General features: G+C 45.5%; 197 protein-coding genes, 2 pseudogenes, 1 riboswitch and 1 other annotated feature (1 of these 201 cut by a window edge). Of the genes and pseudogenes, 40 read left to right on the top strand and 159 right to left on the bottom strand.

Translation table 11 applies throughout. From position 1 onward, the window contains the following. Positions 1–46 precede the first annotated feature (46 nt). The 5 genes from QFZ78_RS37200 to rsgA form a co-directional block, all read right to left on the bottom strand. Positions 47–490: a GatB/YqeY domain-containing protein gene (locus tag QFZ78_RS37200; protein ID WP_307555036.1), complete on the bottom strand. Its 444-nt coding sequence runs from the start codon at positions 488–490 to the stop codon at positions 47–49. An 8-nt stretch (positions 491–498) separates the two neighbouring features. Further along, a complete protein-coding gene (rpsU, locus tag QFZ78_RS37195) occupies positions 499–672 on the bottom strand; it encodes a 30S ribosomal protein S21 (RefSeq protein ID WP_029195880.1) in 174 nt (57 codons plus the stop codon). A 114-nt stretch (positions 673–786) separates the two neighbouring features. Further along, on the bottom strand, positions 787–1,137 hold the full coding sequence (locus QFZ78_RS37190; protein WP_307555034.1) for a histidine triad nucleotide-binding protein: 351 nt from the start codon (positions 1,135–1,137) through the stop codon (positions 787–789). 162 nt (positions 1,138–1,299) lie between these two features. Further along, positions 1,300–1,623: a hypothetical protein gene (locus tag QFZ78_RS37185; protein WP_307555032.1), complete on the bottom strand. Its 324-nt coding sequence runs from the start codon at positions 1,621–1,623 to the stop codon at positions 1,300–1,302. Positions 1,624–1,709: 86 nt separating this feature from the next. Continuing rightward, a complete protein-coding gene (gene rsgA / locus QFZ78_RS37180) occupies positions 1,710–2,771 on the bottom strand; it encodes a ribosome small subunit-dependent GTPase A (protein ID WP_307555030.1) in 1,062 nt (353 codons plus the stop codon). 191 nt (positions 2,772–2,962) lie between these two features. Here rsgA and QFZ78_RS37175 point away from each other — a divergent pair, with 191 nt between their 5' ends. Further along, entirely contained in the window at positions 2,963–4,885 is a 1,923-nt protein-coding gene (locus QFZ78_RS37175) for an FAD-dependent oxidoreductase (protein WP_307555029.1), read from the top strand. A gap of 75 nt (positions 4,886–4,960) precedes the next feature. Here the strand turns inward: QFZ78_RS37175 and QFZ78_RS37170 are convergent, their stop codons facing one another. The 21 genes and pseudogenes from QFZ78_RS37170 to QFZ78_RS37070 all read right to left on the bottom strand — a co-directional run bounded on the left by QFZ78_RS37170 (position 4,961) and on the right by QFZ78_RS37070 (position 43,611). Beyond that, a complete protein-coding gene (locus tag QFZ78_RS37170) occupies positions 4,961–8,818 on the bottom strand; it encodes a TIM-barrel domain-containing protein (RefSeq protein ID WP_307555026.1) in 3,858 nt (1,285 codons plus the stop codon). A 51-nt stretch (positions 8,819–8,869) separates the two neighbouring features. Continuing rightward, entirely contained in the window at positions 8,870–12,151 is a 3,282-nt protein-coding gene (locus QFZ78_RS37165) for a TIM-barrel domain-containing protein (protein WP_307555024.1), read from the bottom strand. Between the two features lie 159 nt (positions 12,152–12,310). Then, the gene (locus QFZ78_RS37160; RefSeq protein WP_307555022.1) at positions 12,311–12,937 is read right to left on the bottom strand and encodes a thioesterase II family protein; all 627 of its coding nucleotides are present in this window, start codon (positions 12,935–12,937) and stop codon (positions 12,311–12,313) included. Further along, complete coding sequence (locus tag QFZ78_RS37155) at positions 12,934–16,647, bottom strand: glycoside hydrolase family 31 protein (RefSeq protein ID WP_307555020.1); 3,714 nt, start codon at positions 16,645–16,647, stop codon at positions 12,934–12,936. Before QFZ78_RS37155 ends, QFZ78_RS37160 begins: the two co-directional genes overlap by 4 nt. A gap of 91 nt (positions 16,648–16,738) precedes the next feature. Further along, a complete protein-coding gene (locus QFZ78_RS37150; protein ID WP_307555018.1) occupies positions 16,739–18,088 on the bottom strand; it encodes an ABC transporter substrate-binding protein in 1,350 nt (449 codons plus the stop codon). A 100-nt stretch (positions 18,089–18,188) separates the two neighbouring features. Continuing rightward, entirely contained in the window at positions 18,189–19,019 is an 831-nt protein-coding gene (locus tag QFZ78_RS37145) for a carbohydrate ABC transporter permease (protein ID WP_307555017.1), read from the bottom strand. Beyond that, positions 19,009–19,893 (bottom strand): carbohydrate ABC transporter permease, encoded by an 885-nt coding sequence (locus QFZ78_RS37140; protein ID WP_307555015.1) that lies wholly within the window; start codon positions 19,891–19,893, stop codon positions 19,009–19,011. Before QFZ78_RS37140 ends, QFZ78_RS37145 begins: the two co-directional genes overlap by 11 nt. A 32-nt stretch (positions 19,894–19,925) precedes the next feature. Further along, positions 19,926–20,951: a LacI family DNA-binding transcriptional regulator gene (locus QFZ78_RS37135; RefSeq protein WP_307555013.1), complete on the bottom strand. Its 1,026-nt coding sequence runs from the start codon at positions 20,949–20,951 to the stop codon at positions 19,926–19,928. Between the two features lie 291 nt (positions 20,952–21,242). Beyond that, positions 21,243–23,189 carry a stalk domain-containing protein gene (locus QFZ78_RS37130; RefSeq protein WP_307555011.1) on the bottom strand — a complete coding sequence of 649 codons (1,947 nt, stop codon included), beginning with the start codon at positions 23,187–23,189 and terminating at the stop codon, positions 21,243–21,245. Positions 23,190–23,341: 152 nt separating this feature from the next. Further along, positions 23,342–24,436: a chymotrypsin family serine protease gene (locus QFZ78_RS37125; RefSeq protein ID WP_307555009.1), complete on the bottom strand. Its 1,095-nt coding sequence runs from the start codon at positions 24,434–24,436 to the stop codon at positions 23,342–23,344. Positions 24,437–24,780: 344 nt separating this feature from the next. Further along, positions 24,781–28,266, bottom strand: a complete 3,486-nt coding sequence (locus QFZ78_RS37120) for an SbcC/MukB-like Walker B domain-containing protein (protein WP_307555007.1) — start codon at positions 28,264–28,266, stop codon at positions 24,781–24,783. Between the two features lie 137 nt (positions 28,267–28,403). Beyond that, entirely contained in the window at positions 28,404–29,582 is a 1,179-nt protein-coding gene (locus QFZ78_RS37115; RefSeq protein ID WP_307555005.1) for an exonuclease SbcCD subunit D, read from the bottom strand. 42 nt (positions 29,583–29,624) lie between these two features. Then, positions 29,625–33,578, bottom strand: coding sequence for a helicase-exonuclease AddAB subunit AddA (gene addA / locus QFZ78_RS37110; RefSeq protein ID WP_307555003.1), 3,954 nt, complete (start codon positions 33,576–33,578; stop codon positions 29,625–29,627). 22 nt (positions 33,579–33,600) lie between these two features. After that, on the bottom strand, positions 33,601–37,131 hold the full coding sequence (gene addB, locus QFZ78_RS37105) for a helicase-exonuclease AddAB subunit AddB (RefSeq protein WP_307555001.1): 3,531 nt from the start codon (positions 37,129–37,131) through the stop codon (positions 33,601–33,603). Between the two features lie 195 nt (positions 37,132–37,326). Beyond that, entirely contained in the window at positions 37,327–37,809 is a 483-nt protein-coding gene (locus tag QFZ78_RS37100) for an SRPBCC family protein (RefSeq protein WP_307554999.1), read from the bottom strand. Positions 37,810–37,840: 31 nt separating this feature from the next. Then, positions 37,841–38,956 carry a citrate synthase/methylcitrate synthase gene (locus tag QFZ78_RS37095; protein WP_307554997.1) on the bottom strand — a complete coding sequence of 372 codons (1,116 nt, stop codon included), beginning with the start codon at positions 38,954–38,956 and terminating at the stop codon, positions 37,841–37,843. A 167-nt stretch (positions 38,957–39,123) separates the two neighbouring features. Continuing rightward, positions 39,124–39,623, bottom strand: a pseudogene (locus QFZ78_RS37090) (SDR family oxidoreductase). Between the two features lie 95 nt (positions 39,624–39,718). Beyond that, entirely contained in the window at positions 39,719–40,702 is a 984-nt protein-coding gene (locus tag QFZ78_RS37085) for an aldo/keto reductase (protein WP_307554995.1), read from the bottom strand. A gap of 54 nt (positions 40,703–40,756) precedes the next feature. Beyond that, positions 40,757–41,644, bottom strand: coding sequence for a TolB family protein (locus QFZ78_RS37080; protein WP_307554993.1), 888 nt, complete (start codon positions 41,642–41,644; stop codon positions 40,757–40,759). A 456-nt stretch (positions 41,645–42,100) separates the two neighbouring features. Then, positions 42,101–43,471: a class I SAM-dependent rRNA methyltransferase gene (locus QFZ78_RS37075; RefSeq protein ID WP_307554991.1), complete on the bottom strand. Its 1,371-nt coding sequence runs from the start codon at positions 43,469–43,471 to the stop codon at positions 42,101–42,103. Continuing rightward, positions 43,471–43,611 carry a hypothetical protein gene (locus tag QFZ78_RS37070; RefSeq protein WP_307554989.1) on the bottom strand — a complete coding sequence of 47 codons (141 nt, stop codon included), beginning with the start codon at positions 43,609–43,611 and terminating at the stop codon, positions 43,471–43,473. The genes QFZ78_RS37075 and QFZ78_RS37070 overlap by 1 nt, the downstream gene beginning before the upstream one ends. Between QFZ78_RS37070 and QFZ78_RS37065 the strand changes: the two genes are divergently transcribed. Continuing rightward, the gene (locus QFZ78_RS37065) at positions 43,598–44,629 is read left to right on the top strand and encodes a Na/Pi cotransporter family protein (RefSeq protein ID WP_307554986.1); all 1,032 of its coding nucleotides are present in this window, start codon (positions 43,598–43,600) and stop codon (positions 44,627–44,629) included. The two genes, QFZ78_RS37070 and QFZ78_RS37065, sit on opposite strands and share 14 nt — an antisense overlap. Here QFZ78_RS37065 and deoC read toward each other — a convergent pair. From deoC to prmA, 5 genes are all read right to left on the bottom strand, one after another. Continuing rightward, entirely contained in the window at positions 44,592–45,275 is a 684-nt protein-coding gene (deoC, locus tag QFZ78_RS37060; RefSeq protein WP_307554984.1) for a deoxyribose-phosphate aldolase, read from the bottom strand. The genes QFZ78_RS37065 and deoC overlap by 38 nt on opposite strands. A 132-nt stretch (positions 45,276–45,407) precedes the next feature. Beyond that, on the bottom strand, positions 45,408–46,748 hold the full coding sequence (mtaB, locus tag QFZ78_RS37055) for a tRNA (N(6)-L-threonylcarbamoyladenosine(37)-C(2))-methylthiotransferase MtaB (RefSeq protein WP_307554982.1): 1,341 nt from the start codon (positions 46,746–46,748) through the stop codon (positions 45,408–45,410). A 5-nt stretch (positions 46,749–46,753) separates the two neighbouring features. After that, the gene (locus QFZ78_RS37050; RefSeq protein ID WP_307554980.1) at positions 46,754–47,521 is read right to left on the bottom strand and encodes a 16S rRNA (uracil(1498)-N(3))-methyltransferase; all 768 of its coding nucleotides are present in this window, start codon (positions 47,519–47,521) and stop codon (positions 46,754–46,756) included. Between the two features lie 108 nt (positions 47,522–47,629). After that, on the bottom strand, positions 47,630–48,301 hold the full coding sequence (locus QFZ78_RS37045; RefSeq protein WP_307554978.1) for a site-2 protease family protein: 672 nt from the start codon (positions 48,299–48,301) through the stop codon (positions 47,630–47,632). 10 nt (positions 48,302–48,311) lie between these two features. Then, entirely contained in the window at positions 48,312–49,286 is a 975-nt protein-coding gene (gene prmA, locus QFZ78_RS37040) for a 50S ribosomal protein L11 methyltransferase (RefSeq protein ID WP_307554976.1), read from the bottom strand. Between the two features lie 247 nt (positions 49,287–49,533). On the opposite strand from prmA, the gene QFZ78_RS37035 reads away from it, so the two are divergent. After that, positions 49,534–50,340, top strand: a complete 807-nt coding sequence (locus tag QFZ78_RS37035; RefSeq protein WP_307554974.1) for a glycerophosphodiester phosphodiesterase — start codon at positions 49,534–49,536, stop codon at positions 50,338–50,340. Positions 50,341–50,410: 70 nt separating this feature from the next. On the opposite strand, the gene QFZ78_RS37030 is transcribed toward QFZ78_RS37035, so the two are convergent. From QFZ78_RS37030 to gpr, 19 genes are all read right to left on the bottom strand, one after another. Continuing rightward, positions 50,411–50,782, bottom strand: coding sequence for a hypothetical protein (locus QFZ78_RS37030; protein ID WP_307554972.1), 372 nt, complete (start codon positions 50,780–50,782; stop codon positions 50,411–50,413). Next, the gene (locus QFZ78_RS37025) at positions 50,782–50,931 is read right to left on the bottom strand and encodes a YfhD family protein (RefSeq protein WP_307554970.1); all 150 of its coding nucleotides are present in this window, start codon (positions 50,929–50,931) and stop codon (positions 50,782–50,784) included. Before QFZ78_RS37025 ends, QFZ78_RS37030 begins: the two co-directional genes overlap by 1 nt. Positions 50,932–51,066: 135 nt before the next feature. Continuing rightward, the gene (gene tatC / locus QFZ78_RS37020; RefSeq protein ID WP_373460126.1) at positions 51,067–51,789 is read right to left on the bottom strand and encodes a twin-arginine translocase subunit TatC; all 723 of its coding nucleotides are present in this window, start codon (positions 51,787–51,789) and stop codon (positions 51,067–51,069) included. A gap of 3 nt (positions 51,790–51,792) precedes the next feature. Then, positions 51,793–52,017 (bottom strand): twin-arginine translocase TatA/TatE family subunit, encoded by a 225-nt coding sequence (gene tatA, locus QFZ78_RS37015; RefSeq protein WP_307554966.1) that lies wholly within the window; start codon positions 52,015–52,017, stop codon positions 51,793–51,795. 105 nt (positions 52,018–52,122) lie between these two features. Next, positions 52,123–53,796: a PhoX family protein gene (locus QFZ78_RS37010; RefSeq protein WP_307554964.1), complete on the bottom strand. Its 1,674-nt coding sequence runs from the start codon at positions 53,794–53,796 to the stop codon at positions 52,123–52,125. A gap of 192 nt (positions 53,797–53,988) precedes the next feature. Continuing rightward, complete coding sequence (gene dnaJ / locus QFZ78_RS37005; protein WP_307554962.1) at positions 53,989–55,104, bottom strand: molecular chaperone DnaJ; 1,116 nt, start codon at positions 55,102–55,104, stop codon at positions 53,989–53,991. A gap of 152 nt (positions 55,105–55,256) precedes the next feature. Next, on the bottom strand, positions 55,257–57,095 hold the full coding sequence (gene dnaK / locus QFZ78_RS37000) for a molecular chaperone DnaK (RefSeq protein ID WP_307554958.1): 1,839 nt from the start codon (positions 57,093–57,095) through the stop codon (positions 55,257–55,259). 68 nt (positions 57,096–57,163) lie between these two features. Further along, positions 57,164–57,748, bottom strand: coding sequence for a nucleotide exchange factor GrpE (gene grpE / locus QFZ78_RS36995; protein ID WP_171643710.1), 585 nt, complete (start codon positions 57,746–57,748; stop codon positions 57,164–57,166). 60 nt (positions 57,749–57,808) lie between these two features. Beyond that, the gene (locus tag QFZ78_RS36990; protein WP_307554955.1) at positions 57,809–59,350 is read right to left on the bottom strand and encodes a TCP-1/cpn60 chaperonin family protein; all 1,542 of its coding nucleotides are present in this window, start codon (positions 59,348–59,350) and stop codon (positions 57,809–57,811) included. Continuing rightward, positions 59,347–60,375 (bottom strand): heat-inducible transcriptional repressor HrcA, encoded by a 1,029-nt coding sequence (gene hrcA / locus QFZ78_RS36985; protein ID WP_307554953.1) that lies wholly within the window; start codon positions 60,373–60,375, stop codon positions 59,347–59,349. The genes QFZ78_RS36990 and hrcA overlap by 4 nt, the downstream gene beginning before the upstream one ends. A 111-nt stretch (positions 60,376–60,486) precedes the next feature. Further along, complete coding sequence (locus QFZ78_RS36980; RefSeq protein WP_235551025.1) at positions 60,487–60,960, bottom strand: N-acetyltransferase; 474 nt, start codon at positions 60,958–60,960, stop codon at positions 60,487–60,489. A gap of 158 nt (positions 60,961–61,118) precedes the next feature. Then, positions 61,119–62,270 carry a radical SAM family heme chaperone HemW gene (gene hemW, locus QFZ78_RS36975; RefSeq protein WP_307554950.1) on the bottom strand — a complete coding sequence of 384 codons (1,152 nt, stop codon included), beginning with the start codon at positions 62,268–62,270 and terminating at the stop codon, positions 61,119–61,121. Positions 62,271–62,347: 77 nt separating this feature from the next. Further along, the gene (lepA, locus tag QFZ78_RS36970; protein ID WP_307554948.1) at positions 62,348–64,162 is read right to left on the bottom strand and encodes a translation elongation factor 4; all 1,815 of its coding nucleotides are present in this window, start codon (positions 64,160–64,162) and stop codon (positions 62,348–62,350) included. A 74-nt stretch (positions 64,163–64,236) separates the two neighbouring features. Then, a complete protein-coding gene (locus tag QFZ78_RS36965) occupies positions 64,237–64,632 on the bottom strand; it encodes a DUF3679 domain-containing protein (RefSeq protein ID WP_307554946.1) in 396 nt (131 codons plus the stop codon). 123 nt (positions 64,633–64,755) lie between these two features. Next, the gene (gene spoIIP, locus QFZ78_RS36960; protein WP_307554943.1) at positions 64,756–65,988 is read right to left on the bottom strand and encodes a stage II sporulation protein P; all 1,233 of its coding nucleotides are present in this window, start codon (positions 65,986–65,988) and stop codon (positions 64,756–64,758) included. 249 nt (positions 65,989–66,237) lie between these two features. Continuing rightward, on the bottom strand, positions 66,238–66,405 hold the full coding sequence (locus tag QFZ78_RS36955; RefSeq protein ID WP_307444445.1) for a hypothetical protein: 168 nt from the start codon (positions 66,403–66,405) through the stop codon (positions 66,238–66,240). Then, positions 66,377–67,354, bottom strand: coding sequence for a TIR domain-containing protein (locus QFZ78_RS36950; protein WP_307554941.1), 978 nt, complete (start codon positions 67,352–67,354; stop codon positions 66,377–66,379). The genes QFZ78_RS36955 and QFZ78_RS36950 overlap by 29 nt, the downstream gene beginning before the upstream one ends. Continuing rightward, on the bottom strand, positions 67,351–67,824 hold the full coding sequence (locus tag QFZ78_RS36945; RefSeq protein WP_052228179.1) for a nucleotide-binding protein: 474 nt from the start codon (positions 67,822–67,824) through the stop codon (positions 67,351–67,353). The genes QFZ78_RS36950 and QFZ78_RS36945 overlap by 4 nt, the downstream gene beginning before the upstream one ends. 133 nt (positions 67,825–67,957) lie before the next feature. Continuing rightward, on the bottom strand, positions 67,958–68,956 hold the full coding sequence (gpr, locus tag QFZ78_RS36940; protein ID WP_307554939.1) for a GPR endopeptidase: 999 nt from the start codon (positions 68,954–68,956) through the stop codon (positions 67,958–67,960). Between the two features lie 195 nt (positions 68,957–69,151). Between gpr and rpsT the strand changes: the two genes are divergently transcribed. After that, positions 69,152–69,403 (top strand): 30S ribosomal protein S20, encoded by a 252-nt coding sequence (gene rpsT / locus QFZ78_RS36935; RefSeq protein WP_307554937.1) that lies wholly within the window; start codon positions 69,152–69,154, stop codon positions 69,401–69,403. A 75-nt stretch (positions 69,404–69,478) separates the two neighbouring features. Here rpsT and holA read toward each other — a convergent pair whose 3' ends face one another. The 3 genes from holA to QFZ78_RS36920 form a co-directional block, all read right to left on the bottom strand. Continuing rightward, complete coding sequence (holA, locus tag QFZ78_RS36930; RefSeq protein WP_307554935.1) at positions 69,479–70,498, bottom strand: DNA polymerase III subunit delta; 1,020 nt, start codon at positions 70,496–70,498, stop codon at positions 69,479–69,481. Positions 70,499–70,712: 214 nt separating this feature from the next. After that, positions 70,713–71,924 carry a zf-HC2 domain-containing protein gene (locus tag QFZ78_RS36925; protein WP_307554934.1) on the bottom strand — a complete coding sequence of 404 codons (1,212 nt, stop codon included), beginning with the start codon at positions 71,922–71,924 and terminating at the stop codon, positions 70,713–70,715. Further along, on the bottom strand, positions 71,921–72,469 hold the full coding sequence (locus QFZ78_RS36920; RefSeq protein WP_056838612.1) for an RNA polymerase sigma factor: 549 nt from the start codon (positions 72,467–72,469) through the stop codon (positions 71,921–71,923). Before QFZ78_RS36920 ends, QFZ78_RS36925 begins: the two co-directional genes overlap by 4 nt. A gap of 348 nt (positions 72,470–72,817) precedes the next feature. On the opposite strand from QFZ78_RS36920, the gene QFZ78_RS36915 reads away from it, so the two are divergent. From QFZ78_RS36915 to QFZ78_RS36905, 3 genes are read left to right on the top strand one after another with little or no spacing between them, the layout of a single operon-like run. Next, positions 72,818–74,386, top strand: a complete 1,569-nt coding sequence (locus tag QFZ78_RS36915; RefSeq protein WP_307554932.1) for a spore germination protein — start codon at positions 72,818–72,820, stop codon at positions 74,384–74,386. Next, complete coding sequence (locus tag QFZ78_RS36910) at positions 74,383–75,492, top strand: GerAB/ArcD/ProY family transporter (protein WP_307554929.1); 1,110 nt, start codon at positions 74,383–74,385, stop codon at positions 75,490–75,492. Before QFZ78_RS36915 ends, QFZ78_RS36910 begins: the two co-directional genes overlap by 4 nt. Continuing rightward, complete coding sequence (locus QFZ78_RS36905) at positions 75,482–76,663, top strand: Ger(x)C family spore germination protein (protein ID WP_307554927.1); 1,182 nt, start codon at positions 75,482–75,484, stop codon at positions 76,661–76,663. Before QFZ78_RS36910 ends, QFZ78_RS36905 begins: the two co-directional genes overlap by 11 nt. Before the next feature lie 196 nt (positions 76,664–76,859). Here QFZ78_RS36905 and QFZ78_RS36900 read toward each other — a convergent pair whose 3' ends face one another. The 3 genes from QFZ78_RS36900 to QFZ78_RS36890 form a co-directional block, all read right to left on the bottom strand. After that, entirely contained in the window at positions 76,860–79,442 is a 2,583-nt protein-coding gene (locus tag QFZ78_RS36900) for a DNA internalization-related competence protein ComEC/Rec2 (RefSeq protein ID WP_307554926.1), read from the bottom strand. Positions 79,443–79,835: 393 nt separating this feature from the next. Next, positions 79,836–80,348, bottom strand: a complete 513-nt coding sequence (locus tag QFZ78_RS36895; RefSeq protein WP_307554924.1) for a deoxycytidylate deaminase — start codon at positions 80,346–80,348, stop codon at positions 79,836–79,838. 109 nt (positions 80,349–80,457) lie between these two features. Then, a complete protein-coding gene (locus QFZ78_RS36890) occupies positions 80,458–81,081 on the bottom strand; it encodes a ComEA family DNA-binding protein (RefSeq protein ID WP_307554921.1) in 624 nt (207 codons plus the stop codon). Between the two features lie 215 nt (positions 81,082–81,296). On the opposite strand from QFZ78_RS36890, the gene comER reads away from it, so the two are divergent. Next, the gene (gene comER / locus QFZ78_RS36885; RefSeq protein WP_307554919.1) at positions 81,297–82,124 is read left to right on the top strand and encodes a late competence protein ComER; all 828 of its coding nucleotides are present in this window, start codon (positions 81,297–81,299) and stop codon (positions 82,122–82,124) included. 26 nt (positions 82,125–82,150) lie between these two features. On the opposite strand, the gene leuS is transcribed toward comER, so the two are convergent. From leuS to QFZ78_RS36790, 19 genes are all read right to left on the bottom strand, one after another. Continuing rightward, a complete protein-coding gene (gene leuS / locus QFZ78_RS36880; RefSeq protein ID WP_307554916.1) occupies positions 82,151–84,619 on the bottom strand; it encodes a leucine--tRNA ligase in 2,469 nt (822 codons plus the stop codon). Between the two features lie 88 nt (positions 84,620–84,707). Next, positions 84,708–85,019 (bottom strand) — a binding site (T-box leader). A 68-nt stretch (positions 85,020–85,087) separates the two neighbouring features. Continuing rightward, positions 85,088–85,846, bottom strand: a complete 759-nt coding sequence (locus QFZ78_RS36875; protein WP_307554914.1) for a class I SAM-dependent DNA methyltransferase — start codon at positions 85,844–85,846, stop codon at positions 85,088–85,090. Between the two features lies 1 nt (position 85,847). Beyond that, entirely contained in the window at positions 85,848–86,741 is an 894-nt protein-coding gene (locus QFZ78_RS36870; RefSeq protein WP_307554911.1) for a CvfB family protein, read from the bottom strand. Further along, on the bottom strand, positions 86,738–87,085 hold the full coding sequence (gene rsfS / locus QFZ78_RS36865) for a ribosome silencing factor (RefSeq protein ID WP_060645306.1): 348 nt from the start codon (positions 87,083–87,085) through the stop codon (positions 86,738–86,740). Before rsfS ends, QFZ78_RS36870 begins: the two co-directional genes overlap by 4 nt. A 17-nt stretch (positions 87,086–87,102) precedes the next feature. Beyond that, on the bottom strand, positions 87,103–87,669 hold the full coding sequence (gene yqeK, locus QFZ78_RS36860) for a bis(5'-nucleosyl)-tetraphosphatase (symmetrical) YqeK (RefSeq protein ID WP_307554909.1): 567 nt from the start codon (positions 87,667–87,669) through the stop codon (positions 87,103–87,105). Then, complete coding sequence (locus QFZ78_RS36855; protein ID WP_307554907.1) at positions 87,659–88,246, bottom strand: nicotinate-nucleotide adenylyltransferase; 588 nt, start codon at positions 88,244–88,246, stop codon at positions 87,659–87,661. Before QFZ78_RS36855 ends, yqeK begins: the two co-directional genes overlap by 11 nt. A 12-nt stretch (positions 88,247–88,258) precedes the next feature. Further along, positions 88,259–88,552, bottom strand: coding sequence for a ribosome assembly RNA-binding protein YhbY (yhbY, locus tag QFZ78_RS36850; protein ID WP_029193567.1), 294 nt, complete (start codon positions 88,550–88,552; stop codon positions 88,259–88,261). Between the two features lie 20 nt (positions 88,553–88,572). After that, positions 88,573–89,433 (bottom strand): shikimate dehydrogenase, encoded by an 861-nt coding sequence (aroE, locus tag QFZ78_RS36845; RefSeq protein WP_307554905.1) that lies wholly within the window; start codon positions 89,431–89,433, stop codon positions 88,573–88,575. 18 nt (positions 89,434–89,451) lie between these two features. Next, positions 89,452–90,567, bottom strand: a complete 1,116-nt coding sequence (gene yqeH / locus QFZ78_RS36840; RefSeq protein WP_307554902.1) for a ribosome biogenesis GTPase YqeH — start codon at positions 90,565–90,567, stop codon at positions 89,452–89,454. 8 nt (positions 90,568–90,575) lie between these two features. Further along, entirely contained in the window at positions 90,576–91,070 is a 495-nt protein-coding gene (locus QFZ78_RS36835; protein ID WP_307554900.1) for a YqeG family HAD IIIA-type phosphatase, read from the bottom strand. 202 nt (positions 91,071–91,272) lie between these two features. Beyond that, complete coding sequence (locus QFZ78_RS36830) at positions 91,273–92,049, bottom strand: alpha/beta hydrolase (protein ID WP_307554898.1); 777 nt, start codon at positions 92,047–92,049, stop codon at positions 91,273–91,275. 60 nt (positions 92,050–92,109) lie between these two features. Beyond that, positions 92,110–94,344, bottom strand: coding sequence for a transglutaminase TgpA family protein (locus tag QFZ78_RS36825; protein WP_307554896.1), 2,235 nt, complete (start codon positions 94,342–94,344; stop codon positions 92,110–92,112). Beyond that, complete coding sequence (locus tag QFZ78_RS36820; protein WP_307554894.1) at positions 94,337–95,623, bottom strand: DUF58 domain-containing protein; 1,287 nt, start codon at positions 95,621–95,623, stop codon at positions 94,337–94,339. The genes QFZ78_RS36825 and QFZ78_RS36820 overlap by 8 nt, the downstream gene beginning before the upstream one ends. 4 nt (positions 95,624–95,627) lie before the next feature. After that, positions 95,628–96,587, bottom strand: a complete 960-nt coding sequence (locus QFZ78_RS36815) for an AAA family ATPase (RefSeq protein WP_307554892.1) — start codon at positions 96,585–96,587, stop codon at positions 95,628–95,630. 379 nt (positions 96,588–96,966) lie between these two features. Then, a complete protein-coding gene (locus tag QFZ78_RS36810; protein ID WP_307554890.1) occupies positions 96,967–97,077 on the bottom strand; it encodes a YjcZ family sporulation protein in 111 nt (36 codons plus the stop codon). A gap of 269 nt (positions 97,078–97,346) precedes the next feature. Then, positions 97,347–97,697 carry a stage V sporulation protein AE gene (gene spoVAE, locus QFZ78_RS36805; RefSeq protein ID WP_307554888.1) on the bottom strand — a complete coding sequence of 117 codons (351 nt, stop codon included), beginning with the start codon at positions 97,695–97,697 and terminating at the stop codon, positions 97,347–97,349. Then, positions 97,694–98,713 (bottom strand): stage V sporulation protein AD, encoded by a 1,020-nt coding sequence (gene spoVAD / locus QFZ78_RS36800; protein WP_307554886.1) that lies wholly within the window; start codon positions 98,711–98,713, stop codon positions 97,694–97,696. Before spoVAD ends, spoVAE begins: the two co-directional genes overlap by 4 nt. Before the next feature lie 4 nt (positions 98,714–98,717). After that, positions 98,718–99,191 (bottom strand): stage V sporulation protein AC, encoded by a 474-nt coding sequence (spoVAC, locus tag QFZ78_RS36795; RefSeq protein WP_307554884.1) that lies wholly within the window; start codon positions 99,189–99,191, stop codon positions 98,718–98,720. 27 nt (positions 99,192–99,218) lie between these two features. Then, positions 99,219–100,067, bottom strand: coding sequence for a DUF421 domain-containing protein (locus QFZ78_RS36790; protein WP_307556094.1), 849 nt, complete (start codon positions 100,065–100,067; stop codon positions 99,219–99,221). A gap of 253 nt (positions 100,068–100,320) precedes the next feature. On the opposite strand from QFZ78_RS36790, the gene QFZ78_RS36785 reads away from it, so the two are divergent. The 3 genes from QFZ78_RS36785 (at position 100,321) to QFZ78_RS36775 (ending at position 102,583) form a co-directional block, all read left to right on the top strand. Beyond that, positions 100,321–101,154, top strand: a complete 834-nt coding sequence (locus QFZ78_RS36785) for a phytanoyl-CoA dioxygenase family protein (protein WP_307554882.1) — start codon at positions 100,321–100,323, stop codon at positions 101,152–101,154. 51 nt (positions 101,155–101,205) lie between these two features. Further along, positions 101,206–102,219 carry a LacI family DNA-binding transcriptional regulator gene (locus QFZ78_RS36780; protein WP_307554880.1) on the top strand — a complete coding sequence of 338 codons (1,014 nt, stop codon included), beginning with the start codon at positions 101,206–101,208 and terminating at the stop codon, positions 102,217–102,219. A gap of 157 nt (positions 102,220–102,376) precedes the next feature. Further along, on the top strand, positions 102,377–102,583 hold the full coding sequence (locus QFZ78_RS36775) for a DUF1657 domain-containing protein (RefSeq protein WP_307554878.1): 207 nt from the start codon (positions 102,377–102,379) through the stop codon (positions 102,581–102,583). A 165-nt stretch (positions 102,584–102,748) separates the two neighbouring features. On the opposite strand, the gene QFZ78_RS36770 is transcribed toward QFZ78_RS36775, so the two are convergent. From QFZ78_RS36770 to galU, 4 genes are all read right to left on the bottom strand, one after another. After that, positions 102,749–102,889 carry an N-acetylmuramoyl-L-alanine amidase gene (locus QFZ78_RS36770; RefSeq protein ID WP_307554876.1) on the bottom strand — a complete coding sequence of 47 codons (141 nt, stop codon included), beginning with the start codon at positions 102,887–102,889 and terminating at the stop codon, positions 102,749–102,751. A gap of 26 nt (positions 102,890–102,915) precedes the next feature. Then, the gene (locus tag QFZ78_RS36765; protein WP_307554874.1) at positions 102,916–103,674 is read right to left on the bottom strand and encodes a C1 family peptidase; all 759 of its coding nucleotides are present in this window, start codon (positions 103,672–103,674) and stop codon (positions 102,916–102,918) included. Between the two features lie 111 nt (positions 103,675–103,785). Beyond that, a complete protein-coding gene (locus tag QFZ78_RS36760; protein WP_307554873.1) occupies positions 103,786–104,754 on the bottom strand; it encodes a glycosyltransferase in 969 nt (322 codons plus the stop codon). A gap of 6 nt (positions 104,755–104,760) precedes the next feature. Beyond that, positions 104,761–105,633: a UTP--glucose-1-phosphate uridylyltransferase GalU gene (gene galU / locus QFZ78_RS36755; RefSeq protein ID WP_307554871.1), complete on the bottom strand. Its 873-nt coding sequence runs from the start codon at positions 105,631–105,633 to the stop codon at positions 104,761–104,763. A 190-nt stretch (positions 105,634–105,823) separates the two neighbouring features. Between galU and QFZ78_RS36750 the strand changes: the two genes are divergently transcribed. Further along, the gene (locus tag QFZ78_RS36750) at positions 105,824–108,085 is read left to right on the top strand and encodes a carbohydrate-binding protein (RefSeq protein ID WP_307554868.1); all 2,262 of its coding nucleotides are present in this window, start codon (positions 105,824–105,826) and stop codon (positions 108,083–108,085) included. A gap of 248 nt (positions 108,086–108,333) precedes the next feature. Here QFZ78_RS36750 and QFZ78_RS36745 read toward each other — a convergent pair whose 3' ends face one another. The 12 genes from QFZ78_RS36745 to QFZ78_RS36690 all read right to left on the bottom strand — a co-directional run bounded on the left by QFZ78_RS36745 (position 108,334) and on the right by QFZ78_RS36690 (position 124,380). Next, positions 108,334–109,452, bottom strand: coding sequence for a rhamnogalacturonan acetylesterase (locus QFZ78_RS36745; RefSeq protein WP_307554866.1), 1,119 nt, complete (start codon positions 109,450–109,452; stop codon positions 108,334–108,336). A gap of 12 nt (positions 109,453–109,464) precedes the next feature. Then, the gene (locus tag QFZ78_RS36740; protein WP_307554863.1) at positions 109,465–110,490 is read right to left on the bottom strand and encodes a glycoside hydrolase family 88/105 protein; all 1,026 of its coding nucleotides are present in this window, start codon (positions 110,488–110,490) and stop codon (positions 109,465–109,467) included. 54 nt (positions 110,491–110,544) lie between these two features. Then, on the bottom strand, positions 110,545–111,390 hold the full coding sequence (locus QFZ78_RS36735) for a carbohydrate ABC transporter permease (RefSeq protein WP_307554860.1): 846 nt from the start codon (positions 111,388–111,390) through the stop codon (positions 110,545–110,547). A gap of 12 nt (positions 111,391–111,402) precedes the next feature. Next, a complete protein-coding gene (locus QFZ78_RS36730) occupies positions 111,403–112,290 on the bottom strand; it encodes a carbohydrate ABC transporter permease (RefSeq protein WP_307554857.1) in 888 nt (295 codons plus the stop codon). A gap of 98 nt (positions 112,291–112,388) precedes the next feature. Beyond that, positions 112,389–113,717: an ABC transporter substrate-binding protein gene (locus QFZ78_RS36725; protein WP_307554855.1), complete on the bottom strand. Its 1,329-nt coding sequence runs from the start codon at positions 113,715–113,717 to the stop codon at positions 112,389–112,391. Positions 113,718–113,832: 115 nt separating this feature from the next. Then, on the bottom strand, positions 113,833–115,386 hold the full coding sequence (locus QFZ78_RS36720) for a response regulator (RefSeq protein WP_307554853.1): 1,554 nt from the start codon (positions 115,384–115,386) through the stop codon (positions 113,833–113,835). 6 nt (positions 115,387–115,392) lie between these two features. After that, on the bottom strand, positions 115,393–117,162 hold the full coding sequence (locus QFZ78_RS36715; protein ID WP_307554851.1) for a cache domain-containing sensor histidine kinase: 1,770 nt from the start codon (positions 117,160–117,162) through the stop codon (positions 115,393–115,395). A 157-nt stretch (positions 117,163–117,319) separates the two neighbouring features. Next, the gene (locus QFZ78_RS36710) at positions 117,320–119,356 is read right to left on the bottom strand and encodes a beta-galactosidase (RefSeq protein ID WP_307556092.1); all 2,037 of its coding nucleotides are present in this window, start codon (positions 119,354–119,356) and stop codon (positions 117,320–117,322) included. A gap of 581 nt (positions 119,357–119,937) precedes the next feature. Next, on the bottom strand, positions 119,938–120,783 hold the full coding sequence (locus QFZ78_RS36705; protein ID WP_307554849.1) for a copper amine oxidase N-terminal domain-containing protein: 846 nt from the start codon (positions 120,781–120,783) through the stop codon (positions 119,938–119,940). Positions 120,784–120,914: 131 nt separating this feature from the next. Further along, complete coding sequence (locus QFZ78_RS36700; RefSeq protein WP_307554847.1) at positions 120,915–122,474, bottom strand: ABC transporter substrate-binding protein; 1,560 nt, start codon at positions 122,472–122,474, stop codon at positions 120,915–120,917. A gap of 61 nt (positions 122,475–122,535) precedes the next feature. Further along, the gene (locus QFZ78_RS36695) at positions 122,536–123,435 is read right to left on the bottom strand and encodes a carbohydrate ABC transporter permease (RefSeq protein WP_307554845.1); all 900 of its coding nucleotides are present in this window, start codon (positions 123,433–123,435) and stop codon (positions 122,536–122,538) included. A 27-nt stretch (positions 123,436–123,462) separates the two neighbouring features. Next, a complete protein-coding gene (locus QFZ78_RS36690) occupies positions 123,463–124,380 on the bottom strand; it encodes an ABC transporter permease (protein ID WP_307554843.1) in 918 nt (305 codons plus the stop codon). Between the two features lie 318 nt (positions 124,381–124,698). Here QFZ78_RS36690 and QFZ78_RS36685 point away from each other — a divergent pair, with 318 nt between their 5' ends. Continuing rightward, a complete protein-coding gene (locus QFZ78_RS36685; protein ID WP_307554841.1) occupies positions 124,699–126,273 on the top strand; it encodes a response regulator in 1,575 nt (524 codons plus the stop codon). Next, entirely contained in the window at positions 126,270–128,054 is a 1,785-nt protein-coding gene (locus QFZ78_RS36680) for a cache domain-containing sensor histidine kinase (RefSeq protein ID WP_307554838.1), read from the top strand. Before QFZ78_RS36685 ends, QFZ78_RS36680 begins: the two co-directional genes overlap by 4 nt. 51 nt (positions 128,055–128,105) lie before the next feature. On the opposite strand, the gene QFZ78_RS36675 is transcribed toward QFZ78_RS36680, so the two are convergent. The 4 genes from QFZ78_RS36675 to QFZ78_RS36660 form a co-directional block, all read right to left on the bottom strand. Continuing rightward, positions 128,106–128,432, bottom strand: coding sequence for an L-rhamnose mutarotase (locus tag QFZ78_RS36675; protein WP_307554836.1), 327 nt, complete (start codon positions 128,430–128,432; stop codon positions 128,106–128,108). A gap of 141 nt (positions 128,433–128,573) precedes the next feature. Then, positions 128,574–129,752 carry an MFS transporter gene (locus QFZ78_RS36670; RefSeq protein ID WP_307554834.1) on the bottom strand — a complete coding sequence of 393 codons (1,179 nt, stop codon included), beginning with the start codon at positions 129,750–129,752 and terminating at the stop codon, positions 128,574–128,576. Between the two features lie 186 nt (positions 129,753–129,938). Beyond that, positions 129,939–130,511 (bottom strand): DUF2238 domain-containing protein, encoded by a 573-nt coding sequence (locus QFZ78_RS36665; RefSeq protein WP_483874845.1) that lies wholly within the window; start codon positions 130,509–130,511, stop codon positions 129,939–129,941. A 188-nt stretch (positions 130,512–130,699) separates the two neighbouring features. Then, positions 130,700–130,858, bottom strand: a complete 159-nt coding sequence (locus QFZ78_RS36660; RefSeq protein WP_162257231.1) for a hypothetical protein — start codon at positions 130,856–130,858, stop codon at positions 130,700–130,702. 134 nt (positions 130,859–130,992) lie between these two features. Here QFZ78_RS36660 and QFZ78_RS36655 point away from each other — a divergent pair, with 134 nt between their 5' ends. Then, positions 130,993–131,760 carry a cysteine hydrolase family protein gene (locus QFZ78_RS36655; protein WP_307554829.1) on the top strand — a complete coding sequence of 256 codons (768 nt, stop codon included), beginning with the start codon at positions 130,993–130,995 and terminating at the stop codon, positions 131,758–131,760. 154 nt (positions 131,761–131,914) lie between these two features. Here the strand turns inward: QFZ78_RS36655 and QFZ78_RS36650 are convergent, their stop codons facing one another. The 3 genes from QFZ78_RS36650 to QFZ78_RS36640 form a co-directional block, all read right to left on the bottom strand. Further along, a complete protein-coding gene (locus QFZ78_RS36650) occupies positions 131,915–132,748 on the bottom strand; it encodes a nucleotidyltransferase domain-containing protein (protein WP_307554827.1) in 834 nt (277 codons plus the stop codon). A gap of 71 nt (positions 132,749–132,819) precedes the next feature. Beyond that, entirely contained in the window at positions 132,820–135,447 is a 2,628-nt protein-coding gene (locus QFZ78_RS36645) for a GH116 family glycosyl-hydrolase (RefSeq protein ID WP_307554825.1), read from the bottom strand. A gap of 49 nt (positions 135,448–135,496) precedes the next feature. Next, positions 135,497–136,072 carry a carbohydrate ABC transporter permease gene (locus QFZ78_RS36640; RefSeq protein WP_307554823.1) on the bottom strand — a complete coding sequence of 192 codons (576 nt, stop codon included), beginning with the start codon at positions 136,070–136,072 and terminating at the stop codon, positions 135,497–135,499. Between the two features lie 309 nt (positions 136,073–136,381). On the opposite strand from QFZ78_RS36640, the gene QFZ78_RS36635 reads away from it, so the two are divergent. After that, positions 136,382–137,386: a LacI family DNA-binding transcriptional regulator gene (locus tag QFZ78_RS36635; RefSeq protein ID WP_307554819.1), complete on the top strand. Its 1,005-nt coding sequence runs from the start codon at positions 136,382–136,384 to the stop codon at positions 137,384–137,386. 46 nt (positions 137,387–137,432) lie between these two features. Here the strand turns inward: QFZ78_RS36635 and QFZ78_RS36630 are convergent, their stop codons facing one another. The 5 genes from QFZ78_RS36630 to QFZ78_RS36610 form a co-directional block, all read right to left on the bottom strand. Next, positions 137,433–137,678 carry a helix-hairpin-helix domain-containing protein gene (locus QFZ78_RS36630; protein ID WP_307554817.1) on the bottom strand — a complete coding sequence of 82 codons (246 nt, stop codon included), beginning with the start codon at positions 137,676–137,678 and terminating at the stop codon, positions 137,433–137,435. Between the two features lie 25 nt (positions 137,679–137,703). Next, complete coding sequence (locus QFZ78_RS36625; RefSeq protein ID WP_307554816.1) at positions 137,704–138,609, bottom strand: DUF3221 domain-containing protein; 906 nt, start codon at positions 138,607–138,609, stop codon at positions 137,704–137,706. 194 nt (positions 138,610–138,803) lie between these two features. Further along, on the bottom strand, positions 138,804–139,565 hold the full coding sequence (locus tag QFZ78_RS36620; RefSeq protein WP_307554814.1) for an endonuclease/exonuclease/phosphatase family protein: 762 nt from the start codon (positions 139,563–139,565) through the stop codon (positions 138,804–138,806). A 2-nt stretch (positions 139,566–139,567) separates the two neighbouring features. Continuing rightward, entirely contained in the window at positions 139,568–139,876 is a 309-nt protein-coding gene (locus QFZ78_RS36615) for a hypothetical protein (RefSeq protein ID WP_307554811.1), read from the bottom strand. A gap of 72 nt (positions 139,877–139,948) precedes the next feature. Further along, positions 139,949–141,304: a TrkH family potassium uptake protein gene (locus tag QFZ78_RS36610; protein WP_307554809.1), complete on the bottom strand. Its 1,356-nt coding sequence runs from the start codon at positions 141,302–141,304 to the stop codon at positions 139,949–139,951. A gap of 175 nt (positions 141,305–141,479) precedes the next feature. Between QFZ78_RS36610 and uraA the strand changes: the two genes are divergently transcribed. Next, positions 141,480–142,751, top strand: a complete 1,272-nt coding sequence (gene uraA, locus QFZ78_RS36605) for a uracil permease (protein ID WP_307554807.1) — start codon at positions 141,480–141,482, stop codon at positions 142,749–142,751. Positions 142,752–142,849: 98 nt separating this feature from the next. On the opposite strand, the gene QFZ78_RS36600 is transcribed toward uraA, so the two are convergent. After that, entirely contained in the window at positions 142,850–143,755 is a 906-nt protein-coding gene (locus QFZ78_RS36600) for an aminoglycoside phosphotransferase family protein (RefSeq protein WP_307554804.1), read from the bottom strand. A 174-nt stretch (positions 143,756–143,929) separates the two neighbouring features. On the opposite strand from QFZ78_RS36600, the gene QFZ78_RS36595 reads away from it, so the two are divergent. Next, positions 143,930–144,274 carry a DUF1904 family protein gene (locus QFZ78_RS36595; RefSeq protein WP_307554803.1) on the top strand — a complete coding sequence of 115 codons (345 nt, stop codon included), beginning with the start codon at positions 143,930–143,932 and terminating at the stop codon, positions 144,272–144,274. A gap of 547 nt (positions 144,275–144,821) precedes the next feature. Here the strand turns inward: QFZ78_RS36595 and fosM are convergent. Both fosM and QFZ78_RS36585 read right to left on the bottom strand, forming a co-directional pair. Next, entirely contained in the window at positions 144,822–145,247 is a 426-nt protein-coding gene (gene fosM / locus QFZ78_RS36590) for a FosM family fosfomycin resistance protein (protein ID WP_307554801.1), read from the bottom strand. Positions 145,248–145,263: 16 nt separating this feature from the next. Then, on the bottom strand, positions 145,264–146,721 hold the full coding sequence (locus QFZ78_RS36585; RefSeq protein WP_307554799.1) for an aminotransferase-like domain-containing protein: 1,458 nt from the start codon (positions 146,719–146,721) through the stop codon (positions 145,264–145,266). Positions 146,722–146,851: 130 nt separating this feature from the next. On the opposite strand from QFZ78_RS36585, the gene QFZ78_RS36580 reads away from it, so the two are divergent. The 4 genes from QFZ78_RS36580 (at position 146,852) to QFZ78_RS36565 (ending at position 150,627) form a co-directional block, all read left to right on the top strand. Then, positions 146,852–147,457, top strand: a complete 606-nt coding sequence (locus QFZ78_RS36580; protein WP_307554797.1) for a LysE/ArgO family amino acid transporter — start codon at positions 146,852–146,854, stop codon at positions 147,455–147,457. Positions 147,458–147,723: 266 nt separating this feature from the next. Further along, complete coding sequence (locus QFZ78_RS36575; RefSeq protein WP_307554795.1) at positions 147,724–148,227, top strand: TRAP transporter small permease; 504 nt, start codon at positions 147,724–147,726, stop codon at positions 148,225–148,227. Then, on the top strand, positions 148,227–149,519 hold the full coding sequence (locus tag QFZ78_RS36570) for a TRAP transporter large permease (RefSeq protein ID WP_307554793.1): 1,293 nt from the start codon (positions 148,227–148,229) through the stop codon (positions 149,517–149,519). The genes QFZ78_RS36575 and QFZ78_RS36570 overlap by 1 nt, the downstream gene beginning before the upstream one ends. A 43-nt stretch (positions 149,520–149,562) precedes the next feature. Beyond that, positions 149,563–150,627, top strand: a complete 1,065-nt coding sequence (locus QFZ78_RS36565; protein ID WP_307554791.1) for a TRAP transporter substrate-binding protein — start codon at positions 149,563–149,565, stop codon at positions 150,625–150,627. Between the two features lie 75 nt (positions 150,628–150,702). On the opposite strand, the gene QFZ78_RS36560 is transcribed toward QFZ78_RS36565, so the two are convergent. The 7 genes from QFZ78_RS36560 to QFZ78_RS36530 all read right to left on the bottom strand — a co-directional run bounded on the left by QFZ78_RS36560 (position 150,703) and on the right by QFZ78_RS36530 (position 157,634). After that, positions 150,703–151,455: a response regulator transcription factor gene (locus QFZ78_RS36560; RefSeq protein WP_307554789.1), complete on the bottom strand. Its 753-nt coding sequence runs from the start codon at positions 151,453–151,455 to the stop codon at positions 150,703–150,705. Between the two features lie 6 nt (positions 151,456–151,461). Further along, the gene (locus QFZ78_RS36555) at positions 151,462–153,306 is read right to left on the bottom strand and encodes a sensor histidine kinase (protein WP_307554787.1); all 1,845 of its coding nucleotides are present in this window, start codon (positions 153,304–153,306) and stop codon (positions 151,462–151,464) included. A gap of 77 nt (positions 153,307–153,383) precedes the next feature. Continuing rightward, positions 153,384–153,701, bottom strand: a complete 318-nt coding sequence (locus QFZ78_RS36550) for a cupin domain-containing protein (RefSeq protein ID WP_307554785.1) — start codon at positions 153,699–153,701, stop codon at positions 153,384–153,386. Positions 153,702–153,825: 124 nt separating this feature from the next. Next, the gene (melA, locus tag QFZ78_RS36545; protein WP_307554783.1) at positions 153,826–155,331 is read right to left on the bottom strand and encodes an alpha-glucosidase/alpha-galactosidase; all 1,506 of its coding nucleotides are present in this window, start codon (positions 155,329–155,331) and stop codon (positions 153,826–153,828) included. Between the two features lie 107 nt (positions 155,332–155,438). After that, the gene (locus tag QFZ78_RS36540; protein WP_307554782.1) at positions 155,439–156,350 is read right to left on the bottom strand and encodes an AraC family transcriptional regulator; all 912 of its coding nucleotides are present in this window, start codon (positions 156,348–156,350) and stop codon (positions 155,439–155,441) included. Further along, on the bottom strand, positions 156,314–156,697 hold the full coding sequence (locus tag QFZ78_RS36535; protein ID WP_307554780.1) for an AraC family ligand binding domain-containing protein: 384 nt from the start codon (positions 156,695–156,697) through the stop codon (positions 156,314–156,316). Before QFZ78_RS36535 ends, QFZ78_RS36540 begins: the two co-directional genes overlap by 37 nt. Positions 156,698–156,797: 100 nt before the next feature. Further along, positions 156,798–157,634 (bottom strand): phytanoyl-CoA dioxygenase family protein, encoded by an 837-nt coding sequence (locus tag QFZ78_RS36530; RefSeq protein ID WP_307554778.1) that lies wholly within the window; start codon positions 157,632–157,634, stop codon positions 156,798–156,800. Positions 157,635–157,768: 134 nt separating this feature from the next. Here QFZ78_RS36530 and QFZ78_RS36525 point away from each other — a divergent pair, with 134 nt between their 5' ends. Further along, positions 157,769–158,650, top strand: coding sequence for a helix-turn-helix transcriptional regulator (locus tag QFZ78_RS36525; RefSeq protein WP_307554776.1), 882 nt, complete (start codon positions 157,769–157,771; stop codon positions 158,648–158,650). Between the two features lie 370 nt (positions 158,651–159,020). On the opposite strand, the gene QFZ78_RS36520 is transcribed toward QFZ78_RS36525, so the two are convergent. Further along, a complete protein-coding gene (locus QFZ78_RS36520; RefSeq protein WP_307554774.1) occupies positions 159,021–159,185 on the bottom strand; it encodes a hypothetical protein in 165 nt (54 codons plus the stop codon). Positions 159,186–159,377: 192 nt separating this feature from the next. Here QFZ78_RS36520 and kduI point away from each other — a divergent pair, with 192 nt between their 5' ends. The 4 genes from kduI to QFZ78_RS36500 are packed head-to-tail and all read left to right on the top strand — an operon-like array spanning position 159,378 to position 162,603. Next, positions 159,378–160,211, top strand: coding sequence for a 5-dehydro-4-deoxy-D-glucuronate isomerase (gene kduI / locus QFZ78_RS36515; protein WP_307554772.1), 834 nt, complete (start codon positions 159,378–159,380; stop codon positions 160,209–160,211). Between the two features lie 34 nt (positions 160,212–160,245). After that, positions 160,246–161,001 (top strand): DeoR/GlpR family DNA-binding transcription regulator, encoded by a 756-nt coding sequence (locus tag QFZ78_RS36510; RefSeq protein ID WP_307554770.1) that lies wholly within the window; start codon positions 160,246–160,248, stop codon positions 160,999–161,001. Between the two features lie 18 nt (positions 161,002–161,019). Continuing rightward, positions 161,020–161,772, top strand: coding sequence for a 2-dehydro-3-deoxy-D-gluconate 5-dehydrogenase KduD (gene kduD, locus QFZ78_RS36505; protein ID WP_307554768.1), 753 nt, complete (start codon positions 161,020–161,022; stop codon positions 161,770–161,772). After that, entirely contained in the window at positions 161,773–162,603 is an 831-nt protein-coding gene (locus QFZ78_RS36500) for a sugar phosphate isomerase/epimerase family protein (protein ID WP_307554766.1), read from the top strand. Positions 162,604–162,665: 62 nt separating this feature from the next. On the opposite strand, the gene QFZ78_RS36495 is transcribed toward QFZ78_RS36500, so the two are convergent. Beyond that, positions 162,666–163,139: a GlcG/HbpS family heme-binding protein gene (locus QFZ78_RS36495; RefSeq protein WP_307554765.1), complete on the bottom strand. Its 474-nt coding sequence runs from the start codon at positions 163,137–163,139 to the stop codon at positions 162,666–162,668. A gap of 150 nt (positions 163,140–163,289) precedes the next feature. Further along, a riboswitch (ZMP/ZTP riboswitch) is annotated at positions 163,290–163,368 on the top strand. A 62-nt stretch (positions 163,369–163,430) separates the two neighbouring features. Between QFZ78_RS36495 and QFZ78_RS36490 the strand changes: the two genes are divergently transcribed. Continuing rightward, the gene (locus QFZ78_RS36490) at positions 163,431–164,024 is read left to right on the top strand and encodes a DJ-1/PfpI family protein (RefSeq protein ID WP_307554763.1); all 594 of its coding nucleotides are present in this window, start codon (positions 163,431–163,433) and stop codon (positions 164,022–164,024) included. A gap of 176 nt (positions 164,025–164,200) precedes the next feature. Here the strand turns inward: QFZ78_RS36490 and QFZ78_RS36485 are convergent, their stop codons facing one another. The 8 genes from QFZ78_RS36485 to QFZ78_RS36450 form a co-directional block, all read right to left on the bottom strand. Next, positions 164,201–164,422, bottom strand: a complete 222-nt coding sequence (locus QFZ78_RS36485; RefSeq protein WP_307554761.1) for a hypothetical protein — start codon at positions 164,420–164,422, stop codon at positions 164,201–164,203. Positions 164,423–164,536: 114 nt separating this feature from the next. After that, complete coding sequence (locus tag QFZ78_RS36480) at positions 164,537–165,661, bottom strand: Ger(x)C family spore germination protein (protein WP_307554759.1); 1,125 nt, start codon at positions 165,659–165,661, stop codon at positions 164,537–164,539. Next, positions 165,658–166,758, bottom strand: a complete 1,101-nt coding sequence (locus QFZ78_RS36475; RefSeq protein WP_307554757.1) for a GerAB/ArcD/ProY family transporter — start codon at positions 166,756–166,758, stop codon at positions 165,658–165,660. Before QFZ78_RS36475 ends, QFZ78_RS36480 begins: the two co-directional genes overlap by 4 nt. 55 nt (positions 166,759–166,813) lie before the next feature. Continuing rightward, on the bottom strand, positions 166,814–167,935 hold the full coding sequence (locus QFZ78_RS36470) for a Ger(x)C family spore germination protein (protein ID WP_307554755.1): 1,122 nt from the start codon (positions 167,933–167,935) through the stop codon (positions 166,814–166,816). Next, entirely contained in the window at positions 167,932–169,032 is a 1,101-nt protein-coding gene (locus QFZ78_RS36465) for a GerAB/ArcD/ProY family transporter (RefSeq protein ID WP_307554753.1), read from the bottom strand. The genes QFZ78_RS36470 and QFZ78_RS36465 overlap by 4 nt, the downstream gene beginning before the upstream one ends. Then, positions 169,029–170,567 carry a spore germination protein gene (locus QFZ78_RS36460; protein WP_373460128.1) on the bottom strand — a complete coding sequence of 513 codons (1,539 nt, stop codon included), beginning with the start codon at positions 170,565–170,567 and terminating at the stop codon, positions 169,029–169,031. The genes QFZ78_RS36465 and QFZ78_RS36460 overlap by 4 nt, the downstream gene beginning before the upstream one ends. Positions 170,568–170,761: 194 nt before the next feature. After that, positions 170,762–171,769, bottom strand: a complete 1,008-nt coding sequence (locus QFZ78_RS36455) for an LLM class flavin-dependent oxidoreductase (RefSeq protein WP_307554751.1) — start codon at positions 171,767–171,769, stop codon at positions 170,762–170,764. Positions 171,770–171,937: 168 nt separating this feature from the next. Next, a complete protein-coding gene (locus QFZ78_RS36450; protein WP_307554749.1) occupies positions 171,938–172,231 on the bottom strand; it encodes an HPr family phosphocarrier protein in 294 nt (97 codons plus the stop codon). A gap of 415 nt (positions 172,232–172,646) precedes the next feature. Here QFZ78_RS36450 and QFZ78_RS36445 point away from each other — a divergent pair, with 415 nt between their 5' ends. Continuing rightward, on the top strand, positions 172,647–172,841 hold the full coding sequence (locus QFZ78_RS36445; RefSeq protein WP_307554747.1) for a hypothetical protein: 195 nt from the start codon (positions 172,647–172,649) through the stop codon (positions 172,839–172,841). A gap of 831 nt (positions 172,842–173,672) precedes the next feature. Here QFZ78_RS36445 and QFZ78_RS36440 read toward each other — a convergent pair. Beyond that, positions 173,673–175,175 (bottom strand): L-fucose/L-arabinose isomerase family protein, encoded by a 1,503-nt coding sequence (locus tag QFZ78_RS36440; RefSeq protein ID WP_307554745.1) that lies wholly within the window; start codon positions 175,173–175,175, stop codon positions 173,673–173,675. Positions 175,176–175,302: 127 nt separating this feature from the next. On the opposite strand from QFZ78_RS36440, the gene QFZ78_RS36435 reads away from it, so the two are divergent. Further along, positions 175,303–176,178, top strand: a complete 876-nt coding sequence (locus QFZ78_RS36435) for an AraC family transcriptional regulator (RefSeq protein WP_307554743.1) — start codon at positions 175,303–175,305, stop codon at positions 176,176–176,178. Positions 176,179–176,314: 136 nt separating this feature from the next. Here QFZ78_RS36435 and QFZ78_RS36430 read toward each other — a convergent pair whose 3' ends face one another. The 4 genes from QFZ78_RS36430 to fucU form a co-directional block, all read right to left on the bottom strand. Continuing rightward, on the bottom strand, positions 176,315–176,974 hold the full coding sequence (locus QFZ78_RS36430) for a class II aldolase/adducin family protein (protein WP_307554741.1): 660 nt from the start codon (positions 176,972–176,974) through the stop codon (positions 176,315–176,317). 7 nt (positions 176,975–176,981) lie between these two features. Further along, the gene (locus QFZ78_RS36425; protein WP_307556088.1) at positions 176,982–178,460 is read right to left on the bottom strand and encodes a rhamnulokinase; all 1,479 of its coding nucleotides are present in this window, start codon (positions 178,458–178,460) and stop codon (positions 176,982–176,984) included. A 47-nt stretch (positions 178,461–178,507) separates the two neighbouring features. Next, complete coding sequence (locus QFZ78_RS36420; RefSeq protein WP_307554739.1) at positions 178,508–180,298, bottom strand: L-fucose isomerase; 1,791 nt, start codon at positions 180,296–180,298, stop codon at positions 178,508–178,510. Between the two features lie 87 nt (positions 180,299–180,385). Next, a complete protein-coding gene (gene fucU / locus QFZ78_RS36415; protein WP_307554738.1) occupies positions 180,386–180,811 on the bottom strand; it encodes an L-fucose mutarotase in 426 nt (141 codons plus the stop codon). A 123-nt stretch (positions 180,812–180,934) separates the two neighbouring features. Between fucU and QFZ78_RS36410 the strand changes: the two genes are divergently transcribed. Further along, the gene (locus QFZ78_RS36410; RefSeq protein ID WP_307554735.1) at positions 180,935–181,942 is read left to right on the top strand and encodes a LacI family DNA-binding transcriptional regulator; all 1,008 of its coding nucleotides are present in this window, start codon (positions 180,935–180,937) and stop codon (positions 181,940–181,942) included. 136 nt (positions 181,943–182,078) lie between these two features. Next, entirely contained in the window at positions 182,079–182,390 is a 312-nt protein-coding gene (locus QFZ78_RS36405; RefSeq protein WP_307554733.1) for a hypothetical protein, read from the top strand. 128 nt (positions 182,391–182,518) lie between these two features. On the opposite strand, the gene QFZ78_RS36400 is transcribed toward QFZ78_RS36405, so the two are convergent. From QFZ78_RS36400 to QFZ78_RS36380, 5 genes are all read right to left on the bottom strand, one after another. Then, positions 182,519–183,028 carry a hypothetical protein gene (locus QFZ78_RS36400; RefSeq protein WP_307554731.1) on the bottom strand — a complete coding sequence of 170 codons (510 nt, stop codon included), beginning with the start codon at positions 183,026–183,028 and terminating at the stop codon, positions 182,519–182,521. 47 nt (positions 183,029–183,075) lie between these two features. Continuing rightward, a complete protein-coding gene (locus QFZ78_RS36395) occupies positions 183,076–183,918 on the bottom strand; it encodes an SDR family oxidoreductase (RefSeq protein WP_307554729.1) in 843 nt (280 codons plus the stop codon). A 467-nt stretch (positions 183,919–184,385) separates the two neighbouring features. Then, positions 184,386–184,598: a twin-arginine translocase TatA/TatE family subunit gene (gene tatA, locus QFZ78_RS36390; RefSeq protein WP_047672154.1), complete on the bottom strand. Its 213-nt coding sequence runs from the start codon at positions 184,596–184,598 to the stop codon at positions 184,386–184,388. Between the two features lie 21 nt (positions 184,599–184,619). Next, the gene (locus QFZ78_RS36385) at positions 184,620–185,180 is read right to left on the bottom strand and encodes a RidA family protein (RefSeq protein ID WP_307554726.1); all 561 of its coding nucleotides are present in this window, start codon (positions 185,178–185,180) and stop codon (positions 184,620–184,622) included. A 21-nt stretch (positions 185,181–185,201) separates the two neighbouring features. Continuing rightward, positions 185,202–186,809, bottom strand: a complete 1,608-nt coding sequence (locus tag QFZ78_RS36380; protein WP_307554724.1) for a flavin monoamine oxidase family protein — start codon at positions 186,807–186,809, stop codon at positions 185,202–185,204. Between the two features lie 218 nt (positions 186,810–187,027). Here QFZ78_RS36380 and QFZ78_RS36375 point away from each other — a divergent pair, with 218 nt between their 5' ends. From QFZ78_RS36375 to QFZ78_RS36365, 3 genes are all read left to right on the top strand, one after another. Beyond that, positions 187,028–187,261, top strand: a complete 234-nt coding sequence (locus QFZ78_RS36375; protein WP_029193642.1) for a MerR family transcriptional regulator — start codon at positions 187,028–187,030, stop codon at positions 187,259–187,261. A gap of 38 nt (positions 187,262–187,299) precedes the next feature. Continuing rightward, positions 187,300–188,058, top strand: coding sequence for a twin-arginine translocase subunit TatC (gene tatC, locus QFZ78_RS36370; RefSeq protein WP_307554722.1), 759 nt, complete (start codon positions 187,300–187,302; stop codon positions 188,056–188,058). 82 nt (positions 188,059–188,140) lie between these two features. Beyond that, the gene (locus QFZ78_RS36365; RefSeq protein ID WP_307554719.1) at positions 188,141–189,028 is read left to right on the top strand and encodes a LysR family transcriptional regulator; all 888 of its coding nucleotides are present in this window, start codon (positions 188,141–188,143) and stop codon (positions 189,026–189,028) included. Here the strand turns inward: QFZ78_RS36365 and QFZ78_RS36360 are convergent. Next, positions 189,012–190,430, bottom strand: coding sequence for an APC family permease (locus tag QFZ78_RS36360; RefSeq protein ID WP_307554717.1), 1,419 nt, complete (start codon positions 190,428–190,430; stop codon positions 189,012–189,014). The two genes, QFZ78_RS36365 and QFZ78_RS36360, sit on opposite strands and share 17 nt — an antisense overlap. 278 nt (positions 190,431–190,708) lie before the next feature. On the opposite strand from QFZ78_RS36360, the gene QFZ78_RS36355 reads away from it, so the two are divergent. Continuing rightward, on the top strand, positions 190,709–191,083 hold the full coding sequence (locus QFZ78_RS36355) for a hypothetical protein (RefSeq protein WP_307554715.1): 375 nt from the start codon (positions 190,709–190,711) through the stop codon (positions 191,081–191,083). A 144-nt stretch (positions 191,084–191,227) separates the two neighbouring features. After that, on the top strand, positions 191,228–192,652 hold the full coding sequence (locus QFZ78_RS36350; RefSeq protein ID WP_307554714.1) for a discoidin domain-containing protein: 1,425 nt from the start codon (positions 191,228–191,230) through the stop codon (positions 192,650–192,652). A gap of 65 nt (positions 192,653–192,717) precedes the next feature. On the opposite strand, the gene QFZ78_RS36345 is transcribed toward QFZ78_RS36350, so the two are convergent. From QFZ78_RS36345 to QFZ78_RS36330, 4 genes are all read right to left on the bottom strand, one after another. After that, a complete protein-coding gene (locus QFZ78_RS36345) occupies positions 192,718–193,530 on the bottom strand; it encodes a sporulation protein (RefSeq protein ID WP_307554712.1) in 813 nt (270 codons plus the stop codon). Between the two features lie 114 nt (positions 193,531–193,644). Next, positions 193,645–194,220, bottom strand: a complete 576-nt coding sequence (locus tag QFZ78_RS36340) for a uridine kinase family protein (RefSeq protein ID WP_307554710.1) — start codon at positions 194,218–194,220, stop codon at positions 193,645–193,647. A gap of 217 nt (positions 194,221–194,437) precedes the next feature. Beyond that, a complete protein-coding gene (locus QFZ78_RS36335; RefSeq protein WP_307554708.1) occupies positions 194,438–195,901 on the bottom strand; it encodes an RICIN domain-containing protein in 1,464 nt (487 codons plus the stop codon). Between the two features lie 264 nt (positions 195,902–196,165). Further along, positions 196,166–197,335, bottom strand: coding sequence for an iron-containing alcohol dehydrogenase (locus QFZ78_RS36330; RefSeq protein ID WP_307554706.1), 1,170 nt, complete (start codon positions 197,333–197,335; stop codon positions 196,166–196,168). Positions 197,336–197,440: 105 nt separating this feature from the next. Here QFZ78_RS36330 and QFZ78_RS36325 point away from each other — a divergent pair, with 105 nt between their 5' ends. After that, positions 197,441–197,779 carry a L,D-transpeptidase gene (locus QFZ78_RS36325; protein ID WP_307554704.1) on the top strand — a complete coding sequence of 113 codons (339 nt, stop codon included), beginning with the start codon at positions 197,441–197,443 and terminating at the stop codon, positions 197,777–197,779. Positions 197,780–197,834: 55 nt separating this feature from the next. Here the strand turns inward: QFZ78_RS36325 and QFZ78_RS38750 are convergent, their stop codons facing one another. The 5 genes and pseudogenes from QFZ78_RS38750 to QFZ78_RS36305 form a co-directional block, all read right to left on the bottom strand. After that, the gene (locus tag QFZ78_RS38750; protein ID WP_373461159.1) at positions 197,835–198,338 is read right to left on the bottom strand and encodes a sensor histidine kinase; all 504 of its coding nucleotides are present in this window, start codon (positions 198,336–198,338) and stop codon (positions 197,835–197,837) included. Positions 198,339–198,341: 3 nt separating this feature from the next. Further along, a pseudogene (locus QFZ78_RS36320) lies at positions 198,342–203,030 on the bottom strand (AAA family ATPase); the annotation flags it as partial. 35 nt (positions 203,031–203,065) lie between these two features. Continuing rightward, complete coding sequence (locus QFZ78_RS36315; RefSeq protein ID WP_307554699.1) at positions 203,066–204,712, bottom strand: hydroxysqualene dehydroxylase; 1,647 nt, start codon at positions 204,710–204,712, stop codon at positions 203,066–203,068. Between the two features lie 127 nt (positions 204,713–204,839). Next, positions 204,840–205,082: a hypothetical protein gene (locus tag QFZ78_RS36310; protein WP_307554697.1), complete on the bottom strand. Its 243-nt coding sequence runs from the start codon at positions 205,080–205,082 to the stop codon at positions 204,840–204,842. A 12-nt stretch (positions 205,083–205,094) separates the two neighbouring features. After that, the gene (locus QFZ78_RS36305; RefSeq protein WP_307554695.1) at positions 205,095–205,529 is read right to left on the bottom strand and encodes a hypothetical protein; all 435 of its coding nucleotides are present in this window, start codon (positions 205,527–205,529) and stop codon (positions 205,095–205,097) included. Positions 205,530–205,766: 237 nt separating this feature from the next. Between QFZ78_RS36305 and QFZ78_RS36300 the strand changes: the two genes are divergently transcribed. Beyond that, positions 205,767–206,999 (top strand): PASTA domain-containing protein, encoded by a 1,233-nt coding sequence (locus QFZ78_RS36300; RefSeq protein ID WP_307554693.1) that lies wholly within the window; start codon positions 205,767–205,769, stop codon positions 206,997–206,999. 809 nt (positions 207,000–207,808) lie between these two features. Here the strand turns inward: QFZ78_RS36300 and QFZ78_RS36295 are convergent. From QFZ78_RS36295 to QFZ78_RS36230, 14 genes are all read right to left on the bottom strand, one after another. Then, positions 207,809–208,651 carry a carbohydrate ABC transporter permease gene (locus QFZ78_RS36295; protein ID WP_307554690.1) on the bottom strand — a complete coding sequence of 281 codons (843 nt, stop codon included), beginning with the start codon at positions 208,649–208,651 and terminating at the stop codon, positions 207,809–207,811. Between the two features lie 12 nt (positions 208,652–208,663). Beyond that, a complete protein-coding gene (locus tag QFZ78_RS36290; RefSeq protein WP_307554688.1) occupies positions 208,664–209,542 on the bottom strand; it encodes a carbohydrate ABC transporter permease in 879 nt (292 codons plus the stop codon). A gap of 82 nt (positions 209,543–209,624) precedes the next feature. Beyond that, positions 209,625–210,959: an ABC transporter substrate-binding protein gene (locus QFZ78_RS36285; protein WP_307554686.1), complete on the bottom strand. Its 1,335-nt coding sequence runs from the start codon at positions 210,957–210,959 to the stop codon at positions 209,625–209,627. 125 nt (positions 210,960–211,084) lie between these two features. Further along, positions 211,085–212,674 (bottom strand): response regulator, encoded by a 1,590-nt coding sequence (locus tag QFZ78_RS36280; protein WP_307554684.1) that lies wholly within the window; start codon positions 212,672–212,674, stop codon positions 211,085–211,087. 3 nt (positions 212,675–212,677) lie between these two features. Further along, entirely contained in the window at positions 212,678–214,480 is a 1,803-nt protein-coding gene (locus tag QFZ78_RS36275; protein WP_307554682.1) for a sensor histidine kinase, read from the bottom strand. A gap of 114 nt (positions 214,481–214,594) precedes the next feature. Then, the gene (locus QFZ78_RS36270; protein WP_307554680.1) at positions 214,595–215,608 is read right to left on the bottom strand and encodes a LacI family DNA-binding transcriptional regulator; all 1,014 of its coding nucleotides are present in this window, start codon (positions 215,606–215,608) and stop codon (positions 214,595–214,597) included. A 74-nt stretch (positions 215,609–215,682) separates the two neighbouring features. Beyond that, on the bottom strand, positions 215,683–217,290 hold the full coding sequence (locus tag QFZ78_RS36265) for an ABC transporter substrate-binding protein (protein ID WP_307554678.1): 1,608 nt from the start codon (positions 217,288–217,290) through the stop codon (positions 215,683–215,685). Between the two features lie 42 nt (positions 217,291–217,332). Beyond that, entirely contained in the window at positions 217,333–218,229 is an 897-nt protein-coding gene (locus QFZ78_RS36260; RefSeq protein WP_373460420.1) for a carbohydrate ABC transporter permease, read from the bottom strand. A gap of 60 nt (positions 218,230–218,289) precedes the next feature. Then, complete coding sequence (locus QFZ78_RS36255; protein ID WP_307556086.1) at positions 218,290–219,159, bottom strand: ABC transporter permease; 870 nt, start codon at positions 219,157–219,159, stop codon at positions 218,290–218,292. 123 nt (positions 219,160–219,282) lie between these two features. Then, positions 219,283–222,066, bottom strand: a complete 2,784-nt coding sequence (locus QFZ78_RS36250) for a beta-galactosidase (RefSeq protein ID WP_307554675.1) — start codon at positions 222,064–222,066, stop codon at positions 219,283–219,285. Between the two features lie 273 nt (positions 222,067–222,339). Continuing rightward, positions 222,340–223,878, bottom strand: coding sequence for a response regulator (locus tag QFZ78_RS36245; RefSeq protein WP_307554673.1), 1,539 nt, complete (start codon positions 223,876–223,878; stop codon positions 222,340–222,342). Further along, on the bottom strand, positions 223,856–225,691 hold the full coding sequence (locus tag QFZ78_RS36240) for a sensor histidine kinase (RefSeq protein ID WP_307554671.1): 1,836 nt from the start codon (positions 225,689–225,691) through the stop codon (positions 223,856–223,858). The genes QFZ78_RS36245 and QFZ78_RS36240 overlap by 23 nt, the downstream gene beginning before the upstream one ends. Positions 225,692–225,709: 18 nt before the next feature. Beyond that, positions 225,710–227,005, bottom strand: a complete 1,296-nt coding sequence (locus QFZ78_RS36235) for an ABC transporter substrate-binding protein (protein WP_307554669.1) — start codon at positions 227,003–227,005, stop codon at positions 225,710–225,712. Positions 227,006–227,151: 146 nt separating this feature from the next. Next, positions 227,152–227,322 (bottom strand): hypothetical protein, encoded by a 171-nt coding sequence (locus tag QFZ78_RS36230; RefSeq protein WP_307554667.1) that lies wholly within the window; start codon positions 227,320–227,322, stop codon positions 227,152–227,154. 281 nt (positions 227,323–227,603) lie between these two features. On the opposite strand from QFZ78_RS36230, the gene QFZ78_RS36225 reads away from it, so the two are divergent. Continuing rightward, positions 227,604–228,254 (top strand): response regulator transcription factor, encoded by a 651-nt coding sequence (locus QFZ78_RS36225; protein ID WP_307554665.1) that lies wholly within the window; start codon positions 227,604–227,606, stop codon positions 228,252–228,254. Positions 228,255–228,333: 79 nt separating this feature from the next. On the opposite strand, the gene QFZ78_RS36220 is transcribed toward QFZ78_RS36225, so the two are convergent. Together QFZ78_RS36220 and QFZ78_RS36215 are read right to left on the bottom strand one after the other, a co-directional pair. After that, positions 228,334–228,615, bottom strand: a complete 282-nt coding sequence (locus tag QFZ78_RS36220) for a late competence development ComFB family protein (RefSeq protein WP_056838398.1) — start codon at positions 228,613–228,615, stop codon at positions 228,334–228,336. A gap of 108 nt (positions 228,616–228,723) precedes the next feature. After that, positions 228,724–230,686: the 3' portion of a family 78 glycoside hydrolase catalytic domain gene (locus QFZ78_RS36215; protein ID WP_307554662.1), read on the bottom strand. The gene runs 713 nt beyond the window's last position; the window shows 1,963 of its 2,676 coding nt (coding positions 714–2,676); its start codon lies off the right edge, out of view; it ends in the stop codon at positions 228,724–228,726.

The following is a 230,686-nucleotide window of genomic DNA, read 5'->3' as shown; positions in this document are numbered from 1 at the left end:
ACCGAGAGGACTTGGGTCCACTCGGTCTTGTCTAACATATTTAGTATTAACCTAATAATTGTTGAACTAACTGATTGATAAGTTTACCATCAGCGCGTCCTTTAACCTGAGGCATCAATGCCGTCATCACTTTGCCCATATCCGCTTTGGAAGAAGCACCAATTTGCTGGATGGTCTGCTGTACAATGGCTTTCACTTCTTCCTCAGAAAGCTGTTGCGGCATGTACTCAGCTAAAATAACAAGTTCTGCCTTCAGGCCTTCGGCAAGGTCATTTCTGCCCGCCTTTTCAAATTCTTGGAGGGAATCCTTACGCTGTTTGATTTCACGAGTTAGTACGTCAAGCACTTCATTGTCATCTAAGGATCTTTTCAGATCAATCTCAGAATTCTTAATCGTAGATCGTACCATTCGAATTACAGAGAGTTTGAACTTGTCCTGACTCTTCATCGCTTGCTTCATATCTTCGTTCAATCGATCGCTTAAGCTCATGTTGCCTCCTAGAACTTTCTCTTCCGAGCAGCCTCAGATTTAAGCTTACGCTTAACGCTAGGCTTGTCATAATGTTTACGTTTTTTAACTTCTGCAAGAATGCCATCCTTAGCGATGGAACGCTTAAAGCGACGAAGTGCAGCATCTATAGTTTCGTTCTTACGAACTCGAGTTTCTGACAACAGTTTTCCCTCCCTCCGAACAGACCATCTAAGACAAAACGGTTCATCAAATCTCATTATAGGTCATAGTAATTAGGGTGTCAATCGCAAACCTTTCGTTTCGTGAAAGGAAGCTTAATTGTGCACGCCTAAAGGCGATAAACGTGCCCCAGCCATCAGATGATAATGAAGATGGTGAACAATTTGCCCCGCGTTAGCTCCAATATTCGTGATAACCCGATAACCTGATTCTTCTACTTCTAGTTCTCTAGCAATTTGCGCAGCCGCACGCTGAATTTGCCCAATCAAGTTCCAATCCTTTTCTCCCGCATCGGCTAGTGAAGCAATATGTTTCTTAGGAATGATAAGGACATGAATGGGAGAAGCTGGCTGAATATCATGGAAAGCAACAATCTGCTTGTCCTCATACACTTTCTTAGAGGGAAGTTCCCCCGTAATAATTTTACAGAAAATACAATCGCTCATTCTTCGGCTTGTCCCCCTCTTTCGTGAAACTCCTACTTTTAATTTTATCGGAAATGAGCAAAAAAATCCAATCCAATCCACCATTAATGATGGAATAACTGCAAAAAAAAAGAAACATCCCACTTACTGTAAGATGTTTCTAGATTAAATGAACTTATATTATTAATAATAAGGTAGAAGCGATAACGCTAATAAACTAGCTAACGGAAGTATTTGTCTGGCAAAGCGGCGCCTTGGAAAACCGTAGCCCGGAAATCCATAACCTGGAAATCCGTAGGGGTAGCCATAACCATAACCCGGATAGGAATAAGGTAAGAAAGCTCTCATTTGTTCCTGATCCATTCCACCAATCGGAACGGCTAGGTACAGATGATCATCATCCACATTTTCCACAATTCCGTCATAAACCGCACCAGTATTCATCGTGACACTCACATAACGATACATATGCCTTTTACAAATCTCATGTGCTTCCTGATGTTTCATAAGCTCACGCTCCTTTTTACCAACAGCATATTCAGCTCTAGGCAAAAGGCTACTCAAAAACAATAGTTGAACATGTGAAAATTAATCTATCGGTTATGTTGGGATTTCAGAGACTGATGAATTTTTTTCCACTTCGCTTTCTCGGCCGCTTGAAGACCTTTATCTTCTTTTCGCGCTAAATAAGCAAGTTCCTTTTGCAATTTCACATAGCTTTGAAATCGTTCAACTGGCAAGGTCCCCTCATCAAGAGCCTCTTTTACCGCGCATTTGGGCTCATTCTCATGCTTACAATCCTGAAAGAAGCACCTCTCCGCAAGCTCTTCGATATCTTGAAATGACGTGCTTAATCCCTCCGAGGCATCCCATAACTGAAGCTCACGCATACCTGGCGTATCAATCAATATGCCTCCTCCAGGCAGTGTGATGAGCTCGCGGTGAGTCGTCGTATGCTTACCTTTATCATCCCCCGAACGGATATCCCCTGTTTCCAGAATATCCTTCCCATAGATGCGGTTCACCAAGGTTGATTTGCCCACACCTGACGATCCAAGGAGCGCGACTGTTTGGCCTGGAGAAATATAAGCAGCAAGCTCATCTAGTCCGCGATTTTCTGCTGAGCTAATGATATGAATGGGAACGCCAACCGCAACAGCCGCGACCTCTGCAGCCAGCGCTTCCGGGTCCTCACATAAATCCGCTTTACTTAGAACAATAACCGGATTTGCCCCGCTCTCCCAAGCTAACACCAAATAGCGCTCAATACGGCGTACATTAAAATCCAGATTAAGCGCTGTGAACAGAAACACGGTATCTACATTCGTAGCAACAATTTGTTCTTCCGTGACTTGACCCGCTACTTTACGGGAAAACTTACTTTTACGTGGCAGTACAGCATGGATCGTTGCTCGCTGTTCTTCTTCCCTTATGGAAAGTACGACCCAATCACCTACAGCGGGGTAGTCTTCGCGACGTAAAGCAATATGCCGCATTTTTCCCGACACCTCGGCTAGTGCCTCTCCAACTTCTGTCTGAACGCGATACATATGTTTATGTTCCAAGGACACCCGTCCAACTTGGTATCCCTCATTTAGGTAAGGTTCGAATGCTTTTTCAAAAAAGGAATTCCATCCTAAATCTTCATTTTTCAAGTGTATATTTCATCCTCTCATGTGGTTCTATTCTGAAGTATAGACCGCTGTTAACCACATCACACGGGAAACAATTGTTTAGATTGTTTTTTCCCGCTTCAAACTTTAGACACAGGTCAATTAAAATGTAGACTGAAAGTCTATTTTTGCATATAATAGGAGTAAATCGAAGGTTGGAATGGAGTGAGCGAATGAGCCAATTCATGAGAGCCTCTACCCGCAAAAAGCGTGATGTGATGATGGAAGTCGCCTTAACCATGTTTATGGAAAAAGGGTATGAGAATGTATCCGTAGACGATATCATCGCAGCGACGGGATCATCAAAGGGAACGTTTTATCATTATTTTAAAAGCAAAGATGCCATTATTTCAGCGCTTTACACGAAACAAATTCATTTGATTCAAGAATGGGTGAAGCAGCCTCCTTCCAAGGTCCAATCCCTTGAAGGACACATTAATCGCTTATTCTTAGACTTATCGTCCAACATTCAATCTTCACCCCGATTAGTCCGAAGTTTACAGGCTTTATCCTTGCAGAATGAAGCAATAAAAACGGAAGAACAACAGCAATTAAACGTACTATCTGAAAGTTTATTACATTGGCTTCCTGAACCTAGAAAAATTGAACTGCTCGTTTGCATGTATGCGGGAACGATCCGTACATGGTGCAATCAAGATGAAGCCGATTTACTTTCCATGATGAAAAACAACTTAGCCTGGCTTTGGGTAGGCATACGCTCCGAGGAGCCCTACGCATCCCTACAGGTAGAACCAGTCCCCAAGGAGGAAAACAAAATGAAAGTAGCTATTATTGGCGGAGGCTTGGCAGGATTAACAGCGGCCGCTTATTTATCGGAGAATCCGCATGTTGAAGGCATCCTTTTCGAGCGCAGCCCACAGCTTGGAGGACGGGCTTTTACTTACGAAAAAGCAGGATTTACACTCAACTATGGCGCACATGCCATCTATGGGATTGATCGACATACGTTAACAAACATGGAACGTGAACTGGGACTATCTTTTTCTTCTAAGCAAGTAGATAAACGCAAAGTTTTTTATGCGAAACATAATCAGCTTACCCCAGCACCCCTCGACGCGATAAACCTCTTAAAAACTGATTTGCTCAGCACGATGCAAAAAGTAAGATTCGTCGGTGAAATTACAGCCATTATCGCGAATATTCACAACTTAAAAAACTACGCAACTCTTGCCGATTATTTGGCAGAGTCCAATGCGGACGAAGATGTTAAAGAGTTATGGGAGCATCTGGTTTGCTCCAACTTCTTCATTACACCTGAGGATGCACGCAACGTATCCGGAGCGGTAATCAGTGAGTACTATCACAACTTGTTCCTTTCCTCGAAGCCTGTCAATTATGTTTTGGGAAGCTGGGCCGTTATTACGAATCAGCTTAAGCAGAAGCTGACAACGTCCGGCAAATGGGAAATTGCCCTTCAAGAAGGCGTGGAGAGCCTTCGTTACGCAGATCGTAAATTTGTACTGCAAACCAAAAACCGAGAAGTCGCCTTTGATAAAGTGATTTTCGCTATGCCCGTTCAGCAAGTCGTCAAGCTTCTGAAGGGCACAGCATGGGAGCCGTTCCTAGCTCCTTATGAATCCAATACCGCAACCGAAGTTATGGTGTATGACGTTGGGTTAAGCCGTGTTGTCGCCAGACCTTTCAGCTACATCAGCGACATGGATAACAAGCTTTTCATCAGCGATGTTTCCGCGACTGATCACACACTGGTACCAGAAGGCGGACAGCTGCTGCAGGGTATTGCATACTTAAGCGACCGCTTTGAGAAGGAGGAGCAGCGCAAAGCGTATCTAGAAGAAAAGAACCTCCAAATGGAAGCTCTATTCGATAAACATTATCCAGGCTGGCGCGATGTTACAGCCGTGAAACGGGTTTCGAAGAAAGCGATGGTATCCAGCGTGAAAAACATTGCTTCCAATAATCTATTGCCGATACGCGTGGAAAACGTGCCATTCTACTTCTGCGGAGACGGCTGTATAGGTAAGGGCGAGCTTGCAGAACGCGCATTCTCTAGTGCCCGCACCGCGGCGTTATCCATTGTGCAAGAAGTTCAGCAAGCACTTCAAAATGCTTAATTATCTTTACACGAATTGCCTATCCTAACGAACAAACAAACAGTCCCCCATTCACGGGAGAGCTGGTTGTTTTGTTTATTGTCGGGTCACGCGCACATCATCAAAGTGAAGCGTAGTTCCGCCAGGTGAATCCACGTAAAATCCAACATCGATCTGACCATTGGTCACCAGAATATCACTTACACTGATGTATTTCCAACCACCATCGTTAGTGATGTTCGCATAAATGGCAGATCCGCCATAGTTTTGAATTTCGGCTCTGGCCGTCGTCGGCGTCGTGTTTTTCATGCGAACCCAGGCTTCGAATTTGTACTTCACATTATTAACAGGAACACTGACTGTTTGATGAATGCTTTGTTGATAAGCACCTGCTGCAAAGAAGTATGCCCGCTTATCACCCGTCCATGGGGATTCCGGCGGATTGGTTGTTGAGCCGCTATCAACGCCGTAAGCTACAGCTTGCGTGCTTGGATGCCACTGGGCCCAATTATGACTTTGACTCGTATCACGCTCGAAACCAGGATTGTCTAGCAGATTCTGCTCAGAGACAGGCGTTCCTGCTGCCGAAGTTGAAATAAGCAGGCGATCTAAGTTGATATTCCCACTGTCAGCGGCGTCGTATTTAAACGCAATCGTATTTGCCCCTGCGTTCAAAGTCACCGTTTGCGCATGATCCTGCCAGACATTCCAATTGGTTCCAGGACTTGTGAAACCGGTTTGTCCTAGCTTGGATCCATTGATGTAAGTACTCAACGTTTTCGTTGCTGCACTGCCATTAGCATATCGCAGCGCTACCTGATAGCTCCCAGCGCTAGGGACATTCACGTTGTATTTCACCTGCGCGCCTGCTGCGTTCAATCCGTCAACAAAAGCTGTACCACTATAGTACCAATGGTTCGTGTTGCATGCACTGCCACCAGAAAGCTCAGCGCTCTCTGCTTCATATTTGCCGACGATTGGCGCAAAGGGTACCGTGATGTTGTCGATGTTGGCATTGCCCGTATCGCCCGCTTCATTGTAGTACTTATAGGTCACAACATTCACACCGGCCGTCAGCGGCAGTGTCTCGGCTTGCGTAGCCCAAGTATCCCAATTCGCGAGATTAGCGAGTGAGGTGGACTTCACTCTTTTTCCATTAACAAAAATACTGACTGACTTCGCTGCGCCTGATGCGTTCGCATAACGGAGAGAGACATTATAGTCGCCTCCTGTTTTCACCTTCGGATAGAAAGTGACACCCGCGCCTGCATGGCCCAATCCATCAACAAATCCAGTTCCGGTAAATCCTGTGTGATTGGTGTTAATGGAAGCCTTTGTAGCAACCGTATTGCCAGAAAGCGATGCATCCTCAGCTTCGAATTGCACCGAAGTTGCGCTCACTGCAGTAACACCTGTAACAGCAATAGCTTTAGAAGAAGCTGTACCTGCCGTTACTTTCACATAAGTCACATCCCCATAGATGTCCTTCCCAGTTGCCCAGCCTTCCCCAGCGGCAGCTTTTAATGCTTGCAAACTTGCATAGGAAGTCATAGCCGCGCTGTTATTCGTTACGGAAGTCCCCGCTGAACCGTGCAGCTTAACGATATAGGATTGGAGCGCTGGCGTATAACTGCCACTCTTTGCCCCTAATGTAAAACTTAGCGAGCCCGCACCATTATCCTGAGCAGTCATACTTTGTTTAAAATAAGTACCGCCTTCGTAGTTATAACTCGAGCCATCATCATCGTAGTACGTGAAACTCGACTGTGTTGTATCCGGAAACACATCCACATCAACGGAAGTGACGGAAGCCTGCCCAACGTAATCCTGCACTTTCTGTGTTGGAATAATGGCACCTTTTTTAATAAAGAGTGGAATGTCTGTCAACGTGTCCGGATTAACCGAATATTGGATGGTTTGACCGCCAGTTATCACATTACCTCGCGCATAGTCAATCCATGAGCCAGACGGCAAATAGATATCTTTACTAGTCTGCTGTTTATTTACCACAGGCGCAGCTAGCAGCCAGTCACCGAACATCCACGCATCCGTGTAATTTTTAACAGCAGCATCCGTCGGATATACCTGCATCAAGGGTCGAACGAGCCCATTCCCATTCTCGTAAGCACTTCTCTCATAGGCATACATATAAGGGATCAAGGAGTAACGCAGGTGAATAGCCTCTTTGGAAGCCTCTTCCGCCGTCGATCCGAAGTACCATGGCTGGCGCTGCTGATGGTTGTTCCCATGTACACGGAAAACAGGTGTTAAAGCGCTGAACTGCATCCATCGTGCATATAAATCGGGATTCGGATTGTTCGTCGTGCCATCCTGCTGATTGAATCCACCGGTATCCATGCCCCATTTCACCTGACCATTGTTCACTGAGGAAAGCATAACTGCTCTTTGCTCCTGCATCCCAGCAGCCCAGTTGATCCGTTCACCTTTATTGTATTGAATGCCAATATCACCAGACCAAAGCGTAGTCGCATACCGCTGGGCACCTGGGTAGAAAGTTCTCGCCGTTTGCCATACACGCTGGGCTCCACCTGTGTAAGCCCGTTGACCTTCGTACATGGTCTGAGACATGTGGCCTGTTGTAAAATTGCCAAACCAATACGATGCTCCGCCCGAAGATACTTTATCCGTCTCGTCATTCCACCAACCAACGATCCCTTTATTAAGAGCATCTATGGAATGATTCCAGAACCAGGAACGTTCACTAGCATTATAAGGGTCGATACTGCGTACAGTTACGGGTATAAAATAATCCTGATACTCGTTATGACCCGGATAATAATAACCACCGTTTGTCGCATCCGTTCCCTGAGTCGTTACATTAGCAGAAGCATCCTTCGTAACGATTCGGGGTTTCGTAATTCCGATCATTTTGATGCCTTTAGCATCCATTGTTGTCTTTAGAGAAGTTGAGGAAGCAGAAGGGAAATTAGTCGTATTCCACGCGAATTCACCATAGTTGGTTTCCCCATACTTTTTCCAGTCATAATCAAAGGCGTAGGCATCTATTGGGATATTTTTGGCACGATACGTATCCACATTATTCGTAAATTCCGTTTGATTCGTATCCCACTCAAAGTTCATGAATCCAAGCGACCACTTAGGAAGCATTGGTGGTTTCCCCGTGATTTCCCCTACACTGGTCATGATTTCCTTCGGGGTTCCGAGCATAATATAATACTCCACGTTTTGTTTCGCATAACGACGTCCCTCAGGAGGGGTACCGCCATAATAAAACTCCATCTTGCTCGTTGCGCCATCCGTATAGGGGTAGCCACCATCACTGTCAACTAACACCCCGTAGCCAGCTGTACTCCAAATAAGCGGACCTCCGGAGTCTCCCTGTTCACCTGCATGAGCAGTTTCACTTGATGTATTCCGCAGCAAATCACCCCCACTATCAAAGGCATTGAAACTCCGGATGCCATACATATTGTCTCCGGTGGCATGAACGAAGCGCACACCATCTGAGAATACCCCTCCGCCGGAGGGTTCCCAGAATAGCGTAGTGCCGTCAGCCTTTTTGACCGTCATTCGAACTGGGTTCTTGGTAATCTCAATCTTCATAGTGGAGGTCGTGATGGTCATTGGATTGGCGGCCGTGTTAATCGTAGCTCCTACAGCTGACCAAGTTTTGTTTGGATCCAGCATCGGCGTCTTCGCGCTTGGCGCTATGCTATTCGGACGATAATCCACCTTCAAGATACCGTTTTGCACCGCTTGTACAACCAAGAGGTCATCACTCGGCTCCGCACCATTATCAACAGTAAGCGTCAAGGTATCTCCGGTTACACTCGAAGTGATGAGATTGCCTAGGCTGCTGGCATAGGCATGAGCAGGAGAAGCAGGAAGCCAGGTCAGGGTTGAACCAAACAACGTAAATGCTGTAAATAAAGCAAGGATACGTGGAACTTCTTTGTTTGGTAGACTCATCATAGATACTCCCTTTCGATTAGAAAATAAGGGAGGGACATGCCCTCCCTGCTTTTATTGCTCTACCACCGCGATGTTATCAAGATTAATACCGAGTGAACTGGTACCATCATAGCTGACTTTCACCGTGTTGAGTCCTGCACCGAGGGAGACGTTGACCGCAGCCGTGCCCCACGTATCCCAGTTCGTTGTTTGCGGTAAGGCAAGGTCCGTCACTTTGGTGTTATTCACATAAATGGCTCTTGAGCCATTGCCTGCACCGGATGAATACCGAACCTTCATCGTATAGGTACCTGCGGCTTTGACAGAAACGTGGAAGGTGACATTGTCTCCCAGAGTCTCAAAGCCGTCTACAAACCCTGTACCTGTATAACCCGTATGGTTCGTGTTCGTAGTTACGCTGCTTTGCGTGCCGAATTCAGCTTCATATTCCACCTTGTTGACGCCATTTAGCACTACAGATTGAGCAGATGCACTTGAGCCAAGCTTGACGTAAGTGAATTTCTGTACCGTGTCGTAGAACCAGCCTGTGGATGCTCCGGTTAGAGCGGTTAATGTACTGTACTCTGTCATCGCAGAACCACCCACCGTTACAGAGGAAGGCTTAGTCGTATACACTTGCAATGTCTTCGTAGAATTAATCGCTGGAACAGTGACGGTTTCTTTATTCAACCCATATTGCTCTGTAGATGTAATGGTTTTCACCGAACCGCCAATATCATCATTCCAGTCATACGTTGTTGTCCCAAGTGGATAAATGCGGAATGTGAGATTGGTGTAGCTCGTCAAGCTGTTGCCAATGGTCCCACCCACCTGATATTGCGCATTCAAATTCAACGGAAGAATACTGCCGGACTTCACAAAAACCGGTAGATCATCTATGCCGGCATTGTAGCTGATTGTTCGACCGCCAGGACGCTGAGCACCGAACCAGAAATCGATCCAATCCCCCTGCGGAAGATAAATACTTTTGTTTGTTTCTCCCTGATTCATGACAGGAGCAACGAGTAAATTACCCCCGAACATATACTGCTGCGTCAAACCGTACGTGTTCGTGTCCGCCCCATATTCAAGCGCCATGGCTCGCATCATCGGAACACCGGTATCACTTGCTTTCTTTGCCTCGCTATAAATATAAGGAAGTAAATTCATGCGTGTATTCGTATATTTGGCAAAATGACTAATGATCGTATTATCGCCCGTACGCGCTTGTGCGTTCCATGGCGAACGTTCCTCATTAACACCGGAGCTGCCGTTAGACTCGGAATGAAACTGCATAACCGGTGCAAATGCGGCCATTTCGGTAGCACGTTTGTACAACTCAGCCGTCGGATAAGCGCCTGTGAAGCCTGCCAGATCCCAGCTCCAATAAGGAACGCCAGACATACTAGCCGTGAGCCCTGCATGCACAGCCTGCTGGAAGGCACCAAACGTCGACTCTTGGTCACCGGACCAGAAAATCTGATTCGCCTGTGCACCTTGTGTGCCAGAACGACTGAAGGAGACCGCATCGGCTTTCTTGGAGCGTGCGTACTCGTTATACGCCTTCACGTATTCATTTGGGTATTGATTGCGCATTTCATCGCCCTTCTTACCGTTCGAGAAGGTATTCGAGCGACCCCATACCATTTCACCGCCATCTGTTTTGAAGCCGTCAATACCTACACCATCAAACAGATAAGCGCGTTTAGACATCCACCAGTTTTTCGCCGTGGTATTTGTAAAATCAAGCAGCAAACTGTTCTCGAACCATTGTCCTGTTGGTATCCGGTACTGGCCTCCACTGCCGTTGCCCACGGCATAATTCTGAGCCGTCATATAGGCTTCGTCATTATCTTTCTGGGTATAAGGCGTCGAAGTCCATTTCTGAATAGGGACCTGCCAGAGCACCAGCTTCATCCCATTGCTATGTACATTGTCTGCCATAGCTTTTGGATTCGTCCATTTCCCTGTAGTCGGGAAAGTAAAATCGGTATAGGCATGCGCAGCGCTGCCCGTTTTAGGGGTATAGGTGGCATCATTGAAAATGTAAAACGTATTCTCATCACTCCACTGTTCAAGTACAACTGCCGTTGCCGGAATATTGTTGGTATTCGCGTTATTAATGGCTGTAGACACCTTGGATTGACGATCCCACTCGTTAGCTGACATCCATAACCCGAAAGCCCACTTCGGCAGAGCTGTTGGCTTACCGGTGATGTTCGTGTAGTTACTCACAACATTCTTCAAATCATTTCCGTAAATGAAATAATAATCCAGTGTCGAGGCAGCACTACCCCCCGTATCAGCCGTAAAGCTGAACATATCGGTGCGTTCGGTTGCCAATCGGAATTTAGAATAATACGTTGAATTTACGAAGATGCCATATCCGCTGCTGTTAAGCATAAAAGGAATTGCCATGTAGGTGCGGTCATTTTGATTCTTATACTGATTAAACACGTAGGTGTCCACATCATTTCCGCGTTTACGGAAGTTGTTGTAACGCTCGCCAAAGCCAAAAAACTCCTCTGAAGCCGGCGAATAAAAATGATCCTCTACCTTGTTGATGATGGTACTTCCATTGGTTAACCAGGCTAAGTTACGATTCGTAGTGCTGTCATATTGACGGGCAATCAACGTCGTTCCATCAGGCTTATACACACTAAGTTTAAAAGGATTCTTATCCACCTTCACCTTCAGCTTGGAGGTTGTAAGCCAAGTGGTTGATGCGGTATCGGATACCGTGTAATTACTAAGTCCACTGCTTAACGTTCCTGTTCCCGTTGGAGAAACCTGTACACGGAGTACATCATCCGCCGCAAAGGAAAGGTTGATCTTCGGTGTCAAAGTGCCTGTATTCGGCACTGCATTCAGCACAACACGGTTCGTATTATTCGTGATGGAGCTGACACTGCTAACGGATTCCCATCCAGTTACTGTAAAAGTAAAAGGTCCGCTAGTCTTCTCATTCGCACCATCTTTATTGCCACGAACGGTATAACTGATCACATCCCCTTTAGCAAAAGTGCCAAGGTTCGCTTCCCAGTAAGTGTTGTTGCCGCTGTTGTATTTGTACGCTGCTCCGACAGCAGCTTGATTAACACCATTTTTCGTCCAGGTCACCCAAGCCGTTTGTCCAGATTCAATGGGCCATGTTGTTATTTTGATATAAACAGTGTCACCAGCAACGGGATCCCTTGGGCTCCGTTCAGTTGCCTGAATCTCGTATAGATCATCGATTCCATATGGACCATGGTGCACACCATCAATGGCATAAATAGGGGGGACGGAGAGAAAAAAACAGAGTAAAAAAGAGAAAGTAAATCGGAATGGTGCTGGTAATTGCTTTACGTGCATAAACATTTCCCCTTCCGTACCGAAATTTGTTTTCTAAACACGAATGACTAAGAGGCTCCAAGAAACGTTATTCCTCGCCATGTATGTGCTTCTCCAAGCATCCCCCCTTTCATTTGTTAGGCGATCGCGAAATCCTAACCAATCGCGACCGCCGTTTGATTACAACAGATATTCCCTTTCTACAATCGTCTGTGCAAGCTGCAGCCATTTGTTTGAATCCGATTGCCAGTAGTGATGATCGCCTTCACAAACGTGCACATCGCATATTTTCGCCGTATAACGGCTCCACTCCGACAAATGATCAACAAGCGCATGTTCATCCTTCTTACCTGTAAACACACTGAACCTTGCACGAAGTGGCTCACGATTCACCTGAGCACGATATTCCTCCACTGGCTGGCAGCCCATCTCGAATGCATCCCCCTGCATGCCAGTCGTTACACCGCGAGGTCGAAGAAGATGCGGGGCACTGCAGCCAGAAAGAAATAGGTGCCGTGGCTCAGCAATGCCTTCCGCTTTCAAGCGATGACTGGCTTCAAAGGCAAGCAAGCTGCCCCAGCAGTGACCAATAAACACGTATTCTTCACCAGGCATCACCTGCTGCTTGACGTATTGGCAGGACTCGTGCAGAGCTTGCTCCCACAGATCAGAGGCAACCTCGCGCATGGATAATCGGGCTTGACTCAGTTCAACACGTTGGAACCTAACACGAGCGGGTAATCCTCTGCTCCAAGTAAGGTACGACTTTGAGTGATCTCCACAGTGAGGGAACCCGAACAAAATCACTGCGCTATCACCAGACTTCCTGCCGATTCCGGGACAGTAATGAGCAGATTCTTTTGGCTAATCAAATAATGACCCGGGAGCAGTTGTTCCACATGATCGACTGGTGACAGTTCCGTTTCTGAAGACCAAACGTTGGATACTCCACTTGGTTGATGTAAAACGAAGGTTATTGGTTGATTAACGCTAAGACTACCTGACCAGTCTAGATGGATCTGACCACTGACTCTTTTTGCTGAAATGGTCACACGATTGCCTAGGTCATCCTCAAACTCTGCCTTCAGCTCGTTTACAACATAAACTCGGAAACACAAATGCTCATAGCCGTTTACTCGATTGCCCACATGATCGCCAAGTGAATAATTCTCAGCCAGATTGAGCGCAATGACACTATCCTGTTTCTGATAAACAGGGATAGCTTCTAAAGGTGCAGCAACTTTCAAAAGGCACGGACCTTGGATCTCTTCCTGATCGAACAATGATAACCATGACCCTTCCGGAAAATAAATTTCCTTAGCACCCTGCCCCTCCTCCGTAACGGGAGCGACAAGCAAGCTTTCTCCGAACATGTACTCACTAATCATTTCTGTGCAATGAGGATCAGTAGGGAATTGAAGGGACATTGCACGCATCATAGGCAGCCCCGTTCGGCTGGTACGAATCGCTTGATCATAAATGTAAGGCAATAAGTTCATCCGGATATCCGAGTACCTTTTGTATAAATCGATAACAAGCGGTTGATTTGTTCGTTCAGCAATGTTCCACGGCGTGCGGTCTTGATTGAACTCGCCTTTCGTTTCGGCATGATACTGCATCACCGGGCAAAAAGCGGCCATTTGGGTGGATCTTATAAACAGCTCCGCCGTCGGAATGTCACCATGAAAGCCGCCCAGATCCCAACCCCAGAAAGGGATGCCCGACATACTGCTGGATAACCCGGCAATCATCGAAGAGCGGAAGGCCTGGAAGGTCGAACGCTCGTCGCCCGCCCAATGCATCGGGTACCGCTGAGCTCCCGTGTAGCCCGCACGACTAAAGGTAATGCCTCCAGATTTGGCAAACTGCTGGATGAAATCGTAATAGCTGCCCACATATAAATTCGGATACAAATTGCGCATTTCGCGGCCTGTAGAGCCATCATAGAACTGCAGATCGTGACCGAAGACGAATTCGCCGCCATCTGTTTTAAAGCCATCTACGCCGATTTCATCTGCGAGGTATTGGCGCTTGTTAAACCACCACTTCACCGCTTCTGGGTTCGTAAAGTCAATAATATGACAATCCTTAAACCAGTTATAAGGCAATGTGTACGGCTCCCCACCCGCTGTTTTCACACAGTAACCTTGCTCTAGCAGTGTAATTTCATCCTGATCACGCTGACCGTGAGTAACGCCATACATATGTTTATGAATGGGAATTTGCCATAACAGCACCTTCAAGCCCTGCTCATGCAGCTCTTCGACCATCCCCTTCGGATTCGGCCAACGGCCCCATTCCGGGAACTGAAACTCATCATAGCGAAACGATTGATTACCCTCTTTGACATTGTACTGCGCATCATTAAAAATATAGAACGTCGCCTCGTCACTCCATTGCTCAATAACTAGCACGGTGGACGGGATCTGATACTTCGCCGTTAGCTCGGCCTGTTTCAAAACTTCTGCCTGAGAATCCCAGTTATTGCTGGACATCCATGGTCCAAACGACCATTTCGGGGGCAATACAGGTTTGCCCGACAGATGGGTGAACTGTCCGACCATCGTGAGCGGCTCCTCTGCAAATAAATAGGCAACCAGCTGTTGACTTGACGGAGATACGTCCGCTTCCACTTCAACAAGATCAGATAAGCGCGTATGAAAGCGGAAAGTCGAATAAAGCGCCGTATCCACGAAGATCGCATACCCGCCGGAGGATATGGCGAAGGGAACCGGCATGTAAGTCTTCAGGCCTTGATCCCGGTACTGATTGTACACGTATTGATCGACTTCATGACCCGAATATTCATAATGGGAAAAGCGTTCCCCCATGCCGAACCAGCGATGCTCCGGCCTCGTTTTCAAGTTCAAGCGAAGCTTATGCAGGCATCCCGAGCCATCGGTTAAAGCCTCGATAAGCGGCTTCCCTTCGGCGGCGAAGCCCTCCATCAGCACGCCCTCCGTGCTGCGCAGCGCGAGCGCAAGCTTGCCCCCGCGTACCTCGGCCTCCAGCCGTGCGCGTCCAACGGCCAACGCCGCCTGCTGCGCCGGCGCGCCCTGCAAGCGTTCGCCCTCTGCGGCGAACGTCAGCTTGATCGCGCCGCTCTCGTCGGCGCGGAAAGACAGCTGTGCGGTGCGGATGCCCTCCGCACCGTAAGCCAATTCGACGACGAAGCCACCCGTCGTCTCATACAGCGCATGGACGCGCTCCAGCGCCGTCCATGCCCGCACTTTAAAGCTGTAAGTCGCTGAACTCGGTGACTTACTTCCGCTCTGAAGCGCAAAAGCATAGCTGACCTCGTCACCTGCGAGGTAAGGGCCAAGCTGCGCTTCCCAGACCTTTTCCCCGCCGTCCGTCACTTTCATAACGGCGGTCACGGCTTCGGCCTCCGGAATGCCATTGACGACAGCCCGCACTGTTACTACCTGACTCGCCTGAAAAGGCTGAGTCAAGAGGCGTACAAGCACCGAATCCCCCGCTTCAGGATAACGGGGAAACCGCTCGTAAGGCAGGATGACGTAAGGGTCATCGTAACCCGTCGGTTGATGTAACAAAGCAACGCTCTCTAAGCTGTCACTACGGACTTCGCCTGAAACAACCGCTGCCTGTGCAAGCTCCAATAGTACGCCCCCCCATGTACTGACGGGTGGTTCCCCTGCATGTTCACGCCAATACGTAAGCAATAAAGGCTCCTTGGCTGTAGAAGTGTCTACCTCATACAGCTTCGCACCTTCCTTCTGAAGCGACTCCACATGAGCGAGCAGTTCTTTCGCCCGAACCGCGTCCCCTTTTTTAGCGTAGTACCACGCCAACAGGCAGGTAAGATCAGATCGCTCACAACCTCCATAGAAGGTGTCGCCAGTTTTAAATCTTACACCTTTACTAACAAGTGTTTCTTCCAGTTTATACAGCGCTTCGATCAGAATACGGTCTTCAATACCCAGCATACCAAAAGGAATTGCCGCTGTGATGAAATCCCCATGAATAGCTGTATCGCCCAATTCGCTAACAACTCGGCCCTCTTTAATGAAGCTGGCAAAGACAAGTTCTCGGATCGCCTTCTGTAAACGTACACCCCGCTCGCCAGCTCCGTTCTGAATATTGGCTTGTATGGCAGCGAAGTACATGGCCAAATGACTCAAATAAATCCCTTCGTTTCCGCGCTGCAGCCAGTGAGGCTGCGGCTTCTGCCAATGGGCATCTAGAAGCAAAGTGCTTTCCTCAATTATCCCTTCTATATCCAACCTAAAATCCTGATCTTCCGTTACCTTCAGATATTCGCCGAAAGCCCATATCCGAAGCGCCACATCTGTCAGCGCCAACTGTCCCTTAAATTGATCGCTGCTCATTAAACGCAGCACTGGCAATGCACGCTCCGCTTCACCTCGCTGGATAAGCGCATAGCTCAAAAAAGCAACATCTCTAAAAGTGGCAAGCTGCCCTGAGATCGTAATCTGACCTGTGTGTTCATCTAATAAGTAATTAACATTCTGATTTGAATCTAGTGTTTGCACCATAATCCTCCTACTCCATCCCATGTGTATGAATGAGAAAGGGGCCGTTGCCGCAACAATGCCCCTTCCCTGCCGACTCTATGTCCGCACTACGCTATTTAGTTACTAGCTTTTCAATCTTAGCTTGTGCTTCATTTAGTGCTTTTTCCGCTGTATAATCGGATTTCAATTTCGCTTTATCAAGCTCGTCGCCGATCGCTTTAGTCAAGTCGTTCCATTTGTCAGGAATTGGACCTACTGGCGTCAGTACGAGGGAATTCAACGCTTCAAGTACGATTTTCTTCGAAGCTGGTGGCGTTTGTTTGAAATAAGCTTCCATGACTTTTTCATCAGAAACAGCTGGCACACTCCAGCCCTTCTCAATCCGTTTGCTGACAACAGAAGGATCGGAGGACATGAATTTGATAAACTTCCAGGACGCTTCAGCATTTTTCGTTTTTTCAGAAACAACAAGGCCATCCGCAAAGAAATGATGTGCTTTCTTCGTATTACCAGGCTCCAGTGCAATGTCCCATTTGAACGGAGCATCCGCAAAGCGGCCAAAGTTCCAAATCCCGCCACGCAGCATAGCAAGCTTACCTGCTTTAAATGCGTTTAAGTCAGCATCTGGCTGGTTAAAGGTATCGTCATTGAGCGCTGGAGAAACTTTATACTTTTTCGCTTTATCCAGCATCCAGTTCAATGCTTCAATATTTTCTTTACTGTTTACAGTAGGTTTGCCATCTGCACTCCAGATACCTCCGCCGTTCTGAGCAATGGTTTTGTAAAACTCATAGAATTGAATTGGCGAGTAGGTTCCCCATACGCCGCTTTTGGCGTCGGTTAGCTTTTGAGCCGCTTCCAGCTCTTGCTTCCACGTCCAATCCGCCTTCGGATACTCAACTTGCTTTTTGTCAAACAAGTCCTTATTATAGAAAAGAACTACGTCTGAAAACGACTCTACGACTCCGTATTGCTTACCGTTATACTTGAAAGAGTCATAGGCAAGACCTTTGTAGATTTCCGGCTTGAACGTCGTGTCCTTCGCAATGATCGGCGTCAAGTCTTTTAGAGTATTTTTGGCTGCATAAGAGACGAAGTTTTCGTAACCGACCTCAAATACGTCAGGCGCATCCCCCGATGCGAGCTGTGTATTGAGCTTCGTGTAGTAGTTGTTGTAATCGACGATATCCACTTTGACCTTCACGTCAGGATTGGCCGACTCGAACGCTTTCACCATATCGCTGAGTGTTTGCTCTTGAGAACCACTAGCGGTATACTGCATGAACTTGAGTGTAACCGGTTCTTTCTTTGTCTCCGGTGTTGCCGCTGCTGTTGCAGCTGCCGTCGGCTCTTGTTTTGGCGTTGACGCAGTTTCTTTTTTCGTATCTGCTCCACACCCCGTAGCTGCAAGAGAAACAACCACACCTAACGCTACGACCCAACCTGTTTTTTTAGTAACCATCTTTAAACCCTCTCTTCTTATGGATTTTCTTCAGTTAACTCACCATTGTCATGTTCATATTCCTCACTTACGTCTCAAACGACTTCCATCACCCCTCTCATTATCCTTTAACGCCACTCATGGTCATTCCCTTAATAAAGTATTTCGATGCGAATAAAAACACAATGAAAATCGGGATAAAGCTGATCACATTCCCTGCCATCAAAATGTTCCACTCCGTCGCCCATCTGCCTTGCAGCTTGCTTAATCCAATAGGAAGTGTCATCAACTCCTTATCGCTCGTAATAATAAGCGGCCATAAAAAATTGTTCCACGAAGCCATAAAAGCAAAAATGGCTAGCGTTGCAAGAGCAGGTTTGCTAAGCGGAAGAATGATACTCACAAACACCCTCAAATAAGAAGCTCCGTCCATTCTCGCCGCCTCAATCAACGGATCAGGAATTGTCATGATGTGTTGTCGAAGAAGAAAAGTCCCGTAAGCACTGAAGATTCCTGGCAAAATGAGACCGAGATATGTATTCGTCAGGTGCAGTTTTTGAAATACGATAAAGAGTGGAGTCATCGTCACCTGCATGGGAATCATCATCGTGATCAAATAGAGAACGAATAAAGTTTCCCTGCCTCGGAACGGTATTTTAGCAAAAACAAATGCAGCCATCGCACACACGACAATCTGTGCTGCCGTCGTCACTATAGACACACCTACACTGTTGCCCAAAAAGCGATAGATCGGAAAGTATTTCGTAATCTCGACGTAGTTGCTGAATTTAAATGTATCGGGTATTAAATTCGGCGGCATTCTGACTACTTCTAAGTTATCCTTAAAGGAACCCGACAGCATCCAGACGAAAGGAAACATGAGAACGACAGCCGCCACAATCAAAATGAGATGTGAAAGCAGGTTCCGATACGGCATATATTTATCTGTCATAGGTAACCCACCTTTTCTGAAGCTGCTGCTGAACGATGGTGACGGCGAAAATAATAACGAATAAGATCCAAGACTGCGCAGAGGCAAAGCCCATTTTATAGCTTTGAAAAGCATTCCCATAAATTTGCTGCACTAGCGTGCTCGTTTGTCCAGCCGGACCGCCACCTGTCATCACTAGCACCTGATCAAAGAGTTGAAAGCCATTGATGAGGGATATGACAAGTACGAAAAAAATACTAGGCGTGAGAAGCGGTAGCGTTACACGGAAAAACTGCCCAAACCCACCTGCGCCATCAATCTTCGCTGCTTCGTAATAATCCTCCGAAATATCCTGCAGCCCCGCAAGAAGTATGACGGTCACATAGCCGATATCCTTCCATACACTTACTGCGATTATGGAGGGCATTGCCCATACAAAGTCCTGCAGCCATACAGGTCCTTGAATTCCAATTAGCGACAGCAGGTAGTTAACAAGTCCGCTCTGTCCATTCAGCAGCCAACGCCATACGATGGAAACAGCTACCCACGAGGTGATGACGGGTACAAAGATGAAAATGCGATAAAGCTTAATTCCTACTAGCTTCCTATTCAGTAAAACGGCGAACAATAAACCAAAAGCAAGAACAGATGGCAAGTAACCAAGTATGTACTGAAGAATGTTCATCAGTGATGTAAGCGTTTTCTCATCCTGCAAAGCTTCGGTGTAATTATCCACCCCAACGAACTTCGCCGGGGTTAACAAGTCCCAATTCGTAAAGGAGATGATAGCAGATGAAAGCATCGGGATGAGTTGAAACAGAAACAAACCCGCTAAACTTGGCAATAAAAATCCGATAATGACAACTGCTTTGGAAAATCTCTTTTGTCCGACCATGACGTTCTCCTTTTCCGGTTCCAGATACTAATTTATTCCTTGGCTCTAACCGTTGCTCTCTCCACAATCGTTAGCGGCAGCATAATTTCATTCGCCTCTTGCTCCACGCCACCTTGAATCATGTTGATGAGATGTTCGGCCGCAATAGCGCCTTTTTCAGTTATATTTTGCCGGATTGTTGTGAGTGGCGGGATAAACATCTTCGACATCGTGATATCATCAAAGCCAATGACTGAGATGTCTTCCGGGACTTTTTTACCCATGTCCATCAAGCTCCGAATCGCTCCGAATGCAACCATGTCCCCCGTAGCAAATACAGCGGTGATCTCGGGAAACTTGTTTGCGATGAACTGTCCTGCAGCAACACCATGCTCATAACTCATGGATTCTTCAAACACATAGTCCGGATTATAAAAGAAATTCGCTTCACGAATCGCACGTTTGTAGCCAAGGAAACGCTTCTCGACAACACCGTCTTTACGAATCGCTCCGGTCACGAGTCCAATGTTGGAGTGACCCTTATCGATCAGATACTTCGTCGCCAAATATCCGCCGTATTCATCATCAATGCCGATTCGTTTGAAATAACTGTCGTTAATGTAACTGTCAATCAGAACAATCGGAATATTGATCTTCTTAAAGCCGTCATAAAACTGTTCCGGATAAATCCCCATCATGATGGCACCATCCAGATTACGCTGAATGGATAAATCCAGATAACTTTCCCCTTGGTTAACGCCAGATAACAAGAGGTGGTACCCATACTCGCGAAGCTTGCCTTCTATTCCACTTATCATTTCACTGTAGAAAGGGTTTTCAAGTATAAGCTGCTTGTGGGATTCTGTCTGTGGAATCACGATGCCAATCAACTTGGATTGATTTTTGACTAAACTTCTCGCTGAGAAATCAGGTATGTAGTTTAAGGTTTCAATAATCTTCTTAATGCGTTCAATCGTCTCATTGGAGACTTTATCCGTTCTGCCATTTAATGCATAGGACACTGCGGCTGCTGAAACACCTGCGACTTTTGCCACATCTTTAATTGTTGGTTTTTTCATTTCTCAACCCTCTTTAGTTACACGTTTAACTAGATTATAAGACACAGTTGTTGATAATACAATATGATAGCGCTATCTTTTTACCATTAAATTGATTTATCAGTTACGCGTTTAACTAAATTATTTTTAATGTCTATTTGAAATGGGCGAATTCGTTGCAACTTCATACAGCGCTGGTTGGATAATCAATAGTGAATGAACATCAAGTTGGAAGGAGCTAAATAAGACAAAAAGCTGCTCCAGCTCTGACAATAGATCAGATGTTGGAGCAGCTTTTTCGTAGGTTAAATTCTATTTGGTTGTAATTGTAACTGTTCTGCTAGTGCCATCCCAAGCAACTTTGCCGCCAAATGTTTCACCAACAAATCGAGCAGGCGCAAGTGTGTAACCGTTCACCAGCTGAGCTGGCTCATCTAACTGTACAGCTTGGCCGTTCACATACACTGTTTTCTGATCAAGAGTTAGGCGTAACGTTGTACTTCCTTTTTTGGCTGTAACTGTTCTAGTTGCTGCCTCATAATCCACCGTTGCACCCATCGCTTCGAAAATCGCACGCAGCGGCGTTAATGTGGATCCTTTTACAATGACAGGTGCTTGCTCAAATTTCTGTTCTTTCCCATCAATTTCAACAGATACTTGTGAAGATAAACCGAAGGTACGTAAAGCTATTTGTTTACCGGATTTATTATAAACCTTGATCTGAACGACGGAACCCTCCGGAACATCCCCTGCTCGCAGCTCCAGACCATAAGGCAGATCTGTTTGAGACGCAATCACTCGTCCGTTTAAGATGTACTCTACTTTGCCAATGTAAACGTCAGGAATTTTAACAAAAGGAATTAACTTGGTTTGTTTCGTAAAAGCCTGATGATTCGCATCTACTGGTACATAACCCATACGATCAATAGGTTTAGCTGCGTCTGTTACCTTGGATAGCAAATAAGGATTAGCAATTAACTTGCTGTAGTAATTTTGGATCTCAGACGAAGTGAAAAGTGAATAGTCATTTTTCGCGTTGTCCATCTTTTGATCGACATTAAAATAAGTGATAGCCTTCAATCTTGGATACTTATAAGGCATTACTTCATATAAACGCTGCAAATTAAGCTTAGACCACTCTGTGAAATCTTCACCTGCCGAATGCGCGTAATGCGGGACTCCCGTTTCACTTAACATTAACGGTTTGCGGTCCGAATAGGTGTTGTAAAGCCTCGTTAACCTCTCAACATTACTCGTAGAAATCATGGAAGGTAGAGACGGATCCCCGTTTTCATAAGGCTCAATATATAAGCTAACCCCAACCCAGTCTACATAAGCATCTCCCGGATAATAAGGGTCAATATCATTCGCTGGTACATCACCAGGACTCCAAACCATCGCGACATTCGGAGCCTCTGCTGCGAATACATCATGAAGCATACGGAATTTCGCAATATATTGGGCAGGGTTGCCATGCCATTTGACCCAAGCGCCATTCATCTCCCCCGCAAAACGCAAGAAGATCGGGATTCCTGCCGCCTTGGCATCTTGTGCCCATTTGCGCAAATAGGTGCCATCTGTAACCGGATCTAAGCCATCGTCAGGTTCCCACGCAATTTGTAAAGCGCCACCTGCATCTTTAGCTCTCTTCGCATACGTAGCAGGAAATCCTTGTCCCCAGTGGGCATAAGCCAAATAAATCGCGTGTTTTTTACCGTAAACAGCTTCCATCTTCGTAAAAATATTACCTACCTTTGGGTCCTGTTCAGAGTACATCCCAAGATAAGTACCATATGTAGGTTCAAACTTGGCCAATTGACTGTTCTTAGGCAAAGCTAATTGTTGAACCGCTGTCTCATTACGTTCCAGTCTATACAACTCAACCGTTGTCCGAATTTGATCGGCACGCTGCAGCTTAACAGCCCCCCAATCCTTCCCTGCTTTCACCCAATATTCGTTTTCAGACTCGTAATAGCTAATTGCTTGATCGTAATCACCGATTGTATCGTAATAGGCGGCCAAGTTTCCATAAAATAAAGCTGCATTTTCCCATTCTCCAATGCTCGCATAGTGATTAGCCAGGAATTTCCAATGCGGCGCAGCCTCATCTTTATTCCCACTTGCACGAAGTGACTCTGCTTTCTGCCAGTGATCCCAAACGATGTCTGCTCGAGCCGGCGCTGGAGCACTTGCAAGGCTAGCAGCGATAATTCCTACAGCCAACGTCATAATTCCAATTCTCTTTTTAGTGATTTTCAAGTTAAAATGACTCCCTTCAACCCTGTTGTAAGTTTTTATGTCCATAACTAATACGTTTTGGATGGAATAAAGTAGCATTTTGTCGCAAAATAATTAAAAAGCAAAAAAACCAATGTGAGTAAACTCATTGGTTTTGGATGTAATGACAGTATTTACTTCGAGGACTTAACTAGCACAGCGCGAGTGCGTTTACGTTGTTCTTTTGTTAATTGCTGAACATAGGCATAGTTGCCTCGTGGAGCAATCCCTTTAATCGCGCCGGCTTTGAAAGTTCCACCTGCGGCCGGAATGGCAATGCGTAACCCGTACGTGGACATAACTGTACCAATTGGATTACTAATCGAACGACGGCCATCCGCTGTACCTGCGAAATTGAGAGCCGTTGCAAAGCGATCTGATGTGCGAAGCCATACGGAACCGGAATCACCAGGGAGAGAAACTGCACCTGTATTCCCACGAATTACCGATTGATTTCGGAACAATAATGTCCCTAAAGTTCCTCCATAAGAAACACGTACATCCACATTATTTGCTTCTACAGTTCCTCTGACAAACCCGGTTGTACGACCCGATTTAAACACTTGAAGACCGACAGGGTAGCTTAACAAGTGACCAGGAACTGTTACCAGCTGCCCCGATGCACATAAGTATCTTGGATTTAATAAGCTATTTGAAAACGGCAGTGCAATCGCAGAATCTTGGAAATTGACTTCACCCGGGCGCAATCTGACGAATTGAAAGGCTCTCCCTATGGTATTACCGGCTAGTGCTGCATCTGCTGGTCCTGGTTGCACGGTTGCTGAGAAGGCTGAGGAGTTGTTTTTAATGAGAACATGGTTGTTGCTCAGAATATAAAGCTGGTTGTTTCTAATCACTATGACGCCTGCCGTTCCCGTGGAGAATGGATCCGGTTTACCAATACTTACTCCCCCGGGAACGGGATGAATTCTATTGCGAAACAATGTTGGCCGGATGGCTTTTGGTTTAGAAGATGAGCCACTCGTTTTAAACATCCCAGTAGGCACAAAACGAACGGGAACAGCTGTGCCTGCTTTGGAAACCACTCCTTTGAGGCTGTTCAGACTGGAGGGTACGGTTTTTTGATGCGTGTAAACAATAACGCCTGCGCCGAGTGCCGGTTTACTCGGATCCAAATAGCCAACACCAACAGCCATGACCTCCGCTCTTTTTAGTAAAACGGGGGAAATTCTATTCTTATGTTTAAGTGCCTCATTAAATGTAGCCATTCACATTCTCCTCTTCCTTAAAGATGTAGCAGTGTATGCCAACTTGTACGATTCGGCTTAATGACTTCACCTAAAGTTAATTTGGAGGATGTAAAAAAAGGCTAACAACGGTTGGACCGTCATTAGCCTTGGATAGGGGTATTAATTTGTGAATAAATGGCTAGTATCTCTGTGGCTTATGATTCATTTGTCACTTCATGCTTTATCATCTCAGAAGTCAATAGGACATGAATATCTCTTTTGATAAATTCGGGGTACACCTCAATTTGATTTAATTCATCAAATGAGAACCACCTAAAAATCAATCTTCCGCAAGTAAATTCTGAGCAGTATACAAGAAGAAGCTATAGTTCCTCAACTACAATGCGGCTCCCGCGCCCAGACGGCTCTGCTGGGAGAACGATTAATTTACGAGCTAAACGAGCACGGAGCTCTGGAACGTGGGAAATGACGCCCACGGCTAGACTGTCCATATGAAGCTTCTCAAGCGCACCGATGACCATGTCCAGCAGCTCTTGGTCGAGCGTACCGAAGCCCTCATCGAGGAAGAAGAATTCTAGCGGATATTCCCCCTTCAGCTGAATCTGTGCCGAAAGCGCGAGCGCTAACGCCAGCGAGGTAAGGAACGTTTCACCGCCCGACAGCGTACTTACGGGGCGCTTTACTCCGCCGTTGGCATCATCACGAATGACGAAGCCTCCTCCAGAGTCGACCTCAATCGCATAGCGTCGACGCGTTAATTCACTTAGCCGCTCCGAAGCTGCGCGGCTAACTTGCATGAGCTGTTCTTCGGCGAGATATTCGACGAAGGCATTGGCCTTAAGCACGGCTTGCAGCTTGCCAAGCCGTTCCAGCTGCGTCGCCTGTTCGGCACGACGCGCCTCAAGCTCGCACCACCGCGCATGCCGAGTAGCGAGCTCGCTCGCGCCCTGCGTCGCCTTGGCCCGCGTCTCGAGCGCGGCCTCGGCGGCCGCTTTCGCGGCGCTCAGCTGCGCCTGCGACTGCGCCCACTCGTCCGCGCTCAGACCGCGGCCCTGCAGCTTCGCTGCCAGCTGCGCAAGCTGGGCGCGCAGCGCCTGTTCGCGCTCGCGGTGCTCAGCCGCGAGCTGCGCCCATTGGCGGCGCTGCTCGGGCGCCAGCGCCGCGGCTTCTGCGGCTTCGCGCGACGCGAAGCCGTTATCCGTGAGCGCGCCGTGCAGCGCGCGCTCGGTCTGCGCCAGCTGCCGCGCGGCGGCGGCAGCGGCTTCGGCGGCGGCGCTGTAACGCTGCGCCGCCAAGAGCTGCTCGCGCTGCGCAGCAGCGTGCGCGAGCTTGGTCTGCTGCGCGAGCTGCCGCAGCTGCTCTAGCGCGGAGGTCGCCTCCGCGATGAGCTGCGGCACAGCCGCGCCGGGCGCGCGCAAAGCGAGCTGCCGCGATTTATCGGCGGCGAGCAGCGCCAAGCCCTGCAGCCGTTCATGCAGCTGCAGGGCAGTACGATCCTGCTCCAGTGCGGCGCGCTGGAGCTCGTCGATCTTCCCGTTTAGCTCGTCAAGAAACGGGATGCTCTTCTCAATTCGGCCGCGGAGCTCCTCAGCTAATCGCTCATTGGCAAGTAGCTGTTCAAGCTGCTGGTCCACATCTACCCAAGAAAGCTCCGCATAACGCTCTTGCCAACCTTTTAACTGCGCACCTAGTGTTGTAGTAATTGAAGTTAACCTGCTATCCGTTTCCGATAACAAGCTCGCAGCCGCTTGCATCTGAGCACCTGCTTGCACGAATTGTTGTGCAAGAAGTGCATGCTCTTTCTGCAGACTTTGGAAAGAATGTTCAAGTTCTTCAGACTGGGAAATACAGGTAGATAGGCTTGCTTCCATAACTTTCCATTCCTCACGGAAAGCCTCAAAACTACTATCTTCCTGTAGTGCCCCCAAAATGGCATAAGCCCCTACTTCTTTCCCGGCAGCAGCCTCACCCCATAACATTAGGGACTGTTCACTGCTTACTTCACTTTGTCCCAGTCCGGTTGAAGTCGGAATAGCGAAATCAACCGCTTGCTGATAGACGATTCCCAATCTACGCAGCAACTGCTGCCCCGTGAATTGACGCTCTTTTGCAAGCTGAAGCAGCTCTTCTACCTGTCCAAGCAGTTCTTCATTTGCCTCTAGATCATTTGCAGTTTCAGCTGAGACTTCGCTATGCTGCTTTGACGGATGCTCTGTCGCACCACATACAGGACAGTGATCCCCATCCATTAGTTCATTGGCAAGAATCGCCGCCAAAGCATGACGTTCTTGCCTTTTCCAGCTCTGCTTTTGTCTCTCTTTGTAAGCTTGTAAAGCAGGAACGAACTTGGTGAACGCTGCAAGTTGCAAGTTAACCTCTTTACCAGTTTCCTGCAACTCCTTCAGCCATTCTGACAATGTAACCTGAAAGGCTTGCTGCTTGGCAGCTAATTGCAATTGACTTTGTTCCACTGCCGAGTAAGCGCCAGCTTTTTCTTCTCTGGCCTTCTTAGCTTCAAGCTCTTGGGCTTGGAGTTGTTCAATTGCCTTCTTTTCTTGAGACGCAGATTGTAATAGCTGTCTGGATACAGCTGTCGATTCCACCAACTTCAACTGATCTTTAAGCTCGGTTTGTTTAAGGATTGCTTTTTGTTTTGTTTCGATGTTTTTGCTCACTTCAGCCTGCAAATGCGTAAAAGTCGCCTTGACTTCTGCTTCTTGAAGCTGAGCAGTTTCGATTTGACTTTGAACTTGTTCAAGCTCCTGCTGAATGACAAGAGCTTGCTGCAGCTGGTCCAACCGTAATAAAAGCGGTCCTTCCTGTAAAGCCAACTCTTGCTGCGCATGCTCAAATTGGTGAACAGCCTGGTGATAGGTTGTTTCCGCTGTTAGTTGGGAAGCAGCTGCAATCTTAAGCTGCGTTTCCCCTGTCAGCACATCTTTGGCTGCCAAAGCATGCTGCTCCAGATAGGGTCTCACCTTTTCGGCCTGCTCTGCTTTTTGAAGAAGCAGCTCCTTCTCGAGGATTAACGCCTCTTGTTCCTGCTGCTTTTGCGTTTCTTGTTCCAACGCTTCTTTCTCATTCTGCCACTGAAACACCTGTTTATGGTCGTCATAGGACTTCTCCTGCTGTTCCAAATGAAGACGGCTCCGAACCGCTTCTTGTTCAGCTTCCAGAAGTCTGGCATTGGCCTCTTCTAATGCTCTCTCTGAAGCATCACCAAGCCCCTGCTGCTCTGCAGCGAGCTGCTTGACTGTGCTGTCCGTTTCTTTCACTTTGGAACTAACCTTCGCGCTCAAATGGTCGCCATACTGTTCTAGGTGAAATAGCCTCTGCAACATTTGCCTACGATCTTTGCCAGTCAACGTCAGAAATTCTGCAAATTTCCCTTGCGGGAGCACGACAGCTCTCGTAAAGTCCTGCATAGACAGACCCAGAATATGCTGTACCTGCTGATTCACCTCACCCGCTTTATCCGCAAGTACGATGGTCTCGGTCCCTTTGATATGTAAAAGCCGAGTAATTGTCCCGTTTATGGACATCTCCGCTCCGCGCTTGAATTGCCGCTCGACACGATAACGCTCAGTGCCAGCCCCATTCGTCAGCTCAAACGTAAAAGAAACGAACAGCGTCTGCTCCGCATGATTCATAATCGCTTGTGTGCCTCCGCTAGCTCTTTCAACCTTGCCATATAACGATAGCGTGATCGCATCTAGAATGGATGATTTCCCACTGCCCGTTGGCCCAAATATGCCAAACACGCCCGCATCCACTAATTGGCTAAAATCGATCGTCTGCAATTCCCGATAACTCTGAAGTCCGGACATTTGCAACTGAATTGGACGCATACCTTGTCCTCCTTTCATAAAACGCTAGAATCACTTCTTATATGTTCCATCTGTTATTTCTTCGTTAACCTAAAAATCAACTTAGGTTTTGTTTAGTTATCCACAAGCACTTATTGGGCAGAGTTTGCCACCCAAACCTACTCCCCAGAAGCATCCGCCAAATCCTTCTCCTGCAGCAGCTCCAAAAACAACCGAACCAATTCAGGTTCAGGCAGCGCGCCGCCTGTTTGACGAGAGTAGAACCGCGTGAAGTGCTCTTCCATCGACAAATCTGCTCTCGATACAGTGGCTCGGACAGCCTCCATCTCCGGATAAATTGGCCTAATATGTATGAAGCCTTCGTATGCTTTGCGCAGCGATTGAATCTGTTCGATAGACATGGCTTCTGTCATTGTGACTTCCAAATCGATCCAAGCCGAAGCATCGCGTTGCTCATCCAGCCATTGGTGCACCTGTCCAATTCCTTCTTTGGCTTTCCAACTAACAAGAGGGCGGCCCGAAGTCAGAAATATCTCCTTAGGCTCGGCTGCTTGTCCCGGAGCTAATTCGAGCACTGTGACCGATTTTGCTTGGCCGGCTTCCGAGAAGCTGTAGGCGATAGGAGAACCACAATAACGGATGGGAGACGCTGCTTTGACATTTTGCGGTCTATGCAAATGGCCAAGCGCAACATACTGCGCTCCTGCCGTTAGAGCATTTGTATCTACCGTATAGGCGCCCCCTACTTGAATAGGGCGTTCCGATTCCGTTTCATGACCGCCAAGTACGTACAAATGGCTCATGATTAGATTCACCGTACCGGCTTCAAAAGAAGCCGCTTGTTTATGAATAAGTGCACCCACACGTTCGGAATATTTGCTGCGCAGTACTTCCTCTTCGGCTACATCCGATAGCAGCTCCTTGAGTCGCGATTCCGACGGGTACGGCAGCGTAATCAGACGTGTTAACTCACCTGTTCTAGCAATACCAATCGACTGAATGTCAGGGACCGGTAAGCCAATAATCGTGATCCCTTGTTTAGCCGCAAGCGGACCTGATGCTGCGAGCCGATCCGGATGATCATGGTTGCCGGAGATAATAGCCACTTGGCGCTTACCGCCGTCAGCCAACCTGGCAATGCCTTCATAGAAAAGCTGTTCAGCAGCAGCGGGAGGATTTACACTATCATAGATATCCCCTGCGATCAAAACTAAATCGATGGCTTGATCTTGTACAATCTGCACAAGCTCATCCATGAAAGCCGTCTGTTCTTCTAATCGGCTGCGACCTTCGAGTGTTCGACCGAAGTGCCAATCAGCTGTGTGTAAAATTCGCATAGCTCATCTCCTTCCTAAGCATTCGTTACTCTCTATCCCCTTTTACATCTCCAACAATTTCGGCCCTTCAAAGAAATACAAGAACTTCCCATTTACAGGACGCTTCCAAATATGTTCCACGGCCCGGGTATACAGTGATATTTGCTTCTCATAACGCACCTTCAGTTCCGCATCACTGCTTCCCTTTACCGCATCCGTTTTATAATCGACCAACACGAGTCCTAGTTCATCTTCGAATAAACAATCGATAACCCCTTGAATTAACACAGTCTCCCCTATCGTGGAGCGGTCTGTTCCCATGTAGACCTCATCCGCAGGCAGTCCGTAGCTAAATGGTACCTCACGCTGCACGTTCGCAGCTTGTACCATCCGTTTGCCAACTTCTGTTTCGAAAAACTTCAAAACAACCGGAATATCTACAACATCACACTGCTCCTGCGTAAGCGTTTGTTTGTTAAGCATCTCCTCAAGAGTTGCCTGTATGCTTGATTCCGTCGGCGATTCCTGCAAAGAAAGATTTTGCATGACAGCATGGACAACGGTCCCCTTTTCAGCTGCAGTCAGCTTTTTCTCTTCCATGAATCTAGGTCTGCGCCATACCGCAATCTTTGGCTTCACCTGAGACTCATCCCAAACAGCAGTCTCTGTTCCAGATGGAAATTCCATTTCTCCCGCTAGGCGATTGAGTTCAGACAAACGCTTCATTTCCGACACAGTAGTCTTAGCAAAATGCTTAGGCGCATCCGGGTATTCGTATGTCCAAGAAAGCCGATCCTCCAACCAATCCTTCCATCTTCCCACTGTAGGGACAGAATGACTATGATGAACGGCTGACATTCGGTCAGCGTCGGGTAACACACTCTCGGCTTCCAATGTTTCTTCCATATGTAAGCTCTCAGGCTGGATAACCGTCAACTTCCACTGTGAAGGATCTTGAAGAAGACGCACGCCAGAGGATGACTCACTAATGCCGAGGCGCTCTCTCCAGAGAGCCGCATCTGGATGACGAAGCAGGGCAGGTCCGACCCAATCAAGATAGCTCCTCGCTTTCGCCAGTTCAAAGTCCGGCAAATACCATTCCGTCCTAGACAGATGACGCCCCCAACCGCGCAGCAGCTTATCGAGTGATTTCACTGTACCAAGTAAATACAGCTTTTCTCTTGCCCTTGTGAGAGCAACATACAAGACGCGCATTTCCTCTGCAAGCAGTTCTAGCTTCATTCTTCTTTTGATGGCTAAGGAAGGCAGTGTTGGATAGCTTACGCGCAAAGCCGTATCCACAAAACGAGGTCCAAAGCCGAGCTCTTTATGCAGTAAAAAAGCATCATTCAAATCCCGTTGATTGAACATTTTGGCCATACCTGCCACGAATACAACTGGGAACTCAAGCCCTTTACTTTTATGAATGGACATAATGCGAACCACATCTTCTTGTTCACCGAGCGCACGCGCTGTGCCTAAATCTCCGCCACTCTCTTTCATTCCTTCGATAAAACGCAGAAAGCGGAATAATCCACGTAGGGATGTGCTTTCGTATTGTCTTGCACGATCGTATAATGCTCTTAAATTAGCTTGTCGTTGCAAGCCACCCGGCAATCCGCCGGCGAAATCGTAATAGCCCGTTTGTCTATAGATGCTCCAAATTAAATCAGCAAGAGAGCCTTGTCTGGCGTCATTTCGCCACTTTTCCAGAAGCCCTAGAAAATGGTTCAGCTTTTGTAAAAGAGCTTCGTTATCATCTGACTCTGCACTTTTAACTACCTGTAAGACAGACTCGTAAAAAGGCACTGATTTGTCCGCGACCCTGATTTGTGCTAAATCCTCAGCGGTAAGCTGCACAACCGGAGAACGCAGTACGGCCGCCAATGGTACATCCTGATACGGATTGTCGATGACTTTCAGCAAGGCAAGCATCACTTCTACTTCCGTTGCAGAAAAATATCCGGTGCTCAGTTCCGCATAGGCAGGTATGCCCTGTTTTTTGAGTTCTTCAATGATGACAGGAGACCACGCCTGCGTCGCCCGCAGCAAAATCACGATATCACGATAAGTCGCAGGACGATCCCCGCCTGTTCTTTTATCAAAAACCTGAAAAGCTTCCTGTCCCCCTGCACCTAGCAATCCTCGAATTTGGCGAGCAATCGTGCGCGCTTCCAACTGCGCTGTTTCCAGTTCTTGCGCTTCTATTACAGGATCAGAGGCCCCCTCAGCCCCCTCTCCAAAAGCTTCTGAGTCTTGATCATCGGCATCATCAGTGAACGATTCACTTTTGTCTGGCACTTCCGTCCCACGATCGACAATCAGCATTTCTACTGAACAATCTGAAGCAGATGGCGGATAACCCGCTCCGTAAACAAGCTCAGCGCGCTCATCATAGGCAATTTCACCAACGGTTTCATTCATCATTTGTTTAAAAAGAAAATTGACCGCATCGACAACCTGAATGCGACTGCGGAAATTACGCGCCAAATCGATTCTTCCACCTTCGGAAGACGTTTCTGGCGATTCATCCTTATTGGAACGATACGCCTTATACTTCTCCAGGAAGAGACCTGGCTCAGCAAGACGGAACCGATATATACTCTGTTTCACGTCGCCTACCATAAACCGATTGCCAGGCTTCGTATGCGAGATTAGTTCAACAATAGCTTCCTGTACGCGGTTCGTATCCTGATATTCATCCAGAAGCACTTCCACGAATTGTCTGCGATAAGCTTGGGCAGCCTCGGATGGAATCAGTTCCCCGGGGATAGAGCCCTCTGCGCTAAGAATTTGTAAACAATAGTGCTCCAAATCGGCAAAATCGATCAAGCCCTTGGCTTGCTTGGCCTCTTGATACCGCTGTCCGAAATCAACAACCAGATCCACAAGCGTATGAAGCAGAGGAGCCATATCGGCAATTTCCTGATGAAATTGTTCAGGTGTACGTCCGAACAGTTCTTCTTTCATTTTGTTAATTTGCTCTTTGGCTTTATTTCGCAGCTCTTTAACTTCTTCCTGCAGCTCTTTGTCATAGTCATCGCCCTTGCATGATTTGAGCTTCCCGAACTCGACCGTCTGGAAACCAAGATACAAGACGGACCACGGATAGGTGGTCGTTTCACGCAAATTGTCTACGAGCAGCAAATCTTCTCGCAGATTATCCAAATAAGGGGCCGGACCGCCAGGCGATTCAGCGATTTGCTGCGCTTGCCGCAGTAGATCAGCGGCTCCTTCGAGCTCTATAGACAGGTCGCGAATGAGACTCTGCTCCCAGATCGAATAGTCCGCTGGCGCAGTCGCAGCGGCAACGTAAGGCAGCGCCTCCTGCATAACGGAGGCTGCCTCATCCGGCACGTCTTGCGGTATCTGTGGCGCCGGTGGTCCAAACATCGAAGCCGTCGCCCTGAGCCAGTACTCCGGCCATGGATGACTGCGCGACACATCATACAGCTTCTGAATAAGCTGCATGATCGCGTCGTCGTTGCGCTCGCCGCTGAACGAATCGACCAGCCGCCAGAAGGCGCTGTTCTCTCCGCTTACGGCGTAGTACTGCTCAAGCATTTCGCCTAACAGGTCTTGGCGAAGCAGGTCAGCCTCCGTCTCGTTGGCGATTCGGAAGCCCGGGTCTAACCGAATAAGGCTGAAGTAACGTTGAACGACTTCCAGACAGAAGGAATGCAGCGTAGTAATCGATGCGCGTCCCATCAGTGCGAGCTGCTTGCGCAAATGCTGCGAATGCGGCTGCTTCATCAGCTCTTTTTCCAGTGCTTCACGTATGCGATGCTTCATCTCGGATGCCGCTGCCTTGGTAAACGTCGCAACCAGCAAGCGGTCAACATCAATCGGCTCCCACTCATTGGATATCCGGCGTATAATCCGCTCGACGAGTACGGCGGTTTTGCCTGAACCAGCAGCAGCGGCAACCAGCATATTTTGACCCTTGAGTGTAATTGCATCCCATTGATCATCCGTCCATGTACTGCCAGGAGGCTTAGGCTGTTGTTGTTTATTCACGTATGTACGCTCCTTTCTGCCTTTAGGATTGGTTCACGTTTTGCTCTAGATCGGACCAAAGCTGATCTTTGCCCCGTTGTTTGAGCTGGTGAACCTCATTGCCTTCAAATAATGGATCAAATTGACAAATCGATTTATACGAGCAATGCAGACAGGCTGTTTTTTTACCCAAACGGTACGGAGCAATATCCACAGTTCCATCTGTGATACTCGTTCCGATCTGTTTAACCTGTTTCCGCACATATTTACGAAGTGTATCCCACTGTTCATCCGTTGCTACCGAAGAGGTTGAGTAGAAGCTTCCGTCCTTCTTCAAGGCAACTGGGATAAGCTGGGAGTGACCGGCACTCTTCACCAGCTCATCGTCCATCATAACGGCTACTTCCGCATCAGCGGTGATTAAGCCTTTCATTTTATAACGTTTGCGAAGCTCCTTCTCCACTTCTGCGGGATCGAGCGCATTTTTTTGCTGGAGCATCGGATTGTGCACATGGAAATAAAGCACGCCTGCCGGCTTCGCTGCAATGCCCAGCCACTGCTCCGCATGAGTAATAATGACGTCCAAATACGTCAGCATTTGAAGGGAAAGACCGTAATACACCTCAGATAACTGCAAGGAGGTTTGACTTGATTTATAGTCAATAACGCGCAAAAGAACGCCTTGCTCGCCATCCGCTCGATCCACTCGGTCAATCCGACCGATAATTTCCATGGTGCAGCCATTATCTAACTCGAAGGTCAGTGACGGCAATTCTTTGCCAGGTCCAAAATCAATCTCCAGCCCCAGTGGCTGGAACTGCCCATGCTTGGCATGCTCACCGAGCACAACTGCTGCTCTGCCTACAACCTGCTTTAGTTTTCTTGCTATGTAAGCATAACGGCTTGAACTTAACAGAATTTCTCCTTGTAGCCTTGGCGCGAGCTCGTCCACGACCTGTGCGGAACGCTCCATGCATTGCTCAGCTGTGAGCGAACCCCAGTCAAGTTGATCCTGCTGGAGCTTTTGGACAAACTGATTTAGCGCTGCGTGGAACAATTGTCCAATGTCCGGAGCATCTAATCGATAAACCCGTCTTTCCTGCAGTCTTAAGCCATGGGACACAAAATGCGAGAAAGGACAAGCCACATACTTCTCCATTCTCGATACACTCGCACGTAAATTTTGCCCATATAGAAGCTTGCTTGTCTTCAAACTGAGGCCATTCTCTTTATTCGTATATTGCAGCGCCTGAACTAACGATTGCAGCTTCATCTGCCACACCGGCTGCTCGGCATACCAATTGTACGTTTCCCACCAAAGGTCAGCCATTCGTCCACCTAACATCCAATGCTTCATGCGGACAGCCAAATAGGAGATAGCTTGAATGGGATGCGAAATATATGCCGCCTGCTCGCCTTCAGGCGATTCAGCTGCTGGTTCAGCAAGTAAAAGCGGGGCTTCTGTCCCCGGAAAAAGCTGACGCATCTGCTTGATTAGCTCTGATGGCAGAAGTGATTTCCCTTCTTCATCGGCAAGCGGGTAGCTCATCCAAAGCCTTTTGCCTGGTACGGTTAGCGATGTATACACAATAAACTGCTCGTCCAGCAGCTTGCGGCGACTGCCATCTGCCATTGGCAAGCCTGACTCTGTCAGTACACTTCTTTCCGCTTCCGTAAGGACGCCTTTTTCATCCATTTGAGCAGGGATCACCCCATCGTTGACGCCTAAAATGTAAGCATATCGAATCCCGCTGGAACGTGTACGGTCCATGCTTCCGATCAATAGCTGATCCATCGAAGGCGGCACTAAGCCTAGCTTCATACTCTCCATACCGGTCTCAATAAGTCCGTTAAAAAGCTCCAGACTCAGGTCGTCTTCCCCCATCGTCTCTACCAATTGATCCAGCATATCCATGATACTATCCCACATTTGACCATGCTCTCGCGCTTTTTCTGGCTTCCCATCTTGGATCGCTTGCCCACTCCAAGACTCTAATTTCTCAGGAGCCTGTACAGTGACCAGGAGCTCATATAGCGCTTCAACCTGCTCTTTAACGGAGCTTGCTTGCTGTAAACGTTTCGAAAAGGCAAGGAGCGGTCTTACAACCCACGCTTTGCTCGTGTTTAAGGATTGCAGCTCTGCCGTTTGCTCCTGTACACCATCGTCCGCTTGCTCCAGATTAGCTCGAAATTTAAAGGTCCATGGCTTGCCATCCGTCCATCTGTACCCTTGAATGCCGAACGCAAGTACATAATTCTCTAATTTATCCAGCTCCGTCCGCTGGGAAGCTGCTTCCATTGGCAGCAGCAGATCCGTTTTGACACACCGAAATACGGCATCGTAATGCCAATTATGCTGCACAACTTCCAAGGCCGAGCGAATGAATTCAACGAGTGGATGATGGAGGACTGACCGCTTTTGGTCAAAAAAGTGAGGAATGTCATAATCGGTCAAAACCGCTTTTAACAAATCCTGATAGCCATCCATGTTCCGTACCATGACAGCAATTTCCCGCCATCGAACTCCTTGTTCACGAACCAGCATCAGCATATCCCGCACAGCACCCTCAACCTCAGCACGGCGATGAACAGCCTCCCTAATAACAAGCTGGTCGCTTAATTTCTCGTTTGGCGCAGGCTTATATAGCCCAGCACCGCCACCAATACGTCGATCAAACTTCCGCTCTAAATAGCCTAAAGCCGGACTATCTTCATAGCGCGGCGAAGTTTCAGGAGCCATGAGATGAACTTCAGCTGCAGGTAAACCAAGCTTCCATATGAGTTCTTGCATGCGCACCATCGTCGTCGCTGTAGGGTGAAACAAATCCAGCTCATCGGGCGTATCCCCAGCCTGCAGCTCACGATCAAGACAAAGTGTCACCGTCACCTGTTTGCACGCAGCAAAAAGCGCGCCAAGCACCGCAAACTCTTGCGGCGTGAAGCCGTGAAAACCATCAATCCATACCGATGCCGACCGCAAATAAGCGGAATTCGGTATTTGCTCCGCCAAAAGCGTTAAATAATCCTCTCCGTCCAAATACTGACGGGAAAGCTCAGATTCAAATTGCCGATAAACCAGCTGAATGTCATGCATTTTATCACGCAGCAAGCCGCTCTCTCCGAGCGTAATGACACGTCTATTCTCGTGTTCTTCCAGCTGCTTAGCGGTTACACAATACCGTTTCATTTCTGTGAAAAGCTGATTCAGCCGATCGACAAACCCCATTTGCTCCGCCGAATGACCGAATAGGTGAAGCTCGTCTTTATATTTATGTAAAATGCTGGTTAACAGCAATTTCTTGCCTGTATCATCAATGGGCAGCCTCGCTGTGCCGCCTTCTTCTTGCATGACACGCCACGCCAAACGGTGAAAACTTAACACCTGAGCGCGGATCATACCACGAATACTAGGATCAGAGACAAGCGCATGCTCCGCCTGGAACGTTGCTTGCTCAGGAACGAGTAAAATAAGCGGATGACCTTCCGGCTCTGCCGCCAAATGCTGCTTCATCTCTGTGAGGCAGCGTTCGCTTTTGCCACTTCCGGCTCTGCCGATTACGAATCGAATGGACATATACAGGGCCTCCTTAAAGTTTTCCTTAGAAAGCTTGCTTCGTAAGCATATACTTTGTTCTCATATCTCTCCTATTCTATCATACTTTTGGTAGAAAAGAGGTGTGGGAGATGATGGGCTTTCGCTAGAACAAATAAGCTGTTCCCTCGTCATTAGGACCGAGAGATCAGCTTACATGTCTCATATGATTTTTTTCTAATCTATCCTGCTGACTGCTATTTTGTATTTTTCATACCACTTTTCCCATTCGCCTTTTGGAAAGTCCATGAAGTGTCCATCCAATAAAGCGTACATCATATCGAGGCAAATGTGCCATCCAGATAAATCTTTGGGTGTATGATCGGTTAATGCGCTAATAAACTCTTTTAATACGAGTAAACAGCCTTCCGGCTTTGGATATAATTCGAAGCGAACACGATCATCACCCCACTCGAATTCGAGGACGGAGTATGGCTGGAAATCTGCAATTTTCATATCGATAAATGTCCCTGATTCGTCCTTCATATCGAATTTGATATTTCCCCCGATGCGAAGATCCTCAACTTGGAGATTAGACATCCATCTGACAAGCTTATCATTCTCCGTTAAAGCAGCCCAGACTTTCTCAATGGAATGATTCAATGGACGATCGAAGCGAGCGATATAGCCACCCTCAACTTTTTGTATGGAAGCTAACATATTCTTTATTCCTCCTCATCTAAAACTGTTTTTATGTCTGTTGGAGGGTAGTTGGCATCTCACCGATATAGACCGATTGCGGCCGAAAAATACGATTACAGCTTGCTTGTTCTAGTAGATGAGCCGTCCATCCGACCATACGGCATGCTGTAAAGCTAGGTGTAAATAAAGATTTCGGTAAGGCGATAGCCCGCATAACAGCTGCTGCATAAAACTCCACATTCACATACAATTTCCGTCCAGGTTTATAGACAGCCAACAAATCGACGGCCAGCTTTTCAACGTGAATAGCAAGTTCGAACCATGGATCCTCTGAGGCTAATTCTGTCATGATGTGCCTTAGTGCTTCCGCTCGAGGATCGCTCGTTTTATAAATTCGATGCCCAAAACCCATCAGCCGATTGCCCGATTTCAGCTGTTCAATCAACCAAGCTTCCGCACGATCTTTGGTTCTTATTTCATCCAGCATATGAAGGACTTCAGATGGTGCTCCGCCATGAAGAGGCCCTTTCATCGCGCCAATCGATGCGCAGAGAGCTGAAGCAATATCAGATTGTGTAGACAGCACTACACGTCCTGCAAACGTAGAAGCATTCATCCCATGTTCCATTGCTAATATGAAATAAGCTTTTAACACCTTCACATGTACAGGCTGTGGTACTGTTCCAGTCAGCATGTACAAATAATTGGCGACATGATCGAGCTCCAGATTAGGTTCTATGGGCTGAAGTCCCAATGACTGCCGATATTTATAAGCAATAATGGTTGGCAGCAAAGCTGTATATGCCAAGATGGATTCATATCGGGGAGGCCAAGCAGCTTCCTTCACGGACTCTGTTCCTAGAAACGAGATCGCGGTACGCAACACACTCATCATATCGCATTCCAATGGCAGCAAATTTAAGGCCGATTTCAAAGTTTCAGGCAAACGCCGTTGCGCCGACCATTGGGCTCTGAAATTGACAAGTATCTCCTCTGTAGGCAGCTCACCATGCCAGAGTAAATAAGCCACTTCCTCGAAACTCTTATCCATAGCTAACTTCTTAGCCTCGTGCCCGCGATATACGAGATATCCTTTCTCCCCATCCACCAAAGACAATTCGGTTTCTGCCGCAATAATGCCTTCTAAACCAGTTACGGATGCCATACTGTCATCTTCCTTTCAATAAGAAGTCAAATCGTTCTCCCCTTATCTTAGTCGGTAATGACAGTTTCATCCAATTGGAGTTTTCTTTCAAATCGATAAATAAAATTCAATAAATTATATGTATCAATCATATAAATTTATCGATATGACATCATTTATAAATCGTACTATTCTTCTTCGTAAATCATTTTAACGCTCATCCCGCCATCAATCGTTAGATTCTGACCGGTGATGAATCCAGCCTTTTCACTGGATAAGTACAGACAAGCAGCCGCGATATCCTCCGGTTTCCCGACCCTGCCTGCTGGGTGCTGCTTTCGATCTGTTTCCGAATGAACAACGATTTCCTTCCGAGAAGAGAGCTGCGATTCTCTTACCTCAATCCAGCCTGGAGATATCGAATTTACACGTATACCATAGCCTCCTAAGCTGACGGCCATCGCGTGCGTTAATGAGCAATTCCACCTTTGGAAGCGGAATATGCCTCCGTATTCGGTTCTGACATGAACGCCCTCGTAGATGCCATGTTAATGATAGCCCCCCCCTTACCGTTCTGTTTCATGATTCGGGCTGCGATTTGCGAACAGAGAAATGCCCCTCCTAGATTAACGGAAATCACTCGTTGAAACTGCTCTATCGTAAGCTCTAATACATCAGCATTATGCATAATTCCTGCATTATTAACTAGCACATCAAGTCCGCCTAAATCGGATGCATTATTACCCAGCCATCTTTTTGAGGACTAAGACATTATAATGCATCTTAATAAGGCCCCCGAATATGATCTTTCACTTTATCTTGATAAAAGCTTTGGGTACGTTCTAGCTCCTCTGTCGTGAACGATGGAACATGAACCGTACCGAGGTTGTCCTCTACCTGACGTTCGTTTTTAAACCCTGGAATTACACAAGTAATGTTCGGATTGTCCAGAATCCAGCGCATGGAAGCTCGGGCCATATTTCCACGGCCTTCCGCAATCCAAGCCAGTTCTCTCGCCAGCTCAACTCCCTTATTGAATGGCAGTCCCGCAAACGTTTCACCTACGTTGAACTGTGCACCGTCTGCATTGAAGCTCCGATGGTCATCCGCAGCAAATGTGCTGGTTTCTGTGAATTTTCCGGTCAGTAATCCGCTTGCTAACGGTAATCTTACGAGGATCCCTACGCCCGCAGCTTTCGCCTGCGGAAATAATGCTTCGGCAGGTTTTTGGCGGAACAGGTTGTAAATGACTTGAAGCGCCTTAACACCAGGAATACCCATAGAGAACAAACCTTCCTCAACCGTCTCTACGCTCACCCCATAATGGCGGATTTTGCCTTCTGTCTTTAGCTTCTCAAGTACCTCGAACACATGACCATCCTTCAAGATGGAAAGCGGCGGACAGTGAATCTGATACAGATCGATTCTTTCCCGATTCAATCTTTTCAAGCTGCTCTCACAAAATTGACGCACTGACTCCTCAGAATACGTACTAAGATCGTGAATATCGCCGGCGCGGCAAAACTTTGTTGCAACATAAATGTCATCTTCTTTTCCTTTGGTGGCCTTAGCTAAAAGCTCTTCCGCATGGCCCGAGCCATAAACATCAGCCGTATCAAAAAAGTTTACTCCCGCATCCATAGCCTGATGTAAACCTTTCAGCGCTTCATCATCATTTGCGTGCCCCCATCCGCCACCAATTGCCCATGTACCGAAGCTAACTTCACTAACTTGAAGCTCTGTGTTTCCTAATTGACGATATCTCATACGCCTCTCCTCCTTCGTGTTAATTCACAATTGTGTGATGATAATTCGGCTTATCTAATCTATATTCTTTAGCTGATAGCTGACAAATGCCAGCTGCTTGCTATCGGGCGACCAAGAATTGACGTTGATTGTACCCTGGCCTCCAAACAGCTTAACTAGTGTGCGAAATTCTCCTCCAGCACTAGACATCAGTCGAAGTTCTACATGCTTATTCGCAGGATGGTCTCCAGGGGCGACATCATCCTTGTAGTAAGAAATAAAGGCTACGGATTCTCCATTGGGAGAGACATGCGGGAACCAGCTGTTGCTTTCATCAAATGTCATTTGCGTCTGTTCACTGCCGTCGGCATTCATTCGCCATACCTGCATAAGGCCAGTACGGACTGAGTTGAACCAAATGTGCTTTCCATCCGGCGAGTATTCGGGACCGTCGTCAAGACTAGGAGAATCAGTCAGCTGCGTTTCAACACCGCCGGTTACAGGAATGGTGTAGATATCATACTGGCCGTTCCTCTCGGCACAGTATGCTAATGTGCTGCCATCTGGTGACCAGCCATGCAGATAGCTGGGTGCCATTGGTGTGATGAGAACTGGATTGCCGCCCTTTAAGGGCAATACATAAATGCGCGAATGACCATCCTCCTGTGTATGATGACTTACCGCGATTTGAGTATTGTCAGGTGAGAGTACATGGTCATTGTTACATTGCGTGGCATATCTCGTATCGATAATCGTACTTTCTAGTATGCTAATGTCGAAGGAATAGAGGCGACCTAAGCTGTTATAAATGAGCCGTTTACCATCAATGGTCCAATTTGGCGCTTCAATAAGCTCGTCGAATTGGGCCAATGCCTTTCGTTCTCCAGTCTGAATATCCACGGTTTCAAGGGTACTAATCACATTTCGACCTAAGATTTTATTAGGTTGCTTTAACGTATTCATTTGCAGTTTTCTCCATTTCCATATCTTTGTTTGAAGTGGGATCGCACTCTAAGGAGATCAAAAATTACATTGGGTATGTATGTATTCAAGTGTTTCGTTTGTTTTACCTTCTTTCCATCCTTGGTTATAGACAAAAAGGCCTTAACCTGAAAGGGTTAGGCACTTTTGCTGCAATGATGTATTTCATCGTTAGATTCAAGTTGAGGTAGTATTGCGATTCCTGCATCGATGTTTTACATCGTTAGGAGGAGATTGGGCGAATACCTGTTCATAAAAGATTGATGGAACGATGTTTTACATTGTTGCAAGGGAGCTCAACCATCGTTTTAATGCTGTAACGATACTTTTCATCATTGCGTCACAGGTCGGCAAACTCTGCGTGTACGGCCTATCTCTCAGATATCCTCGACTACTTTTTGGACAGCCACCACTTAATAAAGGGGCTGTCCTTTTTTTCTACTTACTCCGTACCTCAAAGATAGCAAACTTCAAGTAATGTCCCTCATCTACACCGAGGATGCGAGGATGATCCATACCTGCTTCACGGAACTCTATTAAACGCAGAATTTTACCTGCATCCGTCGCCGCCGCGTGAATGGTTTCTAGGAACAACTCAGGGTGCATGTGATAGGAACAACTCGCTGTTACCAAGTAGCCACCTTCGTTCACAAGCTTCATGCCGTGCAAATTAATATCCTTGTAGCCGCGGCAGGCACCTTCAACGGCGCTCTTCGTTTTTGCGAAAGCGGGAGGATCCAGAATGACCACATCCCAAGTCCGTCCACCTTCTGCAACCGGCTTCGACGTATCCACTTTAGCTTTACCGCTGCCAGCATGGGCACGAACCTTACGCTCATCCAAGCCTCTGACTTGTGTACGCAAGTATTCAAAAGCATCTGCGACAACAAACTCTACGCGTTCTTCAAAACCGTTTAGCGCAACGTTCGTACGCGCACTTTCAATCGCATGCTCCGAAATATCGAGGCAGGTTACTTTTTTCGCACCGAATTTACAGGCATTTAGCGTAAAGCTGCCTGTATGGGAGAAACATTCCAGCACCGACGCGCCGTCCCAATATGGAAAGGAAACCACTTTGCCATTCGCATTTACAGGGAGTGTCTGGCTCACGCCATCCTCCTCAACCTCTTTCAGTTCAATTCCGCTGCGATGGCCCCATCCTGTCATTAGGGGAGCGATGGCTGCACGATTCTCTCTTTGGTCAAAGAAGTAGCCAGTTTTCTGACCTTCTTCAATGTCAACGCGAATGCGTAGACCATTTTCCAAAATGTCAACATGCTTGGGACACTCGCCGTACAGCAAGCCCTTCGTCTGTTTCAAGCCTTCCAACTCACGAATCGAAACATCACTGCGTTCAAATATACCAGTCGGCTTCATGACTTGAACCAAAGCCGCTACGATTTGCTCTCTACAGCGATCCATTCCCATGGTAAGAAGCTGAACAACCAGCGTATCCTCAAATTTATCCACAATGAGTCCCGGCAAAAAGTCGGCTTCACCATAAACCAAGCGATAAGATTGTGCATCTTTTACAAAGCGCTTGCGATGCTGAAAACAGCGCGTAAACCGCTCAACAAAAAATTCCGTTGTCATCGCTTCAAGCGGTTTAAAGGATACGATTCGGACTGTAATTTGGGAAGCCTCGTTATAATAACCCGTTGCTAGGTATTGACCAAGATGTGTTTGAACAGGCACTAGTTGTCCTGGTTCGATCTCACCATCTACACGCTCGATTTCACTTCTGTACACCCATGGGTGTCCTTGCTCCAAACGAGCTTTGCGTTTCTTATGTAAAAATACTGCTGCCATTATGCTTTTAGCCGTCCTTTTGTGTGATACCGTTCACTCTCATCAGCTTGCTTGTCATGCTTGTCTGTACGGTCACATATATTGGTTGAAAAATGATTAGCAAGCTCGCGAAGGAGATCTGCTGCAATGATAACTGCCATCGTACTCCCTGTATTAACAGGATTAGCTCTATTTCTGTTCGGTATGAAGCTGATGGAAACCGCACTTCAGCAGTGGGCAGGCCCCCGCCTCCAGTTGTGGCTGGAGCGGTTTACCCGCACGCCGGTACGCGGCCTCGCCACCGGCACTGTACTCACGGCGGCGCTCCAAAGCAGCACCGCCATTACCGTTATCGCCATCGGACTCGTCGGCGCTGGCGTACTAACCTTCCCGAGAACGCTCGGCGTCATTCTCGGGACGAACATCGGCACGTGTCTCACCACCGAGCTGATCGGGCTCAGCCTCGGTGGCATCGGCGTGCCGATGCTGCTCGCGAGCGCCGGCATCTGGCTCGCGAGCTGGTTTGCCGGGCCGCTGCCGCAGGGCAGGGCCCCTGCTGCTTCCACCGCGAAGCCACTCGCGGTCACAACCGGCTCGCCCGCCACCATCGGCGGGCGCAGCTGGCTGCGCAGCGTCCGCTACGGGTCGCTTGCGGTCAGCGGCTTCGCTCTCGTGCTGCTCGGCATCGAGATTATGCAAACCATCGGGCCTGCCTTGCAATCCCGAGGTCTGTTCGCCTGGTTCGTGCTCCAGGCGCAGCACAGCCTGCTGTGGGGCGTCATCGCCGGCGCCGCGGTCACCGCGCTTGTACACAGCAGCGCAGCCGTCATTGCGATGGCGATGGGCCTCGCAGCCGTTCAAGGCATTCCCGTCGAGCTTGGCGTAGCGATAACGATCGGTGCCAATGTCGGCACCTGTGTGACCGCACTAATCGCCGGGATGAGCAGTTCCCGCGCCGGGCGATACGTCGCCTGGTCACATATCCTCCTTAATGTCGGAGGCGCGGTCCTATTCTACCCCTTCATCGATCAGCTCGTGAGCCTTTCAGCTCTACTTGCTAATGATGCATCCGAGCAAATCGCCCGTTCCCAAACGATATTCAATATCGTATGTTCCTTGCTCGCCTTACCGTTATGTTATCTTAGTATGTGGAAGCGTCTTGAGTTCCGCTCACAATAGCAACACCAGAGCTTGTCCCTAATCTTGTTGCCCCTGCTTCAATCATAGCAATCGCAGTTTGCAAGTCTCTAACACCACCCGATGCTTTCACACCAATCGTATCGGATACGTTTTGGCGCATTAAACGAACGTCTTCCACAGTAGCCCCGCCAGGACCAAAGCCAGTAGATGTTTTAACGAAATGAGCGCCTGCTTCTTCGGAAAGTCGGCAAGCTGCTGCTTTTTGCTCATCATTTAGGAAACCCGTTTCCATAATGACTTTAACAATCGCTTTGCCTTTTACAGCGTCCACAACTTGTTTAATGTCAGAACGAACAGCGTCATACTGCCCTTCAAGCAATAAGCCAATCGGCAGGACAGTGTCAATTTCAGCAGCCCCATTCTCTACAGCCTTAGCTGCTTCAAATGCTTTCACTTCGCTCAAGCTTGCGCCAAGCGGGAAGCCAACAACAGCAGCAACCTTGACACCCGTTCCTTCTAATGCTTTACTTGCCGTTCCAACAAACTGAGAATTTACACACACACTAAAAAACTGGTGCTGTGCAGCTTCCTCACACAGTTTGTGGATCGCGGCTGTGCTCGCATCTTGTTTTAATAACGTATGGTCAATGTATTTAGCAATTTCCTTCGCGCTCAAAGTACTCATTTGATGCACCTCATCTTTTTATTATTGAAACCATTCCCTATTTAAACCCTTTAATGAGAAAACCTCTAGCGTAGCCATTCAAGATGAGCGACTACGTTTAGAGGTATGTTTTATAGCCTTAAAAGAAACGCATTACAAATTCACGACACTAGCCGCTTCCAAAACACGAACCAGCTGTCCCTTGCTTTCATTAACACCGGCTTCCGTTACCTTAACGCGGCAAACTTGGCCGATCATGTCTTCGGAGCCTTGGAATACAAGCTGCACATAATTATCGGAGTAACCCATGTACAGTCCGCTGTCAGGAGCACCTTTATAAGTACGTTCCGGAATGACTTCTAGGACTTCACCTACAAATTTTTGTGCATAAGCAAGCTGCATTTTCTCGGAAAGATCGATGAGTTCGTGTACGCGGGCATTTTTGATTTCCTCATCCACTTGATCTTCCATCCGCGCAGCAGGAGTACCTGTCCGTTTGGAGTAAGGGAATACGTGCATTTCGGAGAATTTCATTTGCTCCATAAACTTGTAACCGTCCCGGAACATTTCCTCGGTTTCACCTGGGAAACCAACAATGACATCCGTCGTAATCGCGACATCCGGCATGATTTCATGAAGACGTTCGATCTTGCGAGCGAATTCCGCTGTTGTATATTTTCTGCGCATCCGTGCAAGAACTTGGTCATCGCCAGCTTGCAGCGGGATATGCAGATGACGGCACATTTTGTCCGAGGACTTCAGAACTTCAATGACTTCATCTGTAATTTGACTAGCTTCGATCGAGGAGATACGAATCCGTTTCAAGCCTTCGACTTTGTCCAGATCCCAAAGAAGCTTGGCCAAGCTGTAATCTTCAATATCTTCGCCATAACCGCCCGTGTGAATACCCGTCAGTACGATTTCTTGATATCCGGCAGCCACCAGCTGCTCTGCTTGCGCAATAACGCTTTGCGGATCACGACTGCGCATCAGACCGCGTGACCATGGAATAATGCAGAAGGTGCAGAAGTTATTGCAGCCTTCTTGAATTTTAAGAAAAGCTCTTGTGCGATCAGCAAAATCAGGCACGTCCAATTCCTCGAACTGACGTGTTTTCATGATGTTGCGCACGGCATTGATCGGCTGACGATCCTGCTCAAATTGTTTCACAAGCGGGATAATTTTCTCCCGATCCTGTGTCCCGATCACCATATCCACGCCTGGAATTGCCATAATTTCTGCTGGCGACGTCTGCGCGTAACAACCAGTTACGGCAACAATCGCTTCAGGATTACGACGAATCGCACGACGAATCATTTGGCGGCTCTTCTTATCCCCTGTATTCGTAACGGTACATGTATTAATGACATACACATCTGCCGTATGCTCGAAATCAACCTGCTCATAACCCTCATTTTTGAATAGCTGCCAAATGGCCTCTGTATCATAGAAATTTACTTTACAACCTAATGTATGAAACGCTACCGTTGCCATAACGCTTATCCTCCCATCTCTCCGGTTTCATAGAAAAGACATGTAAGACCTACCATTGCGGCAGTCTCCGTGCGTAAAATGCGTGCACCCAGCGACACGGAAGCGAAGCCAGCCTCTTCAGCCTGCTTAATTTCCTGTTCCGTAAAACCACCTTCAGGGCCAACCGCAATCAGTACTTGTTTCCCTGGTCCCAATTTACCTTCAGCTTGCGCTTCCTGAATAGCAGGCTTTAATTGCTGACCATCTTCCTTCTCATAACAAATCCAAGCGACATCCGCTTCCTTCGCACGCTGCAGCAGCTGCTTCCAAGAATAAACAGAATCTACTTGCGGCACACGATTTCGGTGTGCTTGCTCCGCCGCTTCCTTGGCAATCTTCTGCCAACGTTCGGTGCGTTTTGCTTCTTTCTTTGTATCGTACTGCACAATCGTACGTTCTGATAAAAAAGGAAGAAACCGGGCCGCCCCGATCTCGGTCCCTTTTTGAATAATGAGTTCCATCTTATCGCCTTTGGGCAAGCTCTGTGCAATCCACACCCGAACAGCCGCTTCAGCATCCATAGGCAGCTCTTCCACGATTTCCGCGGTCACACGTCCTTTATCCAGTTCCGAAATACGAGCGAGCACTTCACGGTCTACGCCATTACTGCAAATAATTTTGTCTCCAATATCTGCTCGCATGACTCGAATCAGATGATGTGCGTCGTCTCCCTCTATGGTGACTGTCTGTGTAGCCTCGTGAAACTGCTCAAGCGGGAGAAAATAACGCTGCATAGTCAAAGCCTCTCTATCTTCGTTCATTTCGATATTGATATGAAACTTCCACTCACCATCATACCTTTTTTGATCATGGAAATCTACAATGGGTTGAATTTGGAATCGTTACATCCCCAAGATCCAAGCAATGGGTTTCGAGAAAAAGCTAATGATGTCAGACCCCAAGCTTAAGTAAGGATCCAGCGTTACTTGACGTAATGGCCTTACGAATACAACAAGCAGGAAAATAACGGATGCCCATTGTTCAAACTTTTGCAGCGATTCCGTGTATCTCAGATCCACTAGATCTTGAATAATTCGATAACCATCTAATGGCGGAATCGGAATTAAATTGAACAGGAACAAGGTTATATTAATGCTCAACATCAATTGTAAAAAAAGAACAATTGCGTCTTTACTACCTTTGGAAACTCCTTCCAACCAACCATATTTCTGGAATAAAAGAGCAACAAATATCGTGATAATGGCCAGAATCAAGTTACTCAGCGGCCCCGCTGCGGTCACAATAATCCCCATCAAGCGTGGTCTTTTGAAATTGCCACGATTCACAGGTACAGGCTTCGCCCAACCAAAACCAGCAATCAAGAGCATAATTGTACCGAACAAGTCCAGATGGACCATCGGGTTTAAGGAAACTCTGCCGAACTGATAAGCCGTAGAATCTCCCAATTTATAGGCGCTATACGCATGAGCAAATTCATGAATGGTAAAAGAAAGAACGAGGACTAGAATAACAAACGGCAATGTACTCCAGTCATAAAACAGTAATCCTCCCATGTATGGACACCTACAGCTTTCTAGCTACAATCACGACCCAATTCGAATCATAGTTTTTCTCTACGATCGTAAATTTGGCTGCAATTAGTGCTTTTTCTACATCTGCTTCTTTGTTTGTAATAATCCCCGAGGTGATATAGTAACCACCTTGCTGCAAGACTTCATACACTTCATCAACGAAGAGAACAATGACTTCTGCCAAAATATTCGCGACAACTAGCTGTACAGGAATCGAAACACCCAGCTGCGCAGCGTCTTCGGTCTCGCTTTCTTTCAGTACTCCGAGTAAATCACTAAGTTTGACAGTAATCTTATCTTCGAGCTGATTTTGTTTTGTATTATCAAGCGCACTCGTTACAGCTACTGGATCCAAGTCAACAGCGAGCACATGCTTCGCGCCTAGCTTCGCAGCTGCAATCGAAAGAATACCAGATCCAGTTCCCACATCAATGACGTCGTCACCTGGCTGGAGTACCTTCTCCAATGTTTTCAAACAAAGAGACGTTGTCGCATGCGTACCTGTTCCGAAAGCCATCCCAGGGTCAAGCTCCAAGATTAATTCATCAGGCGAAGCTGTATACTCTTCCCATGTTGGTTTAATCGTCAAACGGTCAGACACACGAATAGGTTTAAAATACTGCTTCCAGGCATGCGCCCAATCCTCATCGTCTACTTCTATTAATTCAAATGTAGGATTTCCAGTATCGATATCGAACTCTTTAAGCTGCTCAACAGATTCTTTCAGGTTAGCCATGATGGGCTCCATATCTGTGCCATGGTAGAAGTAGCCTTTAATGACGGCTCTTCCCTCTGGGATATCGTTAAAAGGTGTTTCGTACAATTGACCAAACGAGGTGTCTCTCTCTTTGTTTAAGGTTCCTGATTCTTCAATGGAAACGCCACCGGCGCCCAGTTCATGAACAAAGTTCGTAATCATTTCTATTGCTTCTTCTGTCGTATGTACAGTTAATTCCTGCCAAAGCATCGGTATTGCTCCTCCTGTCGGTTATCACTTACAAATAAACCAAGCCCTAAAACGGTTATTTGGGCTATTTTCACACTGATTATTGTACTACACTTCGCTTCTTGGGTAAAATGGCGCATAATTTGTAAGCGCTTTAAAAATATTTTGCATCCTAACAACTTCCTAATACCTTCATGTTACATTGAAAAAGTGAGCAATGCTTAATCGTCTCTCTTGCTATTATTCATCATTAGAATGGAGTCATCACATGTACAAAACACTATTCATCTCACTTGTTTTCGTTGGTGTAGCGATGTCAGCACCTTTCACGACACCAACCATGCTTGCGGATAACTATAGCCAAGTTACGGCTCATCGCGGCAGTTCCGCTGTCACACCCGAGAATACGCTCTCTTCCTTTCGTCAAGCCATCATCGATCGAGCAGGCATTGCTGAGCTGGATGTCCAAGAGACAGCCGACGGAGTCGTCATGGTTATGCACGATAATAAGGCCATCCGCACAACAGGAATTAATAAAAACATGTGGGAAATCACCTCCTCGGAGCTAAAAGAGGCAAGCGCAGGCAGCTGGTTTAGCCCGAAATTTCAAAATGAGCTTGTGCCCACGCTGGATGAAGTCATAGGATTAGCCAAAGGTCATATAAAGCTGAATATAGAAATGAAAAATAACGGGCACGGTATGCTGCTCGCTGAAAAAACAGTAGACCTTATCCAAGCACACAGCTTTGAGAAGGAATGCACGGTGACATCATTTGATGCCAAGTTGCTTTATACTGTGAAAAAGCTTAATCCCCAGATCAAGACCGGCCTTATTGTGGGGCAAAAAACGGAAAACATTGTCGCCATCATGCAGAGTTCTGATTTCGATGTTATTTCTGCAGCCTATCCCCTCGTAACTGAATCATTCATGAAGCTTGCCGAGGCACATCAGAAGGAAGTCTATGTATGGACGGTCAATCAACCGACAATCATGAAGCAAATGCTTGCACTCGGTGTATCCAGTATTATTACGGACCATCCAGACCAACTTGTTCAAGTCATGAGTGGGCAGTAAGCACTTTCTTATATAATAAAAGCATCTGATCAATCAGGCTTTTGCCTTTTGATCAGATGCTTTTTTGAGATTACATAGTTCCGCCTGCGCTTTCAATAACACGTACTGCCTGATCATACACGGCATCGTCGATGACGGCAGCCAGTATAATGTCAATTCCCGTTACACCGCCACCCCCTCCGTCGCTTAAACCGCTTGCTGCTGGGTCTGCCGCAATCAGGATCCCTTCATCAGGTGTAGAAACATCTGCAGCCTGAGTTAACGTACCCAAGCTTCCGAAGTCCCCCGCATAGGGATTCATCGCGGATTGCAAACCACTGCCTGCATATCTGCCAAATCGATCTACCTGAACGTCAATAGCACGCAGTGCTTTCAGCTTAGAAGCTGCTCCCTCTGCTTGCTCCGGCGAATGAAAATAGGCGAGAATACTTTTCTCTGCCATTACTGTTCTTCCTGTCTGTAATCAGCTGCTTGCGCTCTCTCAGCCGCCTCGAAATCATCGGCATCAGCAACCTCAGCGGCGAATTCGACATCCTCATTTTTGGTTACAGGTAATTTATTCTGCTCTTCCTGATTATGTTTCTGACTCATCTTTGAACCTCCTAGAAACCGTTAAATTAACATCCATTTTTTATTGTGCCAAAGGATGGTTTTTTTATGCCACAAAAAGAAGATGACCGTCTCTCTCGCAGACGGTCATCTTCTTTACACAAACGGACATCTCATTTAATTTTGTTGCCTTTTATAAATCAGTTTGGAGAGAGTCACGCTGATTTCATACAACAAGAATAAGGGAATGATGACTAGGATGTCCGAGATGATATCAGGTGGCGTTATGGTTACAGCGGTTACCGCCAGCAGAAAATAAGCAAGTTTGCGCATTTTAGCCATTCTTTTCGGAGAAAGCACACCTATTTGTGTTAGGAACATGACAACTACCGGCATTTCAAATAAAACACCAAAAGGTACTGTCATATTCACCATGAATGTAAAATATTTCTCCGCCGTATACATCGTATCGAAGTTTCCTGCCATCCCTTCCAAAAAGGAATAAACCATCGGATAGATGATAAAATAACCGAAACTAACCCCGATTATAAATAGCAAAGCCAAAGCTGGTATAAAAGCTAGAGTCGCCTTATATTCGTGAGCTCGAAGTGCAGGCTTTACAAAGAGCCAAGCTTGCCAAGCCAAAATTGGCATCGTAACAGCTATAGCCAAAACACCGCTAAGCATGAAATATACCCAGATGACATCAGACGGAGCGAGTATCGTAAGCTTACCTTCCACATCACGTACTAGCCAACGATATACGTCTTGAACAAAAACAAAAGCGACGCAAAACGAAATAAAAAAGGCGATAAGTGTAATAATAATTCTTTTGCGCATTTCCTCTAAATGTAGGACAACGGATTCTTGCTTTTTGGAAGTGGTCACCGCGATTGACATTGTTTAATTTTTGTCAGCAGCTACATGCGGCTTCAAATCTTCTACTTTCTTCGGTTCTTCATTTTCATCCTTATCCCCGTTTAACAGCTCGCGAGTACCGTTCTTAAATTCACTTAGTGTACGACCGAAAGCACGTCCTAGTTCAGGTAATTTGGAAGGTCCAAAAACAATAAGAGCAATAACCAGAATAATAATTAGTCCGCCTACACCGATATTTCCGAATGGCATTTGAAGTATCCCCTTTGAATGAAATAAGTTCTGATTAGATGAAGATCCCCACTATGCAGTGGGGAATTTACAATTTCGTTAATGGACTGCTTACCGAAGCAGGTATTAGCCTAGCTTGAATCCGCTGATTGCAACTACGCCGCAACGAGGAATCGTGTCACCTTTACGGTGCGGCCACATGCCTGTAGGCTTTGCCAAATCAGTAGTCAATTCACCTGGATGCTGAATGGAAAGGAACAGCGTTTGTTCATTCGGCGTAAAGAATGGGCCTGTTAATTCACTTTCCTTAGGCGCTGAGGCAAACTGCATGGCAACACCTTTGCCTTGACCTATGGTTGGAATTACGAATAATCCATTATTCATAAATGATTTGTAAACACCTTTGTTATGGCTGCTAGTGGAAATGTCTGTCACAACCCATAAATTCCCGTTTGAATCAAATGCTAGATTGTCAGGGGAACTGAATCCGGATTGACGACCTCCAGCAGCGAAGATTTCGAAATCAAACTCAGTTGCGCCAAGGTCATTATCCAATTCGAAAATGCGAGTGATATGACCATGGATATTACCGTGGGTATCATTGTTTGTATGGCAGATAAATACCGTGTTATCGAAAGGTGAGATCTCGATATCTTCCGGACGGTCTGTTGGTGTACCTCCAAGAATAAGAGCAGCCTCATGACAGTAAGTAACAATATCACCTTGCGTTTGGAATTTCTTTTGCAGCTCTTCTCTTTTGCCGCTCACACCAGCTGGATTTTTGAACTTTTCATTGTCTAATGCTTTCGTAACAGCCTCGATCGTCACTGGAACCCATTTACCTGATTTCAGGTTAGCCACATATAAGGTACCTTCGGATAACAAAGCGGAGTTACCGCGACCCAATGATGGCTCATACTTATGTTTAGAAACGAACTTGTACACACAAGCGTCTTTCTTGTCATCTCCCATGTACACAACCACACGTCCGTCTTTGGCTATTCCCATAGCGGTGTTTTCATGGTTGAATCTACCTAACGCTGTATGTTTCTTCAAGAACGTACCGTCGAAAGGATCCACTTCGATAACCCAACCATAGTGAGTTTGCGGCAAACCAGCGGATTCAGCAGTTTCAGAGAAGTTTTCTTCACAAGATAAAACCGTATTCCACAAAGTCACTCCACCGGAACAGTTAGCAAATGTCCCTTGAACTGTCGTCGCGCCATTTAATGCGGTAATCCCTTTAGCAGGGCCTGTAAGCTCAAATTTTGTAAAACCGTTGATTCGACGAGCATATTTTGATGTCGTATCCATCTTCCAAGTTCCTGTTTCATCTAAGAACACTTCAATGACAGACATCCCTTGATAATAAAGATCTTTTTCAATTTGTTCTTTCGTTAATTTGCCGTCTTTCACTGGTCCTATGGAGAAAATTAATGAGTATTCATGATTTGTAGCCAACAATCCGCGTGTGTTGGATCCATTGATTGGGAAAAAGGCATTATAATCAGCTGCTTGGCCAAATTTTTCACCTGCGCTGTTAATCACATCATCAAAAGCTGCAACAACGTCGTATTTGAAACCTCTAGGTAAAATAAGTTCATCTTCTTTGGAAGCCTCGATCGGTTCAAAATAACCGCTTACTTTGTTGGTCCCGAAACCGAACAAGTGGTCTGCAGTTGGCGACATAGCGGATGCTTTGCCTTCGAGTGTGCCTAGTCCTGCGGATGCTGCGGCTAATGCGGCAGCTCCGGTACCTATGTAAGATAAGAACGTACGGCGGTCAATATTTTTTTCCATTGATATGTACAACTCCCTTAGAAAGTTATTAGACTTCTAAGACAAGCTTAACTTGTGAACATCAACACAGTGTTTTGCTCATTTAAATGTTTTGTAAATGAAAGAATAAATAAAAAAACACCCCATATGAAACCTTCAACAGATTAATCTCTGTGAAAGCTCCGTGGGATGTTTCATTCTTCTCGAAGGGTATTAATCGCCTAAGAAGGCTCTCTTCATACGTTCAAATATCGATTGATTTTGCTCGGAAGTATTTTCGCCGCTTTGTTTACCAAATTGACGGAGCAAATCCTTTTGTTCTTCACTCAAATTCGTTGGCGTCATCACAATCACTTTCACATGTTGATCACCTTGACCGAAGCCGCGAAGGTGAGGAACCCCTTTACCTTTTAAGCGGAAATACGTATCGGTTTGCGTACCAGCAGGAATTTTGAGCTTAACTTTCTCAGTGAGTGTTGGAATCTCGATCTCATCACCTAACGCTGCCTGCATGAAGGTTAATGGAACTTCACAATAGACATCATTGCCTTCACGTTCGAAGAATTCATGTGTTTTCACACGAATAACGACGTAAAGGTCGCCTGCAGGGCCCCCGCGAGTTCCGCCTTCACCTTCGCCGGATACACGAAGCTGCGCGCCATCATCAACACCAGCAGGAATCTTGATGTGGATGGTACGCTGTTTTTTTACCTTACCAGCGCCATGACACGTTCCGCATTTATCTTTGATGATCTTCCCTTGGCCATTACAAACCGTACATACACGACGGTTAACAATACGTCCAAAAGCTGTATTCTGTACGACTTCCTGCTGCCCGCTGCCATGACAACCGCCGCAAGTTTCCGGCTTCGTACCTGGCTTAGCACCGGATCCGTTACACGTATCACAATTTTCAGTTCGAGGAATATGGATATCGGTTTCTTTCCCGAAAATCGCTTCTTTGAACTCAATCGTCATCGTGTATTGCAAATCATTCCCGCGTTGTGGAGCATTGGGGTTACGACGGTTTCCACCGCCGCCACCACCGAAGAACATATCAAAAATATCCCCGAAGCCGCCACTGAAGTCTTGGCCGCCCATACCTTGGTTAGGATCTACATGACCAAAGCGATCATATTGGGCTTTTTTCTGATCATCGCTCAAAACATCATAAGCGTCTTTCGCTTCTTTGAATTTATCTTCCGCATCTGCGGCTTTGTTCACGTCAGGGTGATACTGACGAGCCATTTTACGGTAAGCCTTCTTGATATCATCTTGCGATGCATCTTTGCCTAGCCCAAGCACCTCATAATAATCACGTTTACTCATTGTTCCACTCCCATGTTCAAGACTACAAACGGAAAGTCAAAGCCACGGAGAGACTCCTGTTGGCTTTGACTCATACGTTTTCATTCAAATAAGTGTTTAAAAAATGGCTTTCAAAGTCAACTTTTTAAACTTCATCTTTAGTTAGGATATGATTATTTTTTGGGTTCGTCAACAACTTCGTAATCTGCGTCGACAACATTCTCTCTGCCTTTAGGGGCTTCGCCAGCACCAGCTTCGCCTTCAGCACCTTGTGACTGAGCAGCTTGCTCATACAGCTTCACGGAAAGTTGTTGAATGACTTCTGTCAACTCTTCTGTTGCTTTTTTGATCGCTTCGAGTTCGTTACCAGCTAGAGCAGCTGTCACTTTCTCTTTTGCAGCGTTCGCTTTGTCGATCTCGCCTTGGTCTACTTTATCTCCAAGATCTTTGATCGTTTTGTCAACGGAATATACGAGTTGATCCGCTTCGTTACGAGCTTCTACAAGCTCTTTACGGATACGGTCTTCCTCAGCATGAGCTTCCGCATCTTTCACCATTTGTTCAACTTCTGCATCGCTTAAGCCGCTGGAAGAAGTGATCGTGATTTTTTGGCTTTTGCCAGTTCCTTTGTCAAGTGCAGACACGTTAACGATACCGTTCGCATCGATATCGAAGCTAACTTCGATTTGCGGAACGCCACGTGGAGCTGGAGGAATATCACCAAGCATGAAACGGCCTAGTGTTTTGTTCCCGCTAGCCATCGAACGCTCACCTTGAAGCACGTGAATCTCAACGCTAGTTTGGTTATCTGCATAAGTGGAGTACACTTGTGATTTCGTTGTAGGGATTGTTGTGTTGCGGTCGATCATTTTCGTGAACACACCGCCAGCTGTTTCGATACCAAGGGAAAGTGGTGTTACGTCAAGAAGAACGACGTCTTTCACTTCACCTGTCAATACACCAGCTTGAACAGCTGCACCAAGGGCAACAACTTCATCTGGGTTAACGCCTTTGTGAGGCTCTTTACCAGTTAATTTCTTGATCGCTTCAACAACCGCTGGGATACGTGTGGATCCACCAACAAGAACAACTTTATCGATTTGGCTTGTGGACAAACCGGAATCCTGCAGTGCTTGACGAGTTGGTCCAAGTGTTCTTTCAACAAGACTAGCGGAAAGCTCTTCGAACTTCGCACGAGTTAGGTTCAACTCCAAATGCTGAGGAACCCCGTCAGCTACTGTAATGAACGGCAAGGAAACGGTTGTTGTCAGTACGCCGGAAAGCTCTTTTTTCGCTTTTTCAGCTGCATCTTTCAAACGTTGTACCGCTGCTTTATCTTTGGAAAGATCTATGCCTTGCTCTTTTTTGAATTCAGCTACGAGATAATCGATGATGACTTGGTCGAAGTCGTCGCCGCCAAGCTTGTTGTCTCCACTTGTTGCTTTAACTTCAAAGAAACCATCGCCTAATTCAAGGATGGATACGTCAAATGTACCACCACCAAGGTCATAAACGAGAATCGTTTGATCTTCTGTTTTTTCCAAACCGTAAGCTAGTGCTGCTGCAGTTGGTTCATTTACGATACGAAGAACTTCAAGACCAGCAATTTTACCAGCATCTTTTGTTGCTTGACGTTGGCTGTCATTGAAATAAGCAGGAACCGTAATAACAGCTTGCGTTACGGTTTGACCAAGGTAAGCTTCAGCATCAGCTTTCAGCTTTTGCAGAATAATAGCTGAGATTTCTTGTGGTGTGTAATCTTTGCCATCGATGTTTTCTTTGTGGTTAGTACCGATGTGACGCTTGATGGAGCTAATTGTTTTGTCTGGGTTTGTGATTGCTTGACGCTTTGCTGTTTCACCAACTACACGCTCGCCATCTTTCTTGAAACCAACAACGGAAGGGGTTGTACGGTTACCCTCCGGGTTAGGAATTACGACGGCTTCGCCGCCTTCCATTACGGCAACGCAAGAATTTGTTGTACCTAAGTCAATACCAATTACTTTACTCATGTAAAGCTGCCTCCTTTTGCTCCTATGGAACATTTCGTTTATTTGAATGTTGAGAAAAATAAGATCTCTTACACGCTAACTTTGACCATGGCAGGTCGGATGACTTTATCTTTGAGGATATAGCCTTTTTGCAGTTCTTCTACCACGATACCTTCTTCGTGTTCTTCGGATTCAACCTGCATAACCGCTTGGTGGAATTCCGGATTGAACGGTTGACCTACGGAATCGATCGGTTTAAGCCCTTCTGCGGTTAGCAGTTGATCGATGCCGCGGTACGTCATATCCAAGCCTTTCACCAATGCGTCGAAATCCTTCGTCTCCTTGCTTGAAGACAGCGCGCGATCAAAGTTATCTACAATCGGTAAAAGCTGTTCAATCAATTTTAGCGAAGCGTATTTCGCGAAATCTTCCTTCTCCGCTCTAGCGCGGCGGCGGAAGTTGTCGAAGTCCGCTTGAACGCGTAATAAACGCTGATAGTTTTCTTCTGCTTGCACACGCGCCGTTTCCAACTCGCTAACTTCTTTGGTTTCCTCAGAAACCTCCGCTTGCGAATCTTGGCCTACCGCTTCTTGTTGTTCAGCGGCTTGCTCGCCTTCGGCTGCGTATGTAGTGTTCACGTCTTGCTCGGCTGTTTTGTTATCTCCAGTACTCAATTGTCCTTCACCTCCTAAACATAATACATCATAATCTCTCTGACGTCAGTTTGCCCATCTTTAAGCCTCTTCAAAAGGCTGCTTCATCTTAATAACCGTATGAATACGCAGCACAGCGGCAGCAACTTCTCCAGCCGCTTGCAGAGCGTGAATTTTCACATCAGCTGGATCCACAATGCCTGCTTTTAAGAAGTCAGTTACTTGTCCCGTATCGCAATCGATACCGAGACTGTCGGTTTCCAGCGCAATCTGCGCGGCTTTCAGCTCTTCAACCTTCTCGAGCGGATTGTAGCCCGCATTGACGACAATCTGGGCCACCGGCTTGCGAAGTGCCCCTGCGACAGCGGCAACACCGAAGCCTTCCATGCCCTTCATCGTCTCGCGGACGCGCTCGAGATCATGGGCGACCGCCATCTCCGCGGCGCCGCCTCCGGGCAAGTACCCGCCGCGTACGGCGGCTTGAACGGCTGAGGCAGCGTCCTTCGCGATGCGCGAGCGCTCGTGCGCCGCTTCGCGTGTCGCGGCGCCGACGATCACGGTCACGTGCTGCTCGCCGTGACCGCGCGCTACGCGCACGCGCTCTAGCCGCTCATCGTACGCGGCATAACCCGCGTGCCCGAGGGCGGCACCAAGCTCCGGCGCGCTCTTGCGCAGCGCTGTGCGCCGCACCGGCCTAGCGCCGGTGTGCTCGCTCAGCAGCTGCATGTCCCTGCGGGACAGCCGCTGCAGCACGATAATGCCATGGTCGGAGCAGAACTGCTCCGCCTCGGGGTCGACCCCGCGGTCTGATGCGATCAGACCGACGCCAAGCTCCAGCAGCGAGCCTAGGCTGCTGCGGAACTGCTCCCGCAGCTGCATGTAGCGCTGGAAGCCTGCCTCGGTGACCAGCGCTTCTTCGCTGACCGCCTCAGGCTCCAGAGCATCATGCAGCACGAGAATTCGAGCATCGCGCAGCTCATGCTCCAGATGCAGGTTCATCGGCTTCTGGTTCAGCAAAATGCCGGTCCATACCTCACTGCTCGCCTCTTCATGGGCGAGCACGCTGTCTGCGAAGCGGTAGCCGTCTTCGCGAAGCTTCGCCTCACCGACCGCTTCGGCGGCTTGAACGATGAGCTTTGCGATGTCCGCCTGCTCCCTACCGGCCGTGATAGCAATGCGTTTCAGCGCGCTATCACCTAAGCCGGCAATCGCGCGGCTTCGGCTTTGTAAGCTTTTTACCGCCAGCTCGATGCCTTGCAGCATGCCGCTAACGACCTTAGCGACCGGTACGCCGCGCGTCACCTGAGCGACACCTTCTTGCACCAAAGCTCCGGCAAGAACCGTTGCCGTCGTTGTACCGTCGCCGATTTGTCGCTGCTGGCTGCGTGCGACCTGAATCATCAACCTAGCCGCAGGATGAGTGACGTCCATTTTTTCCAAAATAGTTACACCATCATTGGTAATGATGACTTCACCCTGCCCACCAACTAACATGGTATCGAGACCTTTGGGTCCGAGTGTCCCCTCGACCGCAGAACAAATCGCTCTTACGGCTGCAGCATTGTTGACCAGCGTAGAGTAACGTTCCTCTCCCTCGCTATGAACTGTTTTCATTCCGCTCATTTGCCATACCAACGCCCGAGAACGACTTCAAGATGTTTCGACAAATGCTCCATTAAGCTAATGACCCTGCCATATTCCATACGGGTAGGACCTAGAATTCCTATCGTTCCAAGAGGCTTATCGCCAATCGAATAGGAAGCCGTTATTAAGCTGCAATTATTGATAGCTTCAATACTATTTTCAGCACCAATTTTAATCTCAATGCCTTCATTTGACGATGTAAACAGTTTGATGAGGGTAGGTGCTTCTTCTAATAGATCAAAAATGCTCTTAACCTTGTCAACATCCTTGAACTCGGGTTGGGTCAACATATTCGTCATACCGCTTAGGAAGACGCGATCCTTCTCATTGCTTTGAAGCACGCTTTCCACAACCGCAAGAAGCTCTTGATACCCGTTCACATACTTGCTTAACTCGCTCGAAATTTCATTATAAAGCCTGGATTTAAATTCGATCAACGGTACGTTTTTAAGCTTTGCATTCAGAATATTAACAACCTTCTCAATATCAGACATCCGTATGCCTTCAGGAATGGAAACTGTTTTATTCTCCACATGCCCCGTATTCATAACAATAATGGCAACGGCTGTCGTTTCTGAAAGCGGGATAATCTGTAAGTGTTTCAGCGTTGTACTGAATACCTCAGGGCCAAGCACGATCGATGTATAATTCGTAAGACTGGAGAGCATCCCCGCAACATGCTGGATCACACCTTCCATCTCTTGAATACGTTCGGCAAAAGCACCCTTCATGGAGTTCAAATCGTTATTATGCAAGGTACCATGCCCAAGCAAATGATCGACATAATAGCGATAACCTTTGTGCGAGGGTATACGACCTGCGGACGTATGGGGCTGCTCCAAATAACCCATTTCTTCGAGATCAGACATCTCGTTACGGATCGTCGCCGGACTGAATCCGACATTGCCCCGCTTCGAAATACTTCGCGAACCAATTGGCTCTGCTGAACGAACATAATCATCAATGATTGCACTTAAAATCATGCGCTGACGCTCCGTCAACATAAGGTACCCCTCCTCTTCACAAATCACTATTTGCCACTTTCGTTAGCACTCGTATTTAGTGAGTGCTAAATCCTAATACAAAAATAACAGACCCTAAGGTCTGTTGTCAAGTCAATCCAAACGTTTAAGTACGGCGATTTCGTCGCAGCAATACTGTTTTTTGCAATGCATACAATCTTTCCAAACCTTCTCCGGGAAAATCTCTTTTGGCACGAGGGTAAAGCCGTTTTTTTGAAAAAAAGCTACTTCATACGTGAGCGCCATCACTTTAATTATGCCTTGGCTCCTTGCCTCTTCAACTAAGAAGTTCACAAGTTTCCCGCCAATTCCTTGCCCCTTGTAGCCTTGGGTCATCCCGAGTGAGCGAATCTCAACAAGATCAGGCCCAAGCCGTGTGAGGGATCCGCAGCCTATCAGCAAGCCATCCGATTCAGCGACAACGAAAGTGTCGATCTGTTCCTCCAGCATCTCTTTGCTCCGCGGCAGCATAATTCCCTGCTTGGCATAGCCTTGTATAATATCATGCAGCTTCTCAATATCACTTATCGAAGCTTTTCTAACGGACACTGTAGTTGATAGATTCACTGTCATCCCACCAATCGCAACAAAATGCATAAAACCCACGCTAGCGCCACTACGGCTTTGCCGCTGATTCGCTTGTGGATTCATGTATAAATATACATTAAACCGTATATTTGCACAAGAGTTTTTTGCATCAAAACAGGTCTCTCGCTGTTACTCGCCTAGGCAAGGAATGAAGCAAAGACTTCGTTGCCAAGCAGGATGCCATGTTTGGACAATCGATACCCATCCGGCGTTTGTTCAAGCAGCTGTTTTCGCAGCCAGCCATTCAAGGTTTCCCCGAATTGGGATTCGATGGTGGTTCCGAATTGTTCGATAAAATCCGCATTGCGTACACCTTCCAGCAATCGCAATCCAACCATCATGAAGTCTTCCATAGCTTCCTGACGCGTTACCTCAAATTGTTCCATGATCGGCAGGCCTACCTTGGCAGCATCGATATAAGGTTGAATTCCCTTCACGTTCACATGACGCTGGCCATTCATATACCCATGAGCCCCTGCGCCAAGTCCATAGTAGGAACGATTACGCCAGTACATTGAGTTGTGTCTGCTCTCTCGACCAGGTTTAGCGAAGTTGCTGATTTCATATTGCTTATAACCCGCTGTCTCTAACCTCTTCATGATGAGTTCGTACATATCGACTTCTTCATCTTCACTTGGAAGAGGCAGTTGATTCTTGTTGAACAATGTGTGAAACAACGTATTCTCTTCTACTTTTAGGCTATAGATGGAGTAATGCTGCAAATCCAGAGATAAAGCCTCATCTAAGGTAGCCTGCATGATATCTACAGTTTGTTTGGGAAGACCGAACATCAAGTCAATGGAGAGGTTATCGAAACCTAGCTTTTTGGCATTCGCGATGCTTCTATGCACATCATCTGTATTATGAATGCGCCCAATCGCGGCAAGCAAATCATTATTGAAAGATTGCACACCGAAACTAATCCGATTGACGCCGCCTTCTTTCATCACGGCCAGCTTATCTTCGTCCGTCGTTCCTGGGTTTGCTTCCATGGAAAACTCGACTTCCCTACTTTCTGCCGGGAAATACGTACGAACCATGCCCAGAAACCGTTCCATCTGATCAGGAAGAAGTACCGTTGGCGTTCCTCCGCCTACGAAAATCGTTTCAACCTTGATCGGCGGATTATTCCTAACCGTAAGTTCCATCTCGCGCTCAAGCGCGTCCAGATATTCCATAACGGGCTGACCTTTGAGGACATAAGAGTTGAAGTCGCAATAATGGCATTTGTTTGTGCAAAACGGGATATGAATATACACAGCGGTTGGGGCCGTATAGGTTACTAACATAGGGGTATTTCCTTTCTATTGAGAAAAAGCCAAGGGGCAGAGTTACTCTGCCACCCCAGCTTCTCATTCATTTCAAACTATTCGTCGATTTTAAGAACAGCCATGAACGCTTCTTGCGGCACTTCTACGCTGCCGACTTGCTTCATGCGTTTCTTACCTTCTTTTTGCTTATCAAGGAGCTTACGTTTCCTTGAGATGTCACCGCCGTAACATTTGGCGAGTACGTTTTTACGCATCGCTTTAACCGTCTCACGTGCTACGATCTTCTGTCCAATCGCCGCTTGAATCGGCACTTCAAACATTTGCCGCGGAATCAGTTCCTTCAGCTTATCACAAATGATTTTGCCACGATGATACGCGGTATCACGGTGAACGATGAAGGATAGCGCATCCACTTGCTCGGCATTCAAAAGAATGTCCATTTTCACGAGATTCGATTTCTTGTAGCCAGACACTTCATAGTCAAATGAAGCATAGCCCTTTGTTCTTGACTTCAACATATCGAAGAAATCATATACGATCTCGGATAACGGAATTTCGTACGTTAATGTCACACGATTGGTATCCAGGTATTCCATGTTCATATATTCACCGCGTTTGCCTTGGCACAGCTCCATAATTGTTCCTACGTAATCATTCGGAACAATAACCGATGCTTTGACATAAGGCTCTTCAACGAAGTCAATTCGCTGTGGATCTGGATAGTTCGATGGATTATCGATTTCCATCACATCGCCATTCGTTAATGTAATGCGGTATATAACGCTTGGCGCCGTCGTTATCAGCGGAATATTAAACTCGCGTTCAATCCGCTCCTGAATAATTTCCATGTGCAGCAGACCCAAGAAACCGCAGCGGAAGCCAAAACCTAAAGCTGTAGATGTTTCTGGTTCAAAACGTAGAGAAGCATCATTCAGCTCCAGCTTCTGCAAAGCTTCACGCAGATCGTTATAATCCGTTGTTTCGATCGGATACAGTCCGCAGAACACCATCGGGTTGATTCGGCGATAGCCTGGCAGCGCTTCTGGCGCCGGGCGATCCGCTTCTGTAACCGTGTCCCCGACTCGTGTATCCCCTACATTTTTGATACCGGCTACAACGAATCCTACATCTCCAACCTCAAGAGAAGGAACGGATGCCATTCTCGGTTTGAAAGCCCCGACTTCAATGACTTCAAACACCTTGTTCGTCGCCATCATTTTGATTTTGGAGCCCGCTTTGATAGAACCATCGACAACGCGCACATAAACAATAACACCTTTGTAGCTATCGTAATGGGAATCGAAGATCAATGCTTTCAGCGGATTGTCCGGATTTCCTTGCGGAGCCGGGACTTTCTCACAAATTTGTTCGATAATCTCTTTAATCCCAATACCGGCTTTTGCGGAAGCATGAACAGCCTCGCTGGCATCTAGTCCGATAACGTCCTCGATTTCCTGTTTCACTTTATCAGGATCAGCACTAGGTAGATCGATTTTATTGATGACAGGTAAAATTTCTAAATTATTTTCTAATGCCAGGTACACGTTGGCAAGTGTTTGCGCTTCGATACCTTGTGCAGCGTCTACAACCAGCAGAGCGCCTTCACAAGCAGCAAGGCTTCGGGAAACCTCGTATGTAAAGTCTACATGTCCCGGTGTATCAATTAAATTTAGAATATAATCGACGCCATTGTCAGCACGATAAGCCAATCTAACCGCCTGAAGTTTAATCGTAATTCCACGTTCCCGCTCCAAATCCATCTGGTCCAGCACTTGCTCCTGCATCTCACGCGACGATAACGCGCCCGTATATTCCAGAATGCGGTCTGCAAGCGTTGACTTGCCATGATCGATATGAGCGATAATTGAAAAGTTGCGAATTCTTTGTTGTCTTTCTCGAATGTCCGTCATGCTAAAGACTAACCCCCACTACATGCAAATAATTTTCATTATAGCAGTTGTGGGAAGTTGCAGCAATGTACCCCTTAACCTTTCCCTAAGACGGCATCAAATAAGGACACGAATAACTTAATGCCGTGATGCGAAGCAATCTGTAAAAAGTCCCCTAATTTATTGCCGACATGATTCAACGAATTGTCGTGATCAGCAATCGGTTCCGACTTCTTTTCAGCCTCTGGTTTCGCCGCAGTCTTAGCTTTCGCTGCTGCATCTCCTTTGGCCGCCCCAGTTGGTGACGCTTTAACCGTGGTCACTTTCCCAGGTGGCGTTTTGACAGCAGCCTCCTGTGCGGCTTTAGAGGAAGGCTGAGGCCCCTGTATGCGTTCCATCCCGCTCGACGCCAAGCTGACTCCGAATAAAATACAGAACAACAGCAAGAGTCCAAACATGCCTACTTTGATATAAAAGTGCCTCAGCCTCATTTTGAATCCTCCTTAGAGTTTTGCTTTAGCAAAACTAGCTTCGAAAGCGTATCCTTAGAGTTTTGCTTTAGCAAAACTGGCTTCGAAAGCATATGCTTAGTGTTTTCGTTTGAAAATTAGCTTCTACGATTGCTTAGGGGTAACAGCCGGTGCATCAACCTTCTTCGCGTTCAAAATCACCTCTGAAATAGCCTCTGCCAACCAATCTGTTGTTCGATAGCACTCTTCGAGGGAATTGTACGGACCGCCGACTTCAATCAATATATTATTAGGCGAAAAGCTCTGATTATATAAACCGTTGCCTTCACTGGCTTCTTTCGCGTGAATTCCTTTGGATATGCCGGGATGCTTGGCCTCTAACACTTGATGAATCTTGTTGGCGAATTCCTCATTCTTTTTCCAATTCGGATTTTTACCGCCGATGATGAAGTATACCTGAGCATAATCTTTCCCATCAAAGGTTGCGGTCGTTTTATTGCGTGCAGCGGAATCCCGATGAATATCGAAATAATATTGCAAATCCGGATGTGCAACAGCTGCTTCCTGCAAAGTTTTCAAGGAATATTTGTAGGAATATGGATATTCGAAATTTTTGACAGTACTCGGGTAGACCGTCTTGGAATGTACGGCACCAATGCCGTCCTTCTCCAAATTTTGAGCTAATCTTTGACCTACGGAAATGATATTCACCTTATCGCTATAAGCCTTGTCAGGATCCGTAACACCTTTTAACTCCGGCAAAAAAGACTCATTACTATGCGTTTGATAAATGAAAGCTATATTATCCCCCGCAGTTCTTGGCGGTTGCCCCGTTGCGTTTGTAATCGGGGCGGCACCACCCACAGGCGAGGGTTCTGGTGATGGAGATGGCTGAGGATTCTTCGCCTCTGCCTCCAAATCAAGGGAGCTTGGGGGGCCGTAATCAATAGGATCACTGGGATTTGATGCACTCCCTCTTACCAATACCGTCGTCTTATTGGCATCCATCCCTGGCACTTCACTGGCGACAAGACTTTTAGGGTCGTTCGGATTGATATCCGTCAAGAACTGGAAGGCAAATTGAAACACATTATGCTGAGAAAATGTAAATTTCTTCTGATCTTTATGTAGATGAGGCACTTCCATGCCCAGCATATCGATAAAAAATTGATTTGTGACGGAAGCAGCTAAGCTCTTCATAGATGATACAGGCGAAGTAGTCATGACTCTATTCTGCAAGAAGCCTCCTACGCCAATAAGAACAAATAAAGCTAAGGTGCCGAAGCTGAGTATAAAAAATGTTTTTCCGACGGAACTTGCGCTCTGAAACGTTTTCCGAACATGGCTGAGATTCAATGTAGCTGATGTCCATTTCATAGTTTGATTCCTCCTAATCTATCTTACTTCAATCTATGAAACGAGCTCCTTCGATAGAACCTGAAACACTAGAATTTTTCTGATAGAGAGAAACAGAAGCGCAAATAAACCTGAGACACAGCTCAGGTTCTTCTGTCGATTCAAACATGGGAACTGCAGTTAAGGCTTGTTTTCTTCAAAATCACCTGCAGCCTCATGAGTACGCAAAAAAGAACCCCTTACGGGGTTCTTTGGTTTATCTTATTACTACTAAGCGAGGGATTCGAAATCAAATGACCCTTTGGCCACAATCGTTACCCCACTTGTTTTATTCAGAACAGTAGGTCCGTTATATAATTTGAGCAGCGTCTTGTCACTCGGTTTATGTTTATTGTCTGTGGTTGGTCGGTTACGAACTTTCTTCATGTGCTTCAGCATAAATAATCCTTCCTTTCACAATGGATTTGAGTGAAGACACGAGCTTCGCATTTCTTTCCGATAACTCCATCATGACTTGATGATGATTGCGCGCGGGAATATCCGTCCTTGTCTTGAAATGTATGGATGAAACAATGGTCGGATGCAGCTTAATGCAGTAAATGTATTCAAACTCGCCATCTTCTTTATCCTTGGCTTGCCCCAGGTAGATGTTCGTATCCTTGCCCCGGTAGCATTCAGCTAGATAGCTAGTAGGGTCGTTCACGTTGAAGCTGTGGTTGTTGCTAACCTGACCGGCACGGCCAAATTGCTGCAAGGTGACACCATCTTCGAGAAGCTCAAAGAGCGTTGCCGCTGTCACTTCTTGAAGCTCAATTATACCACAATTGGTATCAAATGTCTTATGGAATTTATCCAATACGCGGTCATAATCTACACTGGACACACTCAGCGAATCCAAAGCGTCGAACAAAAAACTGCGTATAGCATCGTTCTTCTTCATATCGGATAGCTTAAACCGATTCTTATGAACACCGATACTATGTTTAATCGGGTAGAGGTGAGGACCTGCTAGCTCCGCGATTCCCGAAATGGCCTGCTGATCATCGATTCGCAGTGGGTTGTAACCCTCCAGATACTCAGGCAGTTCACAGTTCTTAGACATCACAATGAACGTGCGGCTGTGGCCTAATTCTCCGATACAAAGTCCTATCAATACGAGTATATTCCCGTAAACCAAGGGATCATGACAATCCGCATGCGTGATAATCAGAAGGGCAAAGTCCGTCTCTTCGATATGCTTTTTTAGCATTTTCAATTTATGATTGGACGCCGTAAGCACACCCTGATTAATCACCGTAACCTCGGATGAAGATGACAACTGCGCTTGAAAAAATTCAGCCCACAGCGAACTTGCGGGGGAGCAGCCTATAAATATCTTTGGTTTCATTTCTCTCTCAGCCCTAACTCTTTGAGCATTTGCTTCACAACGAAAGTTGCCGGTCCTAGGCCGGCCATTAGCCCAGAGGAATGATTCGCATCATAGGTAAGTGGTGTTAGGCCGATTAAATCGGAGGCTATATGTAATTTTTCTTTTTCCGGAATAAGAAAGTAGGTTCGCTCTAGACCTATTTGTCCAATAAATAAACCCAGTTCCAAAATAACATTGTCACGTACTGTGCTAACCAATGAATCTCTCAAAAGTGTTAAATCGTTAGGTTGGAAGACAAAGATAGCAAAATCACTAGACTTCGCCTGCTTAATAAGTGGAGCCAAGGTTGTATGTGAAGGAGGGAATAGCAATTGACTCCAAACCGTTACATCAAATGAAAAATGGAGATTAGACTGCAAAGCCTCTGCGACTTCAACACTTTCAGCAGATGACCCTATGAATAGCTTCGCTTTATGTGCGCTGCTCAACAGAACCACGTCCTCATTTAGGTTGATCGTCCCTTATTCGACGCTCCCCTCCTTATTCCTTCCAAATTACGTGAAAATGGACAAAAAGAAAGAACTGTATCCCTCCATCTAGGGGACCCAGTTCTTAAAATATTTAGTGTGTATAGGCCGCTACATTATCAACACTCACGGCATCGTGTAAGGCAGCATTTAAGCCGCTAGCAATAATATTGGCGATGTCTTCAATAAACTGGTCGATCTCCTTCGGTGTAACAAGCAAATCGTGTCCTACGGGGTTCAGGACCTCTTTGACAAGCATTAGGCGCTCTTCCTCCTGCATCCCGTCCAGAAGTCCTAGAATCTGTCCTGTATTGCGCGTCTGCTCGCTAAAGTGCCTTTGCATCAGGTCGAAAGCGTTATTGACTATCGTTGAGGCATAGACAACAGTCGGGACTCCAATCGCAACCACGGGAATGCCAAGGTTTTCTTTGGTCAACCCTTTGCGTTTATTTCCGATGCCTGAACCGGGATGAATGCCTGTATCCGCGATTTGAATGGTCGTATTGACCCGGTCTAGGGACCTGGAAGCTAGCGCATCAATAGCAATAATGAAATCAGGTTTGGACATATCGACAATCCCCTGAACGATGTCACTGCTCTCAATCCCCGTTGTCCCGAGCACCCCTGGCGCTACCGCGCTAACCGCCCGATACCCTGGACTAACGTCCTCTGGAACTAGTTCAAAGTAATGACGTGTGACCATCACGTTATTCACAACTAGAGGGCCGAGAGCATCGGGTGTCACATTAGAGTTGCCTAGACCGATAATCAGCGCTTTTGCGTTCTTGGGGATGCCGATTTCTCGCAAAAACTGTTCAAACTCTTGAGCTAATTTCGTGGCGACGCGGTCCTGTAATTGGCTGTCTTTCTCCCGAAGAGCTGGCACTTCTATCGTTATATAATGACCGAGAAGCTTACCAAGCGCTTTGGAGCCTTCTTCGTTCAGAACATTGATCTTGGTAACCCGTATCCCGTTTTCACGTGTCGACTCCTGTTCAATGCCAGGTATCGGTTGCCCCTGATTGGCTGCATGAGCCATATCCCTTGCATCTAGCGCAAGATCCGTATGTGTTGTAAAAGAGCCTAAGTCCATTGAAGTTCCCCTTTCTCAGGTGCATTGCATCCCTTATTGTGCTACGATTTACAACCGCTTATGCAAAAAAGGAGACCACTGAAAACCTATTGACAGCTCTTGCATTTTCAATTAGTGCATGGTAGAATACTTAAAGTTGTCAGCAAACATACAAATGTAACGTTGAACGTGTTTTGTAAGTAGGAGGTGAATTTCATGCCAAACATTAAATCCGCTATTAAACGAGTAAAAGTTAGCGAAAAGCGCCGTCTTCGTAACGCTTCCCAAAAGTCCGCTCTGCGTACTGCTGTGAAAGCTTTCGAAACAGCTGTAAGCCCAGAAGCTCTTATTATCGCTTCTAAGAAATTAGACAAAGCAGCTTCTAAAGGTTTAATCCATAAAAATGCCGCTAACCGCAAGAAGTCCCGTCTGGCTAAAAGGCTGAACGCTCTTACGGCCCAAGCGTAATAAAACAGACATAAAGCAAAAGTCCAGTTCTCTTCACAGAGAGCTGGACTTTTTACTATTCGAAAGGCCGTCCTCCTAGGCAGCAAGCCTAAGAAGAAACAACTCCAAACCCAATACTTTATCGATTTTCCCTGTTTTCATTTGGAAATCGAGATCCGCAAGCTGCGACATGATCCTGCTTAGCTTCTCAATATCGTATTTGCGCGCTTGTCCTTCAGCCACCTTCACGGCGAAAGGATGCAAACCGATCTGTGAAGCCATTTGCTGTTGGGAATAGCCCTGTTTACTTAGCTCTTTCACCTGCAGCATGATACGGAACTGTCTTGCAATGAGCGCCGCGATTTTGATCGGCTCCTCACGCTGCTTCAGCAGCTCCTCGAGAATAACGAAGGCGCGTTCCAGCCTTACATTTACAATGTCCTCTATAAGAATGAAGACGTTCTGTTCTGTACTGCGGGCCACCAATTGATCGATAACATCAACCGATGCTTCCGCACCGACTCCAACATATAAAGAAATCTTCTCAATTTCTGCGGATAAGGATTGCAAATTCCCGCCGGTGTATAAGATCAGTTGGTCGGCAGCTTCCCCCGTGAACGTAAAACCCAGCTGCTGGGCTTGTTTGGCCACCCATTGCTGCAATTCATCTGGACTCAGGGATAGGAAGGGAACTGCCGCTTCAAGGTCCTTGAGGGCTTTCACAATCTTCTTACGCTCGTCCAATTTATCTGCATCTACCGTAAACACCACGACCGTATGTTCCGCTGGAGATTTCAAATAATCCGTCAAACGATCCAAGTGATGTTCAATCTTTGAACTTTCCTTCGCCCCAGTGAAAAATAGCGCATTCTTCGCGATGACCAGCTTCTTCGGAACCATAAAGGGAAGGGTCTCCGCATCCTCCAGCACCGCCGAGAGACTAATCTCACTTAAATCAAATTTACTGACTGCAAACTCTTTGTGCTCGGGCTCAATGAGTAAATCCGTTAATACCTGAATAAACTCCCTCATCTTATATTTCTCAGGACCGTAGCACAAATAAACCGGTGCAGGGCGCCCTGCTTGTATATCTTTCAATGCTCTCTTTGCGTCCATAGCTAATGTTCACTCCTTGCTTACATTTTACCAACAACAAAGGGATTACGTCAAAGCCCGAAGACCTTGAAGTAATCCCTTTGTTTGTCTATTTAAACACCGGTTCAAGGCTCTAGAAACCTTATACCGTGTGGACAAACCACCAAAGCATTGCCGCTTCCTTATCCTACAGCATACGCCAGAACCGTCACATTGGTGCATTCGTATCACAAATTTACTTAGCTACTTCCTCTTTCTCATTTAAATCAATGAGAAACGTGTGAAGCGAGCCTTCGCTTTGAACTTGATAAAATAATTTGTCGTCCTTAGACCATTCTACTAGCGTGATAAGATCACCAGACTTCCAAACTTGCTTGGACGCAAAAACAACTTCTTTGGTAGAGCTGTTTCGGATCACGACATGCTGCTCTTCAACTACAGCTTCAAGAACGCCCGTTGTTGATTTCAACGGATTCGTACTAGGTGCTGTCAAAGAATATATGCCTCCGACATCACTCGTTTCTCCACCCTGCTTAGCAGCTGGCGTAGGTGTTGGTTCCGTAGTTTTCAATACCTTCTGATCTTCAGGCAGCTTATTTGAAGTTTCACTGCCTGCTGGCGGATTCGTCGATTCAGGGTCCGATTCCTTCTTCTCATTCGTCCCAGCGGAACCTTGGACTTTCAGACGTTCAGGCTCTGAAGTAGAAGGTGCCTGGCGCAAACCATCCGTACCTTTCGTGGTCCCAGATGAACTCAGTGTTTGTGGCTTCTCCAGCTTCGCATCTGTTGTAGCTTGCGGCCCCAATAGCCCATTTCCCGTTGTTGATTCCGGCACTACTTTCTCTTGCCCGAATGACTCAGCGGCCGGAGCATTAGGTGCCACCTGCTTCGCGTCTGCACCGTCTGCAGCTTTCTTCTTGACAGCATCTTGTGCGGCGGTTGAATCGGAGGCGGCTGTGCTTTGCATTTGTCCGGCACTCCGCTTCTCAGATACAGCCTTTGGCTGCAGCAAACCATCTGCTTGATCCAGTATTGGATACTTCAAGTTGAATGCGAAGAAACCAAGGATGAGACCTGCGGCAACGACACCACCTGCGAATTTCCAGGAGAACTGTGATCCTAAACGGCGTGTCCAAGGGAGTTTGGGAGGCTGCACAGAAGCTGTCTGGCTAGCATTGGTGCCGAAAGCAGCCACCTTGTCGGTAATGGACGCCGCGGCATGTCTATCTATATCAGCTAGCTGCGGCATGATAGCATCGACTAAACTGTATGGAGGAATGACCTTTGGTAACTGGGTCAGTTCATCGGACAATCTTTGTAAACGTTCAAACATCTGTGCACAGTCCAAACAATGCATCAGGTGAGCATGAAGCTCATCTTCCTCTTTTGCATCTAAATCCCCATCCAGCTGTCTTTGCATAAATTCCATCACCTCTTGACAATTCATCCCCGAACACCTCCTTTCTGATATTCTTGGAGCAGCGACTGTAATTGCTGTCTAGCTCGAAATAAGTAAGACTTTACCGTGTTTAACGGTAGGTTGAGAGATTCTGCAATTTCATGATACGAAAAGTCCTGCAAATAACGGAGAACAACAACAGATCGATGGTGTTCGGGAAGCTTTTCGATTGCTTCTCTAATATCTTTGGCTAAATAGCCAATTAACATTTCCTGTTCAACATTATGCTCTGCTGTAAAGGTCATATCGTGCTCATCAATCGAAACCGTTGGTTTCGCTTTGCGAAATTTATCGATGCAGATGTTCGTTACAATCCGCTGTACCCACGTCTTGAAGAGCGCTTTTTCTTCATAGGAATTAATTTTTGTATAAATCCGAAGGAGTGCCTCCTGTGAAGCATCGAGGGCATCCTGTTCATTATTCAAAATATAATAAGCGGTTCGATAAACGTGAGACTCAATTTCTCGCAATAGGGTAATGAGAGCATCACGATCACCGGCTTGTGCAGATCTTACCAGTTCGGGTGCTACCACTGGGATCCCTCCCTCTTGCAATCTTACAGACGCAGCAGCGTCTCATAAGGTTGCACCTCTTTTAGAATAAAAAAATGAAGGCAGTCTTGCAACTACCAGAATATCAAACTTCCTGAAATAAATATACTTGTTATTTGACGTATACCAGACCGATTAGTTTCAACTCCGCCTCACAAACCGCTCTCCCCTCTCTCTCATCATTCAAATTACTCTCCATTGTAAGCTTTTTTATAAGAAGGGATAGTACTATGTTTGGATAGTACCGCCTAAGAAATTACCATAACCGATTAATTCTAACCGAAGTGGTAAATATTACAGATGAGCTATTCGAAAGTGGAGGAATGCATCATGTTCAAACAATTATTTGGCAGAAGGAACCTAACCCCTCAGGTTCACAACCAGACAAACACTTCAACTTCAACTTCAGATTCCAGTAAACCGTTATCATCGTCATTGCAAGAAAATTTGGCTACCATTCAGACGATCCTACACCATCCAAGCGATCTACTCATTAGACAGTTTACAATCAGTAAAGAGCAATATCCGTGTGCTTTAGTCAGCATTGATGGTTTGGTCGACATAGCTATGATTAACGAGCAATTACTAAGCCCGATGCTCCATTCCTTCGATCGTCCTGTTTCCTCATCTTCGGATTTATTAAACATTTTGAAGCAGCAAATTCTAACGGCTTATGAATTGAATACGGTCGAACTTTTGGATGACGCTTTAATGGCCATTCTATCAGGCGATACGCTCCTTCTAATAAACAATCTCGCACAATGTATCATCATTTCCAGCTGCGGTTGGAAAACCCGTTCGATTGAAGAACCACAAACAGAATCGATCATTCGGGGACCAAGAGCAGGTTTTACAGAAGACATACGTACGAACACCGCTTTGCTTAGAAGAAGAATTAAAGAAACCAACCTAGTTTTTGACACCTATCAAATCGGGCAAAGAAGTAGACGTGAAGTGGTCGTCACTTATATCGCTGACATTGTGCATCCGGATCTTGTTAAAGAAGTTACTCGCAGAATCAAGAGCATAGACATAGATGATATCGAAGGGTCCGGTTACTTGGAGCAATGGATAACAGATAGCTTCCTTAGTCCATTTCCACTCATTATGAATACAGAACGACCTGATCGCGTATCTGGAGCACTTCTCCAAGGTCGAGTTGCCATTCTGGTAGATGGAGACCCCTTCGTCCTCATATTGCCAATTACATTCGCTTCGAGCTTGCAATCACCCGAAGATTACTATCAGCATTGGCTCATCTCGACGTTGACTCGGGTACTCCGATTAATATCAGCTTTCATTGCTACCTTTTTGCCAGCTATTTATATTGCTTTGCTCGAATTCCATCATGGGATGATTCCTTCTAAGTTGGCTTTCTCCATCGCTGGAGCTCGGGAAGGCGTGCCTTTCCCCGCGGTCGTCGAAGCCTTCGCCATGGAATTTACGCTTGAGCTTCTCAGGGAAGCAGGACTCCGATTACCCAAACCAATCGGCCAAACCATTGGAATCGTCGGTGGTTTGGTTATTGGAGAATCTGCTGTTGCTGCCGGTATAGTAAATCCCGTTATGGTCATCGTTGTAGCCGTCACAGCCATCTCTTCCTTCTCATTGCCTTCTTATTCGTTTGCTATCTCACTGCGCGTCATGCGATTCAGCATAATGTTGGCCGCTGCTTTTCTAGGCTTATATGGCATCATCTTAGGCTACATCATGATCAATATCCACCTAGTGAACCTAAAGAGCTTTGGCATTCCATACTCCACCCCTTTTGCACCACTTTTAATACGGGACTGGAAAGATCTCATTTTAAGATCCCCCCTGCTATTCGTGACAAAGCGGCCAAACATAATGCAAACTAAAAATGATCAGAGAATGAAAGGAAGGAGAAACAGAAGATGAAATCTTTTGAATATGGAGATAGCGAGATCGGTTTCATGGATATAGTCATCACGATTACATCCATGATTATTGGCGTTGGTATACTCTTTCTACCGAGGGAACTAGCCAAAACAATAAAATCTTCTGACGGGTGGGTATCCATGCTTTTGGCTGGTCTTCTCGCGATCGGCTCAGCCTGGATTCTAGCCAAAATTGCGATTCATTTTAGCAAACAAGGTTATTTTGCTTATGCCTCAGCAGCCGTCACGAAGCCTATTGCCATCATTGCAATCATTTCTCTCACCCTTTACTTTATCTGCTATAGCGCTTATGAAGTTAGGGCTATTGCTAATATTTCCAAACAATATCTTTTTCAGCGTACTCCTGTTGAAGCTATCTCCCTATCGTTCTTACTGGTTGTCGTATATGCCGTTTCTGGCAGCCGTGTCGGTCTTATTCGACTTAATATTTTATTTCTGCCCATTGTTATCTTCATCTCATTAGTCGTACTTACTTTTAGCATGGGCATGTTTAACGTAGACGAACTAAAACCGTTTCTGATCTCGGATTGGAAAAGCATGGCGAAAGGAATACAAACCAGCGCTTTCTCACTCCTTGGTTTCGAAGTCATCTTAATTTACATTACCCTAATGAATCGCCCCAAGGATGCCCCAAAAGCGGTTGTCATCGGGGTAGCTATTCCTATTGTACTTTATACAGCATTCTACCTTGCATGTATTGGTGTGTTTTCACAATTCGCGCTTGAACAAATTACTTATCCCGTCGTTGAGCTTGCCAAAGAAATGCAAATTCCAGGCGCATTCTTTGAACGGTTTGAATCTATCTTTTTTACAATCTGGACGATGGCTGTCTTCACCACGACTTTCATGGCCTATGACTGTGCCATCTATCTGCTTATGTCCATATTTACCAAAACGAAGAAAAAAACATGGGTATTCATTTTAAGTCCTCTCATTTATTTACTGTGCATGTTCCCAAGAAACTTGACTGATTTCGGTATTTTGAGCAGTCTCATTAGTTATGTTGGACTAGTTGTGGGTCTTTTGTTTCCCATCCTCATACATCTCGCTGCTAAGGTTCGAGGAGTAAAAAGTGATGCTTTTTAAATGTTGGACCTGTTGGTTAAGTCTTGGCTGCATCATCTTTCTCTTAACAGGCTGCTGGGATCGTATAGAAATTGATCAACGTGGGTTTGTAGTAGGCGTTGCCATCGATTATAACGAAAATAGCTCGAAACACAGATACAAGGGTACTTATCAGATTGTCGTACCTAGTGGCTTGAAAAAGAGCAGTCAGGGACAAAGTGGAACTGGCAGTCCCGGTAAAGCTTATTTTAATTTATCAACATCTGAAAATTCCATGCCTGCCATTAGCGCAAAAATGGCGACCAGGACGAGTCGTTCACCTTATTTCGAACATCTTAAAATCATTGTCATTTCCAGCGAGGTGGCTAAAGACGATACTAGGTTTGCCAATGTGTTAGATTTTTTTCTGCGAAATAGTGAAATGAGACGAGGCGTACAAATATTAATCACTGAAGGAAAAGCTGCGGATATTTTGGATATACAAGCAAATAATGAAACAACACCCATAGATTATATTACCTCCATTGCCAAAAACGATCGAAAAACTAATTACATGTTGCCCCAATCACGAATCGGTGATGTCCATGAATATTTGGTCAAGCATGAAAGTTTTGCTATTCAAACCATCCACATGGAAGATGAAGGGATCACATTGACCGGAAGTGCCATATTCGATGGACGATCCAAAAAAATGATCGGATTCTTGACAGGCGAAGAAACGCAAGGGTTGAACTTCATTACTGAAAAAGTAAAAGGTGGTACCATCGATGCTAAGGTTAAGGGTCACAGCATTGGCTTTCAAGTGGAACGAGCGAAAAGTAAAATTTCGATGCATCAGCTAAGTCCGACAAAGTTCCAGTTCAACATAAACCTCGTAACAGAGGGCACTCTTGATAAATCTATTGCTGGTTATGATCCTACCGATTCAGAGGCAATTCAAACATTGGAGAAAAGTATAGAGGATAGTATCCAATCCAATACCCACAAAACAATTAAAAAACTACAACAGACTTATAAAAAGGATGCATTGGGACTGGGTGCCTATCTATTTCAAAATCATTATAAAATCTGGAAACCGATAGCCGAAGATTGGGAAGAAGGGTTACATTTATTCACTCAATCTGAGATTAACGTGCGTACAGAGGTAATTATTCGGCGGATCGGTAATATCATCCAAACGACAAAGGAGTAATGCAAGTATGTGGTTTTCTTTCATTGGAAGAATGCCTTCAGGGATGGTACTTATCTGTACCATTCTTTCATTCGTGATTCCCTATAGTATTCATTGGATATACAAGGAGCTTCACACGAATGGTGATCCACCTTGGAAACAGGAACCTGTAGAAGAAGAACGAAAAGATCCACAATCGAACAACTCTTGATAGAGATCATTTAGAGGTCAGTTCATCCATTATTTTTACACGCGAGTAAATGCCCTCTTTGCGGACCTCTAGTTGCACCTCCCCCATTTGATCTGTACGTAACACCTGCACCTCATTTTCTTTCAAACGCCTTAACACATCAGGTGCTGGGTGACCATAGCTATTCATACCTCCTACAGATATGACCGCCCATGAAGGCTTCCAAAAATCGAGCCACCCTGGTGTCGTGGATGTTTTGCTGCCATGATGAGCAATTTTTAGTACATCGACCCTGTGATTTATATGTTGTTCTTGATCTATTAACGAAGGATGTTCTTTTAAATAATCGACCACAACAGCTTCAGACTCTTTCTCCATATCCCCTGTAAATAACCAACGCGTCCCCTGCATCTCGAGCAAGAAAACAACGGACTGCGCATTCTGTTCTTTGACAATTTCAATGAGCTGATTGTCTCTTTCCAAAGGATACAGAACCTGCAATCTGGTAAGCGGATCAATCTGAATCCAATTGCTTACATTCGCAGGCAAAAGCGGCACTTTTCGCGTTAGCAGGGTGTCAAATAATTTCTCTATGCTTGCCCCTGGCTTGAGCGTTCCATTAAAGAGAAACTGCTTGACGGGCATTTGCGCAATAACAGCCTGCAGACCCCCACTATGGTCCGCATCTTCATGTGTGAGAACAACGAGATCAATCTGATGAACACCACGTTTCTTGAGCAGCGGAACGAGCAGCTTCTGGCCAACTTCATAAGGATCCTTACGAATTTTCCAAGCTTCGCCAGGCTTCCTAAATGTAAGAGTCCCTCCACCATCAACCAGAATATGTCGACCATGAGGTGTCCGAATCAGTATAGCATCACCTTGACCAACGTCGATAAATTGAACAAGACCGGATCGGTTGAAGCGTTCAGGCGAATACCCCATCCAAAGCAATAGCAGGAAACCTCCAGTCGCACATACGAGCCATTTCGATAAGTTCACCTTCTTTTTGCCTTTAACACTTACCAAAATAACTGGGGGCTCTCCCCTAGCTTCTTGCGACATGCGATGACATAATCCATAAATCAAAATGAGAAAACCATAATAAAAAGTTATCCAGGGTAGGCTTGGCGACGGCCATAGCATCTTAAATTGGTGCAAATGTTGAAGCTTGTCTGTCATCCAGAAAATTACTTCGTTTAACCAAGAAATAAGCATACCGATGCTTCTTCCAGCAGGGGCATAAACAATTCCCAGAACTAGAGCTAGCAGGCCAGCGGGGAATACAATCATGCTAATAACAGGAACCAAGATGGCGTTAGCTAGCCAAGACAATAAAGAAAACTGATTAAAATAATAAATAGATACCGGAAAGGATACCATTTGGGAAACAAGCGTGATGGAGGCCGTATTTCTTATAATTGGGGAAGAAATCCACGGAACGATTAAATCATTGACTCTTTGTACCCCAACAATGAGACCAAGTGTAACCAGAAATGAAAGCTGAAAGCTGACATCCAGCAAAAAGAATGGATCCCACAAAAGCATGATCCATGCGACAATCGCCATAACATGTAAAACATCCTTAAAGAGCCCTTTCCGAGCTGCATAGAGGGCAATTATAGACATGAGTCCGGCCCGAACAATCGAAGGGGAAGCACCTGTCAATAGGATATAAAATGGCAATAACCATATACAGATTAGCAAATAGGTCTCCTTCGCCAGCTTTAATCGGCGCATGATCCAAATACATACACCGAGAAAAACAGCAATATTTAAGCCGGATATGGCTAAAATATGGGTCAATCCCAGCTCCGAAAATTGCTGGAAGCGCTCTGGATCGAGATCGTCCGTCTGACCGATCAGCATGCTCTTCATGAACCCTGCCTGCGGCGCGGGGAAGATAAGATCCATGCGCCTGCTGAGGGCGCCGCGCAGCTCGTCGTTCCAGCGCAGCAGCTGGACGACGCTTATACGCGCTTCCGCAGGCTCGACCTGCGCCTGATCCACCCCTTTGGCAGCGAGCAGCCAATGGGTGTGGTGAAGGCGCAGGTATCGGCGGTAGTCGAAGCCGCCGAAGTTGCGGGCGGGGGACGGGCTGCGCAGCGTCCCGTGCAGCGTCAAGGCGTCGCCTCGGCGCCAGCCCGACGCCACCGCCTGCTGCTCCTGCTGGAGCAGGCGCAGCGAGACCTGCACACTTTCCCCGCCGAGGGGGAAAGCTTCCGTGCTTGGGAAGCGGATGGATTCCGCTTCCATCGTGAAGCTGGCCCTGTCGCCGTCGACGGTGACAGGGCTGGAGAATCGGCCGAGCAGCGTGACCTCGCTGCCGTCCAGGGTCTGCTGCTGCTGCGCCAGCGGCAGCAGCGCAGAGACGTTGCGCTGGTCGGTCCATTGGAAGTAGCCATAGGCTACTCCGACCAGCAGCAAGGCGCACAGCGGCTGTCTGCCAGGCAGCCGCAGCGCATAGATGACGATAAGCGCGGCTAACAGCAGCGTACTCGTCATCAAAGATAACCACTGCAGCTCGGTATAGAGCGCGAGCACGTAGCCAGTTATCCACAGACAACACCCTATAACAACTGGTCGTTTCACTAGCATTTGCATATACATTTGCTTCCCCCTCCTCTTGAATGTTATAAAATCGAATTGTATTCATTTACATAAGTTACGTAATTGAAGAAACCTATACTTTGAACTTCATCATTAATCATTAATCTTCAACTTCAGTATTCGTCTTTCACCTTTCACCTTTCACCTTTCAACTTCATCATTCATCTTTCAACTTTCACCTTTCACTTTCACCTTCATCAATATCAACATCATTGGATTTTTTACAGCGCTTTCTCTGTATTTACTCCAATGAAAATGTAGGTACCGCATAGTTACAGTGCCTTGATATCCACACTTTTCCCAGCTGAATGAACAAACAAAAAAACCTCTCCCCAGAGCAGCCCTAACGGCTGCTTCTAGAAAGAGGTTCTTCCCCTTGTTTCAGTAGACCATTTAATTCACAACTTCAGATACAGTGCCAGGTGGAGGTTCATATCCTTCCAATCTACGGAAAACGATGCCTCTGTCTTCCATCAAATGGCTTACTTTTTCATGATCCTTGGGATACCCGCGATGGAAAACGATTTCCATTACACCGCTATTGGCCAGCATATTCGCACATGTCCAGCAAGGCTGATCTGTAACATAGACAGTCGATCCTTCGCGATCTTCCCGATCCGTAAATAGCAGCAAATTTTGCTCTGCATGAATCGTTCTAATACATCGCTGTTTACGAATAACTTCCTCGGTACCATCCACCACTTTAAGCTCAATTTCTTCTACAAGCATGCAGCCTGCCTCTGTACAATCGGGAACACCCATAGGTGCACCATTGTAAGCTGTTCCAAGCAGCTTCTTGCCCTGAACCAACACTGCCCCCACATGCCGACGGTTGCATCTTGATCGAGTTGATGCCATGTAAGCTATATCGAGGAAATAAGTATCCCAATCTTTACGGATGCTCATAACGGATTGCTGACTCCTCCTTCCGAAGACCCATGTGTAGTCATTGGATCCTTTTTTTCATTTCTAGTATTCTCTCATATTTCCTTGCAAAATAAAAGGAAGGAAAGGACTATGTTGAAGTTACATAAAGAAATGCTTTCAATTTCTCGAGCATTTTCTCCCCGATGCCCTTCACTTCTATCAGCTCTTCAATCCGGTTAAATCGCCCCTTTTTCAACCGATAGTCCAATATAGCCTTTGCCTTGCTCGCTCCAATACCCGGTATCTCATCTAACTGTTCAAACGTAGCGGTGTTAAGATCCAATCGCCCGGTAGACCCTGCTGCTGGCAAACTAGCTTCCGGCTTTTCATTAGATACAACAGAAGGCGTAGGTATTGCTGTAAGTGCAGGTATCGTTGCTTTAGTTTCTGTGTTTATTGATGCCTTTGGTTCTGCTTCTAACGCTCCTTTCGGTTCTGTTTCTATCGTTGCCTTCTGTTCCGTGTCTATCGTTGCTTTCGGTTCTATTCCTAAGGTCGATTTCGAATCTAATTTGCTTGTAAGATTCGATTTAGGTACCTGGTCCTCTTCAGTTTGTGAAATCATAGCCTGCATTTGAGTGTTCAAAGGTATAAAATCTGTTTGTATCATAGATCTGCCTCCACGAAGGAAAGGCAAAACGACGAAAGCAAATAAACAGATCGCTGCCATCATGATTAGTATCCTTCCTTTTTTGTAACCAAAAAAATCCACGAATTCCCTCCTAAGAGTTTTGCTTTAGCAAAACTAACTTCGTAACCATAAACTTTAGATTTTTGATTTAGCAAAACTTGCATCTTAAGTCTTTCCGAACATAATTGCTGGCATATGAACATATACATGAAAAAGCATCCGAATGGCAATTAAAACTGACCCCGTTCAATAAACTATGAAAGAAAGTGACTGATTTTTTCGGGAGGGATTACTGGATGAAAGCAGGATTCATCGGTACTGGGAGTATGGGAAGTATTCTGATTGAAGCATTCATTCATTCTGGAGCTTTCAATCCGGAGCAAATTATAGCGGGAAATCGAACAATTCGTAAAGTTGAGCTTCTAGCGGAGACATATCCTGGACTTCATGTTGCCGGGTCGAATAGAGAAGTCGTACTGGGGAGCGATCTCATCTTTCTCTGTGTGAAGCCGTCTGAATTCAAGAAAGTTATTGATGAAATTAAAGAGGACGTGCTTCCCTCTCAACTCATCGTGTCCATTACAAGCCCTGTCCTGCTCAAACATTTGGAAGGTCTTCTGTCGGCGAAAATCAGTAAAATTATCCCAAGTATCACCAACTACGTGTTAAGTGGTGCTACACTATGTATTCATGGGAATCGAATGCAGCCTGAGGATAAAGAATGGCTTGAGAACCTATTTGCGCATATTTCCTCACCTATTCGTGTTTCCGAAAATTATACGCGGATCTCTTCCGACATATCCAGCTGCGGTCCCGCTTTTTTAGCCAAATTCCTGCAATCTTTTATTGATGCGGCTGTTGAGGCAACTGGTATTTCTATTGAGGAAGCGACCTTACTTGCTAGTGAAATGACGCTAGGCACAGGAAAGCTGCTTACGACCGGAGGATTCAACCCTGCTAGTCTGCAAAAACGTGTATCTGTTCCCGGTGGAATAACAGCGGAAGGCTTACGTATTTTGGACAACGAGCTTGCGGGGATATTCTCACGAGTCATTTGTGCTACACATGCCAAATATGAAGAAGACATTGAGAAGGCTGAGCTGCTGTTTACTCTGAAGCAGTAACCTTCCCAAATTGCCAACTTCCCTTGCTATCCTACAACAATATTTACTAATTTGCCTTTTACAACAATCAATTTGCGAACGGCCTTTCCGGCGGTCGCTTCTTTGACTTTATCGAGGTCAAATGCGATTTTCTCCATCGCTGCTTCATCTGTATCCTTGGAAATCAGCACACGATCAACAATTTTACCATTGACCTGTACAACAATCTCAATTTCATTGTCGACTGTCCACGCTTCATCGTAGGTTGGCCATGGCAGATAGGTAATTGACTCTGTGCCGCCAAGCTTCTCCCAAAGTTCCTCGGCCAAATGCGGTGCAATTGGGGATAACATCTGAATGAAATTTTTCATCGCTTCAAGCGGTAAACGCTCTGTTTTATAGGCTTCGTTAACGAAAATCATCATTTGACTGATCGCTGTATTAAACCTAAGGGCTTCGAAATCCTCGGTTATTTTTTTGATCGTCCGGTGCCAAGTACGTTTGAACGCATCGCTGCCCAATGTTTCGTCGGCGCTGATTTTAGCATTTATTTGACCATTCTCGTCAACAAACAGTCTCCATACACGATTCAAATAACGATAGATACCATCCACACCCGTTGTGTTCCAAGGTTTGGTCGCTTCAAGTGGTCCCATGAACATTTCGTAAATACGCAGTGTGTCGGCCCCTTGATCGCTGACAATATCATCTGGATTTACAACGTTACCGCGAGATTTACTCATTTTCTCCATGTTCTCACCAAGAATCATCCCTTGGTTTACAAGCTTATGGAAAGGCTCTTTGGTATGAACAAAACCAAGATCATAAAGTACCTTATGCCAGAAACGCGCATACAGCAAATGAAGAACTGCATGTTCTGCTCCGCCGATATAAAGATCTACTGGCAGCCATTGCTGCTGAAGCTCTTGCGAACAAAACTCTTTATCATTACGCGGATCGATAAAACGTAGATAGTACCAGCAGCTGCCAGCCCATTGCGGCATGGTATTCGTTTCACGGCGAGCTTTCATACCGGTTTCCGGATCAATCGTATTTACCCATTCCGATACGTTCGCAAGTGGTGATTCTCCTGTACCTGATGGTTTAATTTCATCGACTTGTGGAAGCAAGAGTGGCAGTTGATCCACGGGAACAGGCTTCATTGTGCCATCTTCAAGATGAAGAATTGGAATCGGCTCTCCCCAATATCTTTGACGGCTGAATAGCCAATCTCTCAAACGGTAGGTTACTTTACCGCGGCCTTTGCCGTTTTGCTCTAACCAAGCGATCATATGGCTGATCCCCTGTTCGATGTTCAAGCCATTAATCGGGCCGGAATTGACAATCGCCCCGTCACCAGTATAAGCTTCCTTCTCAACATCTCCACCTTGCACGACTTCGATAATCGGCAAATCAAACTGTTTAGCAAACTCCCAGTCACGTTGATCGTGTCCTGGAACAGCCATGATTGCTCCCGTACCGTAACCGCCAAGCACGTAGTCAGCAATCCAAATTGGCACTTTCACGCCATTAACCGGATTGACAGCATACGCCCCTGTGAAAACACCTGTTTTGTCTTTTGCCAAATCCGTACGCTCGAGATCACTTTTGCGCGAAGCTTTTTCTTGGTATTCCTTAATGGCAGCTGCTTGATCTCCCGTTGTAATTTGCGTAACAAGCTCATGCTCAGGTGCAAGAACACAGTACGTAGCGCCAAACAATGTATCTGGACGTGTCGTAAAAACCGTCAAACTCTTCTCATTGTATCCATCAATCGCAAATTGGACTTCTGCGCCTGTGGATTTACCAATCCAGTTGCGCTGCATATCTTTGATACTTTCGGACCAATCCAGCTCCTCAAGATCTTCAAGTAAACGTTCTGCGTACTCGGTAATTTTCAGAATCCATTGACGCATCGGCTTACGAATAACGGGATGGTTACCGCGCTCGCTCAGGCCGTCAATCACTTCTTCATTAGCAAGAACAGTTCCCAGCGCTGGACACCAGTTTACGGGCACTTCATCCACATAAGCGAGTCCTTTATTGTACAACTGGATGAAAATCCATTGTGTCCATTTGTAATACTCAGGATCTGTTGTACTAATTTCACGATCCCAATCGTACGAGAAGCCTAGTGATTTAATTTGACGACGGAATGTATCAATGTTCTTCTTGGTGAATTCTCGCGGATCATTTCCCGTATCCAGTGCGTACTGTTCAGCAGGAAGTCCGAAAGCATCCCATCCCATTGGATGAAGTACGTTAAAGCCTCTCATCCGTTTGAAACGTGAAACGATATCAGTTGCTGTGTAGCCTTCCGGATGTCCTACATGCAGACCAGCTCCGGATGGGTAAGGGAACATATCCAGCGCATAAAACTTCGGCTTATCCGAATTCTCAAGCACCTTAAACGTTTTCTTCGCATCCCAATAAGCCTGCCATTTCGGCTCAATTGCCTGTGGATTATAGCCTTGCTGCTCTTTTGTTTCTTTGGTTTCTTTAATTTCTTGTGTCATGTGTAAAATCCTCCCTGTGTACAGCCATCCTCTTCATGGTTCAAAAGCGCTGTAAGCGCCAAAAAACCCCTCATCGCTAGCGGATATCGCTAGGGACGAGAGGTTAGATTCCCGTGGTACCACCCTAGTTAACACAAGACATTCTTTGCCTGTGTTCACTCTGCCCCTTAACGCGGGTGAGACGATCCAGCTAGCACCATTTATAGGGATCTTTGAGTGTAGCTCAAAGTTCTCCGCTATAGGGATCTTTGAGCGTAGCTCAAAGTCTCTCCGCTTAACATGGTGATTCACCTTCTAGCTCCAAGGCGAGTTCACAAGACTGACATCTACCGGCTTCCACCCTACATCCGGCTCTCTGAAAGATGCTGTACAAGCTACTATTCCTCTTCTAAGCTTTAATAATCTAATTAGCTTTGATTATATGTAAAATAATACCGCACTGTCAAGCTGTGATGGACTTCATTCCCGTTATTTCTTTGCAATAAAGAAAGCACGTTCCGTCATAGAGGTAGGTTGCTCCCAAGTAAAATCGGCGGCCATATGTACCTCTGTGAAACCGACAGCAAGCAGCGTTTGCTTTAGCCATTGCAAAGAATAAGCTCGCTGTTGATGAGTTTCATCGATGCGTCGAAATGAATTCGTGCCATCGCTATTTTTGACAAATATGGTCAACTCGTGTTCAATTTGCACTTTTTCTTCATCTAACTCACTTGTCCAAATGTAAGCAACATCTTCTTCATTCAGGAAAAAGGGCTGAGATTCCGCATAAGCGAACAATTGCTCAGGAGTATGCACATCAAAAAGGAAAAGACCGCCAGGCTTGAGCCCCTTAAAGGTTTGGCGAAAAGCATCAACGATATCTTCGTCCTCTAACAAATAGTTGAGACTATCACAGATCGAAAGCGCCACATCCACTTGTTCACCGAGGTCCCATTCACGCAGATCCTGTTGTACCCAATGAATGGCGCCACCGCGCAGTTGAATGTGCTCCCCTGTTTTTTGCTCAGCGACTGCCAGCATGTCTTCAGATAAATCAATACCCGTCAACTCGTACCCTTCCAAAGCTAAAGGAATCGTCAAATTCCCAGTACCACAGCCCAGATCAACAATCGTAGATGGTTTCATACCAAATCGTTCGAAGCTTTCTTTCACGAAACGAAGCCAATCTTCATATGGCATGCTATTCATCAAGCGATCATAGGTATACGCGAATTTTTCGTAACTCATGTTAACCTTGCGTCTCCTCTTGCTTCAGATAGGTCCAATCATCTTCCTGATAGATGAGCCCGTCCTTCATAAGCTTGCCTAATGCGCGTTTGAATGCCGCTTTACTAAGGCCAAACCGATCCTTAATGATCTCTGCAGTCGTTTTATCCGAAAATGGCATCGCATTTCCAGGTCGTTCTTGAAGGACACTCAAAATGCGCTCCGAATCTTCATCCATCCCTTTTTCTTTACGGAGTCGCATCGATAGATTGACCCGACCATCCTCTTCACGAACGAATGCGACCCGTACTTCAACTAACTCACCTACACGCAGCAAGCGTGTCCGTTCTGGAGCAGCAATAAGTCCAATAACACCATAGCCGAGGACGCCGGCTTCGCAAATGACAAAGGTGCCAATTTGTAGCGGTCTATAGACACGAGCTTTAACCCACTGATTATTCCAGCTAGAAGGTGCACGGACGCAAAGAGGAGCCAGGTCCTCTTCCAGAGCCAGCTTAGCGATTAAACGTCCTTGCCGATCGTGAGCTAAAGTGGCAAATACCTTATCTCCTACTTGTGGACGCAGCTCCTCGAGCTCCGGTACATGTCGGTAAGGAAGTAATAAGTGGCGACCCAGTCCCATTTCCAGAAAATATCCAAATCTAGGGTGAATATCTACAACTTCCAGAAGCCCTACTTCGCCCATGAGAAGAAGCGGACGCTTCATTGTAGCCATCAATCGATCCTGCGTATCGTGGAACATGAAGGCTTCAACATGCTCTCCGGGTTGTATTTTACCTACGATTTCTGCATAAGGCAGAAGAACATCCTGCTGGCCGTCAGTAAGGAAATAACCGTTAGGAGGAACCTCCCTCGCTACCTCTAGGGTAACAAGGGATCCTGCTTCCATTCTCATACGCGCTCCACAACTTTGGCATCAGACCAAAGTCTTTCGATATTATAATATTCACGATCATCGCGGTGGAAGACATGAAGAACAACATCCCCTAGATCAAGCAGAACCCATCTTGCTGTATCAATACCTTCATAGCCTCTGATATTAACGCCATGCTCATGTGCTTTCTTTCTAGCTTCGCCGGCAATCGCTTGCACTTGCGTTTCTGAATTCCCGTGACAAATAACGAAATAGTCGGCAATTAAGGATACGCCTTTCAAGTTTAGTGTTACAACATCTGCCGCTTTTTTATCTTCAGCAGCCTCAACAACAAAAGCCAAAACTTCTTCTGGGTTTTTACTCATTCAATCAACCTCCAGGGTTATGTGTTTATTTGTGTAATCAAATCGTTCCGTGTCAAAATAGTAAGCGGATAAATCCGTTTGCCTTTGGCAATTAAAAAGCTAATCGTGGAATCAAAACCGGCTACCAGCGCCTTCTCTAAGCTTCGCTCAGCGATTTCGCGGATGATATCCACACCCGGAAAGTCACGTCCAGGCTCCATATAATCTGCTAAGCATACGATTTTGTCCATTAGTGTCATCTGAACACGTCCGGAGGTGTGATACCGAATTGCATCTAGTATCTCCTCATCATGGATGCCAAATTGCTCCTTAGCGATAAAAGCTCCAGCATGGGAGTGCCACAGCTCCTTATCATAGTCCAGCAAGTCTTGGGGCAATCCGTTCTCGCGGATAATCTTAGCTTGCTCCTGAACGGGCCAATACTTGCAATAATCGTGCAAAATGGCCGCAAGGTCCGCTTTGACCGGATCTCCACCAAAGCGTTTCGCTAATATAACGCTAGTTTCCATGACACCGAGTGTATGCAGCCAGCGTCGCTCAGGCATTTGTTCCTTTACCGCGGCTATCAGTTCCTTACGATTCATACAATCGGTTCACCTCCATGTAACTATTCACCGAGTCTGGGACAAGGTAACGGACTGAACCGTTCCTTTGCCTTTCCTTACGAATAGCTGTTGACGAAATTTCAATAAGCGGCGTGGGTACAATCGTAACTCGATTACGAATGTTCATAGGCATATGCGACATGTCAAGATCATAGCCAGGTCTAGCTAATCCAATAAAGCGAATATGCCGCACGATGTCATCAATGCGATGCCACTGCGGCAAATATTGAACCATATCGGCACCTATAATATAAGCAAATTCCGTACCTGGGTATTCCTTGCTGAGCAGCTCAATCGTATCGATACTATAAGATACGCCGCCTTTGCTGATTTCGATATCCATTGGACGAAAAAAAGGATTGCCTTCCGCAGCAAGGCAAACCATCTCCCAGCGCTGCTTTGTCGTCGCTTTTGGCGCATTTGGCTTATGCGGCGGCACATTTGCCGGCATCAACCACACTTCGGCGAGATCTGCTTCCACCCTCGCTCTCTCCGCCGCGATCAGATGACCGGTGTGGATAGGATCGAAGGTGCCACCCATTATTCCGACAAGCATACTTCCACCTCTTTAGCGCGGCAGTTCAATCTTCTTCTTGTCACGCGATTCTTTGTAAAGCACGACGATTTTACCGATAACCTGCACGAGCTCTGCGCCAGACTTTTCGGATAATTCAGTACCGACCTCGTCGCGGTCTTCTCCACTGTTGTTAAGTACAGTGATTTTAATCAATTCACGAACTTCCAAAGCTTCTTGAATGTGACGGATTAAATGATCGTTCACGCCGCCTTTACCTACTTGGAAGATTGGATCTAAGTGGTGCGCCATTGAGCGCAAATAACGTTTCTGTTTGCCTGTTAACATGGATGTCCCTCTATTCATTCTTATTCAGCTAACGACTGTTCTACCACCTGTCTCATCGCCGCAACGGGCGCAGGGGTACAAGTCCAATATTCAAAGGCAAAAGCACCTTGATAAATAAACATACCGAGTCCGCCATGTATGCGGGCTCCTCTTGCTTCCGCTTCACGAAGAAATCTTGTAATTCGCGGATTATAAATGAGATCGCTGACCAGATGGTGCGAACGCAGGAGTTCAAGCGGTAGCGGAAGTTCATCAACATGAGGATGCATGCCGGCCGAAGTTGTATTTAAAACGAATTCGACCTCATTTACAACATATCCTAGCTCGTCCATACCAAGTCCAATCGCTTCGGTGTAGCTACTAATCGTGTCGGCAAGCTCCAAGGCCCGTTCTTTGGTACGATTCGCGATATAGATACGGCCTGCTCCTTCTTTGGCAAGCGCATAGGCAACGCCTCTCGCCGCTCCACCAGCCCCAAGGAGAAGTACACTTTTCCCTCTCAGTTCAATACCCGTCTCTTCCTTAAGCGATCGCACATAGCCGATACCGTCCGTATTGTAACCGATGAGCTTGCCAGATTCATTAACGATGGTATTCACCGCCCCAACGATCCTAGCCCCTTCATCGATTTCATCCAAATACTGCATAACTTCCACTTTATGCGGAATCGTTACATTGATACCTCTGTATCCTAATGCCCGTATCCCGCGAACAGCATCGCCAAGTTCATCCGGCCGAACATGGAAAGCAGCGTAAACGGCATTAATACCCGCTTCCTGAAAAGCCCGATTCAGCATTATCGGGGAACGGGAATGCCGTATCGGATCTCCGAAAACCCCATATAGAATGGTATGACTGTCAATCGTCCGGTTCTTCTCCATGTTCTCCTCTTGTCCCCCCTAAATCAACGACTCACGCGTGATAACCTTAATCCCCTTCGGCGCATGAACGGCAAGCTGTGCTCCAGCTAAGCTGTTCACTTTAATCCAGCCTAAACCAGAGATCAACACATCCATCTGTTTCCCCTTCGGAATGTGCAGCGGATGCTTCACAAGCTTAGGCAGCTCGTCCAAGTCCGCTAGGTTAGGTGGCGCAAGCATGACACCTTTATGTTCTTCATACAAATCATCGGCTTTTTCTAGCTTTGTTCGATGAATTTGAATGGCATTTGACGTGTAGCAAGTGAACGATTGATGTTCACCGCTAATAAAATCAAATCGAGCTAAGGCGCCAAAAAATAACGTTTGCGCTTCATTTAATTGAAACACCATCGGCTTAAGCGGTTTGTCAGGCATGATTCTAGTTAAATCACGCTTTTTCACAACTTCAGTTAAACGATGAGTGTGCACGATACCTGGTGTATCAACGATAAACCGACCATCATCCAGTGGGATTTTGACCAAATCCAGCGTCGTACCCGGGTACTGTGACGTCGTAAGCTCCGACTCCAGATCACTATAATCACTGATTAAGCGGTTAATGAGCGTCGATTTACCGACATTCGTTGCACCGACCACATAAACATCCATGTTGCCGCGATATTCCTGCACAGCTGTAATAACACGATCGAAACCAATGTTTTTCTTCGCGCTGCAAAGGATAATATCAACAACCTTGAGGTTCTCCTCTTTGGCTCTGCGCTGTACCCAGTTAATGATCTTGTTTGCGTTCGTCACTTTTGGCAGCAAATCAATCTTGTTCACAACTAACAGAACAGGATTCGTACCCACAAAGCGTGCAAGTCCGCTAATCATACTGCCTTCAAAGTCAAAAATATCTACGATTTTCACAACCAGAGCTTTCGTTTGGCCGACATGTCCTAGTAATTTAAGGAAGTCGTCCTGCTGCAGTGTGATGCTCGAAGATTCATTATAATGCTTAATGCGATAGCAGCGTTGACAAATAATCGGTTCCTTCTGCATCGCTTCAGCCGGGATAAAGCCCAGCTTACCTTTTTCTTCCGTTTGCAGCAATACGCCGCACCCCGCGCAATGATTAATCGTTTCTGTACTCATGAATCCTCCTATTTCTTCATCCTTGCTAAAGCCCATTTCTCAATACGACGATTGATTTTCGTAAAAAAACCCTCATCCTTAATTGAAATGGGTTGAACAAGGATCGTGTATAGCCCCATCCGATTGCCTCCAAGAACGTCTGTTAACATTTGATCACCAATGACAGCTGTTTGTCTCGCATTCGTACCAAGCAGCTTCATGGCTCTGTGGAATGAAACGTTCGTTGGTTTCTTAGCCCGGTGAATGAATGGAATACCTAGCGGCTCCGCAAAGGCTGAAACCCGTCCATGATTATTATTGGACACGATGACGACCTTGAAGCCCATTTTTTGCAAACGATTCAACCACTCAATTAACTCCGGAGTCGCAAGCGGATCTCGTGCGCCTACGAGTGTATTATCGAGATCTGTTATGATACCGCGAACACCAAATCCCCATAGGTGATTGGCATCAATATCATAGATCGTATGTACAGATTGTCTGGGCACTAGCTTTTTCAGCAAACAAATTACCTCCAACTGCTTCCTCGCAGGCGGGGAGACTTTGAACTATGTTCAAAGATCCCTAAGCGGAGGGACTTTGAATTCGTTCAAAGATCCCTAAGCAGAGAGACTTTGAATTACATTCAAAGATCCCTATATTATATACGTGAAACTATACCATAGTGATCCACTTGTTGCAAAAAGAAAAGAACATATTTTCCCACTAGGAACGGGTCGGAAGCGGCAACCAGTTCAATACGTTTTGAATTTTACGATCCCAATAGCTCCACTCATGTTCGCCTGGCTCTTCTTCATAGGTCAGATCCAACCCCAATTCGCGGCAATAATCTCGGAATCGAATATTATCTTCATAAAGGAAGTCTTCCGTACCGCAGCATTGATAGAACATAGGGGATTGTTTAGTCGATCCTGAGAGCTGCTCTGCCAAATAAAACAAATCATTCCCGCTGCCTTTAATCTTGTTCACATCTCCATAAATAAGTTGGAAGTCGTCAGGAAAATTCAATGCTCTTTGTGATACATCTAATGCCCCAGATAAGCTTGCCGCTGCTGCAAACCGATCTGGATGTGAAAGTGCGAGTTTCATCGCGCCATAGCCACCCATGGACAGGCCTGCCACATAATTCAATTCTCTTTCCTCAGCTAGCGGGAAAAATGATCGTGCTATAGCAGGCAATTCTTCACTAATAAACGTCCAGTATTTCGGCCCCGACGCCATATCGGTGTAAAAGCTGCGATTGACGGCAGGCATGACTACCGCTATCCCCAACTTCGAAGCATACCGTTCTATCGAGGTTCTTCGCATCCAAATCGTATGATCATCGGATAAGCCATGCAGCAGATATAGCGTAGGATGCTTTATCCCATAAACCGCAGATGCCAACCCGATTTGATTTTGAGCAGCTTGCGGCAAAATGACGTGCATTGAAGCTGAAACACCAAGGGAATCCGAATAAAAATGACAGTCGATAAAAGCCATATATCATAATCTCCTCTCATAGGAAAACCACCCCCTCGAAAGGTGAGTGGCTTCATTGCCCTATTTCATTTGTTCTTTTAATCGAATAATAGATTGACTAACGGTTTGGTAGTCGACTTCAGTGGAATTCTCCTGACTGTACTTCGCGCGCTCAAACAATTCGAGCACCGTTTCTAACTCTTTTTTCATCCACTTACTTTGGTTCGACCACCTTGTCGTCGCTTCTCGCATGGTTTCGTACTCATGTCTCGTGTAACCCTTACGACGGCTTAGCCGCAGCAGTTTTTCGAATTCAACGATAATTTTCTGATTAAAATTAACGGCTTGCCTTTTCTTCCTGCGTGTTAGCCATACTCTCCAGTAGTCGCTTTTCGAGATAAAGAATAAACCAACTGCAACAACTGCGATAGCAGCTACACCGCTTAATGTCAACCACAACCATGTAAGGCTCGGAGCCTCTTTAGTTTCTTCTGGCAAAGTAACAGGGTCACTTTCCGTTGATAGATCAACGGGTGGCGGTGTTTGCTCTGGGAACACATTCGGTAGACTGAAGCCTGAGGTCGGTTCAAAGGGTATCCAGCCAAAGCCTTCAAAGTACACTTCAACCCACGAATGGGCGTCTGAATTTCTAACTGTATAGGTACCTGCTCCATCCACATCGATTTCAGTACCCAGTTGACTCAAAATACCTAAATCCCTAAATTCCTCAGGGATCGGTGAGGTGCCCGATGAATAGCCTTTCACCCAACGAGTTGGAAGCCCAATAGAACGGGTTAATACAGCCATAGACGTTGAGTAATAATCACAATACCCTTGCTTCACTTCAAATAAGAAGCGGTCTACGAAATCCTTGCTCTTGCCTTTGCTTTCATCTGGGGTATTTGTATACGGATAATTATCCGATAAATACTTCTCTATTGACTTTGCTTTGTCATAAGGATTCGTCGCTGCCTTGGTAATTTCAACAGCCAGCTGCTTCACACGTCCAGGAAGGTCGGCAGGCACTTGTAGATACTCCGCCCATTCCAGTTGATTGGCATAGTCTGATTTGACTTCTCGCAATAACGCTTCTTCCAGAATAGGTTCCTGGGTAACGATTGTATAATCTTTAGGATAATTATTTCTTCCTGCGTAGCGCAGTTCAGACTGACGCGGAGACCAAATCAGGCGTTGAAACGGGTTCTCACCTTTATTCACTTCCACAATCTTCTGGATAGCGAATCCCCCGAACAAAACGGGAAATACTTCCTCTCTATCCATAACAACCGTTTGAGTCACTTCTTTGGTTTTCAAAAGTGACAGGTCAAAACGCGGATCTAGCGGCAGCGGATTACCATTCACACGATTGACTGGCAATTTCCGCTCCACGGGGCTAAACTCCCAGCCTTTTCCATTATATAACGATCTCGTTTCGCCTCGGAAGTAAGTTCTCTTGCTCGTTTCAACGGTCATAACCGGCGTGTAATCATAACGAAAACCACCGCCAAGCCGGCTGTCATCCCGACTATAACCGGAAGAAGCATCGGCGTTCGTAGATGACGTGATGCTGACTCCTTTTCCAAGTAGAGGGACAGCTTCACCACGGCTTACTTTCCAGGCTGTATAAGGATCCGTTAATATCGGATTCACAGTTGGTGCTAGTAGACCAACTAGAAAAGTGACACCGACAATCAATAGAACGGGAACAATGAGGGTTGACGGGTAATCCGTAATCGTTTCCCAAATGACCGGAGCCCGCCTCTTCAGTTGACTAAAATGCTGAACCATCAACAGTGAGAATCCGCAAAATATGACCATAGCTACTTGCGGCCACAAAAAGATTATACTGAAGGAATCTCGAATAGCAAAAAATAAGATACTGACAAAAATAAGGACAAATACACGCAGTCTTGATTGGACTGACCACATCGCAAACAAATAAGTAATCCATGCAGTTAAACTAAACCAAATGTACGGCTCCAACTGCCCCGCATTCAGAGCAATCCACTTCACTGCATCCTTCCATGCCGTCACATTAACCGCAACAAAATGATAGCTCATACCAATTCCGTGCAGCCATATAATCAAACCAAATTGAATCAAGGAACGCCAGCCGCGATGTAAGTGCGGTATGAGGTAAGTAACCGCTACAATTAAGAGGGTTCCCGTCACAAAGGCGACTGTTTCAGGCAGCCAAAGTCCATCTTCTTTCATGATCCAAATAACAAATTGATAAAGGAAAATCCCCGTAAGAATTGCTGTAACTCGCTTTGACCAATCCGTCAGCAAAATCCTTTTCCAAAGTACGTTAGGCATAACGTTTCGCCCCTCCCAACAGGTTAGGCAAGTCCGTCAACTGACTAACCTCATAACCCATATAACCTTGTGAGCGAATCGCCTTAATCCAATCCTCCTGATGACCTTCAATGTCCGTCCCTTGCGGTTTGAATACATGGTTGGACTTCGCATGAACCCAGATATGGCATGGATTCATCTGAAGATGTTCCAGGTGATGAATCACTTGTATCATCGCTGAGCCCTTTTGCGGTGAAATAAGTACAAAGAAGCAGCCTGCTGGCCATTCCCGCGAGCGTTCTTTGATGATTTGGTGAAGTGAGTGATAACCATCTGCTTCTACCCCGACCAAATGCTGGATGATTTGCTTGTGATGTTTCTGACTTTGCTTCGGTTCAAAATACGTGGATTCCTTCCCAATCGAAAGTAATCCCAGTGCTAAATCACGACTCGCTCCATATCGAAATAAGGACGCTGCTACAGATACCGCCAGTTCAAATTCGGCAGCGTCCCGGTAGGCCCTGGCATTCCGATCCAATAGAATAATCGTCTTGGGAAGGGATTCTCGCTCGAATTCTTTGGATTTCCATGTACCTGTCTTCGCAGTGGCATTCCAATGTATACGTGATAAGCGGTCTCCATAAATATATTCACGGACACCATTAATTTGCGTCGTTTCACGATGTGCTCGTGTCGTTGTGGAGTGATGCTGCATGCCCTTAAGCATTTGGTGAAATTGCGCCCATTCCCGAATAGCAACCGTTTGTGGATACACAGTAATCGGCTGCTGAAGCTCTAATCGTCCCTTATGCTGAAAGAAGCCAAAAATATCTTCGGTTAAGCACTCCGTATCACCAAATCGATAATACCCTCTTCTTAATGGTGGGGTACTGTAAAGTAATTCGCCTCTACGTTTCCAATCCGGAACAATGGAGCCTTCGAAAATGGTCTCTTCCCCATTCTGTCGAATAAGCTGATCTTTAATCATCATATAAGGAATAGGCCAGTACCCCGGAATCTGCACGCCAATACCAATCTGCAATGATTGCCCAGCTTCTATTTGAGTTTCTTGACCTACATTCGTAAGCTTGCGGGTACCTTGCGCACGTTTAATTCCACTCCAGTTGCCAGAGAGTAAATAAGCAGACAATAACGTGATAATAATAAAAAGCATAGAGGCCAGCTTCCCACCTTGAAACAACAGGAACAATAAACTAGCTGTGAAACAAGAAATAAGAAGCCATAGAGCTGCCGGAAACCGGGGAAATTCCCCGAATCGTTTGAATACCGGTCGATTCATAGGCTCACTTCTCCAATCGAACCGGCACGCGTACTTGCTCGAAAATCGCGCCGAGAACTGAGGAAACCGTCGCTCCGTCCATACGGGCTTCGGAATGAAGAATCATTCGATGACCAAGAACATAAGGAGCAAGGTATTTAATATCATCAGGAATCACATAGTCTCTTCCATGGAGGAATGCAAAAGATTTGGAAGCCAAAACTAATGAAAGCGTTGCTCTTGGACTGGCTCCGAGGAATACAGCCTGATGTTCCCGCGTTTTTCTAGTAATGGTCACTAAATAATCAGCTACTGCTTCATCCAAGTGGACATGACGGACCTGTTCCTGGATGGCTAGTACTTGAGACGTATTCATGATCGCCTGCAGTGCCTCCATCGGATGCACTTTGCTCTGGGATGTAATCATTTGCTTCTCGGCGGCTTCACTCGGATAACCTAGGCTAAGCTTCATCATGAATCGGTCAAGCTGCGCTTCAGGCAAAATATATGTGCCTTCGAAGTCAATCGGGTTCTGGGTCGCCAGCATCATAAATGGTGAAGGAAGCTCATGTATATCACCATCGACGGTGATGTGTTGTTCTTCCATTGCTTCCAACAAAGCAGACTGTGTTTTGGTTGTTGCCCGGTTAATCTCATCGACTAGTAAAATATTCGCCATAATCGGTCCTGAACGGAACAGGAATTTCTCTTCTTTGGGATGATATATAGAAACACCTGTTATATCGGAAGGTAATAAATCCGGATTACATTGAATACGGCGAAATTGACCATCTATGGATCGAGCAAGTGCTTTAATCAGCACTGTCTTGCCAGTACCCGGCACATCTTCAAGCAAAACATGCCCACCGGCCAGCATCGCAGTTAGCAACAATTCAATCTCAGAGCTCTTGCCAAGAATGCATGATTCCAAATTCGTTTTCAACCTAGCTAGAGCTTCTACATGATGATGGGTGGCAGTTTCCATGTGTGATCCTCCTTAGAGTTTTGCTCAGCAAAACTTGCTTCGATAGCGTTACTGAGTTTTCGTAAGAAAACTTACGTCGTAAGCATTCGAGTTTCAGAAAATTTACGACGTAAGCATTAGCTGCATTTTTCTTGGCATATTGCGTTTATGCTGCCATTTAGGGTGAAAATACTTCCATAAGTCCATATTCCTCAAAAATGATAGGAAAATGAGCGTAAATCTAGTTTACAGTAAAGTTTTTCGTCCGTATACTTGTAAATCCTCTAAATTTATTTGTTAAATTTAACCATCCACAGCGGTAAACGAGGATAAGCAAAAAAAAGAGATCCACAGCATCGTGCTGTGGATCCAAATTTAATATATTACCTATTGCGGCGAATCAGATTGCAAAAGCCATAGTAATAATAACCAAAAGAATAAAGAGAACCAAGACTACAGCCGTACTTGTACCCACACCACCGCTATAACAACCTCCTGCAGCATAACCCATTCTATCTCGCTCCTTTCTGTTATCAGATGGTCTATTGTATTTCAATGGCATTTGAAATGTATGGACAAATATCAGATAGTAAAGGCCTGTTTTGAGATTAGGATCAATGATCACTGTTTTTTGAATGATGTTAGCGTGATTTAACGAAAAAGGGGCTGTCCCAAAAGTAGAAAAAAAGTCTACTTAAGGGCAGCCCTCTTTTATTGAAGTTTGACAACGTGACTGGAAAAGTCACCCGTCCTGGGACAGCCCATGTTCAAGCAATCATCTTATCCTTTGGGTCTGACAAATACAGCAGCTATGAAGGAGAAGATGATCGCCGCGGATATCCCAGCGCTGGTCACTTTAAATATACCGGTTATGATCCCTATATAGCCATTCTTATGGAGCTCCTCTAACGCACCATGCACAAGTGCGTTGCCGAAGCTGGTAATCGGGACAGTTGCACCCGCACCAGCAAATTCAATGAACGGATCATACAAATTACAGCCGTCTGCTATAGCACCCAGCACGACAAGCGTACTCATGGTATGAGCGGGCGTCAACTTACCTACATCCATCAAAAGTTGGCCAAATACACAGATGGCTCCACCAATCAGAAAAGCCCAAAAAAAGTTCATGCGTACAACCCTCCAGACTCAATTGAAACAGCATGTGCAATGCAAGGGATGCTTTCCCCTTGTTGGAAAGAAAGCGGCGAGAGTAGAGCTCCGGTCGCTACGACTAGGATTCGCTTCAATTCGCCACTCTTAATGCGCTTTAGGAGATGACCATAAGTAACGGTTGCCGAGCAGCCACAACCGCTCCCTCCCGCTTGGACGGTCTGCTTCTCGCGATCATAAATGATCAACCCGCAGTCGTCATAAGTCGTTTGATCAATTGGAAACTTGTGCTTATCGAATAGTTCGCGCGCAATGTTCACACCCACTGTTGCCAAATCACCGGTGACGATTAGATCGTAATAACTAGGCTCAATATTCAATTCTCGGAAGTGAGTTTGAATGGTATCTACCGCTGCCGGCGCCATCGCAGCGCCCATATTAAACGGATCCGTGATGCCCATATCAACGATTCGTCCGATTGTGGCCGAGGTGACGACGGGGCCGTCACCGGTCTTACCAAGCACGGCGACCCCTGCGCCGGTGACTGTGTATTGAGCTGTCGGCGGCTTCTGCGATCCGTATTCCGTCGGATAGCGGAACTGCTTCTCCGCTGTGCAGTTATGGCTGCAGGTGCCAGCCATCACGTAGTTGGCGGCCCCCGAGTCCACCAGCTGGGCGGCTAGCGCGAGCCCTTCCATCGATGTGGAGCAAGCGCCGAATATGCCGAGATACGGTATATTTAGCGTGCGCACAGCAAAGGTATTAGAGATGATCTGATTCATCAGATCCCCTCCAACATAGAACTGTATCTGGCCGTCCGTAAGCCCGGCCTTTGCAAGTGCTCGCTGCGCCGCTTCCTCTAGCAGCGCCTTTTCGGCTTTTTCCCACGTTTTCTGACCAACAGTCAAATCTCCGTGAACGATATCAAAATCTCCACTAATTGGCCCTTGACCTTCATCAGGTCCTACAACCGTCCCCGTAGATAGTATCACGGGTCGATTCTCAAAGACCCAGCTCTGATGTCCCTTTAGCATAAGGTCAACCTCCACCCGTAATGATAAGATGTACAATACCTACAAAAAAGGCAGCGACGGTTCCGAATACAATAACCGAGCCAGCTAACTTGAACATATTACCGCCTACCCCAAGCACTAGTCCTTCCGCTCGGTGCTCAATAGCAGCTGAGCATAATGAATTTGCAAAACCTGTTACAGGAACGGAGCTTCCCGCCCCAGCCCATTGGGCCATTTTATCGTACACACCGAAGCTCGTCAGTATGACGGATATGATAATTAACACCGCAACCGTTGGATTCCCAGCCGTTTTTTCGGTAAAACCAAACCAATTGATGAACATTTGCATGAAGCATTCACCAATTAAACAGATTGCCCCTCCAACGAGAAAGGCTCGCATGCAATTTATTAGAACGGGTCTTTTGGGCTCTTGTTTCTTGGCTAGTTTCTGATACTCCTGCTGTGTCATTGTTAAGTTTTTCTTCTTGTTGTTGGCCATGTTTTCCCTCCTGCTTCCTCAAACGCCCTAGGCTCTTAGAATCGTATACAGATCTTGAATGACCTTCGTTAACTGTACCGAACATGCCTCGTACATCTTCTTCGCTTGCGGATGGCTAGTCGTCAATGAAAAAAGTTCAAGGTCTGCCTCACATTTCTTCAAATTGGCTAATAATACAGGCCTTTCAACTGGTTGAGGCACTTTTAATTTATCATCATAAAGATCAACCGTTAATTCGCCATGCGTGTCTACTTGTGCGAGGAACACATTCTCCTTCGTTACTCCTAGCTTATCCAGTTCCGTATGTAGCCATCCTCTTCCTCTACCCGTTACTGCCAAAGGTTCATCTTGAATGACACCATCCATGATAACGGATTGAGTCGGTTTCTCAATGTTCAGTTTTATGCCCAAATGCTTTGGTGTCAGAGGTTGGAGTTCACTTTTGAGCAGAACACTTAAATCACCATTAGCCTCAAGCATAGCAAACTCAACATCTGCCACGCGAAAAACACTTTTGGTGCGCAGCTGCTCCAGCAGCTCATCGCCAGTGTAACGTTCTTTTTTTAAATTGTTCTCAAGAATTTTGCCATCTTGAACAACAACAGTTCCTCTACCCTCAAACCAAAGCCGTAACGTCTTGCTTTTGAGCGTCAGAATCTCCAATGTCAACGGAATGAGAACCCAAACGAGTATAGCGATGACCCCGTGCCAGAAATTGTAATCCACATCAGTGGAAATTGTCCCAGCCAAGTCACCAATCGTAATTCCAAGAACATATTCAAAAAAAGTAAGTTGGGAAATTTGTTTTTTGCCAAGAATTCGAGTTAGTACAAACAAAAAGAATAAGGCAAAAAACGATCTGACAACGATATTCATCCAATCCGCCACAAGCTTTCCCTCCTTCTCCTAAAGCTCGAAACAACATCATTATGCGCTATTTAGGCAGCAAGTATGATCAATTTGAGTTGGATTTAAATGTTAACGTAGCAAGTGAAAAAATATGCTTGCAAGTTTAAATTTACACGAGTAAAATACATTTTATAACAAATGAATAAAGAGTAAAATGCTCTTTATTCCATTTTATCTTCAATTTATTTTACACGAGTAAAATACAAGGAGGACGATGAGAATGACGACAGTGACCCTGGATATCCCTGAGCTCTCACGACAATTTGAAAATGATGGTTACCTACTGCTTCGCAATGTACTATCGGAAGAAAGGATAGCAGAATTGAATAGAGCCGTTGACGGCATCCTTTCTGATGAGCAAGAGTCGTTATCCTACAACATTTACAATAGCATAGAAAGAGACTCCTCTATTTTGTCCTTAATGGACAATCGGACTCTTCTTCCACTTATCGTTAATTTGATGGGTTATAACATTCAACTTCATATCTCACATCTGACCGTGCGCAAACCAAATCCCGATGATCTCAAGACGGAGACCAACAGCTTCATTAACTGGCATCAGGATGGACCAGCTCCCAAATTCCCAAGTATTAACGGATTAACATCCACCTACTACATTAAAGTTTGTTACATTTTGAGTGATATGTCTGAGATAGACCGCGGGAATACGAAAATCATTCCGGGCAGTCATAAGTGGCCGGATTACCACCCCGTTCAAACCGACGTGAATGTGCCTTTACCAGGAGAAATGCAAATTTGCGGTAAGCCTGGGGACGTATTCCTATTTGCACAAAATCTTTGGCATGCCGGTTCCCCGAATCGCTCTGATTTCACACGTCGCCAATTATTTATCGGTTATAGCCCGATTTGGATGAGGCCTATCGATTACCATGCTGCTTCGCCAGCTCTACTCGAAGCGGCAGATCCAATACGTCGTCAACTGCTTGGTGCAATTAGTGAAAACTATTTCAAATTCTACGTACCGGAGGAGTCAATGGTCCCGCTTAAAGAGCTATGGTTAGGCGGTGCTGCAACCAAAAGTGAGTACATTTAGATTTGTCCAAATTTATGATACCCTTGAGGAAACAAGAAAAGGGAGTTCCTTATGATTACCAGGAAAGAAGTCGCAGACCGGGCTGGTGTTTCGGTAGCTGTCGTTTCATATGTGCTTAATAATCGAAGCATCGTCAAAGAAGAAACCAGACAAAAAGTGCTTGCTGTAATCAATGAGCTAGGTTATCGTCCCAATCAGACAGCACGCAGCCTCAAAACCAGGAAAACAGGGCAAATTGCTGTCCTCGTTCATTTCGTGGGAAATCCATTCGAGGGTGGATTGCTATTATATATTGAGAAAAAAGCTAAACTCAGCAATTATTCGGTGTTTTTTCATTCCTTTGAACCTGCTCGTGAAGAAGAATTAAAAAATACACTGATGGGGCGTGTGGACGGCATTCTTCTGCTCGGCCAAACGCTCAGTGAGGAAAGTCAGGCATTTTACAGCTTGATGGAGCTACCCATCGTGTCTCTGATGCATCCAGGTGTTGCCATGCCGAGCATCCCTGTCGTTGATGTGGATTGGATAGCTGAAATGCGGCGGTTAATTGTTCATCTTCGTGAACAGGGACATGAGCAGATTGCATTTATGACCGCTGGCGATCCGCAGGATCCGATTGCTCATCGGCTCTTGGCTTTCCGCGAAGCTATGCATCACGAAGGATTGAAACTGCCGGAGCCATATATTCTCGAAGGCGCCGGCCGCTTTGAGAGAGCTTTCGAAGTGTTAACCACAACACTTACGCAAGGTTTTGATTTTACTGCTATCGTAGCAGCAAATGATTTGATGGCGGCTGGTTGCCTCGCAGCTTGCCGCGAATCCGGCATTCTTGTCCCACAACAATTGGCAGTGGCCGGGTGCGAAGATATTCTAATGTCTTCGCAAGTCTCGCCAGCTTTGACAGCTATTTGTTATCCTCGGATGGAGGTTGGTTTAGCGGCGACAGAACTTCTGCTATCACTCATTAACGGAGAGAATAAGAAGACACCACAACTGGAAGGCAAGCTTTCAGTCAGAGCTTCAACCGTAGAGAACTCCTTGAATGCCACATCATATAGCAATTAAGATGTACGATTCAGATAGCCGTTATGAGCAATTCTGTATTGGATTTAATTGTTGTATATCTGGGTAAAAAGTTAGGGCATATTAAAGATCGCAATCAATTGAAATACGATCAATTTGCTTGCTATCCTATAAAAATCTTAAAGAAGAGGTGCACAACATGACAGTAGCTTCTCAAGTAAAAACAACACTGGCTTCACTTAAAAGTGCGCAAGCGAGCTTAGAAACATTTGCTCTTGGCACGCAAAATCAAGAAGCCAAACAGTTGTATGAAGCGGCCGCCTTATCTACACAAGACATCGTAAATCAAGTTGCCTCCCGTGTGCAGCAATTAGAAAATGAAGAACCTCAGTACAAAGGCTTCTAGTTAACAAGCCAAAACCAGCCGGCTGCGAACACTCGCGAACGGCTGGTTTTGCATTAGAACATACTGACGAGTATCAGAGTAAGTAAAACGAATAGAATTAATATAAGCAGTATCAGCTTATCTTTTGGCATTCAAGCCGCCCCTCGTTTCGGATGAGATTCCTATTTATTCCAATGGTTGCCCAGATGATTTCCTTAGCTCATTGGCCAATCGATGAAATTCTTCTCTAGCGTCAGCATCCTCGGTTGCCATATAAGCCGCAGACAAGAACGCAATGATTTTATTGGCATCTTCCACACTTAACATAGATTCAGTACCTCCCTGAAGTCGGTTTATTTACCGGTCCAATAATCGAATGTCATCACGTTGTTTTTGAAAAAGGAATAGGGCAAGTAACAATAGCCTTGGTCTCCCCATCCTTTCCCCCATGAATTCCGCACGATGACTATTCCCTGTCCCTTCTGCTTACCATCCTTGTATCCGACGGCCAATAAGGCATGCCCGCCTAACATCTGCTCTTTTTTTCGATTCGGGTAAGGGATCCTCCCTGTTTTTGCCGCCATTGGACTTACGAAAGATTGATACAGCCAGATTCCGAAGACGACAGGCTTCCCATCAGCTAACGCAGCTTTGATCCCTGCCAAATCATGAATCCGATAATACCCCTCTATACGGTAGGCTCCTGCTGCAGCTTCGGCCTCAGAATCAGGTTTTTCTTTAAATTTGGCTATGCGATAAGGCCAATCGGCTTCCGGGCATACCCCTATTTTATGCAGAACCTTCATGCCATCGCGAACTGTAGCTCCCGAGTCCCAATTGATCGTACCCTCTAATTTACGCTCATGCCAATAATGAAAAAGACGAGATAGCCTTAACGTTGAATCGCGTTCTTGACGAAGCCAATACTCACGCAGCCCGCTTACAATGGCATTTGATGTGCAAGAGCCTAGATTCCCCTGATTCACGATAGGAGACAGCTCCTTGCGCAAATCTACTTTGCGGGGCAATTGTGATTCCCGGATGTAATTGACGCTTCGGTAAAAATAATCCCGAAAATCTCTCTGGTCCCGTTTAACCGTGTATTTACGCATCCCATAGCCTCCAACGGTGTGTTAGCAGAATTGTATTCCAGTATATTCACCCATAGGCTGCAGCGTGCAAAAAGCACGCATCCCTATGGAATGCGCGCAGTTTGTTGCAGATTACTTTTTCATTGCTTTTTGATATATTTCCAAGTACTTTGTTGTCATTTGGGACGTTGTAAATCTACGAATAACATAGCGGCGAAGCTCAGCTGGATGCGGATAATTCCCTTCTTTTACCTTTGCAACCATCTCAGAAACGGAACGGCAGATTAATTGAGGAAATCCCGCCATAACCTCAGGTACCGCACCATGTTTCAAGGCGATTACGGGTGTACCGCAGGCCATGGCCTCAATCATGACAAGTCCGAAGGGCTCTTCCCACAGGGTTGGAAACAGCAAACAGCTTGCATATTTAAGTAGCTTCTGTTTCTTTTTGCCTCCAACGGGTCCTACATAATGGATATTGGGATTCCTTCGGATACGGGGAGCAATTTCATTACGAAACAATGCTTTATCTTTTATTGGCCCAGCAATGATTAGTTTTTTATTCGTTTTCTCAGCAATCTCAATGGCGAGTAGGACACCCTTCTCTCTCAGAATTCGTCCCATAAATACCATAAAACTACGCTTTTTGTCACTGAACTCATATTCGCTTGGGTTAAGTCCATTATAAACATAATACCCACGATTTTTGCCCATCACCTGCCTAGCACGTTTGGAAACATATACAGGATGTTTCACATGTTGTTTTACAGGGAGATGCAAGGTACACACCGTAGGAAAAGTATGCTTGCTCCGCCCAAGTGCAGAACTGAACGTATGATCATGAATAACGTCAACATCCCGCGGCATTTTACTCAAAACATACCTTGCTATTCCTTGGTCACGAAGACCCTTTGGAAATGGAATAAGGTTAGCACTAGTTCGACTTCCTTGTGTTGCAAATACGGTCACTTGATGTCCTCTTTGCACAAGGTTTTCTGTCAATTCATGCACAACTTTCTCCGTTCCTCCCTGGTTCGTTGGTGGCAGTTTCTGTGCATCTGGAAAGTTAGAAATCACCTGCACAATGTGAAGACGTTTCATCCCCTATCACTCCGTTTCTCTTAACATATTCTCTATGTGCTCGCGAAGCCATGGCCTCAGATTGGCTCTCTTGTTCGCTTCAGAAAGAATCGATGTAATAAATCCTCTATGATTTCCAATGTCATGCCATTGCCCCTTTATCTCACAGGCATACATGGCTTCGATTTTGTTTAGCGTAATCAATGCGTCCGTCAATTGAATTTCTTTACCTACGCCGGCCTTTTGAGTGGCCAATACTTCGAAAATCTGAGGTGTCAAAATGTAACGACCCAGCATGGCCAAATTTGACGGCGACATTGGAAGAACTGGTTTCTCAATAAGGTCTATGACACTATGAATACCTTCGTGCAGGACTTTTGCATCTACAATTCCGTAATCCGAAACGAGTTGATCCTCTACTTCCTGAACACCAATAATGGACCTATGATATCGATTATAGTAATGGATTAATTGCGCCAGTGCAGGCGTTTCGGCATCAAAAAACGTATCACCCAATAACACGGCAAAGGGTTCATTTTGAACAAAAGCGCGGGCGCACCAAATAGCATGTCCTAGTCCGAACGGCTCGGTTTGGCGAATATAATGAAGGTTAGCTAGCTGGGTTGCCTCCTGCACAACCCCAAGAAGATCAAACTTTTCACGCTCTCTAAGATAGCTCTCCAATTCAAAGGCAGTATCGAAATGATCTTCGATCGCTTTCTTCCCTTTCCCTGTCACGATGATGATGTCTTCAATGCCTGAAGCTACCGCTTCTTCTACGATAAATTGAATGGTTGGTTTATCTATGATAGGCAGCATTTCCTTTGGGAGAGCTTTGGTCGCCGGTAGGAATCGCGTACCCAAACCTGCTGCAGGTATGACCGCTTTTCGAATCTTCAAACATATCACCATCTCTCAAGTAGTAATTAATAAGCTTTATGTTCAAAGTATGCAAACCACTTTGGAATGCCACGGACATGTATCTTTTTCACTCAAAATGTACTGGTTAAAACAGGTCATAGGCACTCGGCAAACTTTCAGTTATGATGAGGGTGTGAACATGATCAACTAACAGAATGGAGCAACCACCATGACAATGACATCATTCACGAAAGCGCTGCTTGGTTGCGCCAGTCTCTTATTCTTGCTGAACTTAGGGACTCAGACGACGGAAGCCAGGGAAAGTCAATTTACTAGAGATGGAACAGGGCCCCTCTATTGGAGCACTTATGAATATCAATACACAAATAATGCACCTATGAACGAGGCAGAATGGAAGAAAAACATTGATTGGATTGCAAGCGATTACAAAGCATCGGGCTATGACATGATAGCCTCCGATGGCTGGATTGAAGGTGCTCAACGCACAAATGAGAACGGTTACATTTTGTCTCACAATGATAACTGGCAGCATGACTGGGCTTATTGGTCAACCTACATTCAAAATAAAGGCATGAAGCTCGGTGTTTACTATAACCCGTTGTGGGTAACGCGGAGTGCCGCGGCAGATCCAACGAAAACAATCGTCGGAACGAACTACAAAATTAGTGAGATTGCCAGTTCCGCAGATAAATTTAATGATGATTTGTATTGGGTAGATGTTACGAAACCCGGCGCCAAGGCGTATATTCAAGGGTACGTGAATTACTTCAAACAGCTAGGTGTTCCCTACCTGCGAATTGATTTTTTGTCTTGGTATGAAACCGGAACAGATAAAGGCAAGACGATTGGGGTTAATCATGGCTCAGAGAACTATCAGACGGCTTTAAAGTGGATGCAGGAAGCAGCCGGCGATGATATGGAACTAAGTCTCGTAATGCCTCATTTGAACAATCATGCTGCTGGCGAACTGCCGTATGGTGATATGGTCCGAATCAATGAGGATCTCGCCCATGGCGGTTGGGAAAACTTAAGCGGTCAACGTCAAAATTGGGTGAACAGCTGGTCGCAGTGGGCCAATCCGTTCCAAGGATTTACTGGATTTTCCGACATCGCTGGCCGCGGTTCCAATATGATTCTGGATGGGGATTTCATCCGCATGAATACCTTTAAAACAGATGAAGAACGCAAAAGCATCATTCAATTATTCACCATGGCGGGTTCACCCATAGCGATCACGGATCAGCATTCCACGATTGGCAATTTCGGAAGCTTTTACAAAAACAAGAACATGCTTGCGCTCCATAATCAAGGGTTCGTAGGCAAACCTTACTATAATAATGGGCATTCATTTAGCAGCGATCCAGGGGCAAGGAACTCAGAAAAATGGCTTGGACAATTACCAGATGGCAGCTGGGTTGTCGGGTTATTTAATCGATCAGATGGGACAGCCACTCGTTCGGTCAATTATTTGAAAGATTTGGGACTGACTCAATCAGCGAATACAACCGAGCTCTGGACAGGAACTAGCCTTGGCAAACTTACTGCCTACAGCCCGACCCTTGTGAAACATGCATCAAAAGTTGTGAAAATCGAACCGGAAGGCACGAAAGCGAGTTATGCTGCTGAGGTTGCTACTTGGATGGGCGGTACGCATTTTAATAATAACTATGCGGGTTATCAAGGATTTGGTTTTGTCGATGGGTTGGGATTGACGGGGGCTAAAATTGTCTATGCAGTCCAAGCAGCTGAAGAAGGTGTCTATGCGCTCTCCTATCGTTATGCAAATGCTTCAGGGATGAACAGCACTCTTCATGTAAGCACAACCGATGAGAAGGGAGTTGTGGTTCAACCATCGCGGGCAGTCACGTTCGGTTCGACTTCAGCTTGGAATACATGGATGAATCAGAATGATCGCATTCATTTGAAAAAGGGTGTGAACCTGATCACCTTAGAGCGTACAGCCTCAGATACGGGTGAGATTCATTTGGATGGTCTTGTGCTCGACAAGAATCGGTTAGCCAACATTGACTCTTCGCTCGTGCAAAATGGGGATTTTGAAAGCGGTGACATTCGAGGATGGTCGGAATGGCATCCAGCAGGTCAGACCGCAAAGTATGGTGTTGATCCTCACGATGCGTATAAAGGTAAATACAAGCTCTATTTCTGGGACACCAAAGCCTATAAGCAAAGCATTCATCAGAAATTAACTGGACTTCCGAATGGATCCTATACCGTTAGCGCATGGGTTAAAGAGACGTTATATGGAAACAAACCGACGACAGTCCGGATGGAGCTTAGTGAGCATGGTGCAAAGACCATATACAAGAACATTAGTCCGACCAAAGGGTATCAACGCGTTCAAGCCACTGTTAACGTAACGAATGGCAGCTTGGATATCGGCTTCTATGTGGATTCACCGGGGTTAACTTCTTTGCAAATCGATCAAGTTTCGATTGAGAAGATGGACTGATTGATTCAAAATGGACCTGGCTGTTTAGCCAGGTCTTCGTTTGTTCTGCGTTAAGCTCGGATGCCGAGCCTAACGTAAGCCAAAACTGTGGAGTGGCTTGTATTGTAGCCTGAGTAGAAAAACATCGTCTCAGGCCATATATAGGATTAGGATGGTCAATCCTCCCCTATTTGCCCCAAAACAAATCCCCAGCCTATTGTGATATTTATCGCATGGCTGGGGTTTGGGTTTCTATAGACAGCCAATTACTAACGAAGATAACGCATAAGCGGCTGGATATTTTGCTTCTTTATGCTATCTACGACCAGCTTGGCGATGGCAATACCGCCTCTTTCCTGAAAATGTGTATTATCCTCTGCGCCTTTGGGGAAGTTAGGGAACTCACCCGGCCACGCCCACATGAATATTGCTTTCGTTTCTTCCGGACCTAGTGCTTCAAACAATTGCCTGCTCTCTTCTGCCAAATCTATCAAGGGAACGTTTTCTTCCTCTGCAAGCTGCTTCATCGCGGTAATATAGTCACCATGCGTATCTATGATTTTACCGGCACTGTCAAAAAATCTTCGCTGAACTGGCGTTACTAGAATCGGGGCCGCTCCCCGCAATCTTGCCTCTTGTATGTAGATGTTCAAATGCTCTTTATACGTTGTAAAAGGGGATGTAGCCCGCTCTGCATCCAGCTTCTGATCGTTATGTCCAAACTGAATGAACAGGCAGTCATTCGCATTCATCTGGTCAAGGATGGGTGCCAGGCGTCCTTCCTCCAAAAAGCTTTTGGAGCTGCGGCCTGATACCGCATAGTTGGCTACAGCGGCGTCCGCTTTAATGAAAAGCGGCAGCATTTGTCCCCAACCCGTGTACGGATAACCATCCTGCGGTTGATCGGTAACGGTGGAATCACCGACGATATACAAGTTTGCCGCTTGCGGTGCCGAGGTAATTTCTAATGCATTAATTCTCGGGGCCACACCAGAGAAAGTAAGTCTCAACTGTCCGTCTGCCACATGAACGGTAAAGCTGCTAGTAACAAACTCTCCTGATGCTGTCAGAACATCGGTCAATACAAGTCTTCCTGGCCCCGCCTTCAATCCCGTACAAGTTGACGTTATAAGGTCCCCCATGAGTGTCTGAACCGTATAGCTGCCATTCGGCACGTCCACAATAAAGACAGCACCAACCGGAATGCAAAAATCTTGACGGAGCGCCGCGGGACGCCCTCGATCTCGCTCAAACACCGTTGAACCATCCAGAAAGCCATAGCCCATTTTCTCATTGTAATACGTTTGACCGCTAATTCTCGTGTACCCTTCTTTTGTACAGCTTGAACTCTCTTCTGGACCGAAATCGAACCTGAAGTGTACGCTCATCAACGTTACCTCCTACCAGTCTTTGCGATTAAGCAAGGATGCTAAGAAAGTAAGCCCTAACCCCTGTCCCCAGCCTTGAATCCGTTTGTAGGGAACCCCTTTGTAACCGTCAATATCTCTCATTACCGCTGTTCCAGCTGAAACATGAGTGACTGTCCCATCTTCCGTGATGCGTGAAAGTATACCTTGAATGGATTTGTTCGTATATTTGTTGTAGAGAGGACCTGAACTGATAAGCGCCGCCGCGATACCAGCAGAACCGCTTGTTTCCAAATAAGCAGCTTTGTCTGTCAATACGGTATGCCACAGTCCACTCTCATCTTGCAAGCGGACAAGTGCGCTCAATTGATCACGCAGCGAGCCCTCGAGAATCATAAAAGAAGGATGCGTCACATGCACCAGTCTCAGCGCACGAGCCATCGTAATTGCTGCCCATGCATTGCCACGTGCCCAGAATATACCGGACATATGATTTTGTGCTAGATGATCCCAGCCGTGATAGTACAGATTAGTTGTCATATCTTGCAAATAATTCTCGTGACCGTGATATTGCTTCAACCCATCTTCAAAATAATCGTCACGCTTTAGCACAGAACCGATCCGCAAGAGGAAGTAGCCTGCCATGAACATGGTGTCCACCCATGCCTGCTGCGGAAAGTTATAGGTTTCCGAGTTCACCGTATGCTGGAATATGCCTTCTCCGAAACGCTCCGCCTCATGCTGAAGGAATTCAGCCATTTGTGAAGCAATTTCGATATACCGATCTTCACCGGTTTCTTTGTACAGTGTCAGCAAGGAGTGTCCAATTGAGATCCCGTTAACGGACAGCTTAGGCAAGCCATCCTCCAGCTTCTCATCGATCCAATCTTTCAGCAGTTGCAGATATTCCTCCTTGCCCGTCGCTTCATAGGCTTCGGTTACGCCATAGAAGGCTACGCCGCCCGGCCAATCCCAATTAAAGTCCATTCGGAACGTTCTATGGACAACACGGTCAATCACTTTGCGAATTTCATCTGGATCAAATTGTAAGGCTGGCATCTCTTCATTTCCTCCCTGTAGTTGGCTATTTTCTGTGTTCGTAATCATCTCTTCTTATCCTTTCAAACCGCTCGTCGAAATTCCGTCAACAATGTACTTCTGGAATATGATGAAAACAACGAAAATCGGGACAAGTGATAACGTCGACATGGCAAACATGCCACCCCAGTTATTCAACGACTCGCTATCCAAGAAAAGCTTCAATGCTAAGGAAACCGGATATTGACTCGGATTGTTCAAATAAAGCAGTGGTGTATAGAAATCATCCCATCTCCAATAGAAGGAGAAGATCGCCGACGTCACGAGTGCCGGAACAATTAAAGGTACAATAATTTTGTAAAAGATGCTGTACTTGCTGCAGCCGTCCATTTTCGCGGCTTCATCCAATTCTGGCGGAATCGTACGAATAAACTGCATGATCAAGAAGATAAAGAATGGAATCCCAAAAAACTGCGGGACGATAATCGGTTTAAAACTGGATAACCAGCCTATTTTGGCAAATAAAACATATTGAGAAATAATCGTTACGTCATGAGGAAGCAGCAAAGTAAGCATAACAGCCGAAAACCAGAATTTGCTTCCAGCAAAACGAATCCGGGCAAATCCATAACCTACCAAAGCGGAGGAAACCACCGCACCTATCGTCGAAAGAATAACAATAATGAACGAATTTTTCATGAATGTAGCAAACGTATTGCCTGCAAACCCTTTCCAGCCCGACACATAATTGTTCCACTCGAGCCGACTTGGGATCAGACTGGTAGCCGTTGTGTAAATTTCATCATTCGGCTTCAGTGAGCTCGCGACCAGCCATAGGATCGGATAAATCGCAGTTACTGCGATGATACATACGATGAGATGATATAGCACTGTCTTGACATTTTTCGCTCGTAAAACCATTGTTTACCCCTCCTAGCTTTCGTAATGAACCCAATATTTCGATGTTTTAAAAATCACTAAGGTGATGAGTCCGATCAGGATCAGCATGAACCAAGCCATGGCCGAAGCGTAACCCATTTCGAAGAAGACGAATGCTCGATGGAATAAGTAAAGTGAATACAGCAAGGTATTGTTCAGCGGCCCGCCCTCCCCATTGGAAATGATGTAGGCCGGAGTAAAGGTTAAGAAGCCTGATATCGTTTGCAGGATTAAATTAAAGAGAATGATCGGACTTAACAAAGGCAAGGTAATATGAAAAAACTTGCGAATGGGTCCTGCGCCATCTACACTGGCTGCCTCATAATAGGTACCAGGAATATTCTTTAGTCCGGCAAGGAATATCAACATGGAGGAACCGAATTGCCAAACCGATAACAGAACTAAAGTACCAAGTGCTGTAGCTGGGTAGCCAATCCAGGATATAGTGGTATGGATGCCAATTGTATCTAGGAAAGCATTGATTAGTCCTTTATCTCCGAAAATCTGACGCCACATGATGGAGACTGCGACGCTGCCGCCAATCAAGGATGGTAAGTAATACGTGGCTCGGTATAACCCAATCCCTTTAACCGCGCGATTCAACAGCATGGCAACGAGCAGAGCGATAATGAGTCTGGATGGGACAGACGTAAGCACATAAGTTAGTGTCACTCGGATGGAATCCATGATTTTGTCGTCATCCGTGAACATTTTCTCGTAATTGGAAAGTCCCACCCATCTTGGAGCCGATAGCAAATCGTACTCGGTAAATGAAAAGTACAGCGATGAAAACATCGGAAACAGCGTGAAGATCAGAAAACCCAAGATGAATGGTGATATAAACACATAACCGACTATGTGATCATTTTCACGTAGTTTCATAGTTCCACTCCCTTACATTCGTCAATTTCTATTTATTTGGGAGGGCAGCTTGCATGAAGCTACCCTTTAACCCCTTTGTAAAGCTTTTCAAAAAATTCTTACTTCTTATTTTTGGCGAGAACCGCGTTGGCATCGTTCATGAATTTGGCTGCGGCTTCCTCCACTGAGAGCTTCCTATACAAGATTTGTTCTTGCATATCCCGAAGCAGCTTGCTTACTTCTGCAGCCCCTGGCGGATCTGGCGGATCCATGGCACTGCTGTTCAACTGCGCCCAAGCGACGTAGTCATAGACTTTCTGATCTGCCTCTGTTAGTAGGGGTTTCAAACCTTCCTTAACGGCAGCCGAAATCGGAATCCCGCGGTCTCCATGTATGAGTTTATTTGCTTCCAAATCATTAATAAACCAAGAAATAAATTTAGCTGCTTCCGTTTTCTGCTTTGAGCTTTTCGAAATTGAGAACAGCATCGTCGGCTTCAAATAAAGTCCTTGCTTCCCATTTGGACCTGGCATCCCTATCATGTTCAATGACTTGTTAGAGGCCTCCTGCAGAGTTATGAATTGATTCGACCACGCCATCGTCATGAACCCATCGCCGAGGGCAACCGGATTCTCCTCCGGTGTCAATTTGGTTAAAGACTCTTTATCCCAGTTCCGCATGTAGCCGGCATCGTACCATTTGAGATACATCGTGAAGTAATCTATAAAATATTGGGGATCGCTATAACCAAGACTCGTACCATCCGAGCTAAAATAGTGCTGATTATGCGTACGCAAGTAGTAAGGAAAGAACTGATCGAATCGCATATGATCAAGCACTTTGCCTTGTCCTTTCATTCGCTTGGCGATTTGCTCCAGATCAGACCAAGTCCAGTTCACAGGAATCGAAGCAATACCGGCCTGCTTCAGCAGCGCTGCATCGAAGGTCGCTCCCATCGCATTCACCCCAAGAGTAATGCCGTAAAGCTTGCCGCCAATTCGTCCAGCGTCTATCGTTTCCGGTGAGGCTGAACGAACATCTAGCGTTCCGTTACTCGTAAGCTCATCTAAATCTTCCAGCTGATTCTTCGAACTGTATTGATTTAAGTACGAAATATCCATCTGGATAATATCCGGTAGTTGGTTGGCCGCGGCTTGCGGTGCCAGCTTTTTCCAATAATCATCGAAGCCGGCATATTCCGTATCGATCTTCACGCCAGGATTCTGCTGTTGGTACATCTCTATCAGCTTCAAGGTGTAGTCATGTCTGGCTTGACCGCCCCACCACGCGATTCGAAGCTTAACGTCATGCTTGCTTTCACTTTTCGCCGTTTCTATCGTTCTTGATGACCCAGTTCCCCCATTCGCTGATTGCTGACTCGAGCTGCATCCGATTATGGTAAACAGCAACATGACTAGGAGCAGGACTGGTATTGGTATGCGTTTCATAGTTAGCTTCCCCCTATGAGTCACCTGCGCTCCACACTTCTTATTATCAGCTTGGAAGAGCGAAAGTTGAATCTAATTTACCGCGATAAATGTTCAAAAAACAGTGAAAACAAGATTATAGCGTCAACTTCTTATACTCGGAAGGAGCGCAGCCTGCGATCTTTTTAAACACTTGAGAGAAGTATTGCGGATTGTCGCCAAAACCAAGCTGTTCCGCTAGTTCGAACATTTTAACATCATCATGATGTCTAATAATCTCCATTGCTTTCTTAATCCTTACAGTAACCACATAGTTAGAGAAACGTTCACCCGTTTCTTTCTTGAACAATTTCCCCAGGTAATCCGGGTTCATATACAGCATCTGGTGAGCTACCCAATTGAGAGAAAGTTCAGCGTTGGCTAGCTCCGAATTAACAATATCAATAACCTTTTGAACGACTTGCGAATGTTTATTTTTATTTTGTTCAAAGTTAATAAGCGTGATTTCGGATGCGATTTGCTTCAGCAAATGGATGCTCGCTTGCAGGGTTTCCAGTTGAGATATTTGACTGATCAGCCCCATGTAATGATTCATTTGCTCTTCCGCACATAGTCGCGTCATGGAAATAAATATTTGAATGACATACGACTTGGTCGTCTGAATATCGAGTCGGGAATTTGCTAGTTGATCGTGAAACGCATCAATGCTCACTTCTGCTTCCTCCCAATTGCCCGCCCGTATCGGGAACAGAATCCGGTCTTCGTCATAGACGAAATCAGCTTTGCTCAGAAGGGTGGAATCCAAAATATCTCGCATCGTAATCAGCCCGCCTTCACCGAGATAAAAGCGATGGCCCAAACAATCAAGCGCTTGCAAATAAAGGCGTCTCGCCTCTACGATGTCTCCTGATTCACTTAAGGCGACAGTCGTATCAATTTTGTAATATAGCATAAAAATGCGCCTTATCTCTTTGATTTGCTCCTGTAATCGCTCCATATCTTCCTGATCCTCAATCATAATCAGAATTTGTTCCGCAATGGTTGAGCTTAGCAGAGTTTCATCGAGAATATCCTCAGCAATATTTTTCACGGCAAAAAGATGCTCATATTCGAACTTGTCTTCCAGACGGAAAAGCAATAAGCGCACTTTCTTCCCGCTGACCTGCAGCCCAAATAAATCCTGATAATAATCCCAATCCCGGCTTCCATACGACTTGTTCGTCACGAACTCCTTCAGAAACTGTTCCTTCACATGGGGCAGTACCTTCCGCAAATTCGCCTTCATCGACTGAATAAAGCTTTCCTTGCTCTCTTCCTGCTTATATTCTGCAGCAATTTCGCTTAAAGCCTTCAGAATGCTGTTCTCGTTGCATGGCTTTAATAAATAATGCTTCACCCCATACTGCATGGCGATTTGGGCATATTCGAATTCATCGAATCCTGAAAGCATAATGAACCGGATGTGCGGATGGGTTTCTTTTACTCGGGCCACAAGCTGGAGTCCATCCATACCAGGCATACGAATATCACTAATAATGATGTCGGGTGCATGTTCACACACGAAGGCGTAGGCTTCAACACCATTTCGCGCTGTTCCAACTAACTGTGTATCCACCGAATGCCAGTCCACAATGGAAGAAATACCCTCCAGAATCATCCGTTCATCATCAACTAACAGCACTTTATACATAAACAATTACCCTCTTTTCGTATTAGGAATACGGACTGTAATGCGAGCACCGCCGTCCACGCGATTATCAACTTGGATGCCGAACACATCGCCAAAGGACAGCTTGATCCGTTCATCAATATTTTTCAGACCGATACCTGTCCCTCTGGATTTACGTTCTCCTGTCAGGATCTGCTCTAAATAGGTTTCATCAATACCGGGTCCATTATCTTCCACGATGAGCAAAATGTATTCGCCTTCTTCTCGACCGATAATTTGGATGACACATGGTTCTAGCATGACTTCTACCGCATATTTAATCGCATTTTCCAAAAGCGGCTGCAGCGTCAGTTTCGGTATACTATTGCTTCTTATTAGTTCCGGAACATCGAGTCTAAAATCAAGCCGTTCCTCAAATCTGACCCTTTGAATCGTAATATAATGCTGCACAAGCCGAAGTTCATCTTCCACAGAGATGATATCCTGCTTTAGGCTAATCGACGAACGGAGCAAATAACCGAGGGATTCAACCATTTGGGACACTTGCTTCTGTCCATTCATCTTGGAGATCCAGTTGATTGATTCAAGCGTATTGTACAGAAAATGCGGATTAATCTGCGCCTGCAGGGAACGAAATTCAGTTTCTTTGATGATCAACTGTTTCGTGTAGTTCTCTTTGATCAGCTCTTGAATACGCACTAGCATCATGCGATACGTACGCTGCAGCAAGCCTACCTCATCCATCTGCTGTGATAATGGTGCGAGCGTTGGCAGTTCGGACCTCTCTAGATCACTAATTTGCAGGCCGCGCATGTTGGTAATTAAGCCTTCTATCGGCCGTGTTACGCTTCTTGCCACTGTCATCCCAAATCCGACAAGGAGGAAAAAGCTAAGCAGGAATGCGGCAATCATCCAGTTTTTCATCAAAATTATATGATAAAAGATGGTTTGGAAGGGCAGCGTGTTGTAATACGTCCAGCCCAAATAATCAGAGTGAATATGGGAAACGAAATATTTCTCTCCGTCCTGTTCCATAATGCGAAAACCCTTGGATGCCGACTCCGCTGGATTGCCCTCACTAAGCAAGGATTTCATACTAGCTGCTCGCGGGTATACTAAATTCCTGTCTGATACAATGACGAGTTCGCCGTCCCTTGTTACGGCTTCTCTTGCGTATTGGTTAACAATTTTGTCTAAATTCACATGCAGCACCAGGGTGCCCAGCTTGTTAAGCTCCAATTTTTCGAAGGAACGAATTTGTCTGGCAGCAATTAAACTATAATCCTGCGCATCCGGGTTCACCCACCCCAGAGTGCCATTGCCTTGGTCAGCCGTCGTTTGGATAAGGTCTCTCCGCTCTGATGAGAGCGTCGTCAAATTTCCGCTGGAATAGCTGCTTCCCTTCACATCGGTTATATCTGCTGCAATGATATACGTCTCAGAATTAATGTATTGCACAAGCCGATCCACAAGCTTGGCACGTGATTGGATACGATTGTAATCGGATTCATCCGCGTTCATCACGATCAAATTTTGCTGGATTTGTTCATCCGACATGATACTAAAGGTCAATCGTTCCACTTTATTTAACTCGTTCTCTATCAAGGTGGATGATAGATTCAGAACTTGAGATGATTTCTCATAAATTTGCTGATCATAAATGGAATAGGCAATCTGGAGCCCCACCAATGAGATGCAAGAACTGACAGCCATAGATATTGTAATGAGCAGAAACAACTTCGCTTTAATACGCAGATTGCGTATTTCATTAAACCACTTGCTTATGCCTGATTTCATGCAACGTCACCACTTTTCTTCGCTGAATAAGGTTCATGTTGGAGAGAGTCTTCGTGATGGATGTTCCAATTCCCTTTAAGGATAACAAAAAAGGATGCTGGAAATAGTAACCAGACATCCTCTTCGGTTTAAGAAATTAGGCATTCTCCAACGAATTCTAGCGTTTACTTCTCTTCAGTACCCGAACTCCGTAAGGCTGGAGCAGCAGGCTTGAACTGATCTTCACAGACGACGCTGGATCCGAGGCTAGCATGTCCGTATAAGCTTGTTCATCCAATGTAATGGTGTGGGTTTTACCGCTAAAATTCATGAGGAAGATGAACTCATTCACACCGTCCGTACGAATTTGAGCTGTAACCTCTGCAGGCAGCTCTGTTTGTAGAGCACCATCGATCCCAGCTTCTTTAAGAATCTGCTTATAGAAGCTGCTCTGGAAAGATTGATCTGTACGAGCTGCGATATAGTAGGCTTTGCCTTTACCAACTGCATTGACTGTCAACGCAGGTCGGCCTGCATAGAAGTCATCACCATAGATGGCAAGAGTCTCGGCACCTTCTGTATGAATCAGCTCGCACAGCTCGCGAATCTCATATTCACCTGTGATTTGAAGAGCGTTGCCCTCCGTGAAGAGGACACGATTCACCTCATGATCATGCAGTCCGTCGATTTCCTCAGACCAGATGCCAAGCGTTTTGCGAAGCGGTCCTGGAAAGCCGCCTTGGAAGCAAAGGTCATTCTCATCCACGATGCCAGACCAATACGTAGTGACGAAGGTTCCCCCATTCGCGACAAACTGCTCGATTCGCTCTCCGACTCCCGGGCGTACCAAATATAACATTGGCGCAAGAACCAGCTTATATTTGCTGAAATCACAGTCCATATCAATAACATCGACAGGAACACCTTGTTCCCAAAATGCGCGATAGTGACTTAAAACCGTTTGTTCATATTTGATTCCCATATTACGAGGCCCTTGCGAATCCTTAACGGCCCAGCGATTTTCCCAGTCGAAAATTAATGCCGTTTGTGCGGGCACTCGTGTCCCGATGAGATCAGACAGCTTCTCCAAAGCGCCGCCAAGCTCAGCTACATCTTGAAATACACGCGTATGCTCATGACCAACGTGATCTATCACCGCTCCATGCAGCTTCTCGCTGGCTCCGCGGCTTTTGCGCCACTGGAAATACTGAACGGAGTCAGATCCATGTGCGACAGCTTGCAAGGAAGAAAGGAGATGCATGCCCGGCTTCTTCAGTTTTGAAATGGGCTGCCAATTCGTTAAGCTAGGTGTACTCTCCATTAGCAGGAAAGGCTTACCGCCACCAAGCGAGCGAAACATATCATGGTTGAGCGAGAACCATGCGGCTAGATTGCTTTGATCCGCCACATTGTGCCAAGTTGGATAAGCATCCCATGAGATGACATCCAGTACAGCGGCGAACTTCCAGTAATTAAGACCTTCGTAAGCGTCCATGAGATTTGTCGTTACGGGCAGCTCGGTATTTTCCGCCTTCAGCGGAGCGATTTCATGACGGCAGAAATCAACCGTTTGATCTGTCACGAACCGTTTCCAATCTAAATTCATCGCATGGACAAGATTCTCGCCATGCGGTGCAGGAGATTCAATCTGCGACCAATTCGTATACGTATGGCTCCAAAATGAAGTCCACCACGCCATGTTCAGAGCATCCAGCGTTACGTATTTGCGCTTCAGCCAACCGCGGAAAGCTTCCTGACAATAGTTACAGTGGCATTCCCCACCATATTCATTGGAGATATGCCAGCCCACTACGGCAGGATGCTGCGCATAGCGCTCTGCCAACTGCTTGTTCATGATCGTGACTTTCTCCCGATAGACTGGGGATGTATAGCAATGATTATGACGCGCACCGAATAAATTGCGCACCCGGTTAGGACCTACCCGCAGCACTTCCGGGTATTGCTCCGCCATCCATGCCGGTCTGGCGCCACTCGGGGTAGCCAACCACGCATAAATGCCATTGGCCGCGAATTTGTCCAATACACGGTCAAGCCAATCGAAGGTGAACACACCTTCCTCCGGCTCAAGCGCTGACCAAGCAAAAATGCCGACAGCCATCACGTTACATTTGGCCAGCTTCATCATACGGATATCTTCTTCCAACACATGTGGATCGTGCTGCCACTGATCAGGATTATAATCGGCCCCGTGCATGAAGACGGGTAATTTCGGGCTTATTGGCGGATACTTCTGTGACAAGATGATCACCTCTAGGATAAATGTATGGACTCATATTGGGTTCATTGCATCCAAGTGTAACAGGTTCACCACTACAATAATACCCGACAAAATATCGATTACCCGTCATTTCTTTCGATTTTACTTGCGAACCATTTGTTCGACCAACGCTGGAAATCAGCTATATCAACGAGACCATCGTTGTTTATATCGGCCTTAGCTATGGATGCCCCCAATATTTGATCCTAGCAATGTTGTATTTCGTACAACAAAAAGCTAGTTAAGCCGCGATAATCTCTCGATTGTTGCAGTAAATACAACATTTCTCCCTAAAATAGCTCCATAGAAGGAAATAAGGCAGAATTGTTGTACAACGTACAACATTGACAGCTTGATGAGAAGAAACCAACGAAATTGTTGTACTCCGAACAACAATCGATCTTATAAACCAATGAAAAGACAGTCAGACTGGACTCCCCTCTGCTCGCTCAAACCAGTAACCAATAAACAAAAAAGAGCCTACCCGAAGGTAAGCTCCACATGGAAAAAACTAATTATTACTCATAAATCACGACGGACTTTGTTTCTGCTTCCCATTTAACAGTCGCTTTTAGAGCTTCGCTAATGAAACGAACCGGTACAACCGTGTTACCTTCAACGATAGCCGCAGGAACTTCCAATGTTACTTCTTTACCGTCTACAGTAGCTTTCGTGCTATCGATAAAGAGCTTCACTGTAATGCCGTCACGAGTAACCGTTACTGAACGTTCTTCCGCGTTCCATGTTACTTCAGCTTTTAATGACTCCGAAATCGCACGGAATGGTACCAATGTGCTGCCATCTTTAATGAAAGGATTAACTTCCAATGTAGGCTCTTCACCATTCACATACAAAAACACGCCTTTTTTCCCTAGCTTTTCAAAAAGTTTGCCCAATTTCTTGTAGGATTGCAAGTTCTTTATGTTTGCTTTTACGGCTTCCTTTTGAACATAAACCGCATCGGTTACACTACCCTGCTCGTCCAAAACATCGGCAACAGCAGTAAGTGCAGCATCACGATCTACAATTGCATCAAGTTCAGCCTTTAATTCAGCGCTAATGTGAGTACCGTAGTTAGTTAAAAGAATATCGGCAATAACAGCTCCGGCTGGCTTATCTTTTACATTTTCGATCGCTTTAAGAAGACCTTTATACCCGTTTTTGCCTTCATTGCCATAGGTATCAGAAGTTACAGTTGCATCAGTACCTCCATTAACCTTCACATTCAGTTCTACTGCTGGTTTGGACGAATCCACTTTATCCGCATTGTTGCCATTCTCGGATTTTGCAAAGGCAGATCCTGTCATAAGGCTAGTTACAACAACGCATGTTGCTGTGATCATCCAAGTCTTGTTCATTTTCATAATAACGACTCCTCTGTTGTGATTTATTAACTCCCTAACATATTCGACATATTTCCTGTTTTTGGAGGGGTCCATTAAAAAGAGTTAAAAAAGTCCGCCTCCTGAAATCAGGAAGCGGACCTTTCTTCAACTTATTTTTTCGCAATCAACGGATTTGCTTGATTCTGCATTTCAGCAACGACTTTATCGATGCCGGCTTGCTTCAACTTATCATTGAACACTTTCAGACCATGCTTTTCATCGTTAGGATCAACCAAACCGTAGAAGAGCGGCTTACCGTAAGTATCCATCACGTTGCTTACCGCGGCAACTTCATTTTTCACTTTGGAATCATCAAATGTATACGTTTCTAATGGATGGTTGACCGTTACAGTTTTCTTCCAATTTTCTGTAAACTTTTGCGTTTCAGCAGCAACCGTGGAATCCAAACGCTCATGCATGGAGTTCCAACCCCATGGACACGTACCGCCCGGAGGGAAATCAGCAGAAGCAGGAAGCGGTTTGAACTGATCGTTTCCTACAGCCTCGTAGTGCTTGCCTTTAATCCCATAGTTCGTCAGGTCATGAATTTCCGGATCATAACGAAGTAAGTCAATCGCCATCAAACCACGTTCGTAGTTTTTCGACCCTGCATGAATGGACATCCCATTGTTGATAAATGGATTGGATAGACGTTTTTTATCTGCGCTCAAATCATAAAGTTCTACTTTCCAATCTGGATGCGTAGTTTGCATCTCGGATTTTGCACGCAGTAAAGTACCTAAGTTCCACTCTACGGAAGCTAGCTTGCCGTCTTTGAACGCTTGTGTTTTGTCAACTTTGTTGGCAATCGCATCTCTGGACCAAGCACCTGTTTTTTGGGTGTCATACATTTTCTTAGAGAAAGTTGCAAACTCCGGCGTATCGACAAAGTTGAATAATTTGCCAGAACCATCCGTTACTTTATAAACGACAGGCATCTGAGGGACTACGAAGTTCCACTCATTCGGTTGAACCAATTCAACAGCATTAAATTCACTAACACCGATACTCGGTTTGAAATCCTTCTCTTTCTCAGCAACCGTTTTCAAATAAGTCACATAGTCAGCGTACGTCTTCAGCTCCGGCAAATTGTGCTTTTGACGCAAGTCTCCACGGATACCGACCATATGGTAGCTATACTCAAAATTATTTTGTGGAACCATATAAATTTTACCGTTGATCTTCGCTTGCTCCCAAGCTACTTTTGGCTGTTCTGCCCATGTTTTCGGGGCAAACTTTTTAATCATGTCCTCTGTCAATTCCATGAAGCCGTTTTTCGTAGCTTGCTGAGCGTAGTAGGACCAAGTGGCCGAGAACACAAGATCGAAATCCTCGTTAGCTGCAAACATAAGCGGATATTTCTGTTGATACTCGCCCCAATCGAGGAAGCTAACATCCAGCGTTGCGTTAATCTTTTGCTTCATCAATTTATTGACTTCACCATAAACCTCATCAAAAGCTTTTGGCTTGGAACCAAGCAAAACCATTTTCAGCTTTACTTCTTTACTTGTATCAATCCCATTACTTGAAGTTGCGGAAGCGCTTGCTTGAGGTGCCGTAGAAGCACCTGGTATCGGTGATGCATCCTTCGTGCCACAAGCAGTAAGAACAGTACCCATCACGAAAAGTGATGCTAGACTGAGTGTCGCTAATTTCTTGGTGTATGCCATTTTTTTCTCCCCTTATAAAAGATAGATAATTTATGATAACCGGGAATTTGAATTCCCGGGGTTATCCTTTTACAGCTCCAACGGTCAAGCCTTGCACGAAATAACGCTGAACGAACGGATATAAGAAGATGATCGGTCCTGTGACAAGAATGGCGAGCGCCATTTTCAAACTTTCACCAGGCAATTCCGTAACCTGCATACCTGTAATAGCCATAACCTTACGAATGCCTTCGAGATTGCCCAGCATTTTATAAAGTAAATATTGCAGGGTATACAGTTTCTCATTCTGTACAAACAGCAAAGAGTTAAACCAATCGTTCCAATAATTTAGTGCGGTGAAGAGTCCAATCGTGGCCAATCCAGGTTTGGCTAGCGGTAGAATTAAACGGATAAAAATCGTGAAATCCCCTGCTCCATCAATCTTCGCAGATTCCGTAATGGCGTCTGGTATGCTCCGCAAAAACGTTCGTAAAATGATGATATAGAAAACGTTCAAGAGGGGCGGTAAAAGCAGCGACCAGAAGGTATTCTTCATGTGTAAATAGTTAACCATTAAGATGTACCAAGGTACAAGGCCGCCATTAAAAAGGGTTGTGAAGTAGAAAAAGAAGGAAAATCCGCCACGCCACTCAAAATCCTGACGTTGAAGGACATACGCGGCCATCGCTGATATGAATAGTCCCACAATCGTCCCCGTTACGGTTAAAGCAATCGTTAACAGATAAGAGCTAATAAATTGCTGCGGATGTTTGAGCGCAAAGGCATAGGCATCCCAAGAAAATTCCTTGGGCCATATTCGAAAGCCATCACTCGTAATCGAGGATTCGCTCGTTAACGAGCCGCTAATAATAAGAATAAAAGGGATTAAACAAGCCAAGCTGATCAAACTGATAAACACATAGCCAATAACATCCAGCATCCGCTGATCGATGTGAATCTTTTTAACACTCGTCGTACTCATAGGTTCACCCCGCAAATTACATTCTGATTAAAATAAGGCATTCTCTTTATCCGATTTACGCACAAGGAAATTCGTTACCATAATGGTCGCAAAACAGAGGATGGATTGATAGAATCCTATCGCAGACGACATCCCGATTTCATTGTTAACTAATAGGGAACGATACACATACGTGTCAATGACATCCGTCGTTTGATATAGCAGACCATTGTTGCCCACGAGTTGGTAGAATAGTCCGAAATCCCCGCGGAAAATACCGCCAATCGCCAGTAGAACAAGAATGGTTATCGTCGGACGCAAGGAAGGAAGCGTAATATATCGAATCCTTTGAAAGACATTGGCGCCGTCAATTTCAGCTGCTTCATACGTTTCTCGATCAATGCTAAGGATTGATGCCATGTAAAATACAGCGCCGTAACCAACCGCTTTCCACGCTGAGAAAAAGATCAGAATATACTTCCAATACTCCGGAGTGGTATAAATATCTAACTCAGGAATATGTAGGGATCGAAGCAGTGTATTCACGGTTCCATGCTCATAATTAAAAAGATTGTAAGCTACAGCACCTACAACGACCCAGGATAAAAAATACGGTAGAAACATAATTGTTTGCGCTGTTTTGCGAAACAGTTTCGAGCCAATTTCGGCCATCAGAATCGCCACCACAATCTGCAGCACATTGTTAATAATGATAAAAGCCGCATTGTAAAGCATCGTGTTCCGAGTGACTCTAAACGCATCACCCGTCATAAAAAAGAATTTGAAGTTATCAAATCCTACCCAAGGTGAGCCCATAATGCCCAAGTCATAGCGGTACTGCTTGAACGCAAGCACGATACCGGCCATGGGCACATAGCTGAAAAGTAAGAAGTAAAGAACTGCCGGCGCAATCATGAACAGCAGTGTTTTCTTTGACTTGAGTCGATACAGGAGTCCTGTTCTCATCTTTATTCGTTCCCCCATCCGGTTCTAGTTGTTCTCTCCTGTTACTAAATTAACAGGTTCCATTCCACCTAGTAACCCGACAAAATATCGATTCCCTGTAACTTTTGCGGATAGCACCTAAGTTAGTGGCTTTGCTATCTAATATGCGCTAATCTTAAGCTACACTAGGATAAACGATTCCGCCGTCCTCCAGGACGAGTGCGTTTATCCAGGTTGATGCAAAGCCAAAGTATAAAACTTATACTTTCTTATCAACTTTAGAGAAGCTTACTCCTACATCATAAGTTTCTTTGAAAATTCTTGGGGGCGATTTTAACTATGAAACTTCTTTTCGCAGAGGATGAAAAATTCACGAGAGAAGGTATTCGTAAATCGATAGCATGGGGAGAACTCGGGATTACCGAGCTTGTCGAGGCAGTCGATGGTCTAGAAGCGGTTGCTATCGCTGAGCAATTCCAGCCCGATATTGTGCTGACAGATATTCGCATGCCGCGCATGGACGGCATTGAGCTCGCCACACATCTTCGGCGGAAGTATCCACTGTGCAAAATTGTTTTTATGAGTGGATACGCAGATAAAGACTATTTGAAAGCAGCGATATCGTTGAAAGCGGTTAGCTATGTAGAGAAACCGATTGATATCGAGGAGCTAGAAGAAGCGTTGCGAATCGCAATAGCCATTTGCTTGGAAGAACAGCGGCATTTGGCGAACGACGCGGTAGCCAGAGATAATAAGAGCTATATCAAGCAAGAAGCAGCACTCCAGCTCATACGCGGGGGATTTGTCGAGGAATTGCTAGTTAAGCGACTGTTAGCCGTTGGTTTCGAGGCATCGCTTCACGCCCCGGCAGTTACGATCATGGCCAAGCTAATCACGCCACAACCAGCCAAAGAAATTATCAGTTCCATTATTGAGTCTGCGCTGACGGATTGCGAGAGCCCCTACTTATATGCACTGAAAGATGACAATCATGTCATCCTGCATTTATTTTCGAGCGGCATAGAGCCTTTAGAAAGCAGTGGATTGCATCATGTTTGTTACGAACTCTCTTCTGCTTTAAAAAAGGAATTCCATTCCTTCTCCATTGCCGCGGGGAAAATAGTTCCTGCGGTTAAACGGCTGCAGGAGTCGTACACAAGTGCTGTCCTGCGTCTTCAGGAGTCTTTTTTTCATAAACCATGCTCCGTCATTCTTCATGACAGTTATGGCAGCGAAGTGCATTCTGAGCATTATCAAGTGCCGGCTGAGTTATTCAACAGGTTCCAAGAATCACTTGTCGAGGAAAACTTTGAGGAAATCTCCCGTTTGTTGAACACGGTTACCGCGGATATTCATCGGCATCCTGGAACGCTAATTGTCAGCGTCAAAGAGCTCTATTATCGTTTAGCTTTAGAAATGGACAAATTTGCTCGCAGCCGAAATGTCATCCTGTTCAATGTCTCGGAAGAAAATAATGTGCCGTGGAAGCTTATTTTGGAATGTCACTTCCTAGATGATATTCATCGGGTAATCACTCAGAAGCTGGACGAGCTAAAGCAATCCTTCAGGGAACGTCGGAACGGAACCATGTCATCTGCCAGTTCGCGGATCATTCGTTACATTCATCTGCATTTTGCTGAGGATAACTTGTCTGTTCAAGATGTAAGTGATCATATGCAAATGACCGCCTCACATCTCATCTCGATTTTCAAAGAAACGACTGGCAAAACCATTAAGCAGTACGTCACAGAATACCGAATGGAAAAGGCGAAGGATTTGCTCCGAAATAATCGATTGAAAGTGCTTGACGTCGCTTCACAGGTGGGGTTTAAAGATGGAGAGCATTTCGCGAAAATATTTCGGAAATCCACAGGGATGACACCTTCCGAGTATCGGGAGCGATGTCAACTATGATATTCACTTTTATTCAAACGATACGAAAATGGCTGTACAACGCGAAATTACGGCATAAAATCATGGTTACCTATTTACTGCTGATCATGATTCCACTTGGCTTCTATCAATTCATTGCTTCGGATAAAATGTCAGCCATCATCATTAATCATGTGACGTATTCGGCAAAGCAAGGCTTCGACCAAACTTATTCGTTCCTCAGCTACCGCGTACAGCGAATAGCGGAAACAACGAATATTCTGGTTTCGAATACAACCATTTCTGGCATTTTAATGGACACGAGTATCACCCAAAATATTAATCGTGAGCTGCAGGATTACAGCAATCTCAAGCAGCTCCTCCGATCTATGCAGGACAGTCTTGATATTTCACGGGTCATCCTCTATGTGCCGAAGGCGTTTATTTTCTCCAACGAATCGGAGAATTTCCTGCCCCTAGAGCAGACTGTTGACAGCCCTTGCTTTACTCGTTTAAACGAACTGAATGCCAAGTATTTATGGTGCTCGCCATCGGAATTAGGTTCTCATGCTACCCATGATAACTCCTCCCTCTATGTGGTTAGGAGCATTCTGGATCCAAATAATTATTCGGTGCCCATCGGCCAGCTGCGTGTGGATGTACAAGCAGAGACACTGCGATCCATGCTTAAAAAAGCCAACGTCGTGAAGAACAGCGCCACCTTCCTAGTCGACCAGAACCAGCAGATCGTTCTTGCATCTGAACCTCTAACTCTTACCGACTTTACCCTGCCGGATGTCTTCAGCGACACGGTCACGATGAATTGGCAAAGCAACAATAACTACTATTTATACCGGCAGCTTCCATCGAATTGGGGCATGGTGACAGTCATTCCGCTAGATGAAGTCGTTCAACAAAGCAATGAACTGCGCAATGACTTACTAATTATTCTGCTTATTGTAAGTGTACTTGCCTACCTGCTAGCCTATTTATTTTCCTTTTCTGTCACTCGGCGTATTTCACAATTGACGAGCCGTTTGCGTGATGTACAGAAAGGCAATCTCATCGCACTGGCTCAAACGCAAGGAAAAGATGAAATTGGGGAGCTGATTCAGACCTACAACTACATGATTGAACAAATTAGCTCAATGAATAAGGAGCATTACCGATTAGGACAAGAAGTAAAAAACGCGGAGCTGAAAGCACTCCAGTCGCAAATCAATCCTCACTTCCTATATAATACGCTCGATCTCATTAACTGGATGGCTGACAGCGGTCTTAACACGGACATCAAAAAGGTCGTCACGGCGCTAGCTCGTTTCTATAAAGTCAGCTTAAGCAGCGGGAAAGATATTATTTCGCTTCGCGAGGAATTAAAGCATGTTTCTTTTTACGTGCAGATTCAGAATATCCGATTTGAAAATAAGATTGATTTTCAGATCCATGTTCCCGAGGAGCTATTAGATAACGCGATTCCGAAAATTACTCTGCAGCCAATTGTAGAAAATGCGATCCTGCACGGTATTCTTGGCCGTACCCACCGAGAAGGTACGATTATGATTAGTGGCACAAGGGTGAATGACAACATTCACCTGATCATCAAGGACGACGGCGTCGGCATGCGCGCGAATCAGGTCGAAGACATCATGACGGGCACGAGCCGCAGCAAAATCAGCGGCAGCGGATACGGCGTCAAAAACGTCATCGAGCGCATTCGCCATTATTTCGGTGAACCCGCGAATTTGACATATCGGAGCGTACCTGGCGAGGGTACGGAAGTGGAGATTACGATTCCCGTAACACCGGGATCGGAGATACTTTGATAGATAGAAAGAGCCTTGGGAAGCAGCTGCTTCCCAAGGCTCTTCTTCTATCTATTCCAAATAAAACACTTCACGCATCGGTTGGATTGGCACCGCTTCGCGGAAGTCGAAGGAACCGACGACCATCTTCGAAGTAATCGCATTCCATCGATTACAAGCCTCGCTTTCTGCTAAATAAGCGAAAGCAGCTTCTAAATCATCGCACAAGAAGCAATAAAAAAATTGTGCACCATTTTGAAAGATCGAGTAATCCCTGATCCCTGCCTTCGTATGCTCTTCCATAATTTCCGGCCATGGAGCCAGATGCATACTTACGTATTCCTCTAAAACTTCTTCACGTATCGTCCATGTCCATGCGAATTTCCCACTACTTGTCATACGGTCACCCTTTCCCATTAACATGTAATCAATTGTACTTTACCGCGACAACTTCGTCCCGTCAATAAACATCATTGTCCAAGCTTTTATACAGAAAAAGACGACAGCCAACTAAGGCCGTCGTCTCGTGTTGTAGGGTGTTTATTGTTCAATTTTACGGGATGCTCCAATGAACCAAACGAGAAAAGCGCAGCACAGCATTGCAATAAAGCCATAGCCGCCGAACACGTCATACTTTGAAGCGAAGTAGCCGAAGCCAAGACCTGCGAAAGTATGCACTAGATTCTCCCCTAACGACTGGAACGAATCGATCGTGGCCCGCATGGAGGAATTGATCCGGTGATGCAAGTAGCCAGTAGCGATAGGCTCCATCACGCCAGAGAACAAACAGATGATAAGCATCGCTGTTAGGCCGATGAAATCCATACTAAAGGCAACATAAGTGAAGCCAACGGCGAATACACCCATAACCATGAAAATCAGCGCTCTATAACTAATCCAACGTAACAGCACGTGCGCCATCAGATTGCCAGGGAGCTGCAGCAGCATGATCGCGGCGGATAACACGCCGAAATAGACAACCGGCATACCCAATCTGCTCACGTACAACTGCCAGAATTCTTCGATGTAGCCCATGGCAGCACCTGTTACCATCGCTGAAAGCATCACAAGGGTGACACTTGGATTCGTTCGGAAAAAGCGCAGTGACACAGCGACATATGTCTTAAAAGGAATAACTTCCTCAAGAGAAGTGCTGTCTTCAGCAGCAGGCTCGATCAATAGCAATGAAAGGACCAGAGCGATCAGTGCGCTTCCGAGTGATATCCAATAGTTCAGCTCGTAGCCGTATTTACTTGCGAGCAAGCTTCCACACAAGGCGGCGAGTATGGCGGATACGAAGTCGCAGGCGTTCAATCTGCCAAGCTGCTTTTCGAACAAATTGGTCTTCCCTTGCAGCTTTAAGGAATCGTAAAGCAAGGCATTTTCTGAGCCGCTGCTTGCCGATCTACTCACGCCCGCCAGGAAAACAACCAAAGCAAAGTGCCAGAATTCGGTTGCATACAGTAAAATCAGAAACTCGCTGCACCCGAGCAGGCTACTGAGCACAAGCATTTTTTTTCGGCCACACTTGTCGGCCATAATGCCGGTCGGAACCTCCAGAAGGACGATTGTCAGGGCGTAAATAATTTCCGTATACACGACCATCTGAATGGTCATGCCCCGTTCCTCCCAGAATAGCCTCTCGATGACGTAGGCTGGGATAAGGCTGGAAAAGAAGCGGAGCGCATATAGTTTGGGAAGATTGGCTGTGTGGTCCATGAAGGAGCTCCTCTCCTATATCTGATTGGCTAATTTGGCTCAATCAAATCAGGAGGCGCTCGCGGTGGACTAGCGGTTACGTCTTAGCAGGGAGGTCGTGCGAAAGCTATCATAGTGGGGTCTCTCCTTTCTTTCAGATCGTAGTTATCCCCATCATAAGTTGAGAAGCAGGGCGCGTCAATGTGTTTATTTGAGCTGCTTTCTGTGTAGATACCATGCAAGTATGCCCATTGAAATAACCGCTCCGGCTAATCCAAGTCCCATGTCTTTTTGAGTATCAAAAACATCACCTTGTAGACCAACATATTCCTCCCCATGTTGCCCAGCTACAAAAGCAGCTACCATCTCTATGATTTCGAAGCAGGCGCTGCAACTGAAAACGACTGTCGTGGGAATGACATAAGACCAAAAACCACGCTGTGCAGCTGCCCGGGTTAACAATTCGCGGAATGGATATGCCCAGAACAAACCGAATGCGAAATGAACGACCCGATCATAGTAGCTTCTCTGGATATGAAACGAGGCCTTCAGCCACATGTCAAACGGTGTTCTCTGGTAGGTATAATGGGCCCCATAGGTATGTAAGCACAGAAAAATAAACATGAGTAAATAAGAAGCATTGGAGAACCGGAAAACTTTATAAGTGAAAGTGAGAACAAGCACCACGATAACGGGAAGTATGCTCTCCATAAGCCATTGTATCCTGTCAGTGGGTGAAAAGGCCGTGAATCCCCAATACACAACAAACACAAAGATCATCAAGTGCAAAAGCCAATTGCGGGATAACGGTATGTCCGGGTTCGTCAGCATGTTCGTCCGTTCCTTTTACCTAGGCTGCTAATCATGTAGAAGCCCACCTTTCTTCCGCCTTGTTTGTTTTATTTCTGGATTAAATATAACAAAATCCCGTTAGCCATTTCGGCCAATGGGAAATTTATAAAATGACTTTAGTCTTCTGGTGTACGATCCAAGTATAAACGAGTCACTGAAGTAACATCGCCCTTTTCAATATCTTCTTCGGTTGCTTTTTTTTCAAGAGGATCATGCGTGTTCATACCGGGTGCAATTGTCGGCTCGTTATGGTTGGATTGGGACTTGTCTTTCAAATTGATCACCTCCATCAACCATAGTTTGGATAAATATGCCGATTCTATACTTGGGCAATAAATTCTTTAAACAATTACTAAAGGAATGTCACTAGGCACACAATATAGGCAGACCCCAATAAAAGGAGATTCTAATGAGAAAAATTCTACTTTGTTTCTTTGTGTTTTCGTTCCTTGTCCATGTTAATTTTTATGCTTTTCATCAAAATGTTGTAACTGCACAAACCTCATCACTTCCCTCGCCGGGAATGAAGGTGGATCGAAACAATACCGCTTTGGTGATCACTGATCCACAAAATGACTTTTTAAGTCCAAAAGGTGCAGCATGGCATTTAGTTAAAGACAGTGTTGCTGAAAATCATACGATCGAGAACATTGAATCATTATTAAAAACAGCAAAAGCGAATCAGTTTAAAGTGTTTGTTTCTCCTCATTACTATTATCCCTATGACCAAAAATGGATGTTTGGAGGCGCTATGGAACATTCGATGCACGCTCTCAACATGTATCAACGAAAAGGTCCATTAACGCTCGATGGCTTTAAAGGTTCTGGTGCCGACTTTTTGGACAGATATAAACCCTTTATTGAAGATGGTCAAACCGTTATCACAAGCCCACATAAAATTTACGGCCCCGAAGCCAATGACTTGGTTTTGCAACTGCGAAAACAGGGAATTACCCGCATCATTCTTGCAGGTATGTCTGGGAACTTGTGCGTTGAATCTCATATGCGCGAACTAATTGAACAAGGCTTTGAAGTGGCAGTGGTTCACGATGCTACAGCATCCGGGAAAATGAACGACTTGGATGGGGATAAGGCTGCAAAAATAAATTTTCGTATGATTGCTAGTGCTTCGTGGCCAACAAATGAGGCTGTAGAAAAAATGAAATCAATGAATTGATAGGGCGGTCCCAAAATAAATAAGATCACTCAGAGGCACAGAAATCAAAAAAAAATGAGGTGGCAAGGTCATTCTTGCCTTCTCATTTTTTGTTTTTATCGATTGCAAAGGACAGTCCACTTTAAGCCCCTTCCTTCTTGAAAAAACACCTCGTTTATGAAGCAATCTCTGTCGTTTCACGAACTAGCGCGTCAAATAGGCCAATTGCCTTGGACAAATCAGAACGCTCAGCTGTCAAACAGGCGAAGCCTTCCTGAACGCGTGACTCGAAAGCAATTGGAGCCAATTGAAAACGACTGCACTGAGCTACTGCCCCTTTTTCGTTCAGAAGATAAACCCCATTGCATGCAAACAACACTTGAGTCAAACAACTTACGGTCCGAAAAAGATGACCTGCCGCATAAGATACATCCTTACGGCTCAATGCTTTTTTGGCATTCGATACGGAAAATTCAGCTTCCCACATAAACTTCGAGACTGTCGCTTGCCGAAGGGGATCCGGATACTGCTCTGTCAACGTCTTCATCTCAGCGACTATGCCATCCGGATCCCAGAGAGGTCGGCAATACGCCGCTTCTCCCATGTAAATGGATGTGCAAAATCCATGAGGGTGCCCTGGCTGATAATGGATGTCGATTCGACCTTGGCGGCAATCGTTGATCGCGCCAGTTACAATCTCCGTATCGCGGTAGAGGAGATCTAATGAATAACCTCCCACCTTTAACCAGCCGCCGCCGTTAATCCAGGGTCCCCATCCGCCTAGCGGCGTAATTAGACCAATACGTCGTTCGTCGTCTAGCGTCGATGCTAATCTATCAAGAACATCCGTATTGATCGGGTATCCAGATCGGTAGTAGAGTCCAATGTCAATGTCGGATTCCGGTGTTTCTGTCCCACAGGCCCGAGATCCGCCCAACACAACTGCCCCAATTCCCGGGACATTGCGTAATTGCCCAACAACGGATTCAATTACATCGTTTGCATCCATGTTCCATAGCCTCCATTCCATATGAAAGCCAGCCCAACAACAAGATGAATGGCCAGCTCCGACACATATTATTAAAAGTGTAGGACAAGTATGATTTGAGGTTCAATAACTATTTTTTCTTTCCATATCAGATTTCCCTCTGACTGTTCGAAAGAGACGCTTTTACCGCCAATCATGACACTCTTCACGACTCGCCCAACTAACAGTCCACTTCCAAAGCTGGATAGACTTAGTTCCCCCATCAATACCTCTAACTCCATCTGTTCATCACTGCAGCGGAACTCGCCCCAACCGTCGTTCAAGCTCCAGAAACAACGGAAATCTTGAGCCTGCCATTTCGGGCTAAAGCCGATATGTCCACTTACCATATCATATTCGAAACCGCTAAGAGCAAGAAGCAGCCCATACGACGCCATGGAACGGGCATAATTGCTGCCGCATTCGAACTCGTTCCATGGATTGCGACGCTCTCCATCATATCTGTCTCGAACAGACTTAACGGCGCTTAGCCCTTCTGTCACGAGCCCTTCATAGATCATATGGCAAGCAGCCTGATATTCGAACCCATTCATACATTCATCTGCATAAGGAACCGGCACGGTCGGGCAGTTATCGTCGGGCCAAGTACAGATCATGAGTCCGGACTCGTCATTTAATCCATAGATACGGCAGGCGTTTGGATAATCGCCTAAATTCTCGATGTAATTATTGTCATAAATCGATTGGACCGCTCGTTTCACTTTCACAGGATCAAGGACATAGCCGAGGCCTACAAGATGGGCAAACCATTGCCCGAGTACTTGATCTATGCCGCAGCCTTCACCAATCTGATACTTATGCTCTCCTGCCTCATCATTCCAGTACACTTCTTCCGCTTCATATTTTTCGAGGACAGATCGGTCTTTGAGATCGACTAATTGATGGAAGTACCGACCATTGAACAAATGCTCGTTCGTCCAAGCGTACCCTTTTGCGTAAAGCCCTTCATACTCTGCCGCTTTCTCCTGTTCACCAAGAGTTCCCGCCATCTCTGCTGCCGCCTTCAACGCAGTCAAGTACATGCTCGTCAGCCATGAATTGGGGCCGAACAATTCCATGTCCAGCGTATGATGCTGGCGACCTTCCATGACACCGTCCTTGTCGGCATCCCATTGGTCTTCGTTTGTAGGATCCCAGGCATATTCGAGAGCTTTACGAATATTCGGCCATATCGAGCGCAGCCATTCCGTATCGCCTGAAATTTTCCATTCCCTATAGGACTTAATCACGCCTCCCATCTGACCGTCAGCAGCCGCCCTGAACGTGTTATCACGAGTCGTTCGCTCGGCGGGCAGCATGAGGCGGAACGCCATTTTTCCATTCTCAAACTGGGCATGTTTGTACTCGATGTTTCGCATCGAACGGGCAAGTGCCGGGAACAAGAAGGCTGTCGCCTGCTCGTAATTCCATACATGTGTGCAGGAACCTTCACACGAGCCTTCGTTCGTATGAACGCCCTCGAAACCGTAAAGTGTCCCGTCAGTCAAACGCAGCACTGTAGGCGATTTCAGGATCGAAATGTTGCTGCTAATAGCGTCAATCACAGTGTCGGGAAGTGTAGAATGGAACAGCGTTTCTTGGAACAACCGCGTCTCCTTGTTCAATCGATCATAGTGTTCCATGATGTAATTTGCCGAATCTGTGGAGTCACGGAACAGCGTCGAGTAGTAGTTTTTCCAAGAAGGTTGCCGCCCGCTATCATCCCCACTGCCTGGATTCCAGAAGTTTACGCAATTCGGAAAGTTCCAGGCAAGCACGAAACGGAATCTTGCCTTCCCACCAGCTGCTACCGTGCGATGCCCGCTCAGCAGGCCAACATCCTGATGCTTTTCATGCAGCCTCTTCGCATCCAGTTCACGCGGTCCTTCGTAACTTCGTTCCTGAAAGCGGCCTGGCTGACGGAAATCCTTCCAGAATACGGTCAAGTTATCGAACCATCCACCACGATACCAATATGATTGATAGCTGACGTCATCATTGTCAGTCATCAACGTCAGATCGCCGAATTCCGCTTCGTCCACTTCATACTGTGTGGATGACATACGGATGGCTCGTCTTCCGCCGAATTCCACTGCTTCATTGACAGCCCCTTGACGAAACGGATTTGACACATTGCCGACCACACTGATCTCCAACTCATCCGTTGACCGATTCGTCACCTCATACTCGAAAATGGCACAAGGTATAGAGGAATCCCGATCATTCAGAGGAATAAACGGATTGAAGGCTGTCAGTTTGACCGTGATCGGGTCATCCGCATCGTCGAACGTCATTTCTGCGAATGGGAATTGTCCTTGGAACGATGTGTTTGTAAAGTGAGGAAAGCCGGCCATGTTTTCCCGTCTAGGTCCGTACCCATAACCCTCGAATTTCCCTTTCCCTTCTCCTGTGTACGGTGTTTGTAAATCCCCATTGAGCACTTTGGTTAGTTTGACCTCACCCTTGCATTCCGCCTTTACGGCAAAGAATGAGAATCCGTTAAAGCTCAGCTTGTTGGGCCGGTTGAAAATTTCCCAATCTATCAGACGTCCGTTGCCGGCGAGACCGATACTACCCGTTCCAATCCCGCCAAGCGGAAAAGAGATTTGGCTCGTTTTGGTTCCTGTATACATAAAATCTTTGTCCATACGAAACTGTTGGTTTAGTATATTGTTGCTCATATCTTAGCCTCCTCAAGTTCCTAACTGATTTCATGAATCCTGGCAGGCCTCATAGTTTAAGACCACCCGCCGTAATGCCATCTAGCAAGTATTTTTGTCCGAAAATGTAAAAGAGCAGCGGAACGATAAGCGACAATGTCACCCCTGCCAGAATAGCAGACAAATTCCCCGTCCCGAACGCTCCGGTTAATGCCGTCATACCGATCGGCAGCGTCATTTTTTCAAAGGAATTCAGAAAAATTAATGGGCGGAAAAAATCGTTCCAATGCGCGATGAAACTTATGACCGAGGTAACGGCAACCGCCGGAAACGACATGGGAAGGATGACTTTAAGGAAAACCCATAATCGGCTAGCACCGTCCATATAAGCGGCTTCGTCATAGGAATAGGATATGGTCATCATAGTTTGCCGAATCATGAATATTCCGAACGGGTTGATAAGGCCCGGCAAAATGAGCGCCAAGTGCGTATCGACCAAACCTAACTTCGACATCAGAATGAACTGAGGAATGATCGTTACCTGTCCTGGGATCATAAGTCCGGAAAGAAAGACGAGAAATAGGACGTTGCGTCCCGGAAAAGCAATACGAGAGAAGGCAAAAGCCGCCATGCTTGAGATGAACACTCCGTGCACGTGAACGGAAAAAGCTAAAAAAATTTGTTACGAAGATACAATTACCGATAGGGGCGTCCCCCTCGCCACCGTTCCTGCATATGAGTGGCAAATTAACAATATGAGCTTCAATTACGTAAATCGTGCACGTGAACGACCTTATCTTATCAAATGCCCCCAAGTTTGTAAACGCTTTTATTACAAATTAGTTCATCTTTCCTATACCTACTCTTCCCTGCATCGTTCACGAGCACGGGTATTGACCAACCCGCTCTGTTAAGCTACGATTAGACCACTAGATCCCATTCTCACGGAGGCCGCATGAACATTACAAGTAAACAAATCGCCGAGCTGTGCGGAGTTACACGGGGAACGGTGGATCGGGCGTTAAACAACCGTCCCGGTATTAATCCGGAAACTCGTGTGAAAATACTGCGGGTCGCAGAGGAGCTCGGCTACCGCCCCCATTTTCTAGCACAAAGCCTTGTCAAAGGGCATACAAAAACGTTAGGTATCGTGCTGTTTGACATTCATAATCAGATTTTCTCCCAGCTATTCCACGCATTCGAAGCCGAAGCTAGGAAACGGGGTTATATCGTCTATCTTGTCCTTTCTAATCGTGACAAGGACCTAGAACTAGAGTATATCAACAACTTGTTAGATCGTAGAGTCGACGGAATCGCATTGCTGCCGACCAATTTCAACAAAAAATTTGAATCTCTTTTGACACGTTCGCGGACACCTATCGTAACATTCGGCAATCGCCTTTCAGGCCCTTTTCCTTATGTTTGGATCGACGACAAGCAAGCGATCAGAGACTCTGTCGCCTTTCTCTCCAGTCAAGGCTATCGGTACTTGATCTACTTAAGCCCGCCTCTAATGCGAAAGGGGAAAGAGAATATTTATGTGCCCGAACAACGATACCTTGGTTTTATCGAGGCATGTGATGAGATCTCAGATATGCGGCATAACGTCATCGCACAGAAAAATTATTTGGCTGAGTTGGAGCAATTGATAGAGAAAACGGACAGCAAGAGTGCGATCTTATGCTCTAGTGACGTGTACGCACTTGAGGTTCTGAAATGGTTGAAATCCCGCAAAATCCGAGTACCCGAACAAATTGGCCTCATGGGTTTCGATAACATTCATGTATTAAAATACATTAATCCCGCACTAACAACAGTGGACTATAATGTGAATGAAATCGGCACGAAACTCGCCGACATCTTAATTAGCCAAATTAACAATGACGAGGTTCCTGCCGAGACACTTATCACTCATCATGTCCTTCAGGGAGAATCCGTCACGCTGGACAGAGATTTATAAGTCTCTGTCTTTTTCAGCGCAACATGAGTGGTCAACCTGAATAGCTTTAAGAGCCATCGGCGAACGATTGGCCTTTGGTGGCAAGAGCTTGACGGATCTGCTCCAGAGCCTTTGGTCCCATTCCATGAAGCTTCAATATCTCGGACTCGGTGAGCTTGGTGAACTGCTCTAGCCGCAAGTATCCAGCACTTGCGAGTGCTCGACGACCTGGATTGCTTAACTTCGGAAGGTCAGACTTCTGCTCGTCGGCAATTTCCACATGATTAGGTTCAATGCTTTTGTGTTTAGGCATCTTAAGTCCTCCTTATTTTCTCCCATTAACGTTCAATGACAACCTGTGTCACGATTTTCTCCGGCCCAATTTCGTATCCTGCAAACCAAATCTTTACGCTTTCTCCCATTTTGATGTCGGAAATGTCCGCATTTTTATCATTCATCCACACTTGTGTAATTGGGAGCAGTCGATGCTTTACACCATCAACTTCGATTGTTCGTTCTGTGTTAACGCCTTCACCCGTTTTCTCTAATCCCGTGACATTACCTCTTGCATCGCCTATTCCATTGTCTCTTGTCATTATTTCAAGGCGTAGTCCCGTTGTTTGCCCTGGGTAACTCGTCAACATCAAGCCTTCGCTCCAAACCTTGACTATAGAGCCGATTCTTACGTCCCTCGCATGGATTAGCTTCCCTTCAAACTCCATGTTCGCATCGTCCGACATCGTGTACCACGCAGCGTCAGGCATTTTCTTTTCTTTGTCTAAGAATTTATTGGATGACACAACCAGAAACCGACCCTTTTCATCGATTGCAGTGATTTTGCCAGTCAATCCTGGTTGATCTCCAATTGTGTATACCGAAATGTTCAGTGGAAACTCGCCACCGACCGCCTTATAGATCGATTGTCTGAGCCCGGCTTCCTCATCCTCAGACATCAACTTAGAATGATCGCCAATTCGACGGATTTCTAGGAAACCTTCGTTTTCGTTGCTGTATGATGACTGGAACTTCACATGGTGGCTTTCAAATACGTTTTTCAATGAGGGGAGCTGATTCACATACTTTTCCAACTCCTGTTTAGATATAGATGCCACCTTTCCAGGAGTCTTGGATGGCTCAGCTCCCTCACCTCTGTTCAGGAGATTCGATTTCCCACAACTTGAAAATAACATCGCTACAACTATTATACAAACAACTACACCGAACAACCTCATCTCTTTCCGCACGACACGCCTCCTTATTCAAGAGTAGGATAGTTACTATTTGACAGGTATCCTTTCATGATTTTGTAACTATTAGACGCGTTAAAGCTAATCATAGTTTCGTTATACTGCCCTTCTGAATGGCACAAAAAAAACCCACAGCAACAGGCTGCGGGTTAAGTTTTATTGGCAAGTATAGCTGCTATAGCTGTTCCATGCTACAATCGTACACTCGCCACGACAGGATAATGGTCTGACGGATAACGACCGTTGTACATACTTCGGTCGACGTTGATTGAAGTCACTTGAATTTCGGGCGTCACGAAAATGTAATCTATCGGCTCTCCCGTGTCGCCGCCGTTAAAGTCATGCCAGGTGCTGCCTACTTTATCGTTCGCGTCGTAAGCGTCACAAAGCCCCGCTTGGGTCAGAATTTCGATCACTTTGCTGCTTGGGCTACAGTTAAAATCACCAGTCAACACTGCCGGAATTCCGTCTCGGCCGCTCATGGAGCGGATTCGTTCTACAATAAGCTGGATGCCGTTCGTTCTGGCTTCCTCACTTTTATGATCCAAGTGAGTATTGAACACGAACCACTCCTGTCCGTCTTGCTGCCTAAGCCGTACCCATGTGCATATACGCGGACAACCAGTGTTCCAGCTCAAGTAACCGAGCCTTTCAGGATATTCGGATAGACCGAAGTTCCCGCTCTCGACTGGCTTCAGCAAGCCGCGATGATAGAAGATAGCACAATGCTCGTCTTCGTTCCCTCCCTGACGGCCATCACCAAGCCAAGCATAATCCGATAGCAGCTCCTGCAGATCCTGCAGCATAGCATGCGTTCCCTCCTGCGTGCAAACAATCGCTGCTTCTGCTTTTTTTATGGCCTCAGCCGCTTCATTGATACGATTCGGCCATGCATTGTCGCCATCCTGTTTGACATTAACCCGCAGGTTAAACGTCATCACGGTTATATCCATGGTTATCCTCCAATAGGGTTACAATAACCTGCCAACTTCTTAAGAATTTGTGCTTGTTCTGTCGTCATTTTTTTGCCATTTAGGGCGTCCACTTCGTTAAGGAAAGCATGGAGCATACCTTCCTTTGCCTTTTGATTACCTCGCTTCTCCGCTTCCTGCGCATTCAGAAACTTACTGCATAGCCCACTTGCAATCCCCTGATCGTCCGCCATGAATTGACGAATGAGTTCGCTCACCCCGTCATAAGTCACGGAAACTTGGAACGTAAATGTGACGTTACTGGTGTTCCCTGCCAAGTCTGTGGCCGACACCGTAATATCGTGGCTTCCAGGTTCAAAGGTATAAGCAGGTTGCCCAACGAGTGAAGATGAACACCTTTACTATTAGCCGATCGTGATCTTCCCCTCGGGGTAACGATACGTCTCTTTTTTCGGCAACGGCGACAAGGTATAGGCCAATGTGACGGGACCAAGACGTCCGACAAACATTAACATGATGATAAACACCTTACCGAATCCCGAGAGCTGCGACGTTAATCCAACCGACATTCCCGCGGTAGCATACGCCGAAGTTACCTCGAACAAAATGCCCAAGAATGGGAAGTTCTCGGTGATCGAGAGGATCATTGTCGAAAGTACAATTAAGATAAAGGAGAGCAAAGTAAATGTAATAGCTTTATAAATCCGATCCTTCGAAATTCTTCGATGGAATAGTACAATTTCTTCCCTGCCTCGAACCATTGCGTAAACCGCTCCGACAAGGATTACGAAGGTTGTCACCTTAATCCCCCCACCAGAGGAACCAGGCGCGGCACCGATAAACATCATGATAATGATAAAAAATTGCGTAGCCTGCCGCATCGAAGCGATATCGACCGAATTCACGCCCGCTGAACGTGATGACACGGATTGCAGCATCGCGCTGAGCGTTTTACCTAAGGTGGACAATGGCTGAAGTGTAAGGGAATTCGAGTACTCAAACACAAAGATGACCAGTGTGCCTACCAATATCAGAACCGCAGAGGCGCTAAGGACAACCTTGCTGTGCAGCGTTAGTTTTTTATTCTTAGGGTACGTAAGCAAGTCAGAGATAACGATAAATCCGATTCCGCCTAAAATGATAAGCAACATCGAGACGATATTGATGTACGGGTCTTCTACATAATGCATGAGACTTCCCATTCTATTAGGTAAACCGCCAAACAGATCGAATCCCGCGTTGTTGAATATCGAGATGCTATGAAAAACACCGAAGTACAATGCTTGGCCGATCGGCATTTCAAATGACCATCGAAGTGCGAATAACAGCGCGCCTGCCAGCTCAATATATAGCGCATAGATCAACACCTTGCGAATAAGACGGACTATACCTTCCGTTGAATCATGGTTCATCGCTTCCTGTAAGATGAGACGTTCCTGAAAAGAAATACGGCGGCGTAGTACGAGTGCAATTAGTGTAGACATCGTCATGAAGCCGAGACCGCCAATTTGGACTAGCACAATAATAACAATCTCCCCAAAGGCCGATAAATGCGCTCCTGTATTGATCACAGACAGCCCGGTAACACAAGTAGCGGAAGTCGACATAAATACGGCGTCAATAAATGTTAATCTGGCTTCGCCAACATAGGAGATAGGCAGCCAAAGTAGGACGGCACCTATGAGGATCATTATTACGAATCCGATCGCCATTACTTGAGGTGGACCCCAGCGGAATTTTTTCTTTGAATAATTTAACATATGAAGGCTCCATAAGCATAGGATTGTCCGATTATTGTATAATCTGACAGAAACAAAGTAAAGGCAGCATTAACAAGATGGCATGGCCTTATCGAATTTTTGATCATTTATTTCTTTTTTTCATCCGAATTATGATAAGATATCGTACGATAAGTTTAAGAAGGGAGTTCCAACCGTGTCTCGTATTATTCAAGTAGATGAACGCCCCTCCATAGGTGAAAGTATTCCCCTTAGTTTACAGCATTTATTTGCAATGTTTGGCTCCACCGTGCTGGTCCCTATTTTGTTTAATGTCGATCCAGCTACGATTCTGTTGATGAATGGGTTAGGCACTTTGCTTTATATTTTCATCACAAAAGGAAAGATCCCCGCATTTTTGGGGTCAAGCTTCGCCTTCCTCTCCCCCGTTTTCGTCGTCATCGCTTCCAAAGGATATAGTTCAGCGTTAGGCGGATTTCTGGTCGTCGGATTGATTTTTACGATCATAGCGTTGTTAATTCGTGTCGTGGGGACACGCTGGATTGACGTCGTATTTCCACCTGCTGCGATGGGAGCGATCGTTGCCGTTATTGGTCTAGAGTTAGTACCTACAGCCGCCACTATGGCAGGCATTATTCCGCCAGCTAATTTAAAAGAAGCCTGGGTTCCCAATCCTATCGTTATATCGGTTTCTATTTTTACATTGATGGTAGGAGTAATAGGTTCCGTTGTCTTCCGTGGACTTTTGAAGGTCATTCCGATTTTGGCAGCTATCGTTGCCGGTTACCTACTTGCAGCATTGCTTGGTTTGGTGCATGTAAGCGAAACATTTGGAGGTGCCCAGTGGTTCAGACTCCCTACTTTCTACAGCCCAACATTCGATCTGGCGAGTATTTTAATCATCGCTCCTGCTGCTTTAGTTGTCATTGCTGAGCATATTGGCCACTTGATTGTTACCGGGAATATGGTAGGAAAAGATTTATCAAAAGACCCTGGACTTAGTAGATCCTTACTTGGAAATGGCATCTCTACCATACTGTCCTCTTTAGTAGGCTCAACGCCAAATACAACTTATGGTGAAAACATTGGTGTCATGGCAATTAGCCGCGTATATTCTGTGTGGGTTATCGGAGGAGCAGCGATCCTAGCGATTGTGCTCTCCTTTGTCGGGAAAATCTCAGCATTGATTCAAACCATACCAACACCTGTCATGGGAGGCGTTTCCTTGCTGCTGTTCGGTATCATCGCTGCTTCGGGGGTCCGTATGCTGGTGGAAACCAAAGTCGATTATTCCAAACCGGTCAATCTGATTCTAACTACCGTTGTACTTGTCATTGGCCTTAGCGGAGCAACGCTGAGATTAGGGCATTTTGAACTTAAGGGTATGGCACTGGCCACCATAGTTGCCATTTTGCTTAGCATGTTCTTCAAGCTGTTAGAGGTTTTCAAGCTATCTAACGACAAATGATCAAATCGTATAAAGAATGGCTATCCCCTAAGTCTTAACAGACCCGGGGATAGCCATTTTTTAAATATGATAATAAATTAAACGCTGTCCTGTCTTCGCTATATCTGCTTCAACCGCTTAAAAATATGGATGGCATCAAAAAAAGGCTCGTTATAACGACCATCCTCCTGAACTGTCCAACAGGTTGCAAGAACAGAATGTGCAAACCCCCACGATAACATTCTTTTTTTGTCTAAATTCAACTCTTTTACAAATTTATCAATACGCTTCTCAATAACATGAGTTGAATCTCCATTAGGCAATTTATTTAATAAATATTGAATGACATCGTATTCTCTGTCGCCAATCAACCCTTTAGGATCAATCGCTAACCAAGGTTCCCTTGCAGCCGTCAGAATATTGTAATGATGCAAATCGCCATGAAGTAAAAATGGTGTATCCGGCATAGCGTTCATTGATCTATAAGTGTCCACTGCTTCTTGCAGTATTTCCTTTGTTATAGGACCAAGACCTTCTCTATTTTTCTTGAAAATATGAATTAATTTCTCTTCCATATGCATAGTTGTAGGAATACTAGATGAATTAGATGGTACAGGAATCCATAGTTTCTTCATTACTTGCGAGGCTATTTGTGCAGCTTCCTCCTCATTTTCTATTGAGGCTAATGTTTTCCCAGGAATTAATCGTTCAAGAATAAGAATCCCTTTTGCGATATCAACATCAATGATTTTAACAATGCCATTCCCATTAAAAAGTGTAAGGGCATCAACTTCAGATACAAATTCATCGCCTGGGATGACGAGTTTTATCACAACTTCAGTTCCATCTTTCCGTATGGCAGGAGCCACAAAATTAAAAGATAAATCAAACGGGGGCAATATTTTCATTTGCCAACGCTTCTCGCAATCATAAATAAGCCTATCAAAATCTCTCAACCATATTTCAGCTTTACCCTTATGAACATCTCTTAATGTTTGAACGAATTGTTCTGGTAAGCTACTCATTATCTTTACCCCCACAATATGACAGTACGATCGATCTCATTATAAGATATATCGTTCAGATTAGGTACTTATCTATATATGAGAATGGTTTCATCTAATATAGGATTTGTTTTTACGCTTATTTTTTATTAAAATAATTAAATTCGCTAACCATTTTGCAAAGAAGGAACCCATATGCCTTTTCTCAGATTTAAAGGTTTTCAAAAGGATTTCATTTCCTCGATTTCAAGCACCATCATCCAACAATTTTCGAAGTTAACGGGCGTTGTGCAAGAAAAAATAAAAATCGAACTTCTTCTTGTGGAACAATTAAATAATTCTCCCCTATCCTTAGAAATATATATGTTCCCTAGAGATCAGGAATTGCATGATAACATTGTTAAAGAACTCTATACGATTTTATGTGAGCACGGCTTTCGCGATGTTCATATCTTTTTTATCCTGCTATCCCCTCATTTGTACTATAAAGAAGGACAACCTTTAATCACCAATCATTCAGAACCTTTCTTAATAACATGACGATATGGCGTGAAAAAAGAAAGAAAAGGCACGCTTAGCGTGCCTTTTCTCTATTTAGCACATCTACCAACGGCCTAAGTCAACAAAAAAATTATCTTCAAGAGTAGATTATAATTATGAAGTAATAGCTTATTAGAACTCAACCAATGGATCATATCCCGTTGATTGTCCTCAGATACCCCATGATCCGTCGGGTAGGTTCGAACGTGAATAGCGGTGAAGCTCCTGCAGATAGGCTGCTCCGCAGTCATTTATGACTTGGGACAGCCCCTTGTTTTGTCGTAAAGGACCTATCTCACATCTTCGGCGACTTTTTGCACAGCCACTTCATGTTCCAGAATTCCGCTAAAATTCTCTATTGTTCTAAATGATACTATGCGTACAGATAGGATTTAACGTCCCTCCCGACCTATGCTTTCCAAATAATCAGATTGCATGGATAGCTCCAATCTATTTCGTAGCCGCCGAACATCTCGTGAAGCCGATTATTGTTAAAAATGATCGAGTCCTTCTGGTCTTTGCTTTTTGCATTCTAAATTAGAAATATTTATTCATCGTTAAACTCCATATGTGTTTTTTCCTGTTTATAATAATCTAATCTGTCCTGTAAAGTACCCGTATGAAATTCGAACTTATGACCATCTGGGTCTGTGAAGTAAATAGACCTCTTATCTTTCTCGTCTCTTGGACGCCCAGGAAGGATGTTAACATGCAATTTCTTTAGCTTCTCATACAGATCATCAAAGTCGGCTTCCTCAATTGAAAAAGCAATGTGTGTGTAGGAATGGTTTATTTCATTACGTGGAATATCTGATTCTACATTCAGGGCAAGCCACATGCCATTCAGATCAAAATAGGCCGTACTTCTTCCTTTAACTAACAGCTTAGCATCAAAAACTTGTTGATAAAACGAAATCGAATTCTCTAAATTAGAAACAGAAAATAATAAATGATTCAGACCTTTAATAGACACATGATCACCTCGGAGTTTATTTATTTTTTATGACCCCAGCTAACTCTTTAATCATCTCCGCCAAATGCATAATACCCCATTCAAGCTCATGATGCTTGGCATAGGCATAGGAAATACGCAAGTAACTTCCTGCATTTCTATCATAAATTGAACCCGGATTCAGCAAAATCCCTGCTTTCAAAGCACGCTCAAACAGCATCTGCATGGGGACATCCACGTTGAGGTGAACCCAAATGTAGAAACCACCTGCCGGCACTGACCATGATGCAATCTCCGTAAAATTGGTCTTCAACAACTGAACAGTTAGATCCCGTCTTATTTTAAGCTGCTCTCTAACATAGACAAGATGCTCTTGATATAAACCTCTACCAAGCCATTCGGCTGCTGCCCATTGGGATACCGAGCTCGAGCCGTAATCGTTCTGCATTTTGATATCAGCCAATCGTTCAATAACAGGCTCTGGGGCAACCACCCAACCAATTCGTAGTCCAGGACTTAAAGTCTTCGACAAACTCCCCAAATAAAGGACCAGCGCATTGGGATCCCTAGCCTTCAATGGCGGAGGTGGCGGGGTTTCAAACCAAAGCTCCCTGTACGCATCGTCTTCAATGATTGGGAGTCCCTCATCCGCGCAGATTCTCATCAGCGCTTGACGTCTCGGCTCTGACATCAACGTACTGGTAGGATTATGAAAAGTAGGAATGGTATAGAGCAGCGATGCGTTATAGCCTTCTTTGTAACGGCTAATCTGATTCGTCTGAATGCCCTCTTCATCCATAGGTAGACCAACTAGCTTAATTGCACTAGATTGAAACACATGGACCGAATACAGATAGGATGGCTTTTCCAGAAGGATGGAGGAACCTCGCTGCAGTAGTCCGATAGATATGAGCTGTAACGCTTGGAGCGAGCCCGATACGATAAGGATGTTGGAGGGCGACGTTTGAACGCCAATTCCTTGCAAGTAAGCAGCTATCTGTTCCCTCAAATACTGATTTCCTTTAGGTTCTTCATAGCCCAATGAGAAAAGATTCAATGAACTATTTTCAAAAATCTTTTTCATTTGTTCAGAAGGAAGCAGCTCAGGGGAAAGCTCTCCAGTTCCCAAACGGATAATGCCATCTTGAAATTCCGCACGATTAATGTGCTGTATGGCAGGCTGGTTTGGATAATAAGTACCAGCTTGCACATAAGAGCTCCAGTCTGGGGGAGGCGAAGCCGCTAAAAGGTTCCAAGAGTTATTGATAACTCTAGTCCCCCCTTTGGTGTTGCCCTCCAATAACCCCTCAGCTATCAAATCGCTCAGCGCGGTCACAACCGTACTTCGATTGACGTTAAAGCGTTCAGCCAATGCACGCTGCGAGGGAATTTTGGTCCCAACCGCCCATTCGCCTAGCGATATTTTGTTTTTAATAAAATCTTTAATCTGACTATATAAAGGGGTTTCCGACGCTAAGTCCGGTTTCCAGTCCATGCAATGATCCTCTCCTAACGAGTTCTACTATAACATTTGGTTGGGTGATACGCCATCCATTTGGAGGGAGACATTCGATTGATTTGCTCTATACTAGTGAAGAATAGTCTTATAGATGGGGGAGATCGTTTTGCTGGAAACTGTTTTACATGGGCTTATTTTGGGTTGTGGGCTCATCCTGCCTGTAGGGGTACAAAATGTTTTCGTATTCAACCAAGGTGCCCGTGGGCCATCTTACCTTAGAGCACTGCCTGTCATCCTCACGGCGTCGATTTGTGACACGATCCTAATTTTATTAGCTGTTTTAGGGGTCTCTTTCGTCGTATTAACCTTCGCTTGGCTTCAAGCAGCGCTCTATGGATTTGGATTCTTTTTCTTGTTTTATATGGGATGGGTACTCTGGAAAAGTAAACCTGGTTCGATGACCTCACAACGGGAAAACGAACCAAAAAAACAAATCCTGTTTGCAGCCTCCGTATCGTTAATGAATCCCCACGCTATACTGGATACGATTGGAGTTATCGGTACAAATTCCTTACATTATGTTGCCGGAGAAAAATTGGCGTTCACTGTCTGCGTTATTCTAGTCTCCTGGCTCTGGTTCTTCGGTTTAGCGTTCGCAGGACGCCTAGTGGGTAAGCGGGATCCTCAAGGTCTATTCATTACCAAATTAAACAAGGTTTCTGCTTGTATGATATGGGCTGTTGCTGTATATATGGGTATGCAATTCATTTAAAAGGTATGGAGGAATAACAATAAAATCACCCTTACTTAGAGCATCACCTGGAGCAAATTTTTCGTACTCATTAAAATACTTTCGTTCAAATAATGAGCAGGCTGTCCCCCGACACCTGCTCATTATTTGTTTCATTCCAACCAAATATCTAAAAAAACTACAAAAAAAACTAAAAACAATGGCATACCTGTGGGTCGAAAGGAGCGATATACTTAAGTCACACAAATGAAAGCACTTACAAAAAGAGAGAGGAGGTCCGCATTACAATGAGAATACTTCGAAAAATTGCTCTCGGTATCGATTCATTTATCGAGTCTGCCGCCCTCATCGGCTTGCTTAGTATGATCATCATCGTCACCGTACAGGTCATGACCCGCAAGCTGTTTGACTTCGTTTTCTTCTGGTCGGAGGAAGTGACGATGCTGCTTCTTGTCTGGTTTTCCTTCATGGGCATTGCGATAGGCTTTCGTGAGAAGCTGCATTTGGGCATCGATTCCTTCACTCACAAGCTTCCAGCCTCCATCAATAAAGTTCTTGATAAAGTCATCGAGGTTGTTATTCTCGCCTTTGGTGCCTATCTTGTCTATTTTGGATGGGACTTCACCGTCATGATGAATGAATCAGAATTACCAGCGACGGGCCTGCCTAACAGCACGCTGTATGTCATCATGCCGATAACCGGCGTCATGACCTGTGCCTACGCGCTCTTGCAGTTGTTTGGTATCGAGACGAAGCGGCATAAACATATAAAAGAAGGAGGTCCCGAATAATGGATCCGACCATCGCTATTCTCATCCTTACTATCACCTTTGTTGGTCTGATCGTCCTCCGCTTTCCGATCTCATTGGCTTTAGCAGGGTCTTCATTGCTCACCCTACTTTACTTGAAAGTTCCGCTGGCAACCGTGGGACAAACGATGATTCAGGGAATGAACTCTTACTCCCTCCTGACCATTCCGTTTTTTATTCTTGCCGGGCAAATTATGAGTGAAGGCCAGATGGCACTGCGGCTCATCAATCTCGCTCAAGTTCTCGTTGGAGGCATACGCGGAGGCTTGGCCATGGTCAACTGTGTCGCCTGTATGTTCTTCGGGAACATCTCCGGATCAGCCATTGCTGACGTCTCCTCCATCGGCTCTGTCATGATTCCGATGATGAAGAAAAAGGGCTATGACACCGATTACGCAGTTGGCGTTACAGTCTCTGCCGCCATTCAAGGCGTCGTTGTGCCGCCAAGCCACAACCTCGTGCTCTATTCCCTAGCGGCTGGTGGTGGAATCTCCATCGCTTCCCTTTTCCTAGCGGGCATAGTTCCGGGATTGATCCTATGTGTCTCCCTTATGATCACGAGTTATATTATCGCCATCAAGCGCGGTTATACGAAGAGTGAAGCTGTTCCCGTGCGAGAAATTCCGAAGATTGTACGCGATGGTCTGCTTTCCCTTCTGACAGCCGTTATCATTTTAGGCGGTATATTCACGGGATGGTTTACGGCTACAGAAAGCGGCGCATTAGCTTGTCTATACGCTTTTATTCTTACCTTTCTAGTGTACCGAGATATTCCCATAAGCCGGATGTGGATCATTCTCCAACGTACATTCCGGACCGTAGCGATGGTGCTCTTCCTGATAGCTGCCTCCGCTACCTTCAGCTGGGTACTTGCCTTTCTCAAAGTTCCCGGCATGTTAACGGATTGGATGCTGGGCATCACAGACAGCCCTATTGTCATTTTGCTGATCATCAATGTCTTGCTGCTCTTACTGGGGGCACCGATGGATATGGCTCCACTCATCTTAATCATGACGCCTATTTTACTTCCTGTCGTGACGACCCTAGGCATGGATCCTGTTCACTTCGGCATCATTATGATGTTAAACTTAGGCATTGGACTGCTGACACCGCCTGTCGGAACCGTTCTCTTTGTAGGCTCTGCGATTGGAAATATTTCGATTTCTGAAGGCACCAAAGCCATGATGCCGTTCTTCTATGTCATGTGTGTCGTGCTCATGATACTTACCTATATACCGGGGCTTGTCATGTGGCTTCCTAACTTAATGAAATAAGGAAACAACGCAACTAATACGATAAAAAGGGTGAATATTCGATATGAAAATGAAAAGAAAATACATCACGGCTCTAAGTACTGTGATTGGTACTAGTCTCTTGCTTGCAGCTTGCGGTGGCGGCAGCACACCGACGAATAGCGGTTCAACAACGACTCCTGGAGCCGCGAGCCCTGCAGCAGCGACGAAGAAAGCTGATGGTCCTAAATTAAATTTCCGTCTAGCTGAGACACACCCCGCAGACTACCCAACGACGCTAGGCGATAAGAAATTCGCCGAACTTGTCAATCAAGCATCGGATGGCCGCATCAAAATCGATGTATTCCCTGCCTCCCAGCTCGGTGAGGAGAAGGCTGTGATCGAGCAAGTTCAACTTGGTGCAATTGAATTCACACGAGTCAGTACGGGAGCACTTGGCGGGTTCAACAAGCAGTATGAAGTGTTCAGCTTGCCCTACATTTTCGATAATGATAATCATCAATGGAAATTTCTAGAAAGTGAGCAAGGAACGAAGCTGCTCGATAGCTTAGAGTCTTCACGAATGAAAGGACTGGCGTATTACAGCTCAGGGGCTCGTCATTTCTATTCCAAGAAGCCGATTAAAAGCATCGCCGATCTGAAAGGACTCAAAATACGCGTTATTCAAAACAAGGTCAACATTGATCTCATGAATGCACTTGGTGCGAATGCAACTCCTATGCCTTATGGAGACGTCTTCAATGCTCTGCAAACAGGTGTCATCGATGCCGCTGAGAATAACTATCCAAGCTACTTCTCATCCAATCATTTTCAACAAGCCAAAAATCTCATTCTTGACCAGCACCAACGAGTGCCTGAAGTCCTTTTGATTTCTAAAGTAGCTTGGGATAAGCTGTCAGCTGATGATAAAGCACTTATTAAAAAAGCTGCTATTGAATCCGTCAAAACGCAAAAAGCAGAATGGGATAAATTCGAGAAGGATTCCGAAGCCAAAGTGAAAGCGGCGGGAGTTACGATTACAGACGTATCTGACCTGGGGCCATGGCAAAATGCTGTAAAGCCTGTTATCGAGAAGTACCGCAACGACTACAAAGAAACGTTAGAAGCTATCGAGAAAGCTAGAAAATAGCCATTCAAAACAAAGTAAAAAAAGGACATTCTAAGGGGTACAATCTCCCCCTCAGGTGTCCTTTTTCATTTGACTTCATTTCGCTTCATCGAGCCTACCGCCAGATTTCCTATATTCCAACGGGGAGCAGCCGATCAGCTTTTTGAACGTACTGCTGAAGTAAGAAATATCCCCATAACCAAGCCGTTCCGCGATCTCAGAAACACGTAAAGACGTTATTATAAGCAGCTTCTTCGCTTCTTCCATGCGCATTTCAATGACATAATCGACGAACTTGCCTCCCGTTTGCTGCTTAAAGAGCTGGCTTAAGTAGCTGGGGTTCAAGTGGACCAGAGCTGCGGCATCCGTTAAGCTGATATCTCTGGATAAGTTCGAGCCGATAAACTGCTGCACTTGTTCAATGGCTGACATTTCGTCCGTTCCGATTAGCGGGGAATCCACGAACCTCCTCGCGGTCTTCGTTACCCGGTCTTGCATCCATCGTCCCAAACAATCTGCCATTGCCTCCATTTCAACAGGCTTCAGCAGATAGTCCTTCACCCCAAAGCGTATCGCTTTCTGAGCTAGCTGAAAATCGTCATACCCGCTCACTAGGATTAAATTGGCTAACATCTGCGTCATCTGCTCCGCCAAAGCAATGCCATCCATGATCGGCATCTTTACATCCGAGATAACCAAATCAGCTTTATGCTTCTGCAGTGCATCTATCGCCTCCAATCCGTTCGCGCATTCCTGCACGATTTCGAATGGAAGCTTTGTTTGTTCCACGGCTTTCCGAAGCACGACACGAACCCATCTTTCATCGTCCACGAGAATGACTTTGTACATGATCTCCTACCTCCCTTCCTCTCCGTGAGGCTTCAGCGGCAGCTTAATTCTCACCAGAGTTCCTGCATCTGCGCCACTTTCTAGCTCTAGACCATAGGCCTCACCAAACAGATAAGAGATACGCCGATGTACATTGACGATGCCGATCTGTGATACCGCTGTAATCATGTCCTTCTGCAGTAAATCGAGCTGTAAGACACGGAGTTTGGCAGCCGGAATGCCAATACCGCTATCCTGAATCTCAACAACAAATTGATGATCATTTAATTGAGCAGCTGAAATGACAATATGAACAGGTTGTGCGCTTGTTTCAAATCCATGAATGACACAATTTTCAACCAAGGGCTGTAAAGCGAACTTAGCGATGATTTGTCCTTCTGCCCATTCAGGGATCTGGAATTCATAGGTGAGTTTATCGTCAAATCGATATTTCTGAATCCGCAAATACATGTCGCATATCTGAATTTCCTGCTGCAACGAGATCGTTGCCCCAGCATGATTCAAATTGTAACGCAGCAGACGAGCAAGGGAAGCAACGAGCACAGAGATGTCGGTCATATCCTTTTCCAGTGCCATCCCACGCACTGTTTCTAAAGCGTTCATGAGAAAGTGCGGATTAACCTGCGATTGCAGTACTTTCAGTTCTGTCTCTTTTTGGCGCAGCTGAAGATCCTTCTCGCGGAGCTGAGAGTAGTAAATTTCATCGAGAAGTACCTGGAGCTTTTCGACCATTTTATTAAAATCGTTCGTAAGCTGCCCAATCTCATCCTTGGATTCGATATCCACACGAGCCAGGAAGTCGCCCTCTTTCACTCTTTTCATGAAAAATTGCAGCGCCCTTACAGGTCGAACGATACTCGTAGCAAAACCAATCCCAATCAAATAGGCAATCAATAATGTGGCAAGGACCGTCCACCAAATCGTTCGTCGAATATACTCGGTTCCATGTGTCAATTCTTCTTCAGGGATCGTCGTCACCAACCGCCAATTTAAATAGGATGACAGGCTGAAGGTGTAGAAAGGCTTATCTCCTGTTTGCGCTTGGTAAGAACCGCTTTCCTGCTGTAAAATCCATTCTAGCTGATCCCAAGCCGACAAACGACCAATATCCGTGTACTCAGGTGAATAAATATAGCGCCCGTAGGAGTCGAGAATAGATAAATACCCTGTTCGGCCAATTGTAACTCGTTCAGCAATCTCTTGAATCCGTTTGAAGTTGACCTCCATAATTAACGTTGCAACGGGTTCTAAGGTAAGTGGACTTACTAAGCGCTTCACGATGGAGAGAACAGGCACATATTCCAGCTCGTAGCGTTGAGAAGGCGGTCTGATGATCAACATAATATCACTGTTGGAGGGTACACTGGCAAACCATGGCTCCTGGATTAATTGCAGCGCCGGGGTCACATTTTTGTTCATGCTTGTATCTAAGACCGTCTGGTTTTCCATAACCAGCATGATCCGAGAGATGTCGGATCGAGAGTAAGCAGTATCGTTCAAAAGCTGCATCATCGGCTCGCGGATGCCTGAATTCTTCACCTCCTGTTCGCTTGTCATCCTAAGAAACTGCTGCATCGAAGGATGATTCTGCATGCGAATCGAGTCGATCTCGAAATCTCGAATATAATATTCAATATGCAGCTTGACTTGCTCAATGATTTGCTTGTTACTCAAATTGGCTTCCTCACGCAGCACTTCGGATGATTTCTGGTAAGAAATCAGTCCAACCACAAGCAGCGGAATGACAACCAGCATAGCCGAATAGACGAGCAGTTTCACTGTCAGTGGACGATCACGCAAAAACAAGCTTCTATAGAACCAGATCCAAGCTCTACGGCCTCTTCTACTCATGTTTAGCCTCCATTCCGCCGAATTTGTAAACGCATTCAATGCGTAGGAAAGAAAAACCAGCTGCATAAAGCAACTGGTTACCGTTTTACAAGATCTTCGCGAATCGGTGTGAAGACATCTAATAAGGCTGATTCTTCTAATGCTGTAACACCATGCTTGGCGTTACTTGGTATGTATACCGTCTGGCCTTTCTCGATAACGGTCACCACACCATCTATGGTAAACTCAATTTTCCCTTTTAAGCAATAGGACATTTGTTCATGCACATGACTGTGTTGGTAACCAATGGCTCCTGGCTCGAAATGAACCTCCATCATCATCAAACCAACCTCAGCTTTCAGAATGCAGCGCTGAACGCCTGGCTCGGCTGCTTCCCATACGCCAATATTAGACATCTGACTTTCCCCTTTCATAATTAAACGACCAACGAAAAATAAAAGGACCGCAAGCGGTCCTTCACTTACTTTTTAATTATATATGAAAAGCACCTAAATGAACATACTTGAATCTAAACGAACATTAAGAGTTAACAGCTGCGCGATCCTTCCCTTTGTCCGCTTCACCTGCATTTTTATTCGCAGCTTCACGATCCTGCTGCATTTCTTCCACTGTTTTCACCTTCAAGCGTGCTGCACCTTCATAGCTGCGCGTTGGAACGAGGTTCCCAGCTGCGAGACGTTGTTTCGCTTCGGCAATAGCCGTGCCATATTGCGGCAGCCATGACTCTTGTGCGACCAACATTTCATCGACCATCTGCCATATTTCTTTGGGATTACAAACGGCTCCTACGAGCGGATCCATCATAAACGCTTGACGAAGCAGCTTATCATCTCCATGCACAGCAGCTTCCACTGCAAGCCGCTGCACGGAAATACTTACATTGCAAACCGCTGCTGGTCCAAGCGGCAGGTCCCCAACATGCGGCATCGAGATGCCGTTGAGATCTACATAGCCTGGCGCTTCGATAATCGCATCATCAGGCAGATTCGAGATGACACCGTTATTGACTAAGTTGAAATGTCCGCGATACACGCGTCCTGTCTCAAGACCCTCAATAATATAGGAGCCATGCTCTTCACTGCGCTTCTCAGCTGCATAAACAAATGGCTTTTCCTTCATCCAGTTCGGAAACTCCGTTTCGAACCAGTTGCGCCCCTCCGTACAAACACGCAGATAACCGCCTGTTTCTCCATTGATCCAGCTGCCCATGTCGATCCAATCTTGGATTTCACTAGCACGCTTTCGGTACCAAGGCACATACTCGCTCAGATGTCCGTTTGATTCTGTACTATAGTAGCCAAAGCGGCGCAGCATGTCGATACGCACTTTCTCCGTACGCGTGAACTCCGGATGGTTCTCGAAAGCTTCAAGCAGACCGCCCGTCAAATCCTGACCGTTGTGACGGATCTGTACATACCAAGTTTGGTGATTGATACCTGCGCAAATAATGTCTACTTCCTTTTTCTCCAAACCGTATACTTCCGCAATTTGTTGATGTCCATGCTGAACACCGTGACACAGACCAATCGTCCTCACACCACCGTACTTGTTGCAAGCCCAAGTCAGCATGGCCATCGGATTCGCGTAATTTAACAACAGCACATCAGGCGCCGCCACTTCTCGAATATCCTGACAAATGCGAAGCATTTCTGAAATGCCCCGCTGACCATACATAATGCCGCCTGCACACAGCGTGTCGCCCACACATTGGTCAACGCCGTATTTCAGCGGAATATCCACATCGGTGGCAAAAGCCTCCAGACCTCCCACACGAATCGTACATAAGACATACTTCGCATCTTTCAAAGCTTCTCTACGATCTGTAGTTGCTTGAATCTCTATGTTCAATCCATTTTCTCGTATATCCCTTTGGCACAGTTCGGTAACCATATCTAAATTATGTTGATTGATGTCAGTAAAAGCGACTTGAATATCGTGAAATTCAGATACTGCTAACAAGTCTCGAAGTAATCCGCGTGTAAATCCAATACTCCCTGCTCCAATAAAAGCTACCTTAAATGACATATCTATCGCCCTCTCTATCGTTTAGTCTACAATTCACATTGTATCAAGCGCGAAAGAGAAAACGTTATCAAATTCCTAACTTCATCGGAGGTGATTTGTCAAAAATCCTAACTTTTTTCTGGATAATCCGACTTATGAGTATCCATTGATTTACGATATTCTGTAGGGGTTAACTCTGTATAGTCTTTGAAAAGCATATGAAAATACTGCCGGCTCCCTACCCCGATATAATCGCATATTTCAGAAATCGGCACATCGGTTTCAAGCAGCAGCATTTTGGCTTTTTCCATTCGAATCACAGTTAAATAAGCCATAAGAGTTTGCCCCGTTAACGATTTGAAAATCCGCTGTAAATACCCGGGATGTAAATTTACAGCTCCGGCAATATCCTTCACTTGAATGTCGCGGTCATAGTTCTGATGCAAATAATCCATGCTCTGTTTCACATACCACTCACTTTGCGCCATGCCGCTGCTTGCTGCTTCTCGCCTAAGACGCGCAATACGAATGAGCAGTTGAGCGATGAGCAATTGAACCATTGTTTCACTTTTGGCAGCAGCTTTATCCAGTTCAAGCACCAAGCTTTTCATAATGTGGTAAACCTCATCGGGGTCGCGCAATACCAAATATGGAGATTTTACCCCCAGTAGAGAAGCCAATAGCTTGTCTTCTGCGGCCAGCTGAAGAATCGATGGAAACACACCCTTTTGCTGGATAAAGCGGAACTCTACATTTAGCATTCTACAGGGGGCAGCCTCGTCAACGATCAATCGATGGGAGACATTTGCGTCCATAATAATGAACTCTCCCTTTTTGAGACTAACACTTTCGATCTGTGTAGGCAGAGTTTGGATTTCAACGTCGCAGGAACCTTGAATGGTATACATGATTTCTACCGCATCATGGCGATGAAAGGGCATATAGAAGCCTTGCCATTGTTTAAAATAATACGCCATCACCTGAGGATGGCAGTGATGCTCGGTCAAAAAGGCGGGGAAAAGACTATCGCTATTCTGCATGGGAATCTCCTTTCCCCCAAGATCCTTATTTCTGAAGGGGTATTACCTGTTTGCTGCTTCACCAATCGCGCGAAGTGGTAACTGGCCACCCAACGATGCCAGCTGTCTTGTTCATCCGCAAATGTAAAATACTCGATGTGCCCAGGCTTTAGAAGTGCCACATTGCCGGGCTCCAGTCGGAAGTGTACGCCATCAATGGCCACTTCCATAGAACCAGTATGTAAAAAAACGAGTTGAATATCTGGTTGGATGCGAGGACCATATCTGCCACCAGGTGGATATACAATCGTACCGACCGTAGCGGAACCGATATGATTAAAACTAAGATGTTCTAATGGATTCGCCATGTACTTCATCTCCAGAATAGCTGTGTCGTCATTAAGGCAATTGTAACCGCCTGTAGGTAAAAAGAAAATCCCCTCGTATGGAAGGGATTTTGCGCCTTCATTATCGTTTAAACAAAACTGGAAAATACTCATTTGCAAAAGCTTGACCGTGATAAGGGCGCGGTCCCAACAGACGGGAATTGTCATGACGCTGCACGCCCGCGCGGTAGCTTGTACCGCCCGGCATCAGATGCGCAACAACAGACATACGAGGCTCATTTGTTTTGTTCGCGCCGGACCCGTGGAACGTAAGAGCGTGATGAAAGCTTGCCTGACCTGCCTTCAGAATACAGGGCTCCTCGACCCATTCGCGACCTGCCGCATATTTGTTCCTAAGCTCCTCCATGTTCGGATCGAAGAACGAATTGCTATCAGGTATTAGTCCCCACTTGTGAGAGCCGAGAATGGTCATCATTCCGCCGTTGGTTAGATCCGTGTCCTGCAGCGCGATCCATACGGTTACCATATTCGGATGGCTGGAGCATTGCCAGTAGCCATAGTCCTGATGCCAACCAACGTTGCCAGACTTCGTCTCTTTATCGCCGACACCTGGCTTATAAATAACTTGATCGTGCCATAGCCGAATTTCATCGGTCTCCAGCAAATCGGCTGTAAGTTCACCTATAAACGGATCCGTGACGGTTCTTCGGATCTCGTCATTGATCCACCATCCATTATCTAGCTTGCGTAATGCATCAGGGTTCGAGTTTGGACGATAATGGTTCATCGGTAGCCCATCACCATCGTAATCGCCAGTCCAAACCCGCTCATGCGCAAGTCGCAACCGTTCGATTTGATCATCATCCAGCAACTTCGGAGATATCCAGTAACCGTCGCGATTGAATGTATCCTTATCCTGAGCCGTAATTTTGTATGTTCTATCTGCTTGCAAAGTCATCGTAAATTCCTCCTTTTACGTCTTACTTTCATCATACTTAATTCCTGGTTGATTGACGTTCATATAGCTACAAAGTAGTATAAGAAACATATAAGACAAATAAGAACATCCGAACGTAGAGGAGGACCTCCCCCTTGCCTACGAAACTAAGTCCACGCTGGACTTATGACATCAATACGGAAAATCGCATACCAGGAGTTCCGGAGCTTCTCCTTTTCGGCTTCGATGAGATTAGGTCGGCATTGCCCCTTTCCTATCATCAGCATGACGGATATGAATTCGTTTTGGTTGAACGCGGTAAAGCCAGCTGGGAGCTGGATGGGCACGTCTATGAGACAAAAGCAGGTGACGTGTTTCACACAAGTCCTGGCGAGGTTCATCGCGGGCGCTTCAACGTGATTGAGCCCAGCCGATTCTGGTGGTTCATCATCACACCACCGCATTCAGAAAACTGGTTGCGCTTGCCGCAAGACGAGAGTGAATGCTTCAGACAGGCACTCGAGGCGCTGCCCAGAGTTACCCACACTGGACTGCAATCCGTTGACGACATTAGACAGCTGCGAAATGCGATTAATTCCAACAATCCATTACGAACCTCCGCTACCCGTCAAGCACTGCTTGGGATGCTGCTTCGAATTCTTCAGCCTAGTCAACAAATGGTTTCACTCGCTGACGATCTATTACGTCAATTGGATGCCCTGGTTGGGCGGATCGCGGAAGATCCGCAATGGCGCCCCGCCATCGAAGAAATGGCTGATTTTGTCCGAATCAGTCCCTCCCACTTCTTCCGCACCTTCCAGGAATACACAGGGCTCCCGCCAATGGTATTTATTGAACGTGCACGAATTAAAAATGCTTGCGGACTGTTGACTGAAGGCACGGATACAGTAACAAAGATTGCCAATGAGTTGGGTTACGCGTCCAGTCAACATTTTGCCACCGTGTTTAAACGCATCACAGGCATGACCCCGATCCAATGGAGAATGAATCAAACTGTCCGAAATGATGCACGCTAGCGAGTAGTCCGAATGCTTCAACAGAGCGTAGGGAGAATCTCCATTTAATTGAGTGCAATGAAAATAAACGGCTTACGCCGCCCTTGGTTGAGAGTGTTTATAAGGTTGATGCAAAGTAATTTCCGCCTAAGTGATGTAATACTGAACCATTCGCATACTTATCCGTGTAAAGTTTACTTTTTACAACTTTAGGCAAGCTAATCAAGCGTTTTCCAACCGAATGTTGCAAAAAATACAATACTTTAGCCTAAACTTCGTCGCCTTACCTTAACCCTAAATGAAAAAGGACCTTTGTCATCTACACAAACACACGTAGACAACAAGGTCCTTTTCAGCGCTCTCCCCTCCTCCGGAGAAGCTCTTCCACGTCCTAATCGCGATCATCGGGATCGCTGGTCGAAAACGCCTTTTTAATATTATCCATGATTTCCTCTACGGCCTCACTGACCATGTCTGTCGATGATATAGCTTCTTCACCAGGTTTGGTGGGATTCGCATCATTACTTATACGATCGTAATTGTGACTCTTGTCCATGTACTTAACCTCCTAGGTATTAACCTAACTGATGGATAGTTGTTTACTTATTCCGCATACTTTATTCACCCAAATAGAAACTTTTAAAACATAGGTCCAAAAACTCTTGCCTAAACCCCCTTATTGGAGTAAATTAAACCTATATGAACACATATCAACATAAATAAACCAAATTTGAGGAGAGATTAACCGATGGATATCCGCTACGCATCACACCCGAATGAAGTAAAGCAATTTGACACTGAACGCCTGCAAGCTGAGTTTCAAATTAACGCTTTGTTCTCACCTAATGAAATTAAATTGGTTTACTCCCACGTTGACCGTTTCATCATTGGTGGCGTGCTTCCTGTTACTGGCTCACTTCAACTGCAAGCTGACAAGAAAGAAATGGCTGCTGATTATTTCTTAGAGCGCCGCGAGATCGGAATCATTAATGTTGGTGGCAGAGGTACGATCACAGTTGACGGAACGGTGTATAACATGGATTCCAAAGATTGCATCTATATTGGTCTTGGCGCGAAGGATATTACGTTTGCTAGTGATAACGCTGCAGATCCAGCGAAATTCTACTTTAATTCAACACCTGCTCACCAAACATATCCAACGGTAAAAGTCGCCATCAGCGAAGCTACTCCTACTCACTTAGGTAGCATCAATACTTCTAACGAGCGTACGATTTACAAATATATCCACACAGGCGGCGTAAAAAGCTGTCAACTCGTTATGGGTATGACGCTTCTGAAGCCAGGCAATATGTGGAACACAATGCCTTCTCATACACACAATCGTCGTTCCGAAGTTTATTTCTACTTTGACATGCCGGAAGATGCGGTTGTGTTCCACATGATGGGTGAGCCGCAGCAAACACGTCACGTAGTTATGCGCAATGAGCAAGCTGTCATTTCCCCAAGCTGGTCCATTCATAGCGGTGTTGGCACGAACAATTACACCTTCATTTGGGGCATGGCTGGCGAAAATCAAATTTTTGATGATATGGACGCCGTGGCCATGAAAGATTTAAAATAGTCGGTAACCTCAATTTAGAAACGGATGACAACCGATGAACCCTCTACGCAGATATGAAACCATTATGGAAATACTTCTGGCACAGAAAGAAGTAACCGTTAACGAGCTTAGCGAACGGCTGGACGTTACAGGTAAAACGATTCGCGAAGATTTGGCCAAACTCGAAGAAAAAGGGCTGCTTGTCCGCATTCATGGCGGAGCGGTGCTCGCTCAAAGTGATCAGCTCGGCATACTTTCAACGAAAGAGCCGATCATTAAGCATGCCGATCAGAAATCCGAAATCGCGACGATTGCTCTGCGATACATTCAACCAAGAGATATTATTGCCCTCGATGGCGGCAGCACAACCCTTGAAATTGCTAGGCGGCTGGAAAATCAGCCGCTTACTGTTGTAACGAACGATTTATTTATTATCTCCGAGCTCTTGCATAAGGAAGAAATTCGGCTGGTTGTTCCAGGCGGCTACCGTCTGCGCAACATGCTCGCAGGTCCTGAAGCCGTGGAATATGTGAATAAGCTCAACATTCAGAAATCGTTCATTTCTGCCACTGGTGTTCATTTACAGCACGGCTTTACCATCTACACGAGTGATCATGCCGATTATAAACGTGCATTGATTAGAAACAGTGCAACGGTGTATGGCGTTGCCGATCATTACAAATTCGGACAGTGTGCCTTACGAACGTTCGCTGCCTTGTCCGAAGTGGCTATGATCCTAACAGACAGTGCCCTACCCGCTGATATTGCCAAGCAGTACCGTGATGCTGGCATCCAGATCGTAACTCAATAGTGAAAAGGAGTATCCTTCATGACACTTTTTAATTTAACAGGCAAAACAGCCTTCGTAACCGGCGCTTCCAGCGGTCTTGGTCAAGCGATGGCCATTGGCCTTGCTGAAGCAGGCGCAAAAGTCATTGCCGTATCCTCTTCCGAAAGCGTACAAACGGTAGAAGCCATCCGAGCATTAGGCGGCAAAGCCGAGCTGATCGCAGCTGATCTTAGCAACGAAGACATCCTTGAGGATGTGGTAAACAAAGCCATCGGCATCTACGGCGGCGTCGATATTCTCGTCAATAATGCCGGAATCATCCGACGTACGCCGGCAGTTGACCATGGACGTCAAGATTGGCATGATGTCATTGATCTGAACTTGAACTCAGCCTTTTTCTTATGCCAGCTGATTGGCCGTCACATGATTGAGCGCGGCAGCGGCAAAATCGTGAACATCGCTTCTATGCTGACCTACCAAGGAGGCATTAATGTTCCTGGCTACACTGCGAGTAAACATGCTATCGCTGGTGTTACTAAAGCATTAGCGAACGAGTGGGCCGGGAAAGGTATCCAGATCAATGCCATTGCTCCTGGTTACATGACGACCAATAATACAGCTCCTATCCTCAAAGATGAGAAACGCACACAATCCATTACAGATCGAATTCCGGCAGGCCGTTGGGGCTCACCAGAGGATTTGAAAGGTCCTGTTGTTTTCTTATCATCGAATGCGTCGGATTATATGAACGGACACGTACTATGCGTGGACGGCGGATGGATGGCTAGATAGATGGGAATCGGAACGTTAGCCCATGCTGCCGGCCATCTTCCATTGAAGCAATTAACAGAGAAGCTAAGCGGACGAGGCATTGACTTCGTTCAACTGGCACTCAGCAAAGCGATTAGTGATATTGACACCAGCCTCGGTAGGCTCAGCCCTGCTCTGGCCAACCACATTGGCGAGCAATTCCATCGTGCTGGTATTCGGATTGGCGTGCTTGGCTGTTATATCAATCCGATTCATCCAGATCCACTGCAGCGGCGTCATGAAATCAACCGGTTCAAAGAGCATCTGCGTTTCGCCAGAGACTTTGGTACCTCTATCGTTGCGACGGAAACAGCTGACCTAACGACTTACCTTTCGCAGGATTCCGAACGTTATGAAGCCATGGGTTGGGCAATCCTCAAGCAAACAGTTGAAGAATTGGCAGAGGAAGCTGAGCGTTGGGGTGTCTTCATCGGACTCGAACCCGTATTCACTCACACGTTATCTAGTACTGAGAAAATGGTTCGAATTTTGGATGAGATTCCTTCCAGTAATCTGGGGGTTGTGTTTGATCCAGTGAATCTAATGCCACCTACTGCTGTTGAGGCACAAGAAGTTTTCCTGGATCAAGCCTTTGCTGCTTTCGGTGATCGTATCGTCCTTGCCCATCTTAAGGATGTTGTCATTCAGAACAACAAACGGCAAGAGGTACGATCTGGTAAGGGTATTTTCCAAACAAAAACGTTCTTAGAGAAGCTGCACCGGGTAAAACCGGGGATCGACATCTCTTTAGAACAACTTGCGGATGATACGATTGACGAAACCATTCAATACGTAAGAAGCCTTTTGAGTTAAGGAAATTGGCCCCGTTCTCTCTATCATCTGAGGGACTGGGGCTTTCCTATTTGAAATGATGTCTATTTCTTTATATCAGGCTCTGTCATGACTTCATACGCGTTACCCAAATAAGACTGCAGCGCCTTTAACGCCGCAACCCCCACCGCAATATCATCCTCTCCATTTCCTCCACTTACACCGACTCCTCCAATGACACTCCCGTTCACCACAATCGGAAGCCCACCGACGAAAATGGCAAATTTACCTGGCATCATTGCATGAATACCAAATGCCTCACCATGGATGGTTGCTGGGCCACCTGGCTGATTAAACAAATGCGTAGAACGCCTGTGACCGCTAGCTGTAAAAGCCTTAGCTATGGCGATTTCCGGGCTCGTATTGCGAGCGCCATTCATTCTTTCTAACGCAATTAGATACCCACCATCGTCTACGATACATATCGTTTCGGCTGTATTCGCTTCTATTGCCGCTTGTATGCCTGCTGCGATCATGACTCTCGCTTCCTCTACTTCAAGCTTATACACCGATTTCATAAGTCATTCCCTCCCAGCTTGTCGGCCATTATGACGTACGCAACAAACGCCTCTTCCATTCATATGGGGACGTGAAAGGTTTATGTCATGGTCGTCACTTGAAAAAAGATATTGAATTTCGGTGCGAGTAATTGTAAGATTATAGAAATCAACCCGATGTGTGACTGGCGTAAACATGGATAACCATGAGGGAGCACATTGCTAACAGCCGTACGCCTGGGCAAAGTATTTGATCCTTAATCAAATGCTTTTTTGTGCTTTTATGACAATTGAAAGGTCAGGTGGCTGTGTATGAAAATGGCATTCGTACTATTCGATGGAATGACCACGTTAGACTTCGCTGGCTTCTTTGAAGCTATCACATGGATGGGCATTTTGGGAGCCAATGAGAACGTCACTTGGGATTTTTGCTCCAATAAGGAGGAAATTACGGACGACCGAGGCTTAACTGTAAAGGCAAGACATGTCTATCCCGACCTATCAGGATATGATCTCCTGTTTGTACCTGGCGGATTTTCAACGAGAAGCCTTAGATTCGACTCTGCCTTCATCACTTGGCTCCAAACCTCAGCTAAAGTGACTTACAAAGCTTCTGTGTGTACAGGTGCGTTGTTACTAGGTGCAGCCGGATTCTTACATGAAAAAAAGGCAACCACCAATCCTTCCGCTTATGACTTATTGACGCCTTACTGTTCCGAAGTCGTTAAAAAACGAATCGTCAGAGACGGGAATCTTTTTACCGGCGGCGGAGTTTCGGCATCCATTGATTTAGGATTATTCGTCATTGAATCGCTTACTGATTCACATTTCGTACAGCAAGTTCAACAAAAGATGGATTACCCTTACTATCAAGCGGGACAGTTATCAAATGTAAATTTGGAGTAATAAGCTACTCGAGAATATACGGCTTACACTTTGCCTTGGACGAGAGTGTGAAAGAAAAGTGTTTAATTACTCGCTCATCCCTTTCATGTTGTTGCACTTTGTACAACAGGGGGGAACTTTCAAAATAAAATAAGCCCACCCAACACTCATAAAGTGTCTGGATAGGCTTATCTGTATTATTTTTTAGGTTGTTCACGGTTAACACGAACGGGCCTCTCGACCCAATTCTCACGATTCATACGTTGAACCTGATTTATCGGATTCTTAAGATCGATAATCTCGACGGTTTTACCCTCCGCTTGCATGGTGGCCGCTAGCTTTTCCTTATAACCCGTTCCAGCCGCTGGTCCGCCACCTCCGTTGCGTTTACCCTTGTTCCAAACTCTGCCTTTACTCATTTCACCACTCCATTTTTGTTTTAAGTGTAAAGGCATAAGTAGAAAAACGCAAATTTTTGCTGCCAATCATGATCAACTTTATGTCAAAAAGGTGGTTACACGCTCCAAAATCAGTCACTTCACGGGCCCCATACTTCCTAAGATCACCTTAACGGAAACATGAATGTCTGCCTTTGACAGCGCTTCTCCCCAATGATCCTCCACTTTCTTGTATTGACTATATTCGTGGGCCCGCGCATAGAGACCAAGCCCGATCGGATCGATTTGATGCTTCTGTATGTTTTTGATGAGGCTATCGAATTGCTTTTGCATATGTTCAGAAATCATTTTCTCTAACTCTTTTCCATTCTTTCGTACATCAAAGGGGAATAAACGTTCAGTAAGACCGGCTGGCATTTTAATGTTGATATCGAACCGAAACTTGTTCTGCTTAAACGAGGTTTTTATTTTCGTTTTCATTCCTTGAACCGATATACTTAAATGGTCTGTATGGAATGGACCGCTCTTCTTTTCACCAGGAATCGGAAGTGTAAAGCTAACAGGCTTCTTGGCGTTTTTATTCAATATTTGAAGTAAACTGGTTTCCTCTATGTTCAGAGAGGTTTTATACTTCCCTTTATGATCCAGAAGCGTTACGCCAACCAGCCTGATCTGTTTGGCCTTGTCCAACTGAATTTCGGAAATATAGGGCGTAACCCCCTTCTCATACATTTGCCAATGCAGCTGCTGCAGTGTTGTTTTTGCCGTTTCCGATCTAGCGCTCTTCGTATCGATCATCCCCCGCAACATTAAAGGTAACATCGGCTGATCTTTCGGATGTAGGAATATTATGTCGGAGATATATCCATCGACAGCGATAATTCTGGGTGTTAATGGATTTTTCATATCACGAAAGAAGACGTCAAGTATCCGAAACCAGTCTTCATGTTCCAAGATGCGTTTCCCAATAAGTATGACCTGAACTTTTCTGCCTGTAATAACTCCTGGCGCAAATTCATCTTGTTTCTCTCTCGATTGACGAATTGTTTGCGATTTCACTTGGACTTCTAGTGTTTTCTTCTTTATATCTCTGCCATATGCAGGGCTATTCATATATACAAGCATGTTGTTTTCATTATCAAGATCCAAACCGAGAGCTAGGTTGTTTGTGGTATCTTCCAGATCCAACCGGTCACTGCACCCCGGAACAATTGCAATCATCATGATAATGAACAAAACGTACAGCGGCTGCTTGTTCATAAGTGCTTCCTCCACCCCAAACGATCATGTATCCATACATACAGGAGTAAACAACCAGGCACTAAGTACTCAACAACAAAACCGATCTGACCAAGCAAAGTATTCATCCGTTCACTTTGAAAAAAAGTAGGCATGAAGAAATACGTGCCCACAGCGATGAAAAGCCAAAGCAGCCGCAAATGATTGCGGTGGTCCTGCTTTCCAATTAGCCAAGTTGTACAAAAAACGCTCATGTACATCGTGGGTATCCATGACAATGAAAAGATAAGTAAATAAAACGCGATAAATAGCACTTCGATCCGTGATATAAACTTAAACTCGATAGCTTTCAATACATTGATCGTCGGTTCGTTGTACTCCAGAATTTCATCTGGACTGAAATAGACGAAACAGATAACGGTAATGAACAAATACATGAGCATCGTCAATGTATACGAGATAACGATTCCTGCTGCGGCCTTCCGCTTGTTTTTGAGAAACGGATACAAAATAAACGTGGTTGAAAAACCTATATGATAATATAAAGTGTATGGTAACGCTGCGAAAACAGGCTTCCATCCTTCTTTAAGAACAGGAAGCAGACGGAGCCAATGAGCATCCTTAAGCGGAATCAAATAAACGAAGGGGATCCATAGAGATAGGAGTATTATCACTTCCACATATCTGCCCAATATGCGTGGTCCGTTCCGCACAATAACATAAGTGGGAATGAGCAGCAGAAGCATAATGATATAATCAGGGGTTTGCTGCAAAAGGTATTGCTTTGAAATCAATATGGTATATACGAGACCTGTGTATCCGTAGTAAAAGAGATAGAGGGCAAATAGGACGGCTCCCGCTTTGCCTGCCCATTTGCCCAAGTACATCGACAATAGATCTAACAAGGTACCATCTGGGTACCTCTTCATCACTTGTATGACGATCAGACTCGCCACTATGGAGATGACCCAAACGATGATGAGCGCAATCCAGCCTGCCGTGCCTGCCTGTTCGGCTAATACTCGCGGCAGCGACAAAAATCCGATACTCACAACCATTCCGAAGTTGAGAAGGATATACTGCATGAAGGTGATTTCATTCAAGGTATATTTTTTCACTTGTTGTCCCCCTAGAGCTTTCTATTAAGAAGCGCATCGTATGCATACAAGGCTGTTACTTCAATGTTCCCATAGCTCCTATGATTGTTTTAACGGAAACATGAATGTCCGCATTGGCCAGCGTTTCACCCCAATGATCTTCCACTTTCTTGAAATGGCTATATTCATGCGCTTGCGCATAGAGCCCGAGCCCTATCGGATCAATTTTATCCGTTTGTATTTTCTTTATGAGGTTTTCAAAATTCATTTGCACTTGTTCGGTAATCTTATTCTCTAACTCTTTTCCTTGACTACGTACGTCGAAAGGGAACAAAAGCTCCGATAGTCCAACGCGCATGGTAATGTGCATATGGAACTGAAATTTGTCCTTGAGGAAGGAGGTCTTGATTTTCACCTTTATTTCATCCGCGTTTAAACTTACTTTATCTGTATGGAACGGTCCAATCTTCATTTCGCCGGGAATGGGAATTGTTAAGTTGACGCTCTTTTTTGTATTTTTTTGCAATATGCGCAGTAGAATAGTTTCCTGCATGTTCAGAGAATCAGCATATTTCCCTTTATGATCCAACAGTGTCGTCCCTGTTATCGCAATCTGCTTATCTTTCAATCGAACTTCAGAGATGATAGGAGTGACACCCTTTTCACGTATTTGTTGGTGCAGCCCCTGTAAAGTCGTCTTAACCGTTTCCGATCGGGCGTTCTTCGTTTCTACCATTTCCCGCAGCAATATGGGCAGCATCGGCTGATCTTTCGGGTTCAGGTATATGATTTCAGAGAGAGGTCCATCGAAAGCAATGATCCTTGGAGTTAGCGGATTTTTCGGATCGCGAAACCAAACATCCGTTAATTGGAACCAATTTTCTTGCTGCAATATTCGCTTAGATAGTAGTAGGACTTGAATACTTCTCCCTTGGAAAACGCCTTCTGTATAACTGTCTTGTTTTCCTCTTGATTGACGATTCGTCTGTGGTTTCACTCTAAGTTCACGCGTTTTTTTCTCGACATTTTTGCTGAAAACTGGAGATGTGCTGTATAGAATGAGCTCGTTTTCTTTATCGAGATCAAAACCTACTAATAAGGCATGTGTAGCATCTTCCATATCTAACCTGTCACTGCAGCTCGCAATGATGACGATAACCGTGGCGATGAGTATAGCATGAAGGAGCCGCTTGTTCATAAACGCTTCCCCCACTGAAAGCGATCTTGCACCCATAAATATACGAGTAAGCAACCGGGAAAAACATATTCGATTCCAATACCAATCTGAATAAGAAAATCATTCATGCGATCGTTCTGATTAAAAGTTGGTATGAAGAAAAACGTGCTCAGAGCAGTGATCAACCACAGTATCCGCAAATGATTGCGGTGATCCTGCTTTCCGAGCAGCCAGCTTGTACAAAAAACACCCATGTATATAGTAGGTATCCACGCTAATGAAAAAATAAGCAAGAAAAACGCGATAAACAGCACTTCCATCCGTTCTACAAAATTAAATTCGATGGCTTCTAAGATATTAACCACAGGTTCGTTGTACTTCTGAATTTCGTCTGGGCTGTAATAGACAAAACAGATAACAGTAATGAACAAATATCCAAGCATCGTCAGTGTATCGGAGATCAAGATAGCGCTAGAAGCTTTTTGTTTGTTCTTCAAAAACGGATACAAAATAAACGTGGTAGCAAATCCGATATAAGAAAAGAACGTAGTAGGTACCGCTGAGAATACAGGCTTCCATCCTTCCTTTAATAAGGGAACCATATTGAGCCAATGGGCGTCCTTGAGCGGAAATAAATATACAAATGGTATCCACAAAGAGATCATATAAACAAGTTCCGCATATCTGCCCAAGACGCGAAGTCCATTACGTGCAATCACATAAGTGGGAATGAGCAATAATAGCATGACGGTAGATGCCGAAGTTTGCGGCAAAAGCCATGCCTTCGTGAGCAAAACCGCCTCAACGAGCCCAGTATAAGCGTAGTAAAAGAGATAAAGGGCAAAAAAGATAGCAGCCACCCTGCCTGCCCATTTGCCCAAATATCGTGCTATTAGATCAAACAATGTTCCTTCGGGGTGCTTTTTCATCACCTGAATAACAATCAAGCTTGCTGCAACCGTAATAGCCCAGCCGATGATAAGTGCGATCCAGCCATCCGTGCCTGCCTTCTCGGCTAATTTTCCCGGCATTGCCAAAAAGAACACACTCACTTGAATGCCGCTATTCAGAAAAATGTATTGCATAGAGGTGATCTCATTGTAAGCATATTTCTTCATTTCCCATCACCTTTTGGACGATTTGATCCTTGCCTCTGCGATTGGGTCGCTCTTGTGCCTAGAGGACGCTTGCCCATTTTCCACAGCGGTAAACGGACGAACGTATCTTTCCAATCGGCAAACCGAACTGGCGCGAAAGGAGTACTGTACGGTGTTCCAAGCGATTCGAGCGCAATCAGGTGTCCGATCATCGTCATCAAACCAATAATGATGCCAACAATGCCAAACATGGAGGCAGCAATCATCATGCCGAAGCGGATAAGCCGGACGGCTGCGACCATATCATAGTTGGGCAGGATGAACGATGCAATGGCCGTAAAAGCAACGACAATCACCATGATATTACTGATGAGTCCTGCCTGTACGATCGCCTGCCCGATGACAATCCCCCCAACAATACCAACGGTTTGCCCAACTGGAGCAGGCAGGCGCACACCTGCTTCCCGCATCATTTCTAATGTGACCTCCATGAGGATCGCTTCTACAAATGGCGGAAATGGTACTCTTCCTCTGAACTCACCAATCGTCAGAAGTAATTTAACTGGGATGATCTCGAAATTAAAGGAGATGACAGCAATATAGAATGCCGGCAAAAATACGGCAACAAAAAATGCCAAAATCCTCAGCAGCCGTATAAAAGTAGCAATCGACCATCGTGTGCTATAGTCGTCGATATTCTGAAAAAATGACATAAATGCCACCGGAGCGATCAATACGCTCGGTGAACGATCTACGACTACAGCGAATCTTCCTTGTAATATTTGTGATGCCGCAGCATCCGGTCTTTCCGTCGTAATAAATTGCGGGAATGGGGAAAACGGATTGTCCTCTATCAACTCTGCCAACTCACCTGTGTTGATGATGACATCAACATCTAGCTGCTGAATCCGGTCTTGCAATTCTTTCAGTACCTCAGGATGCGCGACATCAGCCAAATATAGGATAGAAACTAAACTGTTCCCTCTCCGTCCAACCGTCAGCTCTATTATTTTCAATTCACGGTTTTGAATATAGCGACGGATTAAAGCAATATTTTGGCTTCCTGTTTCAACAAAGCCTTGATGTGCTCCTTTCAAAGAAGCCTCAATCTGTGGATCTTCAATTGCCCGCTGCGGCCACCCTTGCGTTCCTAAGGCGTAGACTTCTGTTCGTCCGCCAACAAAGAGAATACTGCTGCCATGCAAAATGGCAGACTCAATTTGAGGCCAAGACAACAACGGATTGATTTGACCTACATTTATCGTAAAGCCATATTCCGAATTGCCGCTTCCCGTTTCAAATTGCAGAGGCCGAAGCACGTTATTATTGATTGCGTTTTTATCTATGAGTCCACTCAAGTAGACTAGCGCCGCTTGATCCCCTGACTGTTTGATCATAAAATGCCGCACAACCAGATCGGGAGTTTGACAGAACTGACTATGTAAATAGGTTATATTTTGCGCCAACGACGCACTTATCGTGTCGCTAGGCGGCTGATTAATTTGCTCTGGAACCGAACGATACTTCTTCCTTCCGAACCAGTTTGAAAATAGCAACGAACTTCACCACCCTCACCTCTATTCTTTCTTTAAATATCCAAAATTATGTATTCATGACAAAGGCTGTACGCCAATGAATACGGCTTAAAGATACACTAGCAATAGAAAAAAGCAGCCACCGTTAATCGGTGTGCTGCTTCTGATTTATAAGATTGAGCCTATTTACATACGGCCACACTTTACGCTAACATTTACCCTTGCAGCTCAAACGCCTTGGCTAATAAACGATAAGAATGAATACGCGCATCCACATCATGAATCGGAGAAACGACCATAAACTCGTCAGCTTTATACGCCTCGTTCAGCTTGAGAATTTCCGCTTTTACTTGTTGAGGTGTGCCGACAATACGTTTGTGTTGGCGCCCCCGAATAAGTGCCAAATCAGCTTCCGTGTATGGATAATTCATTGCCGTTTCAACGGAAGGGAATGAGGGCAGCAGCGCGCCGCGGCCAAGGGACAGGAAGAACAAATCCGTACTCGTCGCAAGTACGTTCGCCTCTTCTTCCGTATCGGCACAAACGACTAGAACTGCTGCAAGTGAATGCGGCTTATCATTCAAAATAGATGGTTTGAACTGCTCGCGATAAATCTGCAGCGCTTGCTCACAATCCGCATTGCCAAAAAATTGCGCAAAACCAAAAGCGGCCCCTTTTTCAGCAGCAATGCTGGCACTGTCATAGGAAGAACCAAGCAGCCAAATTTCCGGGGCTGTCGGAATAATTGGAGACGCGTGCAGCGCAGCAAAACGATGGTTTGCAGGCAGCGAATCATATAAATACCCAGTCAAGTCAGCAACTTGCTGCGGGTATTGATCTACGCTCGTGTATTTCCCCTCTTGCAGCGCTCGCGTCGAGATTGGCATGCCGCCAGGCGCACGTCCAAGACCAACGTCAATCCTTCCCGGATGCAGCGCCTCCAATAACCGGAAATTTTCTGCAACTTTGTATGCACTGTAATGCGGCATCATAATACCGCCTGACCCTAAGCGGATCCGATTCGTTTTTGCAGCTAAATGAGCAATAAGTACTTCTGGGCTTGAGTGAGCAAGCGCCTCGGAAGCATGATGCTCCGACACCCAGTAGCGCGTATATCCAAGTTTATCTGCCTCTTGCGCCAGCACGGTCGTTTCAACCAGCGTTTGGGCGGCATTACGACCTTCTCCTATTTGTGATTGGTCCAAAATCCCCAATTTTAACATGCTCGATCACCTCCTTTTAACTGTAACATATTTAAGCACAGAATAGCAAAAAACAGCCAGAATGGCTCCCGACTGTCTTTACGCATCTACTTATTGGGCATCTTTAGACGAATGATTCAATATTTTCAATATTCATGACAATAAACTCCCGCTCTAGCTTGCAAGCGACTACGAACTATGTGAATAGGCCTTTTGTATACTGTGATCCGTACTTTGTAAGTACACAGACACATTTTCAAATGCTTCTTGAGCATCAACGCCATCTAATTGCAAGACAATAACTGACTGATTACCGAGTGATAGGCTAAGGGAAACAATGCCCAGTAAACCCTTTGCATTCAGCATTTTTCCACTTACGCCCACATAAATATTGCACGAATACCGATTAGCTATGGTCACAAAATCCAACACAAGATCAATCGTCCAAGGTTTATTCCTCGCAAAAGTCCATTCAATTTTCATTCTTATTCCTCCTAGATAGTATTATAAGATATAGTTTCATCGTAAGCATTAATTAGCATTTGGGCTTATGAATGAAAAAAGGAGACGCATTCATCCCTTTAGGATGAAGCATCTCCAGCTGTCTGGTTGATTCATATTATTCCGATAAAATTAATCGTATTTAGATTATAGTGAATTAATCCAGATTCTGTCAACGTTTAAAATTGAAATAACTCACATACATGCAAATGGTATTTCCGGCTAAACGAACACCCGCGTAGAGAACAATTCACACCGTATAGACAACAGAAAAGAAGCAATTAACCATATTTACATGCTAGTCAGGAATAGACAATTTCTATCAATTTACACCTCTACCAAAATTGCTCGTTTGATGATAGTTTAAGATATACATCCAAGTGAGGGAGAGATCAGAATGAGAACCATTTATGAGAATTACCGAGGTTTTAAAATTAGCAAACAAGAAAGCATCTATAATGCGATTTCATCAGATCATATTATTTTTAGCCGTTGGCAGCTAAGCCAAGTGCTAGATACGGTCGATTATTATGTGGAATTCACGGATAACAATTCGAGCGAGGATGCGGAATCCGGTATGCCGCAAAACTAATCATATACATGTTGAATTAACGAAATGTTCATTAACCAAATCTCTCCGATTTAGCATGGAGTGGACCCATAGAGGAACGTAGATGCGTTATTTAATGAAAAACCGCTTGATTTCACAAGCAGGAGGAACGACGATCCCTTATTCCGTCATTTTCACCCCAAGAGAGCATAGATTTCACCCAATAGAGCACTCACGTTCCGTTCATTCAATTTATTGGGTACTTTTCCCACAAATAGCGGAATGACGTTCCGTTCATTCAGATTACGGGCAAATTCTCTATAATCGCGGATTGTCGTTCCGTTCATCAAATAACTGGCCATTTCTCTACACGGATTGTCGTTCCATTCATTCAGATTACGAGCCAATTCTCTACAATCGCGGATTGTCGTTCCCCCCGACGTAGGATAAGGGCACTGCTTTCTTCATCTATGGACCTAGTTGTTGTAATTTGTACAACATTTCACTGACGAATTCGCGTTTTCCCCGCCATTGTTGTAGAAAATACAACATTTCCTCTCCAAAGCAGCTTTAGAGTATAAAATCAGTCAAAATTGTTGTACTACATAGTACTACATACAACTTTGAAGCTTATTGAGAAGAAACGAAATTGTTGTACGTTTTACAACAATACGTTTTTATCATGAATGAAGAGACGAAGGGCATGTATAAAAAACCTAAGTCTTAACTTAAAAACCCGCCAATAGAGGGCTATACAAGCTTTAACATTTATAACAGTTTATTAGCTTTAACAGTTTTACAGTTCTACAGTTCTACAGTTTTACAGTTTTACAGTTTTAACAGTTTCAGCAGCTCTAACAAACTATAACAGAATTATAAAATCACATGCTTCATCTTCATCAGCTCTGCGACTTTCTGGAACATGGAAGCATTATAACCAATGGACATCGCGCAGTGGTGCGTCGGCGCTTCGGCGAACCAGCGCGTCATGTACGCGTCTGGATGATCGCGGAACTTCACCGGCGTCTGCGTGTTGCCGATCTTCATGATCGGCCCGTTCGTGGACTCGCCTTCGCTGGAGATCAGCTTCAGCCGTCCATCGCCGGTCTGCGTCACGTTCAGCGTCGTGATCGCCCCCGTCTTCACCTTCGCCTCGACGGATACGCCCGTGCCTTGCTTCCCGTGATAAAGCCCCATGCCGCGCAGAATCGGCTTTCCTTCGGAAATCGCGATATGGAACGGCCCGTCATGGCCCAGCAAGATCGTCTCGTCGATATAGTCCACGACGACGATCTCCGAGAAGCTGCCGCCGACGCCGAGGATGTCGCTGATTTTCATCGCGACGGCCGTCTTGAGGTCCCCTTCGCCGGAGCAGGGAATACCGCGTGCGGTAAGCAGCGAGTGGCCGACGATGAAGCCGCCTTGCAGCTTCTCGTAGTCGCCTCCCGGCGCGCCGTGGTAGTAGTAGGACAAGGCGTCCAGATCGTAAGCTCTGACGAGTTTCTCCTGTGCTGCCGCTACTTTGCAAGACCACTCCAGCTGCTCATCCGTAGGCCTCTTCGCGATCGGATCAGATGGCGAGTCGCCGCTGATCTGGAACATCTCGTGAACCTCAGCCAGCTTCGCTTTCACCTCCTGCGGTGTCACTTCCCGCAGCATGCGATCCAAATCACACATTTCAAGCACTTCCACGTGCAGCCCTGTCTGCGCCGAAATCATCGTAAAATCGCTGTACATATCCAGCATGCCGCTGTACGTATTACCAAGAAAGCCGAACCGGCTATGCTGAAGCGTCCGAGGCACGCCGGCTGCCTTCACCCATTCCTCGATCTCCCTCCATGCTCGAACAGCTTCTGGGCGCTTATGTGTCACTTCATTCGTTAACGAAATCGCCGGTGTATAATCGAGTCCTAGTACCCCATTTACGACACGGAACGGGATACCCGCTCTGTTAAACACATTGGCGAACTCAGGCACAGGACAAGCCCCGCAATGCGCCAACCACTCCCCTGTCGTGGATTGCTCATAATTAAGCCGTAAGGTCGGCTGCAAGTTCAGAAACACGGCCGGCGCTTTGCAAATTTGGTGAACGGGAAGCACTGTCGAGCTAGTCGAATATGTCGCTGCGTGACAGAATACAAGATCGACATGGCGTTCATTCAGCCATTCTCCTGCCTTCCGCCCTTCATTTTCCGTATCTACCAACCCATAATAATAGACGTCTGCCCATTCCGAGATTCGCTCCTCAATAAATCGACCGTATGACTCAAGTCGTTCTTTTAGGCCAGGGAACTGTTCCCAATAGGCACGGAGCCCCACCGAGTAAAGTCCGATTCGCGGTTTTTGGCTATCTTTAATAACTGGGTATACAGACATCCCTACCACTCCATTCGTTTATAAGATAAAAATAATACCTTTATAAACTTATTGTAATGGCTTACAATACAGATAACATCCAATAATCTTGTTTAAAAATAATAGAATCTTGTGCAGGTGATTCACCATGACAACCCCTAAAGAAAATTTTACTACTGCTTGGTCTGAAGACTCGATACGATTCATATCCAGCCCCTCCGTATTCGCCAAATCCACCCTCTATCATGTGCAAGAAATTGGCCATTTCCGTACGTTACCTGGTTATTTTACAGAACGCGAACAGCTGGACTCCTACCTTATCGTCTATACGATCAAAGGCAAAGGCCGCTTGAAATATCAAGGAAAGAGCTATATCCTTCAGCCTCAGCAGGTATTCTTCATTCGTTGTGAAGATTATCATTACTATGAAACAGATCCACTCGAGCCTTGGGAGATTCTATGGGTGCATCTCAATGGCAGCTCAACATCTGGTTACTATGAGCAGTTTGCTGCCAATAATGAGCCTGTCCTTCAACTGAACCCTGAATCCTTCATCCCCGCTCTACTGCGTCAAATCTTACATATCCAGCAGCAAAGAACAGCTCGTACGGAACTCATTTCGTCCAAGCTTCTCGTAGAACTCCTGACCGAGCTCCTGTTGTCATCACAAAATCTGGTTTTGTCCGAAACAGATAAACCCAGCTATATCGAAGACATTTGTCAAACACTGGATCGTAGATTCAATGAGTCGATTTCGTTGGATCAGCTTGCCCATGATCATGCCGTTAGCAAGTACCATTTGGCCAAGCAGTTCAAACGTTATACAGGCTATTCGCCTCATGAATTTCTCATATCAATCCGTATGACACACGCCAAGGAACGTTTGAAATACTCTGATATGCCCGTATCCGAAATAGCCGCCAGTGTCGGTATTGACAATGTCAGTCATTTCATCAATTTGTTCAAAGACCGCGCTGGAGATACCCCTTTAGCTTATAGGAAGAAATGGCAGCGCCCCAGATGATGGGGCTATTTCAATTCGTTCTCATCAAGTACTGTCAGGAGATCGGCCCAAGCTCGAGCACCTTGAGTCATCCCCGACACAACAAAAAAACCGCCCCCATCGATTGCGATGAGAGCGGTCCTACCTGACAAGTCAATTATTTCATTTGCTGCAATAAATTCACGCGGTAAGCTTCACTTTCTAAGCCTTGAATTTCTTTGTACTCTTCCTCAGTCAGCCTTCTCGGTTGACCAACGGACTTGGCGATGAGGTAAATCTTCGCGCTCTCTTCCATAACTTCGGTACGGTAGTAGGCTTCACGTAAATTTTTACCTGTTGTGACGAGTCCATGATTGTTTAGCAAAATCGAGCTATAACGGTCAGCCTTCTCCGCCACTAGGTTGGCTAGTTTATCCGTTGTCGGAACGACATAGGGAACGAAGACTACGTCACCGACAAGCGCCGCTTGGTCCGGAAACAGCATTGGAAGCTCGTCATCGACGAGTGTTAATGCGATACAGTAAGCCGGGTGCGTATGCACAATCGCCTTCATGATGGGATTCACGCGATAGCAAAATAAATGCATGAGCACCTCGGAAGAAGGTCGGTAGGTCGAATCCAGAATGTTCCCCTTTGGGATATCGACCGGCACCCATTGCTCAGGCTCAATATCTTCTAGTGCGAAACCGCTGGGAGAAAGGTACATCGTATCTTCAAATCTTGCGCTTATATTCCCGCCAGGACCTACGACAAGTCCTTTGGCTACACTTTTACGGGCATACTTCGTCAGTTCTTCTCTTGTTTGCTGCTCGGACATCTACCCTTCAACTCCTTACTGATTTCTTAGCAATCACCTGCAAATAGGTTTGGTAAGCCTCCTGCCACTGAGCTTCATCCTGAGCTTCATAACGATCAGGCGGGAAGGAGTCCATAACGACTTGGCGTATCTGATCCAACGATTGGACCTCGCCGTGCGCTTTGACTTGCATCATAATATTGCCGATCGCCGTCGCTTCCACAGGACCGGCAATGACCGGTTTCCCTGTGGCGTTCGCCGTCAACTGGCAGAGCAGCCGATTTTGAATTCCTCCGCCTACCATATGAATGGTTGAAAGCTTTCTGGCAAGAAGCTGTTCAATCTCATCTAACGTTTGCTTGAACTTCATAGCCAGACTATCCACTACGCAGCGGATAAGCTCAGCTTTGGTTTGTGGTACGGTTTGGCCTGTTTCCGCACAATAAAGACGAATTCGTTCCGGCATATTTCCTGGAGCAAGAAACACAGGATCCTGCGGATCCACGTAGCTTTGCAGCCCTGTTTCCTGCTTCGCCATCTCTTGCATATGAGCAAAGCTTATGGAATCCCCTTCGAGCTCCCATTGTCTTTTGCAGTCTTGAAGTAGCCATAGTCCCATGATATTCTTCAGCATGCGAATCTTATTTTCAGCGCCGCCCTCGTTTGTGAATCCCCAACGAAGACTGTCTTCCGTCATGATGGGTTGATCGATTTCTACGCCCATTAAGGACCAGGTTCCGCAGGAGATGAACGCATAGTCACCTTCGAGCGAAGGAATCGAAACGACCGCAGAAGCAGTATCATGTGAAGCCGCAGCCACAATTGGCATCGCGCCAACCTGCAGTTCCTCGGCAATTTCTTTGCGCAGAGTTCCTTCTTTCGTTCCGGGCATCACGATGTCTGTAAAGAGATCGGACGGGATTCCAACCTTCTGCAAAAGTAAACGGTCCCAGTCTCTCGCCACTGGATCCAGAAGCCCTGTTGTACTGGCAATCGTGTACTCCGTGGAACGAATACCAGACAAATAGAAACGGAATAAGTCTGGCATGAGCAAGAGACGAACATCATCAGGAAGGGATAAACCTTGTTCTCTGCTCTCAGCATAGAGCTGAAAAATCGTATTAAACGAGAGCGGCTGAATACCTGAGTGGCTGTATAATTCACGCTCCGTCGTTTGCTGCAGCAATTTGCTCATCGCCTCAGCATTCCGCGCTTCCCTATAATGATACGGATTGCCGAGCAGCTTGCCTTTTCCGTCAACAAAGCCGTAGTCCACTCCCCACGTATCAACCGCAATGGAAGCTGGACTCCCCGAGGCATGCTGCTTGTAGGCATGAATTCCTGCTTTCAACTCATGAAAAAGTCGCAAAAAGTCCCAGTACAAACTGCCGCCAAGCTCAACAGGATCATTCGAGAAGCGATGAATATCTTCTACGGAAAGTGTAGAACCACTCCAACGCCCCAAAATGGTTCTGCCGCTGCTAGCTCCGAAATCTACGGCTAACATATTCAAATGGTTAGTCCCCAACAGAGTCACCTCAATTCGTGCAATTACTATTTATATAAGGGTCCGAAGCTGCTGCAAGCCCTGAAATCAGCGCCTTCTGGATCCGATGTTCCGAAATTACTCCAAACGCGCGGACGGAAAATGTGATCCTTCGCTACGTTGTGCATAGATACAGGAATTCTTAGAATAGCAGCAAGTGTGATCAAGTCAGCACCGATATGACCATAGCTGATCGATCCATGATTGGAGCCCCAGTTATCCATAACCGAATAAACATCTGTAAATGAGCCTTCACCTGTCAAAATAGGAGCAAACCAAGTCGTCGGCCACGTTGAATCTGTGCGATCATCCAGCTGTTGATGCACATTCTCAGGCAGATCAACAGAGTAGCCTTCTGCTAACTGAAGCACGGGACCTAAGCCCCTTACTAGGTTGATGCGAGACATCGTGACCGGCATACCGCCTTTCGTAAGGAAATCCGTGGAATAGCCGCCTCCGCGGAAATATTCAACAGATGCTGGACGCCAAGAAGTTGCCTCCAGACACTTAGTTACTTCTTCGTCCGTGATTTCCCAGTAAGGCTTCATAACAGGTTTGCCGTTGCGGCTCTGTTCGCCTGTACCATCCAGCGCTGCTGGTCCGGAGTTAATCAAGTGAAGAATTCCGTCTTTGGCAGCACCGCTAAGCGTGTGGCCTGTTACGCGTTTCACAGCATCTGGGCTCCAGTACGTTCTTACATCGGCGAAAATTTGCGCTGTATTCGTCAACAGATTACCGAATAACATGGCAACACCATTCAGACTATCGTTCTCTGTTGCAACCAGATAAGGGGCGCGTTTGCCATTCCAGTCAAAGGAAGTATTCAGAATAGCTTCCATGAAATCTCCGTTCGGGAAGTGATCCGTCCAATGACGCTGTCCTTGGAAACCAGAGAGAATCGCATTGTGGCCAAGCGCTTCTTCCCCGAACTCGATGTCAGCCAAACGCGGGTTACCGACCATTAAGTCCCTGACAATCAAGGACATTTTCACAACGGTTTCCCAATCTTGGTCTTTCTTTGCACGGCTCGTTTGAATCTCAGGAGGATTCTTATCTGGTCCTTCTGTACAGTTCTCTTTTACCCAGTTCAGCGCCAATTGGTACTCTTCAGGATCGAAAATCTCTTCATCAATACGGCGCACTAATTCGGACATATCGACATATTCATTGCGCATGCCCAGGTAATTCTGGAACAGCTCCTCATTGACGATTGATCCAGCAATCCCCATGGATACAGAGCCGATTGAGAGGTATGATTTCCCTTTCATGTAAGCGGCAGCAAGTCCGGCCTTAGCAAAACGAATCAGCTTCTCATGAACGTCTTGCGGAATGTCTGTTGTACCAGCATCTTGTACATCTTTGCCGTAAATACCGAAGGCCGGAATGCCTTTCTGTGCATGACCCGATAAAACGGCGGCCAAGTATACCGCACCCGGACGCTCCGTACCGTTAAAGCCCCAAATGGCTTTCGGTGTGGATGGGTCCATATCCATCGTTTCCGTTCCATAACACCAACAAGGAGTAACGGTGATGGATACGCCTACACCGGATTTCGTGAATTTATCTGCTGCTGCAGCAGCCTCGGCTACGCCTCCGATACAGGTGTCAGCGATAACGCACTCTACAGGTTCACCGTTTGGATATTTCAGAGTTTCACTTAGTAAGGCAGCGACAGCTTTGGCCATATTCATCGTTTGATCTTCAAGTGATTCACGAACCCCTTTTCTTCTGCCGTCAATCGTTGGTCGTATCCCAATCTTCGGGAAATCCTGGTTCCATCTGTAATCACTGTTTGCCATTTTCACTTCATCCTCCTCGTTGTGTATGGGATTGATATAAATTGCGCCTTTAAACGGGTACGACTATAGAGTTATCGATAATCCAAACTACTCGCTAATGACACCTTTTTTCAAAATAATATTGGCGTATAAAGCTTTCTCACTCGTGGCCACGATCGCATAGGCTTTCTTCGCTCGCTCATAAAAAGCGAATCGTTCCACATACTCAATTTGTGGCGTTGTATAATTATGAATGATTTCTTCATATGCTGCCCAAATTGGTGTTTCCACCTTATCTCCTGGTACTATGGCCATTAGCGCTACCGGTTTTTCACTGTAAGAATCCAGTGGGAATAACGATAAAACCGCTTCCAACAATTCCGGTACACCATGGCCATCGCTGCGCAGCAAACGATTCGTATGACTCGCAGCAGGGAAATTGCCATCTGCTAGAATAATTTCATCCCCATGCCCCATTTCCATCAGCACCTTCAAAAGCTCAGGCGACAGGATGGAAGGAATACCTTTAAGCATATTCAAGACCTCCTCAAAGAATGAGTGTTATCGATAACTCAAAATTATCAATTTTAAGCCTTGCTGTCAATCCTTAATTTCTATACAATAGACGAATAGGATGAGATGAAAAGGTGACTCGACGTGATTACAATATATGATATCGCTGAAAAAGCCGGTGTTTCGGCAATGACCGTTTCACGGGTTATCAATAATACAGGTCGTATCAGCGAAGCAACGCGCAAACGGGTTAGGAAAGTAATGGAGGATCTCCACTATATTCCGAACTCGATGGCACGCAGTCTGGTACTTCAGAAGACGAAAATTCTTTCCCTGCTCATTACGGATATTACGAATCCGTTCTATACTACGCTTGCACGCGGTGCAGAGGATGCAGCTAAACGGGCTGGGTATCGGCTGCTTTTTGCAAATAGTGACGAGGATTATGCGAAAGAGAAAGACTACGTTGATATGATTTTATCAACCCGTGTGGATGGCGTCCTATTCGCCCCGACGGGCGATCATTCTGTCGAGAATCTAGGTCGGCTCCAAAAGCATAATATCCCCTTCGTTGTTTTAGACCGTGAAATTCCCGGAATTGAGGCGGATGTGGTACTCGGGGACAGCAAGGAAGGCGCGAGGAAACTTGTTGATCATTTAATTGGTCTGGGGCATCGCCGAATCGCTTTGATTAACGGTTCACAGGATGTCTCTACAGCCCGCTTGCGTTATACGGGGTATTGCGAGGCACATTTGCTTCGCGGATTATCTATAAATGACTCGCTCGTCGCACATCTAAACTATCGTGATTTCCATGATGAATCCGCGTTAGACGCGCTACTCAATCTTGCAGATCCGCCTACAGCCATCTTCGCTGCTAACAACATGCTCGCCGTCGGCGTCATTCAATCATTGAGACAGCGCGGCTTGCAGGTGCCAGATGATCTATCAGTCGTCTGTTTTGACGATTTCGGCCCAGCAGGTGCGATTAACCCGTTTCTAACCCTGGCTTCACAGCCCGCCTATCAATTCGGCTTATTAGGTATGCAGTTATTGATCGAACGCATTGAAGGTGAAGCCGTTCATGAGAATCGGAAGATCATTCTGCCTTCGGAGATGATTATCCGTGCTTCAACGCAAGCGTTGAAGTGATGGTTGACATTGCGGTTAAAAGGGGAGCCTATGGATGATCAGGCCTCGACTTTGTTGTACGTCGCACAACATACAGTAGCTTTTGAGCTAAAATGAAGGGATTATGTTGCACCCTATGAACCTTTAGGAGATTATAATGAACCCAAACGTAAAGCAAGCCTTACAAACCACGCTAAAAAACTGGAATGCCATGTCGGCATCACATGGTGATGAGCAGGAAGCTGTCGCTGATCAGTTCCAATCATCTTTTTATTTATTTATTGATACGGTCCGTGAATGGGTCCATGAGTTAGAACCGCGACCTCGAACCATTGATGAGTTATTAGATATGGATATGATGCAGGAAATTCTCGATGTACTTCCAGCACCGCTTCATTTGAACTTCGAGACGGAAGTTGAGCTTATCATGGATAATGTGGTTAGAATCGACGATGATAAATACGATTAAAAGTTAATTGCGAATCGTCGCTGCTCTAACATCAACAACTTGGCTCATCGCGCCCAAGCAGCAAAAAAAGCCCAATATCGAATTGGGCTTTTTCTTCATTTATTAGCTTCGTATCTTGCTAACCGCACTTAAACCGTTTTATCCACAAACGGAATCTGGTTCTGCTCAGCAAATTTTTTCAATCTAGCAGCCATGGCAGCTATGTCGAATCGATTCAGAGATTTGTTGTACACCCAACGTGGTGACTTCCCATTCAGGTCAATGACCACCTGACCGGGGGAGTATACGATTTCTTTAATTTTATCGGCATTAAGTATGAGCTCTCTGGCAAAACCTCTCTTCGAGATGCTCGTCTTGCTAACCTTTAAATACGGACGGCGAATAAAATAAACGAACAGTCCAACCGCCATGTAGCTAAGTGTCGTATACCAGTACATCTTGTCCCCGTCTGTTTTGGTCAAAGTAACCAATAATAAGATGGAAATTAGAACAAAAAATAAAGATAACATAATGCTTCTACCCTTGAACACTTCAGATCGATCCGTATCCGAAGAAATCGGAGCAATCCCCTGTTTGGAGCGATTCTTATTTACTGTTTTCGTATTTTTGCTTACCATTCTTTCCCACTTACGTGACATTCCATTCACTCCTTGGATTATTCGTACTTACTCAGGTACATCCCTCTTCATTTCAATAATCGATTCAAAATGCCTTCATACCATCTCCATGGCAAAAGACTTCTCGCCCACAGCCCCGCCTTCACACCGCGTCCCATTGGATAACGAAGCTTTGGCCGCGGGTTGTCTACAATTCGTACAATTTGGTCTGCTACTTCTTGCGGTTCAGGTGCTGTCGCTGAGGCTTTCCTTGAGTAGTCAAGCATTTTGCTAAGCCTTTTCCAATTAGGAGACGATTCCGCGGTATGAATCGCCTCGAAGCCTTTACGCCAAATCTCCGTCTTATAGGCACCTGGCTCTACAAGCACGACGCGCACACCTAGGGGCATCATCTCCAAACGAAGCGATTCACTGAAGCCCTCAATGGCAAACTTCGAAGTGCTATATGGGGCATAGCCAGGAAATGCGGATAACCCGCTCACACTGCTTACATTAACAATACAACCAGATTGCTGTGCGCGCATGTGCGGCAGGACAGCCCTCGTTGCCGCAATGACACCGAATACATTCGTTTCCAGCTGTGATCTCCACGCTTCCATCGGTACATCTTCCACATACCCTCCGACAGCAAAGCCGGCATTGTTAATAAGAACATCGATTCTGCCATACTTGTCCATAATATCAGAAACAACTTGTTCAATCGAGTCATGAATCGTTACGTCCAGAGCCATGGTTTCGATGGCATTTGTTACGCCAGCTTGTTCGACATGCGCGAGCAAGGCTTCACCTCTACCTAGGTCGCGCATAGTTGCGATAACGTGATACCCCTTTTGAGCCAGAGCTATTGACGTTAATAAGCCAAATCCGCTAGATGCGCCTGTCACTAATGCTGTCGGCTTTGTGAAACTCATCCAGGCTGCCCCCTATTATCCAACTCACATTCCTTCATAATCCCATACAAAAGACATAATGTCGATATGTAAAAGAGGATAATTTGGTCTGAGCAGATGCTAACCTCCTAGTGATTTCCCATTTATGGCTGCTTTTATCCAATCACATGTAAAAAAACCCGAGGCTTCACACCTCAGGTTGATCTTTTATATTCGTCTTTATGCACGGAGGAGGAATGAATCGTTGGTTTCCTTCCGGAACATCGGCGTGATACTTTTGCTTCAATGCTGCTATTTTGTTAGTGAAGAGGAACGTCGATATGCTATCCTTCATACACAAATAGGAACTCCATACATGGATGCGCATGATAGATTTCCCAAATCTGCTTTCGGCTCGATTTAACCCCAACCCAAAGCACAAAAAAGCCTGTATCCCGATGCTCTCCTCCAAAGAGAACAATCACAGATACAGGCTGTCTGAGCTTTGTTTATACTTTTGCCTTCTCGAGCAGTTTATCAGATGGTTCTACATGTTCGGGCACTTCTTTGCCCTCGGAAACGAGTTCCCGCGCAGAATTCTTAAACTCGTGCAGGGTGCGTCCCACCGCACGGCCAAGCTCTGGCAGCTTGGATGGACCAAACAAGACTAAGACAACAACTAAGATTAACATGAGACCAGGAAAGCCAATATTTTGCAGCATAGGATCATCGACTCCGTTTCATTAGTTTTGATTATGATGCTTCGGATATACCGCTACAGCTTCGATCTCAATAAGCCAATCGGAATTAACGAGTCCTGCCACACCAACCGTGGAGCGAGCCGGCTTAACTGGATTCGTTTCATTACCAAAGAATTGCGCGTAAGCGTCAAACCAGCCTTGATAGTCGAATTTCCCCTCTTTGGCCGCGTCAGCCGTAATATAAACGCGAAGATAAGCGACGTCAGCTAGAGTTAATCCCTTATCCTTCAATTGCTTTTCAATTTCCTTTATAATACCGATACCTTGCGTTTTGGTATCACCATAGCGTTCATATACCGTCTTCCCCTCTTTATTCAGAACAGGAGGTACTGTTCCGCTTGTGAATAAGTAAGAAGAGCCTGCAGGTACGGACACTCCGGCAGATATCGAGGACGCTGGGTTGCCATAGAATTCCACTTCATGAATTGGCTCTGATGGGTATTTACTAGATTTTTCCGTTCCGGCCGCATAGGCGCTGACACATATGAGACATGAACCTAATGTGACGGCTGCAATAGTTTTCACTTTATTCGTTATCATCATCGTTCATCGCTCCTCAAAAGTCTACTCTTTCATTACTCGCTCATGAATTTCAGTTACCACTTTTCTCGCTGACTCAATCGCCCCTGCCTGCCAAGCGGTAATATAGCTGATATGCTCCCCAGCCAAATAAATGCGACCATCCGGCTTACACAGGGTAGGGTAATACGTTTTGCGGTCGTCCGCCGTATAGGACGCCCATCCGCCAAGATTATATTTAATCTTCTTCCAATCGATGGAGAACGAGGCCTCAAACTCCTTAAGGTACTGGGGATGAATTTTCGCCCCTTGGCTTAAAGCGTAGTCCTCCCTTTGGACAGGCGTCATTTTGCCAATTTTGTCAGAGTTAGCCCCGAAAGCATAATAGCCTAAAAGGATGCCTTTTTTGGAAAAATAGTCGTTTGGCGGGTAATAAATACTGGATATGTCCATATTCGTTAGTGAGCTTCCGCCAAATATATGCTCATCTTCCTCCCAGAACCGCCGTTTGAATTGGAGGCCAATTTTACCGGCAGATGCGTAGCTAATCTTAGAAATTGCGGTAGACATTTCGGCAGAGAAATCAGCCTTGATATCCTTAAGGACAGGTAATGGAATCGTACATATGCAAAAGTCTCCGGCAGCTTCCTTGCTGGCGCCGCTGTTCAAATCCTTATACAGGACGCGAACACCTTCTGACGATTGTTTAATTTCCTGTACCTCTGCATGGAACTCGATACGGTCCCCAACACGCTTCTCAAACGCTTTAGCAATTTGGTCCATCCCGCCTACCGGATGAAACATCATCATTTGTTGATCGTAGCTGTATTCACTGCTAAAAAATTGCCCAAAACCGGAATTAATGATCGCTTTTAAACTAAAAGGATCTCTACGAACCCCTGAGTCAAACTTACCACCTGGTTCTTCGACATAGCCAGCTCTGCTAGAGCCTTTGTAGAACAGATCGGCATTCAAATCTCCTTCGGTCTTCAAATAAGCAACAAGCTTATCTTTTTCTTCTGTTGTTAGCGGGAGATCCAGCGCCTTCTGATTTACTGCTTTGGCCAGCATCTCGGCGACATAGCCCCTCACATCAGCTTTTGCTTGGCGCTTCGGAATTTTCTTTCCCGACAATTCTCCGACATTTTCGTTATAATAATAGCCGCTCTCGTTCACATTGTTGAAAGGCTCAATGGCGACACCGAATTTGCGTGCATATTCCAAGGTTACATGAAACTGGGGAATCCGCATCGGTCCCGTGTTAAAATGCATCCCATTATCAAAGCGCGCAACCTGCTTGCTGCCTCCGACTTCCGTAACGGTCGTTCCTCTGCGGGCTGTCCAAACTCTGCCGCCAGAACGAGCTCTCGCTTCTAAAATTGTACATTGATAACCAGCCATTCCTAGCTCATAGGCAGCCGTCATACCGGCTACCCCAGCACCTAAAATAATCACTTTTTTCCCATTGCGGTTTGTTGAAGTGAGATCCCTACCTGAAGGTGGCGTGTAATCTGCCGCTTTCATCGTTTCTGGGGATAAGAGCCCCAGAGTCCCCATAACACTAAAGAGTGCGGCTGACCCTCCAATTTTGCCGACAGTAGTCAAAAATTGTCTACGTGTAATTTGATCTTCTTTGATTGGTGTCTTCTCCATGCTCCCATCTCCTCGTTCAAGTTTGGATAAACCGCACCTTAAACGTACCAGTAGGACATGTATTCGTCACTATTATGTGTAAGATTACATTACATAAATATTACTTATACCGGGATAAAAATAGGTTATTTGATCAGATATGGGCATGGTGATAGAGTTAACTTGTAAACAATGTCATGTAAACGTTAATTTATCTAACATTTCTAGGAGGTTGGATGATGTCGATGACGAAGAAGAAAGTGATTCAAATTGGTGTGGTAAGCGAATTAACCGGGTTATCGGAGAGGCAGATTCGTTATTACGAAGATCGCAAGCTTATTTTCCCAGAAAGAAGTAAAGGAGGCGTTCGTAAATATTCATTTGAGGATATTCAGACCATCATGGAGATTCACACAAAGCTGATGGACGGCTTCCACACCGTTGAACTTAAGCGTATGCTAGCGGGTTCTTAAGACAATGACAACCATACATAGCTTTGGAGGTGCCTTTCATGCCAATAAAAGAAATGATGTCTCTCGTTGAACATCTATCCGAACTGCGAACACGCATTATTCGAGTTCTCATCGTAATTGTCCTTACGATGATTGCCGGTTTTCTTGCTGCCCAGAAGCTCCTCCTCTACTTGAAGCAAACACCCCCGGCATCCGACATGACATGGCATGTATTTTCCCCCATGGATAGTATTCGCCTCTATATGATGATTGCGTTCGTCATATCACTTACGGTTTCTTTGCCTTTTATCCTATATCAGATCTGGGGATTCGTTAAACAAGGTCTAACGAAGGAGGAGCAGTCAGCCTCACTTCGTTATATCCCTTATACGGTCCTGTGCTTCATCATCGGTTTAACCTTTGCCTACTTCGTTGTTTTCCCCATGTGTATGGCATTCACTACCCAAATTTCCGATAACCTCGGATTAACCCCGACGTACGGCGTCGCGCAATATTTTAGCTTCATGCTGAACATTGTGCTGCCTTTGTCGATTGCCTTCGAACTTCCCATCGTCGTCATGTTTCTAACTAGACTAAAGCTGCTGAATCCAAAGCTCTTGAACAAAATTCGCAGATATGCCTACCTTGTCCTAGTCATCGTAGCCAGCCTTATTTCACCGCCAGATCTCATCTCACATCTCATAGTGGCCATTCCTTTATTCGCTTTATATGAAATCAGCGTCGTGCTATCTCGTTTCGTCTATAACGAACAAATGAAAGAGCTAAGCAAACTAAGTGTTGAGTACGGAGCCTCTTAAAATAGGGCTTCCCTATCATTGCCTATGGTCCGCTTTTGGGATATATTTACGACATAAATCACTTCCCAAAAAAAGGAGAACTATGCGGATTGAACAACTTCTCTATATCATTGAAATCAATCAAACCGGTTCGATTTCCCTAGCTGCCGAAAAGCTTCACGTCTCCCAACCGAATATCAGTCAGGCCATTGTGAGTCTGGAAGAAGAGCTTGGAGTTAAACTATTTAAGCGTTCGCGCTTTGGAGCCGTTCCTACGGAAGATGGGAAATTAATAATAAGTAAAGCGGAAGAGATTATTAACAAAGTTGAGGAACTCCGAGAGACGGCAATTTTTCAGTCCAATCAGCTCTCAGGGTTCCTTTCCATCGCTTCCGTGCCTAGCCTGTGCTTGAGTGTATTACCCTCAACCTTGGCGATTTTCAAAGCGAAACATACTGGCGTAGAGCTTGAAATGTTGGAACTTGATTATCCGCAAATTAAACAAGAAGTCCAAAGCGGTAATGTAGATATCGGTCTAATAGCTGTATCCCGGAATTATGAAGAACCGAATAAACAATTGATCACAGAGACGTTAATGGACAGCAGAGTGATGGCATGTGTGGGGATAAACTCCCCACTTTCTCATCGAAAAAGCATCTCCTTAGAAGAACTTGTACATCAACCGATCCTCCTGAATTCGGAGTACCTTATTAATAAATTAAAAAAATATGGAGAGCCGAATATTTTATTTAAGCTAGGGAATTCAGAGGCTGCAAAACGAGTGATTGCTGAAGGTATTGCTATTGGATTTTATACGGAAATCGGCTTAAAATACGACCCTTATGTCCAAACAGGCAGCATTATTGCATTAGAAATCACCGGAGAGGATATGGATATTTCCTTCTGCTCCTTACGTCTAAAGAATCGCTATCAGTCCCTGCCCTGCAAAGAGTTTACGAAAGAACTGAAAACGATTATTGCAACAATTTGATATCTTGACTCTCGCTTGATGCTGCGTAAGAAGCATATTTATTTACTCGGCGTTTGCCGACAATCCTCACATAAACGATGGCTCCTGCGACAAGCACGATGTTGCCTACAATTAATGGAGCCGACAATCGGCTGAGGAGTAAATAGCCTTGAAAGGCCAGTAAACCAACGGCTATGATGACAATGGTGTAAAGTAGGCCTGGCTTCATAGTGAATGGTGCTTTGCGATAAAGCTCTGGGTATTTGCGAGGAAGCTGTACGGCAGAAAGTACGGGGAAAATGCTCGAAATAAGTAAGATACCAACGCCTAGCTGGGAAACCGTAGTCAACGAGACTCCAGTCACAATGGGTATGACCCCAAGCAGATAGTAAAACGTGAGCAGCCAATGTGGTGTACCATACCTTCGATTAATGGCGCCGAACGATGCTGGGAGCCAGCCATCGCGACTTGCCACCAGCATCCCCCTCGTCACCCAGGAAAACGTTACATTGAGTGTAGAAGCCAGAGCAAACATAGCCCCGCCTATGATAAAAAATAGGAACAATGGATTGGGCAATATCGTCCTCGCCACATCTGAAAGCGACTCTCCTGCAACATGGGAAATCGGCAGAACTCCGGTTGCCACGATGCCAATGCCTATGTAAAGCAAGGCAACTATGCCACTACTGATGAAAATTGTAAGCGGAATATCCCTTTGTGGCCGCTTCATTTCACCTCCGAGCTCAACTACGGCATAAGCGCCTCCAGATGCAAAGGATGTGATTCCAACCGCTGTAAGAAAGCTCCCCATTCCCTGAGGAAAAATCTCTGCGGGATGAAACACCGAATAGTCGACCTTCGAAATTCCCCACACAATGAAAACAAGAAGTGACAACAGCTTAATCGCTACGAGCGCCTTTCCTAAGGATGACATGAACTTGATGCCAAACAGATTAATGAGATAGAAGAAAGTCAGCACAGTGAAGGAAACAAGCATGATCGGCGTATAAGGCATGATTCCCTGTAAATAATGAGCGAATGAAATGGCGTATACAGCGATGGTCAAATGACCGAATGTAAACAGGATTAAATAGACAAACCCTGCATTCGGAGAGAGTAAACGACTCGTGTAGGTATACATGCCTCCAGTCGTAGGCAGAACTGAGCCTAATACAGCAAGAGGAATCGTGATGATAAGCATAAAAACAGAGGAAAGCACGAAAGCAAGCGGTACACCAGTCCCCGTTAAAGCTATGGCGATGCCAGTAATTGACATGATACCCGCTCCAATAATTTGTCCGAGAGCAATACCAATTGAATCTCGTAAGCCTAACACCTTCTTCAATTTTCCTTCTTCATTCACCATATTCAGCAGCTCTCCCTCACAACTCCACCCATAAATGTATACAATCATTTTCTGCATAAACCAAGTATTCCCTTCTTCTTAATGAAAATTGAGCTAATTATTATTTAATAAAACAGTCATTATCGAACTTTATCCCGCATAGAGTATATAGTTGCTTATTACTGAAAGCCGTATGAAAGTTTACTGAAATCCAATTTTCACACTTGAAGGGATGCTGATTTCGTATTATTACATTAGAACAAATTCATTTTATCGAAGCTCGCTGTATCAATCCGCAAGATGCCATTATTGTTCGTTTACTCACAGAAGGTATTGCCTCTCACGAAATTGTTTATTTGAAAAAGAACTCATTAGATGCTAAAAATCAATTGCTTACAGTCACTGATTCTATGGGTACTAAGAGGCAAGTACAAATTACGCGAACATGTGCTGAACTGTATCAAAGTGCTCTGGGACAAACGAAATACATAGTCAACTACGGAGACCTTCCAAATAAACAACTGATAACCGATCTTCGAGATAGCGAGTATCTCATCAAGGTGAGCATGCGAGATTTTATTGCAAATCGCAGTATGATCACGGAGATGGATTCCGTTATTTTGCGAACGATATATATGAGACTTCGGCGATTAGCTGACTTTTTCTCAACACCGGAACTCACGTATTTAACGACAGGAAAACTTGAACTTAAACAATTAGCACATGCATAATGGATGGATGTGGAGGCCTTTAGGGCCTCTTTTTATTCCCCTGGTTTCATTTATATCTTTATTGTACGAAAATGTTTGATTCACTTCCGTTTTTGTGTTATCTTTCATTTGTAAGCGATTACAAAAATGAGAGGTGGTTTTATAATGACTTATTTTTCAGCTAGTAGTAACAACTTACATGCTGCTTTTAGGAGGAAATTTTCAAGTTTACTTCTTATGTCTATGGTAGTGGTAACCATTGCTTTGCCTACGCAAGCTGGCGCAGCAACGGTTAACTGCAGTACGGCCTCCTGTTTAACAACAGCATTAGCCAATGCAGTAGCTGGAGACCGCATTATTCTTGCAGCCGGAACCTATACGGGTAATTTTGTGTCTGGCGTAAATGGCACCTCTTCGAACCCGATTATCATCGAAAGTGCCAGTTCCACCAATAAAGCAATTTTAAATGGCGGTGGAACATCAAGTGGCTACACGCTTCATCTAACCGGGAATTATACCCAAGTTAAAAACCTAAAGATCACCAATGCCAAGAAGGGCATCATGATCGATAATGCCAACAACGGTTTAATCGACGGGGTCGAAGTGTACAATATCGGAGAAGAAGGCGTTCATTATCGGGACGGCAGCTCCAACAACATCATCCAAAACTCCAGTGTTCACGACACAGGACAGGTAACTGCCGATTACGGCGAAGGCGTCTACGTGGGTTCTGATGTCGGCAAATGGGGCACCTATATCAAAGAAACTGATAACAACAGAATTACGAACGTAACGATCGGGCCCAATGTAACAGCAGAATCCATTGATATCAAAGAAGGCACGACAGGAACCATCGTCGAGAATAGTACGTTCAACGGCACAGGCATCAGCGGAGCCAATGCAGCAGATAGCTTCATGGATGTCAAAGGAAACAACTCGATCATTCGCAATAATACAGTGAATCGCAACGGCAATTCGATTATTGTTGATGCCTTCCAGGTGCATGAACGTTCACCGGGTTGGGGCTTTAACAACGACTTCTATAACAACACTGCAAATATGGATAATGGCACCCCCAATGTTGTGCTCGTCAATGGTGGTTCAGCAAAAGCTTGCAACAACACACGTACGCCTGCTGGCAATATGTATACAGCCGGGGTAACGGTGTACACGACTTGTACAGGGGGAGCACCTTCCCCCTCCCTTTTGTCCGTTTCTTCCGTTAGCGATAGCGGCAACGATGGAAATGTGGCCTCCAATACATTGGACAATAACCTAAGCACCCGCTGGTCCTCTCAAGGAAACGGACAATGGATCAACTTCGATCTCGGTTCCAGCAAAACAGTCAAGTATGCATCCATCGCTTTTCACCAAGGTGATGTCCGTACAACAACATTTGATGTTCAAATATCCTCCGACAATACGAACTGGACAACGCTGCTAGCGAATAAGGTCAGTACCACAACACTTTCGCAAGTAACCTATGACTTTACGGATACTAGTGGGCGTTATGTCCGAATCGTAGGTCATGGCAACTCCTCTGGCAACGGTTGGAACAGCATAACAGAAGTCGACATTTACGGAAACTAAAGTTGAATTGAAAAGAGGCTGTCCCTCCGGTAATCCTACCATTGGTGTCAGCCTCTATCTATTTTTTACCCCAGCAATTCGTCAAAGATCTCCCTGAACTGATCCGCTACAGAGGAAGAACCTTCCTCCAGCTCTTCCCTGTTGAAAAAGTAGCGATGATGGGACTCATCCGCATCCAACATATCCGATAGAAATCCGCTGAAACCACGCGTTTTTCGATCAAACTCTAGAATGATCTCTACGCCGTGTTCATTCGGGTAGAAGATGAGCTCGAGTACATCCACCGAGCTGCGGTACTCGCCATTTTGATAGGGAACAAATTCAAACTGCTGAACAAACGGCAAATGATAATCGCGTTGTAGATAGTACTCATTCTCCGCTTGATGCAAATGAAAACCAAGTTCTTCCAAAGCTTCAAAAACAACCGCAGTATGCGGGTGTGCCTGAACTTTAATATCATCACGATCTGAGGGATTAACCGCATTATCAATGTCTAAGCCTGTGCGCACCCAGATCGGGCTGACACCAATTGAGATTGGCGTTTCATGTGGCAGAACGAATTGAAAAGGAATTTCAATCGTTTCACCCGGTGCAATCTCGAGATTTTCACCAAGCAACAGATTGGCAACAACGATGGTTTCCTTCTGCATACGAGTTTCAGTTCGCCCATCGCGATCAGCATCTATCTCCACAGGCTTCTTATATTCCGTCATGATTTGAAAGTAGATTTTATCCACTTTCTGCTCCACTTTTCCGCCTTTGGCAATAACGACGCCCTCAACCAGCTCTCCCGGAATAAAATCCTCCGTATGAAACTGTGTGTCGATATCGACGTTCCCAATCCCTACTCGTGCTAACATTTTCTTGAAAAACGCCATTTCTTTTCCTCCAATTGCACTTCATAAGCGATAGGTCCGACCGCCGTTTCAGAAAATTGCAGTTTTGCGCGTTTGGGTACGCCATCAATATCGGAGAATGAGCAGCAGCATTTCTCAGAACCGAGATTCTCGGAATGCTAATTCCTTGTGAATCCAATCAACAATGATTTGTCTCCCCTTATTCTCACTACTAGTACCATTAATAATAAGATCGGCATACCATTTTGTTGGCTCCACGTACTTATCATGACTGTGTCTAACAAGGTCTAGGTATTCAGCAACGATTTCAGTAATGTTATTTCCATCCTTCGAATCTCGCGCTATCCTTCTAACTAATCTCTCATCAGATTCACAATCAATATAAAACTTGTATGCTAGACGCTCTCTTAAAACTTCAAAGTGAAATATCAGAAATCCCTCAACAATTAAAAGATCTAACTCATCCATACAGATAGTAGTATCTATATCACTTATTAATCTTTCAACATCAACAGACTCCGGTTGATTAAAATCATCGTATTCTTTATTTGAGAAAGGTGCTTTGGTAACAGGCCTGAATTTCTTAAAATATCTATCGCTAGGTATAATTCGGATTTTGTAATGACTAAAATGTTCTAACAAGTAATGACTCCAAGTCGTCTTTCCACTTCCGGTCCCACCAGAAATGCCTATTACTAGAGGTTTTTTCATGCTTGGACATCCCCGATAGGGCTATCCCAGAAACAAAGCTGTATGATTCGAATTTTGATTAGATCCACTCCCTTGAGACTTTACATATTATGAGTTGTTACCCTCCAACTTTACACGATAATTGACCACATCTCTACGAATTTGTGCAATTTTAATGTTTGCACAAATACAAAAGCTACCCCGCGTAGATCCTTCTACGGGATAGCTTTTCTCTTAGCTACTCAACTTTCAGTAAACGCCATTGCTGGTTTTTGCCGCCGTTGTCAGTCCATTGGATGGCCGCGCCGCCATTGGCTTTGGAACCGCCGGAAATATCGATGATCTTACTGGTGGCTCTATTTTTCAACTTAAAACTACCCGCTCCGTTGTCAATGACTTGCCAGTGCTGACTAGTCCAACCGCCATCAGACCATTGCTCGATAATGGCTCCATCCGCCGTTGACCCGTTCTCAACTCCAATCAATTTACCGCTGGCACGGTTCTGTATTTTGTAATAGCCGCTTCCTGCACTAACGAATTTCCATTGTTGGCTGAACCAGCCGCTATCGATATACTGCTCCAAATTATCACCGTTCGCCGTTCCTTGATTCAGGACATTAAGAGCTTTACCACCGTTACGATTCTCGAGTAAGTAATACGCATTCGTATCGATTGCTGGTGAGGATGCTGTTACGATACCTGTACTCGTATCTATACTGACATTACTGCCCCAGCTCATCGTAAGCGATGTACTGGTTGGGAACTGAAGTGGCAGCCAGACATAGCGGGATTCCATCACTTTACCACTCCATGCTCCAGCCCATCGATCTCCCATATACAGATATGTCGTTGTGCTAGAGCCTTCAACAGGGAGTACATAAGCGCTTTGTGAGTCGTATGTCGTTCCGTCACCGAAATTGCTGAGTCCGCTCCATGTCCCCGTAATACTGCTGGCGGTAGCATATTTACCTTGATTAGGATCCCAGCCTGTCGCCCCAGAGGTCACAAGGAAATAGACACTGCCTCGTTTGAACATGGCTGGCGCTTCGCGGTATTGCCCTACCCAAAGCGTTTGAACCAAGGACTCAACACCGAGGAAGTCTGGGGTCAGCTTGTAAATATTTAAATCTGCGTTAACCCTCGTTGCGGAGATTAAATAAGCCGTTCCGTTATCGTTGTACACCGTCATATCACGGGAATCATAACCAAGCGGGCGGAAGCTGCCCTGGTACGTAAACATACCGTCAACTGTGCTCGAGGAAGCTACAGCAGTACGAGCTTGCCCGTAGTCGACGCCATTTTCCCAATGCATCCATAGCACGAACATGCCGGTAGAACTGTTATAAATCACTTTGGGCCTTTCGATATTGGAAACATTCAGCTCAGCGGCAGAATTTTTCGTCAGGACATTGCTTCGGAATTCCCATGTTTTGAGATCACTAGAGCGATAACAAGAAACCGCATTAAATGTTCCGTCTGTGTTGCGATTCTCGCCGAACCAGTAGTAGTAGCTGCCTACCTTAATAACACCGCCACCATGCGCATGAATCACATTACCACCGGTATCCTTGAACTGAATGCCATTTTGAACACTAACGGCTGCTGCCTCTGTTTCTTTTGCAAATAAGAATACACTCAGTACCTGAAGTCCTAACACAGTCACAAGCATGAAGAATAACAAACGTGATAAAGATTTTCTCATCAAATGAATCCTTCCTCTCCATTATTATTTTTGTGGTTAGGCCATTTACCAGCCGCTTCAAAGTTAGCCTCGCTAAAAATTAAGCGCTTTCAAACGTATGATGATCACCTCCTATGCTTTTACAATATAAGATAAGGGGCTTGTTCTTCTACTGAATAAACTAGAATAACTATGAACTTTTCCAACTATTTCAAGTGAACTTTCCATAAAAATAAGGCGAACCCCTAATCTCACGATTAGGAATTCACCTTATGAATACAATTCTTAAGCTAAAGATCGAATTAAAATATCTCTGACTGTCTCCCGCGTCATCATTTTGTATTGCCCCACTTTGTCCTTCATGAATGATTTATGGACTAATTCCTCTATCCTAGAATCATCGATCCCATAATCCCCTAACCGATTCGGCGCACCAAGGGAATTCCAGAAACTTCGCAGTGCGTCAATCCCTTCGAGTGCAATTTCATGATCCGTTTTGTGCGATGGATCAATACCAAAAACAGCAATCGCCAGTTTCTTCATCCGCGAAGGATCTTCCTCAGCACAATGCTTCATCCAGTTCGGGAATACAATCCCAAGCCCTCCGCCATGCGGAATATCATAGACTGCGGATAGACCATGCTCGATTTGATGCGATGCCCAATCTCCACCATCTGTGCCGCAGGACAGCAGCCCGTTAAAGGCAGTCGTCCCCGCATACATGACCGTTGCTCTATGCTCATAACTGTTTAGATCTTCAAGCAGCTTCGGTGCAGCTTCTATGACTGTCAAAAGGACAGACTCCATGAAACGATCAATCATAGGTGTGTTTTCCGTCCGATGGAAGTACTGCTCCAGCACATGCGACATCATATCCACGATCCCATAAACGGTCTGATCCATAGGTACAGAATAGGTATACGTCGGATCTAAAATAGAGAAAGCCGGATAAGCGAAAGGGCTGCTCCAGCCTCGCTTTTCATTTTTCTCCCAATGTGTGATGACGGAAATAGGATTCATTTCAGAACCTGTAGCCGCAAGTGTTAAAACCGTTCCGAAAGGAAGCGCTTTGTGAGGCACAGCTTTCCGAGTCACGATATCCCAAACATCCCCGTCATAATAAACGCCAACGGAAATCGCTTTGACACAATCAATCACACTGCCCCCGCCAACGGCCAGAATGAGCTCGATTTGCTTATCACGGCAAATATCTATGCCCTTCCGTACGGTGTTGAGCCGTGGATTAGGCTCCACACCGGACATTTCAAACACTTCTGCTTGCATATGTGTAAGCTGTTCAATAACAGCATCGTATACGCCATTTTTCTTAATGCTTCCGCCGCCATACACGAGCAATACTCGCTTGCCAGTAGTACCAAGCTCCTGCTGCAGCTGCTCGATTTGACCTTGGCCAAACCATAATCTTGTTGGATTAAACTGTAGAAATGATTGCATGTCTGTATCTCCTTCGATGACTAATATCTACAGGAGTATACCACAAGTAAGATTCAATATCGAAAACGCACCTACTTACATAGGATAGAACGAGGTGACGATTCCATGCCCAAATACCGAATTATTGTTGATCTTTCCGACTTTCAATTATATCTTTTGGATGTAAATCGTGTTGTACGCGGATTCCCTGTTGGTATTGGTAAAATGGTTACCCAAACACCTACGGGAGAGTTTACCATTATCAATAAGCAAGCGCGTCCCGGCGGCCCTTACGGTGCCTTCTGGATGGGTCTAAGTAAGCCTCATTATGGCATCCATGGTACGAATGCCCCCTCTTCTATAGGCAAAAGAACATCCCTCGGATGTATCCGCATGTACAATGAAGATGTGCTTGAGTTAGCCGCACTTGTACCCATTCACACCAGAGTTTCCATTCGACCATAGCCCAAAAAACCGTACACCGCACATAAAATCATGTGAGGTATACGGTTCTTGCGGCCTAAATCCTATGCACAGGTAACGAGAACGAGATGCTGCAGCCTTTGCCAAGGCGGCTTTCCGCCCAAATCTGGCCACCGTGATACTGCACGATCTCTTTAGCAATTGCGAGTCCCAAGCCACTGCCGCCAGACGTGCTGCGTGATTTGGACACTTTGTAGAAGCGTTCAAAAATATGCGGAAGATCCTCTTCGCTAATCCCCACGCCGGTATCGGTAACCCGAATCACTAACTCGCTCGGCTCATCCTTGATTGCCACGTGAACATCAATGAATCCGCCTCTCGTAGAAAATTTAATTGCATTGTACAGAATATTCGCATACACCTGTTCAATACGATCTGTATCTACCGTTAAAAGCAGTTCTTCGCCTTCCGAATGTGCCATGTTTAGCGTATAGGTAATTCCAGCATTCGCTGCATCCAGTTCATACTTCGCAAAAAGCTGGCGAACCATCGTTCCGCATGAGGTTGGAGCTAGCTGAAAATGGAACTGCTTAGTCTCCAGTCGACTTAATTGGTAAAGATCCGTAATGAGCCGTTGAATACCGACAATCCGCATGTGAACGACCGTAAGGTACTTTCTCTGTTCCTCAGGCTCTTGAATAACCCCATCCAGAATAGCCTCTACATAACCCTGAATGGACGTGAGTGGCGTGCCCAAATCATGGGAAATATTAGACAGCAGATCTCGACGCGACGTCTCCATCAAGATCAATTCGTTCGTCCGTTCTTTGACTTTGGACTCCAAATCATTATAGAGTCTTGCATTCTCGATCGAAATTGCCGCCTGGGCAGACAACAGCTTGATAATATCAAGACGGTCTGATGTAAAGGCATTGCGAATCAAATTATTTTCAAGGTAAAAGACGCCGACTAGATTACCCTGATGCAGGATCGGCTCACAGAATATCGATTTACTCTCCGTTGCCCGAATATACGGATCATGTGTGAAGAATCCCTTTTTCTCGGCATCATCGAGAACAACGCCTTCCTTGGTTCGTGCCACGAATTGAATCACAGCCGTCGGGAGATCTTCTCTTGTCTCTAGTAGAACAGAGCTTACGGTGCAGGAATCCTTGCCGTCGATGGCAAGCATCTCAGCCTCCACGAATAAGCTGTCACGCTCCTTCAAAACAAGGATGCTTCTCTCCGCGCCAGATGAATAAGTTACAATTTCCATTAATCGTTTGATCAATTGATCCAAGTTAACTTCACTCGACAACGACCTAGACGTGTTCATAATCGTCATAAAATCAAGCGCCTGCAGGGAATAGTCACTTATTTTGGTCGTGCTCCAATCCTTCGATTCCTTAAGTGAAGTTAAATAGTTCGGATAACGCAGCATTAATTCTTCGGCCTTAGCCTTCGCACCCCAGCTTAGATAACCGTAATACGCATCGACGAAATAGGTTTTGGCAATCTTTTCACGTCCAGCTTCCTTATACATCTTCCCTGCTTGCTCGCAGGCCATCGCTTCATGCTGGATAAAGCCCTGCTCCCTTGCTTGCCGGATAGATGTTTCGTATTCTTGCTCCGCTTTCTGGAAATGACCTGTTACACGGTTCCACTCTGCATGCATGAATAAGCTAAGATGCAAAAAGTTTTCCGGACAATGGGCAGCCCATTTATCCATCTTGCGAAGCATCTTTCTCATTTGTTTGGCCAACATCTTTTGTTCTAGAATCGCAGCCTCTTTATACTTAGCAGCAATAGATAAAGCATAGTAGAAATAGTTTTCAGGAATATGAAACAACCCGAATGAAACAGACTGCATAGGTTCTGCCTCTCTACCAAACTTTAAAGCTTCCTCATATTGACCAAACAAATAATTCAGCATCATTTTTTTTACCGTATACTCATGAAAAATGACTTGGTTGGGGTGGATCTCCAGCTTACGGACAAATTGATCCTCCTCTTCCTCATCCCTGCCGAGAATCAGGGGATTCTCAGACTTTCCTTCCAAATTATCAATGACCATACGCAGCATTTCTAACATGAGTAGGGTGTCATGATGATTGGTCTGTTCCAATATCCGATAGTTTTTAGCTAGGTCTTCCTGCACTTCCGAAAGTACAACACCTTGAAAATCTTTCACCAAAATCTGATAAGTCAGGGCATAACCTGCGAAAACCAAATCACCATCTTCGATCCCACTCCTGAATGACTCCTTCAAATGATCCAAACACACCTGCAAAGGCTTAACCCAAGGAGTAACGAATATACCAAATGAAAAATGGCTTTTGCTGCGGAATTGATGGGATTGAAATCTGGCATTCATGCGATCGCCAAGTTGCCCATATTGGTATCCTAGCTGATAATCCCCGAAGCCCGAGCCCAGAATCAAGCCATAGCATCCATATACATAGGCCATCATGGGGGTATTGCCATACTTCAAGGCATGCTTCGTCATGATGAACATGAACAAAACGAACAAATTCGTATTCACGAAATAAGCAGAGATGGCAATACTCATCATTAAATTCATTAACTTGGTTCTGTACTCATCTTCCATAATCGGTAAATCGTACAGCTGAAGCGTATTCTTGCGTCCAATCATTGCTTTCAATTTCATATATTCGAAAAAGATGTTCACGCCCGTCGGTTCTTTGGAAACACGGATGCCTTGCTCAGCTAGGGCTTTCAATCCGACTTCCACACTTTTATGCTGTTTTCCAACGTTCGTGTACAGAATCACTTGTAAGTTGTATACTTCGAGCTTAAGTTCGTTCGTACGGGCATCTACCAGCAGTTCCTCATACGATATTTCGGCTTCATCCGCCTGACCATTCAGATAGAGCACTTCTGACTTCTCCAGTCGAATGGAAAAGCTTAAGTCATTTAACTCCACACCCTCTACCAACTTCAACAAAGCTAATGCTTTATTGTAATACTGAAGCGCTGAACGATAGGCATTTGAGGATTTAGCCTTGCGGCCTGCACCTAAATTAAATTCTAGAAGCTGAATAAGCTCCTGGCGCTCCGTTAACAAGTTAGAGCCCATATTCATATGGTTAACGATATCGAACAACCGTGGCTGGGCTTGATCTTCAGGTAATTGCTCCAGCAGCTGATGCGCGATGTTCAAATGCATTTCTGGCAGTTCTGATTCTTCAATGGATCCATAAACGGCTTCTTGAATCGAATCATGCACAAACATAAAACGTATGTCTCGTGCAGTTGAATTCCCTTGCATCTCGATAAAAAATTTATAATCTGTGCCAACAGGAATCATCAACCCGTTTTGGATAGCAATTTCCAACTCATGCAGAACATCAGTAAAAGACATCTTGGAAATAATACCAAGCGCTTCCAGGTCAAAGGAGGCACCCAAACAGGCAGCTAGCCGCATTAAGTATTGCGTTCTTGGTGGCATACGCTGCAGCTTCTCAGCTAGAAGGAACATCAGATTATCGGTAATTCTAAGCTTCTGAATTTCACCAATATCCCATATCCAACGATTAACTTCATAATTAAAAGTGAGTAAATTTTGCTCGTGTAAGGCAGTTAAAAATTGTTTGACAAAAAAAGGATTTCCTCCGGTTTTTTGCAAAACGAGCTGAGCCAGCTCAACTACCTTCTGCTGCTCGGTTTTCAACGACTCCGCAATCAACTGCTGGACGTCCGCAATTTCTAATGGCTGCAAAATAATCCGTTCCGTAACGAGGCGCTCTGGAAGCTTGTCCAGCAATTGAACACGAGTAGATGATAACCAATTGGTATCATACTCGCTTCGATAGGAGCCTATGAATAGGAAATACTTCATTTGGGAATCGTTCAAAAGCAGATCAAGAAACTGCAAGGAGGCTGCATCTGCCCACTGCAAATCATCCAGAAACAACACGATGGGCCGGTCTTTCGCACAGAAGATTAATAGAAATTGCTGCAGCAAGAAGTGTAATCGATTCTGTGTTTCTTGCGGGGGAAGCTGTTTCGCAATGGGCTGCTCACCGATTAGGAGCACAAGGTCCGGAACGAGATCCGTCAACACTTTCCCGCTCGTTCCCAGTATTTTCTGCAAACGTCCGCGATACTGTTCGATTTGATGATCTTTCTCCGTCAGAAGCTGACGGACTAACTGTCGCAGTGCTCTAGACAACGCATGATACGAGACATGCTGTTTGTTTGGCTCGAATCTGCCGGATAAGAACCAGCCATTGTCCTTCATGATCGTCTTCATCGTCTCGGCGATGAGAAACGTTTTGCCATAACCAGATTCCCCGGTTACCCAAACGGCCTCCAACGATCCATGAACCGCACGTCCATATACATGAAGCAGATTTTCGATTTCCTGAGTACGTCCGTACAACCCTTGAGGTATCTGGAACATGTCCGTCATGTCATAGAACCCAACCGTAAATTCCGTCATTTCTTCCCCGGAATTGCTAAGCATCAAGCAGTGCTCGAGATCCTGAATAATGCCGTAGGCGCTCTGATATCGATCTTCCGCATTTTTAGAAAGAAGCTTCATAACAATATCCGATAGCGGCTTCGGTATGCCCATCCGTAAGCTTTCAGGAGGAATCGGCGTCACGGCAAAATGGCAATGAATCAGCTCCACCGGATCTTCCGTTTGAAACGGAAGACGTCCGGTGAGCATTTCATAGAACGTGACCCCTAAGGAATAGTAGTCCGTTCGGTAATCGATAATACGATTCATACGACCTGTCTGCTCAGGCGACATATAGCTTAGCGTTCCTTCGAGCATCATCGGGTCTAGCATTTCTTGACGTTCTCTCGTAAAAGAGGAAATGCTGAAATCTGCCAGCTTCATGATCTGCTTTTCGGGATTAATAATAATGTTACTAGGCTTAATATCCTTATGTATGACATACCGCTGATGAATATCCCCAACAATTTTGACCAATTGAATAGCTGCTATGAGAAAGGCTTGTATAGACTGACGAAACATAGGGAAATAAGCCGACAAGGTCTCACCGTCAAAGTCCTCCATAATGAGAGCTAAGCTGTTTTGATGCTTGGGCAGCGCCAATGGCTTAACTATGCCGGGAAAGTCCAGCATTTTGCCTATCTCATACTCACGTTTCAATCTAGCGATATCTGCTGAAATTGGAAAGTCAGAACGTAGGGTTTTGATAATTACTTTTTCCATAGACGGCTTATGAACAGCACGATAGAGTACAGTCCGTTCGCCTTGATAGATTTGTCTGATCAACTCGTATTCCGGCAAAATAAGCATAAAATCCTCCTAGTAAAACTAGCTGCTAGGTATTCCTAAAAAAGCTTTCCATCCCAAGGAAGCCCCTTCTCAAACCGTCGCTTGTCATGATGATGATAAGGTTTCAACAAATCGATATGCCAAAGCTCAAACGTGTACATTTCCCATATTTCACAAGGCTCTTCCGTCGAACCATCTTGTTTCAATATGGCATTAACTGCACGCCGCGCTGCTTCATTAGCGCCTTCCATCGTCGCAAGGTTCGTATTCGTACGAACGTAATCAGCAGCAAGGAACAGATTCGGAATTGCGGTATACGCTTCTGGACGGTCATCCCAAGTACCCACGCGATTAATGAGCAGTGGCTCCATGTTCGTACACGCCTGATCAGGATTCACGAATTGAATATCCGTATCCAAAAACCAAGAATGCAGAACATCGTCTTCTAGGATAACGGCGCCATCCACGTTCAAGCTTAATTTCATCTGTGCCCATACTTCGGCTTTAATCTCTTCAGCCGTGCAAAGTGTAGCCGATTTACCGAATAGTACCCCGGGTGTGTCCCAATCCGAAATATCAACGGATAAAACACCCTTCACTGTCCCATCACCATACTGGCTAAGGTCAATATCCGGCCAAAATTGCTTCTGGGATACCGAAGTCAGCGACCAAGGTGCATCTAAGTATATAACATGTCCATGTGTGATAGGCAGTTCTTCCTTCAAATAATACTGAATACCATTCATCCATGCGACGGAATCAACAAGCTTCTGCACACCTACAAGTGTAGGGTCGGCTTGCACCATAGCGTCGGTAATGAATTTACCCATCACTTCAACTGGGAATGCAGCTATGTAATAATCAGCTTCTACATTGAAGGTTTTACCGTTCTCTGTCACCTTTGCACCGCGAATAACGCCATCCACGCAGTCGATGCTTTCAACTTTCGCCTCTAAATGGTAATCAACTCCCTGGTCTCGTAAAAAGTTTAGCCAAGGGTTCACCCATTTGTCGTTCGTAGGACCATTCAAGAGACGAACAAAGCTGGTGCCTGGTGTTGTGATATCTAGTGTCATTTGAACAGCTACAGGACCGACAGTTTGTGTGTTTGCAATTTTGGATTGACAGGCAACGAGGGTTTTGGTGAATCCAGCGAATATTTTTTGAAAGGCAGGGGATTGTTGATCCGCCTCAATGAAATTCCACCAATCGATGAGGTTATATTCCTCGCGAATACGTTCATCACAGCTCGTCATGATTTGCCATAGCTTACGTCCGTATTGCTCCAGATCATCCATACTCAGACCTAAGCCATTATCGAATAAATCTCTGATGACAACCATAAAATTGTCTAAACTAAATTCAATTTTGGCCAGCAGCGGCAATAGCGGTGCTGTATAGGTGGCAATATCTAACCGTGTCACTTCTGTTAAGTTATCATATACGGTTCCATTCTCATAGGGAATTCGCTTCAAAGTATCTATGACATGTCTGTAAAAGCGAGGGAATAACCGGAAACCATGCTCACCTGGAAGGTCCTTCCTCCCATCAGTTCCGCTGCCTACGAAAGGCATACTTCTCGCTTTCCCGCCTGGAATACTTTTAAATTCGTAGACTGACACCTCGTAGCCTCTTACAATCAATTCATGCGCGGCACTCATCCCGGCAACACCGCCGCCCAAAATAACGACTTTTTTCAACACAGTTCCCCCTCATATTGGATCAAATTGTAAAAAATTCTGTAAAACTATCATATCATCTAGGTCATTTGAATCATAGACTTTTAGTTCTGCGAAGATAGAAAAAAAAGCCTAGATCAGCTGAATCTTGTCAGCTAGATATGCATAGAAAATTCGGTTCCTTTATATTTAATTGAGCCGGAATACCTTTCAACTCAATTTTCTCAAGCTTGTTCCAAAACTGAGGAAAAAGGTGTACAGTAAAATTAATGAAATAACTGCTATCTGCCTCAGGATCCAAACTCAACTTTGAGATTTCCTCGACTTTTTCGATAAGCTTTACAACAAGCTGTTCCAACTGCTCATGTTGAAGCTCATAATACGCTTGACTCAAATCTTTTCCACTCTATGAAATTGATTTCCACTGTTCCTGGAGTTCTGTAAAAACTTGATCATCCATTAATTTCGGCGTTGAGCGAGCACTCTCATCCATTATAGACGCTAAAATCCGATCTATCTGATCTTGAATTTGCTTGATGTCCGCTCCTTGAGGGGCCTGAACGCCTTCCAAAGAATGTAGACTCCGACCATATTCATCCAAGGAAACCATCCATTCACCTAGATGTTGTTGAAAAGTCATTCCTTTCAACTCAATCTTTACAGCCTGTGAATCTTTCCTAATACTGGTCAGCAACTGACCCGTTAATAAAATAATAGGAATGACGAATACGATGCCGATTAATAAAAACTTCTGCGGATAGCGCAGTTTATTCATAAGGACAATAGCAGGCTTGAACATGTTCGACCATTTTAGTTTGAACAACCCTATAGACTTCATCATTATCCCCCCCTTGTTTGGCGTTAGTTTATCTAACACCATAAAGCGTTTATTTAATAACTTTACTATGAATTCCACCTTCAGACTCTTGCTTAAACCTATTTAGATAAAATTCAACAAAAAAAATCGACTATTTATGTTATTTTTCATAACAAAATACCTAAATTCCTATATCCCACCGAATCATATATAATAAAGGCAACTCCTAATGATGCCATCAAGAGAGAGGATGGATATTCCATGCATAAAAAGATCGGTACACGCTATGTGCCAGATACACAGATCGTCGCTTTACCTCATGGCACTCTGTACTATGGTGATGATTTATTTCTTACTCGAAAGGTTCTCCTTTATCAAATAGAGCTTAACCCTGGACAAATCGGCGAAGATTACATTCGAACCCTTCATCATAAAGCAGCTTTCATACATGACGGTTTTCAACATATCCTGGATACATCTGTAGAGGAAGACTCGGTTACGATCATTCTGCAAGCAAAGCCAGGCTCACTATTCTCCAACCATGTTAACAAGAAAGAAATGTCCTTCCATACCATCATCGCCATGATTGCTGATCTAGGAGTTTCCTTGCTAGACGCGATGGAAGAACGTATTACAGGATTTACAGTAGGCGCTGAAAACTTATGGTTAGATGATCATGGCAAACTTTCTGTCATTAATTATTGGGACAAAGGCGATCCTCAGGCACAAGGAGCAATCGGGCTTTGTCGGTTGATGATTCAGCTCTTTACCGGCGCGGAGACGATTACCAGTGCTTTTGAAGTGATGCATACACATCTGGAGCGCACGCCTATTCCATCTGCGACATATGAGCAGAAATTGGCTTTAATTAAGCTGATTAAGCTCGTTTGTCAAGGCCAAGCATCTCTTTCTTCGTTGATTTTTGGATTGCGGAGTTTACCATCTTCCGGTCAAAAGCAGGACGTGGGGCCTATTCACAAACAAATTCATTATCAGAATCCTAGTAAACCTCAAAACCACGTGGTGGATGTGAATGAAAACGAGGATGAGGTGGATGAGGTTGCACCCGCTGCTGAAAAGCGATCTCAATCTCTGAGCGCTTTAAGTAAGGCAGGGATAGGAGCAATTGCTATTTTGGTCGTCGTCTTGGTCACGGTTTGGGCGCTTTGGCCATCTCCGAAAGTGGAGCCGGTTGTTATGGTACCTATCCCCACCGCCACAACTCTTGCGCCGACAAATACGCCTGTCCCATCTACAACGAAGTCTCTCGGTGATTCGAACAAAAAAAACGAGGAAGTGGCAATACCGAACCTGGTAGGTCTATCCCAAGCTGATGCAGAGGCGCAAGCTTTAGCTGCCGGTCTGCATTACAATTTTTTTATTGAAGCGAATAATCAGCCTAAAGGAACCGTCATTAAACAAGACCCAAAGTCAGGTACAAAAGGTTTGCAGGGCGACAATGTTACGTTTTGGGTTAGCAAGGGGAGTCAGTGATAGCTAATTGAGTTGAAGGCTAAAAACTGTGACACCTAAAGCGGTGATACTTAAAAGCAGTGATGCCTTACAGTAGTGACGCCACTCGGCAAAGTTGTACTATGTACAACTTTTGTAGAGCTAACCAACCTTTTCCCATCGAATGTTGCAAAAAATACAACAAATTCGCTTGAAAGTGTCCATTTCGAGTAAAAAACGGCTGAATTATTGTACAAAATGCAACATTTTCCACTTTTATGATAAAAATCAAGGAAATTGTTGTACGAAGTACAACACGCAAAACGAAATTTCCCCAACGCGCACGAATCTTGGGCGCTCGTCATAGCGCCACCGCATGTCGGTGGTCAATCCACCACTTGTTCAGGTCAGCAAAATACTTAGTTTCCAAAGTTGGGAATCCGACTAATCGCCAAATCAAGATTCAATCAACTACCACTTCGATAATTATGTGAAGATAACTGACCTTAGGCCGAAGGACCCGGAAAGCTCGTGATTGAACCGTTTCTAAATGTAAAAGGGGCTGTCCTCAAGTAAATACTTGAGGACAGCCCCTTAGTGCCTATTGACCCTCTGAGACATTCGAATCTGGATTCAGAACAAAATTCACACTTCTATTGGATTTTTCCAATGAAATCTACTCTTAGGTCTCGATATTTGTGCTTCTATTAGAATAATCCATGGAAGTAGCAGGCAGACTGCGAAATTCACAAAGTGGCATCTTAAAATTTTCCAAATACGGCTTTCGGGACAGCCGCTATCGCTTTAAACTTTTACATTAATATCCAAAAGCTCTGCCAAACTCAGCAGTCTTATCCTTTCACAGCAGACCCTACGGTCAACGCTTTCTCCACTTGCTCACTAAAGAGTACATACACAAGCACGGTCGGCAAGCTCGCGATCGTCATCGCCGCGCCCATCGCCCCCCAATTGGTGGTGAATTGACCTTGGAAGAAGAGCAGTCCGAGCGGCAATGTTTTCAAGGATTCCTTGGTAATCAAGATTAACGCCATCGTAAATTCATTCCATGCCGACAAGAAGACGAAGATTACCATTGTTGCAATTGCTGGTTTAATAATCGGCAATATGATCGTATAAAAGGTCCGATAAATGCTAGCCCCATCCATACAAGCTGATTCTTCCAGCTCAACCGGAATACTGCGGAAAAAACCGTAGAAAACCATGCTGGAGAATGAAATATTGAAAGCAATATAAGGCACGATAAGCGCCCAATACGTGTTCGCCAAATGGAACTCACGTACGAGAATCGCCAGTGGAATCATGATGACTTGCACGGGAATGAACATCCCAATCACGACATAAATACGAGCGGCTTCCTTCCACCGCCATTGCATTCTGGCAACGGCATAGGAGAACGTAACCGAAAGTGCAATCGTACCCACAACGGTCGCCGCTGCCACTAACAAGCTGTTGCTGAAGTAGACGGGAACATTGAACCTTGACCAAGCATCCACATAGTTCTCGAATCGTAGATGAGTCGGAAAACCGAATGGATTCGTTACGAAGATTTCATTGTTATTTTTAAGCGAATAAAAGACCATCCACAGCAGTGGATACACCGACAACCCCGCATATCCCCATAAGAAGATGCCAAGGAGCGGATTCTTTTTACGCAATTTGAGTATTCCGTTCATCTGTCATCCCCCTTAAAATGTAATCCGTTCTCTTGCGATCAGTCGGTTAATAGCCAAAGTTACAATCAAGCACTCGATGACCAGGAAAGCAGCCGCGGCGCTTCCATAACCGAATTCACCAACGCGGAACGCAGAGCGGTACATCAGATAGGTCAATGTGTATGTGGAATTCCCTGGGCCCCCGCCGGTCATGATAAACATGTTGGCGAAAGCATTCAAACCACCTGTAATCGCCAGTACGAGGCAAAACTTATACGTCTCAGCCAGCATAGGGATTGTGATCGCCATGTGCGCTTTGAATTTGGATGCTCCATCAATACGTGCAGCCTCTAGGTACTGCTCTGGAACGGACTTTACAGCCGCCAGCAGCAATGCGAACTGGTAACCCATGTACTGCCAAGCATTCACGAACGCAATGGCGAAAATCGCTGTTTTGTTGTTCGTCAACCAATCCTGACGATACGAGATGCCGAGCGCTTCAAATATTTTATTAATCAAGCCATACTCACTGTTATACATCGCCAGCCACAGCTGACATACCACCGTAATGGAAAGAACCACAGGAATGAAGTAGCTAATTCTTAGAAACTTGCTTCCTCTGAACCCTTCTGCGACGGCAAAAGCTAGCACAGTGCCAATCCCGATTTGCACGAAAGCCAAAATACTTGCAAAAACGAAACCGTTGTATAACGATGTGTAGAAAATACTATCTTGAAACAATCGAATGTAGTTATCCAGAAAAATAAAAGTGCCTTCGCTTAATCCATCCCATTCGAATGTACTGCGATAGAAAGTTTGCAAAATCGGATAAAACACAATAACTGTATACAAAAGGAGTGCCGGCAGTGTGAAAAGCATAATGGCTGCCTTATTTCCCATGAATTTGCGCATGTCATCACTTCCCTTATTTAGTAGAAAACTCACACCGGCGCAGAGGATCCAGTGTGAGTCTCCTTTTCCATAGAAACTTCGGTTATTTCGCTGTTACTGCCGCTTTATTCAAATCTTTCACGAATTGATCCGCTGTATAATTCCCTGTCATCAGGTTTTGCGTGGCATCTTCAAGCGCTGCTTTGAACTTAGGATTGGACAACCCCCATGAGAAAGCTGTTGTGCTTGTCATTTTCGGAATATCTTTGGAAAGCTGTTCCATCATCGGAGGGAACTGTTTCACAATCGGCTTATCCACTTTGGTAGCTACGATTGGATTGCTGCGGTTTGTGAACTTGTATTCCGCATATTTCAAGGACATGAAGGATGCCACTTTTGCTGCAAGTTCTTTATCCTTGGTGTTTGAAGATACGGCATACCCACCAGGACCGCCGCTGCCGCTGAATGCTGTTTTACCTTTTTCATAAGCTGCTGCATCAGCAGCTGGAAGGTACATGTAGCCAGCTTTATCACCGAGCGCTTTCGTAGCCGCTTCGATTTCCCACTGACCGTTAATGAACATAGCTGCTTTACCTTCATGATAGAGCGCTGCTGCTTGATCGTAGTTCAAGTTCGTAGCGCCTTTTGGCAGCATGCCTGCTTTAACCAGCTCGATGAGTTTCTCAGCAGCTGTTTTATAAGCAGCATCATCTGCTTTGGCAAGACCTTTATCAAGCTTCGTCACACCAGCTGGTTCAGCGCGTGAAACGAACATGTCATAAAGGGCTACGCAGGGCCATTTTTCTTTCGCAAAAATGGATAGTGGCGTAATGCCTTTCGCATTGAACGTTTTAACAGCCGTCATCATTTCATCATAGGTAGTCGGCACTTTCACACCATTTTGTTGGAACAAATCTTTGTTGTAGTAAAGCAGTGCCACTTCATTACCCGCATAAGGGAATGCGTAAGTGTGGCCGTCATCGGTTACTAGTGTATTCAATGAGCTTGGTTGCATTTTGTCTTTGAAGCCAAATTTAGTTACGTACTCATCCAGAACGAGAATATTATTGGATTTCTTAAACGTATCGATAATGTCTAATCCTGCTCCGAAAATGTCTGGCAGATTGCCTGTAGCTGCATAAGTCTTCAGCTTCTGGCCATCATCTTGCGCTTGAATATCGAGCTCTAGCTCTACATTCGGCATTTCCTTTTTCAATTCCGCAACCGCGTAGTCATAAGGTGTTTTCGTATCTTCATCTGCGTACTGGGCATAAATTCTAAGCTTGACCGGCTTTGCATCCGTCTTTACGGGTGCTGCAGTTGCTGCAGCCGTTGGCGCGCTAGTTGCACCAGCATCTTTTGTTGTGTTTGCGGTTCCGCAAGCTGCAAGGCTAGTAGCCGCGAGCAAGCTTACGAGAGTGACTCCCATTTTTTTCATTTGTTGGACCTCCCAGGCATCATGTGCTTTCACTTCTTTACAACCTGAGTATAAAAGGAAAAACCCCTTATGATAATGGAATAATCGAGGGGTTCTTGTAAAATCCGCACATTTAGAAAATTTCATTATAAGCGGTTATTCTCGTACTCACTAGGGGAATAACCAAAAAATTTCTTAAAGCTTTTACTGAAATAACTAGGATCGTTAAAGCCGATTTGTTCCGCAATATCCGCAAGGCGTATGTTCCCTTTACCAAGTAAATCCTTCGCTTTATGCATACGAACATGCGTGACATAATCGGTCACCGTCATGCCGATTTCTTTCTTAAAAACAGCCCGGAGATAGCTGGGATTGATGAACACCTGCTGGGCAATTTGATCCAATTGCAGCTCGGGATCTCTGTAATGAAGCTCGATATATTCTTTGGCGGATTGGGCAATTTTCGACGATCGGGTCTTTCGGTGCTTACCCGTATACAGGATCGCTTGATTGAACAATTCCTTGATCCATACGGATGTGGCGTCAATGGATTCCAACCGTTTGATTTCGCTATAGGGAAAAAAGGCTTCTCCGAAGCAGTCTTCAATCGGATGCCCCGTTTCCGTTACATAAGAGAGACAAACAGAAATAAGTCCCATACTTATGACATAGGTGTAATCTAACGATAGCCGCTGATCACGAATCGTTTGGAAAATTTCTTCCAACTTAGCATCTACCTTTTCCCCATTTTGCATGCGTAATTGAACGAGCAGCTCTTCATTCACTTCTGTGGGGTAGAATGCTTGAGTACCTGACTCCAAAGCCCCTGATCCGTAAGCGATAACACGATCATTCCCCAATACAAACTTATTTTGCAAGGCTTCAAGCGCCTCCAAATAGGAAGTACGGATCCCCTGATAACCGGATTGACTACGACCAACACCGACCGTGATCGTAAATTTCAAATACTTTTTGATCAGGAAACATAATTTCTCATAACCGCCTAACGCAGGAGTTTCCATCTCACCATTCCCTTGGTGCTCCACCAAGCAAATAATACGCCCCTCAGGCCCATTGAAAATCAAGTGATTCTCCGTTTCCTCCAGCGCCTCATTCAGAATGTTCGTCACCGCATATTTCCAGAGTAAGCGTTCACTCACTTTATTCCATTTGAGATCCATGTTATCAATCTCAATACACGCCACCACAAAGCATAGTGAGTCGAAGGATTCTCCATACTGCTTGAGTCTTGAACTGGTCTCCTCATTGGAAAGGTTGTAATCACCGCTAAGCAAATGATTAAGAAAGCTCTCCTTCATCAACAACTGATTTTCCTTCAATGTGGACTTCTCTTCCTGCGCCCGCTGATGTTCCTTCTGAAGCTTAAGCAGCGTCAGTACCAATTCATCCTTCGAAAACGGCTTCAGAATGTAATCTTCAACACCAAGCTTAAGCGCCTTTCGAGCATAATCAAATTCGTTATGGCCCGTAATCAGCACCACACTTGTAGCTGGATATCGCTGCTTCAAATGCTCCGTCAGCGTGAGTCCATCCATAAATGGCATGGTAATATCCACAAGGGCTATATCGGGACGATGGACATCGACTTGTTCCAACGCCTCGACCCCATTTTTGGCTTCAGCGCATATTTCAAATCCATAAGCTTCCCAATCTAATGCCGTGCGCAAGTATTCTCGGAAAATGGGTTCATCATCAACAATTAATATTTTCTGCATATCTTAACCTTCCTCACTTTGAAAAGGGAGCCATAGTGTTACTTCTGTGCCCTGCCCCAGTTGACTTTCAATTTGCAGGCCATAATCATCGCCAAAATAAAGCTGTATACGGTCATTCACGTTCCTTAACCCATAGCCGACAGCTTGCTCCGGAGATTCCGACTTCTTCAAAAGAACCTCAAGCCGTTCCGGCAGCATGCCAACCCCGTCATCACTGACGATAATCTTGATTTTACCCTCCACAATTTCACCTGTTACTTTCAAAAGACCCAGGCTGCCCTTCGTTTTGAGACCATGGTAGATCGCATTTTCAACAAGTGGTTGAATGGTTAATTTCGGTATAAGACCGCCGAACACCTCACCCCGGATATCAAATTCAAAGGTAAACACATCGGAATAACGGATACGCTGAATGGATAAATAATCCTTCACATTACGGACTTCTTCCTCGATCGTTATCGTCTCTCTTCCTTTACTCAAAGCTGCGCGATAGAAATCAGCCAACGCTTTGGTTGTTCGCTGTACATCCCGTGCTCGTCCCATTTCTGACAAGGTGTAAATAACATCTAACGTATTATACAGAAAATGCGGTTTAATTTGCGCCTGAATAAGCGCTAGCTCGTATTCACGCTTCTTCTTTTGCTCAAAATTAATGTTCGTCAGCAGCTCTTGAACTCGCCTTATCATGGCATTGAAGCCTGAGGCCAATAAACCTATCTCATCCTCTGAATTCACCTGGAATTCAATGTCCAGATTGCCTTCTTTGACCTTCTTCATATGTTTGGTTAACCCCATAATCGGTTTGGCAATGAATTGCGAAAGCATACCCGCTCCAAGCAAAGCAAAAAATAAACAAATCAACCCAATAAGCACAATAAGGACAGTGATTTTACGCGTATCCGCGGTTAAGGATTCAAGCGGAGCCATCGAGATAAGCTTCCACCCAAAGCTAGGTACATCGGAGCTTACTACAAGCGTTTTCTCATGTTGAAAAGAGGTAACATCCGACGTATCCTCACTGGAAGTAATAATCCAGTTTTTCATCGTTGGATCGGCAACTTCTTGAAGTAAATCCTTCGGATGCTGCGATGAAATAACGACGCCTCGCTCATTCACGATAAAATAGCTGCTATCCTGGATCGAGCCGATTTTCTGATAAATCGCGGATAAGGAGCTTTCTTTGATATTCAGTACAAGCATACCGAGCTTTTGCCCTGTATAAATATTTACAATCCGCTTACCTAGCGTCATGACAATTTCTTGTGAGTCAGGGGTCAAATAACTACGCTGCTGCATGGGAAACCAAATATTATTACCACTGGAGGTGTCAACCTGTTTAAGCATATCGCTGCTCGCAATCAACTCGCGATTCCGTTCCATTAGGAGATTAGATCCAAAAACCCGACCATTTGCATCTATAAACGCAGCGGATTGGACATCGGGAAATACAAGCATGGCAAAGCTCAACTGATTCGTAATCTGCGTGTACATCTGTAAGCTCGTCTCCGCTGCCCCCTGGGACTGCGGGTCTTCCACGATCAATTTGTTTAGATTGATCGTCAGCATATTGGCACAGCTTTCTACATTCGTTAACATACCCGTGATGCGCGTAATAATGAGGGACGAGTTATCCGAAACATTTTTAATCGTCTTTTTGACAATCGCATTCGTGTACACCTGATTCGAGACAAAACCTAGTACAAATAAAGGCACGAAGATAAGTGGAAAATAAATCATGATGATTTTATAGCGGATGCGTTGATTACGAAACCAAGGCATGGTGATATATTTTTGTAGAAACTGCATGATTTGCCCCCTACTTATCAAAAACTGAAAAAATCCCATACAATCTACCTTCAGGCAATACCTGTCGGTTATATTGTATAGGATTCGCAAGCACGATGTATACCAACTTTCTCATTATGTACTCTGCCTAACAATGAGCTTAGGCTCCAGAACCGTCAGCTTCTTCACCTTTTCCTTCTGAATCAATCTCGATAATAATGCCATCGCTTGATTCCCTAGCTCTTCACTATGCTGCGAAACGGTTGTCAGTTCGGGGTTCATTGCAGAAGCTAATTGGGTGTCGTCAAACCCTGCAATGGCGATATCCTCCGGAATACGCAGCCCATGAGAAATAGCCGCTTTCATAGCACCAATGGCCACGTAATCGTTAATACAAAGAAAGGCCGTTGGACAATTTGGCATGGTAAGGAACTGATCCATCAACTTGCGGCCACATTCCATAGTGAAGTCTCCCAAGCGTACGATTTGTTTGCGAAAAGGGAGATCATTCGCTCCTAGTGTACTTTTGTAGGCTTGCAGCTTTTCCATCGTTGTTGTCGTGTCAGGGCCTCCCCCCAAGAAGCCAATGCTTCGATGACCTCGGTCAATAAGGTGCTGCATAATGAGCTGGGTACCCACATATTCGTCCGTTTTCACCCGATGACAGGGATGACCTGGAAGACTGCCATTAATCAAAACAATTGGAATTCTCTTCTGGATATCCACGACTTCCTGGACGAGCAGCTCGGGGCAATGACGCGAATTGATGCGTCCACCCATGAAAATGAGTCCTTCCACCTGCCTTTCGCAAAGCAGATTTAAATATTCAGATTCTCTGCTGAAGTTGCTGAATGTGTTACATAGAAAGAGTGTGAATCCCAGCTTCATCGCAGCTCTCTCTGCCCCTCCAAACACCTCAGGAAAAAACATGTTACTGCTATCTGGGAATAACACGCCAATCATGCCCGTTTTCTTATTCACCAGACTGCGTGCCAACGCATTGGGCTGAAACTTATGCTTTTCAATAATCGCCATAATCTTCTGCCTAGTCGATGTTCGAACGGGTGCGGTATCATTGAGAACTCGGGAAACTGTCGCGACGGAGACGTTCGCTTCTCGGGCAATATCATAGACGGTTATAGCTTCCAAGCATACACTCTCCGTTACGTCAAAATGTAAAGATCGAAGACCTGTTCAGAAACAGGCCTTCGATATCTTCATCCTTATTTAGTGCTTTCTACAGTGACTTTGAAGGCATCCAATTGTTTTTGTACTTCGGCCATCAGTTTATCAAAACCTGCTGTTTTCAGCTTCGCGCGGAATTCATCCACCGCTTTGACAGGGTCACCCGCTTTGCCATAAAGAATCGCAGGTCCCATTTGTCCAACAACTTGCGTAACCGCAGTCAACTCGTTCGTCACAGGTCCCTTATCGAAAACAAACCGACCATATGGGTATGGCTTTTTAATTTTGTCATAGGAAGCATAAAGCGCCCCTTTACCAGACCAATCATTGCCATCAGGAATTTCATTCTTATCAATCCGTCCACCCCAGAAATTGGAGTAGAAATCATCTCTTTGCACATCATAGCCATCTGGACGGAAACGTTTGCCATCTTTGATGACGTACTGTACGCCTTCCAAACCGTAATTCATCAAACGGTACACTTCCGGGTCTTGACGAATCAGCTCGTAGACCATCAGAGCGCGCTCCGGATGCTTGCTTTTCGCGCCAATGGAAGTACCGCCATGCGTGATCGACATAGACACGAGATTGTTGCGCGTGGCTGAGAATGGGAAGAATTGGAGATCTGAGCCCGGCTGCAGCTTATCCATTTTGATACGTTCACCCAGGAAGGTTTGCGTGTGATGCTGATCAACGCTTGACTTACCAGCCTCAAGCTCGGACCGGTTGTCGCCCTTATAGTTCAGCACATCCTCACGCCAGAAGCCTTTGTCACCCCAAGACTTCATGAGTTTAGCAAAATCCACGAAGGTATCATCGAGAATAGGGCTGTAGGCTTTATACCTCTCATCATAGGATTTACCGTAGATCAGACCGAATAAACCTGTACTGACCGGAAGTTCAATCGCATCTGTGTAGGAATTGATGTAGCCACCAATATTACCTGCAGCGGTACCATTCGCATCCCAAGGAACAACGCCTGGCTTCTTATCCTTGACCCCTTGGAAATAGGTCTCCATCATCTTAAAATCGGTAATTGGTGCCGTGATACCAAACTCCTTCGCCCAATCGCCACGATACAAGAAACCGTGATTAACCCACTGCGTGTAATGATCTTCAGGAATGAGCATGATCTGATTCTTGTACTTCGTCTCAGCCCAGTTCTCTGGCGGTACTTCCTTCCAAGTTAACGGCGCGTACACAGGAAGCAGCTTATCCAGCGGCATGAAAGCACCTTTTTGTGCATTCTGCCAAGTATCCAACCAATCTGTTGCAACCGTGATCAAGTCAACAGGTTCTCCTGAAGCTAGCAATAGATTATATTTGGTTTGCCAGTCGGCCCATTCAACCCATTTAATTTCCAGTTTTGCATTTGCTTTTTGTTTCAAAATGGCGTTGAGCTTCTCCATCACCTTTTCAAATTGACCATTCTTCGGTTTATCCCCCAACATCACGTACGAAATCGTTTGGAACTCGGAGGTGTCAATTTTGCCGGATGGTGCTGCTGTCCCCGTTGCCGCAGCAGTCGCTGTCGCTTTATCCGTGGAGCTAGTTCCTGTACTGCTAGGTGTGGTGCACGCCGTCAAGCTTACAGCAAGCGTTGCTGCCAGAGCTACACTAAGCGCTTTCTTTTTTCTCTTGAACATACGGATTTGCCTCCCCATAATCATTTTGGTATATGCTTTGCGTCAGCCTTTTACAGCACCAACGGTAATACCTTTGATGAAATATTTCTGCACCATCGGATAAAAGAGAATGACCGGTCCCGTTGCGACTACGGCCGTAGCCATTTTCATGGACTCCAGCGGCATATCTCTAGGTTGTACATTGGAGGAGACCGATGAGTTTTTGATAAAATCGGCACTTGTTACAACGTTATACAGGAACAATTGAAGCGGCCTATACTTTAAATCGGGTGATAGGAACAGCATCGCATTGTACCATTCGTTCCAATACCCCAAAGCAATAAACAATCCAATGGTGGCCAAAGCCGGCGTCGTCATAGGCAGGATGAGCTTAGTGAAAATTTTGAAATCACCCGCCCCATCCATTTTGGCTGATTCCGTAATCGCATGCGGGATAGACGTAACGAAGCTTTTCATCATAATAATGAGAAAAGGGCTCATCAGTCCGGGAAGCAGGACAGCCAAATAGTTATCCTTCAGGTGCAGCCACTGCGTCATGATTAAGTAAAAGGGGACAACCCCCCCCTGAAACAATGTTGTAAAGTAAATGAAGAAGGAGATCCGATTCCGATACGGAAAATCAGGACGCTGTAAGGAATAACCCGTCATAGCTACAATAAATAGCCCAATGGTTGTTCCAATCATCGTAATGCCCAGTGTAACCCCATAGGAGCCGATAATGAGTCCTGGGTTCTCGAACACAATTTTATAAGCAAACGTACTGAACTCCTTGGGCCATAAATTGTAGCCGTGTAATGTGATCGATTTCTCTGCTGTGAACGACGTCCCAAGGACGAGAAGAAAAGGCAGCAAACAGAACAGAGCGAATAGACCAATAAAGAAGTAGCCGAATAGCCGAATGGCCACCGAGGAGAAATCAGTTCCCCTTTGACGTGCGATGACTTGCTCCACTGGTTGTCCCTCCTATCTACCGATATTGATGAATCGTGCTTGTTTAATTTAGAAAAGCGTGTTTTCAGGCGAAACTTTCTTAACCAGCCAGTTGGCTGTGATGACAATAAAGAAACCAAACACGGACTGATAAAGACTGACAGCGCTTCCTAGCGAAAAGTTAAAGTTGTTCATTAAGGAACGGAACACAAAGGTTTCAATAATATCTGTTGCATCAAAAAGAGCTGTATTATTGGCTCCAACTAAGTTGTAGAATAATCCAAAGTTCCCTCGGAGAATGCCGCCAAGTGAGAATAAAAGCAGGATAATGAAAGTCGGCTTCAGCCAAGGAAGTACAATATATCGAATTCGCTGCAGCGCATTCGCACCGTCAATTTCTGACGCTTCAACAATCTCCGAGTCCAGCCCCATAATAGCCGCGAAATAGACGATGGAACCGTACCCTGTCGACTGCCAAAGAAACGTAATGACGATGATAAAAGGCCAGATCGTTGGATTTGAGTACGTCTTAAGCGGCTCCCAACCGATCGATTTGAGAATCCCATTGAGCAGTCCAAAGTCATAACTGAGAATGTTATAGGCAATCAGACCAACAAGTACAAAGGAGATGAAAAATGGCAGGAACATCAGTGATTGTGAAATCTTCTTAAACCACTTTTTACGAAGCTCGTTCAGCAAAATGGCAATACCAATCTGCAAGATGTTTCCAAATATAATAAAAGCTAAATTGTAAGCAATCGTATTAAACGTTAATTTCCAAAGTGCCCCAGAGGTCACTAGAAATTTGAAGTTGTCAAACCCAACGAACTCACTGCCGAAGATCCCCGCTGAGTAGTTATAATTAATGAAAGCAAGGTAAAGCCCTGGCATTGGGAGATATGACATGACTGCGAAAAATAAAATCGCAGGAACACACATGAGAATTAACGTTCGATACGACCAAAACCTACGCAGCGGGGTCACTCGCCTTTTGACGTGAGTAGCGGCCCCGTCCACTGTGCTTGATGAGATAGCAGTTTTCATGCGCGCGCTCCTTCCAAATTAATTTTCGGCTACAGGTACAAAGCGCAGAGGCTCCAGCAATGCATCTTCAGAGGTCGCTACAGCCTCCAATAGGATGGCTATTTCATTGCCCGATTCGCCACCCTGAAACCACGGTCCCGGTAAATAAAAGGATTCATCGCTTCCGCCACGGAATATAGGTCTATTGGCACCGCCTTGTGTCCACAAGCGGCCAACTAAGCGTCCGTTGAAGAATACGGTCAGCTTCATATGGCTGCCTTTGACATAAACCCTCCAGCCTAATCCTTGGTTATCATCATGGAAGTCACCGTACAGCCAAGACAGTGTACCCGGTTTCAAGGAGATAGCTCCTTCTACGGGGAGAGCACCAACGTTTGACGATTTGGCATGCTGCAGTAAGCCATTCTCCTGACAAGAGGATAATGTCCACTGTTTAGCGGCAGTTCCTTCGTAGAGACATATATTTCCGCTGAGTGAACCATACGTTTTATCCAGAAATACCGTTAACGTAGCCATATCTCCCGCAGTTACATAAGGCGTAAGATCAAGATACGGATTGAGCGGATTCAATTGTCCGAGTGCGTGCCCGTTCACATAAGCATAGGTGTGCGAGAAATTACCAGGTGTGTGAAGAATCCACGTATCCGCTTCTTTCCTCAGCTTTACTTGTTTGCGGTAGCATTGATGGGCGGGCTGTTCTGTGGAGAGCCACCCTCCAGCACTCACAATCGGCCATTGTCGATCGTCATAGTCTGATGCTATGTAATCGTCCTTCTCTTCTCCGGATTGCATAACCTTGAATCGCCAGTTTTGGTTTATTTCCCCAACCGACGTTACCCCAACAATGCCCGTTAGCCCTTTCAGAGCATTTAAGTGCAAACCCGGCAAATTCGTATCATGGAAATTGGTATGTCCCCAGATCTCGACGCGAGTAACCAGATTTGGCTCTACGCGCGAGCCGGAAGGAATCGGAAGGTAGTGACTTCCTCCTCCAGGAGTTGCTGTACCTAAATACGTTTCACCAGTATAAACGGAAACGACATCACTTGCCTGCTGAACGATAATGCCAAGACAGCTGTTCTCCAGCGGTAGTGATAATTGCGAGGTATACCAGGCAAAACCTCGGTAAACACCATGCTTCTCCAGATAATCGGCGGTATCACCGATCAATAAGCTTTCATCCGCAAGTGTATCCAAAGGATTCACTAAGCTTTGTGACCAGCTAAGTTCAACTTCGCAGCTTTCCGAGACTCGTTCTACCCAATCGCCAACATGCAGCTCGCCTTCATCATCCATATTTTCTAGCAGCAAAGCACGTGAACGACTCATCCCGATCAATTCGATAACATGACCGCTTAGTAAGCGAATCCGAGCTGATCTCTCTTGCTCGCCCGATTGAAAGGATACCGTCACCTGGTCTTCGGTTTCGTGTACCGTCATCGTGCCAGCCTCCGTCTGCACCTCCGTGTTAAAGCAGAGACGAATTTCGCCTTCGCACTCCGTGTGAAACACGAATAGCGTGCGCTGCTCAAGCTGCTTCACCAGCAGCAGTTCTGCAGTTGCGTAGGCCAGTGTCCCTTCAGCGATCCCCCAGGTCTGCAAGGGCACTTGCACGGGAAGAATTGGGCAGCGGCTTGCTTTGGCGACAAGTGTGGTATAACGGGGTATGACTTCTTCTGCCACGTGAAAGTAAGCGTCTTCATCTTGCTCGTTTACTTGGCATAGGAAGAGCAGCTCGCCGCCTTGCTTTAGCGCTAACCGATAAGGGGAGACACTACTCATTGGCTCAGGCTTCGCTTCCGCGAAGGAAGCGCCATACGTTTGAATCACACGATGCAGCATTCTTCCTTCATAAGCTTCCTCTCGAATGTGTCCTTCCGGTGTTATCATGCCATGGAAATCATAGTCCGAGGTGAGAAACGAAAGTGGATTCCCCCAATTGTTAGCCGCATTGGTAAAGCCAAAATTCGTCCCTGAAGCCTGCAAGTAAGGACCGAGCAGCTTTACTCCTGCTGATAATAATCTGCGAAGCAGGAAGTGCGAGCGATTCGTCTCCGTGACGAGTAAGGGCAGCCCGCGACGAGCCAACTCCTCTCTGTAGAAGAGCACCTTTTCTTCGAAAGCAGGGTCTTGGTCATTTGGATAGAAGTTACATGTGGGCACAACACCTTCAGCAAAACCAGAAGCCTCATACAAGCCGCCTTGTCCGGCACAAGCAATGAGCGGCACGGTTATCCCATGCTGCAGAGCTAAATCTCTTAGGGCCGAGATATACCCTTTGGGATCAGAGCAAGGATAGAAATCAAGCTCGTTGTCTAATTGGACAGCAATGATGGTGCCACCCTGACCCGTTTCATATTTCTTCAGGATGGGAAGAATCTGTTCATACCACCTGGCTACGTGCCGCAAGAAGGTAGGATCGTTATCCCTCAAGCGAAGATTTTCTTTCGCGAATAGATAAGCAGGGAGTGCTCCCCCATCCCATTCCGAGCAAATATACGGCCCTGGTCGCGCAATCACCCACAGTCCTGCATCGGAAGCATCCTGTAGAAACTGAGCCGCATCCTTCTCTCCAGTAAAATCCCAAGTTCCCTCCACGGTCTCATGATGATTCCAAGGAAAGTACACATCAATCGCGTTATATCCAAAGGCTTTAACTTTAGTTAGTCTCTCTTTCCATAAACCGCGTGGTAATCGAAAATAAAATAAGGAGGCACAAAGTATAATTTCTGATTTTCCATCTATCCGCAGTGCTTCTGACGATAAGTGAATCACTGCTTCTTCACTTTTTGATAAATACAATGGCTTACCTCCTTGATCTACCCTCATTCATTTATGAAACCCGTTTCATCCGGTAGGGATGTTTGCTGCTGTTCTATATGAAGTTAGTATAAGCTGTTTTAAAAGCGCTTACATTGAAAGAAACATCAAGATATATAACAAAACTACAATGAAACAGCCTCACGCAAAACAAAAAAAGCTCCGAATTTTATCCAAATTCGCAGCCCTTTGCATTCTATATAACACTGATTTCTTATATTATTCACAGAATTTACGATAATTTTTCTTTAATAATTACTCATTGCGCCTAAACTCCTTAACCGTTTTCCCTTCCAGCTCTTTAAATACTTTGCAAAAGTAGGAAGTTTCCTGAAATCCTGTTTTCTCAGCGACTTCATATACTTTCCATGCAGGCTCTTGAAGCAGCTGTTTCGCCTTCTGTATCCGGCATCGATTCAGATATTCGACGATCCGCATCCCCGTCTCGCTTTTAAATAGATTGGATAGGTAATTCGCGCTCAAATGGAGAACATCTGCCAGCCTTGCCACCGTGATGTCTTCGGCATAGTGCTCTTCCATATAGGCGATTGCTCCTTGGATTTCCTTCCGCATCATCGTGTGCTCAGCTTTATTCCCAACGATTTGCTTATTCAAATTTAGAAATAGCGGCTTCACTTGCTGCAGAGGCTGATGGGCTTCTATCACCTGGCTAACCTGTTTATACTCATGTTCAAACTGATCTGAGAACTTGTTCCTCTCTATAGCCAATGTTTTCAGCTGCATCATTAACGCTGCCAGCACGCTGCGCAGCTCGGATATAGGCGGCTTCTTTTGGATGAGGCTTTGAAACCAAAGCTCAGTTTGCGTTTCAACATCAGTGAATAGGCCACTTTTCATAGCAGCAACAAGAGGCTGAATCGTGATTCCTGCCAGCGTTTCAACCTTGTTATTACTTTGAAGAGACGTGTAAGCATAGAGTTGGTCCGTTCCTTCATAAACATATTGATCTAAGGCTGTTTCAGCTTGCTTATATAGCACAGCCCAATCCTTCAATCCGTACCCGATCGAGCTAATTCCCATTGTTGCAGAGCCGAGCTTCTTCATCCGGGTGTATAGCTGCGACGCTTGCCGGAGTATCTCCTCCATACATTTGTGTTCACTCTTCTCCTGCGAAAAATAGATAATGACCGCGGTTCTCCGCTCTGAAATTGGTATAACCATGTTCGAGTAGGCAGTCTGTTCTTCCTTAGAACCATCCGCCAAGACTTTAAAACTAGCATCGATCACAACGACTGCCGTAGGACCTCCATGAATTGGGAAATGAACGGCGCTCGCTTGATCCTCGATATCCTCCGCTCGCTTTAACTCGCCTAGGAGAAGCTTACGCCCCAACAGGCAGCGCACCTCTTGAAAGCTGGCATCACGAATACTAGCTTGTTTTCTCCGCCTATGATCTTCCATAATCTTGCTATTCATTTGTTCTAATAGCTGTTGTAACGCATCAGGTTCAAGGTCATGTTTTAACAAATAATCCTCTGCCCCGAGCTTGAGGGCTTCCTTCACGAATCGGAAATCATCAAAAGAGCTGAGTGCCACAATTTTGATGGAAGCATCCTTTTGCTTAACCTGCTGGATAAGATCTATACCGTTCATCTCGGGCATCGAAATATCCGTGACAATAAGATCAACCTGCTGATGCTGCAGAAGATCGAGCGCATGCACGCCATTGAGTGCTTCACATACAATTTGGAAGCCATAATCTTCCCAACGAATGATCGTTTTAATCGCATACCGATATATCGCATTATCTTCAACGATCATGGCGTTCAACATGCTCATTCCTCCTTTGCCGATGCGTTCTATGCGGAATTCGCACAATAGCTTTCGTACCTAATCCCGGTGCACTTTCGTAACTAAGGCCATATTTCTCCCCATAATACAGCTGAATGCGTTCATTCACATTGTGAATGCCTATACTCGTCACTCCTGGAACCGATTCTTTACGTGTTGCTGCGTTCAATAGATTATGCGCTTGTTCAGCTTCCATCCCTCTTCCGTTATCTTCGACAATGAGCAGGAACTGCTTCTCTTCTATGCGTGCATAAAGGACAATTCGTCCATTCCCCTTGGACATTTCGATGCCGTGAAGAATCGCATTTTCGACAAGCGGCTGAAGAATGAAGTAAGGCACCTCGCTTTCCATCAACCATTCATCGACTTCATAGTCCATGTGAAAGGCATCGCCATAACCAATTTTTTGAATATAAATATAGTTTTTTAATTGGTTAATCTCTTGCTCCAAGCTGTGGAATTCGCCAACACGTCGTACCGAGGATTTCAATAATTCAATAACGGAAGTGACCATTCGCTCTATCTCGGGTTGACGGTTCATGCGAGCATACCATTTCACAGTACCTAACGTGTTATAAAGGAAATGAGGATTAATCTGACTCATGAGGACAGTAAATTCAGCCTGTTGTTTGGCAATTTGCTCTTTATACACCGTGTTTATTAAATCGTTAATCCGAGACAGCATAAAATTGAACCGTATAGACAAACTACCAATCTCATCCCGCCCCAGCGGAATAATTCGAACATCGAAATTGCCATCTTCGACTCGGCGCATCGTTTGCTCCAAGATCTTGATATTTCGCGTCGTAGAATTTGAAAGTAATACGGCAATTCCGGTAGATATCAGAACGGCAAGCAGTGAAACGAGAGCGATCACAAAAACTAACACGCGTGTATTGGACAGAAGCTCAGACATCGGAATAAAACAAAGCACCCGCCAGCCCAGCGTAGATGTTCGTTCTTGGACGAATAAATGACTCCCTCCCGCAGCATGGTCGACAATTGCCATAGAGTCATCATTCTCCTTAAGCGTATAACTTAAGCTCCTTGAGATGAGATTGTCCATGCGAGGGGTTCCGCCACCAGCTAGCAGTTCGTTAAAAGGATTGAGAATCGCAACGTTATTTTGCTTAATGATGGAGCTATTGCTTCCCAGGGACAAGAAATAATCCGAATCGATACTGATGACAATCGTGCCAAGACTACGATCTATTTGACTCAGATCAGTGAAATCCCTGATAAGGAACACTTCTTTTTGCATTCTCAGAGAAGGCGACCAGCTTGTACTTCGTTCATGATTTTTCAAATAATCAGAGGCATGGCTTGTCATCACGGTTACATCATCATGATTTAGTGTACGATCCAAGCCTTTTTTATTTTCCCACCAGTACACCTGCCCCTTATGAGTTTGAATCATAATGGCATTCATATAGGGATTCCCATTTCCGTACTGAGCCAGCAAGAACTCCATTCGGCTGCGAAAAGCCGGATAGTTGTCACCTGTCACTTGTTCACCTTGTTCAGCAGCAATTTGCCGAATATTACTGTCACTTAGGACGTAAACGGAGGAAGTGAATGCTTCCTTCGCTCTAATTTCAATATTGTCGGAAACTTGATGAATGACCTGCATCGAGAGGTCTCTTGTATTCGATTCAATGAATTTCGTAGAGGCATAGATGGCAACTCCACCAATCGCCGATGAAATGAACAAAATAAGAATCATATTAGATAGAAATATTTTCGTTCGGATGCGAAAGTCCTTGACCCGATTTAAGTTCCACGGGGTGGCTGTCATACGCAGATCTCCTTGCTGTCATTTGGATGGTTTGCGAATCCGATCGAATGCTTGATCCAACTCTAGAATACAGCTATCCACATTGTGGCTGCGATCAATAACGAATTTTGTAAGTGCATTTACAAACACTTTTTGCAAATCCTGATTCACAAAATCTGTTGGCAAACTTGACCAGTCATACATTTGGCCTGTTTGGATATAAGTTTCATCCAACTCCACATAAGTGGGATCAAAGTCATTCGGCAAGCCTTTAATCACAGACAAGGCCTTCTTTTTCGTCTGAAAAATGGTCCCCATTTCCTTCGAGGCAAACAGTTCTAGCATTTGAAGCGCCGCCTCCTTATGAGGTGATTGGGGATTGATCACAATCCCTCCTGTTGATTTTAGTCCAAACTTGGCATCTTGGGGATTATTCGAATAAGGGAAAGCGAACAGTCCTAGAATACTCGCAGGATTCTTGGATTTAACACCGTCTACCGTCCACGTGCCGTTAATAATCATACCGGCTTTCCCTTCAGCAAGGAGCCCTTGGGCTTGGTTCCAATCGGTTTCGAACGGCTTGATATTCACATAACGCAAGCGTTCTCCATATCGTTTCAAGATATCTTTGAAGTGAATTTGATCCTCAGCGAACGTAGTTCGACCTGCTTCTATATCAGCCATCCAATTGCGGCCAGCGGCATTCTGATTAGCCAGAAGATCCGCTGCAATATCCCAAATCAGGGTCCAACTATCCTTGTAGCCTGCTGCAATAGGAATAATTCCTGCCTTCTGCAGCGCCTCACATGCAGCTAAGAATTGCGGCCATGTTGTTGGAGGACTTTGAATGCCTGCTTGGGCGAAAGCTTCCTTATTATAAATGACACCCGCTCCATTCACGTCTATCGGAAGCGCCCATATTTTCCCATCGGCTGTCTTCACACCATTCAGGAACCTCTCGTCGATTTGTGACAAAAAGGGTTGACCCGTTAAGTCCATCGCATATCCTTTATGAATGAGATCCTGAGCGGATTCCATATTATCCAGCATATAGATATCAGGCATGTTATTCGAAATCACACGCGTGCGAAGCAAGCTCATATAATTGCCGCCATCCACGCCCGTCAGCGTAAACGTATAAGAAGGATGTTGTTTAGTAAATAGCTGTGTCCCCGCCTCCAGCCATTTCCGCGCCCCCTCCTCATCAAAGTGATGAATCCACGAAAGCGTCTGCTCCTGGAGCTGCTGTTTAGGAACGACCGTAACTGTCTGGGTTTGACAAGCGGTAAGCATCAGAGATACAGTCATGCCTAGAGCTAACAAACGAGTCTTCATCCATCCCCCTCATTCCATGATAGCGTTTACAAATAGTATAACGGTATTGGCCAATTAAAAAAACAGCCTATTTCCTCTTCAGAGAAAATAGACTGTTGATTGTTGTATATACAAGCGAATCATCGCTAATCGAATTCTAGTTATTCCTATCTTTCATTCGTTGATTTCCAACCATCATTGGCTTCGATGATATCCATCATTTTCTTCATCGAAAGCTGAATTTGTTCAGCGGAGGGCAAGGTTAAGTTGCAGTACGTTTGCTTCACAACATCCGTTAACACAGAATCAAACATGCAATCAAATTGCTCGTTTTTCAATATGAATTCCCTCCTTATTTACTTAATTTTGGAAGATTACCTATACTTAATCATATATAGAAACGCCATCGATAACAGCGCAATATTTTCTTTCGCAAATCCACATTTTTTTCCATAAATGCGCAAATTTTATTTGCGTATAACGAAAAAAGACGCAAAATCAGATAAATAAAATCTAATTTGCAATCTTTTTGTGAAATTTGGTAAAATTAAGGAGAGAGATAAACAGCGACGTTGAATTCACCATTCGGATCCCTACCAAATCAGGAAGGAAGTATCATATGATTAAGAAATCGAAGATTCTGATCGCAGATGATCATCCCTTAATGGCGGAAGCAACATCGAATACACTGCAGCAAATCGAAGGCATACAGATTATAGGGATAGCTGGTACTGGCAAACGATGCTTGGAACTCGTGGATTTGCATCAACCGCATATTGTTTTTTTGGATTATAATCTTCCGGATCAATACGGCGATGAGATTGCCAAAATCATCAAAGGGAAATATCCCGCCATCCACCTTGTCATTTTTTCTGGCATAGAATTATCCCATCTATACAATTATTTGATCGGACTTGAGGTTAGTGCTGTTATATCTAAGGAATCTAGCGGTACGCTTATTAAAAGCTTAGTTACCCTTTTGTTGGAGAACTTCACGGTAATACCCGTTCCTGTTTTTCACAAAATGAGGGTGGACAGTGGTAATTTGCATCAGACTGATTCCTTGGACGACGATGAAGTACATATGATGACCATGATTGTTCAAGGCCTAACCAATGAGCAAATGGCCGAGGAAGTGCATATGAGTAAGCGAACCGTAGATAATTACATACGCAAAATTTATGAGAAATTAGGCGTCAAATCAAGGGCGCAAGCAGTAGATAAATTTAATCAATTCAAGCATATTTATGAAGTTAACCGGCGGCTATAGATGGTTGAAGAAGCGATTAGTGATTAAAAAGACTGGCCTCTCGTGATGAAGAGACCAGTCTTTTTTAATTGCCATTCTCTTATGGTTGGGATTCTTCTCGGTGATGCTGATGATGTTCCACAATATTCGCCGCTTCTATTAATTCTCGCATGACATCGGACTGCAGCTGTGGATTGATATATAGACCTTTTACAAATAACTGTCCCTTTTCACTAGAGGTATATCGCGGAGGAATTTTATTTAATACCAAAGCAAGCACGTCTTCTTTGCAAGTAGTGCAATCACATTTCATTTCATAGTTTTTTTGAAACTCATCAAACAAATTCATCACTATCGTTTCCATTGCATTGAAGACTGCCATTGTGGGTACCCCTTCTTGATTCAACTATATCTCTATTATAACTCATATCCTCCTAATCAAAAAGAAGAGGCCACACGAATGCGTGCAGCCCTCTTATATCCTCATTTCTCAACAAATAATGGCGTATATCCCCGATCCAAGTTCTAACCGCAGCTCCCCATTACTTTCCTCTGCTGATAGGACTCCTGGTGCTGTCTGAGCTGCTTGACCATTAACGGATGCCATTGCGAATGTCGCCCCTCTCAAGGTTGCAAGGCCTGTCGTATTTGGAGGTAGTTGGAACTCGTAGACTACTCTGCCATCGACCTCTTTCTTCCATTCACTTCGTATCTTACCGTAGCTAGAATGGAGCGATGCTTTGGCGTATTCAAGGCCGGAATCTGGTCGCGGGCGGAAATGAATCCGTTTGTATCCAGGCTGCTGATCATCAGAGTCGAGACCCGCCACTACACGGTACAGCCAATCCCCAATGGATCCATACGCATAATGGTTGTAGGAGTTCATATCATCGCTCCAAAACGATCCATCGGGCTTGATGCCATCCCAGTGCTCCCAGATCGTCGTTGCTCCCTTGTGAATCGGGTACAGCCATGAAGGATAATCTTCTTGTTGAACTAAACGAACAGCCAGATCATGGTAGCCATTCTCGGATAATACATGGCACAGATACGGCGTACCTACGAAACCGGTCGTCAGGTGATTCTTCTGCTCCACGACATATTCGGCTAACGTCTTTGCTAATCGATCACGCGTACTTCCTTTCACGAGTCCAAACATCAGCGGGAGCACATGTGCTGTCTGTGTATGCGCGGCCAGACGCCCGCTTGGTGTTAGGAATTCTTGTGTGAAAGCTTCAACAATGCGCTCATAAAGCTCACTATACTTAGCCACATCCTCGCGGCGTCCCAGCACTTCCGCAGCTTTCACGAAAAGCGAAGTCGAATAGGCATAGAAGCATGTCGCGATTAAATCCCTAGGGGTCGCACCTATATAGCTGCCTTCTTTGGCATCAAGCCCAAGCCAATCACCAAAATGAAAGCCTGTATTCCACAGATACTCATTCTCTCCTTGGTCTCGCATGTACGTAATCCACGCTTTCATGCTGTCATACTGCTCCTCCAGAACACGCTTATCGCCATATACTTGGTATATTGTCCATGGGCATATGACTGCTGCATCCCCCCATGCAGAGGAAGAGTGGTCAGTCGGACCAAGTACGTCCGGGATTACGAATGGAACGCCGCCATGCTCATGCTGATCCGCTTTTAAGTCGCGCAGCCATTTTGTGAAAAATAGAGCCACCTCATAATTAAATGCTGCTGTGCGGATAAATACCTGTGCATCCCCTGTCCAACCCAATCGTTCATCCCGCTGCGGGCAATCGGTCGGTACATCCAGGAAATTGCCTCTTTGTCCCCACACAATATTTTGCTGAAGTTTATTCAGCAAGAGATGGGAACATTCAAAAGTGCCGCTAGCTGCCATGTCCGTGTGAATAACATGTCCCGTGAAGCGCTCTGCATCGAATGCTACTTCCTTGGGCCAGCCTACCACTTTGACATATCGAAAGCCTTGGAACGAGAAATGGGGTTCATATTGTTCTTCCCCGCCACCTTTGCATACATAAGTAACCGTCTGCTTCGCATGACGCAAATTCCCAATATAGAAGTTCCCTTCTTGATCCAGCACCTCTGCGTGCAGCAGCTGAAGTCGAGTTCCAACCGGCAGCTCCAATCGCATGTGCACTTTTCCAACCATATTTTGCCCAAAATCAAGAACGGTTTCACCAGAAGGTGTTTCAATAACAGTTATTGGCTTCAAATGCTGGGTAATGCGGGATGGCTCATTCTCTTGCATGACTAGGATGTCTTTGGAGTGATCAAGAACCGTTACCGGGCACCACTTATCATCCTGATACGTCGACATGCTCCACCCGCTGAGCTCCAAGTTAGCATCGTAGGTTTCTCCATGGTACAGCTCAGACATCCGAACCGGTCCTAATGAAGCGCGCCAGGAATCATCACTAACGGTTATTTCCGAAGTTCCGTCTATGTATTCGATATGTAATTGG

It is taken from the genome of Paenibacillus sp. V4I5 (genome assembly GCF_030817255.1).
GTDB lineage: Bacteria > Bacillota > Bacilli > Paenibacillales > NBRC-103111 > Paenibacillus_E.
The sequence above is the reverse complement of the archived record's forward strand: the minus strand, read 5'-3'. Positions and strand labels throughout refer to the sequence as shown.

Coding starts and splice junctions, on each gene's coding strand:
- QFZ78_RS36295 (WP_307554690.1), bottom strand. CDS start 208,651: ATGAACGGAATACTCAAATTGCGTAAAAAGAATCCGCTCCTTGGCATC.
- QFZ78_RS36400 (WP_307554731.1), bottom strand. CDS start 183,028: ATGTCACGTAAGTGGGAAAGAATGGTAAGCAAAAATACGAAAACAGTA.
- QFZ78_RS37140 (WP_307555015.1), bottom strand. CDS start 19,893: ATGGTCGGACAAAAGAGATTTTCCAAAGCAGTTGTCATTATCGGATTT.
- QFZ78_RS36585 (WP_307554799.1), bottom strand. CDS start 146,721: ATGGACTGGAAACCGGACTTAGCGTCGGAAACCCCTTTATATAGTCAG.
- QFZ78_RS37075 (WP_307554991.1), bottom strand. CDS start 43,471: ATGGCAGCAGTATTTTTACATAAGAAACGCAAAGCTCGTTTGGAGCAA.
- leuS (WP_307554916.1), bottom strand. CDS start 84,619: ATGACACAAGAAATTAAAGAAACCAAAGAAACAAAAGAGCAGCAAGGC.
- QFZ78_RS36375 (WP_029193642.1), top strand. CDS start 187,028: ATGTCGATGACGAAGAAGAAAGTGATTCAAATTGGTGTGGTAAGCGAA.
- QFZ78_RS36235 (WP_307554669.1), bottom strand. CDS start 227,005: ATGAAGACTCGTTTGTTAGCTCTAGGCATGACTGTATCTCTGATGCTT.
- melA (WP_307554783.1), bottom strand. CDS start 155,331: ATGTCATTTAAGGTAGCTTTTATTGGAGCAGGGAGTATTGGATTTACA.
- QFZ78_RS36445 (WP_307554747.1), top strand. CDS start 172,647: ATGAGAACCATTTATGAGAATTACCGAGGTTTTAAAATTAGCAAACAA.
- lepA (WP_307554948.1), bottom strand. CDS start 64,162: ATGACGGACATTCGAGAAAGACAACAAAGAATTCGCAACTTTTCAATT.
- QFZ78_RS36285 (WP_307554686.1), bottom strand. CDS start 210,959: ATGAAAAAAATGGGAGTCACTCTCGTAAGCTTGCTCGCGGCTACTAGC.
- QFZ78_RS36570 (WP_307554793.1), top strand. CDS start 148,227: ATGGATCCGACCATCGCTATTCTCATCCTTACTATCACCTTTGTTGGT.
- rsfS (WP_060645306.1), bottom strand. CDS start 87,085: ATGAGTAAAAACCCAGAAGAAGTTTTGGCTTTTGTTGTTGAGGCTGCT.
- QFZ78_RS36345 (WP_307554712.1), bottom strand. CDS start 193,530: ATGGCGTTTTTCAAGAAAATGTTAGCACGAGTAGGGATTGGGAACGTC.
- QFZ78_RS36265 (WP_307554678.1), bottom strand. CDS start 217,290: ATGTTCAAGAGAAAAAAGAAAGCGCTTAGTGTAGCTCTGGCAGCAACG.
- QFZ78_RS37150 (WP_307555018.1), bottom strand. CDS start 18,088: ATGGTTACTAAAAAAACAGGTTGGGTCGTAGCGTTAGGTGTGGTTGTT.
- spoVAE (WP_307554888.1), bottom strand. CDS start 97,697: ATGAACTTTTTTTGGGCTTTTCTGATTGGTGGAGCCATCTGTGTATTT.
- QFZ78_RS37155 (WP_307555020.1), bottom strand. CDS start 16,647: ATGGTGCAAACACTAGATTCAAATCAGAATGTTAATTACTTATTAGAT.
- QFZ78_RS36330 (WP_307554706.1), bottom strand. CDS start 197,335: ATGCAATCATTTCTACAGTTTAATCCAACAAGATTATGGTTTGGCCAA.
- QFZ78_RS37200 (WP_307555036.1), bottom strand. CDS start 490: ATGAGCTTAAGCGATCGATTGAACGAAGATATGAAGCAAGCGATGAAG.
- hrcA (WP_307554953.1), bottom strand. CDS start 60,375: ATGTTGACGGAGCGTCAGCGCATGATTTTAAGTGCAATCATTGATGAT.
- QFZ78_RS36760 (WP_307554873.1), bottom strand. CDS start 104,754: ATGAAACGTCTTCACATTGTGCAGGTGATTTCTAACTTTCCAGATGCA.
- QFZ78_RS36450 (WP_307554749.1), bottom strand. CDS start 172,231: ATGAAAATTGAATGGACTTTTGCGAGGAATAAACCTTGGACGATTGAT.
- tatA (WP_047672154.1), bottom strand. CDS start 184,598: ATGCTGCAAAATATTGGCTTTCCTGGTCTCATGTTAATCTTAGTTGTT.
- fucU (WP_307554738.1), bottom strand. CDS start 180,811: ATGCTTAAAGGTATTCCTTCCATCCTGTCGCCTGAGCTTTTGAAGGTG.
- QFZ78_RS36520 (WP_307554774.1), bottom strand. CDS start 159,185: ATGGACAAGAGTCACAATTACGATCGTATAAGTAATGATGCGAATCCC.
- QFZ78_RS36900 (WP_307554926.1), bottom strand. CDS start 79,442: ATGTATATGCAAATGCTAGTGAAACGACCAGTTGTTATAGGGTGTTGT.
- QFZ78_RS36595 (WP_307554803.1), top strand. CDS start 143,930: ATGCCTTTTCTCAGATTTAAAGGTTTTCAAAAGGATTTCATTTCCTCG.
- QFZ78_RS36950 (WP_307554941.1), bottom strand. CDS start 67,354: ATGAAACCAAAGATATTTATAGGCTGCTCCCCCGCAAGTTCGCTGTGG.
- QFZ78_RS36420 (WP_307554739.1), bottom strand. CDS start 180,298: ATGGCAAACAGTGATTACAGATGGAACCAGGATTTCCCGAAGATTGGG.
- QFZ78_RS36910 (WP_307554929.1), top strand. CDS start 74,383: ATGAAATCTTTTGAATATGGAGATAGCGAGATCGGTTTCATGGATATA.
- QFZ78_RS36750 (WP_307554868.1), top strand. CDS start 105,824: ATGACAATGACATCATTCACGAAAGCGCTGCTTGGTTGCGCCAGTCTC.
- QFZ78_RS36730 (WP_307554857.1), bottom strand. CDS start 112,290: ATGAAACTACGTGAAAATGATCACATAGTCGGTTATGTGTTTATATCA.
- QFZ78_RS36855 (WP_307554907.1), bottom strand. CDS start 88,246: ATGCTTGTCGGAATAATGGGTGGCACCTTCGATCCTATCCACACCGGT.
- QFZ78_RS36635 (WP_307554819.1), top strand. CDS start 136,382: ATGAACATTACAAGTAAACAAATCGCCGAGCTGTGCGGAGTTACACGG.
- QFZ78_RS36680 (WP_307554838.1), top strand. CDS start 126,270: ATGATATTCACTTTTATTCAAACGATACGAAAATGGCTGTACAACGCG.
- QFZ78_RS36245 (WP_307554673.1), bottom strand. CDS start 223,878: ATGTTGAACGCCATGATCGTTGAAGATAATGCGATATATCGGTATGCG.
- deoC (WP_307554984.1), bottom strand. CDS start 45,275: ATGAGTACTTTGAGCGCGAAGGAAATTGCTAAATACATTGACCATACG.
- QFZ78_RS37120 (WP_307555007.1), bottom strand. CDS start 28,266: ATGCGTCCAATTCAGTTGCAAATGTCCGGACTTCAGAGTTATCGGGAA.
- comER (WP_307554919.1), top strand. CDS start 81,297: ATGAAAGCAGGATTCATCGGTACTGGGAGTATGGGAAGTATTCTGATT.
- spoVAD (WP_307554886.1), bottom strand. CDS start 98,713: ATGCTAAAGGGACATCAGAGCTGGGTCTTTGAGAATCGACCCGTGATA.
- QFZ78_RS36425 (WP_307556088.1), bottom strand. CDS start 178,460: ATGTTAGCCGTAGATTTCGGAGCTAGCAGCGGCAGAACCATTTTGGGG.
- QFZ78_RS36440 (WP_307554745.1), bottom strand. CDS start 175,175: ATGTCTGTATACCCAGTTATTAAAGATAGCCAAAAACCGCGAATCGGA.
- QFZ78_RS36905 (WP_307554927.1), top strand. CDS start 75,482: ATGCTTTTTAAATGTTGGACCTGTTGGTTAAGTCTTGGCTGCATCATC.
- QFZ78_RS37010 (WP_307554964.1), bottom strand. CDS start 53,796: ATGGAAAAAAATATTGACCGCCGTACGTTCTTATCTTACATAGGTACC.
- spoVAC (WP_307554884.1), bottom strand. CDS start 99,191: ATGGCCAACAACAAGAAGAAAAACTTAACAATGACACAGCAGGAGTAT.
- QFZ78_RS36220 (WP_056838398.1), bottom strand. CDS start 228,615: ATGGCAGTCTTCAATGCAATGGAAACGATAGTGATGAATTTGTTTGAT.
- prmA (WP_307554976.1), bottom strand. CDS start 49,286: ATGCTTTGGCAGGAATTAACTGTACATACGACAGAAGAAGCAATAGAA.
- QFZ78_RS37175 (WP_307555029.1), top strand. CDS start 2,963: ATGAGCCAATTCATGAGAGCCTCTACCCGCAAAAAGCGTGATGTGATG.
- QFZ78_RS36305 (WP_307554695.1), bottom strand. CDS start 205,529: ATGATGAAGTCTATAGGGTTGTTCAAACTAAAATGGTCGAACATGTTC.
- QFZ78_RS36470 (WP_307554755.1), bottom strand. CDS start 167,935: ATGAACAAGCGGCTCCTTCATGCTATACTCATCGCCACGGTTATCGTC.
- QFZ78_RS36530 (WP_307554778.1), bottom strand. CDS start 157,634: ATGACTTTGCAAGCAGATAGAACATACAAAATTACGGCTCAGGATAAG.
- QFZ78_RS36770 (WP_307554876.1), bottom strand. CDS start 102,889: ATGTTAAGTGTGGAAGATGCCAATAAAATCATTGCGTTCTTGTCTGCG.
- QFZ78_RS36700 (WP_307554847.1), bottom strand. CDS start 122,474: ATGGCATACACCAAGAAATTAGCGACACTCAGTCTAGCATCACTTTTC.
- QFZ78_RS37115 (WP_307555005.1), bottom strand. CDS start 29,582: ATGCGAATTTTACACACAGCTGATTGGCACTTCGGTCGAACACTCGAA.
- QFZ78_RS36915 (WP_307554932.1), top strand. CDS start 72,818: ATGTTCAAACAATTATTTGGCAGAAGGAACCTAACCCCTCAGGTTCAC.
- QFZ78_RS36710 (WP_307556092.1), bottom strand. CDS start 119,356: ATGCACGGGGCCGATTATAATCCTGATCAGTGGCAGCACGATCCACAT.
- QFZ78_RS37070 (WP_307554989.1), bottom strand. CDS start 43,611: ATGGCAGTTATCATTGCAGCAGATCTCCTTCGCGAGCTTGCTAATCAT.
- QFZ78_RS37035 (WP_307554974.1), top strand. CDS start 49,534: ATGTACAAAACACTATTCATCTCACTTGTTTTCGTTGGTGTAGCGATG.
- QFZ78_RS36775 (WP_307554878.1), top strand. CDS start 102,377: ATGACAGTAGCTTCTCAAGTAAAAACAACACTGGCTTCACTTAAAAGT.
- QFZ78_RS36495 (WP_307554765.1), bottom strand. CDS start 163,139: ATGAAATCGGTGTATAAGCTTGAAGTAGAGGAAGCGAGAGTCATGATC.
- QFZ78_RS36600 (WP_307554804.1), bottom strand. CDS start 143,755: ATGAGTAGCTTACCAGAACAATTCGTTCAAACATTAAGAGATGTTCAT.
- QFZ78_RS37125 (WP_307555009.1), bottom strand. CDS start 24,436: ATGGCTACATTTAATGAGGCACTTAAACATAAGAATAGAATTTCCCCC.
- QFZ78_RS36720 (WP_307554853.1), bottom strand. CDS start 115,386: ATGTATAAAGTGCTGTTAGTTGATGATGAACGGATGATTCTGGAGGGT.
- QFZ78_RS36675 (WP_307554836.1), bottom strand. CDS start 128,432: ATGACAAGTAGTGGGAAATTCGCATGGACATGGACGATACGTGAAGAA.
- QFZ78_RS36670 (WP_307554834.1), bottom strand. CDS start 129,752: ATGGACCACACAGCCAATCTTCCCAAACTATATGCGCTCCGCTTCTTT.
- aroE (WP_307554905.1), bottom strand. CDS start 89,433: ATGGAGAAGAACCGGACGATTGACAGTCATACCATTCTATATGGGGTT.
- QFZ78_RS37185 (WP_307555032.1), bottom strand. CDS start 1,623: ATGAAACATCAGGAAGCACATGAGATTTGTAAAAGGCATATGTATCGT.
- QFZ78_RS36735 (WP_307554860.1), bottom strand. CDS start 111,390: ATGGTTTTACGAGCGAAAAATGTCAAGACAGTGCTATATCATCTCATC.
- QFZ78_RS37100 (WP_307554999.1), bottom strand. CDS start 37,809: ATGTTAGCTTCCATACAAAAAGTTGAGGGTGGCTATATCGCTCGCTTC.
- QFZ78_RS36510 (WP_307554770.1), top strand. CDS start 160,246: ATGAACCCTCTACGCAGATATGAAACCATTATGGAAATACTTCTGGCA.
- QFZ78_RS36290 (WP_307554688.1), bottom strand. CDS start 209,542: ATGCGCAAATTCATGGGAAATAAGGCAGCCATTATGCTTTTCACACTG.
- QFZ78_RS37065 (WP_307554986.1), top strand. CDS start 43,598: ATGATAACTGCCATCGTACTCCCTGTATTAACAGGATTAGCTCTATTT.
- QFZ78_RS36825 (WP_307554896.1), bottom strand. CDS start 94,344: ATGCCTAACGTACTTTGGAAAAGGATTTTGCTGACGGATTGGTCAAAG.
- QFZ78_RS36565 (WP_307554791.1), top strand. CDS start 149,563: ATGAAAATGAAAAGAAAATACATCACGGCTCTAAGTACTGTGATTGGT.
- tatC (WP_373460126.1), bottom strand. CDS start 51,789: ATGTCAATCGCGGTGACCACTTCCAAAAAGCAAGAATCCGTTGTCCTA.
- QFZ78_RS36620 (WP_307554814.1), bottom strand. CDS start 139,565: ATGGATATAACCGTGATGACGTTTAACCTGCGGGTTAATGTCAAACAG.
- dnaK (WP_307554958.1), bottom strand. CDS start 57,095: ATGAGTAAAGTAATTGGTATTGACTTAGGTACAACAAATTCTTGCGTT.
- QFZ78_RS37135 (WP_307555013.1), bottom strand. CDS start 20,951: ATGAAAAAACCAACAATTAAAGATGTGGCAAAAGTCGCAGGTGTTTCA.
- QFZ78_RS36365 (WP_307554719.1), top strand. CDS start 188,141: ATGCGGATTGAACAACTTCTCTATATCATTGAAATCAATCAAACCGGT.
- QFZ78_RS36655 (WP_307554829.1), top strand. CDS start 130,993: ATGAGAAAAATTCTACTTTGTTTCTTTGTGTTTTCGTTCCTTGTCCAT.
- QFZ78_RS36645 (WP_307554825.1), bottom strand. CDS start 135,447: ATGAGCAACAATATACTAAACCAACAGTTTCGTATGGACAAAGATTTT.
- tatA (WP_307554966.1), bottom strand. CDS start 52,017: ATGCCATTCGGAAATATCGGTGTAGGCGGACTAATTATTATTCTGGTT.
- QFZ78_RS36875 (WP_307554914.1), bottom strand. CDS start 85,846: ATGAGTTACGAAAAATTCGCGTATACCTATGATCGCTTGATGAATAGC.
- addB (WP_307555001.1), bottom strand. CDS start 37,131: ATGTCCATTCGATTCGTAATCGGCAGAGCCGGAAGTGGCAAAAGCGAA.
- QFZ78_RS36740 (WP_307554863.1), bottom strand. CDS start 110,490: ATGCCAGCCTTACAATTTGATCCAGATGAAATTCGCAAAGTGATTGAC.
- QFZ78_RS36685 (WP_307554841.1), top strand. CDS start 124,699: ATGAAACTTCTTTTCGCAGAGGATGAAAAATTCACGAGAGAAGGTATT.
- QFZ78_RS36430 (WP_307554741.1), bottom strand. CDS start 176,974: ATGTCCGAGCAGCAAACAAGAGAAGAACTGACGAAGTATGCCCGTAAA.
- QFZ78_RS37030 (WP_307554972.1), bottom strand. CDS start 50,782: ATGGCAGAGAAAAGTATTCTCGCCTATTTTCATTCGCCGGAGCAAGCA.
- QFZ78_RS36405 (WP_307554733.1), top strand. CDS start 182,079: ATGAACCCAAACGTAAAGCAAGCCTTACAAACCACGCTAAAAAACTGG.
- QFZ78_RS36540 (WP_307554782.1), bottom strand. CDS start 156,350: ATGCAGAATAGCGATAGTCTTTTCCCCGCCTTTTTGACCGAGCATCAC.
- QFZ78_RS36765 (WP_307554874.1), bottom strand. CDS start 103,674: ATGCGTAAATACACGGTTAAACGGGACCAGAGAGATTTTCGGGATTAT.
- QFZ78_RS36335 (WP_307554708.1), bottom strand. CDS start 195,901: ATGAGAAAATCTTTATCACGTTTGTTATTCTTCATGCTTGTGACTGTG.
- QFZ78_RS36610 (WP_307554809.1), bottom strand. CDS start 141,304: ATGTTAAATTATTCAAAGAAAAAATTCCGCTGGGGTCCACCTCAAGTA.
- yqeK (WP_307554909.1), bottom strand. CDS start 87,669: ATGAATCGTAAGGAACTGATAGCCGCGGTAAAGGAACAAATGCCTGAG.
- QFZ78_RS37165 (WP_307555024.1), bottom strand. CDS start 12,151: ATGCACGTAAAGCAATTACCAGCACCATTCCGATTTACTTTCTCTTTT.
- rpsT (WP_307554937.1), top strand. CDS start 69,152: ATGCCAAACATTAAATCCGCTATTAAACGAGTAAAAGTTAGCGAAAAG.
- QFZ78_RS36485 (WP_307554761.1), bottom strand. CDS start 164,422: ATGAGTAAAGGCAGAGTTTGGAACAAGGGTAAACGCAACGGAGGTGGC.
- tatC (WP_307554722.1), top strand. CDS start 187,300: ATGCCAATAAAAGAAATGATGTCTCTCGTTGAACATCTATCCGAACTG.
- gpr (WP_307554939.1), bottom strand. CDS start 68,956: ATGGACTTAGGCTCTTTTACAACACATACGGATCTTGCGCTAGATGCA.
- QFZ78_RS36820 (WP_307554894.1), bottom strand. CDS start 95,623: ATGAATCGACCGGTATTCAAACGATTCGGGGAATTTCCCCGGTTTCCG.
- QFZ78_RS36810 (WP_307554890.1), bottom strand. CDS start 97,077: ATGGGTTATGCTGCAGGAGGTTGTTATAGCGGTGGTGTGGGTACAAGT.
- QFZ78_RS36790 (WP_307556094.1), bottom strand. CDS start 100,067: ATGAATATCGTTGTCAGATCGTTTTTTGCCTTATTCTTTTTGTTTGTA.
- QFZ78_RS36690 (WP_307554843.1), bottom strand. CDS start 124,380: ATGAGAACAGGACTCCTGTATCGACTCAAGTCAAAGAAAACACTGCTG.
- QFZ78_RS36990 (WP_307554955.1), bottom strand. CDS start 59,350: ATGAGCGGAATGAAAACAGTTCATAGCGAGGGAGAGGAACGTTACTCT.
- QFZ78_RS36465 (WP_307554753.1), bottom strand. CDS start 169,032: ATGAAGAAATATGCTTACAATGAGATCACCTCTATGCAATACATTTTT.
- QFZ78_RS36955 (WP_307444445.1), bottom strand. CDS start 66,405: ATGCTGAAGCACATGAAGAAAGTTCGTAACCGACCAACCACAGACAAT.
- QFZ78_RS36630 (WP_307554817.1), bottom strand. CDS start 137,678: ATGCCTAAACACAAAAGCATTGAACCTAATCATGTGGAAATTGCCGAC.
- spoIIP (WP_307554943.1), bottom strand. CDS start 65,988: ATGAAATGGACATCAGCTACATTGAATCTCAGCCATGTTCGGAAAACG.
- QFZ78_RS37145 (WP_307555017.1), bottom strand. CDS start 19,019: ATGACAGATAAATATATGCCGTATCGGAACCTGCTTTCACATCTCATT.
- QFZ78_RS36870 (WP_307554911.1), bottom strand. CDS start 86,741: ATGAGAATGGAAGCAGGATCCCTTGTTACCCTAGAGGTAGCGAGGGAG.
- QFZ78_RS36435 (WP_307554743.1), top strand. CDS start 175,303: ATGACAACCCCTAAAGAAAATTTTACTACTGCTTGGTCTGAAGACTCG.
- kduI (WP_307554772.1), top strand. CDS start 159,378: ATGGATATCCGCTACGCATCACACCCGAATGAAGTAAAGCAATTTGAC.
- QFZ78_RS36715 (WP_307554851.1), bottom strand. CDS start 117,162: ATGAAATCAGGCATAAGCAAGTGGTTTAATGAAATACGCAATCTGCGT.
- QFZ78_RS37190 (WP_307555034.1), bottom strand. CDS start 1,137: ATGAGCGATTGTATTTTCTGTAAAATTATTACGGGGGAACTTCCCTCT.
- QFZ78_RS36275 (WP_307554682.1), bottom strand. CDS start 214,480: ATGCAGTTTCTACAAAAATATATCACCATGCCTTGGTTTCGTAATCAA.
- QFZ78_RS36340 (WP_307554710.1), bottom strand. CDS start 194,220: ATGAAAAAACCTCTAGTAATAGGCATTTCTGGTGGGACCGGAAGTGGA.
- QFZ78_RS37095 (WP_307554997.1), bottom strand. CDS start 38,956: ATGGCATCCGTAACTGGTTTAGAAGGCATTATTGCGGCAGAAACCGAA.
- QFZ78_RS36350 (WP_307554714.1), top strand. CDS start 191,228: ATGACTTATTTTTCAGCTAGTAGTAACAACTTACATGCTGCTTTTAGG.
- QFZ78_RS36695 (WP_307554845.1), bottom strand. CDS start 123,435: ATGAGTACGACGAGTGTTAAAAAGATTCACATCGATCAGCGGATGCTG.
- QFZ78_RS36965 (WP_307554946.1), bottom strand. CDS start 64,632: ATGAGGCTGAGGCACTTTTATATCAAAGTAGGCATGTTTGGACTCTTG.
- QFZ78_RS37025 (WP_307554970.1), bottom strand. CDS start 50,931: ATGAGTCAGAAACATAATCAGGAAGAGCAGAATAAATTACCTGTAACC.
- yhbY (WP_029193567.1), bottom strand. CDS start 88,552: ATGTTAACAGGCAAACAGAAACGTTATTTGCGCTCAATGGCGCACCAC.
- QFZ78_RS36665 (WP_483874845.1), bottom strand. CDS start 130,511: ATGATCTTTGTGTTTGTTGTGTATTGGGGATTCACGGCCTTTTCACCC.
- QFZ78_RS36240 (WP_307554671.1), bottom strand. CDS start 225,691: ATGACAGCCACCCCGTGGAACTTAAATCGGGTCAAGGACTTTCGCATC.
- QFZ78_RS36780 (WP_307554880.1), top strand. CDS start 101,206: ATGATTACCAGGAAAGAAGTCGCAGACCGGGCTGGTGTTTCGGTAGCT.
- hemW (WP_307554950.1), bottom strand. CDS start 62,270: ATGTTAGTAACCTATACGGCCCCAACCGCTGTGTATATTCATATCCCG.
- QFZ78_RS36575 (WP_307554795.1), top strand. CDS start 147,724: ATGAGAATACTTCGAAAAATTGCTCTCGGTATCGATTCATTTATCGAG.
- QFZ78_RS36385 (WP_307554726.1), bottom strand. CDS start 185,180: ATGATGATAACGAATAAAGTGAAAACTATTGCAGCCGTCACATTAGGT.
- QFZ78_RS36785 (WP_307554882.1), top strand. CDS start 100,321: ATGACGACAGTGACCCTGGATATCCCTGAGCTCTCACGACAATTTGAA.
- holA (WP_307554935.1), bottom strand. CDS start 70,498: ATGGACGCAAAGAGAGCATTGAAAGATATACAAGCAGGGCGCCCTGCA.
- dnaJ (WP_307554962.1), bottom strand. CDS start 55,104: ATGAGTAAACGTGATTATTATGAGGTGCTTGGGCTAGGCAAAGATGCA.
- QFZ78_RS36280 (WP_307554684.1), bottom strand. CDS start 212,674: ATGCAGAAAATATTAATTGTTGATGATGAACCCATTTTCCGAGAATAC.
- QFZ78_RS37045 (WP_307554978.1), bottom strand. CDS start 48,301: ATGGGAGGATTACTGTTTTATGACTGGAGTACATTGCCGTTTGTTATT.
- QFZ78_RS36550 (WP_307554785.1), bottom strand. CDS start 153,701: ATGTCTAATATTGGCGTATGGGAAGCAGCCGAGCCAGGCGTTCAGCGC.
- QFZ78_RS36535 (WP_307554780.1), bottom strand. CDS start 156,697: ATGGCGAATCCATTAGAACATCTTAGTTTTAATCATATCGGTTCCGCT.
- kduD (WP_307554768.1), top strand. CDS start 161,020: ATGACACTTTTTAATTTAACAGGCAAAACAGCCTTCGTAACCGGCGCT.
- QFZ78_RS37080 (WP_307554993.1), bottom strand. CDS start 41,644: ATGAATACGTTAAAGCAACCTAATAAAATCTTAGGTCGAAATGTGATT.
- QFZ78_RS36255 (WP_307556086.1), bottom strand. CDS start 219,159: ATGTGTGTTCCTGCGATTTTATTTTTCGCAGTCATGTCATATCTCCCA.
- QFZ78_RS36560 (WP_307554789.1), bottom strand. CDS start 151,455: ATGTACAAAGTCATTCTCGTGGACGATGAAAGATGGGTTCGTGTCGTG.
- yqeH (WP_307554902.1), bottom strand. CDS start 90,567: ATGAGTACAGAAACGATTAATCATTGCGCGGGGTGCGGCGTATTGCTG.
- QFZ78_RS36815 (WP_307554892.1), bottom strand. CDS start 96,587: ATGGAAACTGCCACCCATCATCATGTAGAAGCTCTAGCTAGGTTGAAA.
- QFZ78_RS36325 (WP_307554704.1), top strand. CDS start 197,441: ATGCCCAAATACCGAATTATTGTTGATCTTTCCGACTTTCAATTATAT.
- QFZ78_RS36895 (WP_307554924.1), bottom strand. CDS start 80,348: ATGAGCATCCGTAAAGATTGGGATACTTATTTCCTCGATATAGCTTAC.
- QFZ78_RS36650 (WP_307554827.1), bottom strand. CDS start 132,748: ATGGATGCAAACGATGTAATTGAATCCGTTGTTGGGCAATTACGCAAT.
- QFZ78_RS36555 (WP_307554787.1), bottom strand. CDS start 153,306: ATGAGTAGAAGAGGCCGTAGAGCTTGGATCTGGTTCTATAGAAGCTTG.
- QFZ78_RS36490 (WP_307554763.1), top strand. CDS start 163,431: ATGAAAATGGCATTCGTACTATTCGATGGAATGACCACGTTAGACTTC.
- QFZ78_RS36705 (WP_307554849.1), bottom strand. CDS start 120,783: ATGAAAATGAACAAGACTTGGATGATCACAGCAACATGCGTTGTTGTA.
- QFZ78_RS36745 (WP_307554866.1), bottom strand. CDS start 109,452: ATGAGCGTACACTTCAGGTTCGATTTCGGTCCAGAAGAGAGTTCAAGC.
- QFZ78_RS37085 (WP_307554995.1), bottom strand. CDS start 40,702: ATGAGATATCGTCAATTAGGAAACACAGAGCTTCAAGTTAGTGAAGTT.
- mtaB (WP_307554982.1), bottom strand. CDS start 46,748: ATGGCAACGGTAGCGTTTCATACATTAGGTTGTAAAGTAAATTTCTAT.
- QFZ78_RS36455 (WP_307554751.1), bottom strand. CDS start 171,769: ATGTTAAAATTGGGGATTTTGGACCAATCACAAATAGGAGAAGGTCGT.
- QFZ78_RS36380 (WP_307554724.1), bottom strand. CDS start 186,809: ATGGAGAAGACACCAATCAAAGAAGATCAAATTACACGTAGACAATTT.
- QFZ78_RS36725 (WP_307554855.1), bottom strand. CDS start 113,717: ATGAAACGCATACCAATACCAGTCCTGCTCCTAGTCATGTTGCTGTTT.
- QFZ78_RS36480 (WP_307554759.1), bottom strand. CDS start 165,661: ATGAACAAGCAGCCGCTGTACGTTTTGTTCATTATCATGATGATTGCA.
- QFZ78_RS37170 (WP_307555026.1), bottom strand. CDS start 8,818: ATGATGAGTCTACCAAACAAAGAAGTTCCACGTATCCTTGCTTTATTT.
- QFZ78_RS36225 (WP_307554665.1), top strand. CDS start 227,604: ATGATTAAGAAATCGAAGATTCTGATCGCAGATGATCATCCCTTAATG.
- QFZ78_RS37050 (WP_307554980.1), bottom strand. CDS start 47,521: ATGCAGCGTTATTTTCTCCCGCTTGAGCAGTTTCACGAGGCTACACAG.
- QFZ78_RS36300 (WP_307554693.1), top strand. CDS start 205,767: ATGCATAAAAAGATCGGTACACGCTATGTGCCAGATACACAGATCGTC.
- QFZ78_RS36925 (WP_307554934.1), bottom strand. CDS start 71,924: ATGAATTGTCAAGAGGTGATGGAATTTATGCAAAGACAGCTGGATGGG.
- QFZ78_RS36500 (WP_307554766.1), top strand. CDS start 161,773: ATGGGAATCGGAACGTTAGCCCATGCTGCCGGCCATCTTCCATTGAAG.
- QFZ78_RS36830 (WP_307554898.1), bottom strand. CDS start 92,049: ATGGCTTTTATCGACTGTCATTTTTATTCGGATTCCCTTGGTGTTTCA.
- QFZ78_RS36395 (WP_307554729.1), bottom strand. CDS start 183,918: ATGAGTTTCACAAAGCCGACAGCATTAGTGACAGGCGCATCTAGCGGA.
- QFZ78_RS36360 (WP_307554717.1), bottom strand. CDS start 190,430: ATGCAGAAAATGATTGTATACATTTATGGGTGGAGTTGTGAGGGAGAG.